Source organism: Tsukamurella asaccharolytica, assembly GCF_007858435.1.
In the GTDB taxonomy this organism is placed as follows: Bacteria; Actinomycetota; Actinomycetes; order Mycobacteriales; family Mycobacteriaceae; genus Tsukamurella; species Tsukamurella asaccharolytica.
Genome location: NZ_VIGW01000002.1, coordinates 277,392 through 497,227, shown reverse-complemented (window position 1 = coordinate 497,227; position 219,836 = coordinate 277,392). Strand labels below are relative to the sequence as shown.

General features: G+C 69.9%; 246 protein-coding genes, 7 tRNA genes, 1 other RNA gene and 2 pseudogenes (2 of these 256 cut by a window edge). 157 read left to right on the top strand and 99 right to left on the bottom strand.

Translation table 11 applies throughout. From position 1 onward, the window contains the following. Nucleotides 1-178, top strand: partial view of a LysE family transporter gene (locus tag FK529_RS05825; RefSeq protein WP_146560053.1) — the final stretch only. 464 nt of this gene lie to the left of the window's left edge; only the last 178 of its 642 coding nucleotides appear in the window; its start codon lies off the left edge, out of view; the stop codon is at nt 176-178. A gap of 6 nt (nt 179-184) precedes the next feature. On the opposite strand, the gene FK529_RS05820 is transcribed toward FK529_RS05825, so the two are convergent. Beyond that, nucleotides 185-1,174 (bottom strand): hypothetical protein, encoded by a 990-nt coding sequence (locus tag FK529_RS05820; protein WP_146560052.1) that lies wholly within the window; start codon nt 1,172-1,174, stop codon nt 185-187. Continuing rightward, nucleotides 1,171-2,136, bottom strand: coding sequence for an NAD(P)H-quinone oxidoreductase (locus FK529_RS05815; protein WP_146560051.1), 966 nt, complete (start codon nt 2,134-2,136; stop codon nt 1,171-1,173). The genes FK529_RS05820 and FK529_RS05815 overlap by 4 nt, the downstream gene beginning before the upstream one ends. A 170-nt stretch (nt 2,137-2,306) precedes the next feature. Here FK529_RS05815 and FK529_RS05810 point away from each other — a divergent pair. Continuing rightward, a tRNA-Ser gene (locus FK529_RS05810) sits at nt 2,307-2,391 on the top strand. Between the two features lie 331 nt (nt 2,392-2,722). On the opposite strand, the gene FK529_RS05805 is transcribed toward FK529_RS05810, so the two are convergent. Beyond that, complete coding sequence (locus FK529_RS05805; RefSeq protein ID WP_231702937.1) at nt 2,723-3,709, bottom strand: HNH endonuclease; 987 nt, start codon at nt 3,707-3,709, stop codon at nt 2,723-2,725. 206 nt (nt 3,710-3,915) lie between these two features. Between FK529_RS05805 and FK529_RS05800 the strand changes: the two genes are divergently transcribed. Beyond that, nucleotides 3,916-5,034, top strand: coding sequence for a DUF7373 family lipoprotein (locus FK529_RS05800; RefSeq protein ID WP_146560049.1), 1,119 nt, complete (start codon nt 3,916-3,918; stop codon nt 5,032-5,034). Between the two features lie 422 nt (nt 5,035-5,456). Here the strand turns inward: FK529_RS05800 and FK529_RS05795 are convergent, their stop codons facing one another. After that, nucleotides 5,457-5,945, bottom strand: coding sequence for a hypothetical protein (locus FK529_RS05795; protein ID WP_146560048.1), 489 nt, complete (start codon nt 5,943-5,945; stop codon nt 5,457-5,459). 238 nt (nt 5,946-6,183) lie between these two features. Further along, complete coding sequence (locus tag FK529_RS05790) at nt 6,184-6,693, bottom strand: CGNR zinc finger domain-containing protein (protein WP_146560047.1); 510 nt, start codon at nt 6,691-6,693, stop codon at nt 6,184-6,186. Between the two features lie 25 nt (nt 6,694-6,718). Here FK529_RS05790 and FK529_RS05785 point away from each other — a divergent pair, with 25 nt between their 5' ends. From FK529_RS05785 to FK529_RS05770, 4 genes are all read left to right on the top strand, one after another. Beyond that, the gene (locus FK529_RS05785) at nt 6,719-7,504 is read left to right on the top strand and encodes a sulfite exporter TauE/SafE family protein (RefSeq protein ID WP_146560046.1); all 786 of its coding nucleotides are present in this window, start codon (nt 6,719-6,721) and stop codon (nt 7,502-7,504) included. An 89-nt stretch (nt 7,505-7,593) separates the two neighbouring features. Beyond that, entirely contained in the window at nt 7,594-8,304 is a 711-nt protein-coding gene (locus tag FK529_RS05780) for a hypothetical protein (RefSeq protein ID WP_146560045.1), read from the top strand. Between the two features lie 85 nt (nt 8,305-8,389). Further along, nucleotides 8,390-9,511 carry an acyltransferase family protein gene (locus FK529_RS05775; protein ID WP_146560044.1) on the top strand — a complete coding sequence of 374 codons (1,122 nt, stop codon included), beginning with the start codon at nt 8,390-8,392 and terminating at the stop codon, nt 9,509-9,511. A 3-nt stretch (nt 9,512-9,514) separates the two neighbouring features. Beyond that, entirely contained in the window at nt 9,515-10,753 is a 1,239-nt protein-coding gene (locus FK529_RS05770) for a hypothetical protein (protein ID WP_146560043.1), read from the top strand. Here FK529_RS05770 and FK529_RS05765 read toward each other — a convergent pair. The 3 genes from FK529_RS05765 to FK529_RS05755 form a co-directional block, all read right to left on the bottom strand. Beyond that, complete coding sequence (locus tag FK529_RS05765; protein WP_146560042.1) at nt 10,726-11,160, bottom strand: acyl-CoA thioesterase; 435 nt, start codon at nt 11,158-11,160, stop codon at nt 10,726-10,728. The two genes, FK529_RS05770 and FK529_RS05765, sit on opposite strands and share 28 nt — an antisense overlap. Beyond that, nucleotides 11,157-12,215 (bottom strand): histidinol-phosphate transaminase, encoded by a 1,059-nt coding sequence (hisC, locus tag FK529_RS05760; protein WP_438947176.1) that lies wholly within the window; start codon nt 12,213-12,215, stop codon nt 11,157-11,159. The genes FK529_RS05765 and hisC overlap by 4 nt, the downstream gene beginning before the upstream one ends. 115 nt (nt 12,216-12,330) lie before the next feature. Further along, the gene (locus FK529_RS05755) at nt 12,331-12,795 is read right to left on the bottom strand and encodes an Asp23/Gls24 family envelope stress response protein (RefSeq protein WP_146560040.1); all 465 of its coding nucleotides are present in this window, start codon (nt 12,793-12,795) and stop codon (nt 12,331-12,333) included. A 116-nt stretch (nt 12,796-12,911) separates the two neighbouring features. On the opposite strand from FK529_RS05755, the gene FK529_RS05750 reads away from it, so the two are divergent. From FK529_RS05750 to FK529_RS05735, 4 genes are all read left to right on the top strand, one after another. Next, complete coding sequence (locus FK529_RS05750; protein ID WP_269432081.1) at nt 12,912-13,472, top strand: RNA polymerase sigma factor; 561 nt, start codon at nt 12,912-12,914, stop codon at nt 13,470-13,472. An 80-nt stretch (nt 13,473-13,552) separates the two neighbouring features. After that, a complete protein-coding gene (locus FK529_RS05745) occupies nt 13,553-14,071 on the top strand; it encodes a hypothetical protein (RefSeq protein ID WP_146560038.1) in 519 nt (172 codons plus the stop codon). Between the two features lie 142 nt (nt 14,072-14,213). Next, nucleotides 14,214-14,305 (top strand) — tRNA-Ser (locus FK529_RS05740). Between the two features lie 37 nt (nt 14,306-14,342). Then, nucleotides 14,343-14,415: transfer RNA gene (locus FK529_RS05735), tRNA-Arg, on the top strand. A gap of 91 nt (nt 14,416-14,506) precedes the next feature. Here FK529_RS05735 and FK529_RS05730 read toward each other — a convergent pair. The 5 genes from FK529_RS05730 to FK529_RS05715 all read right to left on the bottom strand — a co-directional run bounded on the left by FK529_RS05730 (nt 14,507) and on the right by FK529_RS05715 (nt 17,898). Then, nucleotides 14,507-15,736 (bottom strand): tyrosine-type recombinase/integrase, encoded by a 1,230-nt coding sequence (locus FK529_RS05730; protein WP_158635057.1) that lies wholly within the window; start codon nt 15,734-15,736, stop codon nt 14,507-14,509. Continuing rightward, entirely contained in the window at nt 15,736-16,119 is a 384-nt protein-coding gene (locus FK529_RS19985) for a helix-turn-helix domain-containing protein (protein ID WP_158635056.1), read from the bottom strand. Before FK529_RS19985 ends, FK529_RS05730 begins: the two co-directional genes overlap by 1 nt. Further along, complete coding sequence (locus FK529_RS05725; RefSeq protein WP_231702935.1) at nt 16,116-16,343, bottom strand: DUF3263 domain-containing protein; 228 nt, start codon at nt 16,341-16,343, stop codon at nt 16,116-16,118. Before FK529_RS05725 ends, FK529_RS19985 begins: the two co-directional genes overlap by 4 nt. Beyond that, entirely contained in the window at nt 16,337-16,768 is a 432-nt protein-coding gene (locus tag FK529_RS05720; RefSeq protein WP_231702934.1) for a hypothetical protein, read from the bottom strand. Before FK529_RS05720 ends, FK529_RS05725 begins: the two co-directional genes overlap by 7 nt. Before the next feature lie 80 nt (nt 16,769-16,848). Next, nucleotides 16,849-17,898, bottom strand: coding sequence for a helix-turn-helix domain-containing protein (locus tag FK529_RS05715; RefSeq protein WP_146560036.1), 1,050 nt, complete (start codon nt 17,896-17,898; stop codon nt 16,849-16,851). A gap of 183 nt (nt 17,899-18,081) precedes the next feature. Here FK529_RS05715 and FK529_RS05710 point away from each other — a divergent pair, with 183 nt between their 5' ends. The 26 genes from FK529_RS05710 (at nt 18,082) to FK529_RS05585 (ending at nt 28,933) form a co-directional block, all read left to right on the top strand. Next, a complete protein-coding gene (locus FK529_RS05710) occupies nt 18,082-18,387 on the top strand; it encodes a helix-turn-helix domain-containing protein (protein WP_231702933.1) in 306 nt (101 codons plus the stop codon). A 68-nt stretch (nt 18,388-18,455) separates the two neighbouring features. Further along, on the top strand, nt 18,456-18,698 hold the full coding sequence (locus FK529_RS05705; protein WP_231702932.1) for a helix-turn-helix domain-containing protein: 243 nt from the start codon (nt 18,456-18,458) through the stop codon (nt 18,696-18,698). Next, nucleotides 18,695-18,943 (top strand): hypothetical protein, encoded by a 249-nt coding sequence (locus tag FK529_RS05700; protein WP_146560035.1) that lies wholly within the window; start codon nt 18,695-18,697, stop codon nt 18,941-18,943. Before FK529_RS05705 ends, FK529_RS05700 begins: the two co-directional genes overlap by 4 nt. 21 nt (nt 18,944-18,964) lie before the next feature. Then, nucleotides 18,965-19,306 (top strand): hypothetical protein, encoded by a 342-nt coding sequence (locus FK529_RS05695; protein WP_146560034.1) that lies wholly within the window; start codon nt 18,965-18,967, stop codon nt 19,304-19,306. Beyond that, on the top strand, nt 19,303-19,656 hold the full coding sequence (locus tag FK529_RS05690; protein ID WP_146560033.1) for a hypothetical protein: 354 nt from the start codon (nt 19,303-19,305) through the stop codon (nt 19,654-19,656). Before FK529_RS05695 ends, FK529_RS05690 begins: the two co-directional genes overlap by 4 nt. Continuing rightward, the gene (locus FK529_RS05685) at nt 19,653-19,973 is read left to right on the top strand and encodes a hypothetical protein (protein WP_146560032.1); all 321 of its coding nucleotides are present in this window, start codon (nt 19,653-19,655) and stop codon (nt 19,971-19,973) included. The genes FK529_RS05690 and FK529_RS05685 overlap by 4 nt, the downstream gene beginning before the upstream one ends. Further along, nucleotides 19,973-20,794, top strand: coding sequence for a hypothetical protein (locus FK529_RS19980; RefSeq protein ID WP_158635055.1), 822 nt, complete (start codon nt 19,973-19,975; stop codon nt 20,792-20,794). The genes FK529_RS05685 and FK529_RS19980 overlap by 1 nt, the downstream gene beginning before the upstream one ends. A gap of 29 nt (nt 20,795-20,823) precedes the next feature. Further along, the gene (locus FK529_RS05675) at nt 20,824-21,153 is read left to right on the top strand and encodes a YfdP family phage-associated protein (RefSeq protein WP_146560031.1); all 330 of its coding nucleotides are present in this window, start codon (nt 20,824-20,826) and stop codon (nt 21,151-21,153) included. Between the two features lie 24 nt (nt 21,154-21,177). Next, nucleotides 21,178-22,011 (top strand): DUF2303 family protein, encoded by an 834-nt coding sequence (locus FK529_RS05670; protein ID WP_146560030.1) that lies wholly within the window; start codon nt 21,178-21,180, stop codon nt 22,009-22,011. 27 nt (nt 22,012-22,038) lie between these two features. Further along, nucleotides 22,039-22,698, top strand: coding sequence for a hypothetical protein (locus tag FK529_RS05665; RefSeq protein WP_146560029.1), 660 nt, complete (start codon nt 22,039-22,041; stop codon nt 22,696-22,698). Between the two features lie 83 nt (nt 22,699-22,781). Then, nucleotides 22,782-23,153 carry a hypothetical protein gene (locus FK529_RS05660; RefSeq protein WP_146560028.1) on the top strand — a complete coding sequence of 124 codons (372 nt, stop codon included), beginning with the start codon at nt 22,782-22,784 and terminating at the stop codon, nt 23,151-23,153. A 23-nt stretch (nt 23,154-23,176) separates the two neighbouring features. Continuing rightward, nucleotides 23,177-23,458, top strand: coding sequence for a hypothetical protein (locus tag FK529_RS05655; protein WP_146560027.1), 282 nt, complete (start codon nt 23,177-23,179; stop codon nt 23,456-23,458). Then, nucleotides 23,455-23,700: a hypothetical protein gene (locus FK529_RS05650; RefSeq protein ID WP_146560026.1), complete on the top strand. Its 246-nt coding sequence runs from the start codon at nt 23,455-23,457 to the stop codon at nt 23,698-23,700. Before FK529_RS05655 ends, FK529_RS05650 begins: the two co-directional genes overlap by 4 nt. A 31-nt stretch (nt 23,701-23,731) precedes the next feature. Continuing rightward, nucleotides 23,732-23,977 (top strand): hypothetical protein, encoded by a 246-nt coding sequence (locus FK529_RS05645; RefSeq protein WP_146560025.1) that lies wholly within the window; start codon nt 23,732-23,734, stop codon nt 23,975-23,977. Then, on the top strand, nt 23,974-24,552 hold the full coding sequence (locus tag FK529_RS05640; protein WP_146560024.1) for a hypothetical protein: 579 nt from the start codon (nt 23,974-23,976) through the stop codon (nt 24,550-24,552). The genes FK529_RS05645 and FK529_RS05640 overlap by 4 nt, the downstream gene beginning before the upstream one ends. Next, on the top strand, nt 24,552-25,214 hold the full coding sequence (locus FK529_RS20255; RefSeq protein ID WP_146560023.1) for a molecular chaperone DnaJ: 663 nt from the start codon (nt 24,552-24,554) through the stop codon (nt 25,212-25,214). The genes FK529_RS05640 and FK529_RS20255 overlap by 1 nt, the downstream gene beginning before the upstream one ends. Before the next feature lie 25 nt (nt 25,215-25,239). Further along, a complete protein-coding gene (locus FK529_RS05630; protein ID WP_146560022.1) occupies nt 25,240-25,491 on the top strand; it encodes a hypothetical protein in 252 nt (83 codons plus the stop codon). Then, nucleotides 25,488-25,832: a hypothetical protein gene (locus FK529_RS05625; protein ID WP_146560021.1), complete on the top strand. Its 345-nt coding sequence runs from the start codon at nt 25,488-25,490 to the stop codon at nt 25,830-25,832. Before FK529_RS05630 ends, FK529_RS05625 begins: the two co-directional genes overlap by 4 nt. Beyond that, nucleotides 25,829-26,143: a hypothetical protein gene (locus FK529_RS05620; RefSeq protein WP_146560020.1), complete on the top strand. Its 315-nt coding sequence runs from the start codon at nt 25,829-25,831 to the stop codon at nt 26,141-26,143. The genes FK529_RS05625 and FK529_RS05620 overlap by 4 nt, the downstream gene beginning before the upstream one ends. A 108-nt stretch (nt 26,144-26,251) precedes the next feature. After that, the gene (locus FK529_RS05615) at nt 26,252-26,836 is read left to right on the top strand and encodes a hypothetical protein (protein WP_146560019.1); all 585 of its coding nucleotides are present in this window, start codon (nt 26,252-26,254) and stop codon (nt 26,834-26,836) included. Then, entirely contained in the window at nt 26,829-27,041 is a 213-nt protein-coding gene (locus FK529_RS05610) for a hypothetical protein (RefSeq protein ID WP_146560018.1), read from the top strand. The genes FK529_RS05615 and FK529_RS05610 overlap by 8 nt, the downstream gene beginning before the upstream one ends. Next, nucleotides 27,038-27,313: a hypothetical protein gene (locus tag FK529_RS05605; protein ID WP_146560017.1), complete on the top strand. Its 276-nt coding sequence runs from the start codon at nt 27,038-27,040 to the stop codon at nt 27,311-27,313. Before FK529_RS05610 ends, FK529_RS05605 begins: the two co-directional genes overlap by 4 nt. Before the next feature lie 60 nt (nt 27,314-27,373). Further along, complete coding sequence (locus FK529_RS05600; protein WP_146560016.1) at nt 27,374-27,964, top strand: hypothetical protein; 591 nt, start codon at nt 27,374-27,376, stop codon at nt 27,962-27,964. Then, nucleotides 27,961-28,368: a hypothetical protein gene (locus tag FK529_RS05595; RefSeq protein ID WP_146560015.1), complete on the top strand. Its 408-nt coding sequence runs from the start codon at nt 27,961-27,963 to the stop codon at nt 28,366-28,368. The genes FK529_RS05600 and FK529_RS05595 overlap by 4 nt, the downstream gene beginning before the upstream one ends. Beyond that, on the top strand, nt 28,365-28,604 hold the full coding sequence (locus tag FK529_RS05590; RefSeq protein ID WP_146560014.1) for a hypothetical protein: 240 nt from the start codon (nt 28,365-28,367) through the stop codon (nt 28,602-28,604). The genes FK529_RS05595 and FK529_RS05590 overlap by 4 nt, the downstream gene beginning before the upstream one ends. Next, nucleotides 28,601-28,933 carry a hypothetical protein gene (locus tag FK529_RS05585; RefSeq protein ID WP_146560013.1) on the top strand — a complete coding sequence of 111 codons (333 nt, stop codon included), beginning with the start codon at nt 28,601-28,603 and terminating at the stop codon, nt 28,931-28,933. Before FK529_RS05590 ends, FK529_RS05585 begins: the two co-directional genes overlap by 4 nt. On the opposite strand, the gene FK529_RS05580 is transcribed toward FK529_RS05585, so the two are convergent. Next, nucleotides 28,912-29,280, bottom strand: a complete 369-nt coding sequence (locus tag FK529_RS05580; protein ID WP_146560012.1) for a hypothetical protein — start codon at nt 29,278-29,280, stop codon at nt 28,912-28,914. The genes FK529_RS05585 and FK529_RS05580 overlap by 22 nt on opposite strands. 177 nt (nt 29,281-29,457) lie before the next feature. Between FK529_RS05580 and FK529_RS05575 the strand changes: the two genes are divergently transcribed. The 38 genes from FK529_RS05575 (at nt 29,458) to FK529_RS05395 (ending at nt 63,648) form a co-directional block, all read left to right on the top strand. After that, a complete protein-coding gene (locus tag FK529_RS05575) occupies nt 29,458-29,712 on the top strand; it encodes a hypothetical protein (RefSeq protein WP_146560011.1) in 255 nt (84 codons plus the stop codon). A 443-nt stretch (nt 29,713-30,155) separates the two neighbouring features. Continuing rightward, complete coding sequence (locus tag FK529_RS05570; protein WP_146560162.1) at nt 30,156-31,196, top strand: DNA-methyltransferase; 1,041 nt, start codon at nt 30,156-30,158, stop codon at nt 31,194-31,196. Next, nucleotides 31,193-33,865, top strand: a complete 2,673-nt coding sequence (locus FK529_RS05565) for a hypothetical protein (protein ID WP_146560010.1) — start codon at nt 31,193-31,195, stop codon at nt 33,863-33,865. The genes FK529_RS05570 and FK529_RS05565 overlap by 4 nt, the downstream gene beginning before the upstream one ends. Before the next feature lie 258 nt (nt 33,866-34,123). Continuing rightward, on the top strand, nt 34,124-34,540 hold the full coding sequence (locus FK529_RS05560; protein WP_146560009.1) for a RusA family crossover junction endodeoxyribonuclease: 417 nt from the start codon (nt 34,124-34,126) through the stop codon (nt 34,538-34,540). Beyond that, nucleotides 34,540-35,343: a hypothetical protein gene (locus FK529_RS05555; protein ID WP_146560008.1), complete on the top strand. Its 804-nt coding sequence runs from the start codon at nt 34,540-34,542 to the stop codon at nt 35,341-35,343. The genes FK529_RS05560 and FK529_RS05555 overlap by 1 nt, the downstream gene beginning before the upstream one ends. Nucleotides 35,344-35,759: 416 nt before the next feature. Continuing rightward, nucleotides 35,760-35,984, top strand: coding sequence for a hypothetical protein (locus tag FK529_RS05550; protein ID WP_146560007.1), 225 nt, complete (start codon nt 35,760-35,762; stop codon nt 35,982-35,984). Between the two features lie 8 nt (nt 35,985-35,992). Beyond that, a complete protein-coding gene (locus FK529_RS20800; RefSeq protein ID WP_205124362.1) occupies nt 35,993-36,349 on the top strand; it encodes an HNH endonuclease in 357 nt (118 codons plus the stop codon). Between the two features lie 73 nt (nt 36,350-36,422). Next, a complete protein-coding gene (locus FK529_RS05540; RefSeq protein ID WP_146560006.1) occupies nt 36,423-36,893 on the top strand; it encodes a phage terminase small subunit in 471 nt (156 codons plus the stop codon). Between the two features lies 1 nt (nt 36,894). Further along, nucleotides 36,895-38,511: a terminase large subunit domain-containing protein gene (locus FK529_RS05535; RefSeq protein WP_146560005.1), complete on the top strand. Its 1,617-nt coding sequence runs from the start codon at nt 36,895-36,897 to the stop codon at nt 38,509-38,511. Then, entirely contained in the window at nt 38,511-40,040 is a 1,530-nt protein-coding gene (locus FK529_RS05530) for a phage portal protein (protein WP_146560004.1), read from the top strand. The genes FK529_RS05535 and FK529_RS05530 overlap by 1 nt, the downstream gene beginning before the upstream one ends. Continuing rightward, a complete protein-coding gene (locus FK529_RS05525) occupies nt 40,021-40,683 on the top strand; it encodes a VG15 protein (protein WP_146560003.1) in 663 nt (220 codons plus the stop codon). Before FK529_RS05530 ends, FK529_RS05525 begins: the two co-directional genes overlap by 20 nt. 90 nt (nt 40,684-40,773) lie before the next feature. Then, nucleotides 40,774-41,442, top strand: a complete 669-nt coding sequence (locus FK529_RS05520) for a hypothetical protein (RefSeq protein ID WP_231702931.1) — start codon at nt 40,774-40,776, stop codon at nt 41,440-41,442. A 50-nt stretch (nt 41,443-41,492) separates the two neighbouring features. Continuing rightward, nucleotides 41,493-41,867: a potassium transporter gene (locus FK529_RS05515; protein WP_146560002.1), complete on the top strand. Its 375-nt coding sequence runs from the start codon at nt 41,493-41,495 to the stop codon at nt 41,865-41,867. Nucleotides 41,868-41,880: 13 nt separating this feature from the next. Continuing rightward, the gene (locus FK529_RS05510; protein WP_146560001.1) at nt 41,881-42,918 is read left to right on the top strand and encodes a major capsid protein; all 1,038 of its coding nucleotides are present in this window, start codon (nt 41,881-41,883) and stop codon (nt 42,916-42,918) included. A 5-nt stretch (nt 42,919-42,923) separates the two neighbouring features. Beyond that, nucleotides 42,924-43,199 (top strand): hypothetical protein, encoded by a 276-nt coding sequence (locus FK529_RS05505; RefSeq protein ID WP_146560000.1) that lies wholly within the window; start codon nt 42,924-42,926, stop codon nt 43,197-43,199. Continuing rightward, nucleotides 43,174-43,590 (top strand): hypothetical protein, encoded by a 417-nt coding sequence (locus FK529_RS05500; protein ID WP_231702930.1) that lies wholly within the window; start codon nt 43,174-43,176, stop codon nt 43,588-43,590. Before FK529_RS05505 ends, FK529_RS05500 begins: the two co-directional genes overlap by 26 nt. Nucleotides 43,591-43,592: 2 nt before the next feature. After that, complete coding sequence (locus FK529_RS05495; protein WP_146559999.1) at nt 43,593-43,949, top strand: hypothetical protein; 357 nt, start codon at nt 43,593-43,595, stop codon at nt 43,947-43,949. Beyond that, complete coding sequence (locus FK529_RS05490) at nt 43,936-44,202, top strand: hypothetical protein (protein WP_205124361.1); 267 nt, start codon at nt 43,936-43,938, stop codon at nt 44,200-44,202. The genes FK529_RS05495 and FK529_RS05490 overlap by 14 nt, the downstream gene beginning before the upstream one ends. Continuing rightward, nucleotides 44,199-44,621, top strand: a complete 423-nt coding sequence (locus tag FK529_RS05485) for a hypothetical protein (protein ID WP_146559998.1) — start codon at nt 44,199-44,201, stop codon at nt 44,619-44,621. The genes FK529_RS05490 and FK529_RS05485 overlap by 4 nt, the downstream gene beginning before the upstream one ends. An 86-nt stretch (nt 44,622-44,707) precedes the next feature. Beyond that, the gene (locus tag FK529_RS05480; protein WP_146559997.1) at nt 44,708-45,328 is read left to right on the top strand and encodes a phage tail tube protein; all 621 of its coding nucleotides are present in this window, start codon (nt 44,708-44,710) and stop codon (nt 45,326-45,328) included. Nucleotides 45,329-45,423: 95 nt separating this feature from the next. Next, complete coding sequence (locus FK529_RS20340; RefSeq protein ID WP_146559996.1) at nt 45,424-45,888, top strand: hypothetical protein; 465 nt, start codon at nt 45,424-45,426, stop codon at nt 45,886-45,888. Between the two features lie 104 nt (nt 45,889-45,992). Next, complete coding sequence (locus FK529_RS20335) at nt 45,993-46,310, top strand: hypothetical protein (RefSeq protein WP_205124360.1); 318 nt, start codon at nt 45,993-45,995, stop codon at nt 46,308-46,310. Continuing rightward, on the top strand, nt 46,311-51,185 hold the full coding sequence (locus tag FK529_RS05465) for a tape measure protein (protein WP_146559995.1): 4,875 nt from the start codon (nt 46,311-46,313) through the stop codon (nt 51,183-51,185). Nucleotides 51,186-51,188: 3 nt separating this feature from the next. Further along, nucleotides 51,189-52,322 (top strand): hypothetical protein, encoded by a 1,134-nt coding sequence (locus tag FK529_RS05460; protein ID WP_146559994.1) that lies wholly within the window; start codon nt 51,189-51,191, stop codon nt 52,320-52,322. Continuing rightward, entirely contained in the window at nt 52,319-54,076 is a 1,758-nt protein-coding gene (locus FK529_RS05455) for a Gp37-like protein (RefSeq protein WP_146559993.1), read from the top strand. Before FK529_RS05460 ends, FK529_RS05455 begins: the two co-directional genes overlap by 4 nt. A 30-nt stretch (nt 54,077-54,106) precedes the next feature. Continuing rightward, nucleotides 54,107-54,598, top strand: coding sequence for a phage gene 29 protein family protein (locus FK529_RS05450; RefSeq protein ID WP_146559992.1), 492 nt, complete (start codon nt 54,107-54,109; stop codon nt 54,596-54,598). Nucleotides 54,599-54,610: 12 nt separating this feature from the next. Further along, the gene (locus FK529_RS05445) at nt 54,611-55,690 is read left to right on the top strand and encodes a phage tail protein (protein WP_205124359.1); all 1,080 of its coding nucleotides are present in this window, start codon (nt 54,611-54,613) and stop codon (nt 55,688-55,690) included. Between the two features lie 9 nt (nt 55,691-55,699). Further along, entirely contained in the window at nt 55,700-55,990 is a 291-nt protein-coding gene (locus tag FK529_RS05440; RefSeq protein WP_146559990.1) for a hypothetical protein, read from the top strand. Further along, nucleotides 55,983-58,157 carry a hypothetical protein gene (locus FK529_RS20330; RefSeq protein ID WP_205124358.1) on the top strand — a complete coding sequence of 725 codons (2,175 nt, stop codon included), beginning with the start codon at nt 55,983-55,985 and terminating at the stop codon, nt 58,155-58,157. Before FK529_RS05440 ends, FK529_RS20330 begins: the two co-directional genes overlap by 8 nt. Further along, nucleotides 58,154-58,675, top strand: coding sequence for a hypothetical protein (locus FK529_RS19975; protein WP_158635054.1), 522 nt, complete (start codon nt 58,154-58,156; stop codon nt 58,673-58,675). The genes FK529_RS20330 and FK529_RS19975 overlap by 4 nt, the downstream gene beginning before the upstream one ends. Next, nucleotides 58,675-59,730 (top strand): glycine-rich domain-containing protein, encoded by a 1,056-nt coding sequence (locus tag FK529_RS05425; RefSeq protein WP_146559989.1) that lies wholly within the window; start codon nt 58,675-58,677, stop codon nt 59,728-59,730. Before FK529_RS19975 ends, FK529_RS05425 begins: the two co-directional genes overlap by 1 nt. Before the next feature lie 14 nt (nt 59,731-59,744). After that, nucleotides 59,745-60,128 (top strand): hypothetical protein, encoded by a 384-nt coding sequence (locus FK529_RS05420; RefSeq protein WP_146559988.1) that lies wholly within the window; start codon nt 59,745-59,747, stop codon nt 60,126-60,128. A gap of 74 nt (nt 60,129-60,202) precedes the next feature. Then, on the top strand, nt 60,203-61,003 hold the full coding sequence (locus tag FK529_RS05415) for a hypothetical protein (RefSeq protein WP_146559987.1): 801 nt from the start codon (nt 60,203-60,205) through the stop codon (nt 61,001-61,003). A 2-nt stretch (nt 61,004-61,005) separates the two neighbouring features. After that, nucleotides 61,006-62,316: a peptidoglycan DD-metalloendopeptidase family protein gene (locus tag FK529_RS20505; protein ID WP_146559986.1), complete on the top strand. Its 1,311-nt coding sequence runs from the start codon at nt 61,006-61,008 to the stop codon at nt 62,314-62,316. Then, nucleotides 62,313-62,459 carry a hypothetical protein gene (locus FK529_RS19970; protein WP_158635053.1) on the top strand — a complete coding sequence of 49 codons (147 nt, stop codon included), beginning with the start codon at nt 62,313-62,315 and terminating at the stop codon, nt 62,457-62,459. Before FK529_RS20505 ends, FK529_RS19970 begins: the two co-directional genes overlap by 4 nt. 3 nt (nt 62,460-62,462) lie before the next feature. Next, nucleotides 62,463-62,849 carry a phage holin gene (locus FK529_RS05405; RefSeq protein WP_146559985.1) on the top strand — a complete coding sequence of 129 codons (387 nt, stop codon included), beginning with the start codon at nt 62,463-62,465 and terminating at the stop codon, nt 62,847-62,849. Beyond that, nucleotides 62,846-63,256, top strand: a complete 411-nt coding sequence (locus tag FK529_RS05400; protein ID WP_146559984.1) for a hypothetical protein — start codon at nt 62,846-62,848, stop codon at nt 63,254-63,256. Before FK529_RS05405 ends, FK529_RS05400 begins: the two co-directional genes overlap by 4 nt. Then, nucleotides 63,253-63,648, top strand: a complete 396-nt coding sequence (locus FK529_RS05395; RefSeq protein ID WP_146559983.1) for a hypothetical protein — start codon at nt 63,253-63,255, stop codon at nt 63,646-63,648. The genes FK529_RS05400 and FK529_RS05395 overlap by 4 nt, the downstream gene beginning before the upstream one ends. A gap of 70 nt (nt 63,649-63,718) precedes the next feature. Here the strand turns inward: FK529_RS05395 and FK529_RS20170 are convergent, their stop codons facing one another. After that, a complete protein-coding gene (locus FK529_RS20170; RefSeq protein WP_166436376.1) occupies nt 63,719-63,874 on the bottom strand; it encodes a hypothetical protein in 156 nt (51 codons plus the stop codon). Nucleotides 63,875-64,464: 590 nt separating this feature from the next. Between FK529_RS20170 and FK529_RS05390 the strand changes: the two genes are divergently transcribed. The 3 genes from FK529_RS05390 (at nt 64,465) to FK529_RS05380 (ending at nt 65,583) form a co-directional block, all read left to right on the top strand. Continuing rightward, the gene (locus FK529_RS05390) at nt 64,465-64,701 is read left to right on the top strand and encodes a hypothetical protein (RefSeq protein WP_146559982.1); all 237 of its coding nucleotides are present in this window, start codon (nt 64,465-64,467) and stop codon (nt 64,699-64,701) included. After that, a complete protein-coding gene (locus tag FK529_RS05385) occupies nt 64,698-64,961 on the top strand; it encodes a hypothetical protein (protein ID WP_146559981.1) in 264 nt (87 codons plus the stop codon). The genes FK529_RS05390 and FK529_RS05385 overlap by 4 nt, the downstream gene beginning before the upstream one ends. A 127-nt stretch (nt 64,962-65,088) precedes the next feature. Continuing rightward, nucleotides 65,089-65,583, top strand: coding sequence for a hypothetical protein (locus tag FK529_RS05380; protein WP_146559980.1), 495 nt, complete (start codon nt 65,089-65,091; stop codon nt 65,581-65,583). A 41-nt stretch (nt 65,584-65,624) separates the two neighbouring features. Here FK529_RS05380 and FK529_RS19965 read toward each other — a convergent pair whose 3' ends face one another. Then, entirely contained in the window at nt 65,625-65,798 is a 174-nt protein-coding gene (locus tag FK529_RS19965) for a hypothetical protein (RefSeq protein WP_158635052.1), read from the bottom strand. A gap of 39 nt (nt 65,799-65,837) precedes the next feature. Next, nucleotides 65,838-66,008 carry a hypothetical protein gene (locus FK529_RS19960; RefSeq protein ID WP_158635051.1) on the bottom strand — a complete coding sequence of 57 codons (171 nt, stop codon included), beginning with the start codon at nt 66,006-66,008 and terminating at the stop codon, nt 65,838-65,840. A 306-nt stretch (nt 66,009-66,314) separates the two neighbouring features. Between FK529_RS19960 and FK529_RS05375 the strand changes: the two genes are divergently transcribed. Then, nucleotides 66,315-66,710 carry a hypothetical protein gene (locus FK529_RS05375; protein ID WP_146559979.1) on the top strand — a complete coding sequence of 132 codons (396 nt, stop codon included), beginning with the start codon at nt 66,315-66,317 and terminating at the stop codon, nt 66,708-66,710. Nucleotides 66,711-66,946: 236 nt separating this feature from the next. Here the strand turns inward: FK529_RS05375 and FK529_RS05370 are convergent, their stop codons facing one another. Continuing rightward, entirely contained in the window at nt 66,947-67,639 is a 693-nt protein-coding gene (locus tag FK529_RS05370; RefSeq protein ID WP_146559978.1) for a phosphatase PAP2 family protein, read from the bottom strand. A 94-nt stretch (nt 67,640-67,733) separates the two neighbouring features. On the opposite strand from FK529_RS05370, the gene FK529_RS05365 reads away from it, so the two are divergent. Next, entirely contained in the window at nt 67,734-68,432 is a 699-nt protein-coding gene (locus FK529_RS05365) for a hypothetical protein (RefSeq protein WP_231702929.1), read from the top strand. A 221-nt stretch (nt 68,433-68,653) separates the two neighbouring features. Here the strand turns inward: FK529_RS05365 and FK529_RS05360 are convergent, their stop codons facing one another. After that, complete coding sequence (locus FK529_RS05360) at nt 68,654-70,681, bottom strand: CocE/NonD family hydrolase (protein ID WP_146559977.1); 2,028 nt, start codon at nt 70,679-70,681, stop codon at nt 68,654-68,656. Nucleotides 70,682-70,881: 200 nt separating this feature from the next. On the opposite strand from FK529_RS05360, the gene FK529_RS05355 reads away from it, so the two are divergent. From FK529_RS05355 to FK529_RS05345, 3 genes are all read left to right on the top strand, one after another. After that, the gene (locus FK529_RS05355) at nt 70,882-71,322 is read left to right on the top strand and encodes a DUF6918 family protein (protein ID WP_146559976.1); all 441 of its coding nucleotides are present in this window, start codon (nt 70,882-70,884) and stop codon (nt 71,320-71,322) included. Between the two features lie 2 nt (nt 71,323-71,324). Then, on the top strand, nt 71,325-71,717 hold the full coding sequence (locus FK529_RS05350) for a RidA family protein (RefSeq protein WP_146559975.1): 393 nt from the start codon (nt 71,325-71,327) through the stop codon (nt 71,715-71,717). A gap of 109 nt (nt 71,718-71,826) precedes the next feature. Beyond that, nucleotides 71,827-72,441 carry a putative glycolipid-binding domain-containing protein gene (locus tag FK529_RS05345; protein ID WP_231702928.1) on the top strand — a complete coding sequence of 205 codons (615 nt, stop codon included), beginning with the start codon at nt 71,827-71,829 and terminating at the stop codon, nt 72,439-72,441. On the opposite strand, the gene FK529_RS05340 is transcribed toward FK529_RS05345, so the two are convergent. After that, nucleotides 72,442-73,401, bottom strand: a complete 960-nt coding sequence (locus FK529_RS05340) for a prephenate dehydrogenase (protein WP_146559974.1) — start codon at nt 73,399-73,401, stop codon at nt 72,442-72,444. It lies immediately after the preceding gene. Nucleotides 73,402-73,479: 78 nt separating this feature from the next. Between FK529_RS05340 and FK529_RS05335 the strand changes: the two genes are divergently transcribed. From FK529_RS05335 to FK529_RS05325, 3 genes are all read left to right on the top strand, one after another. Continuing rightward, complete coding sequence (locus FK529_RS05335; RefSeq protein WP_146559973.1) at nt 73,480-73,998, top strand: tRNA adenosine deaminase-associated protein; 519 nt, start codon at nt 73,480-73,482, stop codon at nt 73,996-73,998. Nucleotides 73,999-74,027: 29 nt separating this feature from the next. After that, the gene (locus FK529_RS05330) at nt 74,028-74,462 is read left to right on the top strand and encodes a nucleoside deaminase (protein WP_146560154.1); all 435 of its coding nucleotides are present in this window, start codon (nt 74,028-74,030) and stop codon (nt 74,460-74,462) included. A gap of 46 nt (nt 74,463-74,508) precedes the next feature. Beyond that, nucleotides 74,509-74,596 (top strand) — tRNA-Ser (locus FK529_RS05325). On the opposite strand, the gene FK529_RS05320 is transcribed toward FK529_RS05325, so the two are convergent. Continuing rightward, nucleotides 74,578-75,243, bottom strand: coding sequence for a DUF2306 domain-containing protein (locus tag FK529_RS05320; protein WP_146559972.1), 666 nt, complete (start codon nt 75,241-75,243; stop codon nt 74,578-74,580). The genes FK529_RS05325 and FK529_RS05320 overlap by 19 nt on opposite strands. 97 nt (nt 75,244-75,340) lie before the next feature. Further along, entirely contained in the window at nt 75,341-75,736 is a 396-nt protein-coding gene (locus FK529_RS05315; protein ID WP_231702927.1) for a hypothetical protein, read from the bottom strand. Nucleotides 75,737-75,879: 143 nt separating this feature from the next. Here FK529_RS05315 and FK529_RS05310 point away from each other — a divergent pair. From FK529_RS05310 to FK529_RS05295, 4 genes and pseudogenes are all read left to right on the top strand, one after another. Further along, nucleotides 75,880-78,174, top strand: a pseudogene (locus tag FK529_RS05310) (MMPL family transporter); the annotation flags it as partial. Nucleotides 78,175-78,768: 594 nt separating this feature from the next. Continuing rightward, nucleotides 78,769-80,070 carry a tRNA guanosine(34) transglycosylase Tgt gene (gene tgt / locus FK529_RS05305; protein WP_146560152.1) on the top strand — a complete coding sequence of 434 codons (1,302 nt, stop codon included), beginning with the start codon at nt 78,769-78,771 and terminating at the stop codon, nt 80,068-80,070. Between the two features lie 34 nt (nt 80,071-80,104). Then, nucleotides 80,105-81,094 (top strand): GlxA family transcriptional regulator, encoded by a 990-nt coding sequence (locus FK529_RS05300; RefSeq protein ID WP_146559971.1) that lies wholly within the window; start codon nt 80,105-80,107, stop codon nt 81,092-81,094. Between the two features lie 57 nt (nt 81,095-81,151). After that, nucleotides 81,152-81,370: a hypothetical protein gene (locus tag FK529_RS05295; RefSeq protein ID WP_146559970.1), complete on the top strand. Its 219-nt coding sequence runs from the start codon at nt 81,152-81,154 to the stop codon at nt 81,368-81,370. Here the strand turns inward: FK529_RS05295 and gluQRS are convergent. Both gluQRS and FK529_RS20755 read right to left on the bottom strand, forming a co-directional pair. Continuing rightward, nucleotides 81,359-82,216, bottom strand: coding sequence for a tRNA glutamyl-Q(34) synthetase GluQRS (gene gluQRS, locus FK529_RS05290; protein WP_146559969.1), 858 nt, complete (start codon nt 82,214-82,216; stop codon nt 81,359-81,361). The two genes, FK529_RS05295 and gluQRS, sit on opposite strands and share 12 nt — an antisense overlap. Nucleotides 82,217-82,225: 9 nt before the next feature. Beyond that, nucleotides 82,226-83,175 (bottom strand): annotated as a pseudogene (locus FK529_RS20755) (helix-turn-helix transcriptional regulator). A 61-nt stretch (nt 83,176-83,236) separates the two neighbouring features. Here FK529_RS20755 and FK529_RS05280 point away from each other — a divergent pair. The 3 genes from FK529_RS05280 (at nt 83,237) to FK529_RS05270 (ending at nt 85,979) form a co-directional block, all read left to right on the top strand. After that, nucleotides 83,237-83,773 carry a DinB family protein gene (locus tag FK529_RS05280; RefSeq protein WP_146559968.1) on the top strand — a complete coding sequence of 179 codons (537 nt, stop codon included), beginning with the start codon at nt 83,237-83,239 and terminating at the stop codon, nt 83,771-83,773. Between the two features lie 80 nt (nt 83,774-83,853). After that, nucleotides 83,854-84,882, top strand: a complete 1,029-nt coding sequence (locus FK529_RS05275) for an ATP-dependent DNA ligase (RefSeq protein WP_146559967.1) — start codon at nt 83,854-83,856, stop codon at nt 84,880-84,882. Next, entirely contained in the window at nt 84,882-85,979 is a 1,098-nt protein-coding gene (locus FK529_RS05270) for a DNA polymerase domain-containing protein (RefSeq protein ID WP_146559966.1), read from the top strand. Before FK529_RS05275 ends, FK529_RS05270 begins: the two co-directional genes overlap by 1 nt. A 67-nt stretch (nt 85,980-86,046) precedes the next feature. Here FK529_RS05270 and FK529_RS05265 read toward each other — a convergent pair whose 3' ends face one another. Next, on the bottom strand, nt 86,047-86,985 hold the full coding sequence (locus tag FK529_RS05265) for an Lrp/AsnC family transcriptional regulator (protein ID WP_146559965.1): 939 nt from the start codon (nt 86,983-86,985) through the stop codon (nt 86,047-86,049). Between the two features lie 218 nt (nt 86,986-87,203). Here FK529_RS05265 and FK529_RS05260 point away from each other — a divergent pair, with 218 nt between their 5' ends. The 3 genes from FK529_RS05260 to FK529_RS05250 all read left to right on the top strand — a co-directional run bounded on the left by FK529_RS05260 (nt 87,204) and on the right by FK529_RS05250 (nt 91,832). Continuing rightward, the gene (locus tag FK529_RS05260; RefSeq protein WP_146559964.1) at nt 87,204-88,517 is read left to right on the top strand and encodes an MFS transporter; all 1,314 of its coding nucleotides are present in this window, start codon (nt 87,204-87,206) and stop codon (nt 88,515-88,517) included. A 73-nt stretch (nt 88,518-88,590) separates the two neighbouring features. Beyond that, nucleotides 88,591-90,207 carry a thiamine pyrophosphate-binding protein gene (locus FK529_RS05255; protein ID WP_231702925.1) on the top strand — a complete coding sequence of 539 codons (1,617 nt, stop codon included), beginning with the start codon at nt 88,591-88,593 and terminating at the stop codon, nt 90,205-90,207. 101 nt (nt 90,208-90,308) lie between these two features. Then, on the top strand, nt 90,309-91,832 hold the full coding sequence (locus FK529_RS05250) for an esterase-like activity of phytase family protein (RefSeq protein ID WP_146559962.1): 1,524 nt from the start codon (nt 90,309-90,311) through the stop codon (nt 91,830-91,832). A gap of 391 nt (nt 91,833-92,223) precedes the next feature. On the opposite strand, the gene FK529_RS05240 is transcribed toward FK529_RS05250, so the two are convergent. After that, complete coding sequence (locus FK529_RS05240; RefSeq protein WP_146559961.1) at nt 92,224-93,750, bottom strand: PE-PPE domain-containing protein; 1,527 nt, start codon at nt 93,748-93,750, stop codon at nt 92,224-92,226. A 111-nt stretch (nt 93,751-93,861) separates the two neighbouring features. Here FK529_RS05240 and FK529_RS05235 point away from each other — a divergent pair, with 111 nt between their 5' ends. Then, on the top strand, nt 93,862-94,302 hold the full coding sequence (locus FK529_RS05235; RefSeq protein WP_231702949.1) for an SRPBCC family protein: 441 nt from the start codon (nt 93,862-93,864) through the stop codon (nt 94,300-94,302). A gap of 65 nt (nt 94,303-94,367) precedes the next feature. Here the strand turns inward: FK529_RS05235 and FK529_RS05230 are convergent. Next, nucleotides 94,368-94,453: transfer RNA gene (locus FK529_RS05230), tRNA-Ser, on the bottom strand. A gap of 62 nt (nt 94,454-94,515) precedes the next feature. Here FK529_RS05230 and ffs point away from each other — a divergent pair. The 6 genes from ffs to FK529_RS05200 all read left to right on the top strand — a co-directional run bounded on the left by ffs (nt 94,516) and on the right by FK529_RS05200 (nt 102,358). Continuing rightward, an RNA gene (gene ffs / locus FK529_RS05225) (signal recognition particle sRNA small type) lies at nt 94,516-94,610 on the top strand. A gap of 35 nt (nt 94,611-94,645) precedes the next feature. Next, nucleotides 94,646-95,932 carry an aspartate aminotransferase type Ic gene (locus FK529_RS05220; protein WP_146559959.1) on the top strand — a complete coding sequence of 429 codons (1,287 nt, stop codon included), beginning with the start codon at nt 94,646-94,648 and terminating at the stop codon, nt 95,930-95,932. Nucleotides 95,933-95,960: 28 nt separating this feature from the next. Then, on the top strand, nt 95,961-97,265 hold the full coding sequence (locus tag FK529_RS05215; protein ID WP_146559958.1) for a glycosyltransferase 87 family protein: 1,305 nt from the start codon (nt 95,961-95,963) through the stop codon (nt 97,263-97,265). Further along, nucleotides 97,255-98,484, top strand: coding sequence for a threonine/serine exporter family protein (locus FK529_RS05210; protein WP_146559957.1), 1,230 nt, complete (start codon nt 97,255-97,257; stop codon nt 98,482-98,484). Before FK529_RS05215 ends, FK529_RS05210 begins: the two co-directional genes overlap by 11 nt. A gap of 59 nt (nt 98,485-98,543) precedes the next feature. Further along, nucleotides 98,544-100,031, top strand: coding sequence for an alkaline phosphatase (gene phoA, locus FK529_RS05205; protein WP_146559956.1), 1,488 nt, complete (start codon nt 98,544-98,546; stop codon nt 100,029-100,031). 221 nt (nt 100,032-100,252) lie between these two features. Further along, nucleotides 100,253-102,358, top strand: coding sequence for a DNA polymerase III subunit gamma and tau (locus tag FK529_RS05200; RefSeq protein ID WP_146559955.1), 2,106 nt, complete (start codon nt 100,253-100,255; stop codon nt 102,356-102,358). 30 nt (nt 102,359-102,388) lie between these two features. On the opposite strand, the gene FK529_RS05195 is transcribed toward FK529_RS05200, so the two are convergent. After that, nucleotides 102,389-103,690: a class I SAM-dependent methyltransferase gene (locus tag FK529_RS05195; RefSeq protein WP_146559954.1), complete on the bottom strand. Its 1,302-nt coding sequence runs from the start codon at nt 103,688-103,690 to the stop codon at nt 102,389-102,391. A gap of 1 nt (nt 103,691) precedes the next feature. Beyond that, entirely contained in the window at nt 103,692-105,143 is a 1,452-nt protein-coding gene (locus FK529_RS05190; protein ID WP_146559953.1) for an FAD-binding oxidoreductase, read from the bottom strand. A gap of 135 nt (nt 105,144-105,278) precedes the next feature. Between FK529_RS05190 and FK529_RS05185 the strand changes: the two genes are divergently transcribed. Both FK529_RS05185 and FK529_RS05180 read left to right on the top strand, forming a co-directional pair. Further along, nucleotides 105,279-105,728: an SRPBCC family protein gene (locus FK529_RS05185; RefSeq protein WP_146559952.1), complete on the top strand. Its 450-nt coding sequence runs from the start codon at nt 105,279-105,281 to the stop codon at nt 105,726-105,728. Nucleotides 105,729-105,771: 43 nt separating this feature from the next. Next, nucleotides 105,772-106,704: a pseudouridine synthase gene (locus FK529_RS05180; protein WP_205124365.1), complete on the top strand. Its 933-nt coding sequence runs from the start codon at nt 105,772-105,774 to the stop codon at nt 106,702-106,704. A gap of 24 nt (nt 106,705-106,728) precedes the next feature. On the opposite strand, the gene FK529_RS05175 is transcribed toward FK529_RS05180, so the two are convergent. Continuing rightward, nucleotides 106,729-107,553, bottom strand: a complete 825-nt coding sequence (locus tag FK529_RS05175) for an Rv3717 family N-acetylmuramoyl-L-alanine amidase (protein ID WP_146559950.1) — start codon at nt 107,551-107,553, stop codon at nt 106,729-106,731. Nucleotides 107,554-107,646: 93 nt separating this feature from the next. Between FK529_RS05175 and FK529_RS05170 the strand changes: the two genes are divergently transcribed. The 5 genes from FK529_RS05170 (at nt 107,647) to FK529_RS05150 (ending at nt 110,426) form a co-directional block, all read left to right on the top strand. Beyond that, nucleotides 107,647-107,955 (top strand): YbaB/EbfC family nucleoid-associated protein, encoded by a 309-nt coding sequence (locus FK529_RS05170; RefSeq protein WP_146559949.1) that lies wholly within the window; start codon nt 107,647-107,649, stop codon nt 107,953-107,955. 10 nt (nt 107,956-107,965) lie between these two features. Next, nucleotides 107,966-108,619: a recombination mediator RecR gene (recR, locus tag FK529_RS05165; RefSeq protein ID WP_068742415.1), complete on the top strand. Its 654-nt coding sequence runs from the start codon at nt 107,966-107,968 to the stop codon at nt 108,617-108,619. Nucleotides 108,620-108,622: 3 nt separating this feature from the next. Then, a complete protein-coding gene (locus FK529_RS05160) occupies nt 108,623-109,171 on the top strand; it encodes a uridine kinase family protein (RefSeq protein ID WP_146559948.1) in 549 nt (182 codons plus the stop codon). Nucleotides 109,172-109,204: 33 nt separating this feature from the next. Further along, nucleotides 109,205-109,792: a DinB family protein gene (locus FK529_RS05155; RefSeq protein ID WP_231702924.1), complete on the top strand. Its 588-nt coding sequence runs from the start codon at nt 109,205-109,207 to the stop codon at nt 109,790-109,792. A gap of 109 nt (nt 109,793-109,901) precedes the next feature. Continuing rightward, nucleotides 109,902-110,426, top strand: coding sequence for a methylated-DNA--[protein]-cysteine S-methyltransferase (locus FK529_RS05150; RefSeq protein WP_146559947.1), 525 nt, complete (start codon nt 109,902-109,904; stop codon nt 110,424-110,426). Here the strand turns inward: FK529_RS05150 and FK529_RS05145 are convergent, their stop codons facing one another. From FK529_RS05145 to FK529_RS05125, 5 genes are all read right to left on the bottom strand, one after another. Beyond that, complete coding sequence (locus tag FK529_RS05145; RefSeq protein ID WP_158635050.1) at nt 110,427-110,834, bottom strand: type II toxin-antitoxin system VapC family toxin; 408 nt, start codon at nt 110,832-110,834, stop codon at nt 110,427-110,429. Beyond that, nucleotides 110,831-111,121 carry a type II toxin-antitoxin system Phd/YefM family antitoxin gene (locus tag FK529_RS05140; RefSeq protein ID WP_146559945.1) on the bottom strand — a complete coding sequence of 97 codons (291 nt, stop codon included), beginning with the start codon at nt 111,119-111,121 and terminating at the stop codon, nt 110,831-110,833. The genes FK529_RS05145 and FK529_RS05140 overlap by 4 nt, the downstream gene beginning before the upstream one ends. Before the next feature lie 29 nt (nt 111,122-111,150). Continuing rightward, complete coding sequence (locus FK529_RS05135) at nt 111,151-111,519, bottom strand: hypothetical protein (protein WP_146559944.1); 369 nt, start codon at nt 111,517-111,519, stop codon at nt 111,151-111,153. A gap of 209 nt (nt 111,520-111,728) precedes the next feature. Next, nucleotides 111,729-112,436: a type 1 glutamine amidotransferase gene (locus FK529_RS05130; RefSeq protein WP_146560150.1), complete on the bottom strand. Its 708-nt coding sequence runs from the start codon at nt 112,434-112,436 to the stop codon at nt 111,729-111,731. 26 nt (nt 112,437-112,462) lie between these two features. Further along, nucleotides 112,463-113,704, bottom strand: coding sequence for a Mur ligase family protein (locus tag FK529_RS05125; RefSeq protein WP_146559943.1), 1,242 nt, complete (start codon nt 113,702-113,704; stop codon nt 112,463-112,465). Between the two features lie 28 nt (nt 113,705-113,732). Between FK529_RS05125 and FK529_RS05120 the strand changes: the two genes are divergently transcribed. Next, the gene (locus FK529_RS05120) at nt 113,733-114,479 is read left to right on the top strand and encodes a class I SAM-dependent methyltransferase (RefSeq protein WP_146559942.1); all 747 of its coding nucleotides are present in this window, start codon (nt 113,733-113,735) and stop codon (nt 114,477-114,479) included. Here FK529_RS05120 and FK529_RS05115 read toward each other — a convergent pair. Beyond that, a complete protein-coding gene (locus FK529_RS05115) occupies nt 114,366-115,361 on the bottom strand; it encodes an EamA family transporter (protein ID WP_146559941.1) in 996 nt (331 codons plus the stop codon). The genes FK529_RS05120 and FK529_RS05115 overlap by 114 nt on opposite strands. A gap of 72 nt (nt 115,362-115,433) precedes the next feature. On the opposite strand from FK529_RS05115, the gene FK529_RS05110 reads away from it, so the two are divergent. The 3 genes from FK529_RS05110 to FK529_RS05100 are packed head-to-tail and all read left to right on the top strand — an operon-like array spanning nt 115,434 to nt 118,844. Further along, a complete protein-coding gene (locus tag FK529_RS05110; protein ID WP_146559940.1) occupies nt 115,434-116,324 on the top strand; it encodes a LysR family transcriptional regulator in 891 nt (296 codons plus the stop codon). A 19-nt stretch (nt 116,325-116,343) separates the two neighbouring features. Next, complete coding sequence (locus tag FK529_RS05105; protein ID WP_146559939.1) at nt 116,344-118,041, top strand: FAD-binding dehydrogenase; 1,698 nt, start codon at nt 116,344-116,346, stop codon at nt 118,039-118,041. Next, nucleotides 118,038-118,844: an SDR family oxidoreductase gene (locus FK529_RS05100; protein WP_146559938.1), complete on the top strand. Its 807-nt coding sequence runs from the start codon at nt 118,038-118,040 to the stop codon at nt 118,842-118,844. The genes FK529_RS05105 and FK529_RS05100 overlap by 4 nt, the downstream gene beginning before the upstream one ends. A gap of 138 nt (nt 118,845-118,982) precedes the next feature. Here FK529_RS05100 and leuA read toward each other — a convergent pair whose 3' ends face one another. After that, nucleotides 118,983-120,851 carry a 2-isopropylmalate synthase gene (leuA, locus tag FK529_RS05095; protein WP_146559937.1) on the bottom strand — a complete coding sequence of 623 codons (1,869 nt, stop codon included), beginning with the start codon at nt 120,849-120,851 and terminating at the stop codon, nt 118,983-118,985. A gap of 456 nt (nt 120,852-121,307) precedes the next feature. Here leuA and FK529_RS05090 point away from each other — a divergent pair, with 456 nt between their 5' ends. The 3 genes from FK529_RS05090 to FK529_RS05080 are packed head-to-tail and all read left to right on the top strand — an operon-like array spanning nt 121,308 to nt 133,664. Further along, nucleotides 121,308-132,575: a non-ribosomal peptide synthetase gene (locus tag FK529_RS05090; RefSeq protein WP_146559936.1), complete on the top strand. Its 11,268-nt coding sequence runs from the start codon at nt 121,308-121,310 to the stop codon at nt 132,573-132,575. Then, a complete protein-coding gene (locus FK529_RS05085) occupies nt 132,572-133,411 on the top strand; it encodes an ABC transporter permease (RefSeq protein ID WP_146559935.1) in 840 nt (279 codons plus the stop codon). The genes FK529_RS05090 and FK529_RS05085 overlap by 4 nt, the downstream gene beginning before the upstream one ends. 49 nt (nt 133,412-133,460) lie before the next feature. Continuing rightward, nucleotides 133,461-133,664 (top strand): MbtH family protein, encoded by a 204-nt coding sequence (locus tag FK529_RS05080; RefSeq protein WP_146559934.1) that lies wholly within the window; start codon nt 133,461-133,463, stop codon nt 133,662-133,664. Between the two features lie 19 nt (nt 133,665-133,683). Here the strand turns inward: FK529_RS05080 and FK529_RS05075 are convergent, their stop codons facing one another. Both FK529_RS05075 and FK529_RS05070 read right to left on the bottom strand, forming a co-directional pair. Beyond that, nucleotides 133,684-134,904 (bottom strand): mannosyltransferase family protein, encoded by a 1,221-nt coding sequence (locus FK529_RS05075; protein WP_231702923.1) that lies wholly within the window; start codon nt 134,902-134,904, stop codon nt 133,684-133,686. 47 nt (nt 134,905-134,951) lie between these two features. Then, nucleotides 134,952-135,665 (bottom strand): hypothetical protein, encoded by a 714-nt coding sequence (locus tag FK529_RS05070; protein ID WP_146559932.1) that lies wholly within the window; start codon nt 135,663-135,665, stop codon nt 134,952-134,954. 150 nt (nt 135,666-135,815) lie between these two features. Here FK529_RS05070 and FK529_RS05065 point away from each other — a divergent pair, with 150 nt between their 5' ends. The 3 genes from FK529_RS05065 to FK529_RS05055 all read left to right on the top strand — a co-directional run bounded on the left by FK529_RS05065 (nt 135,816) and on the right by FK529_RS05055 (nt 138,556). Continuing rightward, nucleotides 135,816-137,081 carry an aspartate kinase gene (locus FK529_RS05065; RefSeq protein ID WP_146559931.1) on the top strand — a complete coding sequence of 422 codons (1,266 nt, stop codon included), beginning with the start codon at nt 135,816-135,818 and terminating at the stop codon, nt 137,079-137,081. A 2-nt stretch (nt 137,082-137,083) separates the two neighbouring features. Beyond that, nucleotides 137,084-138,109: an aspartate-semialdehyde dehydrogenase gene (locus FK529_RS05060; protein ID WP_146559930.1), complete on the top strand. Its 1,026-nt coding sequence runs from the start codon at nt 137,084-137,086 to the stop codon at nt 138,107-138,109. Between the two features lie 234 nt (nt 138,110-138,343). Next, nucleotides 138,344-138,556 carry a cold-shock protein gene (locus FK529_RS05055; protein WP_146559929.1) on the top strand — a complete coding sequence of 71 codons (213 nt, stop codon included), beginning with the start codon at nt 138,344-138,346 and terminating at the stop codon, nt 138,554-138,556. Nucleotides 138,557-138,682: 126 nt separating this feature from the next. Here FK529_RS05055 and fahA read toward each other — a convergent pair whose 3' ends face one another. Genes fahA through hppD form a run of 4 tightly spaced genes read right to left on the bottom strand, consistent with a single transcriptional unit; the run spans nt 138,683 to nt 143,186 of the window. Next, entirely contained in the window at nt 138,683-139,879 is a 1,197-nt protein-coding gene (gene fahA / locus FK529_RS05050) for a fumarylacetoacetase (RefSeq protein WP_205124357.1), read from the bottom strand. Continuing rightward, nucleotides 139,876-140,721: a hypothetical protein gene (locus tag FK529_RS05045; RefSeq protein ID WP_146559928.1), complete on the bottom strand. Its 846-nt coding sequence runs from the start codon at nt 140,719-140,721 to the stop codon at nt 139,876-139,878. The genes fahA and FK529_RS05045 overlap by 4 nt, the downstream gene beginning before the upstream one ends. Then, a complete protein-coding gene (locus tag FK529_RS05040) occupies nt 140,718-141,914 on the bottom strand; it encodes a homogentisate 1,2-dioxygenase (protein ID WP_146559927.1) in 1,197 nt (398 codons plus the stop codon). Before FK529_RS05040 ends, FK529_RS05045 begins: the two co-directional genes overlap by 4 nt. A gap of 27 nt (nt 141,915-141,941) precedes the next feature. Continuing rightward, entirely contained in the window at nt 141,942-143,186 is a 1,245-nt protein-coding gene (hppD, locus tag FK529_RS05035) for a 4-hydroxyphenylpyruvate dioxygenase (RefSeq protein ID WP_146559926.1), read from the bottom strand. 154 nt (nt 143,187-143,340) lie between these two features. On the opposite strand from hppD, the gene FK529_RS05030 reads away from it, so the two are divergent. Then, nucleotides 143,341-143,850, top strand: coding sequence for an Lrp/AsnC family transcriptional regulator (locus FK529_RS05030; protein WP_166436380.1), 510 nt, complete (start codon nt 143,341-143,343; stop codon nt 143,848-143,850). 46 nt (nt 143,851-143,896) lie between these two features. On the opposite strand, the gene FK529_RS05025 is transcribed toward FK529_RS05030, so the two are convergent. From FK529_RS05025 to FK529_RS04985, 9 genes are all read right to left on the bottom strand, one after another. Further along, the gene (locus FK529_RS05025) at nt 143,897-145,408 is read right to left on the bottom strand and encodes an ArnT family glycosyltransferase (RefSeq protein WP_146559924.1); all 1,512 of its coding nucleotides are present in this window, start codon (nt 145,406-145,408) and stop codon (nt 143,897-143,899) included. Continuing rightward, nucleotides 145,401-146,069: a TetR/AcrR family transcriptional regulator gene (locus tag FK529_RS05020; protein ID WP_146559923.1), complete on the bottom strand. Its 669-nt coding sequence runs from the start codon at nt 146,067-146,069 to the stop codon at nt 145,401-145,403. The genes FK529_RS05025 and FK529_RS05020 overlap by 8 nt, the downstream gene beginning before the upstream one ends. A gap of 211 nt (nt 146,070-146,280) precedes the next feature. Further along, nucleotides 146,281-146,784 carry a ferritin gene (locus FK529_RS05015; protein ID WP_146559922.1) on the bottom strand — a complete coding sequence of 168 codons (504 nt, stop codon included), beginning with the start codon at nt 146,782-146,784 and terminating at the stop codon, nt 146,281-146,283. A 63-nt stretch (nt 146,785-146,847) separates the two neighbouring features. Next, entirely contained in the window at nt 146,848-148,308 is a 1,461-nt protein-coding gene (locus FK529_RS05010) for a PepSY-associated TM helix domain-containing protein (RefSeq protein ID WP_146559921.1), read from the bottom strand. 89 nt (nt 148,309-148,397) lie between these two features. Continuing rightward, the gene (locus tag FK529_RS05005; protein ID WP_146559920.1) at nt 148,398-149,024 is read right to left on the bottom strand and encodes a hypothetical protein; all 627 of its coding nucleotides are present in this window, start codon (nt 149,022-149,024) and stop codon (nt 148,398-148,400) included. Nucleotides 149,025-149,076: 52 nt separating this feature from the next. Then, entirely contained in the window at nt 149,077-149,667 is a 591-nt protein-coding gene (locus FK529_RS05000; RefSeq protein WP_146559919.1) for a phosphoribosylanthranilate isomerase, read from the bottom strand. 14 nt (nt 149,668-149,681) lie between these two features. Beyond that, complete coding sequence (locus FK529_RS04995) at nt 149,682-151,448, bottom strand: penicillin-binding transpeptidase domain-containing protein (protein ID WP_146559918.1); 1,767 nt, start codon at nt 151,446-151,448, stop codon at nt 149,682-149,684. A gap of 71 nt (nt 151,449-151,519) precedes the next feature. Continuing rightward, nucleotides 151,520-152,422 carry a serine hydrolase gene (locus tag FK529_RS04990; RefSeq protein WP_146559917.1) on the bottom strand — a complete coding sequence of 301 codons (903 nt, stop codon included), beginning with the start codon at nt 152,420-152,422 and terminating at the stop codon, nt 151,520-151,522. Then, nucleotides 152,419-153,264, bottom strand: coding sequence for a LysR family transcriptional regulator (locus FK529_RS04985; RefSeq protein WP_146559916.1), 846 nt, complete (start codon nt 153,262-153,264; stop codon nt 152,419-152,421). The genes FK529_RS04990 and FK529_RS04985 overlap by 4 nt, the downstream gene beginning before the upstream one ends. A 121-nt stretch (nt 153,265-153,385) precedes the next feature. On the opposite strand from FK529_RS04985, the gene FK529_RS04980 reads away from it, so the two are divergent. From FK529_RS04980 to FK529_RS04965, 4 genes are all read left to right on the top strand, one after another. After that, the gene (locus FK529_RS04980; RefSeq protein ID WP_146559915.1) at nt 153,386-153,826 is read left to right on the top strand and encodes a Fur family transcriptional regulator; all 441 of its coding nucleotides are present in this window, start codon (nt 153,386-153,388) and stop codon (nt 153,824-153,826) included. Nucleotides 153,827-153,920: 94 nt separating this feature from the next. Further along, a complete protein-coding gene (locus tag FK529_RS04975) occupies nt 153,921-154,346 on the top strand; it encodes an organic hydroperoxide resistance protein (protein ID WP_146559914.1) in 426 nt (141 codons plus the stop codon). 7 nt (nt 154,347-154,353) lie between these two features. Continuing rightward, nucleotides 154,354-154,728 (top strand): fluoride efflux transporter FluC, encoded by a 375-nt coding sequence (locus FK529_RS04970; RefSeq protein ID WP_146560148.1) that lies wholly within the window; start codon nt 154,354-154,356, stop codon nt 154,726-154,728. Then, entirely contained in the window at nt 154,725-155,081 is a 357-nt protein-coding gene (locus tag FK529_RS04965) for a fluoride efflux transporter FluC (RefSeq protein ID WP_146559913.1), read from the top strand. Before FK529_RS04970 ends, FK529_RS04965 begins: the two co-directional genes overlap by 4 nt. A 1-nt stretch (nt 155,082) precedes the next feature. On the opposite strand, the gene FK529_RS04960 is transcribed toward FK529_RS04965, so the two are convergent. Together FK529_RS04960 and FK529_RS04955 are read right to left on the bottom strand one after the other, a co-directional pair. Beyond that, entirely contained in the window at nt 155,083-155,583 is a 501-nt protein-coding gene (locus FK529_RS04960; RefSeq protein WP_146559912.1) for a hypothetical protein, read from the bottom strand. Continuing rightward, a complete protein-coding gene (locus FK529_RS04955; RefSeq protein WP_146559911.1) occupies nt 155,583-156,047 on the bottom strand; it encodes a GatB/YqeY domain-containing protein in 465 nt (154 codons plus the stop codon). Before FK529_RS04955 ends, FK529_RS04960 begins: the two co-directional genes overlap by 1 nt. Before the next feature lie 53 nt (nt 156,048-156,100). Between FK529_RS04955 and FK529_RS04950 the strand changes: the two genes are divergently transcribed. Both FK529_RS04950 and FK529_RS04945 read left to right on the top strand, forming a co-directional pair. Then, nucleotides 156,101-157,051: a metallophosphoesterase gene (locus FK529_RS04950; protein ID WP_146559910.1), complete on the top strand. Its 951-nt coding sequence runs from the start codon at nt 156,101-156,103 to the stop codon at nt 157,049-157,051. A 55-nt stretch (nt 157,052-157,106) separates the two neighbouring features. Further along, a tRNA-Pro gene (locus tag FK529_RS04945) sits at nt 157,107-157,180 on the top strand. A gap of 153 nt (nt 157,181-157,333) precedes the next feature. Here FK529_RS04945 and FK529_RS19955 read toward each other — a convergent pair. Next, nucleotides 157,334-157,504, bottom strand: a complete 171-nt coding sequence (locus tag FK529_RS19955) for a hypothetical protein (protein ID WP_158635049.1) — start codon at nt 157,502-157,504, stop codon at nt 157,334-157,336. Nucleotides 157,505-157,580: 76 nt separating this feature from the next. On the opposite strand from FK529_RS19955, the gene FK529_RS04940 reads away from it, so the two are divergent. After that, entirely contained in the window at nt 157,581-159,092 is a 1,512-nt protein-coding gene (locus tag FK529_RS04940; RefSeq protein WP_146559909.1) for a hypothetical protein, read from the top strand. 33 nt (nt 159,093-159,125) lie between these two features. Here the strand turns inward: FK529_RS04940 and FK529_RS04935 are convergent, their stop codons facing one another. The 4 genes from FK529_RS04935 to FK529_RS04920 all read right to left on the bottom strand — a co-directional run bounded on the left by FK529_RS04935 (nt 159,126) and on the right by FK529_RS04920 (nt 160,408). Then, nucleotides 159,126-159,479, bottom strand: a complete 354-nt coding sequence (locus FK529_RS04935; protein ID WP_146559908.1) for a hypothetical protein — start codon at nt 159,477-159,479, stop codon at nt 159,126-159,128. Nucleotides 159,480-159,558: 79 nt separating this feature from the next. Next, complete coding sequence (locus tag FK529_RS04930; protein WP_146559907.1) at nt 159,559-159,918, bottom strand: helix-turn-helix domain-containing protein; 360 nt, start codon at nt 159,916-159,918, stop codon at nt 159,559-159,561. Next, nucleotides 159,915-160,133 carry a hypothetical protein gene (locus tag FK529_RS04925; RefSeq protein WP_146559906.1) on the bottom strand — a complete coding sequence of 73 codons (219 nt, stop codon included), beginning with the start codon at nt 160,131-160,133 and terminating at the stop codon, nt 159,915-159,917. The genes FK529_RS04930 and FK529_RS04925 overlap by 4 nt, the downstream gene beginning before the upstream one ends. After that, on the bottom strand, nt 160,130-160,408 hold the full coding sequence (locus FK529_RS04920; RefSeq protein ID WP_146559905.1) for a hypothetical protein: 279 nt from the start codon (nt 160,406-160,408) through the stop codon (nt 160,130-160,132). Before FK529_RS04920 ends, FK529_RS04925 begins: the two co-directional genes overlap by 4 nt. Nucleotides 160,409-160,596: 188 nt before the next feature. Between FK529_RS04920 and FK529_RS04915 the strand changes: the two genes are divergently transcribed. Continuing rightward, entirely contained in the window at nt 160,597-160,884 is a 288-nt protein-coding gene (locus FK529_RS04915; protein ID WP_146559904.1) for a hypothetical protein, read from the top strand. A 60-nt stretch (nt 160,885-160,944) separates the two neighbouring features. On the opposite strand, the gene FK529_RS04910 is transcribed toward FK529_RS04915, so the two are convergent. Further along, complete coding sequence (locus tag FK529_RS04910) at nt 160,945-161,520, bottom strand: hypothetical protein (RefSeq protein WP_146559903.1); 576 nt, start codon at nt 161,518-161,520, stop codon at nt 160,945-160,947. 376 nt (nt 161,521-161,896) lie between these two features. Here FK529_RS04910 and FK529_RS04905 point away from each other — a divergent pair, with 376 nt between their 5' ends. Continuing rightward, entirely contained in the window at nt 161,897-162,364 is a 468-nt protein-coding gene (locus tag FK529_RS04905; RefSeq protein WP_205124356.1) for an SHOCT domain-containing protein, read from the top strand. A gap of 69 nt (nt 162,365-162,433) precedes the next feature. Here FK529_RS04905 and FK529_RS04900 read toward each other — a convergent pair whose 3' ends face one another. After that, nucleotides 162,434-162,700: a hypothetical protein gene (locus tag FK529_RS04900; protein WP_146559902.1), complete on the bottom strand. Its 267-nt coding sequence runs from the start codon at nt 162,698-162,700 to the stop codon at nt 162,434-162,436. Nucleotides 162,701-162,732: 32 nt separating this feature from the next. Between FK529_RS04900 and FK529_RS04895 the strand changes: the two genes are divergently transcribed. From FK529_RS04895 to FK529_RS04880, 4 genes are all read left to right on the top strand, one after another. Further along, nucleotides 162,733-164,079 (top strand): DUF7373 family lipoprotein, encoded by a 1,347-nt coding sequence (locus FK529_RS04895; protein WP_438947171.1) that lies wholly within the window; start codon nt 162,733-162,735, stop codon nt 164,077-164,079. A gap of 7 nt (nt 164,080-164,086) precedes the next feature. Then, on the top strand, nt 164,087-165,292 hold the full coding sequence (locus FK529_RS04890) for a DUF7373 family lipoprotein (RefSeq protein WP_146559900.1): 1,206 nt from the start codon (nt 164,087-164,089) through the stop codon (nt 165,290-165,292). 467 nt (nt 165,293-165,759) lie between these two features. Continuing rightward, nucleotides 165,760-166,056 (top strand): hypothetical protein, encoded by a 297-nt coding sequence (locus FK529_RS04885; protein ID WP_146559899.1) that lies wholly within the window; start codon nt 165,760-165,762, stop codon nt 166,054-166,056. A gap of 164 nt (nt 166,057-166,220) precedes the next feature. Next, entirely contained in the window at nt 166,221-166,463 is a 243-nt protein-coding gene (locus FK529_RS04880) for a hypothetical protein (RefSeq protein ID WP_146559898.1), read from the top strand. Nucleotides 166,464-166,553: 90 nt separating this feature from the next. Here the strand turns inward: FK529_RS04880 and FK529_RS04875 are convergent, their stop codons facing one another. Together FK529_RS04875 and FK529_RS04870 are read right to left on the bottom strand one after the other, a co-directional pair. Then, a complete protein-coding gene (locus FK529_RS04875) occupies nt 166,554-167,801 on the bottom strand; it encodes a calcium:cation antiporter family protein (protein WP_146559897.1) in 1,248 nt (415 codons plus the stop codon). A 322-nt stretch (nt 167,802-168,123) separates the two neighbouring features. Further along, the gene (locus FK529_RS04870) at nt 168,124-168,330 is read right to left on the bottom strand and encodes a hypothetical protein (protein ID WP_146559896.1); all 207 of its coding nucleotides are present in this window, start codon (nt 168,328-168,330) and stop codon (nt 168,124-168,126) included. Between FK529_RS04870 and FK529_RS04865 the strand changes: the two genes are divergently transcribed. The 6 genes from FK529_RS04865 (at nt 168,317) to FK529_RS04840 (ending at nt 170,896) form a co-directional block, all read left to right on the top strand. Next, nucleotides 168,317-168,781, top strand: a complete 465-nt coding sequence (locus tag FK529_RS04865) for an Asp23/Gls24 family envelope stress response protein (RefSeq protein WP_146559895.1) — start codon at nt 168,317-168,319, stop codon at nt 168,779-168,781. The two genes, FK529_RS04870 and FK529_RS04865, sit on opposite strands and share 14 nt — an antisense overlap. Further along, nucleotides 168,778-169,113: a hypothetical protein gene (locus FK529_RS04860; RefSeq protein ID WP_146559894.1), complete on the top strand. Its 336-nt coding sequence runs from the start codon at nt 168,778-168,780 to the stop codon at nt 169,111-169,113. The genes FK529_RS04865 and FK529_RS04860 overlap by 4 nt, the downstream gene beginning before the upstream one ends. Then, nucleotides 169,110-169,295 (top strand): DUF2273 domain-containing protein, encoded by a 186-nt coding sequence (locus FK529_RS04855; protein ID WP_146559893.1) that lies wholly within the window; start codon nt 169,110-169,112, stop codon nt 169,293-169,295. Before FK529_RS04860 ends, FK529_RS04855 begins: the two co-directional genes overlap by 4 nt. A gap of 2 nt (nt 169,296-169,297) precedes the next feature. Beyond that, nucleotides 169,298-170,083, top strand: a complete 786-nt coding sequence (locus FK529_RS04850; protein ID WP_146559892.1) for a hypothetical protein — start codon at nt 169,298-169,300, stop codon at nt 170,081-170,083. Beyond that, nucleotides 170,080-170,613: an Asp23/Gls24 family envelope stress response protein gene (locus tag FK529_RS04845; protein ID WP_146559891.1), complete on the top strand. Its 534-nt coding sequence runs from the start codon at nt 170,080-170,082 to the stop codon at nt 170,611-170,613. Before FK529_RS04850 ends, FK529_RS04845 begins: the two co-directional genes overlap by 4 nt. Nucleotides 170,614-170,686: 73 nt before the next feature. Continuing rightward, nucleotides 170,687-170,896 (top strand): CsbD family protein, encoded by a 210-nt coding sequence (locus FK529_RS04840; protein WP_146559890.1) that lies wholly within the window; start codon nt 170,687-170,689, stop codon nt 170,894-170,896. A 156-nt stretch (nt 170,897-171,052) separates the two neighbouring features. Here FK529_RS04840 and FK529_RS04835 read toward each other — a convergent pair whose 3' ends face one another. Then, nucleotides 171,053-171,943 (bottom strand): MaoC family dehydratase, encoded by an 891-nt coding sequence (locus FK529_RS04835; RefSeq protein ID WP_146559889.1) that lies wholly within the window; start codon nt 171,941-171,943, stop codon nt 171,053-171,055. A 2-nt stretch (nt 171,944-171,945) separates the two neighbouring features. Next, on the bottom strand, nt 171,946-173,304 hold the full coding sequence (locus tag FK529_RS04830) for a 3-oxoacyl-ACP reductase (RefSeq protein WP_146559888.1): 1,359 nt from the start codon (nt 173,302-173,304) through the stop codon (nt 171,946-171,948). A gap of 104 nt (nt 173,305-173,408) precedes the next feature. On the opposite strand from FK529_RS04830, the gene FK529_RS04825 reads away from it, so the two are divergent. Both FK529_RS04825 and FK529_RS04820 read left to right on the top strand, forming a co-directional pair. Continuing rightward, on the top strand, nt 173,409-174,692 hold the full coding sequence (locus tag FK529_RS04825; RefSeq protein WP_193559661.1) for an acetyl-CoA C-acetyltransferase: 1,284 nt from the start codon (nt 173,409-173,411) through the stop codon (nt 174,690-174,692). A gap of 124 nt (nt 174,693-174,816) precedes the next feature. Then, nucleotides 174,817-175,317, top strand: a complete 501-nt coding sequence (locus FK529_RS04820; protein WP_146559887.1) for a hypothetical protein — start codon at nt 174,817-174,819, stop codon at nt 175,315-175,317. Between the two features lie 94 nt (nt 175,318-175,411). Here the strand turns inward: FK529_RS04820 and FK529_RS04815 are convergent, their stop codons facing one another. The 6 genes from FK529_RS04815 to FK529_RS04790 form a co-directional block, all read right to left on the bottom strand. Beyond that, nucleotides 175,412-176,473, bottom strand: coding sequence for an acyltransferase family protein (locus tag FK529_RS04815; protein WP_269432082.1), 1,062 nt, complete (start codon nt 176,471-176,473; stop codon nt 175,412-175,414). Between the two features lie 33 nt (nt 176,474-176,506). Then, entirely contained in the window at nt 176,507-178,465 is a 1,959-nt protein-coding gene (locus FK529_RS04810) for a YhgE/Pip domain-containing protein (protein WP_146560145.1), read from the bottom strand. 34 nt (nt 178,466-178,499) lie between these two features. Further along, nucleotides 178,500-179,168 (bottom strand): hypothetical protein, encoded by a 669-nt coding sequence (locus FK529_RS04805; protein WP_146559885.1) that lies wholly within the window; start codon nt 179,166-179,168, stop codon nt 178,500-178,502. Between the two features lie 152 nt (nt 179,169-179,320). Further along, nucleotides 179,321-181,153 carry an acyl-CoA dehydrogenase gene (locus tag FK529_RS04800; RefSeq protein WP_146559884.1) on the bottom strand — a complete coding sequence of 611 codons (1,833 nt, stop codon included), beginning with the start codon at nt 181,151-181,153 and terminating at the stop codon, nt 179,321-179,323. Nucleotides 181,154-181,268: 115 nt separating this feature from the next. Continuing rightward, on the bottom strand, nt 181,269-181,907 hold the full coding sequence (locus FK529_RS04795; protein ID WP_146559883.1) for a class I SAM-dependent methyltransferase: 639 nt from the start codon (nt 181,905-181,907) through the stop codon (nt 181,269-181,271). Beyond that, the gene (locus FK529_RS04790; RefSeq protein ID WP_146559882.1) at nt 181,904-182,674 is read right to left on the bottom strand and encodes a deoxyribonuclease IV; all 771 of its coding nucleotides are present in this window, start codon (nt 182,672-182,674) and stop codon (nt 181,904-181,906) included. The genes FK529_RS04795 and FK529_RS04790 overlap by 4 nt, the downstream gene beginning before the upstream one ends. 271 nt (nt 182,675-182,945) lie before the next feature. On the opposite strand from FK529_RS04790, the gene FK529_RS04785 reads away from it, so the two are divergent. Then, nucleotides 182,946-184,088, top strand: coding sequence for an alpha/beta hydrolase (locus FK529_RS04785; protein ID WP_146559881.1), 1,143 nt, complete (start codon nt 182,946-182,948; stop codon nt 184,086-184,088). Nucleotides 184,089-184,280: 192 nt separating this feature from the next. On the opposite strand, the gene FK529_RS04780 is transcribed toward FK529_RS04785, so the two are convergent. Beyond that, nucleotides 184,281-185,828 (bottom strand): MFS transporter, encoded by a 1,548-nt coding sequence (locus tag FK529_RS04780; protein WP_146559880.1) that lies wholly within the window; start codon nt 185,826-185,828, stop codon nt 184,281-184,283. Between the two features lie 90 nt (nt 185,829-185,918). Here FK529_RS04780 and FK529_RS04775 point away from each other — a divergent pair, with 90 nt between their 5' ends. After that, the gene (locus FK529_RS04775; RefSeq protein ID WP_331456315.1) at nt 185,919-186,470 is read left to right on the top strand and encodes a TetR/AcrR family transcriptional regulator; all 552 of its coding nucleotides are present in this window, start codon (nt 185,919-185,921) and stop codon (nt 186,468-186,470) included. Nucleotides 186,471-186,662: 192 nt separating this feature from the next. On the opposite strand, the gene FK529_RS04770 is transcribed toward FK529_RS04775, so the two are convergent. Further along, the gene (locus FK529_RS04770) at nt 186,663-188,123 is read right to left on the bottom strand and encodes an alanine/glycine:cation symporter family protein (protein WP_146559878.1); all 1,461 of its coding nucleotides are present in this window, start codon (nt 188,121-188,123) and stop codon (nt 186,663-186,665) included. 161 nt (nt 188,124-188,284) lie between these two features. On the opposite strand from FK529_RS04770, the gene FK529_RS04765 reads away from it, so the two are divergent. From FK529_RS04765 to FK529_RS04755, 3 genes are all read left to right on the top strand, one after another. Continuing rightward, nucleotides 188,285-189,055: an SDR family oxidoreductase gene (locus tag FK529_RS04765; RefSeq protein ID WP_146559877.1), complete on the top strand. Its 771-nt coding sequence runs from the start codon at nt 188,285-188,287 to the stop codon at nt 189,053-189,055. Nucleotides 189,056-189,115: 60 nt separating this feature from the next. After that, entirely contained in the window at nt 189,116-190,744 is a 1,629-nt protein-coding gene (locus FK529_RS04760) for a long-chain fatty acid--CoA ligase (protein ID WP_146560144.1), read from the top strand. A 104-nt stretch (nt 190,745-190,848) separates the two neighbouring features. Further along, on the top strand, nt 190,849-192,402 hold the full coding sequence (locus FK529_RS04755; protein ID WP_146559876.1) for a molybdopterin-dependent oxidoreductase: 1,554 nt from the start codon (nt 190,849-190,851) through the stop codon (nt 192,400-192,402). Between the two features lie 15 nt (nt 192,403-192,417). Here FK529_RS04755 and FK529_RS04750 read toward each other — a convergent pair whose 3' ends face one another. Both FK529_RS04750 and glsA read right to left on the bottom strand, forming a co-directional pair. Beyond that, nucleotides 192,418-193,650, bottom strand: coding sequence for an HNH endonuclease (locus tag FK529_RS04750; RefSeq protein ID WP_146559875.1), 1,233 nt, complete (start codon nt 193,648-193,650; stop codon nt 192,418-192,420). Nucleotides 193,651-193,732: 82 nt separating this feature from the next. Next, nucleotides 193,733-194,998, bottom strand: coding sequence for a glutaminase A (gene glsA, locus FK529_RS04745; RefSeq protein ID WP_146559874.1), 1,266 nt, complete (start codon nt 194,996-194,998; stop codon nt 193,733-193,735). A gap of 197 nt (nt 194,999-195,195) precedes the next feature. Here glsA and FK529_RS04740 point away from each other — a divergent pair, with 197 nt between their 5' ends. Both FK529_RS04740 and FK529_RS04735 read left to right on the top strand, forming a co-directional pair. After that, nucleotides 195,196-196,581: an aspartate aminotransferase family protein gene (locus FK529_RS04740; protein WP_146559873.1), complete on the top strand. Its 1,386-nt coding sequence runs from the start codon at nt 195,196-195,198 to the stop codon at nt 196,579-196,581. 23 nt (nt 196,582-196,604) lie between these two features. Then, nucleotides 196,605-197,096 (top strand): SRPBCC family protein, encoded by a 492-nt coding sequence (locus tag FK529_RS04735; RefSeq protein WP_146559872.1) that lies wholly within the window; start codon nt 196,605-196,607, stop codon nt 197,094-197,096. Nucleotides 197,097-197,343: 247 nt separating this feature from the next. On the opposite strand, the gene FK529_RS04730 is transcribed toward FK529_RS04735, so the two are convergent. Continuing rightward, entirely contained in the window at nt 197,344-198,123 is a 780-nt protein-coding gene (locus FK529_RS04730) for an S-methyl-5'-thioadenosine phosphorylase (protein WP_146559871.1), read from the bottom strand. Continuing rightward, nucleotides 198,120-198,443: a hypothetical protein gene (locus FK529_RS04725; RefSeq protein WP_146559870.1), complete on the bottom strand. Its 324-nt coding sequence runs from the start codon at nt 198,441-198,443 to the stop codon at nt 198,120-198,122. Before FK529_RS04725 ends, FK529_RS04730 begins: the two co-directional genes overlap by 4 nt. Nucleotides 198,444-198,520: 77 nt before the next feature. On the opposite strand from FK529_RS04725, the gene FK529_RS04720 reads away from it, so the two are divergent. The 4 genes from FK529_RS04720 to FK529_RS04705 all read left to right on the top strand — a co-directional run bounded on the left by FK529_RS04720 (nt 198,521) and on the right by FK529_RS04705 (nt 201,475). Further along, on the top strand, nt 198,521-198,886 hold the full coding sequence (locus FK529_RS04720) for a PLD nuclease N-terminal domain-containing protein (protein WP_146559869.1): 366 nt from the start codon (nt 198,521-198,523) through the stop codon (nt 198,884-198,886). Nucleotides 198,887-198,978: 92 nt separating this feature from the next. Further along, nucleotides 198,979-199,785 (top strand): hypothetical protein, encoded by an 807-nt coding sequence (locus tag FK529_RS04715; RefSeq protein ID WP_146559868.1) that lies wholly within the window; start codon nt 198,979-198,981, stop codon nt 199,783-199,785. Between the two features lie 176 nt (nt 199,786-199,961). Further along, nucleotides 199,962-200,912, top strand: coding sequence for an alpha/beta fold hydrolase (locus tag FK529_RS04710; protein WP_158635047.1), 951 nt, complete (start codon nt 199,962-199,964; stop codon nt 200,910-200,912). A 308-nt stretch (nt 200,913-201,220) separates the two neighbouring features. Continuing rightward, nucleotides 201,221-201,475, top strand: a complete 255-nt coding sequence (locus tag FK529_RS04705) for a ribosome modulation factor (protein ID WP_166436371.1) — start codon at nt 201,221-201,223, stop codon at nt 201,473-201,475. On the opposite strand, the gene FK529_RS04700 is transcribed toward FK529_RS04705, so the two are convergent. The 15 genes from FK529_RS04700 to FK529_RS04630 form a co-directional block, all read right to left on the bottom strand. Then, nucleotides 201,407-201,697, bottom strand: a complete 291-nt coding sequence (locus FK529_RS04700; RefSeq protein WP_146559866.1) for a hypothetical protein — start codon at nt 201,695-201,697, stop codon at nt 201,407-201,409. The genes FK529_RS04705 and FK529_RS04700 overlap by 69 nt on opposite strands. After that, nucleotides 201,687-202,058 (bottom strand): hypothetical protein, encoded by a 372-nt coding sequence (locus FK529_RS04695; RefSeq protein ID WP_146559865.1) that lies wholly within the window; start codon nt 202,056-202,058, stop codon nt 201,687-201,689. The genes FK529_RS04700 and FK529_RS04695 overlap by 11 nt, the downstream gene beginning before the upstream one ends. 185 nt (nt 202,059-202,243) lie before the next feature. Further along, entirely contained in the window at nt 202,244-202,993 is a 750-nt protein-coding gene (locus FK529_RS04690; protein ID WP_146559864.1) for a hypothetical protein, read from the bottom strand. A 19-nt stretch (nt 202,994-203,012) separates the two neighbouring features. Continuing rightward, a complete protein-coding gene (locus FK529_RS04685; protein ID WP_146559863.1) occupies nt 203,013-203,351 on the bottom strand; it encodes a hypothetical protein in 339 nt (112 codons plus the stop codon). Between the two features lie 304 nt (nt 203,352-203,655). Next, nucleotides 203,656-203,838, bottom strand: coding sequence for a hypothetical protein (locus tag FK529_RS04680; protein WP_146559862.1), 183 nt, complete (start codon nt 203,836-203,838; stop codon nt 203,656-203,658). Then, the gene (locus tag FK529_RS04675; RefSeq protein WP_146559861.1) at nt 203,835-204,020 is read right to left on the bottom strand and encodes a hypothetical protein; all 186 of its coding nucleotides are present in this window, start codon (nt 204,018-204,020) and stop codon (nt 203,835-203,837) included. Before FK529_RS04675 ends, FK529_RS04680 begins: the two co-directional genes overlap by 4 nt. A gap of 27 nt (nt 204,021-204,047) precedes the next feature. Continuing rightward, a complete protein-coding gene (locus FK529_RS04670; protein WP_146559860.1) occupies nt 204,048-204,434 on the bottom strand; it encodes a hypothetical protein in 387 nt (128 codons plus the stop codon). A 27-nt stretch (nt 204,435-204,461) separates the two neighbouring features. After that, nucleotides 204,462-204,662: a hypothetical protein gene (locus FK529_RS04665; protein WP_146559859.1), complete on the bottom strand. Its 201-nt coding sequence runs from the start codon at nt 204,660-204,662 to the stop codon at nt 204,462-204,464. Continuing rightward, complete coding sequence (locus tag FK529_RS04660; RefSeq protein ID WP_146559858.1) at nt 204,659-204,949, bottom strand: hypothetical protein; 291 nt, start codon at nt 204,947-204,949, stop codon at nt 204,659-204,661. The genes FK529_RS04665 and FK529_RS04660 overlap by 4 nt, the downstream gene beginning before the upstream one ends. Nucleotides 204,950-205,095: 146 nt before the next feature. Continuing rightward, nucleotides 205,096-206,283, bottom strand: a complete 1,188-nt coding sequence (locus FK529_RS04655) for an ATP-binding protein (RefSeq protein WP_146559857.1) — start codon at nt 206,281-206,283, stop codon at nt 205,096-205,098. Next, nucleotides 206,280-207,176 (bottom strand): bifunctional DNA primase/polymerase, encoded by an 897-nt coding sequence (locus tag FK529_RS04650; RefSeq protein WP_146559856.1) that lies wholly within the window; start codon nt 207,174-207,176, stop codon nt 206,280-206,282. Before FK529_RS04650 ends, FK529_RS04655 begins: the two co-directional genes overlap by 4 nt. A gap of 104 nt (nt 207,177-207,280) precedes the next feature. Then, on the bottom strand, nt 207,281-207,490 hold the full coding sequence (locus FK529_RS04645) for a hypothetical protein (protein WP_146559855.1): 210 nt from the start codon (nt 207,488-207,490) through the stop codon (nt 207,281-207,283). Next, nucleotides 207,487-207,825 carry a hypothetical protein gene (locus FK529_RS04640; protein WP_146559854.1) on the bottom strand — a complete coding sequence of 113 codons (339 nt, stop codon included), beginning with the start codon at nt 207,823-207,825 and terminating at the stop codon, nt 207,487-207,489. Before FK529_RS04640 ends, FK529_RS04645 begins: the two co-directional genes overlap by 4 nt. Beyond that, entirely contained in the window at nt 207,825-208,058 is a 234-nt protein-coding gene (locus FK529_RS04635; RefSeq protein ID WP_146559853.1) for a hypothetical protein, read from the bottom strand. The genes FK529_RS04640 and FK529_RS04635 overlap by 1 nt, the downstream gene beginning before the upstream one ends. Further along, nucleotides 208,055-208,258 carry a hypothetical protein gene (locus FK529_RS04630; RefSeq protein ID WP_146559852.1) on the bottom strand — a complete coding sequence of 68 codons (204 nt, stop codon included), beginning with the start codon at nt 208,256-208,258 and terminating at the stop codon, nt 208,055-208,057. The genes FK529_RS04635 and FK529_RS04630 overlap by 4 nt, the downstream gene beginning before the upstream one ends. A 105-nt stretch (nt 208,259-208,363) precedes the next feature. On the opposite strand from FK529_RS04630, the gene FK529_RS04625 reads away from it, so the two are divergent. Both FK529_RS04625 and FK529_RS04620 read left to right on the top strand, forming a co-directional pair. Next, nucleotides 208,364-208,921, top strand: a complete 558-nt coding sequence (locus FK529_RS04625) for a helix-turn-helix domain-containing protein (protein ID WP_146559851.1) — start codon at nt 208,364-208,366, stop codon at nt 208,919-208,921. Next, nucleotides 208,914-210,137, top strand: a complete 1,224-nt coding sequence (locus FK529_RS04620; protein WP_146559850.1) for a tyrosine-type recombinase/integrase — start codon at nt 208,914-208,916, stop codon at nt 210,135-210,137. Before FK529_RS04625 ends, FK529_RS04620 begins: the two co-directional genes overlap by 8 nt. 37 nt (nt 210,138-210,174) lie before the next feature. Here FK529_RS04620 and FK529_RS04615 read toward each other — a convergent pair. Continuing rightward, nucleotides 210,175-210,248: transfer RNA gene (locus FK529_RS04615), tRNA-Gly, on the bottom strand. Between the two features lie 75 nt (nt 210,249-210,323). Next, a complete protein-coding gene (locus FK529_RS04610) occupies nt 210,324-210,941 on the bottom strand; it encodes a hypothetical protein (protein WP_146559849.1) in 618 nt (205 codons plus the stop codon). A gap of 80 nt (nt 210,942-211,021) precedes the next feature. On the opposite strand from FK529_RS04610, the gene dcd reads away from it, so the two are divergent. Continuing rightward, nucleotides 211,022-211,588 carry a dCTP deaminase gene (gene dcd / locus FK529_RS04605; RefSeq protein ID WP_146559848.1) on the top strand — a complete coding sequence of 189 codons (567 nt, stop codon included), beginning with the start codon at nt 211,022-211,024 and terminating at the stop codon, nt 211,586-211,588. Nucleotides 211,589-211,596: 8 nt separating this feature from the next. On the opposite strand, the gene FK529_RS04600 is transcribed toward dcd, so the two are convergent. From FK529_RS04600 to FK529_RS04590, 3 genes are read right to left on the bottom strand one after another with little or no spacing between them, the layout of a single operon-like run. Continuing rightward, nucleotides 211,597-213,396, bottom strand: a complete 1,800-nt coding sequence (locus FK529_RS04600; RefSeq protein ID WP_146559847.1) for a YibE/F family protein — start codon at nt 213,394-213,396, stop codon at nt 211,597-211,599. Nucleotides 213,397-213,405: 9 nt separating this feature from the next. After that, nucleotides 213,406-214,662 carry a pyridoxal phosphate-dependent aminotransferase gene (locus FK529_RS04595; protein WP_146559846.1) on the bottom strand — a complete coding sequence of 419 codons (1,257 nt, stop codon included), beginning with the start codon at nt 214,660-214,662 and terminating at the stop codon, nt 213,406-213,408. A 3-nt stretch (nt 214,663-214,665) separates the two neighbouring features. After that, complete coding sequence (locus FK529_RS04590) at nt 214,666-215,697, bottom strand: ABC transporter permease (protein WP_146559845.1); 1,032 nt, start codon at nt 215,695-215,697, stop codon at nt 214,666-214,668. A 100-nt stretch (nt 215,698-215,797) separates the two neighbouring features. Here FK529_RS04590 and FK529_RS04585 point away from each other — a divergent pair, with 100 nt between their 5' ends. Continuing rightward, a complete protein-coding gene (locus FK529_RS04585; RefSeq protein WP_146559844.1) occupies nt 215,798-216,379 on the top strand; it encodes a TetR/AcrR family transcriptional regulator in 582 nt (193 codons plus the stop codon). Nucleotides 216,380-216,416: 37 nt separating this feature from the next. Here the strand turns inward: FK529_RS04585 and FK529_RS04580 are convergent, their stop codons facing one another. Together FK529_RS04580 and FK529_RS04575 are read right to left on the bottom strand one after the other, a co-directional pair. Next, nucleotides 216,417-217,040, bottom strand: a complete 624-nt coding sequence (locus FK529_RS04580) for a hypothetical protein (protein WP_231702920.1) — start codon at nt 217,038-217,040, stop codon at nt 216,417-216,419. A 45-nt stretch (nt 217,041-217,085) separates the two neighbouring features. After that, a protein-coding gene (locus FK529_RS04575) for a (Fe-S)-binding protein (RefSeq protein WP_438947175.1) crosses the window boundary here: on the bottom strand, nt 217,086-219,836 show its 3' portion. 474 nt of this gene lie beyond the right edge of the window; the window shows 2,751 of its 3,225 coding nt (coding positions 475-3,225); the start codon falls outside the window, past its right edge; it ends in the stop codon at nt 217,086-217,088.

Below are 219,836 nucleotides of genomic sequence, written 5' to 3'. Positions count from 1 at the left end.
GACGGCCTTCACGATCGGCGTCGGCATCGCCTCGGTCGGGTGGAATCTCGTCCTCGTCGGTCTGGGCGCGGTGCTGCGGGCGCGTTCCACGGCGCGGATGCGGCGGATCGTGACCGTCGCGGGCGGCGCGATCGTCGCGGTGGCCGCCGTCGTGGTGCTGGTGGCCGCGTTCGCGTGAGATCCGTCAGTCGCCGATCGCTGCGCGGTACTCCGCGGACTCGAAGAACGGGGTGAGGCGGCGGCGCAACAGGTCCTCGATGACGCCGCGTTCGTCCAGCGTCGCGATGACCGGCGGGCCGAAGCGCAGGGCCTCCTCGATCATGTCCTCGCGCCCCACGCCCAGCTCGGCGAGCAGCTCGTAGAGCGAGGCGTTGCCGTACTTGTCGAAGACGTGGTCGATGCCCTCGTCGAGCAGCGCGCGGAAGTAGTCGGTGTCGCGGAAGGTGCGCCAGAACTCGAAGATCAGCACCACCAGGTCTTCGACGTCGCCGTCGGTGAGCACCCCTCGGTACTCGGCGACCGCGCTCTCGCGGTGCTGGCGCCAGAATTCGCGGACGGCGTCGGCGAGGGTCTCATCGCCCTCGGTGGCGGCGCGGCGCAGGGCGAATCGCACGCCCCGTCGGGCGGCCGCATCGGCGCTCTGGCCGAGCGCGGGGAGTGCGGGGCGGAGGGCGCGGGCCGCGACGCCGGCGACGGTGCGCGTCACCGCGTTCCGGGCGAGGACGCGGTTGGCGTCGTCGGCCGCGGACGTGGCCGCGGTGTGCAGGATCGAGGTGACGGCGTCCTCGGTCACCGGGCTCTCGGACAGGGCCTGCAGAACCCGCCCGGTGAGGTCCATCTCCGTCACCGTGCCCAGCAGCTTCTCGAAGTTGTGACTGTCGATGACCTCGTCGAGGCGGGTGCTGTCGTTGACCGTGTGCCGGTACAGGCGGCCGGCGATCTCCCCGACGAGCTCGGGAATGGCGCCCTCGACGGGCACTTGCACGGTGTACTTCGCGGCGACGGCCTTGATCATGTCAGGGGTGACGGCCTGGGCGAGGGTCAGCTCGGAGGCGACACCGAGCGCGTGGTCCACTTCGTCGATCACCAACGAGTGGTATGCGGTGTCCCGGAGCTGGCGACGCGCGAAGGCGATCTGTGCCTCGAGGAGGAGGGCGGCGAGGTCGTCGATCATGGGGTCAGGAGCACCTTTCCGACGGACTCAGGGGAGTTCAAGCGGTCATGGGCGGCGGCCGCCTCAGCGAGCGGGAGTCGAGCGGAGACGACGGGGCGCACAGCACCGTCGGCGACGAGAGGCCAGACGTGGGCGCGGACCGCAGCCACCACCTCGGCCTTGCTGTGCGGCCCGGTGGCGGGACGGCCACGCAGATTCGTGGCGCTGACCCGACCTCGCTTCTTCAGCAGCGCACCGATGTTCAGGGTTCCCTCGACGCCGCCCTGCATCCCGATGATCACGAGTCGGCCGTGCGGCGCGAGGGCGCTCACGTTGGAGGGCAGGTACTTCGCACCCATGATGTCGAGGATCACGTCGGCCCGATCTCGCAGGATCTCCGCGAAATCCTGTTCGCGGTAATCGATCACGAGGTCGGCACCGAGGTCTCGGCAGCGCCCCGCCTTGTACTCGGAGCCGACGGTGACGGCCACCGTCGCCCCGAGGGCCTTGCCGAGCTGGATGGCGTGAGTGCCGATCCCGCTGCCGCCGCCGTGGATCAGGAGGGTCTCGCCGGCGCGGAGCCCCGCCTCGGTGACGACGTTGGAGTGGACGGTGCAGGCCACCTCGGGGAGCGCCGCCGCGTCGACGAGGGAGACCCCGGCGGGGACGGGCAGGCACTGGGTGACGGGCGCGAGCGCGTACTCGGCGTAGCCGCCGCCGGACAGGAGCGCGCACACCTCGTCGCCGACGGTGATGCCCTCGATCTCCGGGCCGACGGCGTCGACGGTGCCCGAGACCTCGAGGCCCAGGATCGGGCTCGCGCCGGGCGGCGGCGGGTACAGCCCGCGGCGCTGCATGAGGTCGGCGCGGTTGACCGCCGTCGCCGCGACCGCGATGCGCACCTCGCCACGGCCTGGTTCGGGGATCGGGAGGTCGATGAGCCGCAGGTCCTGCGTGGTCTCGTCGACGCCGATGGCCCTCATACTTCATGGGTAGCACATGGGCGTGGCCGTCGCGCCTGCTGTGGTGCGACGAGGAGACCGTGACGCGCCGGGGTCGGGCATGCGATCCCGACGACAGCGAGGAAGAGGTCGTTCCGGTGAGCGGCGCTGAGCAGTGCCTGCCTGGTGGGTCCGGTATCGTACCGCGCTAGGGAAGCGTGGCAGAGCGGCCGAATGCACTCGCCTTGAAAGCGAGCGTGGGTGAAACCACCGGGGGTTCAAATCCCTCCGCTTCCGCGTAGCTCGGGAAAGGTTTCTCGCTAGCTGAGGAACCTTCCCTCACGCGTTGATCCCCACAAATCCCCACGCGAGAACCGCTGGGGAGGGTCAGGGGTGTGCAAGCGCTGCGGCGGCGCGCCCGAGGTCCTTGGGATCGGTGTGCCCCTACACACGGAGTGCTAGCACCCCACCGTCGGCGTGCCCCGGCCACGTAGGCACGGGCTGTTCTTTGTTCCTGTAGGCCCCCTGGCCGGCGTGTGCATTCCAGTCGTCTGATCGAGAAGCTTGGGGCGACGGCGAACCAGGCGCGCGACGGGTGAGATGCGCCCGGGCTTCCAAAACAGGCGGCTTAGGCTGGCATCTTGTTCGACTTCGAACGGTTGCATCGCCAGCAGAGTGTCTGGAGGTTGTCGGCGGTTGACATGCCGCCGCGCGACACCGGGATGATGTGGTCAATCTCCAGGAGCAAGTTCGGCTCGACTGCCACCGATGCCGAGCAGTTCCGGCAGGCGTAACCGTCGCGTGCCTTGATCGAGTTCCGCAGCGAGGAGGTCATCAGTGCGCGTTGGCCTGCGGCGCTGTTCCGGAACCGGATCCGCTGCGCCATCATCTCTATCAGCGCGTCGATGGCCTGCCCGTGCATGTCGACGACGGTTCGTTGGGAGCTGTTGCCTCCGGCACTGACGTACTCGAACACGTATCGGGGGTAGGGGACCTCGATCGGCGAGAGGGTGACGCCGACCTGTGTCATGAACTCGTCGGCGTAGTGCTTGATTATGAATGCGGGCGGGTTGAACGACTTGGTGATCTCCTGCTCGCGGCGTTGCAGGTTCGCTAGGGCCCCTTCGAGGCGGCCGATGTCCCGGCCAAGGTCCTCGACTCTGGCGAGGTGCTGCTCGTCCGCCTTGATGTTGAAGTACTTCATCACATACTTGAGCGGGTCGGAGCTGGCGTTGCGGACCACCTGGAGCGAGCAGTTGTGAACGTTTGTCGCGCCGTAGTCGGCCGTGTTTCGGTCGCGCTTGTACTTGTGTCGGCTTGTGTTCTGGAACTGGGCGAGGTGCGCGTGTTGACCGGTGGTAGCGCCTCCTAGCTGAAACGAGCCAGTGCGACGGATATCGGCGACGTAGTCCGAGATGTCGTTGTGTTCTGCGACGACGCCCGATAGCTGGGCCTTGCGCGCTTGGAATGGCTCGCTACCGAAGTAGCGCTTCATCCTGATGTGTCGAATCGTGCGGTAGGTCAGGTAGATCGCGGCCGTGATGGCCGCGAGGGTGAGCACGGCGGGTAGTTGCTTCACAATGAAGCTGACGACGGTAACGATGACGACGAGCACTAGTAGGTATTGCATGTCCGGTTCGTGCCCCTTCGCGAGCTTCGTGACGTGAGAAGACGGACAGTATCAACCCCTGGGTGGCCCGAATCCGCGAACCCGTCGTAAAGAGCTTGTTCTGCGTGTGGGGGCCGTCTTGTTCCTGTCAGTCCCAGGGCCGGCGTTCCCATTTCTATTCTGATGGTTTAGTAACCGATATGCTCCCTGGCATGGGGAGACGGAAGACTATCGCCAGCATCACCGGTGCGGCGGTACTGCTACTGACCGGGTGCTCGTCGACGGTGGCGGGGACCGCCGTCGCGCCATCATCGCTTGCTCCGAAGCTGGACACCGGGAACTATCCGACCACGCCGCGCAATGTCGTAGCCAAGACAGATGCAGACGCGTGGCAGCAGGAGGGCTGGCGTGTCGCGGACGCAGTTGTGAACCCGCGGGAGATCGATCCTGAGATTGCCACGCCTGCCGCAGGCTCGCTGCCTGTCTTCAACACCGGGTACTTCACCACGGAGGGCGGCCAGTGCATTCTGACCAGGCAAAATGTGGCAGAAGTAGGCCCAGGTCAGGTCCTGACAGGCTTCATGGCCCGAGCTACGAGTGCCGATAAGCAGAAGGGGCTCACCGTCGGTTTGCTCCGCTTCCGGGATGACGCAGCGGCTCGCCGTGCGGTCCAAGTGATCGAACCTGTGGCAACCGGCAACTGTGGAACCAAGGCGGTTCGCGTCGAGGTCTCGTTCGCGGGGGCGGGCATGGTTGCCGTCGCCGCAGCGTTCACTGAGGGCACCACGAAGCCGGACGCAGCGACGCAGACTCGATTGACTACTGCAGCGATAAAGGCTCAGATCAAGAACCTCCACGTATACGCGCCCGCGCAAATGCCGCCTGGGGAATCTCGCCCGAGAGTCACCATGGACGTCGACGGGATAGTCTCGCGGACCATCAAGTCGGCAGATCCGAGCTATTTCGGGCTCTCTGACGAGATAGGGTTGTTCGGCGGCTGGATGACGCCACACGTCTTCGAGCTGAGCATAGGGACCGCCGGAACGCTCGCCGGTCTGCAGCTCGTCGGGCGCACGACCTTGACGAGCGTCATGCGCTTCAAGGACCAGGCGGCGGCGACAGCGGCGAAGTCGGTACTTCTTGTGGGCACTCCGCAGTCGGTCCCTGGCGTGCCTGACGACAATGCCGGATGCGTTCCGCAGGAGGCGTTCGTAGCCTGTGTCGCGCAGGTGGGCCGACATCTCACCTTCATCGGCCAGGCAACAGAAGTGCAGTCCCGGCAAGCGGTTGCTGCGGCGTACCTGATCCTCAAGGCCGCGGGGGACAAGTAGCCAGGAGGGGACCGACCTGTTCCGTTCTGATTCGCACAGGGTAGTCAAAGGTATTAGGCCACAATGAAACCGGCTTGCTGCGGTCGGGACGCGCAGGTGCCGTGGATCCCGAGCGAGGTTAGGGGTCACTCATTTTGGCATCAGTGTGGCAGCAGGGCCGGTGAGCATCAGAAGAGGCCGTCAGCATCAAGCTGACGGCCTCTTTTGTGTCTAGGGGGATGCTGTTGGCCTTAGATTGGGATGTCGCCGGCCTCCATCGGCGCCACGGGCGTGACCGGGCTCCGAGGGACCGGCCTCGACCCCTCGCTCGCCTTCGGGCGGGTGGATGACGGGGCAGTTCGCGTCGAGTTAATGGGTGAGAAGCTTCATGAGGGGATCCTCCGAGGTGCATCGGGCGTCACCTAAGCAGGCGTCGTGTGTGCTCACGTGGTATCAGTTCCCGTGTGCTCAGTCTGGGACGAGGCGACCGCAGGCTTGTTAGAGGTGCTGTCATGCTCCTGCCGTTCGCGAAGTTTCGTCCTACCGTTCCGTTGTTGGCGAATCCGCCGCCGTGCCCGCAGTCCGCGAGTTTGTAGAACGCCGAGCCAAATCGACCCAACGGTGAACGCGACACCGACCAGTACGTAAGCGGGCGCAGCGACGCGGTTGTACGCCTCCTGCTGATCGAGCGTGCGGTACCTCCCGTCGGGCGGGTTCGAGCGCCCATTGTCGATCACCTTCTCATCCAGCATCTTCCGTCCGAGTTCGCACAGGTCCGCTGCTGTCATCGTCTTGAGGTCGCACGTCGCGGGCTCGTGAATCGTCACGATGCCGATCCAGATGGCGAAAACGCCCATGATCAGGCAGATGGGCGTCGCGATGAGCAGCTTCCCAGACAGGTCTGGTGATTCGCCCGACGAGTGCTTGCCCATGACGGAATCGTAGATGGGCATCGCTGCTCGCCCCGAGGAGCGACGCCTGGGTGACGCGAAGTGATCAGCGCCGCGTGGCTCGTGGCGGCTGAGGGGAGCGAGTCGGGCGTCGATGGGCGCCGGGCGGAGCGCTCCTGCACCGTACGTCGGAGGACAGCGCGGAGGGCCGCTGGGTGAAACCATCCGAGGTTCAATCCCTCCGCTTCCGCGCAGCTCAGGGGAGGCGCGGTCCCCTGAATCAACTCGCGCGGTGCCGGCGCACCGCCTCGCGGCTGCCGCAGCGGGGTGAGCAGTACCGCTGGCGACCGTTGCGGGAGACGTCTGCGAACACCGACGCGCAGTCCGACGATGCGCACCGCCCCAGGCGGTTCATGCCGCGCGTGGTCAGGTGCAGAGCGGTCCCGGTGAGGATCAGCACGGCGAGCTGGCCGGTGAGCGTCGCGCCGGACTCGCGGTAGTGGATGTGCCAGCCGGTTCCGGCGTGGTCGGTGACGCGCGGATGCGAGGCGTGCTCGGCGAGCAGTGCATTGAGCCGCTCGACCCGGGTGGCGACGTCCTCCGCGTCCACCACGGTGAGCCAGGCGTCGATCAGGGCGCGGCAGCCGGCGAAGTCCTCCGCGCCGACGGTCTCGACGAGCATGTCGTGCGCGGCGCACCGTCGGACCAGATCGGCGAGGTCGACGGCCGGATCGTTCGCCAGCTCGACCGCGAGCAGCACCGGGCCCTCGCCGTAAGGGTTGATATGCACAAGGCCATTACAGCACGATCGGGCGGTGCCCGACATCACCACGACGACGCTGCTCCTGCTGTTGCTCGCAGCCCTCGCTGCGGGCTGGGTGGACTCCGTCGTGGGCGGGGGCGGTCTGATCCAGCTCCCCGCGCTGCTCATCGCGTTCCCCACGGCCGCGCCCATCCACCTGCTCGCGACCAACAAGATGGCCGGCATCGCCGGCACGACGACGAGCAGCATCACCTACTGGCGCCGCGTGCGGCCCGACGGGCGGACCGCCGTCGCCCTGGCCGTCCCCGCCTTCGCCGGCGCGATCGCCGGCTCGATCATCGCTTCGCACCTCCCGCGGTCGGCGTTCAACCCGATCATCCTGGTAGCCCTCGTGGCAGTCTTCGTCTACACGCTGCGCCAGCCGGACCTCGGCCACGAGACGGAGCTGCGGTACCGCGGGCACCGGCACCTCGTGACCGCCGGGGTGGCCGGCTTCGCCATCGGGGTGTACGACGGTGCGCTCGGCCCCGGCACCGGCTCGTTCCTGGTCTTCGCGATGGTCGGCCTCATGGGCTACGCCTTCCTCGAGGCGTCCGCGAAGGCGAAGGTCGCGAACCTCGCGACCAATCTCGCCTCGCTCGTGGTCTTCCTTCCGCAGGGCGCGGGCTACTGGAAGCTCGGTGTGGCGATGGCCTGCGCCAATGTCGCGGGCGGCTACCTCGGCGCGCGGACCGCCGTCGCGAAGGGCAGCGGCTTCGTCAAGATCGTCTTCCTCGTCGTGGTCTCGGCGTTCATCTGCAAGCTCGGCTACGACGTGGTGGTGCAGTTCGCGCGGTGACCGCGTCGGCGTGGCCGACATCGTGTGGTCGACTTCACGTCGACGTCGACGGTTTGCGTTGTAGCCCATGGATCGTCGAAACTGAGAGGGTGAGCGATCCTGGCGCTGCAGCCCCCGAAGACCCGATCGACCTCGATGCCTGGCGCACCGCCAACGAACTGTCCGTCCCCTTCTCCGAGGCGCTCGATCTGTGGGCCGAGACTGCGCACGCCGCCCTCGTCGAGCTCGCCGGACGGTACGGATCCTTCATCAGCTTCGCCGAACTCGCCGCCCGCGCCCAGGCCGACGCCGGCGTCGTGACCCGCGCGCCCGTACGCCTGTGGATCGCGGCGCTGCAGCGTCGCGTGACGGATCGGTGCCGGGCGGCCGGGGAGCCGCCGCTCGTCGCGCTCATGGTCACGCACGACCAGACCGTCGGTGAGGGTTACGCCTACGCCGTCGCCGCCGCGGGCCTTCCCGTCCCGGAGAACCTCGATCAGCACGCCGCGGCCGCGCGTTTCGCTTGCTACCTCCACTTCGGTGCGACGATGCCGGACGGTGCGACACCGCAGCTCACCCCCAAGCTGGAGGAGGCGCAGCGCGTCGCCGCGGCGCGCCTCGCCAGGGTGAAGCCCGGGAAAGCGGCATCGAGCGCGCGGGTCGTCAAGGCTCGCACGCCTGCCGCCCCGCGGGCGACGAAGGCACCGTCGGCCCGGCCCGCCAAGGCGGCCGCCCCGGCCAAGCCCGAGCCCCGCCCGGCGAAGCTCTGCCCCAACTGCTTCACCGAGCTCGCCGTCACTGGCGAGTGCGGCTTCTGCTGAATCCTGGACCGGGGTACGCGACTCGATCAGCACGGCGCACTCGCCCGGCCGGTGGATCCCACGGGGCAGCGGGCAAAATGAGGGGATGCAGCAGAGTCGGGTGGCGTCGCTCACCGGGCTGCGTGCGGTCGCGGCGGGCATGGTGTGCCTCACCCACGCCGCGTTCGCGACGGGGCACTACACCGACGACTTCGCCGGTCACCTGTGGGCGCGGCTCGAGATCGGCGTGCCCATCTTCTTCGCGCTATCGGGGTTCCTCCTGTTCCGGCCGTGGGTGCGCCTGTTGCAGGACGGCGCGGGCCACCAGCCCGACCTTCGGCGGTACGCATGGCATCGATTCCGGCGCGTGGTGCCCGCGTACTGGGTCGTGGTCGTCGCCGTGTACGCGCTGGGTCTCATCCGGTACGAGCCCAACCCGTCGGGTCGCGGCGTCGACGGGCTGCTGCGGAACCTGACCTTCACCCAGATCTACGGCTTCGGGCACCTGCGCGTGGGCCTGACGCAGGCGTGGAGCCTCGCCGTGGAGGTGGCCTTCTACCTCTCGCTTCCGCTGATCGGCTGGGCGCTGACCTCGGTCCTGTGCCGGTACCGGTGGCGGCCCGCGCGGCTCCTCGGGGGCCTCGCCGCGGTCGCCGCGATCACGCCGGTGTGGATCCTCATCGCGCCCGAGATCGAGCTCACCGCGCGCATCTGGCCACCCGCCTACCTGTGGTGGTTCGTCGGGGGAATGGCGCTGACGGTCGTGGCCCCGCTGGTCCGGCGGTGGCCGCCGTGGGCGACGCCCGTGTGCCTCGCGGTCGCCGCCGCGGGGTTCATCGTCTCCGCCCTGCCGGTGATCGGCGGTCCGCCGACGATGGTGCCGGCGAGCCAGGGGGAGGCGCTGGTGAAGTCGGCGCTGTACCTGCTGATCGCGGTCGCACTGATCGCCCCGCTCGGCCTGGCGCCGGCGTCGCGCACGCCGTATCACCGGCTGCTCGGCAGCCGGCCGATGGTGTGGCTGGGCGGGATCTCCTACGAGTACTTCCTGGTGCACCTCATCGTCATGGACGTCCTGGTCCTCGACGTCTTCGGGTGGCCGCCGTTCACCGGGAGCACCGCGGTCGCCTTCCTCGCGGCCTCGCTCGTCTCCGTCCCGCTCGCGTGGGCGCTGCGCGCAGCCCTGCCCTTCGGGGATGATGAGAAGCACACGTCGAACAGAAGGGGGTGACGGATGTCCGCGCAAGAGCCTGAGGTGCACATCGAGGCGCCGGTGCGCCGGTGGTGCGACGCTCGCGCCATTCCCATGCCCCGCCGCGACCTCTCCGACGAGGCCGCGCTGCTCATCGCGGCGGGTTACCTCCCGCCCGCCGCCCGCGAGGTGGTGCTCAACCGGTTCGATACCGAGCGTGCCTTCCCGGACATCGGCGGCTACTCCAAGCTGCGCCGGCTGAGCCGGATCGCCGAGCACGAGACGTCACCGCCCACTGCCGACGGTGCCCCGGCCAACCCATTGCAGCAGGCCAAGGCCGCCGCCGACGCGGTCCGCGGTGCCGATGCGCGGCGCAAGCTCGCCGGCTTCAGGCACGCCTTCACCCTGAACCGCATCTCCTTCGCCGCGGGGGTCCGCGCCGTGCGCCGCGCCCGCAAGGACGCGGTGCACCTCGACCTCGACGAGCGCGACGCTCTTTTCGACGCGCTGTGCCTGACGCCGCTGCCGCTCACCCCCTCCGCCGCCGCGGTCGCCGCACGGACCGTCGCGCGGATGGCAGGGCCGGCGCTGCGGCTCGCGCCGCAGCTCGCAGGGTGGGTCGACGGGCACGGCGCGCCCGACGAGGGAGTACTGGTCTTCGAAGACCGCTACGACGTGCTGCTCTACATCGCCGGCCTCGTCTACGACAAGGTCACCTACTCCCGGTCGGTGAGCGCCGGCCAGTTCGACGAGCAGCTCGGCCAGCTGGACCTGCCGACCGACCTCGTACAGATCTCCGCCGACGTCGTCCAGCTCAAATCCGTCTGGGGTCAGCTGCGGTACGCGCCCGGACTCGCCGACGGTGCGCGCTCGGGCGAGCTCGACAAGGTCTGGGACGAACTCGTCGACCGGGTCACCGCGCTCACCCGCGTGGGCGACCTCGTGGACGTCGCGGACTCCAAGCGGCCCCGTCGGATGTCGATCGAGTCGATCGATCAGCAGATCCACGAGCTGGTACAGCGCGCCGGTGAGCGCGAGATCTCCACGCAGAGCGCACGTCGCGTCGCCGGGCAGATCATGGGCGCGCGCGGCGACCTCCCGCCCGCGTTGCCCGACGTTGCGCGGCACGCCCTCCCCGCCCCAGAAACCGGCACCGGCACCGGCACCGGCGGAGCGGGTGCGCGGCCCGGGACGCGGTCACCGGATACGAGGCTCCCGGGGCAGGCGCCGAAGGCGTGGAAGCCCGCGCCCGTTCAGCCGCGCGACCAGGACGCGAGGTAGGTCTTCTCCTCGTCGGTGAGGCGCCGCAGGCTGCGCCGTTCGATGTCGACGACCGCCATCTGCGTGGTCGCGCGGATCGCCGGTCGCGACTCGGGCGCGGCGCCCTTCGCGCGGACCTCGTAACCGATGGTGAAGTCGACGCTGCGGTTCGACGCGATGTACATGCCCACTTGCACCGGTGAGTCCTCGTGGTAGAGCTGTGCCTTGTATGCGATCGCCACGTCGGCGATGAAGGCGCTCTTGATCAGCGGCGCGTACTTCTCCCCGGCGGAGAGCAGCCACTGGATACGGGCCTCCTCCAGCAGCGTCACCATCCGTGCGTGGTTCACGTGGCCCAGCGCATCCATGTCCGACCAGCGGACGGGAACATGTGCGGTGAAGGCGAACTCGTACCGTCCGAGGCTCACCGCCGCCACCCTGTGGCGAAGGAGAGGAAGGCGTCGTTCTCTTCCGGCACGGTGACGGTGACCCGGACTCCGGCCCCGTCGAAGCCTCGGACCAGGAGGCCGGCCTCCGCGGCGTCGGCCGTGAATCGCAGCGCGTCGGGTCCCAGGGGGAGCCAGACGAAGTTCGCCTGCGTGGGCGGGACCTCGAATCCGGCCTCCCGTAGAGCGTCGCGGACGCGGGCGCGCTCCCCGACGACGGCCTCGGTGCGGGCCAGTAGCTCGTCGTTGGCACGGAGTGACGCGATCGCGGCGGCCTGCGCGGGCACGCTGACGGAGAAGGGCAGGTGCACCTTGGTGAGAGCGGCGATGAGCGTCGGGTCGGCGATGGCGTAGCCGACCCGCAGGCCCGCAAGACCGTACGCCTTGGAGAAGGTGCGGAGCGCAATCACGTTGCGGTGCCGCGCGATCAGGGCGGCACCGTCGATGCGCTCGCCGGTCTGATCGTTGTCGCGGTGGTACTCGAAGTAGGCCTCGTCGAGGGCGACGACGATGTGCGGCGGCACCGTGCGCAGGAACGCTTCGAGGGCCTCTTCGGAGATCGTCGTGCCCGTGGGGTTGTTCGGGTTGCAAATGAAGATCAGTCGCGTGCGGTCGGTGATCGCGGCGGCCATCGCGTCCAGGTCGTGCGCGTGCTCGGCCGTGAGCGGGACCTGGACCGGCGTCGCGCCGACCACCCGGGTCACGATCGGGTACGCCTCGAAGCTGCGCCACGCGAAGATCACCTCGTCGCCCGGCCGGCAGGTGACCTGGACCAGGTCCTGGCAGAGGGCGACGGAGCCGCAGCCCGCGTGCAGCTGATCCTCGGTGACGCCGGTGAGCTTGGCCAGCTCGGCCTTGAGCTCGACGGCGCCGTTGTCGGGGTACCGGTTGGCGCTGCGCAGCACCTCCGTGAGAGCCGCGGCGACCGACGGCAGCGGACCGTCGACGATCTCGTTGGAGGCGAGCTTGATCGCGCCCGGCGCGGACTTGCCCGGAACGTATGCGGGGAGCGCGTCGAGATCGGAGCGGATGCCCAGCGGCGCGGGGGCGGACGGGTTCACAGTGGCCACCCGGTCAGGGTAGTCCGACGTTCCGCCGCACGGGGCCATCGCGGCCGATCACCTGGATCCGCCGCGGTCGCCCCGGTTCAGGTCAGTTGCCGGAGGAACCGTCGGTGGCGTCCTCGTCGGCGACGTGGACATCGTGAACCGTGACGTTGACCTCGGTCACGGAGAGGCCGGTCGTGGATTCGACGGCGTCGATGACATTGCTGCGGATGCCGGAGGCGAGGTCGTGGATCGCGACGCCGTACTCCGCGACGATCGCCACGTCGATGGTGGCCTGCTTCTCGCTGACCTCAACGGTGACGCCCTGTGTCAGGTCCGCTGCGCCGGGGAGGGTCTCGCGGATCCGGCCCACCACACGCGCGGCCCCACCGCCGAGGTCGTGGACGCCGTCGACCTCGCGCGCGGCGATGCCCGCGATCTTGGCTACGACGACGTCGGCGATACGCGTGCTGCCGAGGCCGACCTGGGTGGAGACAGGGGACCCCGTCTTCGGGCCGGTCGAACCGTCGGTGGTCGTGGTGGCGGCGGGCTCGGTCGTGGGCGAGGGCATCGTCCGTCTCCTTGTGTCGACTAATGTGTCCGGACTTGAATCCGGCACACTGGGTACGACGCCGTCTCCACGGAGAGCGGCACGCCATTGTGTTTCATCTCACATCGGGAGGGTGGTTGTTCGACTCGGAGCTGCTGCCGTCGCTGTCCGACGAGACGCTGACCAGGCGGGCGCAGCGTGGCGACGCGCAGGCCTTCGACATGCTCGTCCAGCGGCACGGGCCCGCGCTGTACCGCTTCGTCGCGCGAACGACGCCGCAGCGCACCGATTGCGACGACATCGTGCAGGAATCGCTCATCGCCGCCTGGAAGGCGCTCCCGAGTTTCGCCTTCCGCTCGAGCCTGCGGACCTGGCTGTTCTCCATCGCCACCCGCAAGACCGCTGACGTGCTGCGGCGCCGCGCCCCCGTCGTCGACTCGGACGCGCTCGACACGGCAGTCGCGCAAGGGCCCGGCCCCGTCGAGCGGGCGACAGACAGGGAGTTCCTCGACGCGCTCGGCCAGGAGCTGGGGCGCCTGCCCTATCCGGCCCGCGCCGCATGGTGGCTCCGCGAGGTCGACGGGCTCTCCGTCGCCGAGATCGCGAGCGTTCTGCGGACCACGGAGGGGTCGGTTCGCGGACATCTCCAGCGGACGCGACAACGCCTCGCCGAGAAGCTGAGGGAGTATCGGCCGTGAGCCGAGCGACGCGGCCCGCGGAGGCCGGGTCATTGTGGAATTCGACTCAACGTGGTCACACTGGGGAAGCGATGAGTGCGATGAGTATCAGGCGAGCGGACGGTGGCGACGTCGAACAGGCGCCGGCCACCGATTGGATAGCCGACGCGACGCGTCGGCTATCCGGGCTGGCCGGACCCGATTCCGTGGCGCCCGAGACGCCCCCGCGCTGGGGGGCAGAGGCGATCGACCGATTGCTCGACGCCGTCTCCCGCCAGGTGTCGACGCTGCCGCGGCGCTCCCGCCCGATCGCCGCGGCGCGACCAGGGATCACTGTCACGGAACTGGCCCTCTCGAAGGCGATCACCGCGGTGCTCTCCGACGCTGCGGCCGTCGAGTCCGCCGCCGTCGCCGACGTCGCGCTCGAATTCATCGACGGGGCGCTGACCGCTGCGCACGTCCACCTCGTGGCGGCGGGGGCCGGCGGGCGGTCACACACTCTGCTCGATGGCGGCGAACACCTGCGGACGGTGACCGCCGATATCGTCCGGCGGGTGGTCGGCACCAGCGTGCGGATTGACCTCACCTGGGAGGACCTCCTCACTCCGGCGTCCGAGTAATCGCCGATAGCGGCGGCCCACGCGTCCCGCCCGTGAACGGAAGATGACCAGCAGTTTTGTGGGTTTCGGAGAGGTTGTGTAATGTAGCTGCTCGGCGGTTGCGCGTGACCCGTAAGGATCGCTCGCGCAGCGCGTCCGATTTGGAGGCGTGCCAGAGCGGCCGAATGGGACTCACTGCTAATGAGTTGTCCGGCCAACACCGGACCGGAGGTTCAAATCCTCTCGCCTCCGCCACGCCGGTTTCAGGACCGGCGAGAATTGAATAGGGTACGCGCCCGTAGCTCAGTGGATAGAGCATCTGACTACGGATCAGAAGGTCAGGGGTTCGAATCCCTTCGGGCGCACAGAAAGTACAGGTCAGGCCCGGTTTCCAGAGATGGAGACCGGGCCTGATTCGTGTTCGCGGGTCGTTTACGGGTCGGAAAACGCTGCGCGCTACGCGGGTCGCGCGCCGAGCCGGTCCAGCGCTGCCGACACGTCCGGCGCCACCGCGGCGCGGGTGATGTAGTGCCGTCGGGTGATGTCCGGCGACGTGTGCCCGAGGACCTTCGCCGCGTGCTCGGCGTCGAACTCGGCCTCGATGAGCGTGGCCGCCGTCTTCCGCAGGACGTGCGGCGTTACCCACTCGAACTCGTCCGGGTCCGGCGCCTTCCCGCCGATCGGCTTCTCGTGCTCGACGTAGGCGCGCGCCTCCCGCATTTGCCGCCGGGTGTTCGCGGTCGTCTTCGGCCCGCCGTGGCGGCCCGGCCACACGAGATCCTGATCGGTCGGGTGGCCGCGCGCGATCTGCCGGCGCAGCGCGTCCATCGCGAACCGCGGCATCGTGAGCTGCCGCCACGCCGCGTCCGTCTTCGGCCACGGCTGCCGCTCACCCTGCTTCGTGATCGTCCCCGAGATCGTGATCTTCCCCGGCAGGTACACCTCGGCGCCGGTGTCCTCATCGACGACGGTGCGGTCCCACACGATCTCCGAGCGGAGCAGCGCGAGGCCCTCGCCGATGCGGGTGCCGCTGCCGGCCATCACATCGACGAAGTCGGGCAGCTCGGGGCCGCGCGGCTTCCCGTAGCGGTTCGCGCCCGCCCAGGCGGCGGCCCGCGCGCGGTAGCGGTGGAAGTCCTCGACGGACAGCGACAGCACGTGCTTCTTGTCGGGGCGGCGCTTGGTGATCTCGGCGACCGGGTTGTGGTCGATCGCGTCGTGCTGAGCGGCGAGGCGCATCATCCCGTTCAGGACGACGCCGGCCTGCTTCGCGGTGGTGTCGCCGGGGATGGCGCGGATGAACCGGTCGAGCACGCCGACGGTGGCCTCGCCGACGCGGACCTTCCCGAGGCCGGGGACGATCTGGTTGTTCACGCGCTCGCGGTAGGACGCCATCGTCGACGGTGCGAGCTTGTCGGCCTCGCGCTTCTCGAGCCATAGCGCGGCGAGGTCGGCGAGGGTGGTGTCGCGGGTGATCTCGCCGACGGTGCCGGTCGGCTTCGCGCGGTCCCGGATCGCCTCCTTCACTGCGCGCTCGGCCGCCGCGCCGGTCGTGCCGTGCTTCTTGATCCGGCGCGTCTCGCCGTCGAAGTCGCGGTACCGCGCGACCGCCTCCCAGCGGCCCGGGCCGAGCTGCGTGCGGGTGATCCGGCCGTGCGTGCCGATCGGCATCGGCGGGCGCGCCATCAGGCACCCACCTCGTCGCTGGGATCCTCGCGGCCCGCCGTCAGCGCGTGCACCAGGCCGACGATGTGGTTCCGCTCCGCGCCGGTGAGCCGGTCCGTCGTCGCGGGTAGCTGCGCGGCGAGCATCGACGGCGTCTCGATCGTGAACCCGATGCCGGCGGCGTAGGCCAGGATGATCGTCTGCTCGCTCAGGTTCAGCGCGCGGGCGAGGCCGGTGACCGTGGCGGTCGACTTCGGCCACTCCTTCCGCTTGCCCGTCGCGATGTCGGACATGGTCTGGTGCGAGATCGCGCCGTCGGTGGCAGCGGCCAGCGCGCGTACCGTCCATCCGGTCTCGTCGCGTCGCTGCGCGATGAGCTGTTGCAAGGTCGGGTGCCTGCTCATGGTCTGGTCCTCTGAGATCGGCCGCCGCGGATGCGGCGGAGCCTGTTGACGACCGTCGGCGCGTACGCGACGGCTTCGGGGGTGTCGAGCACCTGGTTGAGGCGCTGGTAGTACCGCACGGGCGTGAGCCCGAAGTTCGCGACGATCGCGTCCTCCTTGGATCCACGTTGCTGCCACCACGACCGCTCGAAGTCGAGGATCTGCCGGTCGACGTCGGTCAGCACGGCCGGTCCTCGATCCGCATGTTGATCCACATCCGCTCGTCGTCGGTCAGGGACCGGATGAGCGCGAGGAGCATCGGCACGTCGACCCACAGTTCCTCGGCGGCCTCCTCCTCGTGGCGTGTCCAGCGGAGTACCTCGACGAGGTCGTTGAGGTCGATGAGCCGCCGGGCGGCGAGAGCCTCGACGGTTCGCTCCTCTCGTGCGGCGAGCACAACGTCGCGGGGATACACCTGCCGCTCATCGTGGATGAGTTCATGGGTGAGCGCGGACCGCCGCTCGGCCTGCGTCATCGTCGGGTGAAGTTCCACTCGACCGTCCCGGCCATGTCGTCCGCGAACTGCCGAGGGTGCGTCGAAACTGATCCGCAGGTGCCCGCGGGCGCGCGCCTCGCGCCACGGATGCCACGGCGGGGTCCTTCTCGTCATGTCCAGATTTGTACACGCGCCGACTGACAGAAATGGTGCCTGACCTGGAACTACACGCGTGTAAGTCGTAGGTGTGATCATCATGCACCGGCCTCAGGTCCCTCGGAATCTGGTGCCTCGGCGTCGTCGTCCTGCGCTCGGTGGAGTCGCTCAGCGTCGGTCGGCCTGTCGATGAATCGCTGCGCGAGGTCATATGCCTGCTGCTCGTTTGACGCGCGGAACGCCTCCCAAGCGCCGACGGGCGCGCCCGCCGATTGCCACGCCTTCCATTGCGACCAGTGCTCGTCATATACCGGCTCACCACTCGGCCACCTGTCCGGCCCGTCGGGGTGGGCGTTGGCAGTCAAGTCCTGAGGCTGGCGATCAGTCTCTGCAAGTGATTCGCCTTGCTGCTCGACTGGAATCCCGGGAGTGCTGGGTGGAAGCGTGTGGTACTCGAGCCCTTCGGGTGGCACTGGGCGTCCGAAGGCGTCCTGCTTGCCCTTGCGTTCGAGGGCACTCTCGACGTCGGCCTGCATCTTCGCAGCTCGGGCCGACTTCCGGCGTGCCTGCTCTTTCGCCTTCTCGATCGCGAGATGCGTCGTGCCACCGACACCGACCTCGGTTACCGCTCGCAGTATCGGCAGGAGTTCGTCGACTGCGTAGACGAGATTCTCGAGGTCGTCGATGACCGCGGTGATGTCGTCTTCTTCGGTGTACCCGGACGAGGTGTTCGCCATGAACTCGACCTCATCGGCGGCGAGATCGAGTTGAACCATCAGGTCGGGGCCGAGACTCCACGCGCCGAACTGAGGGCGGCGGGGAGGAATCGGGGCGACTGCGTCGACTTCGGCGCCATCGCGAGGGCGCCGCGGCTTCGCCTGCTCTCCCCGCTGGTCGACTGCGTCCTCAGCGACCACGGCGTCGCCCATCAAGACAGCGCGCGCCCGTCCTGACTTCCAGCGAAGCGCGCGGTCATATTTCGCGAGCGTCTGTGCGCCGACCTTGAGTGCGACGCCCAGCTCGATCTTGGACTGGGTCGTGTCGGACGGGCCGCCGGCCTTCATGACGTCGGCCTGGCTCATTCCGAGTTCTCCGCGGCGGTTCTTCACTGCTTCGCCGAGACGGGCGACGGACGGGGTGGTTGGCATGGGCTAGACCCTTCCAGAAAATTTTGGCAAACCTTGCCCCAGTTTGGCAAACCTCAACGGCGTAATTCAACCGTGAATCGGCCTACATGAGTGTGATTCAGCAGCTAAAGAGGGTTTGCCGAAGCCACGCCTCGGCACGGATGAAGGTTTGCCGACGTGCCGAACCGTGCTAGCGTCGGCAAGGTGACCACGACACAGCCAGCCAAGTACCAGCGATACGGCAAGGTTCGCCCACGCAGAACGCCTCCGCACGTGTCCATCAAGATCCTTCGCCTGGCCGCGAGGCTCACTCTCGACGACGTCGCTGAACGCATGGCCGACTTCGGCGAGGCACCCGCCCGCGGAACCCTCAGCGCGATCGAGAACGGACACAGGGGCGCAAGCCGGGAGTTCCTCGCCGCGCTCGAGCAGGCCCTCGGGATCCCTGAGGGCTCGATCACCACCGACTACGAGCCGCGCACCTCCGCGGCTATCGCAGTCGACAACTGAAACGGCCGCCCGGTGCGCCAACACCGAACGGCCGTCAAAACACATCACCAAGCAGAGGAGGCAACCTCATGCTCTACCCCCAGGATACCGCGCCACCAGCGCGCGGCATGTCACCCGCCGAACTCGACGCACTCGGCGTCTCCACCGACCTCCGCACCGCCGCACGCGCACTCGGAATCGGCAAGTCCATGGCCTACCGCCTGGCCGACCAGGGCAAATTCCCCTGCCCCATCATGCGGATCGGCTCCCGCTGGGTAGTCCCCACCGCCGGCCTCCGCGCAGCACTCGGCCTCACGGAGGCCACCGCATGACCGCCGCGGCTGCGCCTCTCACGGGTGCATTCACCGGCGCGCACCTCATCGCCGTCATCGTGCTCGTCCTCGTCCTGTGGATCCTCACCCGCGCCTGGGTCTCCGCGACCGTGCGGAAGTCCCAGATCCGCGAGGACGCCCGGCTCGAGAACCGCCGCAGGTACCGCGCCGAACTCATCGCCCGCAGGGGACCGCGGATCCGCGGCTGCCGCTGCGAATGCCACCGCCTATCCGCCGTCCGCTGAACCCCCGCCAGGAGAACCACCGTGACCACCGAATCCGTCGCCCCTGCCGCGGCTTCCCCCAAGATCCTCTCGACCACCAGCCGCCGCGAGACCGTATGGCGCCTCGCCCGCCACACCACCGCCGACGCGGTGCTGCCGATCCCCGGCGACAAGCGCGGCCGGACGCTGCGCCCCGACCTCATCGAGGTCACCGAGACCCTCTACGACGGTGCCGACGCGCCCGCCCCGAAGCTGTCCATCCACGTGAGCGGGCAGGTCGTGAACCCGTCCACCGGCGACCTCGGCACCCGGCGGCGCATCGTCCCGCCCGTGCCGCTCGCCCCCTGGCTCGTCGAACTCGTCGCGAAGTCGGTGACCCAGTGAACCCGAACCTGTTCCCCACCCGCACGCCGCTCGACGTGCGGCCGCTCGCCTCCCAGGAAGCCCCGCCCATGTCCCTCGCATCGGTCACCCTGACCACCACCTACCGCCCGCCGGCCGAGGGCTGGCCGCCCGTCGACATGCTCGGCCGTCCGATGGACGTCGACCTCGTCACCGTTACGGTCACCGTCCGCGCCGACCACCAGCACGAGGTCTCCGACCTCGTCTCGCTCAGGTCCGCCGCGAGCAAGGTCGTCTGGACCGAGCGGCCCAGCGCGCTCCCGCCGTTCGTGCAGGACCTCGTCGCCGACGCGCTCGCCCAGGGCTACAACGTGATTCGGGGTGCGCGATGAGCGCCGCCGACCTCCAGCCGCAGGACGTGGTCCGCACCCTCGACCACATCGCCGGCCTGTTCACCTCCCTCGACGCGGTGCAGGCGGACATCTCCGCGCTGCAGGACGCCGAGCGCGGGCTCAAGGAGCAGATCAAGGCCGCGCTGGGGGAGGAGGGCACCGTCGGCACGATCGGCGGGAAGGTCGTCGTCACGTACCGGCCGAGCGCACCGGCTTCGCAGCTCGACGGGAAGGCGTTGCGCGCGGATCACCCGGAGCTGTTCGACAAGTACCTCGTCGAGAAGCGGCCGAGCCGCCCGTTCAAGGTGCTCGACTGATGGCGCTCCTCTCCGATCCGCAGACCGCGCTCAACCTCACTCGCGACGACGTCATCCGACAGGAACTCGTCGACATCATCGAGTGGCACGAGCACAACCAGCCCCGCTCCCTGCAGAAGACCCTCGGCCCGTCCGAGGTCGGCCACCCCTGCCTGCGCCACCTCGGCTACAAGTTCCTCGACGTGCCCGACTGCAACCGGCCGCCGTGGCTCGGCGACGTCCTGCCGTCCGCCATCGGCTCCGCGATGCACAAGCGCCTCGAATCCCACTTCGACGCGCAGAACATGAGGATCGGTCGCGTCCGGTGGCTCACCGAGATGCGCGTCGAGCCCTGGCCCGGTCTCACCGGGTCGTGCGACCTGTTCGACGTCGACAACGGCCGCGTCATCGACTGGAAGGTCCTCGGCGACAGCTCGTTCAAGAAGATGCGGAAGACACCGTCGATCACGTACCGGCGGCAGATCCAGCTCTACGGGCGCGGCGCCGAGCTGGCCGGGCACGACGTCCGCGAGGTCACCCTCGCGCTGATCCCCAAGGTCGGCTCGCTCGCCGGGACGAAGACGATCACGGTCGACTACGACCCGCAGGTCGCCGCCGACCTCGAGGCGCGCTGGTGGGACTTCGTCTGCCAGGTCGACGACTTCAAGGCCGAGCAGCACCCGGGCCGCATCCACTGGTTTCCGCCGATCGCCCCGGAGTACGCGGACATGTGCCGCGTGTGCCCGTGGTTCTCAGAGCAACCCGAGGTCAACCCGGACATGACGTCGGTGCGCTGCGCCGGCCTCACCGTCCCGAAAGCAACCGCCCCGGCCGGGGCGTAACCCGCACCACCACAGAGAAGGGAAACCCCATGTCCGACCAGGACACCACCGCGGACGAGACGACGGAGGAATCGGTCACCGACTTCGCCGCGATCCTCGCCCAGCACGACAAGGGCCGCGCGCTCGCCGAGGCGTCCCGCGCCCTGGCCGAGTGTGTCGACGCGGCGCTCGCCAGCGGCAAGAAGGGCGGCAGCGTCACCGTCAAGACCACCGTCGAGCCGCTCGACAACGGTGCCGTCCGGCTCGCGATCAACGTCGAGTCGAAGCCCGTCAAGGAGCCCGCGCAGTCGATCTGGTTCGCCGACGGCGACGGGCACCTGTCCCGCGACAACGCCGGGTTCTTCCTCGGCGCCAAGTAGCCCCATCACAAGGAGGAAAATCTCATGTCCGACAGCAACATCCACCTTCCCCAGATCAACACCGAGTCGATCACGCCGGAGGAGTACGGCGTCGACGGCCCCGTGCACGTCTTCATCGCCAACGGGGTCGAGGGGCTCGAGACGAAGGTGGTCGACGTCCGCGCCGAGGTCCCCGACGCGTTCCCGCCCCGCACCACCGTCCCCCGCAAAGTCACCGACCAGGCGTCGTTCCTCGCCGAGGTGAAGCGCCGCCCGCTCCTCGACGGCCTGTCCACCGTCTGGGCGAACCGGAAGACCGGAACCGTCTCCGTGATCTACGACGAACTCGGAGCCGACGCGACCGCCGACTACACCCGCCGGCAGGACTTCCTGACGCTGCAGTTCGTTCGGGATCCCGACTGGACGCTGCTCATGAACACGATCAGCAAGGAGCCGTGCGGCCAGCTCGAGTTCTCCGACCTCATCGAGTCCGTCGGGCACCTCATCACGTCGCACCCGGCGGCCGAGCTGATGGAGATCGCCGAGAGCCTCCGCACCAGCTCGCAGGCCCGGTTCGAGTCCCGTCCCAACCGGGCGAACGGCTCGCAGGTCTTCACCTACGCCGAGGAGGTGTCGGCGACCGCAGGCCGCTCCGCGCAGCTCGAGGTGCCGACGACGATCACGTTCCGCGCCGCGCCGTTCGAGGACTTCCCGCCGGTCGACGTGACGTGCTGGTTCCGGTTCCGCGTGAACGGCGGCAACCCGCGCCTGACTCTCGAGGCCCAGCCGTTCGACCACGTGATCCGCGCGACCTGGTCGACGGTCATCGACGACCTCGCCGAGAACCTCGGCGTGCCCGTGTACGCCGCGAATCTGTAACCCCCACACCAGGAAAGAGAGATAACGATGCCCCTTCTGCAGCCCGTCTCGGGCTCCAACGCGAAGTTCAAGGAGATCGGCGACACCTACACCGGGACGCTGATCAAGATCTCCGAGGAGCAGCAGGCCACCGTCTACGACGGCGTGCGCGGCGTGCCGACGAACGAGCCCGACTTCTGGGACAAGGAGACCAAGCAGCGGCCGAAGATGCAGATCTACGTGCTGCTCGAGTGCCAGCGCGACGGCGTGCCCGCGCACTTCGACTACCCCGACGACGGGAACGTGAAGATCTGGGCCACCGTCGAGGCGAAGCACGCCAGCATGTACGCCGCGCTGATCGACGGCGGCCTCGGGAAGGCGGACCGCCTCGGCGGTCAGTTGACCGTGCAGTACGTGGGGACCGACCCGGAGTCGCGGAACCCGCAGAACCCGCGCCGGATGTACGCGGCGAGCTACGTCGAGCCGCCGCTGCTCGGTGGCCCGACGGGGCAGCAGACCCCCACGGTCCAGCAGCCCGTGCAGCAGGCCCCGCCCGCCGCGCAGGTACCGCAGGCCGGTCAGATCCCCGCGCAGCCCCCGGCGGGCAGCGGAGTCGACGCCGACACCTGGGCGCGGATGCCCGCCGCCACGCAGCAGGCCATCATCGCCGGCCTGCAGCAGCAGACCGGCGGGCAGCCGCCCTACTGATCGAGTCGCGGCCCAGCAGACCGGCTTCGAAACCTCTGCTGGGCCGCGGCCACCCGCTCCACCACGAACCGAAGGAGACCCCGATGTCGGAGACCACCGAGATCAAGGCGCGCCGCGAGATCACGTTCTCCGACGTCGGGATCCCCGGCGTGCACGCCACCTTCCAGCACGAGAAGCAGATCTGGATGGCCGCGCCCGTCCTCAAGGCCCGCGCCCTGTTCAACCGCGCGCAGGCCCTCGCCGACGGGGCGGCCCGCGCGCAGAAGCTCCTGTCCCGCGTCGTCGAGCGCCACCCCGAGCTGTACCTCGAGCTGCGGCCCGCGCTGCTCGCCCTCGAGGGGATCGCCGGGCGGGTGCCGTGGGGGAGCGCGCTGGACAAGGAGATCGCGGCGCAGGCGGCGGCCCGGGCCGCCGCGAAGAAGCGCCGGAGCAGCGGCGCGAAGTTCACCCACTGACACCAGCAGGAGGCACCACCCCCATGAGCAAGATTGAGCGCCGCGATATTGGATACGCGCACAACCGACTCCACGACGTAGCCCGGCAGCTCCGCACCGACGGACACGACGACGCCGCGAGCTACGCCCGGCGCGCCGACACCGAGCAGGCCGTCTACGAAGACCTTGTGAGCCTCGCCGAGCGGGGATATACCGAGGGCGCGAAGGACATCGACGCCTGGAAGATCGGCGCCAACCTCGTCGACTACCTCCTCGAGCGCGGCTGGACCCCGCCCGCCCACTTCGCCGACCGGATCGTCGAATGACCGCCCGGGAACGCTCGGCGCCGGTGATGGCGATCCGCGCCGCCCGTGTTCCGGCCGGCGGCTGGATCGTCCACGACCTGCGCGACCCGAGCACCGTGCGCATGCCTCCGTGGCGGCGCCCCGCGCCCCGCCGGTGGCGGCGCTACCCCACGCACACCGAGGCGATGCGCGCCGCGTGCCGCGCGATCAAGGGGCGCACCGTGCTTCCCGTACCGACCAGCGCCTTCACCCTCGCTCGCTGACCCGTTCACCACCCACCACCAGGAGAAGACGATGACCGACCAGACCCCCGATCTCGAGCCTGCGGAGGACATCCTCGCGCAGCTCGAGTTCGCCGCCCGCACGCTCGCCATGACCGCCTGGGAGATCCTGCGCTCGCAGCTCCCCCCGGCGATGAAGACCGTCCTGTCCCCGCCGTGGGACGACCTCCCCGCCGCCGACAAGGCGCGCCTGATCGAGAAGACCCGCGCCGACATCCGCGAGAGCGTCGCCGCCGAGCAGGCGGGAGAGTCGAAGTGACCGCGCCGGTCGGGACGGTCGCCCTCATCGACCGCGACGAGGCCCGCACGCTGGCCGAGTGGCTCATCGCCGAGCAGCGGTGGCTGGGCCAGCGCACCGCGAACGCGGTGGCCGACGCCTGGCTCGCCGACGTGGCACAGCTCGAGGACCGCGCCCGGTGGCTGCTTGCCGAGTCCGAGCATCACCACCAGGTCACCGCGAAGAAGGCCGCGTCCGCGGTCGTCGATGCCCGGGTCGCCCGCGCGTCGCTCGAGACGATCCGCGCACGGGTCTCGCACGCGGCCCGGGTCGGGCTCCTCACGCACCGCGGCGAGTGGCCGGCCGAGGTGCTCGACGCCGCAGCATCGGCGATGAGCGTGCCCGTCCGCTTCGGAGCGGGCGACGACCCGGCGCGCAAGGTCGCCGAGCACGTTCTCGACGCGGCGGCGCGCGCCCTCCACCGGGACCACGTGCACGTCGCGCCGCACAGCGCCGCGCACACGGTCGACATCGTCGACAAGTCCGGCCTCTCCGCCGACCTCGACACGTGGCTCGCGAAGAACCGCGCCGCGCAGACGAAGCCGGAGGTGTTCTGATGGCCGACTACCCGAAGGGCCTGCGGCTCCGCCCCATCGAGGCGTGGCCCGGCAGCCTCACCCGCGACCGCAAGGTCTCACCGTTCACCGCGAACTGGTCCATCACCCTCGACCAGCTCGACCGCGAACTCTGGCACCTCGGCCCCCGCAACCGCGGGAACGCTGACAACGCGCCCGCGGTCCTGCAGATCGCGATGCGCGAGCAGGACTTCCGGCTCGATGGACTGCCCCGCGCGAACAGCCGACCCGAGCACCCCGGCGTGATCCTCAACGTCGACGCCACTCGACAGGGCGCGCTGTCGTTCCCCTGCGACCGGTTCACCGACTGGCGGGACAACCTCCGCGCGATCGTCCTCGGCATGGAGGCCCTGCGGAAGCTCGACCGCTACGGCATCACGCCCGGTGACCGGCAGTACACCGGCTGGAAGCAGCTTGGCGCCGGCACCGCGGCCGTCGAAGCAGGAATGAGCCGCGCCGAGGCCGCGAAGGTCCTGTACCTCGGCAGCGGCGTCCCCGAGCCGATCATCCTCCGCGACCCGGAGGCCGCAGCGAAGGCCCACCGCGCCGCGCGCGCTGCAGCGCACCCCGACCGCCACGGCGACGACCGCACGAACTGGGACCGCGTCGAAGAGGCCGCCACGGTCCTCGGCCTGACCCCGTAACCACCACACCACCAGGAGAAGAACCATGCGTAACCCGTTCCGCCACAACAAGAAGACCCCCGAGTACGCGTCGACGCTCACCGCGACGATGCTCGTCTCCCTCAAGGGCGACGACACCAGCCACCCGGTGCGGATCACCGTCGACTACAACAGCCCGCGCGCCGCGGTCGCCGGAATGTACAAGCTCAGCAGCCCGCCCTACCTGCACAACATCGGCCTCGAGATCGGCGCCTACGCCGGCATCGCCGAGACGGTAGACGACGGGGACGACGAATGAGCACCGTCGAATCGCGCACCGTTGCTCTGCAATTCGCCGTCGACTGGGCCGGCGACCGCGCCAAGGCCCGCCGCTTCCACCCGAGCGCGGGCGAGGTGATCGACGTCGCCGAGGAGTTCGCCGACTACATCGACAACGGCACCGTCCCCCGCTCGTCCGGCCGGCGCCCCACGGGCGACGTCGTCGAGTACGCGGTCACCGAGAACAAGGTCTACGACCCGGAGACGGGCACGCCGGTCCCGTTCGACGAGGCACGGGCGCGGGGTCTGCTCGACACGTCGGCGGTGCCGAAGCCCGGGCCGCGGCCGACGCCGCGCACCGCCTCGGCGGTGGCCCGGTGAACGCCGCCGAGCACTTCGCCGCCGCCGAGCGCCTCATCGTGCCCGCGGTCTACGAGAGCCCCGACGACCGATCGGTTCCGCAGCTACTTGCTGCCGTCGCGCACGGTCTTCTCGCGGTCGCCGCGACGCGCCTCCCCGAGACGCCGACCGCCGACGACTACGACCTCGCGCGCCGCACGTGGGACACCGTGCACACCCTCGCCGGGCCGACGTTCGACGAGCTGAGCGCCGCCGGGCAGGGCAACCTGGCCCGCCGGCAGATGCGGCTCCGAACCGGCGCCTACTTCCAGGAGGACGCCGGCCATGGGTAACGCGATCGCACTGCTCGCCGCGATCGGCGCGGCGTTCTGGCTGGTCTGGTGGCTCAAGAATCGCCACCCCGCAGACCAGCACCACAACCACCACCAGGAGAAATGACCATGCCCACCCACGAGAACCTCAACGTCCCCGTCCAGATCGTCATCGACGAGAAGAAGATCCTCGAGCAGATCGGCTGGACCGAGCACTACCAGGACCACGACGGCGAATGGACCGAGGAGGGCGGCCAGTTCGACCTCCCCGCGAACCTCGCCGGCCTGGTCGCCGACCGCCTCGCACACTCCATGGAACGCGAAATGCGCGACGTCGTCGTGAAGGCCGTCACCGAGCGCGCGAAGACCCGCGTCGCCGAGATCATCGACGAGGTCATCGCCGGCGACATCCGCAAGACCAACCAGTGGGGCGAGCCCGTTGGGGAACCGACGACGCTCCGCGCCCTGATCGTCAAGGAGATCGGCGACCAGCTGAACCGGAAGGTCAACAGCCGCGGCGAGACCCAGACGTATGCCCGCGACGGTGCGATGCCGTACGCGCAGTACGTCGCCCGGGTGGCCGCACAGAGCGCGCTCAAGGGCGAGCTGGCCGAGGCCGCGCAGGAAGCCGTCGAGCAGGTGAAGGCGAAGGTGACCGGCCTCGTCGCCGAGGAACTCAGCACCAAGATCGTTCAGGCGGTGGCCCGTGCCTGAGACCACGACCACCCGCACCACGAGCATGAGCGGCTACGGCCCGCTCACCCTCGCGAACCTCCGGCAGTTCGTCGACGCAACCGAGAGCCAGTGGTCGGAGGACGCGCACGTCGCCATCACCACGCAGGCGGCCCGGGACCAGCGCGACAGCTCGACGTGGCAGATCACCCTCACCGAGACCACCCGAGCAGGAGCCCGGCGATGAAGCTCCGCAAGCTCCTCGCGTACCGCAAGCACGACGGCGACCGTGTCGCCTGGCACATCGGCGACGTCCGCGACCCCGACGCAGGCCCCGGCGGCGTCATCGAGGTTGCGCTCGAGTACGGCGACTACGGAATCTTCACCACCGCCACCTGGACCGCCAGCTCGTACGCCACCCGGCACTGGAACTCGCTCATCGCGTCCATCTCGCTGTGGCGATGGGGCGTGTGGATCGCATTCCGCGGCACGGAGGTCCGCCGCTCCGACGAACAGTAATTTCCCCTGCCCGTTATGGCTTCTACAACACGCCACATCGGCATCCTCAAGGAGACAACCATGTTCGACCAGATCACCATCCCCCAGGTCATCACCTGGATCGCCCTCACCGTCGCCATTGCGGCCTGCGCGGGCACCGTCCACTACGCCCGGCGCGCCGAGGCCGCAGCACGCCGCGCCCAGGCCGCGGCCGAGCACGCGCAGCGGTTCAACAAGTGGGCGCACATCCACACCGTCCGCGCCGACCAGGCCGCCGCGTCCACCCTGTCGGCGGCGCTACGCGCCGAGTCCGCGGCCGCCCGGATTCCCGCGTGGGGCTTCGGCGCGGGCAGCGGGGGAGCGGGAGCACCGTCCGGCTTCGGCGGTGGCACCCCGTCGCCGATGGGCGAGCCCGGCCGCGGCGGCGGCGCGGTCACGAACCGGATCGAGTTCGGCGGCCCCGTGACTCAGGAAGCCGTCAACGAGGCCATTCGCCGCGGGCAGTCCGCGCGCCGTACCGCACTCCGTGACCCGTTCTTCGCCAAGGCGTCCGAGGCCGCTCGCGCGAACACCGTCATCGCCAAGGGGCGCGACTCCGTCGACCGACTGCTCGCCGGCGAGGGCCACGACGCCGTCGGTACCGCCGACGACGCGGCGGAGGCGGACCGATGAGCAAGCCCCGCACCCCGCGCCACTTCCCGAAGATGAAGCACCGCGCCGCCAAGCGCCGCGCCGCCCGGATCTCCATCTACGACGCCGACATGCGCCTGCTGTCGTCGACGCACACCCGGTTCCGGCCCCACGTCGAGAAGCTCAACGCCCGCGCGCTCACCATCACCACGACGCACCGCGCTGACGGCGTCGCCGAGGCCACGGTCACCCGGAAGCTCGACATCCCGGAGGGCTCGCCGTTCTGGGTCGCCCCGGTCGGCACCCCGTTCCCCGAGCACGGCACCGACCCGGCGGCCGAAGGGTGGCACATCCTCGGCCACGCCGGCCCCGCGCGACTCCGCCCGCTGCACGACCTCATCGGCGACGCGCTCGCCGACGCCGACGATGCGGAGGCCGGCCAGTGAGCACCCGCGAGGAGCTGTACGGCAACGACTACGCCGCCGACGGCCCGGATCGCCCCGAGCCGTACGAGTACGCGGACCTCGACCCGAGCCACCCCGAGGCGTACCAGCACGGCAGCCGCGCGATCACCGAGTGCCCCGAGTGCGGCGACGACACCGTCGTCGCGGTCCGGGCCCAAGGGATCCGCGCGTGCCGCTCGTGCTGGTGGACCGAACTCGCCGGGGTATCGGCGCCATGACCGCGCCGGCCGAACCCGCCACGTCGACGACCGCCTCGCCGGACGTCGACCTCGAGACGATGTGGCACGCCGAGATCCCCTGCGCGTGGGGCGCACCGGACCGCGCCCCGCACTGGCCGCACGACGCCGCGACCTGGATGCTCACCGTTTACCCCTGCGCTCTCGTGCACATGTTGGGAGACAACCCCGTTCACGAGCCGATCTGCCAGCGGTGCGTGGACTACATCGAGGCCGAGGCCAAGGCCTACCGCGGCAACAAGACGATCTGCCTCGCCTGCTTCCACATCATCACCGTTCCCGATGACTACTACTCGCTCCGAAAGTTGTGACCCGCCATGACCGCATCCGTCACCAGCCTCACCGCGCGCCGCGCCATCACCACCGCCGAGAGCATCCTCGACGGTGCCCGCCTCAAGCCCATCGCCGGCAGCAACGCGCACGACATGGTCGCCGTCCCGGCGGAGCTGCTCCGCCAGCTCATCGTCCTCGCGCGCGGCGCCACCGAGATCGCCGAGTTCATCGACGTCATCGCCCCGCCGCCCGCACCGGCCCCGCCCGTGCAGTTCGCGACCCTGCACACCCGCAGCGGCGACCAGATCGACATCACCGTCCTGCCGCGGACCGTCGCCGACACCACCATCGGGGACCCGCCGAACCCGGTGAGGGCGACGCTCACGGTCGTCTCCGATCCCGGCGGGCTCGGCGGGTGGCTCGCGAAGACCCGCCCCGATCGCGGCGACCTCACCATCCTCTACATCGGCACCTGGTACCAGGTCGAGGACATCACCGTCACCGTCGAGATGTACTCGCGCAGCGCGCTCATCACCCTCGGCGCGCCGACCACCAACCCCGCATGTGGACCACCGACCAGCTCGTCGCCCTGGGTCGGTGCCTCGTCTGCGAGATGCACCCGCCGACCCAGGGACACCACTGGTCCTGCCCGGCGTGGCCCGTCTGGCACCTCGCCTCGGGAAAGCCGCCCCGCCCCTACATCAGCAACGAGACCCGCGAACTCGGGTCCGCGCCCATGCCCGACTACGACGCCGAGCCATCCGGCCCCGCGGTCCTCGACCTCGACGTCCAGATCCAAGGAGACCAACAACCATGAGCGCCCGGAAGCGGGCCGTCGTGCTCACCGACGACGAGCACGCGGTCGTCGACTCCCTCATGCACGACTGGATGATGCGCGACGTCGTCGCCGGCCGCCCGCAGGCCCTCGACAACATCCGCACCGCGCACCGCAGCGGAGGCGACGCCTTCACCACCGTCGTCTGGGCGGAGAAGGGCGCGATCGTCCGACGCTGGTACGAACCCACCCCGCGCACCTTCCACGACACCTGCCCCACCTACTGCGGGAAGCCCGGTTATCAGCCGGTCGAGCGGATGCACGTCGACGGCCGGCACGTCGCGAGCTGGAACCGGACCGAGCCCGTGCGCATCGCGCGGATCACGCACCGCCGCCTCATCGCCTGGGCCGAAGCCCTCACCGCGGAGGAGCGGCGCGCGCTGCTCGACGAGCCCCGCCCCGAACCCGAGAAGGAGGAGACCGCCGTGCCGGCGCCGTATTTCGCCGACGACTCGGTCACCCTGCACCTCGGCGACGCGCTCACCGTGGCCCGCACCCTCGACACGGGCTCGGTCGACTGCATTGTCACCAGCCCGCCGTACTTCGGCCTCCGCTCCTACCTCGACGACGACCACCCGGACAAGTACGCCGAGCACGGCGCCGAGCCCGACCCGCGGCTGTTCGTCGAGCGGCTGGTGCGCCTGTTCCGCGAGCTGGGGCGCGTGCTCGCCGACGACGGCACCCTGTGGCTGAACCTCGGCGACAGCTACGCCACGCAAGGCGGCGTGCGCACCGTCGGTGAGAGCTCGTGGACCGCGGGGCAGGCCCGGACCGAGGTGCAGCCGACCAAGTCGCGGAGTCGGCCGACGGACATCACGCCGAAGAACCTGCGCGGGATCCCGTGGCGCGTCGCGTTCGCACTGCAGGACGACGGGTGGATCCTCCGCAACGACGTCATCTGGTCGAAGCCGAACGCCATGCCCGAGAGCGTCACCGACCGGCTCAGCTCCCGGCACGAGCACCTGTTCATGCTCACCAAGAGCCAGCGGTACCACTTCGACCTCGACGCGATCCGTGAGCAGTACGACGGCGACCGGGCGCTTTCTCGACGCTCCCGCTCCGGCGCGACGAACAAGGAGAACAGCATCGCGCAGCCGTGGGGCCGCGCCGAAGCGACCCCGCCCCGGACGAAGCCGCAGACCAACTTCGGCCCGACCGGCGAGCGCAACGGCAAGTTCCACGAGAAGGGCCGCAACCCGGGCGACGTGTGGGAGATCGCCACCCAGCCGTTCCCCGGCGCGCACTTCGCCACCATGCCCGTCCGGCTCGCCGAACGCTGCATCCAAGCCGGATGCAAGCCCGGCGGCACCGTGCTCGACCCGTTCAGCGGCTCCGGCACCACGGGCCTCGCGGCCGCGCGGCACGGCCGCCGCTACGTCGGCATCGACCTCAACGCCGACTACCTCAACCTGTCCCTGCGCACCCGCCTGCAGGCACCCACCCTCGACCTCGGAGGCACCGCGTGACGAACGCCGACAGCACCACCCACGCCGGGCAGGAACTCGGCCTCGCCGACGTCGTCGCGCTCCTCGGACACCGCCAGTGGACCTCGATCATGCAGAAGCAGGTCGGCGCGCCCGGCGTCATCAACCACCATGTCACCCCGGGCATCGTCCCCGCCCTCGCTGCGGGGCTCGTCGGCAGTGACGTCTGGTACGGCGTCAACGAGATCGCCGAGCCGCCGCACGACAACCGGCGCGCCACCGAGAAGACCGTCGGCCGCTGGTGCGCCGTCTGGGCCGACCTCGACTTCGGCGACGGCAAGTCCGGCGACAACGACACCATCAACGCGATCATCGACGACCTCACCGACGCCTACGGCACCGAGCCCGTGTTCATGACCCTCTCCGGGCACGGCGTGCAGCCCGTGTGGATCCTCGACCACCAGGACCCGGCGACCGTGCTCGACACCGACGAGAAGCGCGCCACGGCGGTCGCGATGCTCAAGCGGCACGGCCGTCTCGTCCAGGCCAGCGCTGCGGCGCACGGCGTCAAGGCGGACAGCGTCTTCGACCTCCCGCGCGTGCTCCGCGCCCCGGGGACGACGAACCACAAGGACCCCGCCGATCCGGTACCCACGTCCGCGATCCGCGGCACCGGTGTCCCGCTCACCGTCGCCGAGCTGGACGCCGCCCTCACCCGCGCCGGCGTCGCGCCGATGGACTCCGACCGCCCCACCACCGGCGAGGTCGTGTCCGCGCCGTCCACGTGGTCGTACCGGCAGAGCGGCCAGCAGGCGTGCAAGTACGCCGACGACATGGTCCGCGGATGGGCGGGCGACCAGCCGCACGCCCGGCACCCGTGGCTCGTCGCCCAGGCCGTCCGCATCGCCGCAGCGCGCCGCCATGGATGCTTCACCGGCGCAGACGCAGCGGGCGCCGAGCGGGAACTCGGTGCCCGGTTCGCCGCGCTGTGCGCCCGCGGCGGCGACACCCGGCCCGTCGCGCGGTTCGAGGTCGAGCAGGCCATCCGGTACGGCGAGAGCGAGGTCGCCGCGATGAGCGATGCCCGCGTCGCCGAGGAACTCGGCGGCCACGAGCACCGCGACTACGCGGCCGAGGACGCCTACCTCGAGCGGTCCGCGCACGAGCTGGACCGGCTCCGCGCCCTCGCCGCACCCTCAACCGCACGCCAGAAACCGGACAATCAGCAGGTCACCGCCCCTTTCGACGAGGGGTGTGACATCGGTGATAGACCGTTTCACGCCGATGTCACACCCGAAGATTCAGGGGACACCGCCGGTTCGGTGCTTATGACCGCCACAGAGCCCGAGTACGCCGCGCTCGTCGCGCAGATCGAAGGCGACTTCTGGGAGGCCCGGCCGAGCCTCGCCACGGTGTACGCCGCGGCGCTGGCCGGCACCGCGAGCCCGTGGGCCACCCTCGCCGTCGTCATCATGCGCGTGCTCGCCGCCGTACCCCACGACGTGTACCTGCCCGGGATCCACAACCCCGACGCCGACGGCCCCTCGCACAGCCCGACCGGCTCGCTGAACCTGTACGCCGGGATCGTCGCACCGTCGTCCGGTGGGAAGGGTCTCGCCGCCGGGGTCGCGGCCCGCCTCTACCAGCACCCCTCGATTTACACCGCGGGCGCCGGATCGGGCGAAGGCGTCGGGCAGCTCTTCGGCGGCATGGTCACCGACAAGGAGACCAAGCAGACCGAGTTCGTGTGGGCCCGCCGGTCCGTGCTCCTCGACGTCCCCGAGGTCGACATGCTCACCGCCATCAGCGGCCGCCAGTCGTCGACCATCGACTCGGTGCTCCGCCAGGCATTCAGCGGCGAGACGATCGCGTTCTCCTACTCCACGATGGAGAAGCGTCTCCGGCTCACCGCGCACGGCTACCGGCTCACCGGCGTCGTCAGCGTCCAGCCCAAGCGCGCCGCCGGACTGTTCGCCGGCGCCGACGGAGGCACCCCGCAGCGGTTCATCTGGGCCCCGTCCGTGGACCACCGCATCGGCGACCCCGTCCGCTACGACGGCCGGATCCTGTCCCGGATCGGAGAACGCGACGAACGCGGCGAGCCGTTCCGCCCCGAGTGGTGGCCGGACGGCGGGCACACCATCGACGTCTGCCCGGAGGCGCTCCGCGAGATCTGGAACGAGCGACTGCGCCGCGCCCGCAACGTCGACTTCATCGAGGACCCCGACAACCCGGACACGCTCGACGGCCACACCATGTACGCCCGCGAGAAGGTCGCCGCGGCGCTCGGGATCCTCGACGGCCGCGACCACGTCACCGTCGACGACTGGGACCTCGCCGGGGTCGTCGTCGCGATGTCGTTCCTCACCCGCAACCGGCTCGTCGAGGCCATGGAGATCGGTCGCCTGCAGGCCGCGGAGAAGCGCGGTCAGGAGCGCGGTGCCGAGCAGGTCGGCGCGAAGGTCACGGCGCAGGAGATCGACGGCGCGCGGATCGCGGAGACCGAGCAGCGGGTCATGCGGATCGTCGGCCAGCACGACGGTGCGGTCCCGCGGCGCGACGTCCTGTCCGGTGTCTCGAAGGCGCAGCGGCCCTACGTGCAGACCGCGCTGGACAGCCTCACCGAGAACGGGCTCCTCGAGCGCGAGGAGATCGAGCCGACCCGCAAGGGCGGGCGTCCCGGCGTGCTCTACAAGGCGGTCCGAGCATGAACCCGCAAACCCTCGAAATCGAATTGCTGGCTTGCTGGTCGACCAGCGAACAGGAATCGAGCCCCGTTCTGTCACGGAACGGTAACGGAACATCACGAAGCAATAACGAGCAGCTCAAGGGGTATTAGTTATGTATTTGTTATCAAAAAATGTCATTCATCACATGCGCGAGAAACTCGCACATTCGCAGCCTGTTCGCTGGTCGACCAGCAAGCCAGCAATTCCCTTGCTGGTCGCTCCTCTCGAGCGGCGGCACGCATGACCACCTACACCGTTTTCGTCCCCGGCCGCCCCGCCCCGCAAGGCTCCAAGCGCCACGTCGGCCGCGGCATCATGGTCGAGTCCTCGAAGGCCGTCGGACCCTGGCGCGCAGTCGTCGCGCTCACCCTCGGCGAGAACGTCCCCGCCCCCATCGACGGCCCCGTCACGATCCGCGCCGAGTTCGTCATGCCCCGCCCCAAGGCGCTCCCGAAGACGAAGCCCACACCGGCGGCCACCAAGAAGCCCGACGTCGACAAGCTCCTCCGCGCCATCCTCGACGCCGGCACCAGCATCGCCTGGATCGACGACTCCCAGATCGTCGACGTCCACGCCACGAAACGCATCGCCGAACGCGACGAGCAGCCCGGCGTCGCGCTCACCATCACCCACACCGACCCGGAGGCCACGCCCTGATGCGCGCGAACACCGACTACCTGTACGTCACCCATCCCGAACAGGACAAGCTCACCGCGCGCCTTACCGTCGTCACCGATTGGCTCGCCGACGCCCTCGACGAGACCGTCACCCGACAGACGAGCCACGCCGCCGAGCCTCTCGTCTCCACCGGCAAGGCCAAAGAGCGCCCGTTCCCGTTCCACCCCGCCGCCTCGGATATCGCCTGGGACCTCGCCAACACCCTCGCCTCGTGGGCCCGCGCCATCGCGACCGCCCGCACCTTCGACGACCTCCCCGACCGACTCACGATCAAGGCCTCCGCCGCCTGGCTCGCCGAATCCCGCCACACCGGCGGCCTCGCCCTCATGCCCGACGGCGCCCAGGGCTACGACGAGATCCTCTACGCCATCGACCGCGCGATCGCCGTCGTCGACCGCCCCCGCACACCCAGCTACGTCGGATCCTGCCCCGACTGCGCAGGCGACCTCTGGGCCCGCCCCGAAGACGACCCGATCACCTGCCGCACCTGCTCCGCCACTATCGACCGCGCCACCAACGACCAACGCGTCGACCGAGCCCTCCGCGACCGCCTGTTCACCGCCGCCGAACTCGTCGACATCGTCGAGGCCCGCCTCGGCCTCACCGTCCGCCCGAAGACCATCCACGAACTGACCCGCCGCCGCCGGCCCCTCGAGGTCCGCGGCAAGGTCCCCGGCCGCACCCGCGGCACCGTCGAACACCTCTACCGCTGCGGCGACGTCCTCGACGCCTTCCTCCCGAGGCAGCGCCGCCGCACCCGAGCCCACGCACGCCTGCCCTGAACGGCGTGCACAACACGCCAGAACGGCGCGTCATACTTGACAAAACCCGACACCCTCCCGATAGGCTGGACGCCGTCGGCGTGAGGTGAACCCCCCACCTCCGACGAGACCCCCGATCTACGCCACCCTCCTGCCTGGCGAAGACCGGGGGTCTCGTCATCACCCAACACGCCAACCCTTCCAGCGCACGAACCACGGCACACCCTGCAACAGCAAGGGCCACCGCGAGCGAAGCGCACAAGAACCACACGCAGCAAAGTGAAACACGCTGATACACAACCTGATACGAACAATCTGAGCACACCGCACCCCATGCGACGCACACACTCGACAGGCCAAACAGCAACAGCAACAACAGCTTCCGCTCACACGCCAAACGCACAGTGCGAAGCGAACGAAGCAAGGAGCGAACAGCAATGGCCACACGAAACACGCGAAGCAACGACAGCACCAGCGCAAACGCCGAGAACAGCGACAGTGCAAACGCTGCCGAGCACGACGAAGCGAACACGAACGAGACCAACGAACTCGTCGACATCGCTGACAGCAGCACCGACGGCGAAGCATCGACGACCAGCACAAACGTCGAGAACACCGTCAACGCGCACGCCACGACCAACTACCAGCCCTACACCTGGTAAAACCCCCGGTGAGCTACACCAGCGGCGGGCCCAGCAGGACCAGCACACCCGAGCATCGAGCACGCAGACGACGCGTCTTCGCTCGCGACGGACACCGCTGCAAGATCCGCGGCCCACAATGCACCGGCGCAGCAGACGTACTCGACCACATCGTTCCAATCGCCGAAGGCGGCGACGAAACCGACGAGAACTGCCAGACAGCGTGCAACCCCTGCCACGACGCCAAGAGCCGCGCCGAGGCAGCCCGCGGCCGACGCCGCCAAGCCCGCAACGCCCGACACCCCAGCGAGCCGCACCCCGGCCTCAAACGAAGCACCCAGGGGGGGAACCCCTCAAGGCGCCCCGCGAGGCCACCCGTGGCATAGGCGCCCGGGAAACGTACAGGTCTGGGACTTTTTCAATTTCAACTTTCGATTCGCCCGTGAGGAGGTGCTCGTGATGGCTGGACGAGGACCCACTCCGAAGCCCGCCGCGTCCCGCGCGCGGCGCAACAAGCCCGACGCCGCGCTGCGCGTGATCGTCGCCGAGCCGGTCAAGCAGCCCACGCTGCCGCAGATCTGGGAGCGCAACGCGAAGACCGGGAAGCGGCAGCGCGTCCCGTGGCCGGCGGAGACCCGCCGCTGGTGGAAGATGTGGGGCGACAGCCCGCTCTCTGCCGAGTTCACCAGCACCGACTGGTCCGAGCTGCTCATCACCGCCCGGCTGCACGCCGCGGTCGTCGATGGCGACCTCAAGCACGCCGCCGAGCTGCGGTTGCGCGTCGCGAAGTTCGGCGCCACGCCGGAGGACCGCGCCCGCCTACGGATCACCTTCGCGGCGGCCGACGACGCCGAGGCGAAGCGCAGCACACCGCCGAGCGGCGCGTCCGGCACCGCGACGGGCTACGGCGACCTCCGCGCCGTCGACTGACATGCCCTGGCGGCCGAACTTCCCCGGCGAGTTCCCGACGCTCGGCTGGTACGCGCTCGAGTGGATCACCGAGAACCTCGCGCAGCCCGACAACGACGAGTACGCGCCGCTGCGGCTCACCCGCGAGCAGGCGCAGTTCGTCCTGCAGTGGTACCGCCTCGACCCGGTCACGGGCCGACTGCGGTACCGCCGCGGCGTCTGGTCCCGGCCGAAGGGACACGGCAAGAGCCCGCTGATGGGCGCGCTCGCCGCGCTCGAGGGCCTCGCCGACATCGTCCCCGACGGGTGGGACGCCGACGGTCGCCCCGTCGGCCGGCCGTGGCGCACGGTCCGCACTCCGAAGGTGCAACTGGCCGCGGTGTCCGAGGACCAGACCGCGAACAGCTACGAGCCGCTCCTCGAGATGCTCCGGCAGGGCCCGGTGCTCGAGAATTACCCGGGCGTCGACCCGATGGAGACGTTCGTCGCGCTGCCCCGCGGCTCGATCGAGTTCGTCACCTCGGCGGCCCGCACCCGCGAGGGCAACCGGCCCGTGTTCGCCGCGATGGACCAGACCGAGCAGTGGGTGCCGTCGAACGGTGGCCGCCGCCTCGCCGACGTCCTCCGCCGCAACGCGGGCAAGATCGGCGGGCGGACGATCGAGACGCCGAACGCGTACCTGCCCGGCGACAACTCGGTCGCCGAGAAGTCCGCCTCGTACTGGTCCGACATCCAGGCCGGCCGCACGCTCGACGACGGGCTGCTCTACGACCACCGCGAGGCCCCGCCGGACACCGACCTCGCCGACCGCGACAGCCTCCGCGCCGGCCTGCTCTACGCCTACGGCGACAGCGCTGAGGAGGCGGGCGGCTGGGTCGACATCGACCGCATCATCGCCGAGATCTGGGACCCCGCGACTGACCCGCAGGACGCGCGCCGGTTCTACCTGAACCAGATCACCCACGCGACCGACTCGTGGCTCTCGCAGCCTGCGTGGAACGACCGCACCCGCGCCGACAAGGTCATCGCCACCGGCGACACGATCGTCCTCGGCTTCGACGGCTCGAAGGGCCGCAACCGCGGCAAGGCCGACGCGACCGCGCTCATCGGGTGCCGCGTCGAGGACGGGCACCTGTTCGAGATCAAGGTCTGGGAGCAGGGACCAGCCGACGGCCGCGACTGGGCGCCGAACCCGATCGACATCGACCGCGAGGTCCGCCGCTGCTTCGACGACTACCAGGTGGTCGGGTTCTACGCGGACCCGTCCGGCTGGACCGAGTGGATCGCGAAGTGGGAAGCGGCGTACGGGCGGCGGCTCCGTGTGAAGGCCTCGCACGACCACCCGATCATGGCGTGGCCACGCGGTAAGGACTCCCGCGTCGTCGAGTACGTCGAGCGGCTGCGGCTCGCCGTGGTCAACCGCGAGATGACCCACGACGGCGCGACGAACCTCGCCCGGCACGTGCTCAACGCGCGGCGGCGCGCGGTCGCGAGCGGGTACCTGATCTACAAGAAGTACCCCGACAGCCCGGACAAGATCGACGCCGCGTACGCGGCCGTCATGGCCTGGAAGGCCCGCACGGACGCCCTCGCGAAGGGTGCCGGCGCGCCCCGGAAACGCAGAAAGGCGGTGTTCTGATGACCGATCCGTTCGTGCCGCTCACCGCCGTCGACGAGTTGAGCGACGCCGAGAACACCACCCTCGGGAAGCTCCGCGCCCAGCTCGAACGCGTCCGCCCGGCGAACGAGGGCAAGTACAAGCTGTACGAGGGCAAGCACAAGGCGCGGAACCTCGACATCGCCGTGCCGCCGCACCTCGCGGAACTCGACGTGTTCGTCGGCGTCCCCGGCACCGTCGTCGATGTCCTCGCCGAGCGCATCGAGTGGGACAACTGGATCTCGACCGCCCCGAAGGGCGAGCTGTACGGCCTGGACGAGATCTACCGGGACAACGCGCTCGACGTCGAGCAGTCCCGCGAGACCGTCGACGCCCTGATCTGCGGCACCGGGTTCGTCGCCGTCGGCTCGGGCAACGAGGACGCCGACGAGCCGCCCGTGCTGATCACGGCCGAATCGCCGATGGAGGCGACGACGCTGTGGGATCCCCGGCGGCGCGTCCAGTCCTCGGGACTCGTCCAGCGCCATGACCCGGATTGCCCGACCACCGTGACCGCAGAGACGCTCTACCTCGAGAACTCGACGATCACCATGACCCGCCGCGACGACGGCACCCTCGAGGTCGAGCGCGACGACCACCACCTCGGCATCGTGCCGCTCGTGCCGTTCCCGAACCGTGAACGGCCGTCGGACATCCGCGGGCGCTCGGAGATCACCGGCCCGGTGCGGTACCTGACCGAGGCCATCGGCCGGACGCTGCTCGGCATGGAGATCAACCGCGAGTTCTACACCGCGCCGCAGCGATACGGGCTCGGCGTCGACCCGGAACAGTTCGGGATCAAGGAGGACTCGCCCCGCGGCGAGGTGCTCCGCAAGCAGTGGCAGGTCGCGATGTCGCGGATGAACTTCATCCCCGGCCCCGAGAACCCCGGCGACCCGATGCCGCAGGTCGGCCAGTTCTCGCCCGCGCCGCCGACGCCGTACATCGACCAGGTCAAGCACTACATGCAGCACGTGTCCGCCGAGGGCGCGATCCCGTGGAACTACCTCGGGTTCCAGACCGACAACCCGCCGAGCGCCGACGCCGTCCGCGTCATGGAGTCGCGCCTGATCAAGCGGGCCCTGCTCCGACAGCGCATGTGGACGCGCGCCTGGCGGCAGGTCGCGCTGCTCGCGCTCCTGCACAAGGACCCCCACTTCGACCGCGCGCTCGCGGCGCAGATCTCCCCGAACTGGCTCGACCCGACCACGCCGACCCCGGCGGCGCAGGCCGACGCCACGACGAAGCTCGTCCAGTCCGAGATCCTCCCGAAGGACAGCAAGGTCACCTATCGGCGGCTCGGCCTGTCCGAGGCCGAGCAGACCGAGCTGGAAGCCGAGAAGCGGACGAGCACCTCGTCGACGATCATCGACAAGCTGCTCGGCACGCCGCCCGCGGCCGTCCCGCCGTCGCCCGACGGTGCGGCGCAGCAGATCCCCGCCGATCGACAGCCGCCCGTGCCCGCCCCGGCGGCCCAGCAGGTGGTCCCGAGTGGCGCTGGCGGTCGCTGAGTTCCAGGGCGCCCTGTCCGAACTCGCGACGAGGGCGAACGAACGGCTCGCGACGCTCGCCGGCCGAATGGACACCCTCGACACCGTCGAGCAGCTCGACTTCATCTCGCAGGCGTACCCGGAGATCATTACCCCGTACTCCACGGCGGCCGGCGTGCTCACCACGCAGTGGTACGACGCGCAGCCGACCACGACCCGCGGGTTCGTCGCCGTCCCGGCCGACGCGGACCCCGTCGAGCAGCTCGCCGCGTCGTCGAGGTGGGCGATGCTGCAGTCGAATCCCGTGTCGGCGCTGCAGGGCACCGCGACGCGCACCGTCTTCAACGGCAGCCGCCGCACCGTGCTCGCGAACGTCCAGCGCGAGTCCGGCGCGCGGTGGGCGCGCCACGCCTCGGCGAACGCCTGCAAGTTCTGCCGGATGCTCGCGACCCGCACCGGAATCGGCAAGGGATCGCTGTACACCTCGAAGGCCGCCGCGACCCGCGTCGGGGCCGGCGCCACGAACGCCCGCGGCAACCAGAGCGTCGGCGACAAGTTCCACGACCACTGCCGATGCGTCGCGGTCATGGTGCGCCCGGGGGACACGTACGAACCTGCTCCGTACGTCGCCAAGTGGACCACCACCGGCGAAATCATCGAGTAGACAACAGACTTCCGCCCATCGAGGGCGGGTAGGCGCGGACGGCCAGCGCACCAAGAATCGGCCGGATGCTGACGAGCTACGGAGAACACCATGCCCCACGACACCCTGCCCCTGCACCCCGTCACCGGACTGCGAGCCCTCGGTTACACGAGCCGCGGCCCGGTCTGGCCCGCCCTCGGCGGGTCCGAAGACGAAGGTCACCCGGCCGGAGGTTCCGGGAAGCCCGCCGATGAAGCCAAGTTCACGCAGGCCGACCTGAACACCAAGATCGACTCTCGACTCGCTCGGGAGCGCGCCGAAGTGCTCAAGAAGCTCGGCGTCGACGACCTCGACGCAGCAGTCGCCGGACTGGCCGACCTCGCCAAGCGCGAGCAGGCCACGAAGACGGCCGAGCAGCAGGCCGCCGACAAGGTCGTCGCTGCCGAGCAGCGCGCGGCCACGGCCGAGGCGCGAGCCAACGCGCTCGAGCGGACGCAGCACGGCCTCGAGGCCGGTCTGCCTCTCGCTCTGGCGAAGCGGCTCACGACCGACCCGAGCAACGAGGCCGCGTTCAAGGCCGAAGTCGCCGAGCTACTCCCGTTCGCGAAGGCCGCGGGCGGCTCGGAGGGCGACGGCGAGAACGAGGGCACCGGCACGGACGGAAAGGGCAAGCCCGCCCCGACCGGCACGCAGGGACGTCAGGAGGGCGGCGGCTCGACGAAGCTGTCGACGGTCGCATCCGGCGAGGAACTGTACAAGCAGCTCCACCCGCAGAAGTAGCGCAGGAAATCCCCTGCGCCGTAACGAATCCCACATAAGGAGGGAAAACCATGGATCTCACCCCGCGGACTGAGACCTTCGGCGCAGGCAACCTGTCCTGGCTCGGGTCGAAGCACGGCGTCGACGCCGCGCGCACCGTGACGATCTCGCGCTCGGCCCTGACCGAGGCGACCCACTACCCGAAGGGCTACCTGCCTTCCGGCACTCCGCTTGCGCTCGTGGACGGCAAGGCCGTCCCGTTCAACGCGGTCGGCACCGGCGGCACCGAGGTGCTCGCCGGGTTCCTGCTCACCGACCAGCAGGTCGCCAAGGGCGGCGGCGACATCGTCGCGCCGCTCCTCGACCACGGCCGCGTGATCCTGTCCAAGCTGCCCGCCCCCGTGACCGCCTCGGCGACCACGTCCGGCCAGTTCATCTTCGTCTAGGAAGGAGAGACCGATGACCCTGTGGACTGACGTCATCACCCCGGCGGCGCTCACCGGCTACGCCCGGCAGGCGCTCGCCGATCGCGAGCGCGCGAAGGGCTCGCTGGCCGTGTACCTGCCGAACCGCACCGTCGACGACATCGTCGCCCGGTTCGTGGCCGGCGCGAACGGCCTCATCGACACGGCCGAGTACCGCTCGTACGACGCCGAGGTGTCGATCGGCGAGCCCGAGGACGCCAAGCGCGTCACCCTCGAGCTGCCCCCGCTCGGCCGAAAGTTCCGCATCTCGGAGTACGAGCAGCTCCGGCTGCGCGGCAACGTGGACCCGCAGCTCATGCTGGGCCACATCACCCGGTACGCGGCCCGCGCCGCCTACTCGGTATCCGACCGCCTCGAGGTGGCCCGCGGCAAGGTGCTCGACACCGGCACCGCGGTGATCAACGAGAACGGCTTCATCGCCACGTCCGACTTCGGTCGGCGCGCGGACTTCAACGCCACCGCCGCGACCCTGTGGTCCGCGGCCGGCGCGAAGCCCCTGTCCGACCTGCGGACCTGGCGTGACGCGTTCGTCAACGAGAACGGCGAGGCTCCCGGCTCGATCCTCACCTCGCAGCAGGTGCTCAACGCGCTCATGGTCTCCTCGGAGTTCAAGGGCCTGGCGACCAACTCGGGCACCGCCCCGAGCGTCGTGACCGAGCAGTACGTCAACAGCGTGCTCACCTCGTACGGCCTGCCGACGATCACCGTGTACGACCGGCGCGCCCGCGTCGCCGGCACCACGGTCCGCGTGCTCCCGCAGGACAAGCTGTACCTGCTGCCCGCCGCGGTCGACCCGTACAACGCCGAGGGCACCGACCTCGGCGGCACCTGGTGGGGCACCACCCTCGAGTCCTCGGAGCCGAACTACGGCATCGCCGGACCCGACCGCCCGGGCATCGTCGTCGGCACGTACAAGACCGAGGACCCCATCGGCGTGTGGGTGCACTCGGCCGCGATCGGCCTGCCCGTCCTGGCGAACGCGAACCTGTCGTTCGCCGCGAAGGTGCTCTGATCGCCGTGGCCAAGATCCGCGACGACTTCGAGGGCGCCGTGTGGCTGCCCGACGGCACCACGTTGGTCGCCGGTGACACCGTCCCGCGCGGCGCCACCGTCGGCGAGCACCTGCTCGCCGAGACCAAGGCACCGGCCAAGAGCAAGGCCGGCACCAAGGATCCCGGCAAGCCCGAGACGGGCACGCCCGCGACGGGTGATCCCGGTACCGGCGACGGTGCGGACGGCGACCCCGCCGGCACCAAGGACGGCGACGGTGCCGGCGAAGCTGCTGGCCAGTAGGTCCGACGTCGAGGACCGCCTCCGGCGGGACCTCACCGACGAGGAAGCCGGTCCCGAGGACCGGTGGATCAACGGACTGCTCGAGGAGGCGTCGGTGCTGGTCACCGCATACTGCGGTGGCCGCACCTTCGCCGACCCGATCCCCGACAACGTCCGCATCGTCACCAGCCGCGTCGCCGCCCGCGCCTTCCAGGTGGCCGACCTCGACGACCCGCTCGCCGAGTCCCGGCAGGACCAGGCCGGCATCTTCATGCAGACCGTCCGCTACGGCGCCGACGCGGCGTCGGGCGGCGTCTGGCTCACCAAGGCCGACAAGCTCGAGCTGGCACCGTACGGCGAGGGCCGCGGCCAGGTGTTCTCGATCGACATGACCGGCACCGGACGAGGCTGACGATGCCCCGCAAGTTCCCCACGCCGCACACCGTCGCTCACGGCCGTGAGGTCATCGTGGGGAAGAACGCCCTGAACCAGCCCATCGTCGAGTTCCAGTGGGTGCCGCGCGCCGTGTACGGGTGGCAGCCGAAGTTCTCAGTCCAGGGCACCCAGCAGGCCGCGCTGGGCGAGCGCGCCATCACCGAGCAGACCCTCATGACCCCGGACGCCGACTGGGAGCACGGGGACCGCGTCCGCACCCCGGACGGCCGCGAGTGGCAGATCAACGGCGAGCCCGAGGACTACACGCACGGCCCGTTCAAGTACGCGCCCGGCTACGCATTCACGATTCGGAGGGTGGTCGATGGGAAGGCTTGAGATGTCCCACGCGGACCACGCCAAGATCCGCACCTCGCCCGAGGTGCAGGCGGAGCTACGCGCGGTGGCCGCGAAGATCGCCGCCGAAGCCGATTCGATCGCCGGCACATCCGGCGGCTACGGCCACGGCGACGTCACCGTCGGAACAGACCGCGCCCGCGCGCACGTCTGGCCCGAGACGCCGGAAGCGCGCCGCGCCGAGGCGAAGACGTCGCCGCTCATGCAGATCGTCGGCACGAACGGCCCGGCATGACGCTCACGCTCGGCGTCCCCGTCGGACCGACCGCCGCCGCGGTCGCGTACCTCGAGGGCGAACTCGCGCAGCGAGGAAACCCGCTGCCGATCGGGGTCACGCCGCCTCCCGGCCGCCCCACCTCGTACGCGCTGCTGTCCAGGTCCGGGCAGCACCAGCGCAACCCGTTCGTCGTCGACTACATGATCCGCGTCCGCTGCTTCGACGCGGACGCCGAGCAGTGCGAGCGGAACGCAGACCTGCTCTGGACGCTCATGCGCGCAGTCGGGCACCGCAAGATCACCACCAGCCAAGGCGCGGTGTGGATCTCGTCGGCCACGCCCGGCGACTCCGGGCCCGCCCTGCTCGACGATCTCGACGTGCCGCTGTTCGGACTGCAGTTCGGCATGTTCTGGACCATCGCGCTCAAGCCCACATAGACCCCCACCAGGAACCTCGCCCCCGTGCCGACCCGGCCCGGGGGCATTCGCATTCGCCCGCCCGGGCAGAAGGAGGACCGAGTCCCATGACCGGACCCATCACCACCACCCCGTCCGCGATCGGCGATATCGACAAGATCTTCGCCGCATCCCCCTCGGACCTGACGACCGCCGGAGGCCTCTGGATCGCCCCCGCCGGCACCACGCTTCCGACCGACGTTGACGAGCCGCTGAACGCCGCGTTCAAGAACTTCGGGTTCGTGAGCGACAAGGGCGTGAAGCTCAAGATCGACAGCAAGACGAAGCCGATCGAGGTGTGGGGCGGCGACGAGATCGGATCGCTGCGCGACAAGTTCGCCGTCGAGTACAGCATGGCCCTGTTCCAGGTGCTGTCCCCGCACGTGAACGCCGCGATCTTCGGCTCCGGCTCCGTGTCGACCGCGGCGGCGACCGCGCAGCACGGCGAGCGCATGAAGGTCATGATCACCAGCAAGATCCCGCCCAAGTGCGCGCTGGTGCTCGACACCGTCTTCGAGGACAAGCTCATCCGGCAGGTCGCCGCGCTCGCGCAGCTCTCCGACCTCGCGGACCTGACCTTCGTGCACAACGAGCCCCTCGCGCTCGAGCCCACCTTCCGGGTCATCAAGAACCCGGCCGACGGTGCGCACATCGTGCAGTACAGCGACGACGGCAAGGTCTCCGTCTAACGAGTCTCGTTGCGGGCGCGCCGGATTCCTGGTGGCGGGGCGCCCGCAACGAACCCCGTTCACCCCACCAGGAACCTCCACCGGGAAGGGACCCCATGTCCAAGAACCAGACCGAGCCCGACGACATCGACGTCGCCGAGCCCGACACCGTCGCCGAGCCCGCGGACGACACCGCGCCGGCCACCGGCGACGCCGCGATCATCGCCGAGTGGGCCGAGTGCTACGACCCCGGAACCGAGCTGTTCGTCGGCTCGTTCGGCGCCGACGACTTCGACCCGGAGTACGGCAGCGACGACTACCCCGACGGCACCACGATCGCCGTCAAGCGGTGCACGTCCAAGCCCACCCCGGGCTGGATCCGCAAGCACGCGCACCTCAACGACCTCGAGCGGACGTTCGCGCTCCTCGAGATGCACGCCTGCGACGAAGCCCTCGAGATCCTCGACGCGCTCAAGGGCGACCAGTGGGACGAGTTCGTCAACTCCTGGGGGCAGGACGGCGGCCTGGTCCCAAAATCCACGCGGTCTGCGCGGCGGTCCGCGAACAGGAAGCGGCGGTAGTCCGAGATCTCCTCGCCGCCGGGCCGGGATACCGACTGGATGACGGCAGCCTCGACTGGCACGAGCTGCACGCCCTCATCTACTCGGCCCCGCCCGGCACGGCGGTGTTCCACGCCTTCGAGAAGGGCTGGACCACCACCGATTACCTGCTCGCTCACATCATCGACGCCGAGCAGAACGCCCTCTGGCAGCGCGCGGGCGACGACCGCAACCCGAAGCCCGACCCGTTCCCACGCCCGAACGACGAGACCGACGACGAAGTAGACGGCGAGGAGCCCGGCCGCGGACAAGTGCAGGCCGGGATGGTCGTCGCCACCACGGTCACCGTCTCCGAGTTCATGGCCATGCGCGCCGAGCGCGAGGCCCAGTGGCGCGCACGACACAACATCCCCGAACCCGTCCCGAGCGAAGGAGGCCCGTAGATGCCCGGTGTGTATTACGTGACCGTCCTGCCCGAGACCTCGAAGCTCGAGGAGGGCATCCGGCAAGCCGGTGCCCGCGCGGAACGGGGCATGAAGGTCCGGCCCGAGTTCGACACCTCCCGCGCACAGCCCGCGGGCCAGCAGGCAGGCCGCGAAGTCCAGGTGGGTCTGGATTCCCAGGCCCGCTCGGGCGGCGGCCTCCGCGGGTTCTTCCGCTCCGACGGTGCGCGCTCGGCCGGCCAACAGGCGGGCAGCGAGATCAACTCGGGCCTGCAGAGCGCCAACATCGGGACCGGTCTGCACACGCAGCTACGGACGAACCTCGGCGACGGCGAGTCCGTCGGCCGGTCGCTCGGCACGCGGATCGCGAGCGGCCTGCGCTCCGCCACCACGATCGGCGCGGCGGCGGCCGTCGGCGGCATCGGGTACGCCCTGACGAAGGGCTTCGGCCGCCTCACCGAGATCGACACCGCGCAGTTCAAGCTCAAGGCGCTCGGCCACGACGCCGCGTCCGTGCAGGGCATCATGGACAACGCGACGACCGCCGTGAAGGGCACCGCGTTCGCGCTCAACGAAGCCGCGACCACGTCGGCAGCCGCGGTGGCCGCCGGGATCAAGCCCGGGCAGGACCTCACCAAGTACCTCGGCACCACCGCCGACGCCGCCGCTGTCGCCGGTACGTCGCTCGCCGAAATGGGCTCGATCTTCAACAAGGTCCAGACGTCCAACAAGGCGTACACCGGTGACCTGCAGATGCTTTCGGACCGCGGCGTCCCGATCTTCCAGTGGATCGCCAAGGAGGCCGGTGTCAGCGCCGACGAGGTCGCCAAGATGGCCTCGAAGGGCCGGGTCAGCGCGGAGATGTTCCGCACGGCCATCGAGAAGAACATCGGCGGCGCCGCGAAGGGCATGGGCGGCTCGTTCCGCGGTGCCCTCGCCAACCTGAACGCCTCGATCTCCCGATTCGGCGCCGGGCTCGCCGGGCCGCTCGTCGAGGGTCTCCGCCCGCTCCTCTCCGCCGGCACCAACGTCTTCGACGGCATCACCAAGGCCATGGGCCCCGGGATGAAGTCGATGACCGCCAACGTGAAGGGCTGGTCCGAGGACCTCTCGAACAAGATCAACGCCTGGGCCACGAACGGCGGCGTCGAGCGCGCTGCCGCCCGTATCAGCCAGGTCTGGACCACCACCGTCAACGGGCTGCGCACCGCTGCGACGTGGGTCAAGCAGCTCTGGGAAGACCTTCGCGGCAACGGCGGCGGGGGAGACCAGGCCGGCACCGCATTGAAGTCCGTGGGCGACGCCGCGAAGAACCTCGGCGGCGCAGCGCGTGACGCCGGACCCGCCATCCAGACCATCGGCTCCGCGCTCGTGTCCATCGGACCCGAGATGCTGTCGAGCGTCCTGGTGCCCGCCCTCAAGCTGTTCGGCGGCGCGCTCAAGTTCGGGGCCGACAACGCGTCCTGGATCGGCCCCCTCGCCGCCGGATTCTTCGTGCTACGCGGCGCGGTCTCGGCAGCCGTGCCGTTCATGCAGGCCTACACCGCCACCATGAACGTGATCCGCACGCCGGTCATCATCGCGCAGGCCCTCGCGCAACGGCAGCTCGCCGGCGCGATGACGCAGCACACCGCGGCCCTGATCGCGAACACGCAGGCGCAGGGCATCAACACCGGAGCCCAGAACACGGGCGCCGCCGCGACGCTACGTTCCCTCGCCGCCGCACTCGGCCACGCGATCGCCACCCGCGCGCAGGCCGCCGCGACCCGCGCCGCCGCCATCGCGCAGCGACTGTTCAACCTGTCCCTGCTCGCGAACCCCATCACGTGGATCGTCGCCGCCGTGATCGGCCTCGGCGTCGCCATATGGGCCTTCTTCACCAAGACCGAGACCGGCCGCAAGCTCTGGGACAAGATCTGGAACGGCATCAAGGCGATCACGAACAGCGTCGTCGGCTGGTTCCGTAACACCGCGCTTCCCTGGCTGCAGGGCTTCTTCGCAAAGGTCGGCGAAGTCGCAATGTGGCTGTGGCACAACGTAATCACACCAGTGTGGGAGGGTATTAAGCTCGCCATCCGCATCGCCATCGAGGTGATCAAGGGCTACATCGAAGGCTGGATGACCGCGTTCCGGGTCATCGAGACCGTGCTCACCTGGGTGTGGAAGACGATCGTCGTCCCGATCTTCGAGGGCATCAAGGCCTTCATCAAGGCCGCCGTCGACCGGGTCAAGGAGGACTGGAACACCCTCGTCAGCACCGCCGAGGCCGTGTGGACCGGCGTGCGCGACAAGTTCACCAGCCTCGTCAATTTCGTCAAGGAGCTGCCCGGCAAGATCGCGACCGCAGCAAAGGGCATGTGGGACGGCATCTCTGGCGCATTCAAGTCGATGGTCAACGGACTCATCGACATGTGGAACGGCCTCGCGAACAAGCTGTCGTTCACCGTCCCCGACATCGTCGGCATGCCGAGCCGCGGCGAGAAGGTCTCGCCCATCCCCACCATCGCGAAGCTCGCGACAGGCGGCATCATCCGCGGCCCCGGCACCGGCACGAGCGACGACATCCTCGCGTCCGTCCGCGGCGGCGGGAACGTCGCCGTCAGCAACGGCGAGAGCATCAACACCGAACTCTCGACACGCGAGAACTGGTGGCTGTTCTCCCAGCTCAACGCGGGCAAGTCCCTCGGCGAGGCGCTGCAGGGCTTCATCCCCGCATTCGCTGGCGGCGGCGTCGTCACCGACAGCGAGGTCGCGCGCATGGGCGGCGGCACCGTCAACCTCTCGCTGCTCCGCGCCGTCCGCGCCCAGTTCCCCAAGATCGGCCTGAACTCGGCGAAGACCGACCACGACGCCGACGGCGGGTACCACCCCAAGGGCAAGGCCATCGACCTCGCGCCCGACGACCAGGTCGCCGGATGGCTGTTCTCGAACCGCAAGGCCCTCGGCCTCGGCCAGATCATCTACGGCGGCGCGGGCGGCCGGTACACGTACTACAACATCAACGGCACCGAGGCCGAAGGCCAGAAGGCCATCGACATCTTCGGGTCGAGCGTCGTGTTCGGCCAGCACTCCGACCACATCCACGTGATGGCGAACAGCGAGATCGGGGCGGCCGTCGCGACGAACGGCGACGGCTCGGGCTCGTACGACAGCTCGGGCACCCCGGGCGGTAGCGGAAGCTCGACCACGTACAGCAACGCGGGCGGCGCGAGCAGCATCACGTCGGCCGCCGCCGCGAAGTCCGCCGGAATCGTCCCCGTCTGGGTCGAGAACTGGCCGTCGAGCATCGGCAGCGGCGCATCGACGACGTCGTCGACCACCGACTCGGGCACCACGATCAACGTGACCGACAACAGCAGCAGCGACAGCACCACCGGCAGCGGGTCCACCGTCGGGGCGGCCACGAGCACCACCGGCGCGACGACGACCGCGACGACGGGCAAGAGCCTCAAGCAGGGCGCGACGGTGCAGGAGATGATCAACGAGGTCGTCCGCGTCGGCAAGGCGAAGGGCATGTCCGCGGCCGACATCGAGTCCGCGGCGGCCACCCTCCTCGCCGAGTCGGGCGGCAAGAACTACGCGAACAGCAAGGTCGCCGGATCCACCGACCGCCCCCACGACGCGGTCGGAACGAACGGCAAGAGCCTCGGCGTCATGCAGCAGCAGTCCGGCATGGGCTGGGGCACCGACGAACAGCTCATGGACCCGACCTACGCGATCGGCAAGTATTACGAGCGCCTCGGATCGGTCGCCGGCCGCGACAAGATGACGGCCGCGCAGCGCGCGCAGGCAGTCCAGAAGTCCGCGCACGCCGACGGCTCGAACTACGCGGCGAAGCTCGCCGAGGCGAAGAAGCTCATCGGCTCCGCCGGAACGACCACGACGACCGGCACCTCGTCGGCGGCCACCACCATCGGCGCGTCCACGTCCACGTCGACGGGGAACCGGCGCGCCGCCACCTCGAAGGAACTCGACGCCGCGTCGAAGAAGACGAGCACCAAGAGCGAGGCCGTCACCCAGGCGCAGCAGTCCGTCGACGACCACGCGTACCGCGTCACCCAGGCGCAGAAGAGGCTCGCCGAGGTCCAGGCCAAGACGAAGCAGACGAACTCGAAGGGCAAGGCCCTCGCCGACGCCGACGACGTCGCCAAGGCCGAGCGCGCGCTCATGGTGGCCAACCGCGAGCTGACCGACGCCAAGAAGCGGCTCACCAAGGCCACCGGCAGTGCCGAGGACGCCACCAAGGCCGAGGCCGACCTCAAGACCAAGGGCGTCGAGACCAAGAGCAAGACCGGCAAGAGCAAGGACAGCTCGAGCAGCTCGAACGGCCTCAACGGCGCCGACTTCGGCAAGACGTTCGTCTCCGGCGTGCTCGAGACGATCGGCCTCGACGGATCCGTGTTCAGCAACCCCTTCGAGTGGCCCACGGTCAAGTCGATCATGGCCGGCATCAACTGGCTCGGCGGCCTCACCAGCGGCAAGGGCAAGGACAGCAAGGACGGCAGCACGTCGACGCAGTCCGCGGGCGGGTTCACCAACGGTGTCGCCGACCAGCTCGGCCTGGGCGGGTTCCTCAAGAACGTCATGCCCGGATCGCAGGTCGGCGCGGCCACCTCGAAGACCGGTGCCGGCCAGAACACCACGACGAACTCGGTGAACCCCGCCACCAACACCGCCGGTGGCGGCACGTCGGTCGCCGACAAGCTCGCCTCGACGATGACCTCGGTCCTCCCGACCGCGCAGCCCGCGCCCGCCGCGGCCCCGGTCGACAACCGCATCACGGTCAACGCGCCCGGCCAGAGCGCCGAGCAGATCTACACGAAGCTGCGCACCGAGCAGACGGCGCGCACCCGATCGACGGTCGTGAGGGGCTGACGCATGTACCAGGACGACCTGTGGGCGGACTCGATCGCCTATCCGAACGACGCCGAAGGGAACCCCGCCTACGCACCGTTCGATCCTGCACACCCGTCCTGGCAGCGCATGTCCCGCTGGGCCGACCTCGGCCCGAACGGTGAGCGCCTTCGCTCGGAGGAGACGAAGTGGGTGTACATGCACCCCGGGACCGGCTGGAAGATCTGGCACCTCGCCGGGCCGTTCCGCGCCCGCGAGGGCGTTGCGCTGGCCCGCGAGCTCGAAGGGATCATGCACCCCGAGTTCGAGATCCGTTACAGCGCGGGCCCGTACACCGTCGGCGAGATACCCGAGCGCGTCGACTTCAAGAAGCGCCAGGTGGCGATGGGCGCCGTGATGAATCCGAACGGCAACCCCGAGCGCACCGAGCCCGCGTCGTGGTGGTCGTACCGGATGATCGAGCAGGACTGGTGGCAGTCCTGGTCCGAGACCGTCCCGGGGTTCCTCGGCTGCTTCACCCGCACCCACGGCTGGCGGTGGCTCCGCATCATCCAGGGCGAGGCGACGAAGACGACCCTGTCGACCGATCCTGTCGCGAACGGCAACAACGGGATCACCTGGAACATGGTCGCGCACGCCCCGTGGCCGTTCTACTCGAAGAAGTCGCTGACCGGCGTGTGGAAGGCCTCGCAGGACCAGATCGACGTCCACGGCATCGCCCAGGGCATCATCCCCATGGCCAACCGCGGCACGTGGGAATCCTGGCCGAAGTACCTCATCCGCGGCACCGGCACTGCGCAGGTGCAGGACGGTCTCAGCGGTCGGATGATCACCCTGCCGAAGCTGTACGCCGAGGACGGCGCGTACATGCTCGTGGACACCGACCCGACGAAGCGGACGATCACCACTGAGAAGGAGCCCATCGACAACGAGGCCGCGCGCCTCATGCGGAATACGCAACTGCTGCAGGTGCTCCTGCCCGACGTCTACGAGACCGCCGCCGCGAAGCTCCCCGCCCAGCGCCGGATTCCCGGCGGCATCGGATTCGACGGGAAGATCCCGCCGCGCACCGTCGCGCAGCTCAAGGTGTCGCACACCAACCCCCGCGGCTCCATCACCTGCATCATGCCGCAGCACTACCGGATGCCCTGGGCATGAGCACCGCGCTCCTCGACCGGCCCGAAGTCGACGCCCGCCGCGGCGCACCGGACCCGGTCCTCGACCCGTGGGCCGCCTACAGCTACCTCGACGCGAAGCGCGATGTCCTCGACGAGGAAGCCCGCGCGCGGCCGTTGATCCGCCTGTGGGACAAGTACCACCGCTACATCGGCACCGTCGCGAACGAGAAGTCGCTCAGCGCCGAGGAAATGCTCCACGACACCGGCACCGGCGAGGTCGTGCTCCGCGCCTCCGACTGGCTCGTCGACTTCCTCAAGACCGACGTCCGCAAGGACGAAGACCTCCACATCACCATCGACCCGTACCCGCACAACCGGGACTGGCGTTGGCGGTGGGGCGCGAAGATCACCAACGTCGCCGTGAAGCGCAACGAGGACGGAATCCGCACCGCCACACTGGAATGCAGCCACAACCGCGAGCACTGGAAGCATCTCCTGTTCGGTGCCACACCGTTCAGCGCGCCCGAGGTCCAGCCCTTGAAGGCCTGGCTGATGCTCGGCAACACCCGCACCGTCGTCGCCGGCACCGGGTTCCTGAACCTCGCCCGCAACTACTGGCCGCTCCTCGCGCTCCCCGCGAACATCATGAACCCCGGCGCGTGGGTCGGGCAGGCGTCGAACCTCGCGAACCTCGACCCGCTCAACTGGCCCGTCCAGATGCAGTTCGTGAACCCGCTGTTCGACCAGTCCCGCACCACCGTCCTCATGTCGCGGTGGTCCGACGCGCACTCGGTCACCGAAGACCTCCTGCGGGACGCCGGCTGCCACGTCCGCGCCTACACCTGGCTGCCCGAGGACACCACGTCGCCGCACCCCGAGCTGGCCGCGATCGTCGGCGAGAAGCTCGCCCGGCCACGCCGCGCGTGCGTCGTCCTCGCCGCCGAGGACAAGAGCGGCGTCACCGGACCGACGGGCACCGCGTTCGACGGGTTCCTCAACCTCGTCGCGGTCACCGCCGACAACAGCATCACCGAGGTGCTGCACCCCGTCGACCTCAACGGCGACGGCGTCACCGACCCGTGGTTCCGCAAGCTGCTCATGGTCGCCCCGGCGATCCCGACCGTCGTGTTCCGCGACACCGAGCACTCGCAGATCCTCAGCAGCGAGCACAACTCGTACCGCTTCAAGGCGGGCAGCATCATGACCGGCGGCAAGTCGCCGGGCTGGGTCAACCAACTGCAGACGTTCGCGATCAAATACGCACTGTCCCAACTCAGTGCAGTCATCTCGTACGGCCTGGGTGCCTACCAGGAACCGGGAACGCCCGGCCTTGAGGAGATCTACCAGGGCCAGTTCGACGACATGCTCCTCGCGTTCATCCGGTTCACCGACCCGGTGCGCGCCTACCGCGCCGGGCCGTACGGCTACCTCGAGCACTTCGAGCAGGGCAGCGGCAGCGCCTACACGGTGTCGTCCGGGCTCACGCTCCGCCAGGGCCACTTCAAGACCCGCGCCTACCAGGGCTTCAAGGTCGCCGTCCGCAACGGCGGGCAGCACATGCTGTTCTACGACTTCAACCTCGGCGACCGCACCCTGTTCGAGATCGACGGCGTGCTCTACACCGACCAGGTCACCGCCTGGAAGCTCCACTACGACGAGACCACGCCGAAGACCTTCGACCTGTCCATCGGCGACGACCGCGAGTCCGAGGACCCCGTCGCGCAGGTGACCCGCGCCGCCGGGAACTTCTGGAACGGCCTCGCGATGATGTTCGGCTCCGGCGACCTGTTCTAACCCAACCGTCACCCCACCAGGAGACCCGAAATGACCGATGACACTGAACTTCCCGATGTCGACCTCCCGAAGCTCGAGGAGATCCCCGAGGACGAGCAGACCCCGATCCAGCGCGCCATGTACGCCATCGCCGCCGCGCTGCAGTACCCCATCGACAACCTCGGCCGCGTGTACGACGTCCGGTACATGATCCCGGTGCTCGCCTTCCACCTCGCGCGCGCCGGCCTCGGCCCCGTCGACGGGCAGGCCGTGATCAAGCCGCGGCGCGTGCCGCCCGGCCCGCAGGTCGTCGAGGACGCGATCGAGTGGGTGCCGCTGGACGCGCCGGACACCGTCGCTGAGGAACTCGCAGGCGTCACCAGCATCGATGACCTGCAGCACCTCTCACCGCAGGCCCGCGCGATCGCGGTGCGCGACCTCCTCGGCGGCAGCGACCAGGCCACCGCGCAGGCAGCCGCGCAAGTCCCGCTCGACGACAAGCCGGGCTGGCACACCCAGACCTCGATCCAGTTCGACGACTAGAGGAGCACCATCGTGACCACCTCGTACCCGACCAGCAACGACCCCATCGCGATCTTCCAGAGCTACCTGGCCGCGACCTGGCACGGCATCCCCGTCGACAAGGACGCGCCTCCCGGCATGTCCGTGACCCTCGAGATGATCGAGGGGCAGGCCGTCATCACCGGGCCGGTGCTCAAGGGCGACCGAGGGGACAAGGGCGAGCCCGGGCGGATCGTCAACCTGCAGTGGCCGCCGAAGGCCACGGCGGCCGAGCTGCCCGCGAACCTCACCGTCGCGGACGCCAACAAAGGCTGGTGGGTCGGCGACCCAATCCCGGACCGCGTGTACGTCTGGACCGGCACGAAGTACGAGGTCGTCCGCCCGGGCCCGCCCGGCGCCGCTGGGCCGGTCCCGCAGATCACGCCGTCCGTCGAGGTCATCCCGATGGCGGAGCGGACCCCGGACAGCAAGGACGAGATCATCGTCACCGGCGACGCCCGGTTCCCGCAGTGGCACATGCGTCTCCTCGCCCCGCCCGGCCCGCAGGGGCCGTCGACGAACATCGAGAACGCGCCCGACTACGACAAGCAGGGCCGCTCGAAGGAACCCGGCCAGGTCGTCACCGTCCTGCCGAACGGGAAGTTCGGCGCCTCGGACTTCGCCGCGAAGCACCCGCGGTTCTACAGCATCCCCGAGGGCATGTTCAGCTCGTTCTCTGGTCCCGCGCAACGGCACACGATCCTGCAGTACACCATCGAGGCGCAGGACTACGACTGGGTCCCGTACGTAACCGGGCACTTCCGCGCGTACGGCCTCGAGCTGGACGCCGACCCGCTCATCATCGGCAGCGAGGTCCGCCTCGGCGATCCCCTGTCCGGCACGCTCATCGCCCGCGGCTTCGGCAACAACAGCTCGTGGACGACCGTCGTCCCGCACTTCTCGTCGACCGGGAACACCACGGCCGCAGTCGCACCCGACAACGGCCACGCGATGGTCCCCGCCGGCCAGCCCGCGCAGATCAACGTGAACCTCTACAACGACGGACTGCTCGGCGTCTACCTGTTCAACCCGGCCGGCGCGCAGCTCGACGTGCTGGTCATCCCGCAGGGATAGGAGCGCCCCATGCCGTACACCAGGACCTACAAGGCGCGCCTGCTCGTCGAGCCCGACACCGACCTCGAGCAGATGCGTTGGCTGCAGCGCGAGTCCTTCCAGCGGCGCGCCGCCGCCGACATGCTCCGCATCGTCGACTACACCGAGACGGAGATCCCCACCGACGAACTGAATCCCGCGGTGGCGAAGGACCTGCCGCGCCCGCTCGAGGACTACCAGTGCTTCGAGTTCATCGGCGTCGCCGAGGTCGACCGCGACGCCGTCGCCGCACTCACCGCGGAGGCCCCGGCCGATGCCTAGAGCGCATGATCGGGTTCCGATTGCGCTAGACCGGAATCCGCTCGTCGGGCTCGTACCCGAGCCAGGGAAGCTGCCGAAGCTCAACCCCGTCGACTTCGTCGAGTCGGTCATCAAGATCATCACCGACAACATCGAGCGGATACCGCTGATCGGGCCCGTCGTCTCGGGTCTCGCGAAGCTCATCGGCCTCACCGACGACGGCGCGCTGATCAACCTGCTCAAGGGGCTCGTGTCCCTCGACCCGCGGAAGTTCCTCGACGGCCTCGCCGGCATGTTCGGCGGCGGCGCCGGCCTCGGGCTGCCCGCGATCCTGTCCGGCCTCAACGGCATGTTCGGCGGACTCCGCGCCGACGGCGGCCTCGACGCCTCGAAGCTGTTCGGCGCGCTCCCCACCGGCATCATGAACGCGATCCGCGGCCTCTTCTCGTTCCTCGGCGGCAACGTCGAACTGGGCCAGCTCATCCGCGCGACCCCCGGCCTCGAGAAGAACTGGCTGCCCCCGTTCGACACCGCCGAGTCGATCAAGGCCGACGACTGGTGGTCCTGGGACGGCACCGTCGGCCGCACCAAGCCCGGCAGCGCGAAGTGCCGCCTGGACGGCGTCGAGCACGTCCAGACCTCCGACCCGATCGACGTCGTACCCGGCCAGCAGCTCTCCCTGGGCGGCTACCTCCGATGGTCCAACTTCACCGGCACCGGCGGCCCCGCGTTCATCCTCCGCGTGCTCGCCTTCGACGCCGGTGACCAGCTCGTCGGGTCGGCGCAGATCGGCGCGGTCACACCGTCGGTCGCGACGTCCACGAACTTCGAGACCATGGTGGCCACGAGCTGGACCGCGCCGGCCAACGCGGCGTACGTCCGCGTACGGATGGAGTGCACCGCCGCGGCGACCGGCGGCACCGTCAACTGGGACGACCTCTGGCTCCGCAAGCCCGCGCAGAGCCTCCCGCAGGAGTGGATCAACGGGCTCGTCTCGAAGCTGTCGAACCTCACGTCGGGCATCGCCGACGCCTGGAACTTCGCGCAGAGCATCATCGACACGATCATGAACGGCTTCGGCCAGTTCGGATCCGGGTTCAGCCTGAACCACCTGCTCAGCCAGCTCGGCAACATCCCGCAGAACGCGATCGCGGGCCTCGGCGGCGTCCTCGGCGGACTGCTCCCCAAGACCGACTGGACCAGCTTCCTCAACGGGTTCAAGGCCGCCGGGAACAACGGCACCGCACCGTCGACCGGCAGCTCGCTCATCGACGACGTGATCAACTCGTTCCTCGGCGTGCGCACCAAGGCCGTCACCGCGCAGGCCAGCGCCCAGGCAGCCGTGCAGACCACCGGCCTCACCACGTCCGGGACGATGGGGACCCTCAAGTGGACCCGCGTCGTGTTCGCCACCGTCGGCAACGCAACCTGGACCGTTCCGACGCCGTCGGCCGGGTACCGGCTCGAGCGCGTCGACGTGCAGATCGTCGGCCCCGGGCAGGGTGGCCCGCGCATCCCACTGAATTACCTGGGCCGCGCCGACGGCGGGCTCGCGGGCGGCTTCCGACGACAGTCGTTCACCCCCGAAGAAATCGGCGCGCCCGGCACCGCGTACGCGCTCACGATCCCCGGCGGTACCTCCGGCGCTACGGCGATCGGCCCGGCAGCCGTCCCGCCGCGCGCGACGGTGCGCCGGCAGAGCGACAACGCCCTGCTGATCCAGTCGCCCGAGCCCGGCACCTCGGGCATCGTCACCACCGCCGGGATCCCGAGCACGTACCAGGCCCCGGGGTCGGGCGGCGCAAACGGCCCGGCCGTGTACACGGGGAACGACTCAAACGGGAACTCCACCTACTCGTACACCGACGGTGAGCCCGGCGACCCGTCGTTCGAGTCGCCCGGCGGCACCGCGGGGCGCTCCGCGACCGGATGGTTCGGGTCCGGCTCGGCAGCGCCCGGAAACGGTGCCAACGCGCCGACCAGCGACCCGTACCACCGCTACTGCGGATCTGGCGGCGGCGGATGCGCAGGCCGCGTCAACGCGCCGGGCGGCGCGGGCGGTGACCCCGGTGGGGGCGGCGGTGTCGGATCCCCGCACAACGGCGCCGCGTTCCTCCCGTCGTCCACCAACGGCGGCCCCGGCGGCCGAGCAGAGATCGTCTTCTGGATTGTTGAGGCCCCACTATGACCGACGCCTACCTCATCGACGACACCGGCACCGTCCGCCGCTACGTGCTCGCCGAGCCGCTCACCACCCGCCGCGTCGACCGCGTCGACGGCGACGGCACCCCCGTGTTCTCCGACGAGACGGTCACGGTCACCGACCTCACGATCGCGATCCCCGAGCAGTGGCCGCACTCGGTCACCATCCCGGCGGTCCTCGTGACCGGCAGCGGCCCCGAGGCCGTCGAGAACGTCGGCTCGTACCCGGCCGCGGTGCCGTGGGAGCAGGTACTCGACGACCTCGGCGTGCACATCGCCCAGGGCGAGCCGCCCGCGCCGCCGACACCGTTCCTCGTCGGCGCGGTACCGACGGCCGACGATCTCCCGCTCGAGCTGCAGCCCCTCGGCGTGTACCTCGTCCGCGACGACCAGGTCGCGCGGTGCCTCGTCGACGGCGAGCACCGGGACATGCCCTGGGATCCCGGGTGCATCACCTTCTTCGGCATGACCGCCGACGAGGTGCCCGACATCGAGCCGAACTGATGCCCTGGTCGTCGACACCCGAGCCGCCGCCCACACCAGGCCGGACAGCGTGGGCGCCCGGCGACGGCCACCAGCCCACGCCGACCGCGCCCCGCACGGGCTGGTGGCCCGTGGCAATCGTCGCCGGCACCGGCACCAGCATCGGAGACGCCGCCGGCCGCGCCGCGGTCCGCGCGTCCGGCACGGGCACCAGCGTCGGAGACGCCGCCGCGGCGATCCTCGTCCACCTCGCGGGCACGGGCGGCAGCATCGGCGACGCCGCGGCGGCCGTCCTGGCGCACCTCGCGGGTACCGGCACCAGCGTCGGCGACTCCGGCGGGCGCGGCGCGATCCGCGCGACCGGTGCGGGCACGAGCGTCGGCGACGCGGCGGCGGCCGTCCTCGCCCACCTCTCGGGCGCGGGCACCGGCGTCGGCAGCAGCTACGCCACCGTCCTCGCGCATCTCACCGGCACCGGAACCAGCGTCGGCAACGGCGCGGCCACAGCGGGATTCGCGCCGCACGCCCCGGAGCGCACCGAGTTCACCGCCGCCGGGGCCTACACCTACCTCATCCCGGGCTGGTGCCGGTTCATCGACCAAGTCCTCATGCCCGGCGGCGCATCCGGGCAGACAGGCGACGGCGCGTTCAGCGGAACAGGCAAGGGCGGCAACCCCGGCGTCTACCTCGTCCGCACCCTCGAGCGTGGCGTCGACCTCCCGTGGACGCAGACCACGATCACCGGCACCGTCGGCGCGGGCGGCGCCCGGCCTGCGAACTCCGACAACGCCGCACCGAACCCCGGCGGCGCGACCACCGCCGACTGGGGAAGCGGCAACGTCACCGCGCCCGGCCCCACCGGCACGCAGCCGTCCGGGCAGAACGGCGGCAGCTCGGCCGCGGTCACCGTGAACGGCCAGAACTACCCCGCCGGGCCGGGCGGCACGGGCAATGCAGGCGCGGGCAGCGCACCAGGCGGCGCGGGCGCGGGCGGCAACGGCGGCATCTTCGGTTCCCGCACCCAGGGCGGCCCAGGCGGCACCGGCCGCGCATCCTTCTACGCACGTCAATCCTGAATGGAGACAACACAATGCCAGCATCCGACGCCGTCAATAAGCAGGTCTGCGACTACAAGGCCAGCCTCGGGAAGACGATCAAGATCCACGAGCAGGACAAGGCCACCGTGCACGCCGCGTCCGGCGCAGGCACCGCGGCGCCGATCGCGACGACACCGGCATCCGCGGACACCGCGTGGGGCGCTGCCGTGATGGGGACCGGCCCGAACGCGGGCTACGCGGTGGCGACCGGCTCGAACGTGCCGTTCATGCAGCCCCCGGGGAAGACGTCGAAGTCCTACAGCGTGTGGAACGGCAACACGTACCTGTGGGCCGCCGACCTCGACGCGCCGGTCACGACCACCACGACGGCGCTGCCCGTCGACGTGGTCCCGCGTACGCGGCACCAGGAGCAGTAGAACCGTTACCCCCTTTTCGAGCCCCGCGTCGAACATCCGGCGCGGGGCTCACCTGTAACCCGCAGGAGGCCACCATGACCACGATCGTCAAGACCCGAGGAGCGTCCGAGCCCTACGGCACGAACTTCCTGACGCCCGCTCTCGCGCCGCTGAATTCGACCCGATTCCGAGTGGTTGAGACCAGATACCCCGCGAGCATCGGCCCGGTGAATCCCGCGCCGGGCACACCGGTCGGCCCGTCGCTGAACGCCTCGGTCGAGATCGGCGTGATGAACATCCTCGCGACCGTGACCGCCGCACCGGATGACGTCGTGCTCGTCGACTACAGCCTCGGCGGGATCGTCAACAGCGCCTTCCTGTCCCGCTACGGCACCGTCGGCAGCAAGGTCGTCGGCCGCGTCTCGCTCGCGAACCCGACCCGCGCCGCGGGCGACAACTACCACTTCCCGTCGTTCGGGGAAGGGATCTTCGGGCACCCTGTCGACTACCAGCGCCTCGGCATCCCGCACTGGGAACTCGCGTCGCCCGGAGACGTGATGACCTCCTGCCACGCGGTGTCGCCGCTGCGGTGGATCGCCGAGGACGTCGTCGCCGGGTTCAGCCTCGACGCCAAGGCCTTCGCGGCCTGGGCCGCCGCGACCGTCGCGAAGCTGCCGCAGATCGAGCAGCGCGCCGTCGGACAGAACGGCGCGCTGCTCTGGACGCCCGACTGGTACCAGCAGATCTTCCAGGCACCCGGGCAGCTCTGGGCGTACGCCCGAGGCGGCTCGCACACCGACGCCTACCTGCGGCCGTTGTGGCGCACCAGCTCCGGCGCACCGATCACCGCGCTCGCACTCATGACCAAGATCCTCCGCGACTACTTCGGGAGCTGACGATGCCCGCACGGTTCTGGCCGCTCGAACGCGGCCACGAGATCACCAGCCCCTTCGGCGCCCGGTGGGGCACCACACACTGGGGGACCGACTTCGGATGGCCCGGCGGCTCCGCCGGCCGCCCGGTCTTCGCGGTCCAAGGCGGCACCGTCACGCAGGCCGGCCCCGCGTCCGGGTTCGGGCAGTGGGTGAACGTCGACCACCCTGCGCAGGACGGCGGCGGCCTCACCGTCTACGGCCACGTCATCCCGGAGGTGCGTGTCGGCCAGCGCGTCGAGGCGGGGCAGCGCATCGCGCGGATCAACCCCGACAGCAACACGAACGGCGGCGTCGCGCCGCACCTGCATCTCGAGTGGCACCGCTCCGTGTGGGTGCCACCCGGGCCTGACCGGCTCGACCCGCTCCCGCTGCTGCAGGGAGCCCAGTACCCCGGCGAGGCGACCGCCCCCGGACCGACGACACCAGGAGGCACCATGACCGATCCCGTGTTCGGCATCGACGTATCGAACCACCAGGGCGACTTCAACTTCGCGGGCGCCGCCGCCGAGGGCTACCGGTTCGCCACGCACAAGGTCGTCGAGGGCGACGGCTACGCGGACCCGTTCTGGCCGCGCGCCCGCGACGAGATGCGCCGGCACTTCCCGGGCCGGTTCGGCGGCTATGTGTTCTGCCGCACCAACGTCGACCCGCAGCGCGAAGCCGACTTCATGCTCGGGAAGCTCGGCGACCCGAGCATTCCGGTGCAGATCGACTACGAGGACACCACGAACGGCGGCAGCGGCCGAGACCTCGCCGCGCGCGTGCAGGCTTACCGCGACCGCGGCGTGCGATTGCTGCCGGTGTACCTGCCGCGCTGGTTCTGGCGCGACCACATGGGTTCGCCGGATCTCGCATTCCTCCGCGACGTCGGCCTCTGGAACAGCAACTACGTGAGCGGCACCGGCTACGGGTCGGCGCTGTACGACCCGAACTCGGCGGGATGGCAGGGCTTCGGCGGTGCCGACGTCCGCATCCTGCAGTTCACCGAGCAGGCGCAGGTTGCAGGCCAGCGCATCGACGCCAACGCGGTCAAGGACCCGGCCGCGCTGGACCGCATCTTCGGCACTAACACAGGAGGTACTCCCATGCCCAACCCGCCCCTCGACACCCAGACCGCGGCCGGCCTCACCCTCGACCAGCTCGCTGGTCCCAACGCTCGCAACGGCGCCGGGTTCCCCGGCTGGGAGTGCCTCGGGAACCGCACCGTCGTCGAGGCGCTCGGCGCCATCGGCGAGAAGCTCGGCGTCCCGGGATGCAAGGACGTGAAGAAGTGACCGGCGCGCAGCGGCTCGAGTTCACCCGTCTCGCCGCCGGCCCCGTGCTCGCGCGCGCCGGGTACACCGCGCTGTACACCGTCGCGGCCACGGTGGCCGCGATCACCACGTTCAAGCTCGCATTCCGCTACGGAGGTCTGTAGATCATGCTGCTCAACATCCGCACCTGGGCGGACGTCCGCGCCGGGGCGTACGCGCTCCTCCCGCTGCTCTCGACGCTCCTCGTCGGGTACAGCGTCCTCGACCAGCAGAAGGCGACCCTGTGGGTCGCGCTCGCCACCGCGGTGCTCGGACCGGTGATCTCGGCGGTGCAGGCCCGCTCGGTGTCGACGTTCCGAGCCGCGTTCTACGCGGTGCTCGCCGCCGGGCAGGCCCTCGCGATCGGCTACGGCTTGCTGCAGGACGGGCAGCTCGACGCGTGGATGCCGCTCGTGACGTTCCTCATCGGCGGCGCGGCGGTCGCTCCGGCGGTGGCGAACACCGACACCAGCCCGGCCGACGGCACGACCGGGCGCCACCGGGGCATCGAGTGAAGCGCGGCACGTGGGTGCCGCTCCTCCCACCACACGCGCGCAACGTCGTCGTCGGCATCGTGCCGGTCGAACCGATCCTGCGCGGCATCGACTACGTCCTCCCCGGCGGTGAGACGGCTCCGCAGCTCAACCTCATCGAGGCCGCCGCGCCGATGCCAGTGTGGGGCGCGCTCTGCCTCATCGCGGGCGTCGTCGCGCTGGTCGGGTTCTGGGCGAGGTGGCGCACCGTCTGCATCGCGGGGATGTGGCTCGGCGCCGCCACCTACCTCACCCTCGCGGTGGGGCAGTGGGTCGAGGTGTCGGGGCATCCGTGGTGGGACGGTATTCGCGGCCCGGCCATCGTCACGATCTTCGGCGCCGCGATGGCGGGTATCGCGCTCGGCTACGCGCGCCAGGAGCCCGAGTGAACTGGGCGGCACCCGCAGGGGTGCCCTGGCTGTTGTGGCTGGCCATCATGCTCATCTTCGGCCCGCCCGCACTCGGATCGAAGATTGCGGCGCGGATCCCCGGTGTGCTCGGTGCGACCGGCCGGTGGTGGCAAGCGAGGAAGATCGCGCAGGTGTCGCAGGACGAGCTGGGCCGGATAAGCGCGGAGCTGCACGAGCTGCGCGCCGACTACGACCGTGTCGTCCCGGATCTGCGGGAGCGGGTCAACAAGCTCGAGGAGGCGCTCGACCGAGCGCAGCGGCGGCTGTGGGCGTTCCGTGATCACGTGCGGGACTTGAAGGACGTCCTGCGGCGGCACGCGCCGGACGCGCCGTTGCCGGAGCCGCCGGAGGAAATCAGCGACCTCGTCTAGGCCATCTTGAGCACGAAGTGCGGCCCCTCACCCATCCCCAGGGTGAGGGGCCGCTTTCGTCGTCTCCGGGTCAGGTCGCCGCAGGGGAGCGGCGCGTGATCCGGTTCGCCACCTGGAAGGTGACGATGCCGCCGAGAACCAGCCACAGCGGCCAGGGCGCACCGATCGCGAGGAGCACGCCGGCTGATCCCGCGGTGGCGACGAGGTCGTAGTTTCGTCGGAGCATTCTGGGTCTCCTTCCTGCGTGTTTGTCTAGCTACACTGTAAGTCCCCGGTCGGGGACCAGGCGGCCACATTCCGCCCGGTCCCCGGTTGGGGGCTACTTCCGCTTCTTGCGGTGTCGGCCCTTCGGGGGTTGTGGCTTGCGGTTCTGGATTGCCATCCAGAGGTTGACCAGGAGGGTCAGCCCCGCTAGCACGAGCCCGATGCGGGCTTCGTCCAAATTCATCACCTCCCCTCGTTGTTGGTAACACCAGTCTAAGCCATAGCTAGGGTATTAGTCAACCGAATCCAGGGAAAAGTTTTCGGGTAAGTATTCGGAGACGGTCGCGGGCAGCCAGCCGAGTCGACGGCGTTGGTGCGGGCCGACGCCGACCATTGCGTCTGCAGGCGGGAAGTTGCCTGTGCGCACGCGGGATTTCAGCCGCTCAAGAGGGTGGCCTCCTATGTCGGCTATGTCGGTGAGTGCGAGATACCTGGTCGTCATGCGCTCGATCCTACCCCCTAGCTGGGGTTTTGAAAATGTTCCGTCAGAACACTTGCCAATGACCTAGCTAGGGTATAGCTTGGTGTCATCACCGAGGAACGGAGAAACAAATGACCACCACCGCCACGCCCACCAAGATCACCGGCCTGACCGCCATGCACATCCGGCACCTGGAACTCGCGTTCTGGGGCGACGGCACCGCGACGATGAGCGCGACCACCGCGACCTTCCAGGACGCCGACCTCGCGCTCGCCACGATCGCGAAGCGCCTCGAATCCGTCGCCGGCCCCGAGCGTCGCTACCTGCAGACGGTGGCCCGCAAGATCCGCAAGGCGGCGAACCGATGAGCGCTCGACGGTGCCGGGCGAAGACTCCGAACAAGGCGTGCCCGAGCGTCAAGGTCGACTGCTCGCGGACGTCGGGCCACGCGGGGCCGCACCAGTTCAAGCTTCACGGCGTCGTGCTCCAGAGCTGGAAGAACACCGCGCGCTCGAAGGCCACGGCCCGCCCCGTCTGCCCGGACTGCGGGGGCTGCTACGCCGACGGCCCGTGCGTGTGCGCCCGCGGATGCGACCGCGCGCACGGCCCCTGGCCTGCCGCCAAGTAGCCCGTACCCGGCCAGCCGGCGCCCCTCCGTCATGGGAGGGGCGGGCACGACGCCCCGCACTCGCGGAGGCGCAAGACCCCGCACCTCTGCGGGGCGATCACCCACACCCCACCCGAGGAGTACAGCCATGCCCACGATCAAGCAGCACGCCGCCATGATGGCCGCCGGTGCCGCCCTGGCCGCGATGATCTTCGCGACCCCGACCGCCGCGTCCTACGCCGATCCCGGCGACGGGAACAGCAGCACCTCGGTCGGCACCGGCTCGCCCGCCGCGGCCCCGAGCCCGGGGGACGGGAAGGGGTCGCCGAGCTACGACGTGCCCGTGTCGATCCCGTCGGTGACGGCGTCGAACCCGGAGAAGCCGAAGGATCTACCGGCGAACGCGACCCCAGCGGAGAAGGCCGAGCACGAGAAGGCGATGAAGGCGTACGACGCGGCGAAGGCGGAGTACGACCGGCAGGTGTCGGCGAACGCGAACGCGAAGTCGGCGGAGTACGCGCGGCAGCAGGCGCAGCGCGCGAAGGCCGCCGCGGAGGCCGCCCAGCATCAGGGCGCCGGCGGCGCGGTGCCGTCGAAGCCGTGGTGCCCGAACAACGCGGCCTCGTGCCCCGGGAACCGCTGACCCGGTCCGGCCCACGTAGCCCCGCGCCCCACGGCTCGGGGCTACCGGTCTACGTACCGCAGGTGCAGCACGTGGGTGACGTGCCCGCACGCGCGGCACGTGTACGACCGGCACGGCGGATCGTGCAGGTTGTCCCACCCGACGAGCACGCGGTGCGGCCCGAACCAGCTACCGCACGCCTCGCACCGCTTCGGGCCGATCTCCACGCTCACCATGGCGCCGACGGTACGACCGGCCACCGACATGCAGTGGGGCTACAACGACCACCACTCGGCGAGCTGCGTGATGAAGCCGGGCGCGTGCTCCCACAGCCAATGCACGAACTGCACGAGTCGCGCGACGCGGTACGCCAACTTGACACGGGCGCCCCACAGGGACGACCTGTTCACTGTCGTTGGCGCAGCGTTGATTTCGGTAGGTGCCATAGCAGCACTCCTGTCTCGGGCACGGTTGCCCGGGTTGTGAAATGGAGTGTCAGCGCGTAGACTGGGGTTGTTCTGCCAGGAACAGGCCCCGTGCGGCCGACATTGAATCGAACAAGTGCGAGCCCGAGATCTGAGAAGCGATCTCGGGCTCTTTCGTGCACGTGCTCTGTATCTATCCTATCACACGGGGATGCGCAGGATACATGGCTTTCGATTTGAGTGCAAGTATCGATGCAAAGTCCCAGGTGAAGCGGGTTCTACGGAGGGGGCTGTTCCGCTCGCCCCTGCAGTGGCATGATCTGCAATATGGAGACGTTTACCGGCACCGGCGGCACCGCGGTGCTCGACGAGATCGGTCGGACGCTGACCTTTACCTTCAAGGGGTCCTCGGCGAAGGCGCGTGGCGGGTTCACCGGCCCGTGGGTCGTACCGCTCGGCGCCATCGAGTCCGTCGAGACGAAGGGCGGCATGATGCCGTCGCTGCGCGTCGTGCTGCGCGGTCGCGTCGGCTGGCACAAGGATGTCGCCCGCGACCTCAACGGGCTCCTCGCCGGCAAGGAGAAGCCCAGCGACTTCGCTGACCGGATCCGCCTGGCGATGGCGACGGCGACGCCGTGTGATCCGCCGGCCGATCCGCGGCCCGCTCCGCTGCCGAAGAAGCCAGGCTTGATCATGTCTATACTGGGCAACGAGAACTGGTGACGGGTCTTTCACGGGTCCGTAATCCGCAGGAACCACCGGAAGTGGCAGCCACAAGCCGCCACGAAAGGCGAATGTAAACGGAATGTGCGGGCAAGATGGCAACTACAAGACGCCGCAAGGCGGCCTGTTAGTGCCAGAAGGTCAGGGGTTCGAATCCCTTCGGGCGCACAGGAAAACGCCGGGTCAGTTCGTCTGACCCGGCGTTTCTGTCGCGTCCCCCCGTCGAAGGGCGGGAGTCACACGGGGTGTGTTCGCGAAGCGCGACGACGCCGGACGGTGTCGGCCAGCTGGCGGTCCCACCGTGCCCACGACGCAGGCGGAAGGACCGCCAGTCCCACGGCGACGCCCGCCAGCCCGATCGCGAAACCGGCCGCGGTGTCCGAGAACCAGTGCACGCCCAGGTACAGCCGGCTCGCCGCCACCGCGCCGATCACTGCGGCGGGGACGAGGAGAGCCAGGAGGCGCCGGCGGGCGGTCCAGCTCGCGGTGACCGCCACCGTCGTGGCCAGGAGCAGGGCCGTTGTGCCGGTGACATGGCCCGAGGGGAAGCCGTAGTCGGTCTCGTTCGCGAGGTGATCGATGAGCGGCGGACGCTGTCGGGCGAAGGTGTATTTCAGCGCAAGGGTGGCCGCTGCGGCGACCGCCGTGCTGCCGAGCACGAAGACGGCGGATGCGGCGGAACGACGCCAGACCAGGAGTGCGGCGACGAGGACGCCGAGCGCGATCGTGCCGCCGGGCGAGAAGACGTTCGTGATGAGCGTCATCACCGAGGTCGTGGCCGTGTCGCGGTGCTCGATCATCTCCTCCAGCACCTCGCCGTCGGTCTCGGTGACGGGCCGCCACCCGACGAGCAGGCCGAGGGCGATGACGGCCGCGACGAGCACGGCGGCGGCCAGGCAGAACCGGCTGCGCCGGGCGAGGGTGGGCATCAGACCAGATTGCCCGCACGAAAGTCGTTCGCGCAACCCAAGACCGGGTAAAGCGCCCCTCATGACGGGGGTTGTCGGGGGTAGCGTTGGCGGGGTGAGGAAGCGACTGAGGCGGGCGCGGGCGGCACGGCTGCAGCGGGACACCCTCTACGCGGACGTCTCCGAGTGGCAGCCGCCGCTTCCCGAAACCTACCCCTACCGGTGGGTGGCCATCCGCTCCAACGACGGCACGTACCGCGACCGTCGCTTCGCCGCCAACTGGGACACGGTGCGGCGCATGCTCGACGACGACCGTCTGGTGGGCGCCATCGTCTACGCCGTGGTGCGTCCCAACTGGGAGGACAGCCTCGCCGTGCACCTGGAGATGCAGAGCGAGGACCGGCCCGACGTGGTGACGATGGCGGATGCGGAGTCCTGGGGCGGGCAGATCGTGGGCGACCACTCCGACGCCTTCAATCGGTTCACCTGGGGCGCGTCCGACTGGCGCGGCGGCGGCGCGGATCCGCGGCCGACCCGCTGCATCGGCTACCTCAACCCCAACGACATCAGCATCTGGCCGACGCTGCCCGAGATGCCGTTCGTGGTGCCCTCGTACGGCGCGCTGCCCGACTTCTCCCGGGCGCCCGAATTGGGGCGGCGCTTCGCGATCCACCAGTACACCGACGGCAGCGGCTACGGCGGCGGGTTGCCGGAGGGCTACGGCAGCGTCCGATGCGACATGAACGCCGCCAACGGCCTCGACCCGTGGCAGCTCGGCGACCTCCTCGGTACCACCACGATCCCGGTGGACTGAGTCAGTCGACGTGGCGCACCACGGAATGACTCTCCTGACCGCTGACCTGCGGGCGCCGCGCACCTATGAAGCCGTCGGGGCGAGGTACCGGACGGTGTGAGGCGTGCCGCGGATACCCTCGGGTGTAGCCAGGGGACCGTTCCACCGACGTCGCCGTCGGCCGCAGCACCGTCGGCCCGCACCACCGCCGGGCGTCCGAAAGGCGAGCCCGGAACGGGCCGTCACCAGCCCGGATCGCCCACGATCTGCAGGCTCACGTACGACGGCCGGTCGGGGCTGAACAGCACCGTCTGCTTGCCGAACCGCGTCTTGAGCAGGTCGGGGACCGTCGCGAGGTAGCGCGGAACGCTGCCGGCGTAGACGTCCACGCGCAGGCGGTGGCCCTCCTCGAGCAGGGCATCGGTGGGCACCACGTCGATGTCGAGCTCGATCGTCTCGCCCGGCACGACCGGTTGCTTCGCCGACCACGTGAGCGGGTGGAAGGCGCCGAGGAGTTCGCCGTCGAGGTCGTAACTACTGCGTGCGGCATCGAGGGCCCGATTCGAGGCCATGAGGGCGCCGCCCGAGAGGACCGTCGAGGTGCCGTCGGGCGCGACGTCGTTGACGGTGACCGCCCAGATCGCCTCCTCGCCCTCGCACTGCGTCACGAGGTGCACGTTGATCGAGCCGCTGAGCTGCACCGGCACCACGGCGGGCGGCGAGGTGAAGGAGATCGCGCCGCGTTCCTGCACCCCCGCGTCCGCCAGCGCGGGGACGGCCTTCGTCAGCCCCGCCAGGACCTGAGTGAGGTCGGGGGAGGCCAGCCCGCGCAGATCGATCCGCGTGGACGCGGACGCGCGCCGGCGCTCCGGGACGGCGGCGAGCCCGCCGTCGTACCGGGTGTGCCCCGCCGTGCCCGACGACGCCGGGGTCGCGTAGAGCCGCCGCGTGCGGGCCCCGGCACGGGGGAAGGACTCGCCCGCGCTCCAGCCACCGCCCTGCTGCTGCAGCGTGACGGGGCCGTACCGGTCGACGCCGTTGTCGATGCCCTTGAGCCAGCGGTCGTACCAGGCCCGCTCGAGGACGTCGATGCGCGGCGGCGCCTGGGTGCCGCCGAAGCCGGCGCCCATGTCGAAGTGGAAGCCGTTGGTGATCACCATCTGCTTGCGGCCCGCGGGCAGGTTCAGGCGGGAGAACACCCGGGGTGTGCTGCGGCCGAAGAGGTCGTGCCAGCCGCCGAACAGGAACGTCGGGGCGGTGATCGACTCGATGTTCGCGTTCCGCTCGGTGAAGTACGGGTTGTCGTTGACGCGCGGGTCGCGTCCGGTGAGCACGCCCGCCACCACGGTAGAGACCTCCGTCGCGGGCGAGAGGAGGCGGCTGTGCAGCCAGCGGAAGACGTTGCCGTTGACGGTGTCGCGGAGCAGAGTGCGCGGGTTGTACAACCACTTGAGGGCGTTCACTGCGCCGAGCCACAATGGGATGAACACCGACGGGAGGCCGCCCGTGATGTAGATGTCGCGGACGATGTCCTCGCTGCCCTCGATCGCGAAGACGGCGCCGAGGCCCTCCGGCGCGTGGCCGGCGGCCTGCAGCGAGTTGATCGCTGAGTACGACCAGCCGCCCATGCCGAGCTTGCCGTCGCACCACGCCTGCTCGCGGGCCCAGGCCAGGACCTCGACCGAGTCGCGCTGCTCGCGCGGGCCGAGGATCTGCCACACCCCGTGCGAGGTGCCGGTGCCGCGCACGTCGACGATCACCTGTACGTAGCCGCTGCGCACCAGGCGCCGGTTGATGCCGAAGCCCTGCAGGAGGCCGCCCGAGAAGTCGACGGTGCCGCCGGTGAGCGCTTTCGACGCGTTGGTCAGCGCGGGCCCGACGAACGCGGCGTGCGTGGTCTCGTCGATCGCGTCGACCACCATCCGGTTGTACGGGTTCAGGTTGAGGATCGCGGGGTACGGGCGCGCGACCGGCACCCCGTCGAGCTCGGCGGGCCGCACGACGGTGGCGCGCAGCACGACACCGTCGGACATGCGGATGTCGACGTTGCGGTCGATGTGGACGCGGGGATAGGTCAGCCGGCCGTCGACGGCCTCGCGCCAGGCGAGGGCATCTGCGCCGCCGGTGGGGTCGCCGAGTGGCAGCGTGTGATCGACGCGCGAGTGATGCTGTCCGCGCGACGGGGAGGGGAGTGCGGAGCTGCGGTCCCAGAGCGGTAGACGCACGCTCGACAGTCGGGCGTTCGCCCTGCCGGATCGGCTGGTCACCATGGCCACCCCTTTCCTTCAATCGTCAACTTAGAGCACCCGTGACGAACCTCACACACCGCGGGTGCGGTTGTTGCAGATCCGATGCAGAACGGTTGCATTCCCGGCGCGTCCCGCTCACTGGGAATGCAGCACTCCCCACCGCTCTGGGAGGCCCGATAAGCTCGGTCTCGCAATCGCCCACGAAGAACCCGGAGGTTCCCATGTCGCTGTCCACCACGCTCCTCGATCCCGCGCGCCAGCCGGCCGTCGTCGCCGACTTCGCGTCGGTCGTCGAAGCCGAGGTCGGCGATAAGAGTGGGCTGTCCGGCACCGTCATCAAGGCCGCCTACGGCACCGTCAAGAAGGTCTCGCCGAACGTCATCGAGTCAGCCCTGACCAAGCTGCTCCCCGATTTCGCGGCCGCACTGGATCCGTTCTGGACCGAGTTCCAGGCCCAGGGCCCCGGCGACTTCGGCCAGTTCCTCGCCGCCCGCGGCGATCAGGTGGGCGACGCCCTGCTCGCGGTCACCGACAAGAAGGCCGAGTCCACCAGCCAGCCCGCGCTGCGGAAGGCGTACGCGAGCCTGCGCGGCAAGGCCAAGGAGAACGTCGTCGCCGCGCTCCCGCGCGTCGGTGCGGCCGTGCAGAAGAACGCCGCCTGATCATGGGGAAGGTGCAGCTCAACGGCTCGGACCGGCTGACAACCGCGGTCGAGCACGCATACAGCGCGACTGTGCCTGCGGGCCGAACCCTGCACATCGCCGGCGTCGCGCCGCTGGACGAGGGCGGTACCACCGTCGCCCCAGGCGACGTGCAGGGCCAGGTGCGTGCGGTCGTCGCGAACCTCCGCGTGATCCTGGGCGAGCGCGGCGCGGAGCTGTCCGACGTCGCCCGGCTCACCGTCTTCGTCGCAGAGCACCTGCAGGTGGACCTGCAGGTCGCGGGTGAGACGCTCGCCGAGGTCCTCGGGGACGTGCCGCCCGTCTCCCTCGTCGGTGTCAGCCGGCTGCGCTACGACGATCAGGTCGTCGAGCTGGAGGCCGTCGCGGCGTTGTAGGCGCGGAGGTCGCGGGCGGGCCGGTGTGAGCGTCGGCACAGCCCCGGCGCTGGTCGAGTGGCGCCACAGGGTTCGTTCGGCCCGCACGCGAGGGGTTACCGTAGGGGGCGTGAGTAGCCTTTCATCCGCAGACGCAGTGGCGACCGTGATCACCGGGGCGAGCTGGCCCAGGATCCTCACCTGGCGCTCCGAGGACGGGAACCTCCTCGAGTCGGTCCGCGTGCAGCTCACGGGCGATCGGATCAAGGCCTACGGTCGGATCATCGCGGCCCCGTCGGCCGACGGCCCCGCCTTCAACGCCTCCTACGACCTCGTCACCGACGACGAGGGCGTCACCAAGCGGCTTTCCGTGCACGCGCTCACCGCGGCCGGCGAGTCGCAGGTGACGATCGCCCGCGACGGCGAGAACCACTGGCTCGTGCAGGGCGCGCAAGGCTCCGAGCGCGGTTTCTTCTCCGGCGCGCTCAGCGTCGACGTGCTCAAGTCGGCGTTCTTCAACGCCCTCACGATCCGCCGGTTCGACCTGCAGTCCCACCCCGCGGAACTCGACGTACCGGTCGTCTACGTCGACCTGCCGAGCCTCGCGGTCAAGGAGACGGTCATCAACTACGACGGTGCCGCCGACGGCATCACCGTCATCTCCCCGATCAGCAGCTCGAAGATCTCCGTGGACGCCGACGGCTTCGTCATCGACTACCCGGGCCTGTCGAGCCGCGTCGAATAGTCAGCCGAGCGCCGTGATCACGCCACCCGCGTGACCGGCCTCGCGCAGCGCCCGCTGCCACCCCGCCCCGTCGAGCACGGGGGAGAAGGGGGTGCGGCGGGCGCTCTCGTACCGTTTGCGCGCCGCGTAGCCGCGCGCGGTGATGTCCCCGACGGTACCCCGCTCGGCCAGTTCGGCGCGGGCTGCGATGAGCTCGGCGATGGTGTCGTCGAGGGCGTCGAGCAGGGCGTCGGCGTTCGCCTCGCACATCGCGTTCACCAACGACGGGGCCGTGCCCGCGACCCGCGTCACGTCGCGGAAGCTGCCGGCGGCCAGCGAGAGAGCCAGCTGCTTCGCCGCCGGATCCAGCTCGGCCGTGATCGCGACCGCCTCGGCGACCACGTGTACCGAGTGGGAGATCCGCGCGACGGCCGCGTCGTGTTCGGCGGAGCCGGCGGGCACGATCACCGCGCCGCAGTCCAGTCCGACGGATGCGGCGAGGCGCCACGCCTCCGCCGGTGTCCGGTCGTCGGCCGTGACCACCCAGGTGGCGTCGTCGAACAGCGCGGGATCGGTGGCCCCCCAGCCGGAGAAGGAGGTCCCCGCCATCGGGTGCCCGCCCGCGTACCGTCCCGTCAGGCCCGCGGCGGAGACCCGACGCGCGACGTCGCCCTTGACACTGACCGCGTCGGTCAGCCAGGCGTGCGGGGCGTGCTCAGCGATGGCGGCGAGCACCTCGTCGAGCGCGGGCACGGGCACCGCGACCACGACGACGTGCCCGCCCGCATCGGCCCGGCGGAGCGTCGCGGCGAGGTCCGACGACGCGTCGAAGCCGGCGGCCCCGGCATCGTCGACGGCGGCGGCCGACCGGTTCCAGCCGTAGGCGGGGCGCCCCGCGCGGCCGAGCGCGCGCAGGATCGAGCCGCCGATCAGGCCGAGGCCGAGGACGCAGACAGGAACGTCGGAATGCAGAGTGGGCACCCCGCCAGCGTTCCACAACGGTGTGCGAAGCCGAGGGAGACGTGTCGCGGACGCGCGTTTACGGATACGGTTTGACCCATGGCCGCAGAGACCTCACCGGAGCGCTACGACGACACCGACGGCTACGCCGTGGCCGTGATCCGCGGGGAGACCGCCTGGACCGTGCACCTGCTCGACCCCGGGGCGCTGGGCAGCATCGCCAAGGCGGAGCAGGAGCTCAAGGCGCTGCGCGCGACCGGGGCCGTGATCGGCCTGCTCAACGTGGACGACGAGTACTTCGTCGTCGTGCGGCCCGGTCCGTCGGGCACGCGGCTGCTGCTCTCCGACGCCACCGCCGCGGTGTTCGACGAGTTGGCCGTGCAGGCGCTGGACCGGCTCGATGTCGAGGTGCCGGACATCGACCCCGAGGAGATCGAGGACACCGATCCGTGGCCCGAGGGCGATCTCGGCATCCTCAGCGATCTCGGCCTGGGCGAGCAGGAGCTCAGCGTGCTGCTCGCCGATCCGGACCTCTACCCGGACGAGCAGCTGCAGGTGATCGCCGAGCGGCTCCGGTTCGACGCCGAACTGGGCGCGATCCTCGACTCGCTGGGCTAGTGGCGCTGCTGGACGCGGAACGCTCGGCGATGGGCTTCGCCCTTGAGGCCGCCGGCCTGGCCGGCCCCGATGACGTGCCCGTGGGCGCCGCGGTGATCGGGCCCGACGGAGCCGTGCTCGCGCTCGCCGGGAACCGTCGGGAACAGCTGGGCGACCCGACGGCCCACGCGGAGATCCTCGCGATCCGGGAGGCGGCCGGCATCTTCGGCGACGGCTGGCGGCTCGGCGGTTGCACCCTGGCCGTCACACTGGAGCCGTGCGCGATGTGTGCGGGAGCGCTGGTCGCGGCCCGCATCGGGCACCTCGTCTTCGGCGCCTTCGAACCCAAGACCGGGGCCGTCGGCTCGGTGTGGGACGTGGTGCGCGATCCCCGCGTCACCCACCGGGTGACGGTGCGCGGCGGCGTCCGGGAGGCCGAGTGCGCGGCGCTGCTCCACGACTTCTTCCAGTCGCACCGTTCCTGACCTGGCGATTTACCTCCCGAGGTGACTTCCGGTAAAGTACTCCGACGGTGGCGTGTCCGAGCGGCCGAAGGTGCAACACTCGAAATGTTGTGTGCGGTAACCCCGTACCGGGGGTTCAAATCCCCCCGCCACCGCTGAGGGAAACCCTCTCCGATTCCGTTCGGAGGGGGTTTCTCCCGTTCCGGGGACTGTGCGCGCTGCGCCGCAGCCACCACTCGCAGAGGCCGATCGCGATGAGCCAGCTCGGCCAGGCGACGATCGCCGGCCCCCAGGCGTCCATGAAGGACTCCGGTGCGCCGGCGGCGTCGAGCACGAGGAACGACACCGGCCCCAGGACGCGGTTGACGATCACCGAATACATCAGCGCCGCGCTGCGCAGCATCCAGCGCCGGTGGGCGGCCACGTCGCCGCCGACGATCGCGCGGACGCCGAGCGCCGTGAACAGCAGCATCAGCGAGCCCAGCGTGACATTGGAGGCGGCGTTGAGCGGACCGAACGGCGTGACCGTGCCGATCGCGATCGCCGCGAGTCCCACGGGCAGGGCGCACGCGACGTAGATCCGGCCGGCGATCCAGTGGTACTTCGCGAACCAGCGTCGGCCCAACTGCACCAGCCCGGCGAGCATCGCCACCGACCCGAGCAGGATGTGCCCGACGAGCAGCCCGTAGTACCAGCCCGGTTGATCGTCGAGGGGCACGCGACTGCCGCCCGTGAGATACGGCGGGAGAGAGTAGGCGAGGAAGACCAGCACGATCAGCGTGCCGACCAGCAGTTTCTTCATGGACCACACGCTAGGAGCGGTCGCCGCGACGGAGGATCCCCCGCGCGGGTGGGTCTGTGTAGTCCGCGGGGGTGAGGCGGCGTCGCGTCTGCGGCGGTCAGTGGGAGCTGAAGAAGCCGATCGCCTTGTCGCCGCTGTCGCAGCGCGCGAGCACCCCCGGAGTCTGCGGGAACGTGCAGTTCCATCCCTCGACGGTGACGGGCTTCGCCGTCGCGATCTGCGGTCCGAAGGCGTTCGCTACGCGCATCGCCTCGGCGCAGTCGACCTTGACGGTGCCGAGCGCGTGCACGTACAGGGCCCCGTCGGGGCCACGGGTCTGGCCGCACATCTCCCCGCGGGCCTCGGCCGCCGCCGTCGCGGCCGACGGTGCGCCGGACGGCGCGGGGCTCGTGGCGGGGTCGGACGAACTACCGCAGCCTGCAAGGAGCAGGCCGCACAGTGTTGCAGCTGCGACGGCTGTGACGGGCGTTGCGACGTGCCGAATTGCGGTCATAGCCTGCACCGTACCCTCCTCACGGTGACGAGTCTCACAAAGCCGCCGGTCAGCGGCATTATTGCGGGCGACAACTATCGGTACACTCGAAGCCGACCCGCATCGCGCAGCCCGTCGCGCCTCGACGACTCGGAGTGACCCGCATGGCATTGTTCCTGTACCGCCTGGGGAGGTTCGCCTACCTCAATCGCTTCAAAGTCATCGCCGCGTGGCTGCTGATCTTCGTCGGCATGCTCGCGGGTGGTGCGGCGCTCAGCAAACCCACGGTCGACAACTTCTCCCTGCCGGGCCTGCCCTCGGCGAAGGCGACCGACATCGTCTCCCAGAACTTCGGCGACAGCGGCGGCGACCCGTTCACCACCGCCTCGGCGACCATCGTCTTCCACACCAAGGACGGCAGGCTCACCGATCCCGCGGCTGCCGCGGGCATCGACCGCACCATCGCCGACCTGAAGAACCTCACCAAGGACGAGGACGGCCGGAAGGTCTCCGTGGTCCAGGACCCGGAACTCCTGCACAACCCGACGGGCGAGCTCGACCCGAGCGCGCTCACTCCGGAGCAGCGATCGAAGCTCGAGGCGGTCACGGCGCAGGGCCGGGACATCGCGTCGACCAAGACGCCGGCGCAGAAGACCGCCGACGCGGCGGCGACCTCGTCGGTGAGCCCGGATGGCAAGACCGCCAGGATCACGGTGAACTTCATCGGCAAGGTCACCGAACTCCCGAGCACCGTCTCCGAGGACATCACGAAGGCCCGCGAGGCCGGCGAGGCCGCGTCGAACGGAACCCTGCAGGTCGAGGCGGACGGTTCCGCCGCTCGCGGTGCCGCCGACATCGGCTTGACCAGCGAGATCATCGGCATGATCGTCGCCGCGATCGTGCTGATCATCACCTTCGCCTCGCTCGTCGCCTGGGGCATGCCGCTGATCAACGCGATCATCGCCGTCGGCATCGCCCTCGGTGGCGTCCTGCTCGCCACCCGCTTCATCGAGCTCGGTACGTTCCCGACCGTCCTGACCTCGATGATCGGCCTGGCGGTCTCCATCGACTACGCCCTGTTCATCGTGTCCCGGTACCGGCACGAACTGCGGCGCCTCGGCGCCTCGACCAAGGAACAGCGGGCCGAGGCGGCGGGCATCGCCGTCGGCACCGCCGGCACCGCGGTGGTCTTCGCCGGCCTGACGGTGATCATTGCGCTCGCCGCGCTCGCCTTCATCGGCATGGACTTCCTCGGTCAGATGGGCGTCGCCGCCGCGTGGGGCGTCCTCATCGCGGTCCTCGTCGCGCTGACCCTGCTTCCGGCCCTGCTGGGCCTGTTCGGCACCAAGGTCTTCGCCGGGCGGGTCAAGGGCCTGCACCCGCCGGACACCGACCAGGGCGACGGTCGCGTCGCCAACGGCCTGCGCTGGGCCAACCTGGTCAAGAAGGTTCCCGTTGTCACCCTCGTCGCGGGTGTCGCGGTGCTCGGCATCCTCGCGATCCCGATGAAGGACATGAAGACCGCGCTGCCGAGCTCGGGAATGAGCGAGAAGAGCACGTCGGAGCGGCAGGCCTACGACCTCATCGCAGACGGCTGGGGCAAGGGCGCCAACGGCACCCTCCTCGTCGCGCTCGACGGTGCCGAGGCGCAGCCGAACCAGCGCCTCGCCGCCTACAAGCAGATCGTCGACCAGCTCAACAGCAACCAGGCCGTCGCGCCGCTGATCGCGAACGCCCAGCTCACCCAGCTCGCGCCGGAGAACAAGGCCGCCACCATCGTGGTGACGCCCAAGTCCGGGCCCAATGACGACGACACCAAGACGCTGGTCACCAAGCTCCGCGCCATGGCCAACGGCGACGGCGGGACGAAGGCCCGGCTCGGCGTCGACCTCGGCGTCGCGGGCGCCACCGCCATCGAGATGGACATCTCGGAGAAACTCGGCGACGCCCTGTGGATCTACCTGGCGATCGTGGTGGGCCTGGCGTTCCTGCTGCTGCTCATCGCCTTCCGCTCGATCCTGGTGCCGCTCACCGCCGTCCTGGGCTTCCTGCTGTCCGTCGTCGCGACGTTCGGCGTTACGTCCGCGATCTTCAGCGACGGCGCCCTCGGCCTCATCGACAACACGCAGCCGCTGGTCTCGTTCCTGCCGATCTTCATGATCGGCATCGTCTTCGGCCTCGCGATGGACTACCAGGTCTTCCTCGTCTCCCGCATGCGCGAGGAGTTCGTGCACACCGGCGACGCCACACAGTCCGTGGTGACGGGCGTGCAGTACGGCGCCCGCGTCGTGACCGCGGCGGCGATCATCATGATCTCGGTCTTCGCCTCGTTCATCCTCAACGACCAGGTGTTCATCAAGGAGATCGGCTTCGGTCTCGCCGCCGCCGTGCTGCTGGACGCCTTCGTCGTGCGGATGGTGATCATCCCGTCGGTGATGACCCTGCTCGGCGCGTCGGCCTGGTGGCTGCCGAAGTGGCTCGACAAGATCCTGCCGAACGTCGACATCGAGGGCGAGGCACTCGTCAAGCAGCTCGGCCGCGGCGACACGAAGACCGACACCGCCGAGATCCCCTCGCCGGTCACCGCCGAGATCCCGGTGCCCACGGAGCAGTTGGTGGCCGTCGGCGCGACCGACGTCCCCGCGCGCGGCCCGGCGCGGGTCGAGCAGGCCGTCGGCCTCAACGGCCACGCCGGCGACACCACCAACGGTGCTGCGCACGGTGCCGAGCTTCCTACCGCCGCCCCGACGGTGCCCGTGCCGCTGCCCTCCGGCACGGCGGACGAGCACGTGACCGAGCAAGCACCGGTGCACGCCGACACGGAGCAGGTCGAGGCGGCGCAGGTCGCCGCGGCGGCATCGGAGACCGCGGCGGACGGTGTCGCGGACACCGGCGAGTACCCCGTCGCGCGGCCGGGCGTCCCGCGCCCGGACCAGACGACGACCGGTCCCATCCGCCAGCGGGACCGCACCCGGGACGAGATCGCCCAGCTGCGGGAGCAGAACAGGGCGATCGCGGCGGAGCTCAGCGCACTGCGTTCCGATTACCGGTCCATGGCCAGTCGAACCCGGCTGCAGAGCGAGCACATCAGCGACCCCACCCGCTTCGAGATCGAGGGTCGTCTCGAGGGGCCGAACGGTCCGCTCGGCCGCGCCGGCCGCCTTCTCACGCCGCACGGCGAGATGCTCACGCCGGCCTTCATCCCCGTCGGCACCAAGGGGACGGTCAAGACGGTGCTGCCCGAGGCGGTCTCGGAGCTCGGCGCGCAGGCGATCCTGGCGAACGCCTACCACCTGTACCTGCAGCCGGGCCCGGAGATCGTGGAGCAGGCCGGCGGCCTGGGGGCGTTCATGAACTGGGACGGCCCGACCTTCACCGATTCCGGCGGCTTCCAGGTCATGTCGCTCGGCTCGGGCTTCAAGAAGGTCATCGACATGACCGGCGGTGAGGAGCTGCAGGGCGACGACGCGATCGCCGAGGGCAAGGACCGCCTCTCCCGGGTGGACGACGACGGCGTGACCTTCCTGAGCCACCTCGACGGCACCGAGCACCGGTTCACGCCGGAACGGTCGATGCAGATCCAGCATCAGCTGGGCGCCGACGTGATCTTCGCCTTCGACGAGCTGACCACGCTGCACAACACCCGTGCGTACCAGGTGGAATCGCTCGAACGGACCCGCCTCTGGGCGCGGCGCTGCCTGTCGGAGCACAACTGGCTCACGGCGCAGCGGAACGATGCGGTCTCCCTCTGGGGCGTGGTGCAGGGTGCGCAGTACGAGGATCTGCGCCGCAAGGCGGCCCGCGACCTGCGGGCGCTGAGCGAGGAGGACCGGCTCGCCGGCGGCCTCGGGTTCGGCGGCTACGGTATCGGCGGCGCGCTGGAGAAGGCGAACCTGTCGACCATCGTGCGCTGGGTCAACGAGGAGCTCGAGGAGGGCAAGCCGAAGCACCTGCTCGGGATCTCCGAGCCGGACGACATCTTCGCCGCGGTCGAGCAGGGCATCGACACCTTCGACTGCGTTTCGCCGTCGCGCGTGGCCCGCAACGGCGCGATCTACTCCCTCGACGGTCGCTACAACGTGACCAACTCGCGGTTCAAGACGGACTTCCGCCCGCTCGATCCCGAGACGGAGAACTTCACCTCGCAGTACACCCGCGCGTACATCCATCACCTGTTCAAGGCGAAGGAGAGCCTCGCGGCCACGCTGGCGACGATCCACAACGAGCAGTTCATCGTCTCCCTGGTCGCGAAGATCCGGCAGTCGATGCTCGACGGGACGTACTGGGAGTTCAAGGAGGAGTTCCTGGGGCGCTACTACAAAGGCACCCAGCAGCACCTCGCCAAGTCCGACTGACGCGACGGGCACGTTCCGCCCGTAGAATTCGGACATGGCTCACGTCGTCGCCCTGCCCGTCTGCGACGGGATGACGATGCTCGAGTACGGCATCGTGGTCGAGGCGCTGAGCTTCGCCTGGAAGGACCTCCCGTCGCTCGGGTACGACGTGCGCGGGTGCGGTCCGGCCGACGGGGTGCGGACGCTCGGGGGCGCGGTGCTGGTGCCCGGCTACGGCCTCGACGAGATCGCCGACGCGGACACCGTCGTCGTCTCGGCCGTGTCGGACCCGCGGACCGACTCGAACCCGGAGTGGCACGAGCCGCTGCGTGCGGCCGCGGCGAACGGTGCGCGGATCGTCTCCATCTGCACGGGCGCCTTCGCGCTGGCCGCGGCGGGCTTGCTGGACGACCGGCGGGCGACGACCCACTGGCGGCACGCGGGCCTGCTGCAGTACCGCTTCCCGCGGGTGCACGTCACGCCGTCGGAACTGTTCATCCAGGACGGTCCAGTGCTCACCGGCGCGGGCTCGGCGGCGGGCCTCGACCTGTGTCTGCATCTGATCCGCACCGATCACGGCGCCGACACTGCGAACGAGGTGGCACGCCGCCTCGTGGTGGCGCCGCACCGCGATGGCGACCAGTCGCAGTTCGTCAACATCGATACCCTGCGGCCCGATATGGACAAGCGCTTCGCCGACTTCCTGCAGGGCCTCGCCCACGGCATCGGCGGCGTCAAGGGCCTCGATGACATGGCGGCCCGCGCGGGCGTCTCCCGCCGCACTCTACACCGCCGGTTCCGGCGGTACACCGGCGTCGCTCCGCTGGAATGGCTGATGCGCCAACGCGTCTACCGCGCTATGCGGCTGTTGGAGACCACGAACGACTCCGTCACCGCGATCACGGGCCGCGCGGGCTTCGACGCCGAGGAGACGCTGCGGTATCACTTCAAGCGGCAGACCGGGCTCGCTCCGACGGCCTATCGCGAGCGCTTCCACGGCAGCGAGGTCGGCCGCAGCTCCGCGCGCTCCGTGGCCGGATCTTGAGGAATTCCGGCACCGCACACCTGGGCGCCGGCCTTCGCCCCGGATAGCGTTCATGCCATGCGGATTCAGGAGATGCGGAAGGTCTTCGGCGGCACCCGGGCGGCCCCGACGGCGACGAACCGTTCCCCGGGATGGTTGCGGGAGTTCGCCTCCGGCGTGGCGGCGGGCAACCTCGTTCGCCACGGAGCAGACGTTCCGGGCGCGCACGGCGCACGGATCTGCGAGCGGCCCCGGCGGGGCCGGGCTCACACGACGGGGCACGCCTCAGAGCGGTAGCGTCCAGGGGTTCCGGGGGAGTCGGGCGGGGTCGAACCCGTCGAGCATCTCGTGCGGGGTGCGACCGCGCAGCCCTAGGCTCGCCGCGATCTCCGGGAGCACCACCGCGGGTCCACCACGCTCCGCGAGGGTGACGGCACCGTCGCGCTTGGCGAGCCGGATGCCGCTGGGTCCCAGCACCATCGGCACGTGGGCGTAGGTCGGAGGCGTACCGCCGAGGAGGCTCGTCAAGTACGCCTGGCGTGGCGCGGAGGAGAGCAGGTCGTCGCCGCGCACCACCTGGTCGACACCCTGTGCCGCGTCGTCCACCACGACGGCCAGGTTGTAGGCGTACGTCCCGTCGCCGCGCCGGAGGACGACGTCATCGACCGTGCCGGTGTATTCGCCGTGCAGCAGATCCGTGACGGTGAACGAGGAGACCGTCGACCGCAGGCGCACCGCCGCAGGCCGATTCCGCCGCCGGGCCTCCCGTTCGCCCTCCGTGAGGTTGCGACACGTGCCGGGGTACGCACCGTCCGGTGCGTGCGGCGCCGACGGGGCCGCGAGGATCTCGCGGCGCGTGCAATAACACTCGTAGACGTCGAGACGCCCCAGCGCCGCTTCGTACAGGTCGGTGCGGGACGACTGCCGCACCACGTCCCCGTCCCAGTGAAGGCCGAGCGCGGCCAGGTCGGCGAGCTGGCGCGCCTCGGCACCGTCGGCCGTGCGCCCGGTGTCCAGGTCCTCGACGCGCAGCAGGAAGTCCCGCCCCGTCGAGCGGGCGAAGAGCCACGCGAGCAGGGCGGTGCGCAGGTTGCCCACGTGCAGATCGCCCGACGGGCTCGGCGCGTACCGTCCAGCTGTCACCGCACCAGCTTACGAGCGCGCGCGGGAGAGATTGCCCGCCCATCGGGCCAGGTGGGCCGTCAGTTCCGCGGGCTCGACGACGGTGACCTCCGCGTCCAGCACGGCGATCGCCATCGCGGGCCAGTCGAGCGTATCGGCCTCCATCCGCACGACGATGCCGTCGGTTGTTTCCTCCAGTCGGGCCCAGCGGCCGATGAGCGAACGCACGTGGTCGATCGGCGCGTGCACGCGGAACTGGATGCGATGGCTCGGGGTGCGCTGGCCGACGGATGCGCGGACGTACGCGGCCGCATCCTCGGCGGGCAGCTCGCGGGGCCGGAAGCGCACGCCCGTCCGCGACGGTCCGCTGATCCGGTCGAGCCGGAAGCTGCGCCAGTCGTGGCGGTACAGGTCGTAGGCCACCAGGTACCAGCGGCGCCCGAGCGGTACGAGCCGCATCGGCTCGGCGAGCCGGTCGGTGCGCGCGCCGTGGCGGCGGTGTAGCCGAATTCGATCCGTTCCTCCGCGCGGCACGCCTCCGCGAGTCCGGTGAGAACGCGCGGGTCGACGGCAGGACCGCCGGTGAGGGCGGCGGGTTGGGTGACGGCGCCCAGGGCCTCGACGCGTTTGCGCAGCCGGGGCGGCATGACGGCGGCCACCTTGCCCAGCGCCCGGACGGAGGTCTCGGCGATGCCGGCGATCCCACCCTGGGCCGCGGTCTGCAGGCCGACCGCGATCGCGACGGCCTCCTCGTCGTCGAGGACCAGCGGCGGCAGCGCGGCGCCGGCCGCGAGCTGGTATCCGCCGTCGACGCCGCGGGTCGCGGAGACGGGGTACCCGAGGTCGCGCAGGCGCTCGATGTCACGCCGCAGGGTGCGTACCGACACCTCGAGCCGGTCCGCCAGCTCGGAGCCCGGCCAATAGCGATGGGTCTGCAGCAGGGACAGCAGTCGCAGGGTGCGGGAGCTCGTGTTCGCCATGTCTTTCAGAATTCCTTCGATTGAGGACAGAAACTGGCACTTGGCTCAATAGTCTTATCTCATGACCGAGACACAGCAGACCGCCCCCGGAGAACGCGCCGACCTCCTCAGCCTCCTCGCCGATCGCCGGCAGTTCCTCCGCCACACCGCGGAGGGCCTCACCGACGAGCAGGCGAACACCCGCAGCACCGTCAGCGAGCTGACGGTGGGCGGACTGATCAAGCATTGCGCAGAGGTGGAGAGGAGTTGGGCCGATTTCGCCGAGGGTAAGCGCGACGACGCCTATACGGACGTCGACTGGCAGAACCCCAGCCCCGAGGTCCTGGCGCAGTGGGCGGACAAGTTCCGGATCGCCGAGGGCGAGACCCTCGCGGGCATCCTCGCGGATTTCGATGCCGCGGCCGCCCGCACCGACGAGCTGGTGCGCACGCTCGACCTCGACTCCTCGTACGAGCTGCCCGAGGCGCCCTGGCAGCCCGCCGGCGTGTTCTGGACCGTGCGCCGCGTCTTCCTGCACGTCGCCGCCGAGACCGCGCATCATTCCGGCCACGCCGACATCATCCGCGAGGCCATCGACGGCCAGAAGAGCATGGGCTGAACGACCGTCGCGAGCGGGGCCCCGCGGTGCGGGGTCCCGCTTCCGCCCGTTTCGTCGGTACGCCCGCCTAGGATCGAGGCGTGGACCTCCCCGTGAACCCGCCGCTCGATCCGATGCTCGCCAAAGCCGCGAAGGCCGTGCCCGGCGAGGGATATTCCCACGAGCCCAAGTGGGACGGTTTCCGCGCCCTGATCTTCCGCGACGGCGACGAGGTGTTCATCGGCTCCCGCAGCGGCAAGGACCTCGGCCGCTACTTCCCCGAGGTGGTCGCCGCGGCCCGCGACGAGCTCCCCGAGCGCTGCGTGCTCGACGGGGAGATCGCGGTCGCCGTGCACCGCGAGGGCCGCAAACGCCTCGACTGGGAATCGCTCTCCGCGCGCATCCACCCGGCGGAATCCCGGATCGCCAAGCTCTCGGAGGAGACCCCGGCGATCTTCGTCGGATTCGACGCGATCGCGATGGAAGATGTGGACCTCACGGGCAAGCCCTTCAGCGCGCGCCGCCAGGTGCTCGTCTCCGCGTACGCCGGCACGGGGACCTGCAAGATCAGCCGCGTCACCACCGATGCGGGCGCCGCCGCCGACTGGTTCGAGCGGTTCGAGGGCGCCGGCCTCGACGGGGTGATCTCCAAGCGGATCGACGGGCCGTACCTGCCGGGTAAGCGCGAGATGATCAAGGTCAAGCACGCCCGCACCGCCGAGGCCGTGGTCATCGGCTACCGCCCGCACAAGTCGCAGCGAGGCGCCGTCGGCTCGGTCCTGCTCGGGCTCTACCAGGATGGGAACCTGCTGCCGATCGGGGGCATTGGTGCCTTCACCGCCGCGAAGCGCGAGGAGTACCTGCAGCTCCTCGAGCCCATGCGCACCGCCGACTCCGTCCAGGGCGAGCCCAACCGGTGGGCCACCCCGGAGAAGACGGGGGAGTGGGTGCCCGTGCGCCCGGAGCTGGTGGTCGAGTTCGACTACGACCAGATGGAGGGCATGCGCCTGCGGCACACCGCCAAGTTCAGGCGCTGGCGCCCGGACCGCGAGCCGTCGAGCTGCGGGTACGACCAGCTCGAGGTCCCCGTCAACTACGACCTCGATGACGTGCTGCAGGAGGGCGAGTGATGGCGAAGGCCCCGACGGCCGAGGTGGTCGTCCCCGGTCCCGGCGGCGAGGGCGCTGACCGCACCGTCAGGGTTTCGAGCCCGGACCGGATCATCTACCCCGCCACCGATCTCACCCCCGAGGTCTCCAAACTCCAGGTGGCGCAGTACTTCGCCGCGGTCGGCGAGCCGCTGCTCGCGGCGATCGGGGACCGTCCCACCGCGCTCGAGCGGTGGCCCGGCGGAGTCCACCCCGGCGGGCGGCTGGCGCAGGGGCCGCAGGACCGGGACGCTGACGGCTTCTATCAGAAGCGGATGATGAAAGGTGCCCCCGAGTACGCGCAGACGGTGCGCATCGCCTTCCCGTCCGGCCGCCCCGCCGACGAGCTGTGCCCCTCCGAGATCGCGATCCCGGTGTGGTGCGCGCAGATGGGCACGATCACCTTCCACCCGTGGCCGGTGCGCAGCGCCGACGTGGACCATCCCGACGAGTTGCGGATCGACCTGGATCCACAGCCGGGCACCGACTTCCGCGACGCCGTGCGGGTCGCGGGGATCGCCCGCGAGCTCGCCGACGACCTCGGGCTGCGGGCGTACTGCAAGACCTCCGGTAACCGCGGCGTGCACGTCTTCATCCGCATCGCACCGCGGTGGGACTTCGTGGACGTGCGGCACGCCGCGATCGCCTTCGGCCGCGAGCTGGAGAAGCGCGACAGCGGCGTCACCACCGCGTGGTGGAAGGAGGAGCGCGGGGAGCGGATCTTCGTGGACTACAACCAGAACAGCCGCGACCGCACTATCGCCTCCGCCTGGTCGCTGCGCGCCGTCCAGGGCGCCACCGTCTCCACCCCGCTCACCTGGGATGCGCTGGCCGAGCTCAAGGACCCGCACGAGCTCAACCTGTTCACCGTGCCCGAGCGACTCGCCGACGGGAACCCGTGGGCCGATATGGACGAGGTCGCGCACGATCTCACGCCCCTGCTCGAGAAGTGGGAGCAGCACCCCGTCGAGCTGAACTACCCGCCCGACTACCCGAAGATGCCCGGCGAGCCCCCGCGCGTGCAGCCCAGTAAGAAGGTCGCCGAGCACTGGGACGCCGACGGCAACCGCATCGAGTAGGCGGGCTCACACACAGCCGACCAGTGGCGGCCGCACTCTGCTCCGAGACTAGGCGGTATCGAGACCGTCATGCGTAAGGAGAGTTCGTCGGGTTTCGGAGAGCGCGGATGGTGCGGAGCGCCGGCTCCGTGATGGTGCGCGAGTAGTCCTCCTTCTGGACCGAGAGATGCACCCACGCCTCGACGTGGCCGACCCCGGCCATCGCTCGCAGGTCCTCCATGATCTGCAGGAGCGCTTCGCTACTGCGCTCCAGGAGCGTCGCGAGCACATCGAATCGTCCGATCACGCGCGCGGCGAAGTCGACACCGCGGCGCTGGGTGAGGTATTCGACCACCGTGTCGTCGTCGCCGCGCAGCACGATGCCGATGCCGAGCGGGAGTTGTCGCTGCGTGACGGTGCGCGTCTCGACCGTGCTGATGCGGATGACTCTGTTGTCGATCAAGCGCCGCACCCGCACCGCCACCGACGAGGGGGACAGCCGCACGGCGTCGCCCAGCGCGCGGAAGGAGGTGCGGCCGTCGCGCTGAAGCTGCTCGATGAGCGCCACGTCGATGTCGTCGATCGTGGTCTCGCCCTGGTGGCCCGACACCAACAAGCCCTTGATGACCGAGGAGTAGACGTGCGTCTCCACCGCTGTCACGGTGGGGATCGCACGGATCGCGCGAACCAGATCGTGCAGCTCGGCGCGCGATCCCGAGCGGACCTCGGCGATGAGGTCCGGCGCGCCTCCGACCGCCGAGACCAGCACCGCCTGTTCGTACGCGGCGAGGGCGGCGGCGATGGGACGGGCCGGGCCCGCGGCACTGATCATCAGGTGGGCGAGCACGTGCTGCCCGAGGAAGCCGGGGTCGACGGCGGCCACCACCCGGACCGCGCCGGAGTCGAACATCGTCTGTAGCCGGGTGGCCACCGTTGCCCGCGACACCCCGAGGCGGCGCGACAGGTCCTGCACGCTGACCCGCCCGTCCTCCTGGAGGGCGTGGACGAGATCGTCATCGATATCCATCGTTCACCCGATATTCACCCGAATAGCTGGATTCGCTCGAAGTGGACGACAAATATTGCGCCGATTCGCACACGGTCGAGTCATCAGCCAAATATTAGCGGAGCAGTTCTCGCAAACATGCGGATCGGAGCAGGGGCGGCAGTCCAAGTGTGGTTGCCGCCACACCTGGTCGAACTTACGATCATGCGCATATTTCACCCAGCGAGGAGCTGTGCCCCATGCAATCCGGTTCGAACAGATCTCGCCGCGCGGGTCTCGCCGCGTTCGTCGGCACGACGATCGAGTGGTACGACTTCTACATCTACGCCACCGCGGCGGCGCTGGTCTTCGGGCCGCTCTTCTTCCCAGGCGACAACGCCCTGGGCGAAACGGCGGCGGCGTTCGCGTCCCTCGCCGTCGCCTTCGTCGTGCGGCCCTTCGGCGCGATCCTCTTCGGCCACATCGGCGATCGGTTCGGCCGCCGCCGTGCGCTCGTCTGGACCCTGCTGCTGATGGGAGTTTCGACGGTCCTCGTGGGCGTACTGCCCACGCACGCCCAGATCGGTATCTGGGCGCCCGTCCTGCTGATCTTCCTCCGCGCGATGCAAGGCCTCGCCGTCGGCGGTGAGTGGGGCGGGGCCGTATTGATCAGCGTGGAACACGCCCCCGAGAAGTCGAAGACCTTTTACGGCGGCTTCACGCAGCTCGGTAACCCGGCCGGCGCGCTCCTCGCTTCGGGCACCTTCGCTCTCATGACGCGGATGGGTGACGACTTCATCATCAACGGCGGGTGGCGGATCCCGTTCCTGCTGTCGATCGTCCTGGTCGCCGTCGGGTTCTGGGTGCGGAGTCGGGTGGAGGAGTCTCCAGTGTTCGAGGCCGAGGTGCAGGGCAAGGACCACGGTCTCCCCCTGCGCTCCGCGCTGCGGACGAATCGCCTGGCCATCCTCCTGGGCATCGGAATCCTGCCGATCTCCACCGGCGGCTATTACCTGGCAACCACCTTCGTCACGTCCTATGCGACGAATGCGCCCATCGAGATGTCCGAGCAGCTCATCCTTGACGCCATGACCGTGGCATCCCTCGTCGAGTTGCTCGTGACCCTGCCGGTCGCCTGGCTCGGCGACAAATGGGGCCGCAAGAACGTCATGTACATCGGATTGGCCACCTCCGTCCTGACCTTCGTGCCGTTCCTGCTGATACTGCCGGGGCGCATCGAACCCCTCGTCTTCCTGTTCGCGTCACTCGTGCGCGTGGCATTGAGCGCGACCTATGCCCCGCTTGCCGCGATCATGTCGCAACTGTTCCCGCCCGGAGCGCGTTACACCTCGGTGGGGCTGACCTACGGGATCGGCGCCGCGATCTGGGCCGGATTCTCTCCCTGGTTCGCGACGATGCTGCTCGGCTGGACCGGCACCATCTGGTCGGTGGTCGCCATGTTCGCGGTGATGGCCGCCATCGCCACGGTGTGTACCTACTTCGCGCCGCAGTACGTGGATACCGAACCGGATCGACTGGAGGACAACGCGGTTCCCGGCAGGAACGCGGTATGAACAGGCTCGCCGGGTACGGACAGACGATGGCCTGGATCGTCGGGTGCCGTCGGCATGGTGTCTCATGACGGGTATGGATGACCAGCCGACTGTCGAGGATCCGGCGCAGCGGTACGCCGATACCACGGGGCGCGCCGTCATGGAATGCGTGGCCGCGTACGGTGTCACCACGATCTTCGGGATCCCCGGTACGCACAACCTCGAGCTCTATCGACCGCTCGCCGATCTCGGCATCAGGGCGGTGACCAATCGACACGAGCAGGGCGCCGGCTACGGCGCCGATGGCTGGTCGCAGCGCACGGGCTTGCCCGGCGTCGTCATCACCACGTCGGGGCCCGGGCTGCAGAACGCGCTGAGCGCGATCGGCACGGCGTTCTGCGAGTCCCGGCCGCTGCTGGTGATCTCCCCCGGTACCGCCCGCGGCGCGGAGTTCGCCGACGTCGGCACCCTGCACGAGACCAAGAACGCCTCGGCCATGGTCGATGCGGTGGCGCAGTGGTCGCGCCGGGTCGTCACCGCCGAGGCGGCGGTCGAGGCCGTCCACGACGCCTTCGAGCTGTTCCGTTCGAGCCGGCCCCGGCCGGTACACATCGAAATCCCGCTCGACTTGCTCGAGGAGTCCGCGGGCGTCGACCCGGAGGTCCGTCGGGCCCGGCCCTCGGGCGGCGCCGGCGCACCGGATCCCGCCGGCGTCGCGCGCGCCGTGCAGCTGCTCCGTGGCGCCGAGCGGCCGGTGATCATCGTCGGCGGTGGTGCCACCCGGGCAACCGCCCAGGTCGCCGATCTCGCTCAGCGGCTCTCCGCGCCCGTCCTCACCACGACGAACGGCAAGGGAGTACTCGACGAACATCACCCGCTGTCGCTGGGGGCGAATCTGCGGCTGCCGAGCGCGCGGGAGTTCGCCGAAGGCGCCGACGTGCTGCTGGTCGTGGGCTCCAAACTGGGCGAGGCGGAACTCTGGTGGCCGGCGATAGAGCCCCGGGGTGCCGTGATCCGCATCGACGTCTCCGCGGACCAGCTCGATAAGAACCTGGCGGCCACGGTCGGCCTGCGCGGCGACAGTGCCGCGGTACTCGATGCGCTGCTCGAGGGAGTTCCCGCTGGTGATAGGCCCACGCCGGACCTGGAGCCCCTGCGGCGTGCGATCGCGGAGGAGACGCGGGCGGCGGCGCCGACGACGGTCGCGCTCGCAGAAGACATCGCGGCGGCCGTCCCCGACGGGGCGATCGTGGCGGGGGATTCGTCCCAGATCATCTACCTCGGTCTGAGTAACGTTCTCAAGCAGGACTCCCCCCGCAGATTTCTGTACATGCCGACCTACGCGACACTGGGTTACGGCCTGCCGGCGGCCATCGGCGCCCGGATCGCCGAACCGGACCGGCCCGTGGTAGCCGTGCTCGGCGACGGCGCGCTGATGTTCAGCGTCAACGAGCTGGCCACCGCGGTGGAGCAACGGGTCGACCTCACGATCGTCTGCGTGGACAACGGTGGCTACGCCGAGATCAAGCAGAACGAGGTGGACCGCGCGATCGCTCCCATCGGAGTCGAACTGCACCAACCCGACTGGCCCGCGCTGGCGGAGGCGTTCGGCGCACGGGGCAGGCGGGTGACGCGGGATGAGCTGCGGGACGCGATCGCGGCATCGGTGGAGTCCGGGGGCGTCCATCTCTTGCACCTGCTCGACGTGTAGTCCCGCCCCGGGTAGCCGAGATACATCCGAGGCGGACGCCGGGCGAACCAAGCCCCGCCTGGAGTGGCGCGGCATTCACCCGCGTCTGGTAAGCACAGGGCATGCGCTCGAATCGCCGCCTCGCCGTTGCCCTGGTCGCCGTCCTCGCCGGCGGCTCACTCGTCGCCTGCTCCTCCGGCGGGGGTGAGGAGATAGCCACGCTGGACCTCAAGACCGGCACGAACTCCCCGCTGACCATTACCGCCGCGCAGCTCGCCGGGCTCGCCCAGGGCGGCGCGGTCGTCGACGTCAAGCCCACGGCCGACGGCACCATCGAGGCCGCGAAGGGCGGGGCACTCGTCTTCAAGCCCAAGGCCGGGTTCACCGGCTCGGTGCAGCTCACGGCCGTCGTCTCGCCCGCCGTCGCGTTGTACTCGTCGAACATCCCCCCGCTCGCCACCATCGGCGGCGTCTCGATCGACGGCAGCGGATACGGCTCGTCGTGGACGCCGGTCCCGGGCGCACCCGGCGAGTTCTACGGCCTCACGGACCGCGGTCCCAATGTCGACGGGCCGGGCAAGGACGAAAAGGTCGCGGTCATGCCCGATTTCACCCCGCAGATCGGCCGGTTCAAGCTCGAGGACGGCGCCGCGGTTCTCCAGAGCGTCATCACCCTCAAGGGCCGCGACGGCCGCCCGCTCAACGGCCTCAACGACACCGCGGCACCCACAGGCGAGAGGATGCTCGACCTCGACGGCGCGGCGCTCCCGCCCACGGACCACGGCATCGACTCCGAGGGCCTCGTGGCCCTGCCCGACGGCTCCTTCTGGGTCTCGGACGAGTACGGCCCCTTCCTCATCCACTTCGACGCCAACGGTCAGGAGCTCGAGCGTCTCCTCCCCGGCAGGGGGCTGCCCGAGGTGCTCCGCAGCCGCACGCCCAATCAGGGCATGGAGGGCCTCACGGTGACGCCGGACGGCAAACGCCTGGTCGGAATCATTCAGTCCGCGTTGAACGTTCCCGGGCTGAGCGGCAACGCGAAGGAGGTGCCCGTGACCCGGATCGTCGCGATCGATCTCGCCACCAAGGCGGTCCAGCAGTACGCCTACCTGCTGGACAACCCGAAGGACACGAAGAAAGCCGTCTCCGAGATCACCGCGATCTCCGACACGGAGTTCTTGGTCGACGAGCGCGATGGCAAGCTCGCTCCCAAGGCGAACAAGACGATCTACCGGATCAGCCTCGACGGTGCGACGCCGCTCGGCGAGCGGAACCCAGAGACGATCGCCGGCGTGAGCACCACCGTGGCGGCGGAGGCGGCACTCAAGGGCGCCGGAATCACCCCGGTTCGCAAGACGGTGGCGCTCGACCTCAGCGGACTCGTCGACAAGCTCAACCCCGCCGGCAAGTTCTTCGGGCACGACAAGGTGGAGGGCCTCTCGTCACCCGACGGCGGAAAGACCCTGTTCATCGCCAACGACAGCGACTTCGGCCTGGCCGGGATCGCGGGGCCGCAGACTCCGTACCAGCTCAAGGCGAAGGTCCTCGCCAACGGTCTGCAGGACAGCCTCGAGGTGCTCAAGGTCGATACCACCAAGCTGAACGAGCCCACCGCCGAGCGGACGATCACCGTCACCGTCGGATAGCACGACCAGGACGTGCCGCCCCCGGGAACTGTTTCACCCTCGACTTATGTGAGTCGAGATTTGAAGTGCGTGCACTCGTGACGTCTTTGTCCCCGCCTCGCTCATCCAGACCTATCCCACACCGACGTCGCCGATCTCTGGGACGCCGTCACCAGCGCCGAGCGCCTGCCGCGCTGGTTCGCCCCGGTCCACGGCGAGCTCGAGCTCGGCTGCCGGTTCCACGTCGAGGGGAACGCCGGCACGGTGTCGTCACCGGGCAGGACCGTCCCGAGGACGCGGAGGCGTTCTTCGGCACCCCGGCCACACGGCCGCCCTCATCGCCGGCGTCCCCGCGGAACAGGCTGCCGCGCAGGGCGGTCGCACCGCCGCGTTCTTCTCCGGCGGGTAGCGCTCAGGCGGCGGCGGTCGCGACCACCGGCTCGTCGGCGGCGGGCTCGGCCGTCTCGGGCTTCTGCTCGGTGGCCGTCGGTGCCGTGGCCTTCTCCGTCGCGCTCGGAGCGGGGGCTGAGGCTTCCGCCGTCTTCTCGGTCGTCTTCTCCGCCGCCGTGCCGGTCGTCGCCGTGCCGGTCGCCGCCGTGCCGGTCGTCTCGACGGCGCCGGTCGGCGCGGTGATCGGGGCCGGATCGGACTCCGACTTGGCCTTCGGCTCCGCCGTCTTGACGAGCTGCAGCACGGGCGCCTGCTCCTGCGTCGTCTGCGGGTTCGACGGCTCGGTGACCTTCGGCTCCGTGGTTCCGGTGCGGTCGGCGTCGGCGTCGGTCGTCGCGGGCGCGGTGGGCTTGGGCGCCAGGAACTTCGAGGCGTCGCCCGTGCCGGTCGAGGCCTGTTCAACGCCCTGCACGGCGGCGCCGATCAGGTCCACGCCGAGGCGCAGCGGATCGATCACGGGGAACAGGCCGAAGGGGTTGGCGGCGCCGTAGTCGCGGCGGTCGTACCCGGTCTCGATGAGCACGCGTGCCACCGGCGAGACGAGATCGACCAGGGGGACGACGAATCCAGTCGTGCCGGTGGCCGTCCCGAGGTCCAGGAGCGGCAGCATGAGCGGCAGGATCTTCGCCGGCAGCGTGACGAAACGGGTGTCACCGCTCACCTGGCAGTAGGTTTCCGCGGAGCAGTTCGCGGTGGCCGCCTCGACGGCCGCGCGGACCTCGTCCGGCGTGTACCCGATCGGCGTCGCCGACGGCTCGTCGGAGCCCTTGGGCGCCAGCATCTTCCCGTGCACGTAGGAGAACCCGGCGAGTGCGTTGACAGTCGCCAGCAGGTTGACGGGGTACTTCGGGAAGTCGGTCACGCCGTCGTACTGAAAGCCCACGTCGGTGGTGTTGATCGGCCGGGTCGGGGTTCCCGTGTTCGTCGGGGTGCCGGGGCCGAAGGTCACGTCGAGGATCGGGATGTGCCCGAGGAAGGACGGCCGGGTGAACAGACCGCCGTTGGGACGGCTCGCGTTGCCGATGAGCACGAACGAGACGTTGTCGGGGACGCCGCCGTTCTCGGACAGCTGCTTCTTCACATCGGTGACCACGGTGCCGCCCTGGGAGTACCCGAAGATCACGATCGGGGAGTCCTTGTCGGCGGCGGCGTACTGCTCGTTCAGGCTCGCGACGCCGCTCGCCACGGAGTCGTCCCACTTCGCTCCTTCGAGCCCGCCCCATCCGGGGAGCGGGATCGGCCAGAACTCGGCGATGTAGGGGACGGGCTTCGCGACGCAGTCGGTGGCGCCGCACGCGCCGGTCGGCTGCACGTAGTAGCCGACGACGTTCTCCTGGTAACCCGGCACGGTCGACGGATCCTTCGTTCCCGTTCCGGGGACGACCAGCACCGTCGTGGCCGCCCATGCGATTGCGGAGGTGAACGTGAGGGCGATCGCACCGAACAGTGCGACCAGGACGTATCCAAGCTTGCGGGCGGTTTCGCGCATGACAGAGCAACCTCTCGGGTTTCGGGATGCGCCCAGTTTCGCACGACTCTTCCCGTTTCGCTTTGCGAGCTCAATCAGTGCGACCCGTGGTGTACTGGTCGCGTGTTCGAGATGGAGCGCGACCCGTCGATCGTCGAGCTCGATCGCTTCGTTCCCTGCGCGCCCGCCGCCGTGTGGCGGGCCCTCACCGAGCCCGAGATCGTGGAGCGGTGGCTGATGCGTTCCGTCGGGCTCGGGCCCCACGAGGGCGCCACATTCATTCTCGAAATCCCGTCGGATCCGCCGGGTGAGGTGTCCTGCGAGGTGCTCTCCGCCGTTGCCGGCGAGCGTTTCACGCACAGCTACACCGATCTCCGGGCCGTCCGGCCTGTGCGGTGGATCGTGGATTGGCGGCTAGTGCCGGAGGGGAAGGGCACGCGGGTCGTCATGACGATGTCGGGCTTCGATCCGGACGATCGGCAGCAGAGGTTCGCCCGCAACGCCGTCGAGCGCGGTTACCGCAACTCGCTGCTCCCGAAGCTCGCCACCGCCGTGATCGCGCTCGAAGGCTGACAGTCGCGCCCCTGGATAGAGGACCGGCCCGCGACCAACAGTGCTGGTCACGGGCCGTTCCGCGGCGGAGGATAGGGGATTTGAACCCCTGAGGGCTATTAACCCAACCCGCGTTCCAGGCGAGCGCCATAGGCCACTAGGCGAATCCTCCGTCGACCATCGTAGACGAGACGCCCCTGTCGACCCAAACCAGGACGACCACGTATAGTCGAGGACGGACTCCGCGCGGCGTCCATCCTGTGAACTCCCCCAGGGCGGGAACGCAGCAAGGGTCAACGGGCTCTGGCGGGTGCGCGGAGTCCCCTTTATGTCCGGGCCCGAATTTCCGTCGGAGGCGCACCCGATGTCCACGTACGTGTCCCTGAGTCGATCCGAACTCGCCGACGTCCACGCGAAACTGACGGAGCAGTTCGAGACGCTGAAGGCGCGGGGGCTGAAGCTGGACCTCACCCGCGGCAAGCCGGCGCCCGACCAGTTGGACCTCTCGAACGGGCTGCTCGTGCTGCCGGGGGAGGGCGACTACCGCGCCGCGGACGGCACGGACACCCGCAATTACGGCGGCCTCCCCGGACTGCCCGAGCTGCGCGCCATTTTCGGCGAGCTGCTGGGCATCCCGGTCGCGAACCTGTATGCGCAGAACAACTCCAGCCTCGAGGTCATGCACCGTCTGATCACCCTGGCGTGGATCCACGGCACCGTCGACGGCGAGCGCCCCTGGGGCGCCGAGGAGTCGGTGAAGTTCCTCTGCCCCGCGCCCGGGTACGACCGGCATTTCGCCATCACCGCCGAGTTCGGCATCGAGATGATCGTGGTGCCGCTGAACCCGGACGGCCCCGATATGGCGGTCGTCAAGAAGCTCGTCGCGAGCGATCCCGCGATCAAGGGCATCTGGACCGTCCCGAAGTTCGCCAACCCCACGGGAGCGGTGTACTCAGAGGACGTCTCCCGCGAACTGGTCTCGATGCCGACCGCAGCACCGGACTTCCGCATCTTCTGGGACAACGCGTATGCCGTGCACCCCCTGGTGGGCGAAGCACCGTCGGACCCCGACATTCTGGGCCTGGCCGCCGAGGCCGGGCATCCGAACCGGCCCTACGTGCTCGCCAGCACCTCGAAGATCACGTTCGCGGGCGGCGGCGTGAGCTTCTTCGGGGCGTCCGCCGAGAATCTCGCCTGGTACGGCCAGTACACCGGCCTGAGCTCGATCGGGCCCGACAAGGTCAACCAGCTGCGGCACGTCCGGTTCTTCGGCGACGCCGAGGGCGTGCGGGCGCACATGCGCAAGCATCGCGACCTCCTCGCGCCCAAGTTCGCGCGGGTGCTGGAGATCCTCGAGGACCGGCTCGGCGCGGCGAAGGTCGCGTCCTGGAGCGAGCCGACGGGAGGCTACTTCATCAGCCTCGACGTGCTCGACGGGACGGCCGCGCGGACCGTCGACCTGGCGAAGGAGGCGGGCATCGCCCTGACCGCCGCCGGCGCCACCTTCCCGTACGGGGTGGACCCGCACGACCGGAACATCCGGCTCGCGCCGTCGTTCCCGTCGATCTCCGACCTCGAGGCCGCAATGGACGGCGTGGCGACCTGTGTACTCTTGGCTTCTGCTGAAAAGCTGATGTCGCAGCCCGAGTAGGGCGCGCCTGAGCAGGAGGATCGCGCCGGTGGCGGACGAGAACAGCCGGCGGTTCCCCCGGCAGTGGTGGGTGCTGGTCCTCTTCGCGGTGTCCGCGGGAGTCGCGGTGTGGCAGCAGTTCGTGCGGATCCCGTTCTCCACACCGATGTTCGGTCTGTTCCACAATCAGATCGACGCCGAGGTCTACCGCCAGGGCGGCGCGATCGTCGCGCGCGGTGGCGGCGGGCTGTACGACGGTCCGCTACTCAACGACATCCTGCCCTTCACCTACACCCCGTTCGCCGGCGTCCTGTTCGTGCCGCTGAGTTGGATGTCCACCGACATGGTGCGGTGGGTGTGGTTGAGCGCGGTGATGCTGGCGCTGCTGGCGTGCATCCTCATCGCCTTCCGGCTCGTCGGCTTCGTCCGCGACGGTCGGGTCTGGTTCGCGGCGATCTGCCTGACACTGGTCGCCACGGTCCTCGAGCCGGTCCGCACCACCCTCTGGTTCGGTCAGATCAACGTCTTCCTCATGCTGCTCCTGCTGTGGGACCTCGGGCGGCCCGCCGGGGCGCGGTTCAAGGGCTTCAGCATCGGCATCGCAGCGGGCATCAAACTCACCCCGTTGTTCTTCCTGGCCTACCTCGTGGTCACCCGGCAGTGGCGCGCGGCCCGCACCGCCGTGGCGACCCTGGCCGGCACCGTGGTGATCGGCTTCCTGGTGATCCCGCAGGAGTCGTGGCAGTACTGGTCGGGGACATTCCTCGACGCGAACCGTGTGGGCGAGCCGAACCAGGTCGGCAACCAGTCCATCAACGGCCTGATCGCGTACCTGACCAACGCGGAGAAGCCGTCGACGGTCGTCTGGCTCGCGGTCGCCGTGCCCGCCGCGCTCGCGGGCCTCGCGGTGGCGGCGTGGGCGTACCGGCGCGGCGTGGTCCTGCTCGCCATCACCGTCGTGGGGCTCACGGCCTGCGCCGTCTCGCCCTTCTCGTGGGGACACCACTGGGTGTGGATCGTTCCGCTGCTGGTCCTTCTCCTCAGCCTGGCGCTGCTGACCGACGACCCGCGGCGCCGGGCGCTCGCGCTGATCGCGGCCGCCGCCCTCGTCGCGGTGACGTTTATCTGGATCACCTACTTCCCGACGCTGCAGCCGACCGGCGTCGAGGACGTCCACGCCACCTACGCCGTCGGGATCTTCCTGCGGCCGCTGGAGAATCCACTCCTCAAGGCCCTCGCCGGCGGCGCCTACGTGTGGATCTTCGCGGCCACCCTCATCGGCTCGGCCTGGTACCTGCGGAGCACGGACGGGTCCGTGCCGGCGAACGCGGAGTCGGTCGGCCGTGCAGCCTGACCGGATCGCCGAAGACCGCCGACTGCTCGCCTATCTCGGCGCCGCGATGATCGCGGGCGGCCAACCCGTGCACGAGGTCGAGGACGAGCTCACGAGCGTGGCCACGGCCATGGGACATCCGCTCGCCCAGATCGGGGCCACGCCCACCGGGCTCACGCTGGGGCTCGAGCCTGGCGCCGCAGCCACTTTCGAGTCCGTCGACGGGCCGCTGCGACTCGACCAGTCGGCCGTCGTCGCGGACGTCCGGCGGGGCCTCGTCGCGCGGACTCTCTCGGTCGACGAGGCCTTCGCCCGCCTCGGCACCCTGCGCTCGCTGCCGCACCGCTACCCGCAGTGGGTGCAGGACGCCTCGTGGCCGGTGATCGCCGTGGGCATCGCGATGCTGTTGCAGCCCGGGTGGCCCAACATCGCGGCTGCGGCGATCGGCGGCATCGTCGTGATGCTGCTCGTGAAGCTCGCGGGGCGGGTGCGGTTCGCCGCCACGCTGCTTCCCACGATCGCCGCCTTCACCGTCGGCACGGGAGTCTTCGCCGCCGCCCAGGCCGGGTGGCTCGACGGTCCGCTGCGCACACTGCTCGCGCCGCTCGCGGTCCTGCTACCCGGCGCCCTGATGGTCACCGGCATGTCGGAGCTCGCCGCGGGGGCGATGGTCGCGGGCAGTTCCCGGCTGACCTTCGGGACAGTGCAGCTCCTCCTGTTCTCGCTCGGCATCCTCAGCGCGACGTCCGTGCTCGGCGTCGCGCCCGACCTGCTCGTCAACGAACGGGTCAATCAGCTCGGCTGGTGGGGTCCGCCGGTCGGTCTGGCGCTGATCTGCGTCGGCGTTTGCCTGAACGAGGGAGCGTCGATGCGGCTGCTCCCGGCGATCGGTCTCGTCGTGGCCGCGGCTTTCGGCGCGCAGCTCGCGGGCCAGCACATCTCCGGTGCCGTTCTCGGTGGCTTCCTCGGGGCGATCGCGGGCAGCCTGGGCGCGTCGCTCGTGGCGTCGGTGCGGCCGCGGCTGCCGCGACTCGTCGTGTTCCTGCCCGCGTTCTGGGTGCTCGTGCCCGGTAGTCTCGGCCTGCTCTCCGTCACGTCGGTGGGTATCGATCCCGAACAGGGTGTGCGCACCGTCGTCGACGTGGCCGCGGTCATCTGCGCACTCGCCCTCGGATTGCTCTTCGGCTCCGCCCTGGCCCAGGCGATGACCGGACGCTTCGAGCGGCGCAAACACACCTGAGGGGGAAGTGTTTACCCACCCAGCGACTTATGTTCATTCGCGCATGTTTCGCTGCAGCAATGACGAATCTCGGTAGTAGGAAAGCTCGGACGGCGTTCGCCGTCAGCGCAGTGGCGGTGCTCGGCGTAGTCGCGGCCTGCGGCAGCAATGGGAGCAACGGCAGCAACGACAGCGGTCCCGGAAACTCGGGCGACACCGCCTCGAAGGTGGAGATCAACCGCCAGGCGGCCGGCGACATCACGACGCACGGAGGCGCCAAGCGCCTCTCGGGTGACCAGACGCAGGCGATCGCCGATTCGATCCAGCGCTCGAAGGCCAAGAACGTGATCCTGGTGATCGGTGACGGCACCGCCAACCAGGAGCTCACCCTCGCGCGGGACTACCAGTGGGGTGCCGGTGCGCAGATCCCCGGTATCGACCAGCTGCCCCTGTCGGGCGACTACACCACCTACGCGCTCGACAAGACCACGAAGAAGCCGGACTACACGACCGACTCCGCGGCCTCCGGCACCGCGTGGGCGACCGGCACCAAGACCTACAACGGCGGCGTCGGCGTGGACGTCAACGGCAAGCCCCAGCGCTCGATCCTCCAGATCGCCAAGGCCAACGGCCGCAAGACCGGCAACGTGACCACGACCGAACTGCAGGACGCCACCCCGGCCGTGCAGGTCGCGCACGTCGCGCAGCGCAAGTGCTACGGCCCCGTCGCGACCAAGACGTTGTGCGCCCCGGACGCGCTCAGCAACGGCGGCCTCGGCTCGATCACCGAGCAGCTGCTCGCGGCCCGCGCCGACGTCACCCTCGGCGGCGGCTGGAAGACCTTCCAGGAGACCGCCGACGCCGGCGAGTACAACGGCAAGACCCTCGAGGTGCAGGCCAAGGAGCGCGGCTACCAGATCGTCCGGTCGGGCTCCGAGCTCGACGGGATCACGCAGGCGAACCAGGACAAGCCGCTGCTCGGCGTCTTCGCCGACGGCAACCTGCCCCGCCTGTGGGGCAAGGCCACCGCTACCAAGGGCGGCGGCAAGGAGCCGGCCGTCACGTGCTCGGACAACCCCGAGTTCGGCGCCACGCCCAAGCTGGGCACGCTGACCAAGAAGGCAATCGACCTGCTCAAGGGCAACGAGGGCTTCTTCCTCCAGGTCGAGTCGGGCTCCGTCGACAAGGCGAACCACGACGCCGACCCCTGCGGCCAGATCGGCGAGACCGTCCAGCTGTCGGACGCGGTGACCGCCGCGCTCGAGTTCGCCAAGAACGACAAGGACACCCTGGTCATCGTCACCGGCGATCACGCGCACACCAGCCAGATCATCGAGGTCGGTTCCGACACCCCCGGTCTGACCCGCACGCTGAACACCAAGGACGGCGGCCTGCTGACCGTCAACTACGGCACGTCGCTCGAGCCGGGCGAGGAGCAGCACACCGGCGGCCAGGTCCGCATCGCGGCCTACGGCCCCGGCGGCGCCAACGTCCTGGGCGTGACCGACCAGACCGATCCGTTCTTCTACATCACGGACGTCCTCGGCCTGGACCGCAACAAGCAGTAGCGGCGTGCGGGCCGTTCGGACATCACGACGTCCTCGGCCTGGACCGCAACAAGCACGCAACAAGCAGTAGCCCCGTTCGCGAGCCGCGGCCCCCGGAAACCCGGGAGCCGCGGCTCGCGGCGTTCGCCCCTCCCGCAGCATCCGACGGTGCGGTTCCCCTGCGCGCCGACGGTGTCGGAGCGAGCTGCGCCGCTGTCGGACGGTGCCGGTAGCCTGACACCGTGGCTCTCTACCGCAAGTACCGTCCAGCGACGTTCGCCGAGGTCGTCGGGCAGGAACACGTCACTGAGCCGCTGAGCATGGCACTCGATTCGGGTCGCGTGAACCATGCGTACCTGTTCTCCGGTCCGCGCGGCTGCGGCAAGACCTCGTCGGCCCGCATCCTGGCCCGATCGCTCAACTGCGAGCAGGGCCCCACCAGTACGCCGTGCGGCGTCTGCAACTCGTGCGTCGCGCTCGCTCCCGGCGGCCCGGGCAACCTCGACGTCACGGAGATGGACGCTGCCAGCCACGGCGGCGTGGACGACGCGCGCGAGCTGCGCGATCGTGCCTTCTACGCACCGGCCGAATCGCGCTACCGCGTCTTCATCGTCGACGAGGCGCACATGGTCACCCCGCAGGGCTTCAACGCCCTACTGAAGATCGTCGAGGAGCCGCCGGAGCACCTCATCTTCATCTTCGCCACCACAGAGCCGGAGAAGGTGCTCACCACCATCCGGTCCCGCACGCATCACTACCCGTTCCGGCTGCTCGCGCCGAACGTCATGCGGCCGCTGCTGGAGAGGATCACGAGCGCCGAGCAGGTCGCGGTCGAGCCGCAGGTGTACCCCCTGGTCATCCGCGCGGGCGGCGGCTCGCCGCGAGACTCGCTCTCGATCATGGACCAGTTGCTGGCCGGCTCCGGCCCGGAGGGCGTCACCTACCAGCGGGCCCTCGGCCTGCTGGGCGTCACCGACACCGCGCTGATCGACGCCGCGGTCGACGCGCTGGCCACCGCCGACGGTGCGGGCCTCTTCGGTGCCGTCGAGAAGGTGATGGAGGCCGGGCACGACCCTCGACGGTTCGCCACCGACCTGCTCGAACGCTTCCGCGACCTCATCCTCCTGCACACCGTCCCGGACGCCGCCGACCGCGGACTGATCGACGTGCCGCAGGACGTTCGCGAGAGCATGTGCGGCGAGGCGGCCGAGCTCGGCCTCGCCACCCTCACCCGCTGCGCCGAGGTCACGCACGCCTCGCTCGCGGAGATGCGGGGCGCCACGTCGCCGCGTCTGCTCCTCGAGGTGATGTGCGCGCGGATGCTCCTCCCCGCCGCCGACGACTCGCAGGCCGCCTTGCTCCAGCGCATAGAGGCACTCGAGAGCCGCCCCGCAGGCACGTCCGCCACGTCCGCCACTGCCCCCGCTCCGGCCGCTGGTGACGCCCCGTCGTCCGACGGTCCGCCGTCCCGTTTCGTCCGACCCAGCCGGCGCCCGGTCGAGGCCGCGGCAGAGCCGACCCCGGCTGCCGAGGCATCCGCCCCGGTGACGCCGCCCGCGCCGTCGTCGCCGCCCGCCGCCGCTGCAGCCCCGGTCACTCCGCCCGCGGAGCCGGGTCCGGCGGCGGAGTCCCCTCCGGCCGAGCCCGCGCGCACCGTCGAATCCGAGCCGGTCCTGCATCGTCCCGCGCCGGACCCGGAACCCGTCGAATCCCCGCCCCCCGCACCGGCGCCGGCGGCGCAGGCAGCGCCCGGGCCCTCGGTGGAGGAGGTCCGCACGGCCTGGCCGAAGGTGCTTCGCGCCGTCAAGGACCGGAGCACGGTGACCTTCGCGCTGATGCCGAACGTGCAGGTGCTCGGCCTCGCCGGCGACGTGCTGCACCTCGGATTGCCGATCCCCGCGCTCCTCAGCAGGTTCAGCGATCAGCAGCACGTCGGCAACCTGCGGGAAGCGGTCCGCGAGGTCTTCGGCACGCAGTGGAACGTCGAGGTCGGCGACGGTAGCGGCGCCCGCACGCAGGGCACCGCCACCGCTCCGGTGCAGCAGCGCTCGACGGGCGAGCCGCGAAAGGCGCCGCCCACGTTCGAGCGCCGCAGCCGCGCAGGCGATCAGCGACCCGATCCCCGTCCGGCGGGCCGGGAGAACCGCGCACCCGCGCACCACGACGACATCCCCCTCCCGCCCGAGCCGGACCCCGAGCCGGCACCGGTCGAGGTCTCCGAGGAGGAGATGATGGACGCGGCGCACCGCGAGGACGCCGTGTCCGGCGGCACCAGCGCGCCGCGGCGCGATCCCGAAGAAGTCGCGCTGGAACTACTCAAGAACGAACTCGGCGCCCGCCCGATCTGATCGGGACGAGCGCCGGGTCGCGTTGTGCGGCTATGCGTCCCACCACGGACGCAGCGGCAGGTCGCCCGCTCCGCCCTTCTCGTCCAGCTTCACGGCCAGCACCTGGTGCAACTGGACCACGTTGCGCTCGAAACCGAGCCGCGATCCTGCCATGTACAGGCCCCACACCCGGGCGGTGCCCAGGCCCACTTCGGCTACCGCCTCGTCCCAGTTGTCGACCAGGTTCCTGCACCATTCGGCGAGGGTCAGCGCGTAGTGCTCGCGCAGGTTCTCCTCGTGCCGCACCTCCATGCCGCCGATGTCCTGTATCGCGGCGATCACACGACCGGAGCCGGTGAGCTCCCCGTCGGGGAAGACGTACCGGTCGATGAACTGGCCGCCCTTGCCCGAAACCTTGTTGTCGTGCCGCGTGATCGTGTGATTGAGCAGCAGGCCGCCGGTGTTCAGCTTCTCGCGCAGCGAGGTGAAGTACGACGGGTAGTTGTGCACGCCGATGTGCTCGGTGAGGCCGATCGAGCTGATCGCGTCGAAGTCGCCTTCGGGCACGTCGCGGTAGTCGCTGTAGCGGACCTCCGCGAACTCGCCCAGACCCTCCGCCTCGATCGCGGCCTGCGCCCACTCGGCCTGCTCCTTGGAGAGCGTCGCGCCGATGGCGTGCACGCCGCGGCGGGCCGCGTAGCGCACCATCCCGCCCCAGCCGCAACCCACGTCGAGCAGCCGGTCTCCGGGTGCCAGTCGCAGCTTCTCGAAGACGAGGCGGTACTTGTTCTCCTGCGCCTCCTCCAGCGTTGCGTCGGTGCTGGGATAGCACGCGCAGGTGTACGTCATCGACGGCCCGAGCACCAGCTCGTAGAACCGGTTGGAGACGTCGTAGTGGTGGTGGATCGCGTCGGCGTCGCGGGTCCTGCTGTGCCGCATTCCCTCCGCGATCCGGCGCCAACGCGGCACCGCTTCTTGCGGGGGCGGGGCGATCGGGATCATGTGCTCGGCGCCCACCGAGCGGGCGATCTGGGCGATCAGCCGGGGCCCCGGCTTGGTGAACTGCAGGTCATCCGAGAGGGCGCGCAGTGCCTCGTACGGGTCCCCCGGGTGGGCACCGGTCAGCTCGAGGTCTCCCGAGATGTAGGCGCGGGCGAGTCCCATGTCGCCGGGCGCTGTTGCGAGATAGGTCGTTCCGCGCGGGGTGAGCAGGTCGAGACCGTAGGGCGCGTCGTCCGGTCCGGCCGACGAGCCGTCGTAGGCCTGCACCCGGATGGCGAGCCTGCCGCCCGCCACCTTCTCGATGATCTCGGCGAGGCTGAGCTTGGGGAGATGCTCAGTGGATCGCGTCAATTCACTGCCTCCTGACAGTCTTGTCGTACAGCCCCAGCAGGCGATCGCCCGGGTCGTAGCGGGACTTGTACTTCTCCAGATGGTCTCCGCCGTAGAGCTCGTCGAATTCGGCGCGCTCGTAGAAGGCCTCGGAGTACAGGGACTTGTGTCCACCCAACTCCGAGACCTTCTCCTCGATGAGGCGGTTCGCCCGACCCTCGATCTGGCCGGGTTGCTTCGGGACCGCGGACCAGAAACCGACGTTCACGTAGGTCTCGCGGGGTTTCAACGGGTACAGGGGCCACGGCCGTTCCGGATCGGCGCCGACGGGGAGCGGATCGCGCAACCGCAAAGGGCACAGCCAGATCGGCTCGATGGGGATCTCGTCCAGGAACCATTCCAGGAAGTCGACGATCGTGTCGATGTGCACCTCGATGTCCTGCACCACGCGCTCGCCGGGCGGCTCGCCCTTGCGTGCGGCAAGCCGATCGCCGATGTCCCAGCGGCGGTCCAGCGCCACGAGCTTCCAGTAGAAGCTGCTGCGCAGCAGGTGTTTCGGCCACACGCGCCGCACCTTCGGATTCTGCGCGCCGAAGGCGCGCGAGCACCAGAACCAGTCCGTGTCCCACCGCCACAGGTAGTCGTGCGTGGTGAGCCGGTCGCGCTTCACTCCGCCGTCGTGCTGGATCGACCGGTAGTAGATCTCGCGGCCGGTGTAGTCGCTGAGCGGCCCCGGCTCGTCGGTCGTGCGACCGAGGACGAGATAAGACTCCCGGGCGGAGAAGACCACCCCGTCGAGATAGTCGACGGGCTCGCCCTCGTACTCCCGCGCGTCGACGATGCCCGCCATCGCCTCCTGCAGGTCGTCGAGCGTGTGGAAGCGCACGTGCCGCAGCTCAACGTACCTCGCGACGGGCTCCAGCTCTACGGTCAGCCGCGTCGAATAGCCCAGCGTGCCATACGAGTTGGGGAAGCCGAAGAACAACTCCGCGTCCGGCCCTTCGGGGGAGGCGGTCACCACCTCGCCGCTGCCGGTGAGGATGTCCATCGACAACACGGCCTCGTGTGGGAGGCCGGCCCGGAAGGAACTGGATTCGATGCCCATGCCGCTGACGGCACCACCGAGGGTGATGGTCTTGAGCTGTGGCACGACCGTCGGAGCGAGGCCGAAGGGCAGCGTCGCCGCGACCAGGTCCTCGTAGGTGCACATGCCGCCCACGTCCGCGGTCCGGGCCCCGGGGTCGAGGGAGATGACCGAAGCCAGGCCCGAGACGTCGAGCCCGGGGGCATCGGTGGCCGCGCGGGCGCGGAATAGGTTGGAGGTCTTCTTGGCCAGGCGGACCCGCGCGTTGAGTGGGATGGCCTGATAGCTCTCCCGCAGCCGCTCGAGGCCGGCTTGATACGCGGCTTCGCCCGCGATCGGGATCGGCGAGGGGGGCCGTGCCGACGTTGCATTGCGAGCACTCACGAGCATCGACGCTATACCTCTCGGGCGCGGCGCGCGCGGGACGTTACCGATTGGTTAGGCTGGCATCGAACCCGTCGGCGGTGCCGACATCCATGTCGCCGACCTGGTCGGGGACGCCGATACTCAGAGAGTCGAAGTACATTGGCCCAGGTAACCGCCACTAAGTCCATCACCATCGCCGCCACGCCGGAGAAGGTCCTCGCCGTCATCGCGGACTACACACGACGTGCCGAGATCCTGCCCCCGAACTACCGCGAGTACCGCGTCGTCGAGGGCGGTCAGGGCTCGGGCACCGTCGCGGAGTGGATCCTGCAGGCCACCGAGAAGCGCTCGCGCGACGTGCGCGCCACCGTCACCGTCGACGGCGCGACCGTGACCGAGACCGACGCGAACAGCTCGATGGTCACGACGTACCGTGCCGTCGCCGCGGATAGCGCCGGCGACGCGACCACGGCCACGATCACCACCACGTGGCAGGGCGCCGGCGGCATCGGGGGCTTCTTCGAGAAGATCTTCGCGCCCAAGGGCCTCGGCCGCATCTACGACGAGCTGCTCACCAACCTCAAGGTGCAGGTCGAGTCCAACGGCTAGGCGCCCCCGACGGCACCGCGGAAGCCCCGTCGCGCCGTTGCCGCTGCGCGACGGGGTCGACCCGACGCGGCTCGTCATCGCCGAGGAGGAGGCCGGGCGCACGCTCGGCGACGTCCTCGAGGCCCGGTTCCCGGGCACCGCGGAGTACGTGGCGCGGGAGAGCGCGGCTGGAGCCGTTCTGAGCTCCGACGGAGCCCGCCTGGCCCCGTCGACGACCGTGACCGCTCGGCAAGCGGTGTGGATGTACCGCGAACTGCCGGATGAGATCGACGTTCCCTTCGCGATGCCGGTCCTGTACCAGGACGAGCGGATCGTGGTAGTGGACAAGCCGCACTTCCTCGCGACGATGCCGCGCGGGGCGCGCGTCGTCCAGAGCGCCCTGGTGCGGCTGCGCCGCGAGCTCGACGAGCCGCTGCTCTCGCCCGCGCATCGGCTCGACCGGCTCACCGCCGGCGTGCTGCTGTTCACCCGCGACCCGGCGGTACGCGGCGCCTACCAGCAGCTCTTCGCCACCGGGCGGGCACGCAAGGAGTACGTGGCGCTCGCGCCGCTGCGCGCCGGGCTGGAGTTGCCCGCGACCGTGGAGTCACGCATCGAGAAGACGCCCGGCATCATGCGCGCCTACGAGGTTGACGGTCCCGTGAACGCGCGCTCGCGCGTGGACCAGCTGGCCGAGGTCCCGGACGGCCGGGGCGGCACCGTCGGGAGGTACGGGCTACGCCCGGAGACGGGCAAGACTCACCAGCTCCGGCTGCACATGGCCGGCTTGGGCGTGCCGATCCTGGGGGACCCGCTGTACCCGGAGCCGCGCGAGGTCGTGGACGGCGACTTCTCCGACCCGCTGCGCCTGCTGGCGCGCACGCTCGCCTTCACCGATCCGGTGGACGGCACCGAGCGCGAATACGTGAGCTCGCGTGATCTGACGGTCGTGAAATCGGCGGCTGAGAGCTCCAGGAGGCCGGATTCGGCTTCGTAGCCCCGGATACTGCCGAATTCACGACTACCGCGTCGCGGGAGAGCCCAGGTACGCGGCGAGCCCGGCGGCAATGGCGTCGGCGAGTCGCTGTTGGCCGTCGGCCGACTCGAGCACCTTCGCCTCGGTCGCGTCCCGGAGGTTGCCCGCCTCGACGAGCACCGACGGCACGGTCGCGAGGTTGAGCCCGGCGAGGTCCGAGCGCGGGTAGAGCCCGCCCGAACCGATGTAGGCGGCCGGGGTGAAGCCTCCCGCCACGAGCGCGTCACGCATTTTCGCGGCGTACGCGGGGCTCGCGGTCTGCTGCGTGGGGTTGAGCGGCGGCGAGGAGAGATTCACGTGAAACCCTCGATTGCCCGGGGCAGAGCCGTCGGCGTGGATGCTGACGGCGGCGTCGGCGCCCCACGAGTTCGCGGCCGCCGCGCGGGCGTCGATGCAGGACGCGACCGACGTGTCGTCCTTGCGGGAGAGCATCACCTGCGCACCGGCGGCGGTGAGCGCCTGGTACAGCTTGTACGCCACGGCGTAGTTGAAGGTGTGCTCCGGAACCCCGTTCACGCTGGTCGTCCCTGTGGTCTGGCACGGCTTGGTGCCGCCGCGGCCGGTGGGGACCTGCTTGTTGATCGAGGCGTCGTTCGCGCCGTTGTGGCCGGGATCGACGAAGATCTTCTTCCCGCTCAGCGCGCCGGCGGCGAGCGGCGCCGCGTTGTTCACGAGGGCGGGCCCGGCGGGCGATAGGCTGGGAGATGCGGCCGCGTTCCGCTGCGGTCCGGCGTCACCGATGGTGCAGCCGGAGAGGACCAGGGCGGGGAGTACGGTCGCGACCACGAGGGCGGAACGGCGGTTCGTCACGGATCGCACTGTACCGCCTCAGTCTGCACAGCGGTAACACAAGTAACACAAATCGGACATAGCGGGTCACCCGACCGGCGTAGGGAGAGAAGTATGCAGCCCGGAGGCTCGATGGAAGACCTGATGGCTCAGGTCGGCGCGATGCAGCAGCAGCTCATGACGGCCCAGCAGGAGCTCGCGGTGACGACCGTCGAGGGCCAGGCCGGCGGCGGGCTCGTCACGGTCACCGGCACCGGTGACGGACAGGTGAAGTCCGTGACCATCGACCCCAAGGTGGTCGATCCGGAGGACGTCGAGACCCTGCAGGACCTGGTCTTGGGCGCCCTGGCGAACCTGGCGGAGAACACCGCCGCCGTCGCGCAGCAAAAGATGGGCCCGCTCGCCGGCGGCCTGCCCTTCTGACGGTCGGCAGGTGTACGAAGGACCCGTACAGGAGCTGATCGACGAGTTGGCGAAGCTCCCGGGAGTGGGACCGCGCGGCGCCCAGCGCATCGCGTTCCATCTCCTGGGAGTGCAGCCCACCGACATCGATCGGCTCACGAATGCGCTCACTCGCGTGCGCAACGATGTGCGCTACTGCGAGGTGTGCGGCAACGTCTCCGCCGAGACCCGGTGCCGGATCTGCTCCGATCCGCGCCGCGACGCCTCGAAGATCTGCGTGGTCGAGGAGGCCAAGGACGTCCAGGCCGTCGAGCGCACCCGCGAATACCGCGGCCTCTATCACGTGCTCGGCGGTGCTTTGAACCCGATCAAATCGGTCGGCCCCGACAAGTTGCGGATCCGTGAGTTGCTCGTCCGCCTCGGCACGTCGGTCGACGGGGTCGACGTCGACGAGGTGATCATCGCGACCGATCCGAACACCGAGGGCGAGGCCACCGCGGCCTTCCTCGTGCGGATGCTCAAGGACTTCCCCGGTCTCACTGTCACGCGGCCCGCTGCGGGCCTGCCGATGGGCGCCGAGCTCGAGTTCGCCGACGAGCTGACCCTCGGCCGCGCCATGAGCGGTCGCCGCTCCCTGTCCGAGCCGCCGCGCGTGCTCGAGGAGTTCCCGCCCGCGGGCGGGTGAGGCATGGAGGCCTCCGCGCTGCTGGCCCGGCTGGGCGGCCCCGAGGGCATCGTCGCGATCGACGGGCCGTCCGGGGTCGGCAAGTCCACGTACGCGCGGCGCCTCGTCGGCGACCTCCGGGCCGGCGGTGCCCGCGTCGCCCTCATCAGCACGGATCACTACGCCACCTGGGACGACCCGGTGTCGTGGTGGCCGCAGCTCGTCGACGAGGTGATCGATCCGTTGGTGCGCGGCCGCGACGCCTTTTACCGCCCCATGGTGTGGCGAGACGGCGTACCGACGCCAGGGGAGGAAATGCGGGTGCCGCACGCCTCGCTCATCGTCATCGAGGGCGTCTCCAGCGCTCGTCGTTCCTTCGCTGACCGTCTGTCTCTGGGCCTCTGGCTGGACGGCGGCACCGCGGCGCAGCGGCTCGAGTGGGCCGTCGCACGCGACGGCGAGGAATCGCGGGCCGAGCTCATGCGCTGGCAGGAGTTCGAGCGCGGCTGGTTCGCGGTCGACGGTACGCGCGAGCGCTGCGTCGCCGTCGAGCCGCGCACCGTCGGGGCGTGAAAACCTGTCGGCGGCCTCTGGCACCGTCGGGGTATGGATGGCGACGAAAGCATGAAGGCCGAACTTCAGGGCTATCTGGATCGGGCGCGGGACGCGCTGATCTGGAAGCTCGACGGTCTAGGCGAGTACGACCTGCGCCGACCCCTCACTCCCACGGGTACGAACCTACTGGGCCTGGTCAAACACTGTGCCATGGTCGATTCGGGATACCTCGGCGGTTGCCTCGGGCGGCCCTTCTCGCATCCCTTCCTTCCCGACCCGGAGTCACCGGACTACGTCGCCGGCGACGACCTGTGGGTACAGGCCCACGAGCCGACCGCCGCGATCGTCGACCTGTTCGCACAGTCGCGGGTCCACGCCACCGCGACCCTCGCGCAGCTCCCGCTCGACGCCACCGGGACGGTGCCGTGGTGGGGCGACCGCGGACGGTCGGTCACGCTGCACCGCCTCGCGATGCACACCTTCTTCGATCTGGACCGGCACGCCGGTCACGCCGACATCATTCGCGAACTGATCGACGGCGCAGCGGGCCTACAGGCCGGTAACAGCAATCTCCCCGACGGCGTCGACTGGCCCGCGCACCAGGCGAAGATCGAGGCCGCCGCGCGGGCCGCGGAATAGGATCGCCCCATGCGCCTGCCCGACCACCCGATCTTCGACGTCCGCCCAGGTCGCTGGCGCGACTACCTGGGGGCCGAACTCGATCTCCTCGCGCGGGAGGTGGGCTGACGTGCCCGCCGGCTACACCCTCTTCGATACGGCCGTCGGGCGGTGCGGGATCGCTTGGGGCACCCACGGTGCCGTGACCGCCGTTCGGCTGCCGGAGGACTCCGACGAGGCCACCGCGCAGCACCTCGGCGGTGGTGACGCACCGTCCGAACCGCCGGAGTCGGTCGCGCGGGTGATCGCGGCCGTCGTCGCCCTGGTCTCCGGCGCGAACCTCGACGACGACCTTGCCTGGGTGTCGCTGGACATGCAGGGGCTCACCGATTTTCAGCGCGTCGTGTACGACGTCGCGCGGCGGATCCCGCCCGGCTCCACCCGGACCTACGGCGAGATCGCCACGGAGATCGGCCTCCCTGGCTCCGCCCGTGCAGTCGGCCGGGCGTTGGGCGAGAACCCTTTCCCGCCGGTCGTGCCCTGCCACCGCGTGACCGCCGCGAACGGCCGCACCGGCGGCTTCTCCGCCGGCGGCGGTGTGGAGACCAAGATGCGCCTCCTCGCGACTGAACAGGCAGTCCTCGGCCTCTGGTGACTATTCCGCGCCTGGCGAGACCACAGTGAGCCCCTCGACCTCGGCTGCGTCGCTAAGGCGCTTGTCGTACGTGACGAACGCGCTGATCTGATCGCGGATGCTCATAGCTGACGCCAGATGGACGGCGTCGAGCGATCGAAGATGCGGCGGACCGATTGTTTCGGCGAGCTTGGCCATTGCCACGGTCAGTGGAATCGTCTCCGCCTGTTCGCCGATGTACTGAGCCTGGGAAGTCGTGTCAGGGTCAGTCATTCGTGCGGCGGCGCGCGTGAGCTCGATCTGTCCGATCACGCTGGTACCGAACGCCTCGCCTTCGTTCGCCTGTCGAGCCATCCAGATCGTGAGCGCATCTGATTCGAACTCGGGCGCCAGCAGCTTGATCAAGGCGGAGGTGTCGAGGTAGTTCACTCGTTCCTCATCTCCTCGAGGATCTGCGAGGCAGATTTCTCCCCTGGCTTCAGCGGCCTTCGTGCCTTCCTCATGGCTGTGATCTTCTCGAGGTCGAGCGGACGCTTGGCGGGGATGATCTGACCCAACGCGACCAGCTCGCGGTATCGGCGCTCCTTCTCGCTCACCGGCACGAGTCGAGCGACGAGTCTCCCGTGGTTGGTGACCTCGATTTCCTCACCCGCCTCTACGCGGGCGAGGTACTTCGACGCGTGCTGCCGCAGCTCGCGGACCCCGATCTGCTCCATGCGATCGACGGTAGCACTTGATGTGCTACTCATGCTGCGCCGTTCTTGTCGCGATGTGCCAGGTACACACTCTCTCGGGTAAGCACGTCGCTGATGACGGCTTCCAGGACCGCGGGGTCGATCACCACGCCGGGACCCGGCCAAAGATCCCAGTCGTCGTAGAAGTACTCACGGAAGAAGTCTTCGACGTCTACCCGCAGCGTGTTCCGCTTCATTGTCCGCAGGTCTTCCTCGATATTGCGTTCCACGGCATGGGAAATGCCCGACGCCGGAGTCGGGTTGGCTGCCTCGACAAGCACTTCGGGCGTCTCGACCGGGATGTGGTTACGCGGTGGCGTCGGTGCTCCGCGATTCCGCTTCTTCCGCGCGTCCCGGCGTTGTTTGCTTGTTCTGCTCACGATGTCCCCCCCGAACTCTCGATGATGACACCGAGGGTAAGACGGGGCACCGACATGTTTTCCGTCGTCGGCGGACGCGTCACATGAAATAGAGCGAGGGCGAAGCCATGCACCGCGCGCATGGCTTCCCGAGAAGACACCCGCGTCGTCCGGCACATCCCGCGCCGACCCGGTGCCCCGGACCACGCGCCCCGAGGCGCAGCAGCGCTCTACTTCCGCAGGCGCTCGCGCCGGAGCAGCTCCACGTCCGGCAGGTCCAAGGGCTCCAGCGACCGCCCGGTCGCGCGGGACAGCAGGAGATCGGCGAGCTCGGGGTTCCGGGCGAGCGCGGGGCCGTGCATGTACGTGCCGAGCACGCTGCCCTGGACGACACCGTCGACCGGCGAGCCGGCGCCGTTGCCCGTGCCCCGGACCACGCGCATCAGCGGCGCGGCGTCCGGGCCGAGAGCCGAACCGCCGCGGTGGTTCTCGAAACCGGTGAGCGGCTGGGTGAGCCCGTCGACCAGCGGCACGCCCTCGATCTCGCCGATCGAGCGCGTCGCCTGCGGCGTCGTGGTGAGGTCGAACAGCGAGATGCCGTCCACTCGCTCGCCCTCGGAGGTCTCGTACCAGTGGCCGAGCACCTGGATCGCCGCGCAGATCGCCAGCACGGGCGCGCCGCGACCGGCGGCCTCCTGCATGCCCGGGTACTGCGTGAGGTGTCGGGTGGCCAGGCGCTGCGCATAGTCCTCGGCGCCGCCCAGCGTGTAGATGTCGCACGTCGCGGGTACGGGGTCGGCCAGCGTGATCGGCAGGACCTCGGCGTCGATACCGCGCAGGCGCGCCCGCTGGCGCAGCACGAGGGCGTTGCCACCGTCGCCGTAGGTGCCCATCACGTCGGGCAGCACCAGGCCGATGACCAGTGTGGACTCGGTGATCCGGGCCTCGGATCCGGAGAAGTCGATCACGCGCGCCGCCCTTCGAGTGCGGTGTTCAGGTCGCGGAACGCGGTGTAGTTGGCGAGCACCTCCACGCGCCCGGGCGGGCACGAGGCGATCGCCGCCAGCGGATCGGCGACGAGCGAGTGCTCCGCACCCGCGTAGGTCAGTCGTACGGCGAGGTCGGCGCCGCGTTCGCCCGACGCCACCACCTTGCCGTTCTCGAACCGCTCGAACTGCACGTCCCACAGCCAGGAGAGGTCCTCGCCGTCGGGGACCTGCCCGTTCACGGCGATCACGAGGCCCTCGGCGGTGCCGTCGATCATCGACATGGCCTCTTGCCAGCCGGCTGGGTTCTTCGCGAGCAGCATCCGCACGGTGTGCTCGCCGACGGTGACGGTGGCGTACCGTCCGGCGACCTCGCCGACGGTGCCGACGGCCTCGACCGCCGCCAGAGGGTCGGCGCCCATCGCGACCGCCGCAGCGACGGCCTGCGCGGCATTGCCGCGGTTGGCGCGACCCGGCAGGCGCAGCGTCAACGGCGCGGCGAAGCCGTCGGGGCCGTGAATGGTGGTCTCGTCGACCCACCAGTCGGGCTCCGGGCGCGAGAAGTCGGTCCCCGTCGAGTACCAGTGCGCGCCGTCGTGGACGATGGGCTCGCCCGAGCGAGGGCACGACGTCGAGTCGCTGGTCCAGCCGCCGCCGGCCGCGACCCACACGACGTTCTCCGCGTCGTACGCGACCGAGGTCACGAGAACATCGTCGCAGTTGGCGATCACCGTGAGCTCGGGGTGCGCCTCGACGCCCGCGCGGAGCCGGCGCTCGATGGCGTTGATCTCGCCGACGCGGTCGAGCTGATCGCGGGACAGGTTCAGCAGCACCAGCGCCTCGGCGTCGGTGGCGTCCAGGACGTGCGGGACGTGCAGCTCGTCGACCTCGAGGGCGGCCAACGGCGCGTCCTGGTGCGCGGTGAGCGCAGCGACGATGCCGGCGTCCATGTTGGCCCCGTCGGCCTGCGTGGCGACCTCGCGGCCGAGCGTGGCGAGCGCGGCCGCGGTCATCCGAGTGGTGGTCGACTTGCCGTTGGTGCCGGTCACCACCACGGTGCGCTTGCCAGCGGCGAGCCGCGACATCAGGTTCGGCTCGATCTTGAGCGCGACGAGGCCGCCGATCATCGAGCCCTTGCCGCGCCCGGCGCGCTGCGACGCCCAGGCTGCGGATCGGGCGGCGAGCAGCGCCGCGCGGGCGCGGAGGGGGAGTCCGGGCATGCGCTCCAGGATAGGGCAAGCTGGTTTCATGGCTGAACTGCACGAAGATCGGCGTCGCGCGCTCTCCTTCGGGGCGATCGCGGGCGCCTACGACCGGCTCAGGCCCCGCTACAGCGACGTCACCCTGGATGCGATCACCACCGGCAGCACGTCGCTGGACGTCGGCGCCGGGACGGGAATCCTCGCCCGGCAGCTCCGGGACCGCGGGATGGACGTGCTCGCCGTCGAGCCCGACGGTGCCATGGCCGACGTCGCGCGGGCGTCGGGCGTGTCGGCCGAGGTAGCGACTTTCGAGGAGTGGGACGCGCGGGGCCGCACCTTCGACCTGGTGACCTTCGGCCAGTCCTGGCACTGGGTGGACGCAGACACCGCGATCCCGCGCCTGTCCGGACTGCTCAACCCCGGTGGCCGCGTCGTCCTGCTCTGGAACAGGTTGCGGCCGACCGCGCCGTCGAACGACGACCTGCGGGCCGCGAGCGAGGACTACGTCAACGTGGAGGCGGCGGGCGCGGGCAGCACGCACGACCAGATGTACAAGATGGCCGAGCTGCGCGGACGGTTCGAAGCCGCGGGCTTCACCGTCACCGAGCGGGAGGACTCGTGGACCGAGACCCAGGAGAAGGACCGGTGGCTCGACCTGGTTTTCACCTACTCGGGGCACTCAACCCTGCCGGAGGACCGCCGGGTTGCCCTGCGCGCCGCGCTCGCCGAGGTCATCGGCGACGGTGACGTCGAGCTCGCCGCCGGCACGATCGCCCTCATCGCCGAGCGGTAGCGGCGCGGGCTTGCGCAGCATCCCCAGGAGGCAGCCGAAGATCACTACCCCGGCGCCCGCCAGGGCGAGCGCCGTTGGGTGCTCGCCGAGCACGATCGCACTCGCGGCGATGCCGACGACCGGCACGAGGAGTGTTGCGGGCGCGACCGTTGACGCCGGGTACCGGGCCATCAGCGCGCCCCACAGCCCGTACCCGACGACGGTGCTCAGGATCGCGATGTACGCGACGCCCAGGAGCGCGAGGCGCCCGTCGGCAGCGTCGAGGCTGTGGGCCAGGGCCTTCCAGCCGGTGGTGGGGCCCTCGACCGCGGCGCTGAGCGCCAGCATCGGCAGGGGCGGGATGACCGACATCCAGAGGGTGAAGCGGAAGGGCTCCGACGGTGCCGCCAGCCGCTGTCCGATGTTGCCGAACGCCCAGCTGAGTCCGCCGAGCAGGGTGAGGATCACGCCGAGCACGCCCACCCCGGCCGCCGCGTCCGCGCGGTCCGCGATGATCAGGCCCATACCGACGACGGCGATGCCGATGCCCGCGACCTGCCGGACGGTGAGCTTCTCGTGCAGGAGGACGGCGCCGAGCAGCACGGTGAACGGCGCCGACGACTGCAGCACCAGCGAGGCGAGTCCGGTCGGCATCCCGATGTGCATCGCGGTGAACAGCAGGCCGAACTGGAAGGTGCCCGAGCCGTTGCCGTACAGCAGCAGCCACTTCACCGGTCCCTTCGGCGGTCGCACGAACAGCAGCACCGGCAGTGCCAGCACGAGGAAGCGCAGCGCTCCGAGGAACAGGGGCGGGAAGTAGTCGAGGCCGTAGCGGATGGCGAGGAAGTTCAGCCCCCAGAGCACGACGACGGTGAGGGCGACGAGGCGGTGGCGGGGGCTCATGCGGTCCACTGTCCCGCTGCGGGAACAGAAGAACAATCGAATACTTATTGACTATTCATGTAGCTTTACTACATGGATGTCCACCGGCTGCGAATTCTGCGCGAGCTCGCCGACCGGGGGACCGTCGGCGCGACTGCGCGCGCGATGGACATGACGCCGTCGGCGGTGTCCCAGCAGCTCAAGGTGCTCGCGCGGGAGGCGGGGGTGGACCTGCTCGAGCCCGACGGCCGGCGGGTGCGGCTCACCGCCGCCGGGCTGGCGCTGGTCGTCCGGGCGGAATCCGTGCTGGGCGAACTCGACCGGGCACGCGCGGAGATGGACCGCTACCGTTCGACGCCGGTCGGCGTGGTCCGGCTGACGCTCTTCCCGTCGGCGGCCGAACTCCTGCTTCCCGGCGTGCTGCGCCGCACCGCCGCAGCGGGAATCCAGGTGGCCGCCGCGGACGCGGACCTCCCGGGGACGGAGCTGCCGGCCATGCTCGCGGACGCGGACGTCGTGGTGGCGCACCGCGATGAGCGGGCGACCCCGCTGGGCGGTCCCCGCATCGCCTGCCGCATCCTCATGCGCGAGCCGATCGACCTGGTCGTCCCGGTCGATCACCCGCTCGCCGCGGCCGGACGGGTCGACGCGACGCAACTCGCGGACCTCGAGTGGATCAGCGTGCGCGACGGCTTCCCTGTCGACGACGTGCTCCGCTCCCTGGCTACGATCACCGGCGTGCAGCCGCGAGTGGTGCAGCGGATCAACGACTTCCACACGATCCAAGCCATGGTGGCGGCCGGGCTGGGGGTGGCGCTCGTCGCGCGCCACGCAGTGACCCACCCCGGCGTCCGGGGCCTCGAGATCGTCGGAGTCCTCGCCGCCCGCATCCTCGAGGTGGCGACCCGGCCCGGCGCCGAGCGCCGGCCGGCCGTCGCTGCGGTGCTCCGCGCGCTCGACGAGGAGGTCCATGCGGTGAGTTGACGGGACGTAAGGTGGGCACATGAGTGAACACGGCACGCTGGACGCGATCGTCGTCGGCGCGGGACTCGCGGGCCTGGTGGCCGCGTACGAGCTGTCGCGGGCGGGGCGCACGGTCCTGATCCTCGACCAGGGGAACCGCAACAACCTCGGCGGCCAGGCATTCTGGAGCCTCGGCGGCCTGTTTCTGGTGGACTCCCCGGAGCAGCGGCGCCTGGGTATCAAGGACTCCTTCGAGCTGGCCTGGCAGGACTGGACGGGCTCCGCAGGCTTCGACCGGGAGGACCAGGATCATTGGCCGCGGCAGTGGGCCCGCGCCTACGTCGAGTTCGCCACCCACCGCAAGCGCGACTACCTGCGGCGCCTCGGGCTCGGGTTCACGCCCGTCGTCGGCTGGGCCGAGCGGGGCGGCGGCGCGGCCGACGGTCACGGCAACTCCGTCCCCCGCTTCCACCTCACCTGGGGCACCGGCCCCGAGGTCGTTCGCGTCTTCCGCGAGCCCGTCGAGCGCGCGGAGGCTCAGGGCCTGGTGCGTTTCGCCTTCCGCCACCGCGTCGACGAGCTCGTCACCGGCGACGACGGTGCCGTGGTCGGAGTCCGCGGCGCAGTCCTCGAGCCGACCGAGCTCGAACGCGGCATCGCGAGCCCTCGCGATGTGCAAGGCGAGTTCGAGTTCCGTGCGCCGACGGTCCTCGTGACCTCCGGCGGCATCGGCCACAACTTCGAGCTCATGCGGCAGTACTGGCCCACCGAGCGGCTCGGTCCGTTCCCGCAGCACATGATCGCCGGCGTCCCCGCGCACGTGGACGGCCGCATGCTCGCGATCTCGGAGTCGGCGGGCGCGAACATCGTGAACCGCGACCGGGTGTGGGCCTACACCGAGGGCATCCATAACTGGGACCCGATCTGGCCCGACCACGCGATCCGGATCATTCCGGGCCCGTCGTCGCTGTGGTTCGACGCGAACGGCAACCGCTTCGCGGCCCCGAACTTCCCCGGCTTCGACACGAATTCGACGATGAAGGCCATCCTCGAGACCGGCTTCGACTACTCGTGGTTCGTACTCACCGAGACGATCATCGAGAAGGAGTTCGCGCTCTCCGGCTCGGAGCAGAACCCGGACATCACGGAGAAGGACCTGAAACTCGCGCTCGGACGCGTGAAGTCGAAGGGTGCGCCGGGCCCGGTCGAGGCGTTCAAGCAGCACGGCGAGGACTTCGTCGTCGCCGACACGCTCGAGGAACTGGTCGCGGGGATGAACCGGATCGGCCGCGGCGGGCACGTCGACCTCGACCACCTGCGCACCCAGATCGAGGCCCGTGACCGGGAGACCGCCAACGCCTTCAGCAAGGACGCCCAGCTTCAGGCGATGCACAACGCGCGGAACTACCTAGGCGACAAGGTGGTGCGCGTCGCCAAGCCCCACCGCATCTTGGACCCGGCGCACGGCCCGCTCATCGCGGTCCGTCTGAACATCCTGTCCCGCAAGACCCTCGGCGGGCTCGAGACCGATCTCTCGGCCCGGGTCCTCGGGGCCGACGGTACGCCCGTCGGCGGTCTGTACGCGGCGGGCGAGGTGGCCGGCTTCGGCGGCGGCGGCGTGCACGGCTACAACGCGCTGGAGGGTACGTTCCTCGGCGGGTGCATATTCTCGGGGATGACGGCGGGCCGCGCCGCGGCCGCCGCGACGGGCGATCGAATCGGAGGTACACGAGCATGAGCGCACGCACGGCACTGGTGACCGGAGCGACCTCCGGCATCGGCTACGAGACGGCTAAGCTGTTGGCGCAGAAGGGCTATCGGGTCCTCGGTACCAGTCGCGATCCCGGGACCATCGCCGCCGAGAAGCGGATCCCCGGCGTGGAGTACCTGGCGCTGGACCTCGCGGACCGCGACTCCGTCGCCGCGTGTGCGACCGCGGCCGGTGCCGTCGACGTCGTCGTCAACAACGCCGGAGAGAGCCAGTCCGGCCCGCTCGAGGAGCTCCCTGCGGACGCAGTCGACCGACTCTTCCAGACCAACGTCTTCGGCGCGGTACAGCTCACTCAGCGCCTGCTGCCGTCGATGCGGGAGCGGGGCTACGGTCGGGTGATCATGGTCGGCTCGATGCTCGCCAGCTTCCCGCTCGCGTATCGTGGCTCGTATGTCGCCGCCAAGGCCGCGCTCAAAGGTTTCGCCTCCGCGGCGCGGCAGGAACTCTCGCCCTTCGGGGTATGGGTCTCCACGGTGGAGCCGGGTTCCATCGCCACCGGGATCGGTGAGCGGCGCACCAAATATGTCGCCGAGGACTCCGTGTACCGCACCGACTTCGACACGATGATCGAGAAGCTCGACGCCAACGAGCGCGGGGGTATCACGCCGACGCAGGTGGCGGAGGTGATCGTCAAGGCGATCGAGGCCGACAAGCCGCGCGAGTTCTACGCGGTGGGTAGCAATGCGCCGCTGGTCTTCCTGCTCAAGCGGCTGGTGCCGGTCGAGGTCGTCTCCAGCATCGTGGCCCGCAAGCACGGCCTTAAGCGGTAGCTACCTCACGTCGTCGTCGACGACGCGAGACGCAGCCGAAGCGGCCGCGACCGGACCGCGTAACGGCGTCCTGCAGGATCGCCGCGGTCTCGGTGTACCGCTCCGGCTGCGCCCCGGAGTCGCCCGGAGTTGCGGGACCTACGGCGCCCAGGTCCGCGTCGACGCCTCGCCGACGGCCTCCTGTGTGGCGCGGCGGCTGCCGTTCGCGCGGTTGACCGCGGAGACGACGGCGCGCAGCGAGGCGGTGGTGATCGACGGCGCGATGCCCACGCCCCAGACCGTGCGGTCCTCGTCGCCGACGCGCACGATCGCCTCGACGTAGGCCGCGGCCTGCGCGTCGTCGCCCGCGGACAGCGCGTGCTCGCTGTAGTCCAGCACGCGGACCTCGAAGCCGACGGTGCCGATGGCGTCCACGAACGCCGCGAGCGGGCCGTTGCCCTCGCCGGAGATCTCCTGCTCCTTGCCGTCGACCCTGACCACGGCGTCGATGCGGTCGACGCCCCCGTCGACCTCGGAGGCGGTCACCCTCTGGCGCATGCGCTCCAGCGGCAGGATCGGGTCGATGTACTCGCCCGCGAAGACGTCCCACATCTCCTTCGGCGTGACCTCTCCGCCCTCGCCGTCAGTGATCTTCTGTACCGACTGGCTGAACTCGATCTGCAGGCGCCGCGGCAGCTGCAGGCCGTGGTCGGCCTTCATGATGTAGGCGACGCCACCCTTGCCGGACTGGCTGTTGACGCGGATCACCGCCTCGTAGTTGCGGCCCACGTCCTTCGGATCGATCGGCAGGTACGGCACTTGCCACAGGATGTCGTCGACGTCCTTGCCGGCGTCGTCGGCGTCGATCTTCATCTGGTCGAGTCCCTTGTTGATCGCGTCCTGGTGGCTGCCGGAGAACGCCGTGTACACCAGGTCGCCGCCGTACGGGTGCCGCTCGTGCACCGGCAGCTGGTTGCAGTACTCGACGGTGCGGCGGATCTCGTCGATGTCCGAGAACGTGATCTGGGGGTCGATGCCGCGGCTGTAGAGGTTCAGGCCGAGCGTCACCAGGCAGACGTTGCCGGTGCGCTCGCCGTTGCCGAACAGGCAACCCTCGATACGGTCCGCGCCGGCCAGGTAGCCCAGCTCGGCGGCGGCGACACCCTCACCGCGGTCGTTGTGGGGGTGCAGCGACAGGATCACGCTGTCGCGGCGGGCCAGATTGCGGCTCATCCACTCGATGGAATCCGCGTAGATGTTCGGCGTCGCCATCTCGACGGTGGCGGGCAGGTTGAGGATGATCGGATTCTCCGGCGTGGGCGCAATGATCTCGGTGACCGCGTCGCACACCTCCTTGGCGAAGGAGAGTTCCGTGCCGGTGTACGACTCGGGGGAGTACTGGTACCGCCACGCGGTGTCCGGGTACTTCTTCTCCTCCTCGAGCACCTTGTGCGCGGCGTCGGTGGCGATCTTCTTGATCGCGGCCTTATCCGCGCGGAAGACGACGCGGCGCTGGAGCACCGACGTCGAGTTGTAGAAGTGCACGATCACGTTCTTCGCGCCCTGGCACGCCTCGAAGGTGCGCTCGATGAGCTCGTCCCGGCACTGCACCAGCACCTGGATCGTGACGTCGTCCGGAATGGCGCCGTCCTCGATGATCTCGCGCACGAAGTCGAAGTCGGTCTGGCTGGCGGAGGGGAAGCCGACCTCGATCTCCTTGTAGCCCATGCGTACCAACAGGTCGAACATGCGGCGCTTGCGAGCGGGACTCATGGGGTCGATGAGGGCCTGGTTGCCGTCGCGCAGGTCGACGGCGCACCACAGGGGCGCGGTCGTGGCGACCTTGTCGGGCCAGGTGCGATCGGGGAGCGTGATGTGCTCGACCTCGTCGCCGAAAGACCGGTAGCGATGGGCGGGCATGACGCTCCCACGCTGCTGGTTCCACGCGGGCTGGCCCGGGTTTCGGGAGCCGGCGGGAGCGGTGATCTTGGAAACGCCGGAGGTGTAGGAATCGGCTGCAGGACTCATGTGTCGAGGTTACTTTCTCGGGTGCGCCCCTGCGACGGGCAGGGACTGTTCGACCGCGAGGGCCGGGAGGACTCGACCGGCGCTGGAGCGACTGCACGGCTCAACCCGCGACGGGGAGCCGGTCTGGATCAGACCCCGCCGCGGCAACCGAGGAGAAGGGCGCGCCACTGCACGAGTCGAATGTAGCGCATCGTCGTCGGGCAGGAAACGGGGATGGGGCGACGTGGGCTGTTCGTGCGGCTCTCGACATTCGCGATGGCGTCAGTGTGCGGCAAACCCGCAGGGCAGCGAGCCGCGTGAAACCTTTGGCGCACCGCCCTGTGCGACCTGCGGTGTTCCTGTGAGGTTCGCTCGCCGGAATCCCGATCGTAGATGTTGCAATTTTGAGAGAAGCGTCCCTACAATCTTGCGATTGCAACCTTCGCGTGTTGTCAGCGTGATGTAGAGGAGACCTCGGTGGACCACGTGGTGCACTCCCTGACCGGAGCCCAGTACGGAATGTGGCTCAGTCAGCAGATGTCCCCCGACGTCGCTTTCACGGTTGCGCAGTACGTCGACATCCAGGGGCCGTTCGATGTCGACATCATGCAGGCCGCCACCCGTGCCGCGAGCGACGAGTTCCTCTCCCCGTACGTCCGGATCGAGGTAGACGAGTCCGGCGCACCCGTGCAGCGGCTCGACCGGAGCATCGACTGCACCGCAGAGGTGATCGACCTGGGGCTCGCGGACCTACCCGAGGACCAGCGCATCGATGCCGCCGTAGCGTGGATGCGCGCCGAGTACTCGCGCCCGCTCGATCTCGCGACCGACGATCTGATGATCAACCGCCTCATCCGCGTCGCCGACGACCGCTGGCTCTGGTACGCCCGCGCGCACCACGCGGTCATCGACGGCTACGGCGCCTCGATCCTGCTCCAGCGCGTTGCCGAGCTGTACACCGCGCGCGCGGCCGGTACGGAAGTCCCACCGCTCAAACCCGCTCCCCTTACGCCCGAGGGCTTCGTCGCGGCGGAAGAGAAGTACTTCGGCTCCGCCCGCGCGGACGGCGATGCCGAATACTGGGCGGGGATCGTCGCGGATCTCCCCGAGGCGGCGGGCCTGAGCCGCGTGGTGGCGGCACCGTCGAGCCTGAACCTGCGCCGCAACGGCGTCCCCAGCGCCGAGCCCGGCGCCCGCCTCGAGGCCGCGGCTGAGCGCCTGGGCACCAACCGCACCGGCCTCGTGATCGCGGCCTTCGGCGCTTATGTCGCCGCGGTCTCGGGGCGCGAGCAGATCTCGGTGTCCGTGCCGGTGGCCGCCCGCACCACCGCCGCGCTGCGCGGCTCGACCGGTATGACCGCCAACGTACTGCCCATTCCGGTGCGAGCCGGCGTAGGTGCCACTGTCTCCGACATCATCGACGGCACCGGTCTCGACCTGCGCAACGGCTTGCGGCACCAGTTGTACCCCGCGGCCAGGATGAATGCGCCCACGCTGCGCGACGGCGTGGTGGGCTCCACCTTCGGCGACACCATCAACATCATGATGTTCTCGTCGGCGATCACGCTCGGCCAGGCGGCCGGGACCTTGAACCTCCTCACCTCCGGTCCGGCCGAGGACATCGCGGTCACCGTCTACGAGTCCGAACAGGGCGCCCTGCGGATCGACATGGAGGCCAATCCGGCCTCCTACACCGTGGCGGACCTGGACGCGCACTTCGAGCGCTTCATGGAGTACCTCGAGCGGTTCGCCGCGGCGCCCGGCGGCACGCCGGTCGTCGCGCTCCCCGTCGCCACCGACGCCGAGCACACCGAATGGTCGCGTTTCGCCGGCGCATCCGCTGGTACGCCCGCGGCGGCCGGCCAGTCGATCCCGTTGCCCGACCTGTTGCGCCGCGCCGCGGCCGCGCACCCGGAGCGGGTCGGCGTCATCGACGGCGATCGCAGCATCACCTACGGGGAACTGGATCAGTACAGCGACCGGCTCGCGCGCTACCTGATGACCGTGGGCGCGGCCCCCGAAGAGCGGGTGGCACTGCGTATTCCGCGTTCGCTGGAGTCGGTGATCGCCGTCTGGGCCGTCGCGAAGACCGGCGCCGCCTTCGTGCCGATCGACCCCAAGCTCCCCGCCGAGCGCGCCGAGCACATCGCCTCCGCCGCCACCCCCGTCGCGACCCTCACCCCGGCGGACCTCGCCCGCGTGTGGGGCCCCGGCGCGAACGCCGTTGCCAGCGAGGCGGACTGGCCGGCGATCGACCTGGCGAACCCTGCGTACGTGATCTTCACCTCGGGCTCGACCGGCAGGCCCAAGGGGGTCAGCGTCACACACGCCGGCCTGTCGAGCCTCGCGGCCGAGCTGGTCCGCTCGCACGGTCTCGCCGACGGCGCGCGCGTGATGCACTTCGTCTCCCCTGGCTTCGACGCCTCCGTCCTCGAGCTCCTCATGGCCGTTGACAGCGCCTCCACGCTTGTCGTGGTCCCGCCCGACGTCTACGGCGGCGAGGAGTTGGAAGAAGTTCTGGCGGACGGCGGGGTCAACGGCGGCTTCATCACGCCCGCCGCCGTCGCGACCCTCGACCCGGCGAAGCTCCCCGCCCTCACCTCGCTCGGCGTGGGCGGCGACACCGTGCCGCAGGCAGTCGTCGACAGATGGACAGGCAAGGGGCGCAGCCTCGTCAACGTCTACGGCCCCACCGAGACCACGATCGCTGTCACCCTGGGGGCGCTCCGGGCGGGGGAGCCCGTCCGGCTCGGCGGCCCGATCCCCGGGACGCGGCTGTACGTGCTGGACTCCTACCTCCGGCCGGCGCCCGTCGGCGTCGCCGGCGAGCTGTACATCTCCGGGCCGGGCATCGCACGTGGCTACCACGGAAACCCGCGACTCACTGCGGAACGGTTCGTGGCCAATCCCTTCGAGGCCGAGGGTGGTCGCATGTACCGCTCCGGCGACCTCGTGCGCTGGGACACGGACGGGACGCTGGAGTTCCTCGGTCGCATCGACTCGCAGGTGAAGCTGCGGGGCTTCCGCATCGAGCTCGGCGAGATCGACGCGGCCGCCATGCGCGTGCCCGGCGCCGAGCGTGCCGTCACCGTCGTGCACGGCGACGACACCGCCACCGCAGAGCTGGTCACCTACGTCACCGGCGCCGCCGATGTCGACGCGATCGCCGCGAGCATGGCGGCCGAGCTGCCGACGTACATGATCCCGTCGCACATCATCGCGCTCGAAGCGTTCCCGCTCACCGTGAACGGCAAGGTCGATCACAAGCAGCTGCCGCAGCCCGAGCGCGGGGCCGTGACCGGAGTCGCCGGTCGCGGCCCACGAACCGACGTCGAGGAACTCGTCGCCGATGCCTTCGCCGAGGTCATACCGGGCGTCGACAAGGGCGGCCTCGACGTCGCCACCACACTCTTCGATCTTGGCGGGAACTCCTTGTCCGCCACCAGGATCGCCGCGCGCCTGGGCTCCGCCACCGGAACCCGGGTCAGCGTCGCGACGGTCTTCGCGAACCCCACCGTCGAGGGGCTCGCCGCCGCGATCGGCGGCGCGCCAGTGCCCGCGCCGTCAATGTCCGTCGCGGCTGAGCCTGCGACGTCGACCGCCGAAACCACTGATCGGGAGCCGGAGTTCGCGGCACCGTCGGATCCCGAGGAAGCGGCCGAGCTACTGCCCGCACAGCATCAGATGTGGGTCCGCAACCGAGTGAGTCCGGATGGCTCGTACCACATCCCGGTCGCGCTGCACCTGCGCGGCGCCGTCGACGTCTCCGCCATGCGCGCGGCCCTGGGCGATGTCGTCGCCCGCCACACCCCGCTGCGCACGGTCTACCGCAATGGCCCCACCGCGGGCGAGCCCGAAGTGCAGGTGCTTCCGGCGGGCCCGAACCTGGTTCCCTTCACCGAGCGATCCGTCGCGCTCGATGAGTTGATGGCGGCAGCCGCGGATTACGCGGGCGAGCCCTTCGACCTCGCCGCCGACGTCCCGATCCGTGCGCGCCTGTACCGTATCAATGACCGGCACCAGGTACTCGTTCTGGTGATCCACCACATCGCCGCCGACGGCTGGTCGATGATGCCGCTGGCGGGCGACGTTGCTACGGCCTACGCCTCGCGAACGAGGGGCAAGTCGCCGAAGTTCCCACCACTCCCGCGGACCTACACCGAGCACGCCCGCTCGTACAAGCACCGCCTGACCGGGGCGCCGCGCCAGGCGCTCGACCGATTCTGGGCTGAGGTCCTCGCCGACCCGCCGGCCGAGTCGGTGCCGCCCTCCGCCGTTCCCCGCTCCGGCGGCGTCGTCTCCGCGGCTCGCTCGATCGACACCCGTGTCGCGCCCGAGGTCTGGGCCGGGGTGGCCGGCCTCGCCCGCGCGCACACCACCACTCCGTTCATCGTCGTGCATGCGGCCCTCGCGGCAGCGATCTCGCGTCTCTCGGGGCAGAGCGACCTGGTGATCGGCACCGCGGTCGCGGGGCGCGGCGAGGCCGAGCTCGACGGCCTCGTCGGCATGTTCGTCAACTCGATCGCATTGCGCACCCGCACGACGGAGGAGATGACCTTCGCGGAGCACCTCGCGGCCGTCAGCCGCGGGGATCTCGACGCGCTGGACCACTCGGATCTGCCGTTCGAATCCGTGCTCGAGCTGGTCGACCCACCGCGTGCCGCGGGCCGCCACCCGATCTTCCAGGTGATGCTGAACCAGCGGCCCTTCGACACCCATCACTTTCCGATGGCGGGAGTGGACGTCGAGGTCGTCGCCGTCGACGTGCCGATCGCCCGGTTCGACCTCGAGGTCACGCTCGGCGCCGACGGCACCATCGAGCTGCGCTACGCCTCCGAGCTGTACCGGGCGGAGCAGGCCGAGTCGATCCTCGACGCCCTCGTGGCAGTGCTCACCGCCGTGGGGCCGAACCCGCACACCCCGGTCGCAGAGTTGCCGATCATGTCGGCGGACCGACTTGCGGAGCTCACCCCAGTACGGGGCGTGGAGGCCGATTACCACATCCCGCTGGGGCAACTCATGCGCGAGGCCGCGCGCACCTACGCCAGCCGTCCCGCCGTGATCGACGGGCAGCGGGTGCGGACGTACCGCGAGCTGTACGCCGACGCGCGCAAGGTGGCCGCGGCCGTGCTCGCGGCGGGCTCGCGCCCCGGTGAGGCCGTGCTCACGGACCTGCCGCGCTCCGCGGAGTCCATCACCGCCTTCTGGGGCATCACCCTGGCCGGCGCGGCCGTGGCCCCGGTGGACCCGAAGTATCCCCAGGACCGTCGCGACTACATCGCGAACGACGTGCGTGCCCGCGTGGGCGTCACGGGCACCGGAACCGGTGTGGAGGGCGTCAACTGGGTCGCCATGGACGACCTGGACGGCGACGGCTACGACCCGCAGATCGTCCCGAACCTCGACGATGCCGCGTACGTCATCTACACCTCCGGTTCCACCGGCCAGCCCAAGGGCACCGTCGTCACCCACCGCGGCCTGGGCAATTTCGCCGAGGAACTGCACGTGCGCCTGCAGACCGGGGCCGACACCCGGGTCTTGGCCTTCGCCTCCACCGCCTTCGATGCGACGGTGCTCGAACACCTCATGGCGATCCGCGTGGGCGCGCCGCTGGTCGTGGTACCGCCGGGTACGACGGGCGGCCGCGAGCTGGAGAGAATCGTGGCCGATCACGGTGTCACGCACGGATTCCTGACTCCGTCCACCCTCGCCACCGTCGACCCGGAAGCGGTGCCGTCGTGGACGCACGTCCTCGCCGGGGGCGAGGCGCTTGGCCCCGGCCTGGCGAAGAAGTGGAGCGTCGGCCACCGTCTGCACAACGGTTACGGGCCTACCGAGACCACCATCATGACCGCGATCTCCGACCCGCTCTCCGGCGACGGCCGCGTGCCGATCGGACCACCCGTCCGGGGCCAGGCCCTGATGGTGCTCGATGAGGAACTGCGCCCGGTGCCGATCGGGATGCCCGGCGAGCTGTACGTGGCCGGCCCGCAGCTGGCGCGCGGCTACCACCGCCGCCCGCAGCTCACCGCGTCGCGATTCGTCGCGAACCCCTACGGCGAACCCGGAGCTCGCATGTACCGGACGGGCGACGTGGTTCGCTGGACCCGCAGCGACGGCGGCCGGCTCGTCGTCGATTTCGTGGGCCGCAACGACTTCCAGGTGAAGATCCGCGGCAATCGTATCGAGCTGGGCGAGATCGACGCGGCCATCGATACGATGCCGGGTGTCGACTTCGTCTCGACTCAGGTGCGTCCCGGCCCCGACGGTGCCCCCGCCCTCGTCGCGTACGTCAAGGGCGAGGTGGACCCGTCCGCGGTCCGTGCCCACGTGCGGACCCGCCTACCGGGGTTCATGATCCCCGCCGCGGTGATGATCGTCGCGGCCGTGCCCATGGGCAACACCGGCAAGCTGGACAACGCGGCCCTCCCGGAGCCGTACTTCGGTGGCACCGCAGATGCGGCGGCCACGCCCACCACGCCGGCGGAGCGCCGCGTCGTCGATGCCTTCCGCAAGGTGCTGGGCAGCGCCACCATCGGCGTCGAGGACGACTTCTTCGACCTCGGCGGCAACTCCCTATCGGCGAACGAGCTGGTGGGGCTGCTGGGCAACGGGATCGAGGCGCGTACCGTCTTCGACCTGCGCACGCCCGCAGCCATCGCCGCGGCCCTGACCGGCGATCCCGACCGGATCTCGAACGAGTCCGCGCTCGAGGATCAGGGGCTGCGCCGGGTCCAGCGCGGCGACCGCATGCCGCTCTCGTCGGCGCAGGAGCGGATGTGGTTGCAGAACAAGATCGACCCGGGCCCGACGTACAACATCGGCGCCGCCTTCCTGGCGAGCCGCCCCGTCGACAAGGCCGTCCTCGACGCCGCGCTGCGCGACGTACTCGCGCGACACGAGAGCCTGCGCACCCGGTACCCGTCCTCGGCCGAGGGTCCGTACCAGGAGATCCTGCCCGCCGACGCGCCCGAGGTCCGCGGTTTCGTCGCCGAGTTCGGCGTCGCGACCTCCAACGTCGCCGGCCAGGACGCGGCGATCACCGAATTCGTGGCGCGACCCTTCGCCCTCAATCGCGAGGTTCCGCTACGCGTCATGACGGCGCCCACGGGCAAGGGGTCGATCCTCGCGATCGCGGTGCACCACATCGCGGCCGACGGCGCCTCGGTGGTGCCGTTGACCCGCGACCTGATGGCCGCCTACCTGGCCCGCAGCAACGGATCCCAGCCGCAGTGGACCGAGCTGCCGCTGCAGTACGCGGACTACGCGGTGTGGCAGCGGGGCCAGGCGGAGAAGGACGCCGGCGCTGTGGACTACTTCGCGCAACGCCTGGCGGGCGTGCCCCAGGAGAGCTCCTTCCCGGCCGACGGACCGCGCCCGGCAATCGGCTCGACCGACGCCGGAGAGGTCGCCATCGTGCTGCCCAAGGCCGAACGGGATGCATTGGCGGACTTCGCCGGCAAGCGCGGCGTCTCCATGTTCATGGTGCTGCACGCGGGCCTGGTCGCCCTCCTGCACCGCGTCAACGACGCCGACGACGTGGTCGTGGGCACGCCCGTGATCGGGCGCACCGACCGGCGCCTGCGTGACGTGGTCGGCATGTTCGTCAACACGGTGGCGCTACGCACTACCGTGACCGGTGGCGAGAGCTTCGACGCCCTCGTCGACCGGATTCGCAGCGCGGACCTCGACGACCTGGTCCACGCGACCGCGCCGTTCGAGCGCGTCATCGAGGCCCTCCAGCCTCCGCGCAGCCGCGACCGGCACCCCGTCTTCCAGGTGGTGCTGAGCCACCAGAACCTGGGCGATCCGCTCAGCGTCCTCACCTCCGACGGTGCCGGCATGTTCGAGCTGGAACCGCTCCCGCTGGCGGCGGCGACGACCACCTTCGACGCCACCTTCGAGGTGCGTGAGGTCGAGGAGGGGCTCCGGTTCAACCTGCGTTACCGCACCGACCTGTATCGGCCGGCGACAGCCGAGGGCATCGTCGGCCGCCTTGCGCGGCTGGTGACGGCAGGCGTCGCTTCGCCGGATACCCCGGTCGCCGATCTACCGGTGCTGCTGCCCGAGGAGCAGGAGCTCTTCCGTCGGGCCTCGAGCACGATCGAACCGCACACCATGGCGGAGATCCTGGCGCGGGCCGTGCGGCAGCGCCCGGGTTCCCCGGCCCTGCGCGAGGGCGACCTGCATTACACCTACTCCGAGTTGGACTCGGCGGTCTCGGCGCTCGCCAATCGCCTCTCCGGCCTCGGTGTGAGTCCGGGAACCAGGGTGGCCGTGGCGATCCCACGGTCCGCGCCTTCGGTTGTCGCCTTCTGGGCGGTGGCCCGCCTCGGTGCCGTGTACCTGCCCGTCGACCCGAACTACCCGCCGGAGCGGATCGAGTACATCCTCGGGGATGCCGCGCCGGCGGTGGGCCTGACGGTTCGCGACACCGTCGGTGGTCTGCCGGGATCGGTCGAGTGGGTGACGGTGGACCTCGCGCCTTCGCGCGTTCAGCATCCGCCGGCGGAGGTCGCGCCCGTGGGCGTGGACGACCCGGCGTACGTCATCTACACCTCGGGCTCCACCGGCAAGCCCAAGGGCGTCGTCGTGCCGCACCGCGGCCTCGCCGCCATGGCCGACACTCTGGTCCGCCAGCACGCCGTGGGCGCCGGCGCGCGGGTACTGCACTTCGCCTCTCCCAGCTTCGACGCCTCGATCCTGGAGCTGCTCCTCGCGACCTGGTCGCGCGCCGAGCTGGTGATCGCGCCGGTCACGCTCTACGGTGGGGCGCCGCTCGGTGACTTCCTCGCGGACAACGAGGTGACTCATGCCTTCATCACCCCGGCCGCGCTCGCGACGATCCCCGATCGCGACCTTCCGTTGCTCGAGGCGCTCAGCGTGGGCGGCGACGTGCTCCAGACGGAGCTGGCCCGCCGCTGGTCGGGTGGCCGGATCCTGATCAACGCCTACGGCCCGACCGAGGTGACGATCGCCGCGACCATGGGCGCCGTCGATCCCGACGCCGTCGGCATCGGGAGCGCGGTCGCGGACGCGCAACTGATGATCTGCGACGAGCGTCTCAACCTGGTGGCGCCCGGTACTGTCGGCGAGCTCTACGTCGCGGGCCCGGGTGTGGCGCACGGCTACCTCGATCGTCCGGAGCTCACCGCGTCGCGGTTCGTGGCCAACCCGTACAACGACGCGCAGGGCTACAAGCGGATGTACCGCACGGGTGATCTGGTGCGCTGGCGCGCCTCGCGTTCCGGCGAGCCGGTGCTCGAATTCGTGGGCCGCAGTGACGACCAGCTCAAGGTACGCGGGTTCCGGGTGGAGCCGGGCGAGGTCGCCGCGGCCGTCGAGAGCCACCCGGACGTGCGACAGGCCGTCGTGGTCGTCGATCGCGGCGACGGGTCCGTCGAGTCGCAGGCAGCGGCCCGTCTGGTCGCGTACTACGTGGCCGAGCGCGCCGTCACCGTCGACGATCTCCGGACGTGGGTCGGGGATCGCCTTCCGCGGCATATGGTCCCCGCTGTGTTCCAGGCGATCGACAGCGTGCCCGTCACCGCTCATGGGAAGACCGACGTCAAGGCCCTGCCCGCCGTAGGCGTCCCGGCGACCGGGGGCGGGACCGACGTGGAATCGCCGCGCGTCTCCCTCGTACAGCCCGGGACGCGGCAGCAGCGCGGTGCCTCGGCGGCCGCGATCGAGGGCGAGGTCGCCGAGATCCTCGCCGATGTGCTCGGCGTGGCCTCGCTCGGCGCGGATGACGACTTCTTCGCCGTCGGTGGCACCTCGCTGCAGGCCGCGATCGCCGTCGACCGGCTGCGAGAGCGCTTCACCGCGGACGACGCCAGCATCCGCTGGTTCTTCGAGGACGCCAGGGTCGGGACGATCGCGGCGCGGATCGCCGGTGCCCCGGCACCGGTGTCCACCACCGCGGTGATCACCGGGGTGGCAGCGGATTCCGACACCGCCATCACCGACCCGATCCTGCCCCTGCGCGCGGGCACGCCCGGTGTTGACCCGCTGTACTGCGTGCACCCCGCGGTGGGACTCGCGTGGAACTACCTCGGCCTGTCGGGCGAGCTCGACCCGAGCATCCCCATCATCGGCCTGCAGTCGCCCGGCATCTCCCACCCGATGCCGCCGGCGGACTCGATCAAGGAGCTCGCCCGCACCTACGTTCGCAACATCCGGGCGAGCCGGCCGCACGGCCCGTACAACCTGCTCGGGTGGTCTCTCGGTGGCCTCATCGCACACGAGATGGCAGTGGAGCTGCGGGGTCTCGGCGAGAAGGTCAACCTGGCGCTCATGGACGCGTACCCGCTGGGCGACTACCGCGGGGCCCGCGAGGAGATGTCCATCGCCGCGCTGCTGCGCGAGTTCGTCGGGCTCGAGGTGGACGACGACGCCGAGCTCACCCTCGACGACGCGCTCGACCTGCTCTCCACCGCCGGCGGCCCGGCTCGCGAGCTCTCCCGTGATCAGATGGAGCGGCTCCTGACGAACTACCGGCACAACACGACGCTCGGGTACTCGCACCGTCCGCGCGAATACGACGGTGACATGCTGGTCCTCCGCGCGACCGAGCAGACCACCGGCGGACTCGTACCGCAACTCTGGCGACCGTACGTGACCGGTCTCGTGCAGGTGCACGACATCGAGGCGACGCACAACGAGCTCGGTGCTTCACCGGCGATCGACGAGGTCGCGCGGACGATGAACGCCTTCCTCACGGGCGACTACACCGCGGCGGTCGCGTCCACGAGCAGGACGCTCGACGACGCGAAGCCCCTGGTCAGCGTCCGCGGCCTGGCCCGCAAGTACGGGCGCGGCAAGAAGGCGGTGTATGCGCTGCGCGGCGTCGACCTCGACATCGCGCCCGGCAGCGTGCACGCCCTGCTGGGCCCGAACGGTGCCGGGAAGACGACCACGGTGAAGATCATCGCGACGCTCATGAAGCCGTCCGCGGGCTCAGTGACCATCGACGGCGTCGATGCGCTGGCCGATCCGCGTCGCGCCCGGTCGATCATCGGGCTGTCGGGCCAGTATTCGGCAGTCGACGAGAACCTCACGGGCCGTGAGAACCTCGAGATGTTCGCCCGCCTCTACGGCTTCGATAAGATCTCGGCGGAAGCGCGCGCGAACGAGCTGCTCAAGCAGTTCCGGCTCACCGCCGCCGCGGATCGCGCCTCGGGCACGTACTCGGGTGGCATGCGGAGGCGTCTCGACCTGGCGAGCGCCATCATCGCCCGGCCACGCCTGGTGGTGCTCGACGAGCCCACCACGGGGCTCGACCCGCGCAGCCGCAAGGACGTGTGGGACGTGATCGCCCGGCTCAGCAAGGAGGACGGCATCTCGGTGCTGCTCACCACGCAGTACCTCGACGAGGCCGAGATCCTGGCCGACCTGGTCACGATCATCGACCAGGGCCGGATCATCCGGTCCGGCACCGTGCCCGAGCTGAAGTCGGCCGCCGCGGCCGACCTGATCCAGATCGGCCTGCGCGAGCGCGATCGTGTGACAGCGTGGCCGATCCTGGCCCGCCATGCCATCGACGGCACCGCGATCCGGGAGGCCAGTGGCCTCAGCGCGATCCGCGTGGCCGACGGCAAGCACAAGCTGGTCGCCGTGCTCAACGACCTGCGGGAGGCCGGCGTCCACGTCGAATCGGCGATGCTGCGTGAGGCCACCCTCGACGACGTCTTCTTCGCCCTCACCGGCGAGGACGCGAACAAGACCGAGGAGGACAACGCATGACCGCGATCACCTTCCCGCGGGAGCGGGAGCCGTCGCTGGGCGGATTCCTCAGCGACTGCGCGGTGATGACCCGCCGCAACCTGACGACGCTGATCCGGATCCCGCAGTTGCTCCTGGGCGCGACGGTGCAGCCGATCATGTTCGTGCTGCTGTTCAGCTACGTCTTCGGCTCGGCGCTCGGCGGCGAGGTCGGCGGCGACCGCTACCGCGAGTTCCTGCTCGCCGGCATCCTCGTGCAGACGGTGGCCTTCAGCTCCGGTCCCACCGCGATCGGCGTGGCCTCGGACATGAAGAACGGCATCATCGACCGGTTCAGCTCACTTCCCATGTCGCGCCTCGCCGTGATGGTCGGCCGCACCACGTCCGACCTCGTCGTCAACGTGATCAGCGTGGCGGTGATGCTGCTCGTAGGCCTCGCGGTGGGCTGGCGGTTCCGGGGCAGCTGGGTCGACGCGGCGATCTCGCTGGCCACGCTGTTCCTCTTCGGCTTCGCGATGTCTTGGCTCGGCGCGCTCATCGGGCTCTCGGTATCGACCCCCGAGTCCGCCCAGGCCGTGTGCATGATCGTCATGTTCCCGATGGCCTTCATCTCCTCGGCGTTCATCGCCTCCGGCGACCTGCCCGGCCCGCTCCGCACCATCGCCTCGTGGAACCCCGTGACCTCCATGGCGCGCTCCTTGCGCGAGGCCTTCGGAAACCCCATCAGCCCGAAACCCGTGGTGGACGAGCCGATCAACTGGGCCGCTCAGCACGCGACGGCGTACTCGGCCCTCGTCTCCCTCGCGATGATCGCGATCATCGTGCCCCTCGCCGTCCGTGCGTACACGAAGCACTGACGGCCCGAACGAACCGACCCCGGATCCCTGTGAACAAGGAGGAACACCCATGATCAACCCCTTCGACGACGAGTCCGGCGAGTTCGTCGTGTTGGTCAACGACGAAGGCCAGCACTCCCTGTGGCCCACGTTCCGGGAGACTCCGCGCGGGTGGACCGTCGCCTTCGGCGAGGGCGGCCGTTCCCGGACCGAGTGCCTCGAATACATCGAGTCGGCGTGGGTGGACCTCCGCCCGCTCAGTCTGCGCGCCTGAGCGCCTGCCCGCGCCGTTCTTACATGGCGTGCGGGTACACGCTCACCATGTGCGCGCCGTACCAGCAGGTGATCGTGACGATGCCGGCACAGGTCCAGATCTGCGTGCGGGTCGAGGTCTTCGCCAGCGCGATGGCGATCGGGATCAAGAGCACGAACGCGGGCAGGAGCAGGCGGGGGCGCGACATCATGAGGCCGCCCGAGCCGAGCAGCGAGATCACGACCAGCGCGCCGTACAGCGTGATCGGCCAGGGCATCTTGGCGCGGACCGCGAGCACGATCAGCAGGATCGACGCGATGAGCAGCGCGACCACCGAGAGATCCGCGATGTCCGAGCCGTTGATCAGCGCATAATTGACGAACTGCCACGTCTGCGCGCCGAGGTCGAAGGTCGTCCCCCAACCCTCCGTCTGGATCCGGAACCAGCCCGTCGGGCTGCCGGTGTGGCGTGCCACGACCGCCAGATACGTCACCCATCCCAGAGGGGCCAGCAGCACGCAGAGCGCGGCCCTGACGCGCTCGGTACCGCCGGACGACAGCACCACGAGCAGCGCGGCGAGCGCGACGACTCCGATCAGGACCACCGACGTGGGCCGGCAGAAGCCGGCCAGGGCCGTGCAGATCCCCGCGAGGATCCATTTGCGTTCCATGACGCCGACCAGCGCCCAGCCGGCCAGCGCGCAGTAGAGGGCCTCCGTGTAGGCCATCGTGAGCACGATGGACATCGGTGCGGCCGCGAACAGCACCGTCGTCAGGAGGCCGGCGCGTTCGGCGAGGTGGGCGGGCACCTGCGGCATGTGTTCGACGCACAGGCGCCCCAGGCGGTACGCCGCGACTGCCGCCGCGCAGCCCAGGATCACGTTGACCGTGAGGGCGGCGCGGTAGGCATCGAAGCCGGGCAGCTGCGCCACCGCCCGCACCAGCATGGGGAAGCCCGGGAAGAAGGCGTAGGCGGTGTCCGCGGTGTGCTCGCCTCGCGCGTCGACGAACCGCCAGGGCATGTCGTTGTAGCCGTAGGTGGCGAGGCCGATCATCCACTTGCCGTCCCAGGCCGTCAGAAGATCGGCGAGATTCTGGTTGCGGAGCTGCGCGAACCTCGCGAGCACCGCGAGCCCGATGCCGCGAATCGCGAGATACACGACGATCGGCAGCCAGACGTCACGGGTGCGGTCGAGCAGGGACGACGGTGCCGTCGCGGCTCCGGTGTCGGCGAGGTCGGGGGCGGTCGGCACGGCTTGCATCGTACCGACGGTGCCCGGCGCGTCGCCCCCGCGCGCGCCGGCCGAGGTCACGGAGCGGCGACCCGGGTGATCGTGCAGTTCACGGCGTTGTTGCCCGACTGGGTGAACTCCTGCTCGTTGACCACGATGGTGCAGGTCACGGGGCCCCTGCCGGTCACGACGAGCGACATGGTGTTGCCGATCGTCGCGGTGCCCTGCCACTCCCAGGGCAGCGACGAGGCCTTCGGGATGGTGCTGCCCTGCACGCCGACCACGAGGACCGCGCCCGCGCCGTTGCCGGTCGCCGAGAGCTTGAGCCGCACCGTCTGGCCGGTGCCCGCGCCGGTGGTGGTCTTCGGTGCGGTCGTGAGGAAGCCGTCGGATTGGGTGGCGGGTTCGCTGGGTGGCGTCACGGCACCCGTCGTCGGGGCGCCCGCCGTCGTGGTGGCTCCGGCGGAGAAGGTGACGGGTGACGCCGTCGTCTCGCCGGAATTCCTGAGACCGAGGCCGAGGGCGACCGCTCCGGCGACGGCGACCACGGCCACGATCGCGACCACCGCGATGATCAGGCCCTTGTTTCCGCCACCGTTCCCACCACCCGTGCCGCCGCCGGCGGGGCCGTTCCAGTGCGGCGGGGGCCCCGCGGGGTACCCGCCCTGCGGGTAGCTGGCCTGCCACTGTCCGGGCTGGGCAGCGGGCTGTGCGCCCGGCTGCCCGGCGGGACGACCGCCGGCGTTCTGGCCGGGGTTCGGGCCGCCGTTCGGGCCGCCGTAGGGATTCATGGGGATCTCCTGTGTTCGCGTTCCCGCCGATTATCCGCGATTGCGCTGAACGGTGGGTTGCGCACCACTTGGAAGCGGCGCCTCCGGAGCGAAGAACCCAGGTCGGTACGATCAAGACGCACATCGAAGACCGCAACGGAGAGGTTCCACGTGGCACTCGTCGTCCAGAAGTACGGAGGCAGCTCCGTCTCCTCCGCCGAGCGCATCCGGCGCGTGGCCGAACGGATCGTCGAGACCAAGCGCGCGGGCAACGACGTCGTCGTCGTCGTCTCCGCTATGGGAGATACCACCGATGAGCTGCTGGATCTCGCCAATCAGGTGTGCCCCGCGCCGCCGGCTCGCGAGATGGACATGCTGCTCACGTCCGGCGAGCGGATCTCCAACGCGCTCGTCGCGATGGCCATCCACTCGCTCGGTGCCGAGGCGCAGTCCTTCACGGGCTCGCAGGCGGGTGTCATCACCACCAGCAAGCACGGCGCGGCGAAAATCATCGACGTCACGCCCGGTCGCGTCCAAGCCGCGATCGGAGACGGCAAGATCGTTCTCGTCGCTGGCTTCCAGGGCGTCTCGCAGGACACCAAGGACGTCACCACGCTCGGTCGTGGCGGGTCCGACACGACCGCCGTCGCCCTCGCGGCGGCCCTGAACGCCGACGTCTGCGAGATCTACACCGACGTCGACGGTGTCTACACCGCCGACCCGCGCATCGTGCCCAATGCCAAGCACCTCAAGACCGTCTCCTTCGAGGAGATGCTCGAGATGGCGGCGTGCGGCGCGAAGGTGCTCATGCTCCGGTGCGTGGAGTACGCGCGCCGCTACAACGTCCCGGTCCATGTGCGCTCGTCGTACTCGACCAAGCCCGGCACCATCGTCAACGGATCTATGGAGGACATCCCCGTGGAAGAGGCAATTCTCACCGGCGTCGCCCACGACCGCAGCGAGGCGAAGATCACCGTCGTCGGCCTCGAGGACAAGCCGGGCTACGCCGCCCGCGTCTTCCGCGCGATCGCCGACGCCGAGATCAACATCGACATGGTGTTGCAGAACGTGTCCAAGGTCGACACGGGCCGCACCGACATCACCTTCACCCTGCCGCGCGAGCTCGGCCCGCTGGGCGTGGAGAAGCTCGAGATCCTCCGCAAGGAGATCGGTTTCGACTCCGTCGTCTACGACGATCATGTCGGCAAGGTCTCGCTGGTCGGCGCCGGCATGAAGAGCCATCCCGGCGTCACCGCCACGTTCTGCGAGGCGCTGTCGAAGGCCGGCATCAACATCGAGCTGATCTCCACCTCGGAGATCCGCATCTCGGTCCTCATTCGCGACACCGAGCTCGACGAGGCCGTCACGGCGCTGCACGAAGCCTTCGACCTCGGCTCGGACGAAGAGGCCACCGTCTACGCGGGAACGGGGCGATAGTCATGGGCGTACGCGTCGGAGTCGTCGGCGCCACCGGCCAGGTGGGCGCCGTCATGCGGCAGTTGCTGCTGGACCGGAACTTCCCGGCCGACGAGGTGCGGTTCTTCGCGTCCTCGCGGTCCGCGGGGAAGACGCTGCCCTTCGGGGACCGCGAGATCGTCGTCGAGGACGCCGAGACCGCGGACCCGGCGGGACTGGATATCGCGCTGTTCAGCGCGGGCGCCACGATGTCGCGGGTGCAGGCGCCGCGGTTCGCGGCGGCCGGGGTCACCGTGATCGACAACTCGAGCGCCTTCCGCAAGGACCCGGACGTGCCGCTCGTGGTCTCGGAGGTGAACCCGGACCAGGTCCGCGACCTGAAGAAGGGCATCATCGCCAACCCGAACTGCACCACCATGGCTGCGATGCCGGTGCTGAAGGTGCTGCACGACGAGGCGGGCCTGCAGCGGCTCATCGTGTCCTCGTACCAGGCCGTCTCCGGTTCCGGCCTCGCCGGCGTCGAGGAGCTCGTCACCCAGGTCCGCGCGGTGGAGCCCGAGGCCGAGAAGCTGGTGCACGACGGTTCCGCCGTGACGTTCCCGGCGCCGAACAAGTACGTCGCGCCGATCGCCTTCAACGTGCTGCCGCTGGCCGGCGCGATCGTGGAGGACGGCTCCGGTGAGACCGATGAGGACCAGAAGTTGCGCAACGAGTCGCGCAAGATCCTCGGCCTGCCCGAGCTCCTGGTGTCCGGCACGTGCGTGCGCGTCCCGGTGCTCACCGGCCACTCGCTCTCGATCAACGCCGAGTTCGCCGCGCCGCTGTCGGTGGCGCGGGCGCAGGAGCTACTGTCGAACGCCCCGGGGGTGAAGCTCGTCGACGTGCCGACGCCGCTCGCCGCCGCTGGCGCCGACGATTCGCTCGTCGGGCGGATCCGGCAGGATCCGGGCGTGCCCGAAGGCCGCGGGATCGCGCTGTTCATCAGCGGCGACAACCTGCGCAAGGGCGCCGCGCTGAACACCGTGCAGATCGCGGAGCTGCTGGTGTAGCGACGCGAGGTGGGCCGGCCGGGCACTTCCGTCGATCGACCTGGCCGCCGAGCTCAATGTCTGCTACTGTGGAGTTGGTTGATTTTCTTGGTGGCTAGTTTCGCGAAGATTTTCCGCGGCGGCACATTCATTCTCCGTAAGCATTTCCGACAGCTTGGTTTTTGCGTACCTCCGCACACCCAGGATCGATACATTCGATCCTGCAACACTTTTGATACTCAGGAGAGTAATCGCATGGCTCAGCAGGGCACCGTCAAGTGGTTCAACGCCGACAAGGGCTTCGGGTTCATCACCCCGGACTCCGGCAGCAAGGACCTCTTCGTCCACTTCTCCGGCATTGTCAGCAACGGCGGCTTCCGCAGCCTCAACGAGAATGACCGTGTCAGCTTCGACGAGCAGGCTGGCGATCGCGGCCCCCAGGCCGTCGCCGTCCAGACGCTGGCGTAACGCAACAGACCGACGCAGCAAGCGTTCCGAAACCCCGCCTGACCAGTACCTGGTCAGGCGGGGTTTCTGCGCTTCGCAGGCCCGAAACGCACGGGCTCGCATCGTGGGTGGCCCGACGGTCCGCCGTCAGGTCGGGGTGGGTGCGACCCGCCCCGTCACTTCGCCGAGGTCGATGCGGGTGCCGTTCGGGCCGGGGGCGGTCGCGCGGATGGTGACGACGTCGCCGTCCGCGAGGAAGGTGCGCTCGGAGCCGTCAGCCAGTTGCAGCGGTTCGGCGCCGTTCCAGGTGAGTTCGATGAGCGAGCCGCGCTGATCGCGCTCGGGACCCGAGATGGTGCCGGACGCGAACAGGTCGCCGGTGCGCAGCCGCGCGCCGTTCGAGGTCATGTGGGCCAGCATCTGCGCGGGTGACCAGTACATCGGCGCATAGGGCGGTCGGGAGACCGTCTCGCCGTTGAGCTCGACCGCGAGCTCGATGTCGAGGCCCCAATCCGTGACCTCGCGCAGGTGGGGGAGCGGCTCGGGCGACTGCGGGGGCGTCGCGACCCGCGCGGCCGCCAGGGCGTCCAGCGGCACGATCCACGGCGAGATCGAGGTCGCGAAGCTCTTGCCGAGGAGCGGACCCAGCGGCACGTACTCCCAGGCCTGGATGTCGCGGGCGGACCAGTCGTTGACGATGCAGACGCCGAAGACGTGCTGGGCGAAACCGGCGGTGCCCACCGGCTCTCCGGCGGCGCTGCCCGCTCCGACGACGAACCCGAGCTCCGCCTCGATGTCCAGTCGCACGGACGGGCCGAACACGGGGGATTCGTCCGACGGTGCCTTCCGTTGCCCGGCCGGCCGCACGACCGGTGTCCCCGACGCGACGACGGTACCCGCCCGCCCGTGGTAGCCGACGGGCAAATGTTTCCAGTTCGGCAGCAGCGCAGCGGAATCCGGACGGAACAGGCGACCAAGGTTGGTTGCGTGGTGCTCGCTCGCGTAGAAGTCGACGTAGTCGGCGACCTCGAAGGGCAGCAGCAGCGTCACGTCCGCGAGCGGGTGCAGCGCGGTCGCGCCCTCGGCCGCGCGCGCCGGATCGGTGAGCAGCGCGACGATCTCGTCCCGGACCCGGCGCCACTCTGTGCTGCCGCGGGCCAGGAAGCCGTTCAGCGACGGTTCTGCGAAGACCGGATCGTCCAGTGCGGCTGCGAGGTCGAGCACGTGATCGCCGATCCGCACCCCCACACGTGGTCGCGCTCCGGTGGGTCGGAAGACGCCGTAGGGCAGGTTCTCGACGCCGAAGCCGGAGCCGGCGGGCACGGGTGCCCAGGTGGTGGTCACGTTCGCTGTCCTTCGGTCAGAGGGGCGGGGGTGAGGCCGAGGGCCGCGGCCTCGGCGGGTGGGGTTGCGGTGCTGCAGGAGCCGTAGGCGCGGAGGAGACGGCGGGCCGCGGCGGCCCCGTCGGGCGGGAGTCCGCGGGCCTGTGCGGCGAGTGCGGCGCCGTCTGTGCTCTCCAGCACCGCGGTCACCGCTGCGCGGCCATCACCGGTCGCAGCGTGCGCGGCGGCGAGCAGCAGGTTGAGGAAACCGTGGTGGGTGAAGCCGGTGCTCGGATCTCGGTGTCGCACCGCGTGGTGCAACCCCGCCGTCGCCTTCACGGGGACGTTCGCGTCGGCCGCCGCCAGGAGGGCGTCGGCGACCTCGGCCGGGTGCGGGAACTGCTCTGCGGACGCGCCGCCGCACCGGATCTTCACCCCTGCTCCGCGCCCGGCGAGCAGCGCTGCCAGCCGCGGCGTGTCCGCGCGATCCGGTGCCTCGACGTAGACCGGCGTGCCGGAGGCGGTCGCGACCGGAAGAATCGCGGCCAGATCGACAGGACCGCGGGCGATCTCCACCAGCGCGAGCCGGAGGCGAGGATCGGCGTCGACCGCCGCGGCCGCGGCGGCGAGAGTGCCATCGGGCGTGGCCGCGGAGGCGATGAGGCCCAGCGAGATCCGATCGTCGACGGCGAGTCCGGCGCGCAGTTCGTCGATCCGTTCCGCCGGGCAGAGGAACCGCTGCGTGAGCATCGGATCGTCCGCCACGAGGTCGCGCCGGTGGCGTGCCAGGGACTCGCCCATCGACAGAGCGGTGGGCGGGAACAGGCCCGCGTCGTCGACGAGCGCCGCGAGGAGCGGGCTCATCGCGACCAACTGCGGTAGTACACACCGTCGTCCACTGCTCGCCCGCCCTCGCCCAGCTGTAGGGGCGCGAAGGTATCGACCATGACGGCGAGCTCGTCGAACCTGTCCCGTCCGATGCTGCCCTCCATCGCGCCCGGCTGCGGACCGTGCGCGTGGCCGCCGGGGTGCAGGGAGATCGACCCCGGGCCGATGCCGGTGCCCCTGCGTGCCTCGTAGTCGCCGGCCACGTAGAACATCACCTCGTCGGAGTCGACGTTCGAGTGGTAGTACGGCACCGGGATGGACAGCGGGTGGTAGTCGACCTTGCGCGGCACGAAGTTGCAGATCACGAAGCCCGGTCCTTCGAAGACCTGATGCACCGGCGGCGGCTGGTGCACTCGGCCCGTGATCGGCTCGAAGTCCGCGACGTTGAAGGTGTAGGGGTAGAGACAGCCGTCCCATCCGACGACGTCGAACGGGTGCGTCGGCAGCACGTAACGCGTGCCGGTGGCGCCGTTCGGACCGCGATGCTTGACCAAGAGCTCCACGTCGGTCGCCTCGCGCAGCAGAGGCCCCGACGGGCCGTGCAGGTCCCGCTCGCAGTACGGCGCGTGCTCGAGCAGCTGGCCGTAACGCGACAGGTACCGCTTCGGTGGCGCGATGTGCCCGCCGCCCCCGCCGCAGGCCTCGATGGTGTAGGCGCGCATCGTCGTCCCCGCCGCCGGAACCCAGCGGTGGGTGGTCGCGCGGGGGATCACCACGTAATCGCCGGTGCGGAATTCGAGGACGCCGAAGACGGTTTCGACGACTCCCGAACCCTCCTCGACGAAAACGCACTCGTCGCCGATCGCATTGCGGTACAGCGGCGATGGGCCTCCCGCCGCGACGTAGGAGATTCGCACGTCCGCGTTGCCCAGCACCAGCCGCCGCCCGGTGACCGCGTCCGCGGCGCGGGCTGCGGCATCGTCGAACAGGTCGTGCAGGCGCAGATGTCGCGGGAGCAGCGGGGCGTTGGGCGTCAGGCTCAGCTCTCCGGGTACCCAGGTCTCGGCGGAGGTGATCGCTGAGGGGATGCCGCGATGGTAGAGCAGGGACGAGTCCGATGAGAAGCCCTCCTCGCCGACCAGCTCCTCATAGTGCAGTTCGCCGCTCTCACGCCGGAACTGGGTGTGGCGCTTGGGTGGAACGGTGCCAACGCTGCGATAGTGGGCCATGGTGATCCTCCTGGATCGGGTGTCGCGTCAGAGGTTGCCGCGGCGGTCCTGCTCGCGTTCGATGGCCTCGAACAGCGCTTTGAAGTTGCCCTTGCCGAAGCCGAGTGAGCCGTGGCGCTCGATGATCTCGAAGAAGACGGTGGGTCGGTCTCCCAGCGGTTTGGTGAAGATCTGCAGCAGATACCCGTCTTCGTCGCGGTCCACCAGGATGCCGCGCGCGCGGAGCTCCTCGACCGGGACCCGGACCTGGCCGATCCGCGCCCGCAGTTCCGGATCGTCGTAGTACGCGTCGGGGGTGTTCAGGAACTCCACGCCCTCGGCGCGCAGCGCGTCCACGGCGGCGAGGATGTCGTTGGTCGCGACGGCGAGGTGCTGCGCGCCGGGTCCACCGTAGAACTCGAGGTATTCGTCGATCTGCGACCTCTTGGCCGCGATCGCCGGCTCGTTGAGCGGGAACTTCACACGGTGGTTGCCGTTGGCGACGACCTTGGACATGAGGGCGGAGTAGTCGGTGGCGATGTCGTCGCCGACGAACTCGGCCATGTTCGTGAAGCCCATGACGCGGTTGTAGAAGCCGACCCACTCGTCCATCCGGCCGAGCTCGACGTTGCCGACGATGTGGTCCAGGGCCTGGAAGATCCGCTTGGGCGCGCCGTCGCGCTTGCGGAAGGAGCTGGTGGCGGCCACGTAGCCGGGTAGGTACGGCCCGTCGTACCGCTTCCCGTCGACCAGCCGCTGCACCAGGGTGTGCCGGGTGTCGCCGTACGTGGCTATCGCGCCGATGCGCACGGTGCCGTGCTCGTCCGTCACGTCGTGAGGCTCCTCGAGCACCGTCGCGCCGGAAGCCCGGGCGTGCGCGATGCACCGATCCACGTCGGGGACCTCGAGCGCGATGTCGACGACGCCGTCGCCGTGCCGGGCGTGATGCTGTACGAGGGCGCTGTCGGGGCTGACGGCGCCCTGGACGACGAACCGGATGGAGCCGGACCGCAGGACGTACGCCTTGTGATCGCGCGAGCCCTGCTCGGGGCCGCGGTACGCCACGAGTTCCATGCCCCAGACGGACTGGTAGTAGTGCGCGGTCTGCGTGGCGTTGCCCACGACGAAGACGATTGCGTCCCAGCCGTTGACCGGGAAGGCATCGCGCGTGGCGTCATAGGAGACGAGGCCGACGAGCTGCTGGAGCTGCTCCACGCCGAGGCCCGCGAGCTTCTCCTCGTCGGTCAGGGTCTGCTCGAGGGAGGACTGCTCGGGCGCGGTCTTCGTGGTCATGGTCGTCTCACCTTCCGGGCCGGATGTAACCTGCGTCACGAATATCGCGCCGGAATCCGGCGGTGACAACTGAGACAGTTGCGACTGCTCAAACTGTCCCAAATGGCTGCCCATGCCGGTAAGAAAGTAGTCAGAGTGACTAGAAAGGACGTGGATTGTGGAACCTGTGATCCTGGACGACGTCGACTTCGCTCTTCTCGACTCGCTGTGCCGCGACCCGCAGATCGGCGTGCTCGAGACGTCGCGACGCGTCGGGGTCGCGCGGGCCACCGTGCAGGCGCGTCTGAAGAAGCTGGAGGAGGCGGGCGTCATCGCGGGCTACCAGCCGCACCTCGACGTCGCGGCCGCCGGCTTCGGGGTGCAATGCTTCGTCCAGCTCGAGACGGCGCAGGGCGAACTGAACTCCGTCGCAGAAGAACTCGCTGCGGTTCCGAACGTCCTGGAGGCCTTCGCGACCACCGGTGGAAGTGACGTGCTGTGCCGGGTCGCCGCCGCGTCGCACCAAGGACTGCAGGAGACGCTGCTCCGGATCGGGCGGTCCCCGCTGGTCGCACGGTCGATCAGCATCGTCGTGCTATCGGAGATCGTGCCCTTCCGCGCGATGCCTCTGTTGCGCACGCTGGAGGCGCGGCCGGTGTCCCGTGCGCCGCGCTACCGCCGCTGAGCGGAGGTACCAGCCCCGCACTCCCGAGGTGTGGCGCCGCTCGTTCCTACATCCGGCGCAGTTCCGGCCACAGCGTCGACCACGGCGCCCGCGGGTGGCAGAGCCGGATGTCCACGGCGGTCGACGCGGTGGGGAAGCCGATCCGGTAGTCGAACCGTCGGAGCGTGCGGGACGTCGAGCACATGTCGTCCGAGAACGGGGCGTCGGAGCTGATGACGCGGAGCACGGTCGTCGCCGAATCCGCGGGCTCGCCGAAGAACCCGTAGCCGCGGTTCGGGCTGTAGACCGGCGGCAGCCCCTTCCCGTAGTGCTGCAGAGCGGACGCCTGCCAGTAGGAACTGGCGACGATCGCCTGCGGTCGTTCACTTTCCGGGAGCTCCGTGATCGAATCCTCCACGGTGCGGGTCAGCTCGGGCCAGCCGAACTGGCCGTAGACGGAGATCTTCATGCCCGCCTCCATCACCGACTCCGGTGGCTCGATCTCGGCCTCGGGCGTGAACGGCAGGCTGACGACGATGGAGCCGACAGCGAGGAAGGACAGCGGCGCGGTGATCGCCACGCGCAGGCGAGGTTTCGGTACCGCCTCGAAGGCGACGGCGCCGGCCGCGATGATCACCGGCAGCATTCCTCCGGGGTAGTACGGCCGGCCAGCGGTGATGACGAAGACGATCACCAGCAATACGAAGGCGGGCGCGAGGAACCGATACGGCCGAAGCCGGTCCGAGCGCATCAGGGCGTACAGGCCGTAGAGCAGGAGCAGGCAACCGAGAATGCCGGCGGTGAGCAACATGATCGGGATGAACAGCAGGCGCCCGCCCGCGTACTGGCTCTCCTCGGCGACCTGCTCCGTCAGTCGGAGGTACGGCCAGCCGCGATCCGCCTGCCACAGTAGGGCGGGCACCATGGTGGCCACGGTGAGCGCTCCGCCCAACCACAGGGCGGGCCGACGTGCGAGATCGCGTGGGCCCCAGACGAGTGAGGCCACGATCGCGCACACCCAGAACACAGGGATCAGCCACTTGACCTGCATGTCGATCGCGGTCACCGCGCCTGCTGCGAACAGCAGCCAGTCCTGCCGGGTGCGGACCCAGCGCACCACGAGCCAGGTGATCGCCACCCACAGTGGGGTGTCGATCGCGTTGGTTGCGAGCAGCGAGGACTGCAACAGCAGGAAGGTGGAGGTCGCGTACGCGCCTGCGGTGAGTGCCTGCGCGAACCGGCCGCCGCCGAACTCGCGGGCGATCAACGCCGACATCAGGACCCCCACGAGCGTGAGGAGGATCGAAGGCAGGCGGAACAGCACGAGCGATTCCCCGGGCAGTGCGTCGCCGAGGAGCGCCAGCAGAGGCAGGATCGGCCCCTGGTCGGCGTAGCTCACCGACAGATGGTGGCCGGCGGCGATGAAGTACAGCTCGTCGCCGAACAGGTGGTACTTGCTCGCGCCGAAGCCTGCGGCGATCCCGCTCAGCAGCAGGACCGGCACGAGTGCGATCCACGCGACGGGCGCGGGTGCGGTGGTGCCGATTCGGTCGACGGGGGCGGACGCGGTCTCAGACATCGGTGTCCTCCGGTGGCGCGAGGGGTGTGGAACCGTGCGGCGAGGGCTGCACCGCGGCGAGGAAGACGCGGACCATCTGCTCCGCGTGGCTGTCGAGGTCGAGGGACGGATCACGTGCGGCGCGCCCGGCGGCACCGTCGATCGCGTCGCGGATGAGACGGGCCATGATCGTCGCGTCGAAGTCGGCGGAGAACTCGCCGGATTCCTGGCCGTCGCGCAGGATTCCGGCCAGCGGTGCGAGCATCTCCTGCTCGCCGTCGTTCGGGGTGAAGGCGGGGGTGCCGTCCGGGTTCCGCAGGTTGAGGACCACTTCGACCATGGCGCCCAGGAATCGCCGCTCCGTCTTGATGTACTCGAGGTTCGTGGCGATGTAGGTGCGCAGGATGTCGGTGGCGGTGTGCTGCTCAGCGAGCCTGGGACCCATGAATTCCGCGCCGGCTACAAACAGGTGGATCACCACCTGCCGCATCAGGTCGTCCTTGCCGTCGAAGTGGTAGGAGATCACGCCCTTCGAGATTCCGGCCTGGCGCGCGATGCGGGCCAGCGTGGCGCGGCCGTACCCCTCGTCGGCGAGCACTTCGACCGCCGCCGCAATGATCTGCCGGCGGCGGGCCTCCTCGATGAACGATCTCTGGCCGCCCGGTTCGTTTTCTGGCCGCATGGTCAGAAAATAGCACGTGCGGCCAGACTTGTCGACCCTGTTTGGCCTGTGCGTCCCTAGCGGGAGGTGCTCCGCCCTCGCGTGTCGTGCATTCCCCATGTCCATGGACCTAGGGAGGTGGCCGCCCCGCTAGGGGCGGCGGGAGGCGCACGAAAAACGGGGCCCTCCGTGATGGAGGACCCCGTTTCCCGGGCTGCAGTAGGTGGCTTGATCAGGCCTCGGTGGTGCGCGTCGGGCGCGAACCCAGCTCCTCGTCGAGGCGCAGGAGGCCGGGGCCGTCACCGTCGATCAGCTTGAGGCGACCGACGATCTCGCTGACCGTGGCCTCCTCCTCGACCTGCTCGCTGACGAACCACTGGATGAGGGCCTTGGAGTCGATGTCGTCCGCGGCCGCGCGGTACAGGTCGCGGATCGACTCCGACACGCGGCGCTCGTGCTCCAGCGCGACGTTGAAGACGTCGAGAACGGTCGTCACGTCCACCTTCGGAGCGGCGGAGGCGCCGATCTTCGGGTGGTTGTCGCGATCCGAGAGGTGATCGATCCACTTGTTGGCGTGGACGATCTCCTCGTCGGCCTGATGGCGCAGCCAGGCCGCGATGCCCGGCAGATCACGGATCTCCATCTCGATGGCCAACTGGCGGTAGACCAGCGAGGCCTCGAACTCGAGTGTGATCTGATCGTTGAACTTCTCTTCGAGTGCGTCCGTGAGCTTCATGAACCCGACTCTAGAACCGTTCCAGTCATCGTGCAACGCAGGCAAGGCGACCCTTTCTGCAGGTCAAGTGCTATTTCTTAGGTTAGCCCTACCCCTCTTAGCTGCGCCTATCACAAGGTCGAGGACCACGAACGCGAGGAGCGAGACACCGAAGACCGGCAGGAACCAGCCGACGAACGCGACGCCCAGAATCGCCGGAATCGCCTGCGACGGTTCGACCTTCCGGAGCGCACCCCGCGCCGGCGGGTTCGGGAACCCGCCGCGTTTCGGGCGCCGCTGCCACCACATCAGGTATCCGCGCACGATCACGGTCACGAGAAGTGCTGCGAACGCAACCAATGCGATCTGGTTGAGCAGACCGAACTGCCAGCCCATGTGGGTGTTGATGAGCAGCTCCGTCGCCTTCGCCATCAGCGGCCACGACGCGAAGGTGAGGACTGTGATCACCTGGCCGGTCGCCGGATCGACGGTGGCGGAGTCGATCCCCATTCGCCACGGCTGGCGGGTCTGCGCCACAGTGATCGCGACGTCGGGATCCGTGGGGATCGAGACCTGGACGGCACCGTCGACCCCGCGGGCGGCGGCCGCCGTGACGGCGCGGTCCAGGATCGCGATGTTCTGGGCGCGGGTCCGCTCGGCGACCTCCGGCGCGACGACCGATGGGGCGGCGGGCATCTGGTGATCGGCGTGCTCGCCGCCCCCGCCTGGCCCGCTGGCCGGCTGCAACGACGTGGACAGCGCGGGCTTGGTCCAGCCCAGTTCCGTCCGGAGCTGGGCGACGTTCTCGCCCGCGTACTTGGACCACGTCAGGCCCGTCGCGGAGAAGAACAGCAGCCCGACGAGTAGCCAAGTGCCCACCGCGGCGTGCCGGCTCATGCGGCCGCCCCGGCCCCGGGCCTTGCGGTCGTAGGCCAGCATCCGGCGCGGGTTACCGCGCCGGTGCCGCCACCACAGGTAGAGGCCGCCGAGCGCGACCACCCACAGCCACGACGCCGCGAGCTCGCTGTAGAAGCGACCCACGTCGCCGAGGTGCAGATCGACGTGCAGCCGGTCGATCCAGAACCGGATCGGCAACGCCTCCACGGAGCCGTACACCGGGAGCGCGCCCTGTACCTGCGCTGACGCGGGATCGACGTAGACCGCGAGCTGGCGGCCGTCGGCAGCCAGCGACGGATCGTCGAACAGCACCCGGGTCGTGAGCCCGGGGCCCTCGCCGGTCCGCACCGCCGACACGGGAAGGCCCGGTCGGTCGGCCTGTGCCGCCGCGACCTGTTCGGCCAGCGGGCGGGCGGGCCCGTCCGTCCGCGCCTCGAGCTGGTCGGCGTAGACGAACTTCTCGACGGTCGGCGCAGCGGCGTACAGGCCGCCGCTGATCGCCGCGATGAGGAGGAACGGGCCCACAAGGAGTCCGGCGTAGAAGTGCAGCCGCATGATCGCGGCGCGCCACCCGGTTCGCGCGGGGGCGGCCGAGGGAGGGGGTTGGGTCGGCGGCGCGTTCTCGGCCGCTGAATCGGTCACTGACATGAGGACACCTCACGAAGTTGTGCGCGTACGCGCGAGGAGCCCGGGCGGCGCAGGGCCGATCCGGGCAGGTGACAAGGGGGTGTGGGGTGTCAGGCGGGCGGCGCGCGCAGCGCCCCATGGCGTGCGAGCACGGGGAGCGGGATGGCGCAGAAGGTCCAGATCGGGGCGACGACGCTGCGCGACCGATCGCGCCAGGTCGGGGTGAGCGGTGTGAGCGTCGCCAGCGCGACGCGCAACGCGTGCTCCGCGCCGGCGATGACGGCGCCGGCGAGCACCGCCGCGCCGAGGTGCGCGGTGGCCATCGCGGGGCTCAGCGCGAGGTGCCCCATCGTCAGGCCGAGCGCGAGGTGGCAGATGCCCTGGCCCGCGAGCAGCAGCCCGGCGACGGCGCGTGGTCCGGCGGTCCGGGGCCGCGCGGCGAGCACGCTCAGCGCGGCGCATGCCACAGCCAGGAGTAGGACCGCGGTCACCGGGATCGACGGTGGCGCAGGCGCGTCCATCGCCGGCATGCTCATGGCCGGCATCGAGGGCATTGCGTGCCCGCTCATGTCGTGTCCGGGCATCGACGACATCGTGTTCCCGGCCATCGAGTGACCCGCCATCGCGGATCCGCTACCGCGCATGGCGACCGCGTGCGCGGTCAGGCTCGCCGCGAACGAGACCGCGCCCACCGCCATGCCACGGACAGTGGCTTCGGGGCTGGCGGGGCGGAACACACGCGGAATACTACTCCCCGTAGGGGACTGCTCAGGAGCCCGGAATCGCAGGTCAGAACCGGGCGGCAGACACGAAGGCCCGGATGAGTTCGGGGTCCTTCACACCGGGCGTAGATTCGACGCCGCTGGAGACGTCCACGCCCGAAGGGCCGAACGCGGCGATCAGCGCCGCCACGTTGTCCGGGCGCAGGCCGCCGGCGAGCAGCCAGCCCACGGAGGGCGGTACCGGCAGGTCCTCGGGTGCGAACGTCGTGCCGGAGCCGGGCACCGTCGCGTCGATGAGTAGTCGCTCGTCGCCCGCGTGGCCCGCCGCCGTGAACCGGGCGGCGGAGATGGCGCGGATGGTGCGCAGGCCCGACTCGGTGGCGCGCGCGAAATGGTCCGCGGGCTCGTCGCCGTGCAGCTGGATCGTGCTCACGCCGGCCTGCCGGGCGAGGCGGAGAACCTCGTCGATCGGCTGGCCGCGGAAGACGCCGACGGTCTCGACGCCGCGCGGTACCCGAGCGACCAACTCCGCGGCCACCGCGGGGTCGATCAGCCGGACGCTGCCGGGGGCGAAGACGAAGCCCACCGCGTCGGCGCCGGCCTCGACGGCGGCATCAACGGTCTCCGGGGTCCGCAGCCCACACACCTTGACGAACACGGCCCGATACTAGGTCACGGCAGGTCGCCGCCCGCACCGCGGAGGAAGGCGCCGCTCACGGCGACGGCGGGCGCGGAACTCTCGCCGGAGACCACGAGGGTCGCGAAGGCGAGGTCGCCGACGATGCCCGCGAACCAGCCGTGCGCGTGGGTGTTGTCGCCGAACTCGGCCGTGCCGGTCTTGCCGCCGAGTCCCCCGATGTCGCGCAGGGCGGTCGCGGTGCCCGACGTGACCGTCTCGCGCATCGCCGTGCGCAGCGCGTTCGCGATACCCGGATCAATGGGCTGGGGCTGCGCGTTGGCGGGAGCCGGCTCACCGTCGAACAGGGCAGGACGGACGGTGTTGCGGGCCGCGAGGGAGGCCTCGACGACGGCCATCCCGAAGGGCGAGGCCGTGACCCGGCCCTGGCCGATCGACTCCTCCACGCGTTCGGCGGGCGTGCGCGCCGCGGGGACCGAGCCGGTCACCGTCGTGATCCCCGGGATGGTGTAGTCCACCCCCAGACCGAACCGCTTGGCCGTGTCGGTGAGGGCCGTGTCGCCCAGCTTGGTGCCCAGTCCCGCCATCGTGGTGTTGCAGGACTTGGCGAAGGCGGTGTGCAGGGGCACGGTGCCGAGCGCGAACTCGTTCTCGTTGGGGATCGTGCGGTCGCCGAAGGTTGCGCGCCCCGGGCAGGCGAGCTCGGCGTCGGGCGTGGTGATCTTCGCATCCAGCGCGGCGGCGGTGGTGATGGTCTTGAAGGTCGAGCCCGGCGGGTAGAGGCCGGTCAGCGCGACGGGGCCCTGTCCGTCGGCCGCGGCGTTCTGGGCCACTGCGAGGATGCCGCCGGTCGACGGGCGGATCGCGACGAGCATCGTCGCGCGCTTCTCGCCCGCAACGGCGAGGTTCGCGGCGCGTTGAAGACCTGCGTCGAGCGTGGTGCGCACCGGTTCGACCTGGGCGGCGGGGAAGGAGTCGACGAGCCGGAGCGGCTTCCCCGCCCCGTCGACGATGGTGACCGAGGAGCCGGCGGCGTCGTCCACGGTGCGGCGCCACCGCTCCTCCAGGCCGGAGACGACCGGCGAGCGCAGGACCGGCGCAGCGGTGAGGAGACGCCCCTCCTCCCGAACCGTGACCCCGCCGATTCCGGTGAGCGGGCCGACCTTCTTCGCGTCCGCGGCGCGCAGGGAAATGACCGCAGTCGGGGAGTCTTTGCCCTCCACGGTTTTCCGTAGACCCGCCGCGGTCACCGACGGATCAACGGCAGCGAGCCGGGTGGCGAGAGGATCCGCCGCGGAGGCGGCCTTCGCCGGGTCCAGGTTCACGACCGTGACCGTCTGCCAGGTCATGAGCGGCGCGTTCTTCCGGTCCACCACCGGTGTGGTGTACGGCTTCTCGTCGGCGTAGAGCAGCCGCGCGCCGTCGACGGTCGCGTCGGGATGCACGACGGTCGGCTCCCAGGTGACCTTCCCGCCGCCCGCCGCGACCTTCGTGGTGAACCGCACGCCGTGCTTGCGCGGCAGCGCCCACGACCACGTGAGAGTTCGGTCCTCGCCGTCCTTGCCCGCAGTGACGGTGGGCGTCGCCGTGCCCATGCCGTCGAAGGTGGCCTGCAGGGCCTTCGCGGCGGACTCGGGATCGGAGGTGAGATTGGCGGCGTGGGAGGCGTCGCGGCCCGAGAGGGCGGTCGCGAACTTGGTCACCACATCGTCGTCCGAGCAGGCGACGACGGACCCCGCCAGGGCTGCGGTCACGACGACCGCCGCGCCGCCGCGGGTGAGTCGGATCAGGATGGCGCGCATGCGCCCAGTCAACCCGTATGCCGCGATACTCGCCAAAGAGCGAAACCAGCCATGTCGATTGCAGTTCGCTATCAGTCCAGGTCGATCGGTACGCGAAGCGCGTCGACCGCGAGGGCCGCGACCGTTCCGATGGCCGCGTCGACCCGCGGCAGGCTCGGATCGTTGCGCGCCGCGTGGGTGAACACGGCCACCGCGACCGGGTGCTCGCCGGGGTACGCGACGACCGCCACTTCATTGCGGAGCGCGCCGAGGGTCCCCGTCTTCCCCGCGATCGACGGGGCCGAGCCGAAGCCCGAGGCGATCCGGTGACGAAAGACCTGCCCGGCGAGCGCTGCACGCGCGAAGGCGCACTGCGCGGCAGATGCCGCGGCGTCAGACCACACCGCGGCGAGCAGCGCGGTCATGTCCGCGGCCGTGGTCGCGCTGCCGAAAGTCGGATCGTAGGCACGGACGGGACGAGCGAGATCGTCGTCGGCGAGCGCTGCGAAGGCCTCGGCGACGGTGTGCGTATCGGTCTCCGCCATCATGGCCGCGTGGATCTCGGCGTCGCCGCCCACGATCCGCGTGCCACGCAGCCCCAGGTCGTGGACGACCTTCTGCACGGCGTCGAGCCCCACCATCCGCATCAACTCGCCCGCTGCCGCATTGTCGGAGACCGCGATCATCGAGCGCAGGAGGTCGCGCACGCTCATCTCGACGGGATCGGACAGCGTCGCGATACCGGTCGGCCCGGGCGTGGCCGCCGCGGGATCGACGAGCACCCGGGCTCGGGGATCGAGCCGTCCCTCATCGACCGCGCGCCCCGCCGCCACCAGCAGCACCACTTTGTAGACCGACGCGGGCACGACGGGCTGCTCGCCGCCGACGGACAGCGTGGCGACCGGATCCGACGTTCGGCCCACGACGCGTGCGTGCAGCCAGCCGTTGCAACCGGCATCGGCGAAGACGGCGTCGATCCGCTCGGCGGTGGTCACCGGCCCAGCCGCCACAGCACCGACTCCAGCCGCGTCGCGTCCGGGTGATCGCGGCGCCCGAGGACCTTGACCCGCAACGGGAAATCCGAGGCAGGGCGGCGCGCGGTCCCGGCGGGGGCATCGCCGCCGGCGGGGGCGGGCGTGAACGCCAGGCCCGCGGCCACCGCGGCGTGTGCGGCGGCCTCGGTCTCGGTGATGAGCACCGTCGACGTGATGCCGCGTGCCGTGAGCCGGTCCAGGAGCAGGTCGGCCGCGGGCGGGTTCGCCGCGCGCGGCGGCAGCGCCACCGCCAGCGCCGACAGGTCACGAAGGCGGGGCGAGCGGAAGCCCTCGGGGACGAGAAAGTCTCGCTGTAGCGCGATCACCGGGCCCGACGGTGCGCCGTCGCCCAACACGGGGTGTTCGACCACCGCGACGTCGAGGAGATCCTCGGCGACGGCCCGCGCGAGCTGCGGCGAGGCGCCGGCCGAGAGAGTCAGTGGCGCACCGTCGACCCGGGGCGACAGGGCGGCGGCGCACGCGGCGGACACCGCGGAGCCGAGCGCGTCACAGAGCGCGACCCGGCGCTCCCCTGCCCCCGCTCCCAGCCGCGCCGCCTCGGCCACGAACCGGTCCGCGTCGCGGACCATGACCCGAGCGCGGGGGAGAAGCTCACGCCCGGCCTGGGTGAGGTCGGCGCCCCGTCGGCTCCGGTCGATGAGCGTGACACCGAGGGCCTCCTCGAGGCGGCGCAGGCCGGCCGAGACCGGCGGTTGCGTGATGCCGAGGCGGTCCGCCGCGCGACCGAAGTGCTGCTCCTCGGCCACCGCGACGAAGAAGCGCAGGTGCCGGACGAGGTCCATGCGCCGGAGTCTAGCCAGCCGAGTCCCGCGTGCGCGGACCCGGGAACCGCAAGGATCGGCACTGCTCACACCGGCCGGCAGACCCTGGAATCATTCCAGAGTCGGGCGTACTCTAATTCGCATGACTGAGGTGGACACCGCCGAGGACCGGCTGCGGGGTGTGGGGCTGCGGATCACCGCGCCCCGCGTCGCCGCGCTCGGCTTCCTCGACCGGCACCCGCACGCCACGGCCGACGACGTGGCCGAGTACCTGCGCAGCAGGCTCGGCACCGTCGCGACGCAGACCGTCTACGACGTGCTGCGGGTGTGTGCGCAGAAGGGGCTGCTCCGGCGCATCGAGCCCGCCGGATCGGCGGTCCGGTACGAGGCCCGCGTCGCCGACAACCACCACCACCTGGTGTGCCGGTCGTGCGCGAAGATCGTCGACATCGACTGCGCCGTGGGCGCCGCGCCGTGCCTCACCGCCGACGACGATCACGGTTTCGTCATCGACGAAGCGGAGGTCACCTTCTGGGGCTACTGTCCCGACTGTGCTCCCCGAACGACCGCATCGTCGGTCTGATGGAGACCATCGCCGGGAGGCCGGTCGCGGATCGGACTAGTGTCGGAAGGGACCGCTCGGACGGGGCGGACACCTACGCGAAGGAGCGCCGGATATGAGCTTGGACGTCGTCTACACCATCTCCTCGACCGCCACCGGTGGCGGCCGCGACGGGCACGTGAAGTCCGCCACCGGCCGCATCGACCTGGACACCCGGCCCCCGAAGGAGATGGGCGGCAACGGTGAGGGGACCAACCCGGAGGAGCTGTTCTCCGCCGGTTACGCGGCGTGCTTCCTGGGCGCGATCCGCGCAGTCGGCCGCAACGAGAAGGTCGCCGTCCCGGACGACACCACCGTCGACGTCACCGTCGGCTTCGGCAAGACCGATTCGGGGTTCGGCATCAACGCCGCTATCAAGGCCACCCTCCCGGGCCTCGCCCAGGCGGACGCGGAGGCTCTCGTCGCCAAGGCGCACCAGCTGTGCCCGTACTCGAACGCGACGCGCGGCAACATCGACGTCGACCTCACCACCGCGGTCTGACCGAACCCTGAGCACTCTGCTGCGGCCCGCCGCCCTGGGACTGGTCTTCCTCGGCGGCGCGGCGGGCACCCTCGTGCGCGCCGAGGTGGGGCGCTGGCTACCGCACAGCCCCTACCCGTGGGCGACGTTCGCGGTGAACCTGATGGGCGCCTTCCTCCTCGGCGTCATCGTCGAGGCACTCGCCCAGCGGCCCGACGACGAACGGCACCGCCGCGTTCGGTTGCTCCTGGCCACCGGCTTCTGCGGAGGTCTGACGACCTACAGCGCGTTCGCGCTGGACATCCACGCCGCGGCGTCCGCGGTCGGCGCCGTGTACGCCGGCGCGACGGTGCTCCTCGGCCTCGTCGCGGCCCTGGCCGGGGCGGCGGTGGCACGCCGATGACGACCGTTCTGATCGTCCTCGGCGGGGGCCTCGGGGCCGTTCTGCGCTACGTGGCCGACGGTGCGCTGCGTGGCCGCCTGTCCGTCTGGGCGACGGCGGCGATCAACGTGTCCGGATCGTTCGTGCTGGGCGTCCTGGCCGGCGCGGTCGCGGGCGGCGGGCTCGGCGGGACGGCGCTGGCGGTGCTCGGTACCGGCGTGTGCGGCGGCTACACGACGTTCAGTACGGCCACCATCGAGACCCTGACCCTGCTGCGCGACAAGCGCTACCGCGATGGCGTGGTGTACGGGCTGTCCACGCTCGTCGCGAGCGTCGTCGCGGTGTGGAGCGGCTACGCGCTCGGCGCGCTCTGATTCATGCGCCGCTGCGCTCGACCGCGTAGCGGTACACCGGTCGGGTGAGGGCGAGCGAGACGAGCATCAGAAACATGACGATCAGTGCGCCCCACATCGGAAGGCCGGCGAGTGGCGCGCCGTTGTGGTCGACGCCGAATCGGCTCACCGGATCGGCGTAGGCCCGCGGGTTGCCGAGCAGAACGGAAGCGGCGGCCAGCAGGAAGCCGACGAACGTCACCAGGCCGTAGAGCAGCGTCGCCCAGCGTTGTCCGAACAGGGCGAAGAGCCCCGTGAAGGCCATCGCCGCGACGGCCCCGAGCCCTACGATCGCGATGATCAGGATCGTGATCGTGCGCACGCCCAGCGGTGACGTGGGGAAGCTCCCCGGGTAGCCCGCGGTGCCGAGTAGCGCCGAGCACTGGATGATCGCCGTCACGTACAGGGCGATGGCCCCCGCGCCCGCGGCGAGCGAGACGGGGATCCACAGCCACATCGCGCCGGGACGGCGCACCGTCGCCATTACGCGAGTTTCGCCTTGACGGCGGACGAGAGCCGCTTGCCGTCCGCGGCGCCCGCCGCCTTCGCGCTCGCGATCTTCATGACCTGGCCCATTTGGCGCACCGTCGGCGCCTCGCCGAGTTCCGCGGTGACCTCGGCGACGGCGGCGTCGACCAGGGCGTTCAGGTCGTCGTCGCTCAGCTGTTTCGGTAAGTAGCGGGACATCACCTCGGCCTCGGCGCGTTCCTTGGCGGCCAGCTCGTCGCGGCCGTTCTCCTCGAAGATCTCGGCGGCCTCGCCGCGCTTCTTCACCTCGCGCGCGACCACCTTGAGGAACTCCTCGTCGGTCAGGGCGTGCGCCGTGCCGGAGGTCTCCTCGTTCTGGATGGCCGAGAGCAGCATGCGCAGGGTGCCGGTGACGAGCACGTCCTTCGACTTCATCGCGGTCTTGAGATCGTCGCGGATAGCGGACTTCACTTCTGACATGACGTCCAAGTTACGCGGTGTGCGGCGGTGCGGGTGCTGAGTATTCTGGGGGAATGGCAGTTCATCCTCTTCTCAAGGCCGGCGCCGGACTGGCGGGCGCGGGGGCCGCGTCCATCGCCTACGCGGGAGTCTTCGAGCGCAACGCCTTCACCCTGCGCGAGCACACGCTGCCGATCCTGCCGCCGGGGACGCCGTCGGTCCGGATCCTGCACATCTCGGACCTGCACATGACGCCGGGGCAACGGCGTAAGCAGGGGTGGGTGCGCGAGCTGGCCGCACTTGAGCCGGACCTCGTGGTGAACACGGGCGACAACCTGTCGCATCCGCGGGCGGTCCCCGCGGTGGTGCAGACGCTCGACCCCCTCCTCGCGCGGCCGGGCCTGTTCGTCTTCGGCTCCAACGACTACTTCGGGCCGACGCCGAAGAATCCGGCGAAATACTTCGACAAGAATCACGAGCGGCAGCACGGCGCCCCCCTGCCCTGGCAGGATCTGCGAGCGGCGTTCGCGGAGCGCGGCTGGCTCGACGCCACGCACGCGGTGCGGCGTCTCGAGGTCGGTGGGGTCACCATCTCGGTCGCGGGCGTCGACGACCCGCACATCGATCGAGACCGGTACGAGACCGTCGCCGGTCGCGCCGACGAGGCAGTCGACCTGCGGCTCGCGCTGACGCACTCTCCGGAGCCGCGTGTGCTCGACCGTTTCGCCGCCGACGGCTACGACCTCGCGCTCGCCGGCCACACGCACGGCGGGCAGTTGTGCCTGCCGGTGTACGGCGCGCTCATCACCAACTGCGGGCTGGATCGCTCGCGAGTGAAGGGCGCCTCCGCCTGGGGCGCGCACATGAAGCTGCACGTGAGCGCCGGGCTAGGAACGTCGCCGTGGGCGCCGTTCCGCACGTTCTGCCGCCCCGAGGCATCGCTCCTCACCCTCATCGGCGCGCCCGTGCGCGACCGCGAGGCGGAGCTCGGCCCCGTCATCGCCCCCGAGGCGGTGCGGGCCTGACCTGCCGATTTCCCGCCCGTAGCTGGCTGTAGTAGCCTTATCGAGGTTGTCACCACGGGGTGTGGCGCAGCTTGGTAGCGCGCTTCGTTCGGGACGAAGAGGTCGTGGGTTCGAATCCCGCCACCCCGACTCGTTGGTTGAGACGACAGCAGGGGCTCTACCTGGGGAAACTCGGGTAGAGTCCTTACTTGTATCCGTGGTCGGGGATCGCCTGGGAGAGCCTCGGTAGGCAGCGGGATTTCTCCCACCGTCCAGATGTCCGAATCGGGTAGGCAGAACTGCCTACCGCGCGGGCTCCTCGGACGTGGTTCGGGACTTGCCCGCGAGCGCCGTTGTCCGCGCTTCATCGAGCTTCCCCGACACGGCTTCCAGATCGTCGGGGAACAGGTCGGCGTACGTGTTGAGGGTGAGCCCCGCGTCCTCGTGCCCGAGCATCCGCTGGACCGCGAGCACGTTCGCTCCTGAGCTGATCGCAGAGCTTCGCGAGCTGCGGGACGCCCTCGCGGACTCCGAGCTGACCGTGGACACCATGACAGCCCCCGTCCTCAACGTGCTCCTGGCGACGATGCGCCGCCAGCCGAGCCTCGCGCTCGGCTACCTCGGCACCGTGACCGATCAGTCCCTTCGCGAGCACCTCGTGGCGTGGCTGGTCGAGAACGAGCGCGAGCAGGGCGGCGTGCTCGCCGACTACACCGTCTGGGACACCGTGCTCGACCTCGAATCGGGGACCGTTCCGTCCGCCGAGGAGGCGGCGGACCTCCGCGAGGTGCTGGACGAGGAGCTGGCGGAGTGGGCACGAACGCTGTTCGCGGACGCCGATGCACTGCGGCGCGAGGCGGCCCAGCTCGCGCAGGAGGCGGGCACCAAGCCCGACACGGCGGTCTGGCAGGCGTTTGACCTTGCCGCCGAGGCGGTGCGGGAGACCACGGGCGGCCCCGACTGGGGCGCAGGATCAGCAGCAGAACAGCAGTTGGAGGCGATGGTGCAGGCAGAGCGTGAGCGGCTACGGGCCGTACCCGAAGTGGCGGCGACCACGGCAGGTGGCGAGACGGCTCCGCTGCTGCCCTCGACGACGGCGAAGGCGGCGGAGGAGCCCGTGACGGCGCAGGCGGAGCAGAGCGCGTCCGAGTCGCCCGAGGGCACCGACGATCCCGAGGCATACATCCCTGATCCCGTAGGCACTCCACCGATGCACGCTCACGTCGAAGATGTCGATGACGGCGCGTATCTGGACGCCGTGTTCTGCACACCGCTACTGCGCGAACTGCGTGCCCGTGCGGAGGCTATCGGCGTGAGCCCGCTAGCGGCGCTGGCGTACCTCATCTGCACGGTCGCGGACATCCTCCCGCCGCACATCATGACGGTCTTCGACCATGCACGCCCCCTCCCGATGAACCTGGCGTGGGCGCTGCTTGGGCCTGCGGGGCTGGGCAAGGGCGAGAGCGCGAAGATCGTTGAGCGCCAAGTGGAAATCCGCGTGCCGGACGGAACCCCTGTGACCGCGAACGGAGGGTGGGCGAAGCCTCATGTCTCGCCGAGGTACGCGATCCAGTCGGGGCAGGCTCTCGCCGCCGAGTACCTGGGGGAGGTCAAGTCGGACCCGCTGGCGGGTGTGCTGAACCTGCAGGGCGGGAACGGCGGGAAGAAGGGCGACCCGAAGGTCACGACGGAGCGCGTGCAGGTGTCCGAGAGCCGTTGGATCGAGTACACCGAGGTGGGAAAGCTCAACAAGCTCCTGACGATGATCAACTCGATCCTCTGGGAGGAGCTGAAAGCCGCCGTGAGTGGTGAGACACTCGGGGGGAAGACGAAGACCGATCCCACGATGCTCCGTGGTATCTATCGCTTCATCCTCACCGTGCACGCGCAGGACGACAAGCTTGGTGTGCTGCTCGAAGACCTCACGGGCGGACTCGCGCAGCGTCTGTTGTTCGCAGATGCGATCCCCCGCACGCCGTTTGGTGTCGCGCTGCCAGGCAAGCTCGTGATCACGTTGCCGAGCGGCTCCGTGATCCGCTATCGTGAACCTACGCTGTGTTGAGCACCCCGTTGAGCCCCTATTTCGGCGTCCACATCAGTCCACCCACCACCCACACGACGCTTCGCTCGCATCCACGTCCATCCCCGTGTCCGCGAGCCTCAGCTCCACCCGCAGCTCGCCTCCGTCCAGCGCCACCCGCACGCTCGGTCCGTGCGCGAGACCGTCCGTCACCGCATCCATGACCCGCTCCGCGATACTCGGACATGCTCTGTCCGACGCAGCATGTCCGATGACCGCTGGACCGAGCAGCGTGACGAGGGCCGAGGGCATGTCGCACGCCGCCCACAGGCCCCAGGCGTGTTCCTCGGGCAGCCACTCAGCGGCGATGTAATCGCCCGTGACCGCCGCCGTGATTTCGCCCCGCTTATGCAGCGATACTGTCGCCATAACCCACTCGCTATATGCCCCGCATTCGAGCTGGATTATGTCCTCGCGGATGTACGGATTAGCGCACCAGTTTTGATCCCTACACACGCGGCGGTTCCTTCCCCTCTAGCTGCGCCACGGTCGTGAACAGGGCGCACGCCAGCTCCACGAGCTGCTCCGCGCTCGCCGTCGCCGACCCGTCCTCGATCATCTCGACCTCGACTTCCCACATGCCCGTCGCTTCCGCCAAGTCCGCCGCGCTCATGCGCAGCCGCTCTCGCATCGGCCTGATCCGCAGGATGCGGTGCCCTGTCCACGGGTGCTCACGGGTGAACCGCTCGTGCCGCTCCTGGGCCTGCCCGCGCACGCGCTCGATGTACTCGGCGTGCGTGTCCTCCGTCGCGCCCAGCGCAGCGCGGAGCCGCATGAGCCGACGCACGTCGGGCGGGAGCCGTGTCACAGCCCGCCGTCATCCAGCTCGATCACGCCCCGCTCGATCATGCGCACAGCCTCCGCAACCAGCGCGTCCGCCAGCTCCAATTCGCCCGCTCGCTCCGCCCACCGCGTCAAGCGGACGACGGAGCTGGGCACTGTGCATGTCCACGGGAGGTACGGCACCACGAGCACGCCCACGGAGCCGTCCGCGTGGCGGATGACCTCCCACCGCCCGTTCACGCGGCACCGTCCACGGTTGGGTCGGGGTGTCCCTGTGCGACATCGGTGCAGGTCGCGCAGGTTACTGGCGACGGCAAGCTAGTCCGCTCCCGCACCGCCAGCGCCGCCGCGAGCACGTCCGTGTCCACGTGCCACACGCCGTCCCGCAGCTCGCCTTCGACCAGCCCGCCCGCGAGCAGCGCGATGTACAGGGCAGGGGAGCCGCCGAGGAGTGCGGCGGCTTCGGTCACAGGGACGAGCGCGTGGGGAGCTGAGCTGGACAGGTGATCGGACATGCCCCCAGCGTGGTCGGGTCACGGCGCGCGTGGGGACTCGCTGTGTCACGTCCTCGGGGCGTGGGCGCGCACCCTGCAACTCGCGTCGCGTACGTCGCAGCGGCGATGTGAGGTGCATGCTCTGCCCGTCACCCGCAGCGATTCTGGTCTGCTGGGGCGCGTTGAGAAGAGGAAGCCAAGAGGTCAACATGGCAGAGAAGAACGAGACCGCAGCGGCGGTCGCGGACCTGATCGAGCACGAGGTCGAGCACGAGGTCGAGCAGGCTCTCGTGGAGTTCTGTAAGCGGCTCTCGGCGAAGCTCGCCGAGCGTCAGGGCGTGGACCCGCGCCTGACGGTGGCGACGGAGCGCAGCGCGTTCATGAACGCGCGCATCACCCGTCGGCGGGGGATCACAAAGGAGCGAGCGGCTCCGAAGCCGAGCAGACCGTCGATGCCCTCGATGCCGTACCTGGGCGATGCCATGCGACAGAGCTGACCGTCCACGCGGAGCTGCCCCCGTCGAAGGTCACGGCGGGGGCAGCGCGCGTTCCCTACCTCAGTCCCGTGTGACGCGCCGTCGAGCACGCCACCCACGGATCAGTCCTGGTGCGTGAATCGGGTAGGTGGCGAGCTGGCGGGCGCGAAGGTCGTGCGCGGCTTCCACGAGCGCAGTGATCGAGTCGGGCTGGTCCTTCCGCACTGCGTCGTTGAATATCTCGAGGGCGTCGAGTCCGTCGCCCTCCTCATCGGGCGCAGCGAGAATCCGCTTCGCGAGGTTGGAGAACACGGCGTTGAGCCGCCGCACTTCTTCGTCGTCGATCATCAGCACGAGGTAGTCGAGCTTGCTGGCGTTCTCGCGGAGTGGGCGGACGAGGTGGCTCGCGTCGCGCCACTGTTCGGGAGTGAGCGTTCGGGATTCGAGTACCTCATCCTCGGCGTACCAGGCGTGCGCCTCCATCGCGCCCGCCGTGGCGATCACGGTGTCCGCGTACTCCTTCGACGCGGCGAGCTGCACGTCCCTGCGCTTCTGGTCCGCGTTCAGCTCGGCGATGGACATGGCGGTCTGCCTCGCGATGAACGCAACGATGCTGACGCCCGTGAGTCCGACGAGCGCGGCGATGATGGCTCCCATGCGGGAATCATCCCCACGGACCCGTCCACGGCCCTGTTTCGTCGCCCGCCAGAACTAAACCTCTGGCAGCCTCCACTCGCGGACGCGGGGGTTCGGATCGCCCCAGCTCGCGGTGTGACAGAACCCCCGCCAAAACGGTCCTTGCCAATAGCCCGTCATCCCGCGTTCTGGCACAGCTCCTCGCCTCGCGCCGCCGCGACGATCCTGTACGCCGGCCGCGCGCTGATCCCGACATCAAGTACCTGCCGTGCGTGCGGAGATGAGCCCGTCGTCCCCGTGTGCGAGGGGAAGGTCGGACGCTCTCGTGAGAATCCAGCCTGGGAAGGTTCATCGCGTCGATACGATCACCCCGAACTGGTCCAAGAAGGGGGACGACATGGCGCGAGAAACAGGCAACTCAATCGGGCTCGGTGTGGGCAACGGGAGCGTGATCGACTACGGCGACACCGTGGAGTATCGCCAGACGGGCAAGCTGCTGCCAGCGTTTCGAGTGAACGTCGCGGACATCGTCGGGTTCTCGGTGCGGAAGGTAACGCGCGATGACAAAAAGCGGCTCGGTGCGTCGGGTCTGCAACAGGTGTTCGTCGTGCAGGGCTCGGGCACGACGCTCGCCGAGGCAGCGGTGAACCACGGAACCGCTCAGAAGATCGAGCAGGTCCTGCGTGCGCACCCGAAGTTCGGGAGCAACGCGCGTCCGACCCCGCCCGCGCCCATGCCTGCTGCGGCGGCACCGCCCGCACCGACATCGTGGGTCGACGAGCTTGCCAAGCTGGCGGCGCTGCGAGACGCGGGCGCGCTCACGCCCGAGGAGTTCGAGACCGCTAAGCGCAAGCTCATAGGCTAATTCCCGTGCATAACGAGAGCCCGCTCTCCATGATCGGAAAGCGGGCTCCGCTCTATGTGACGCCGATGATCAGTTGCACTCGTACTGGGTCCACATGCGCTTGCCGCCGACCGTCGAGATGCCGTGCGCCTTCGCCTTCGAGTACGCGTTCTGCGTTGCGGTCTGCGGACCACCACCGTAGCCGTCCACGATGTTGTTCCCGAACATCATGCGCGTGTGGTACGTGCAGGTGGACGCCGACGCAGCTCCCGCAGCGACCGTGCTGACCGCCCCAACGCCCGTGAACACAGCCGCGCCAGCGATCAGGCCTGCCATCGTCCGCTTCGCCTTGTTCATATTCTTCCCCTCCGAGGTAGGTTGCACGCGGGATGTCCCGCGCCTTCGAGAACGAGGTTCCCGTACACGGCTTAACAGGCGGTAGGCGCGAGCTTGCAGGTGCTCACGAACAGGACGGTCCCCATGTAGCGTCCTGGGGCATGGGGAGACACTGGACGCCTCTGGCGGTGCTCTGCGCGCTGGTGGTTGCACTCACGGGATGCTCAGAACATGTCGGGGGCGACGCGCAACCTGACCCTTCGGTAGCTGCTGCTCACAGGCTGGATACGGGCAACTACAACACCTCTCCGCGTGAGGTGAAAGCTGTGTCTGCGGCGGACTCTTGGCAGCAGGAGGGCTGGTTGATCGCTGAGAACGTGACCGCCCCGTGGGACGTGGACTCGACCATGAGCAAGAAGGTTCCAGGCACAACGGCGACCGCGCTGATCGGACCTTCCCAGCTCAGTGCCACAGCGGGCGGGATCACCTTCTTCACCGCTGCGCAGCTTGACGCGTTCGCGACTGTTCCGTTTCAGGCGGGGTTCGCCACCGTCGCCTCTGACAACTCGACGGTGCTCCGTATCGGCCTGCTCAGGTTCGCCGATGCTGCCGCTGCGCAACGCGCGAGCGACGTTCTTGCGGGAGTTGCAGGCAGTGGGGCTGCGCCTATTCCTGCTGGTGTCACCACAGCTTCTGGCGCGCGCATGGTGCGTCGCACCACGAGTGGATCAGGTGCCACGGCGACCACGGACGTGACGCTGGTAGCGCCACGCGACGGGCAACTCGCGGTCGTAGGCGTACAGGTTCGTGTCGCTGACGACAAGGCCGCGCTCACGCTGGCGGGCAAGGCGCTCGACAAGCAGTACGCTGACGCTGCGGGGTATCGCCCCACGCCAGTCGTTTCCCTTGCTGGGACTGTCAGCGGTCCGAGTGTGCCGATGGACAACGACGGGATCATGTCCCGCACACTCGCAAGTACGAGAACCGCCGACTCGCTGGGCGCGAAGCTGGGGCTTTCGCCAGGGTTCGGGCTCGGTGATGGATGGCGCACGTTCAAAGCCTCCGTGGTCGAGTCTCCGGGCAAGACGGAAGACGTATTGCGGATGCGGGATTACGGGTTCGACCTCATTGGGAACACCGACAACAGTCAGGTCTACCGCCTCGGCGATGCGACGAAGGCGAGGGCGTTCCTCGACGAAGCTGTGGTCCCGCCGAAGGTCTCCGACATCGCCCTGCCTGGTGTGGACAACGCCGTCGGACGCTGCGCGAAGGTGTCCTCGACGCGCTATCGCTGCGCCGTGATCCACGGGCGGTATCTCGCGGTGGTCTCAGCGCCGACTCTGACTCAGGCACAGCAGGCAGCGAGCGCAAGCCTGTCGATCATGCGGTCTGTGAAGTAGGTCCGTCATGCGCTGGAAGACAGCTTCTGCCCCCGCGCTGATGGCGGTGGTGCTCACCTTGTACGGCTGTTCTACGGTCGCGGGCACCGCCGTCCCCGACCCGAGCGCGGCACCTGCTCTCGACACGGGGAACTTCGTGACCAAGCCCCGCACGGTCGAGGCGCGCACCCCTGCTGATGCCTGGCAGCAGGAAGGATGGCGGCTCGCTGACGGTATCCCCGCTCCGTGGGATGTGGATTCGTCCCTCACCGTGCGCGTCCCCGACCTGATCACCACGCCCCTGGTTTCTGCCTCGCAGCTCGGGCTCGAATCGAACCTCAGCCCGTTCGGTACGAAGCAGCAGAAGATAGTGGACGCGGCACCGTTCAAGACGGCGATGTTCGCGGGTGCGCAGAACAAGGAGGGCACGCGTGTCCTACGTATGGGGCTGATGCGTTTTGCCTCGGCGGAGGCCGCAACTTCGCTCGTGGGTCAACTGACGAACGGAGCTGAGGTTCAGGCGGGCACCCCTCGTGAGGTGAACGCGGACGGCTGGCGCTTCGTGACAGTCGGCAAACGCAACACGAAGAACGCCGCTTCCATGACGATCATCGCTCCGCGCGGCGATCTGATCGCGGTGGTCACCGTGGATTTCCCCGTGGGGCTCGGTGACGCGGAAGGCAAAGTCGTCGGCGAACTCGGGAAACGCGCTCGCGAGATGCTCTGGACGAAGATGCGGGACTACAAGCCGTCCGATGCGCCGAACGGGATCAAACCGAAGGTGGACATGGACTTCGACGGGCTGATGTCGCTGACCCTGCCGAAGACGATCCCGACGAACGAGCTGGGCCTCTCCGAGGGCGTGGACTGGGGCGACGGTTGGATGACCATCGCGACGTACGGGCTGATGACGAGCAACCCCGAATACGTCCGACGGTTCGACCTCGACTACGTGGCGAAGACCCGTGCCAGTGTTGTGTTCCGCGCTCGGACGGAGGCATCCGCAACGGAGTTCTTCCGCGTCGATCACGCCGTGGATGGTCAGACCCCGACGCTCGTGGATCTCAAAGGCATCTCGCGCGACAACGGGAAGTGCTGGCAGAGCGGGACAAACATCGTCTGCTCAGTCCGAGCGGGACGCTACGTCTCGATAGTCCTCAGTTCGACTCGCGCGCTCGCTGAGCAGTCGGCTTCCGCCAGCTACAAGATCATGCAGCAGGCACGGGTGAAATAGGAGGGCGTGGTACCTCCACCTACTTAGTCGTCGGCGCGCGGGTTACTGGTGCCAGCCTCTGATTGTCGGCGCGCGGGCAGGAGCGCCTGGTTGCCTGCGCGCGCTCGATCATCGCCCGAGCCCGCGTGCTCCGCGCGGACCTCGAACCGAACTGCAACTAAACGCCAAGCCATCTTTGGCAAAGTGCGCGGCATGAAGAGGCTTCCAGTAGATGTCGCCGAGTCCACCTCGGCGCAGGCCCGACCGCGACGTTGCTACGACGATGCTCAGGTGGATGGCTATAACGCCCGCGCGCTGGTCGGCCAACGCCTCCCACGAGCAGGGACGTGATGCTGGACGCCGCCTCGGTTTGGAGGGGCGTGTGACGATAGAAGCAGCGTCGATTTATGACCATCAGGTCACGAAAAGTATTAACAAATTTAAGGAATGCGAGGTTGGGAGCTGTGAAGCGCCCAACGGTAGCGGCAGTGACCGCCCTTCTGTTAACGGCTTTCAAGTTTGTCGCTATCGTCCGAGGTAACACCGTAAGCGAAGGGATTGGTGTTCGCCGTGGCGGCGGGCGGTTTCACGAGGAAATCGAGCTGAGTACGGATTGGAACGTGCCAGGGCAGAAGGGCAGCCTCGGATACAGGATCGAAGACCCCGCCCGAGACGTCTTCCACGCCAGCGCAAACTCCGTCGAGGTCACCGACGAGCTGCGTGCGACCGCCGCGCTCCTCGATGCTCGTCCTGATCGCCGTTGGCACCCGTGGGAGAGGCGATGAGTGTGAATCGAAGTCGGGACGGCGCTGTGGTTGCCCAGCCGAGTGCCCGTGCGGCGGTCGCCGCAGGTGGTGTCTCACATCTGCCCGTGCACGGCGTGCGAGACCGAAGTGCAGCCGAGAAAAGTCGGCTTGTTCCGAGTGACGCCTCGCGGCACTATCCCACTATGACCGAGTACCGCGCAGTGTTCGATGCCGAGGTGACGTTCTCCAATGAGGGCGGACTGCAAGCGCAGGGTTTTCGTGTGGACCTTCCGCACAAGGACGTGAGTGACGAGGAGATCGGTCAGCTTTTCGTGACCTCGCTCGACCTGCTGATGTCGGAGTCCGTGACGGTTCACGACGTTCAGATCATCGAGGAGCCGCACAAGGGCACACGTGGCGGTCCGAGCGATCCTCGGTCCGCCTGACAACCGCCTTGTCACCCCGCCGCCTCGCGGTTTCTCCGCCCTCGTCGACATACCAAGAAGGCGCGCGAGCACCGCAGGATGCCGCCGCGCCTACGTTGTGGGACGGAAAGGCGCTGTGAGTGTGTCGACGATGTGCCGGCGGTGGACGATCGCTGCCGCGACAGCGATGACCGCGTAGATCCCTGCGAGCACGAGGCGACCTTCGGTGCTCGTGATGGGGAACTGGACGACGAACAGTGCGAGGAGCGCCCAGGCCGTCACGCGGTGGAAGCGCAGCGCGAGGATCGCCAGGACGCCCATCATGGTCTGCGTCGCTGTCAGCAGCATTTCCTCGACCTGGCGGGCGTCCAACATGAGCGAGGTGCCGCCACCGCCGGCGAGGTAGGCGATCGGCAGCGAACCGACGAGCAGTGTCCACTGATTGACCTTGGACGCGATGAGCATTCCGATCGCCATGGCCCCCTTGCCTCGGATGGCGAACAGGATCGCAATGACGAACTCAGGTGCTTCGGAGGCCAATGGTGCGAGCCACTGCACCAGCAGGAACTGGTCGATGCCGAGTTGGCCGCCCGCGGAGATGAGGCTCTCCGCGAAGGGCTTCGCGCAGATCAGGATCACGGCCGCCGCGATCACAACCAGGGCGCCGACGGTGATGCGGCGGGTTCTGCGCGGCAGCGCGCCGATCGCCGCGGCGGTCCCGATCAGGTCCGGCTCCTCGGTCGCGCCTCGAGTGAGCTTGTAGAGGTAGAACCCGAACCAGGCGATCAGCGCTACGCCGAGAACGATATGGATCTGCCCCGTCGCAGGCATGATGAAGGCGACGACGCCCGCGATCATGAGAAAGCCCAGTTCCATCCGATTGCGCTGGTCGAGGACGAGGGCGTTCGACCGCTGGCCCATGGTTCGCTTCGCCACGAACAGCGCAGCCATGACCACGACGGGCCAGCCGAGTCCGAGCAGCAGCCGGTTGGAGCCGGTCATGTTGGCCGCCGCGTACTGCACGTAGGCCGGGTCGCTCCCTGCGGTGTACGCGTAGTAGAGATCGACCGCGTACTCCGGCAGGATGGCGATGAGCGCCAGCACCGCGATGGCCAACCCGCCCGAAACGTCCATCTGGGCCGCCTCGGCGGCCCAGGCGAGCAGGAAACTCGCGGCGACCACCGCGACCCCGTACACCACCAGTGCGACCACGGGCTCGGGGTGAATACCGCTGAACCGCAGGATCAGTGCTGGCGCGATGAGAGCCGCACAGATCAGAAGCGGCCGGAGAAGACCGCGCCGCCGTCGGTGCGGAACATCGTTCGAAGTCGCTGCGGGTGAGACGGATTCAGTGATCATCTGGGACTCCTTGGTCGGCGACCGACCGAGGACTCATCGCGCAGATCGGGCGAGCACTTGGTCGACGCGGCTTTCACCTGTCGGGCCAAGGTCTCGTTCGCCGAGACCGTCAGAACGACGGCCTGCGGTGGACGACCGGGCGCCATCGCGCCAGCGTGTCGACCGCCCTCCCGGTCCGCGCGGACCGGTGAACTACTCCCCTTCGCGCCACCACCGTAATCACGTAGGGGCAGTCCGTGCAACGTGACAGGTGGTCCAATCATGTTGAGCGACAACACTAAAAGTTCCGTGTGGATCCCCGTCGGCGAGAATCTTGGCATCCTCAGAACGAGATTGGGTCGACCGGAACGCTGATCAGCCGTCGAAGGACCAGCGGGAATTTCCCGAGCCGGTCGAGCACACCTTCCTGAAAAGTGAGATGGATCACAATTGCGTGCCGATTCTTGCCCAGCGCCGACTCACCCAATGTGCCGGAAAAAATCCTGGCGCATGACTCGCGAACAAGGAGACGGAAGATGACCTCGCCCACCACCACTCCCGCTGCATCGACCACCAGCAAGAAGGCTCCCGGATCGGCCCTCGCCACCTCCAACGGCCGGGGAACCACCAGCATCGCTGACGTCGTCGTCTCGAAGATCGCCGGCATCGCTGCCCGCGAGGTCAACGGGGTCTACGACCTCGGCGGTTCCGCAGCCCGCGTCGTCGGCAAGATCCGCGAGACGCTCCCCGGCGCACCCGACCTGACCCAGGGCGTCAGCGTCGAGGTCGGCGAGAAGCAGGCGGCCGTCGATGTGGGCATCGTCGCCGACTACGGCGTCGCGATCCACGACCTCGCCACCGGCATTCGCAACAACGTCATCGACGCTGTCGAGAAGATGACCGGCCTGGAGGTCACCGAGGTCAACGTGACCGTGCACGACGTGCACTTCGCTGACGCGGACGACGCCGAGGAGACCTCGGCCGAGCCGCGGGTCAAGTGAGCGGCGAGCACGCCGACATCGTCGACCGGGTCGTCGACGCCGTGACGTCAGTCGACGGGGTCGCCGGCATCCACGCCGGCGGGCCCGGCTCGCCTGCCACGTACTTGCCCGGTCGCACAGTGTCGGGCGTCCGCATCACCGATGAGGGCGGCCAGGTGGATGTCGTGCTGGAGTTGCGGCGCGGCACGGACCTGTTGGACCTCGCCGACCGCGTGCGGCAGGCCGCCACCGACGCTGCAGGTGTGCCGATCGACCTTGTCGTATCCGACATCGCAGTGCCCGGCGACCCCGACCGGGGATCGCCGACCACATCAAAGGAGTTCATCGCATGAGCGTAGGCAACTACACAGTCTGGGGCATCGTCATCGGCCTCCTGGTAGCCATCGCGATCGTCACCGGCGGTGTCGTCGGCTTCCTCCTCGCCATCGTGCTGGGCGCGGTCGGATTCGCACTCGGCGCCCACTTCGACGGTTTGGTCGATCTGACCGCACTTCGGAAGAACGGCCGGAGCTGACCATGACCACCGAATCGGTACCGCCCACGGCGTCCGACGGTCAGCCCGAGGCGACGGTCGGCCGACCCCGCGCCGAGCGGGGCCGCACCGTCATCGATGATCGCGTGCGTCGCCGACTCATCGAGCACGCAGTGCTCGCAGTTCCGGGAACGTCGAAGAAGCGTGCCTTGACCTCACGATCCCTGCCGGCAGTGCAGTACCCGGATCACGATCAGCGCGATCTGGAGGTCCAGGTCGCCGCCGACTGGCCCGTGGACTCGGCGAAGCTGGTTGCGGATGTGCGCTCGTCGATCGACGGCGAGCTCGCGCGGAGCCTCGACGAGCCGCCGGCCAACACCCGCGTGCACATCGCACGGGTGAACGGTGAGCGCTCCCCCGATGCGCCGTTCGCCCATGTGGCCAGTGCGGATACCCCTGAGGCGCTCGCCCCGCCCGCAACGTCCGCACAGCGGCGCGCTCCCCGGCGCGTGGCGGGATCGGTGTACGTTGCGATTCCGCTGATCCTCGCCCTGCTCGCGCTCGGTGGGGTCGCTATCCGGGACACCGTGATCTCGTTGGGCTGGGCACAGGGCTCGCCCTGGCTCGATGCCGTCTTCCGCACGGTGGCCGATCTGCAGTGGGAGTGGTGGACCTGGCCCGCAGTGGTCCTCGCGCTGGTCATCGGCCTGTTCCTGGTGATCACCGCGGTCAAGCCGCGACGTCGTAGCCACAAGGCCGTCACCGACGAGCTGTGGCTGGCGCCCGGACTCCACAAGGCACGTCGCTCGGAGATCGAGGTGGCACGATGAAGGCATCCACTCGTGTTCTCGACCGAGGGCTCACGCTGCTCGTGGGACTCCTCCTGCTCGCCGGCGGTGGGTGGCTGCTCGCCTACCGGCTCGGCGAAAGCACCGTGGTCTCCGCAACCCACCGGCTGAGGCCGGACGAGATCGCACGGGTTCCGGAGCAGCCGTGGTGGCCCGCGGTTGTCGGTATCGGCGGCGTGCTGATCGTGCTCATCGCCCTGTGGCTGCTGCTCCGGCACCTGGTCACCAACTCGGCGAAGACCGTCTCGGCGACGGACGGCGGAACCGTCGATCTCGACAAGATCGCGGACGCTGTGGCAGAGGATCTCTCGAGCAATCCGCTGATCGTCAAGGCGCGCTCGACGACGCTCGAGCACAAGGGACAACCGCTGATCCGAGTGCGGGTCACCGCAGCCCGCGGCGCACCGGTGAAAGAGCTGGCCGTGTTGGCCCGCTCCACGCAGCGGGAAGTCACCGCAGCGACCAACCCCGACGTCGGGTTGCAGGTCGTGGTGAACGGCGAGGACAAGTAGCCCGCCAGCACAACGGACTTGGAGAACATCCTCCGAGCATGAATGTTGTACCCAACCGAAAGGAAGTACTGACATGGGAATCGCAGACGACGCCAAGAACAAGGCCGAGGACCTCAAGGGTCGCGCCAAGGAGGCTGCTGGTGCCGCCACCGGGAACGACGAGCTCAAGGCCGAGGGTCAGGCGGATCAGGGCATCGCGGCCGTGAAGGACAAGGTCGCTGACGTCGCGGACAAGGTCAAGGACGGCGTCGACGCCGTCAAGAACAAGCTGTCGGGCAACTGACACGCTCGGGCGTGCGAACGCCCAGCGCGAGGCCGGTCTCCTCACCGAGGCCGGCCTCGCGGTCGTTCGAGGGCGTTCCATCCGCTCTCGACGAGAGAGCCCAGACGACGCTGCCCGCCGCGGCCGAAGCCGGGCGGGCAGCCGTGGAACAGGAACCTACAGCGGCGTGACGGTGGCCGTCACGTGCGGGAATCCCTTCTTGAGGTCCTTCGCGACGATCTCGGTGCCGCCGGTGGCCTCATCGCGCGTGACGTACAAGCCGATGCGCGCCGGCAGGATCACGGGCCGGCCGAAGCGCACGTGGTGCACCACTGCGTCGGGGACGTGGCCCTCGACGACGCGGAGCATCGCCGCGGCCGTCCACGCGCCGTGCGCGATCGACGACGGGAAGCCGAACGCCTTGCCGCCGATCGGCGACATGTGGATCGGGTTCCGGTCACCGCTGACGCCGGCGTAGCGGCGGATGAGCGCACCGTCGGCCGACAGCAGCGCGTCGGGGGCGCCGGGGCGTGCCTCCTTGGGCGGGGGACCGGACGGCTCGCCGGACAGCGACGTCTTCTGCTGGATCAGCATCGTCGACACCTCGGAGGCCACCGACGCGCCGGAGGCGTCGGTGAACTCGGTGGTGAAGTCGATCAGCATGCCCTTGCGATGCTCGCGCAGGTCGCCCACCGACGTGCGCAGCGTGAGCTTCTCGCCCGGCACCACCCGGCGCCGCCGCGTGAGCGTGTTCTCCACGTGCACGGACCCCACCGCCGCAGCAGGGAAGTCGTCTGCCAGGAACAGGTCCATGATCAGCGGGAAGGAGAGCACGTAGAGGTACATCACGGGTACCTCGCCGGTGTTCTTCAGCCCGACGGCGTCGCAGTACTCGCCGACCCGCACGGGATCCACGTCGACGGTGAGCTCGACGGTCCGGTCCGGCAGCGGGGTCTCCGGCTTGAGCGGGCCCTGCTTGCCGATCACGGGCAGGATGCCGCGCAGACCGCGCGTGAGCACGGACAGGCTCGACGGCGGCGCCTGCAGGACGGTGGTCTTGGTGGCCATGATCAGGCCCCCAGCAGGCTCTGACCGCAGACGCGCACGACGTTGCCGGTCACGGCGGCCGAAGAGGGCGCGGCGAAGTAGGAGATGGTCTCCGCGACGTCCACGGTCTGGCCACCCTGCTGCAGCGAGTTCATGAGGCGGCCGGCCTGGCGGGTGGCCAGCGGGATCGCGGCGGTCATGGCGGTCTCGATGAAGCCGGGCGCCACGGCGTTGATGGTGATGTTCTTCTTCGCCAGGACCGGCGTGTAGGCGTCGACGATGCCGATGACGCCGGCCTTGGTCGCGCCGTAGTTGGTTTGGCCGCGGTTGCCCGCGATACCGGCGATCGACGAGACGTCGACGACGGAGCCGCCCTCGTTGAGCGCGTCCGCGGCGAGCAGGTCGTCGACCAGCTGCTTCGGGGCCTTGAGGTTGACGGCCATGACCGAGTTCCACTTGCTCTCGTCCATGTTGGCGAGCAGCTTGTCGCGGGTGATCCCGGCGTTGTTGACGACGATGTCGAGGCCGCTGTGGCGCGACTTGACCAGCGCGGCGATCTTCGCGCCGGCGTCGGGTGCGGTCACGTCCAGCGGCAGCGCGGTGCCGCCGACCTTGTTCGCGACCTCCGACAGCGCCTCGCCGGCGGCGGGGATGTCGGCGGCGATGACGTGGGCACCGTCGCGCGAGAGGACCTCGGCGATGGTGGCGCCGATGCCGCGGGCGGCGCCGGTGACCAGCGCGACCTTGCCCGCGAGTGGCTTGTCCCAATCCGCCGGGGCGGTGGCGTCCTTATCGGTGATGCGGATGACCTGGGCGTCGACGTACGCCGACTTGCCCGACAGGAGGAAGCGCAGGGTCGACGCGAGGCCCGAGGCGCCGGTCGAGGCGTTCGGGTGCACGTAGACGAGCTGGGCGGTGGCGCCGTCGCGCAGCTCCTTGGCGACCGATCGGGTGAAGCCCTCGAGAGCGCGCTGGACGATGTGCTCGTCGAGGTCCTCGATCAGCTCCGGAGTGGTGCCGAGCACCACGAGGCGGGCGCTGTTGCCGAGCGAGCGGATCTGCGGACCGAAGAACTCGTACAGGCCCTTGAGATCGTCGATGTTGGTGATGCCGGTGGCGTCGAAGACCGCGCCGCCGAGCTTCTCAGCACCGCGGGCGCCGCCGTTGTTGACGACGAGGTCGTAGTCGGCGAGCAGTTCGCGAACGGGCTCGACGAGGCGGCCCTGGCCGCCGAGGAGGACGGGGCCGGCAAGCGCGGGCTTGCCGGCCTGGTAGCGGCGCAGGACGGGCGGCTGCGGGAGGCCGAGTCGGCTGGCCAGGAAGGAGCCGGGGCCCGACTTCACGAAGGCCGCGTAGAAATCCGTGCTGGGTGCATCAGGCATGTGAGGTACCTCATCCGTGTGGCGTTCCGATAGGCTATCGACAAGCAACTTACTCCAGAGTAAGAATACTCGGTAGTAGCAACCCTCGATCACTGGGAGAACCCGTGGCAAACATCGAAACCCGTCCGGTGGCCATCCTCGGCGGTAATCGGATCCCCTTCGCCCGCTCGGACCGCGCTTACGCGAAGGCTAGCAACCAGGACATGTTCACCGCCGCGCTCAATGGTCTGGTGAGCCGCTTCAACCTGCAGGGCGAGCAGCTGGGCACCGTGGTCGGTGGCGCAGTGCTCAAGCACAGCCGGGACTTCAATCTGATCCGCGAGTCGGTGCTCGGCAGCCCGCTGAGCCCCTACACGCCGGCCTTCGACGTGCAGCAGGCCTGTGCCACCGGCCTGCAGGCGATCAACGCCGCGGCCCAGGGCATCCAGCTCGGCCGTTACGAGGCGGCCGTCGGCGGCGGCGTCGACACCACCTCCGACGCCCCGATCGGCGTCTCCGAGGGCATGCGCAAGGTGATGCTCGAGCTCAACCGCGCATCGAGCACCGTCGACCGCCTCAAGCTGCTCGGCAAGCTCCCCGCCAACCTCGGCATCGACATTCCGCGCAATGGTGAGCCCCGCACCGGCATGTCGATGGGCGAGCACGCCGCGATCACTGCCAAGGAGTTCGGCGTCTCGCGCGCCGAGCAGGACGAGCTGGCCTACCTCAGTCACAAGAACATGGCCGCCGCCTACGACCGAGGCTTCTTCGATGACCTGATCACCCCGTACCTCGGCCTCACCCGCGACGACAACCTGCGGCCCGATTCGTCGGTCGAGAAGCTCGCGACGCTCAAGCCCGTCTTCGGCGTCTCGCTGGGCGACGCGACGATGACGGCCGGCAACTCCACGCCGCTCACCGACGGCGCGTCGACGGTGCTGCTCTCGAGCGACGAGTGGGCGGCGGAGCGCGGCCTGCCCGTGCTCGCGTACCTCAAGGACGTCGAGTACTCGGCCGTGGATTACGTCGGCGGCAAGGACGGCCTGCTCATGGCGCCGACCTACGCGGTGCCGAAGCTGCTGGCGCGCAACGGCCTGACGCTGCAGGACTTCGACTACTACGAGATCCATGAGGCCTTCGCCTCCGTGGTGCTCGCGACGCTGCAGGCCTGGGAGTCGGCCGAGTACTGCAAGGACCGCCTCGGCCTGGACACGCCGCTCGGCTCGATCGACCGCAGCAAGCTCAACGTCAACGGCTCGTCGCTGGCGGCCGGCCACCCGTTCGCCGCGACCGGCGGCCGCATCGTGGCCTCCGCCGCGAAGCAGATCCACGAGAACGGCGGCGGTCGCGCGCTGGTCTCGATCTGCGCCGCCGGCGGCCAGGGCATCACCGCCATCATCGAGGGCTGATTCCCAAGCGCCGGTGCAGCGGGCCCCGGCCGCCTAGGGTGGTGGATACGACACCATCACGGGTCGGGGCCTGCGCCGGCGTGATCGCCGAACAGCGCCGCACACGGATCTCCAGGAGGAGCGAATGAGCTTCGGCATCGCGGTCGTCGTCGTGGTCGCGGTGGTGGCCGTGCTCATCCTCATAGGTGTCGTGTGGTTCCTGCGCGATTCCAACAAGCAGATCAAGGACTTCGCCAACTCCGGTGATCTCATCCCCGGTCGCCCCGGTCGCGCCCCCGCCGAGTGGGCGAACGCCACCTCCACCGAGGCGCTCCTGCACCAGCGCACCCGCTACGCCATCGCCGACGTGCACCGCGGTGCCTTCGCCCCCGCCGTCCCGCCGCCCGCGGACTCCGCGATCGACGGCCCCGAATCCGACCTCGCCGCCCTCGACGATGCGGTCTTCGCGCTGGACGACCAGATCATCGCCGCGTCGCAGCTGTCCGGTGAGGAGCGCACGAAGGCCCTGGGCGAGCTCGAACCCAAGGTCGCGGCCCTCGAGGCCCTGACCGGCAAGCTGTGGGATGCGCCGTCGGCTCAGCGCCGACCGATCATCGACGCGGTGACCGCCACCCTCCTCCGCTGAGCCGGCCCGCGCTGCGGGTCGATCGTTCGTTCAGTGATGCGGAATCGTTTGCCATGCGTGGCACGCATGGCTGCTGTGGAGCACCCTGCGCCCACTAAGACGGTGCGCGATCGCCCGCTGCGCGGATCCGCTCGACGCCGGCGCGCAGTCCCCACGCCAGTACGACGGTGATCGCGGTCGTCACCACGACGATGGGCCACGTGGAACCGGTGAACAGCGACCAGCCGAACAGGTCCAGCACCACGAACTCCATGACGATCACGTGAAGGAGGAAGAACTCGTAACTGATCGAGCCGAGCCACACCATCGGGCGCGACCCCAGCACGCGCGACGGTCCGGTCGCGAACGCCGCCACCAGCAGCCCGCCGATCAGCGCCTCCAGCAGGAATTTCGTCACCCCCTGGGCGGGCGTCGGCACCCGGAGGTCGATCGGCCCCGCGAGCGGAGTGAGGAGTATTCCGTAGGCCCCCGCCGCCACGAGCAGCAGCGGCCACCGCGGCAGGCGCACCCGATCGACCAGCAGCGCCACCGCGATACCGGCGGCGAACGCGGCGGCGAAGCCCGGGGGCCACGACCGCGCCGTCTTGCCGAAGGCCTCCGTCGCGATCACCAGCACCAGCCAGCCCACCGAGACGGCGACCATCGCTGCCGGCACCGTCCAGGCCCGCCGCGTGCGCATCAGCCACAGGCCCAGCAGTGGAAGTAGCAGGTAGAAGGCGACTTCCACGCACATGCTCCACATCTGCGTCAGTCCGGTGCGCACGTGCCCGACGCCGTAGATCTGCGTGAAGGTCAGATGCCGCAGGTAGTCGCCCCACCCCTGCCCGTGCGGCGAACCGTCGGGCCGCCACAGGTAGATGACGTAGACGGCGGTGACCACCGCCCAGTACGCGGGCAGGATCCGCCACGCCCGCGCGACGAAGTAGCGCCGCGTATCCGGTGCTGGACCAGCAGTGGAACCCTCGGCGCCGCGCGCCCGGATCCACGGTCGCACCAGCAGGAACCCCGACAGCGCGAAGAACACGGGCACCGCGGTCTCCAGTCGCGCGTAGGCGGCGCCGAGTGTGTCCGGGGTGAAGTCACCGCCCCAGAACGCGGCATGCGTCACGCACACCCCGAACGCGGCCAGCGCCCGCAGGCCCGTGAGGGCGGGGATATGGCCGGAGCGCGGGGCGGGAGCGATGACGCCTCAGATCTTGATCGCGGGGATGAGCCGGTCGAGGTTCCACAGCCGGTTCCGCCGGGCCGACAGGCACGACACCGTGACCGAAGCGACCCACAGGAAGGCCAGCACCGCGATCGCCTGCCAGAGCCGGTTATCGATGCCGCCCAGGATCAGCTGCCGCAACCCGTTGACGCCGTAGGTCATCGGGTCGTACGTGTGCAGGATCTGGAAGGGTCTGGCTGTGGTCTCCACCGGATACATACCGCCGGAACTCACCAGCTGCAGCATGAGCAGCGCCATGATGAGCACACGGCCCACCGCCGGCCCGACGAGCGCGTTCACCGCCTGGGTGAAGGCGATGAAGGTCAGCGACAGACCCATCATGAAGAAGACCATCGCGATGGGATGCGCCACCTCGAGACCCAGCCCGAAGCGGACCACGCAGTACAGGATCACCGCCTGGAACAGCCCGATCGCGGCGGCGGGCAGGTAGCTGGCCATCACCACGCGGATCGCGAGGACCTCCGCGGCGATGGCGCGGTTCTGCAACGGGCGGAACACCATCCACAGGACCAGCGCGCCGAAGAACAGCGCCAGCGTGAGGAAGAACGGCGCCATGCCGGTGCCGAAGTTCGGGGCGCGGTTCTCGTGCTGCGCGTCCAGCGAGACGGGCCCGCCGATGGTCTGGGCGACCTGCGAGGTCTGCTCGGGCGACCACTTGGGCACCGCACCGGCGCCCTCGTGCAGCTTGGTGGCCAGTTCCTGGCTGCCGTCGCGCAGCTGCACCGTGCCGGCGGAGAGCTTGGTCGCACCGTCCGAGAGCTGGGTGATGCCGTCATCGAGAGTGGCGTTGCCGGCCGCGAGTTGCTGCGCCCCGGAACGGAGTTCGGTGAGCTTCGCGGTCAGATCGTCGCCGGTGTTGCCCACCTTGCCGAGCAGGACCGCGAGCGGGCTGCCCGGCGTACGCAGCTGCTCGGTGAGCACGGCGGCGGCGTCGGAGGCCGCGACGACCTGCTGCTTGGCGGCCACTGGCACCGAGGACTGCGCCAGCTGCGCCCGCACGGCGCGCAGTCCCTCCGCGGCCTGCTGCGCCACCGGATCGGGGCTGGCGGCCAGCTGCTTGATCGCGGCGTCGATGCCGGCCAGGGTGGCGTCCTGGGTCTTGATGAACACGCCCGCCTTGTCGGCGGCGTCCGCGAGCGCGGCGGCGCTCTGCTGGAGCTGCGCGGTGTTCCCGCCGAGCCCGGACAGCGCCTTGGTCACCGCGAGCAGGGGATCGGTGGCCTGGGTGATGCCGTCGGAGAGTTGCTGCGAGCCGGCCCGCAACTGCGCCGAGCCGGTCTTCGCGGTTCCGAGACCCGACGCGAGCTGTGCGGCACCGTCGTTCGCGGTCACGAGGCCGTCGTGGAGCCTGCCCGCCCCGTCGGCGGCCTGCTCGATGCCGGTGCCGGCGGTGATCATCATCGACAGCACCTGATTCACGGCCTGTCCCGAGATGCGGGTGGAGACGGCGCCCAGTACCTGCGACATCGCGGTCTGGCCGATGGTGGAGCTGATGTAGTTGTTGGCGTCGTTGTAGACGGCACGCAGTTGCGCCTTCTCGGGCTTCCCGCTCATGGGTGAGGCGATGGCGGCGGAGAAGTTCTCCGGCAGCTCCAGCATGAAGTAGTAGGTGCCGTCCTTGACGCCCTGCTGCGCCTCGGCGGGGGAGACGATCTTCCAGTCGAGGCTCTTGTCGTCGGCGAGCGACTTCTCGACCTCGGCACCTGCGTTGATCTTCTGGCCGTTGACCTCGGTCCCTTTGTCGGCGTTGACGAGCGCGACGGGCATCTTGTTGACGTTGCCGAACGGATCCCAGAACGCCCACAGGTAGAGCGCACCGTAGACCAGCGGCAGCAGCATCATCACGACGATCGCGGCGCGCGTGAGCCGGCTGCGGCCGAACCGCTTGATCTCGGAGCCGAAGGCGAGGCCCGCGGCGATGGGGACGAGGCGGCTGTTCTTGTCGGACATCGAATCAGTCCTTCCGGGTCAGGGCGCGACGATCGTGCAGGGTGTGCTGCGGTGCGGTGCCGCCGAGGGGGTTGGTGACCCCGACGATCACGGTGTAGCGCTCGGCGATCGCGCCGAGCCGCTGGATGGCCTCGGCGCGTCCCGGGTTGTCGCGAACCTGCTCCAGGTCACCGACGACGACGATCGGTCTGTTCCCTACCAGCGCCAGCGTGATCCGCAGCAGGAACAGCTGCAGATCGCTCAGCTCGACGATGCGGGTCTTCGGCCCGGGCCGGGCGACATCGCCGAAGACCTCGTCCATCTCCAGGCTGCCGGCGCTGAGCGGCACCATCGAGTACCAGGGCGCCAGCCAGCGCCGCTGCTCGGCCAGCACGGTCTCGACGGTGACCGAATCGTCCAGCTCGTCGATGTCCTTGAAGGCGGCGATGGCGCACTTCTTGCGGATCGCTCCCGGGGTGGTCGCGCCGAGGGCATTGACGGTGCCGCGACTCGGCTTGAGCCTTCCCGCCAGGGTGAGCAGCAGGGCGTCCTGGTCGCGGCCGGCCGGCATCTGTACGGCGTGCAGGCCGGGGCCGAACTCCAGGTCGATGCCCCGGAACAGGGGGCCGTGCTCCCCGTCGACGCCGATGTTCACCGCCGCCAGCTGTACGACGTTCGGCTGGTCGTCATCCATGCGTGCACTCCGGAGGTCGTCGGCGCAGGTCGGTAGCAATCCTACGGTGGCTGCCCGACGGTGCGGTGCGCACCGTCGGGCCGAGAAACGGGCGAGGGCGCCCCGACCGATGGTCGGAGCGCCCCCGGGTGCTCGTGGCTACGAGACGACGATCAGAACGCGGCCTCGTCGAGGTCCATCGCCTGGTTGTCGATCGCGGCGATGATGTCCTTGGTGCCGGTGAGCTGCGGCAGCACGTTCGCGGCGAAGAACTTCGCGACGCCGACCTTGCCCTCGTAGAAGGACTTGTCGGCGCCCGAGGCGCCACCGTCGAGCTTGGCCTGCGCGATGACGGCCTGGTGCAGCAGGCGCCACCCGATCATCAGGTCGCCGAAGGCCATGAGGAAGCGCACCGAGCCGAGGCCCACCTTGTACAGCTCCTTGGGCTCCTGCTGCGAGGCGAGCGCGAAACCGGTGAGCGTGGCGGCCATGGCCTGCACGTCCTCGGCAGCGGTCTTGAGCAGGGCGACGTCGGCGGCGAAGGCGCCGCCGGCGTTGGCCTCGATGAACGCGGTGATCTGGCCGGCGACGTGGCCGAGCGCGGCGCCGCGGTCGCGGAGGATCTTGCGGAAGAAGAAGTCCTGCGCCTGGATGGCGGTGGTGCCCTCGTACAGCGAGTCGATCTTCGAATCGCGGACGTACTGCTCGATCGGGTAGTCCTGCAGGAAGCCGGAGCCGCCGAAGGTCTGCAGCGACTCGGTTCCGAGCAGCGTGAACGCGCGCTCGGAGCCGACGCCCTTGACGATCGGGAGCAACAGGTCGTTGACCTTGTGCGCCATCTCCTCGTCGGCACCGGAGACCGGGGTCGCGGTGCGGACGTCCTGGTGCGCGGCGGTGTACAGGTACACGGCGCGCAGGCCCTCGGCGTACGCCTTCTGCGTGAGCAGAGAGCGGCGCACGTCCGGGTGGTGCGTGATGGTCACGCGCGGCGCGGTCTTGTCGGCCATCTGGGTCAGGTCGGCGCCCTGGACGCGCTGCTTGGCGTAGTCGAGCGCGTTGAGGTAGCCGGTCGAGAGCGTGCCGATGGCCTTGGTGCCGACCATCATGCGGGCGTGCTCGATGACCTTGAACATCTGTGCGATGCCCTTGATCTCCTCGCCCACGAGCCAGCCCTTGGCGGGCTTGCCGTGGCCGCCGAAGGTGAGCTCACAGGTGGTGGAGGTCTTGATGCCCATCTTGTGCTCGACGCCGGTGACGTAGACGCCGTTCTCCTCGCCGAGGTTGCCCTCCTCGTCGAAGTGGTGCTTCGGCACGAAGTACAGTCCCAGGCCCTTGGTGCCCGGGGCGCCGCCCTCGGGGCGGGCGAGCACGAGGTGGAAGGTGGACTCGAACATGTGGTCCATGACCGCCGAGGTGATAAAGCGCTTCACGCCCTCGATGTGCCAGGAGCCGTCCTCCTGCTTGATGGCCTTGGTGCGGCCGGCGCCCACGTCCGAACCGGCGTCCGGCTCGGTGAGCACCATGGTGGCGTTCCAGTTGCGCTCGGCGGCGATCTTCGCCCACTTCTTCTGCTCGTCGGTGCCCTCGTCGTGCAGGATCTGCGCGAAGCCGGGGCCGGCGGCGAACATGAAGACGGGCGGGTTCGCGCCGAGGAACATCTCGCCGATGCCCCAGTACAGCGAGCGAGGCACGTCGGTGCCGCCGAGCTCGTCGTCCAGGCCGAGGTACGCCCAGCCGCCGTCGGCGAACTGCGCCTGCGACTTCTTGAAGGCCTCGTTGATCGTCACCTCGTGGGTGGCCGGGTCGAAGACCGGCGGATTGCGGTCGGCCTCGGCGAAGGACTCGGCGATGGGGCCCTCGGCCTGACGGGCCGCCTCGCGCAGCATCTCCTTAGCGGTGTCCTCGTCGAGGTCGCCGTACGCACCGGAAGCCAGCACCTCGCCGACGCCGAGATCCTCGAAGAGGTTGAACTCGATGTCGCGGACGTTGCTCTTGTAATGGCCCATGGGGCTGTTCCACCTTCTCAGATCAGGCTGTCAGACTGTTACCTGCCGGTAAGTTACCGCTCGGTAATATGCATAGGATAACGCGATCACCGCGTGCGAACAAGTGCAAGCACCCCTACGGCGCGATCGCCTCCGAGCGGCGGCGACGTGCGCGAACAGCCAGGTCAGTGCCAGTGCCGTGGTACGGATCACTCTCGCGCCATTCCACGTGTTCCACCACCATGTCCTCGGGGAGCGCCGCCGACAACTCGGCGGCGCCGAAGGTCGGCAGACCGTGACGACCTGACCCGCTCGCTCCGCTCCCGGCGTCGGGGTGCGAGTCGATCTTCTCGTGCGCCAGGAGCAGGAGCAGTCCGCCGGGTGCCAGCGCGTGCGCGACCTTGGCGATCGCCGCCGCGCGGTCCTCCGGATCGGGGTGCACGTAGGCCCAGACGGCCAGGTCGTAGGGCTGGTTGGGGATCGCCTCGCTGGTGATGTCGAGCGGGGTCCAGTGCAGCCGGGCGCGCACGGTGCGCGGCGACCGCGCTGCCACCGTCGCCGCCTTGTCGAGCCCGACGCGCGAGAAGTCGACGGCCGTCACGTCCCACGCGCGGGTGGCGAGCCACAGGGCGTGCCGGCCCTCGCCGGCGCCCACATCCAGGGCCCGCCCGGGCGGCAGCACGGTCACCTGCTCGACGATCCACGGGTCGGGTGGCGTTCCCCACACCAGCTCGGTCGCGCGGTATCGGTCGTCCCACTCCGCGGGCGTGCTCACAGCAGGGCCTCCTTGAGGTAGGCGACGTCGTCGGCGAGGCCGTCCGACGGGGTCTCGAGGATGATCGGTGCTCCGGCGGTGCGGGCCACATCGGCCAAGAGGTCGGGGTCGATGGTGCCGTCCTGCAGGTTGGCGTGCCGGTCGCGCGCGGAGTCGAACTCGTCGCGCGAGTTGTTCAGGTGCACCAGGTCGATCCGGCCGGTGATGGCGAGGACCCGCTCGACGATGCCCATCAGCTCCTCGCCGCCCGCCCAGGCGTGGCAGGTGTCGAGGCAGAAGCCGGCGCCCTGGTCGCCGACCGCGTCCCACAGCCGATCGATGGTCTCCAGCTGGCGGGCGATCGCGCCCTCGCCGCCCGCGGTGTTCTCGATGAGGATCGGCACGCCGAAGCCGCCCTTCTCCTCCTGTCGAGTGAAGAGCTTGCGCCAGTTGTCGATTCCCGCCTGCAGGTCCTCGCCGTCCCGCAGGTGCCCGCCGTGCACTACGAGCCCGAAGGCGCCGAGCTCCGCCGCCGCCGTGGCCTGCTGCTCGACGGCCTTGCGACTCGGCATCCGCAGCCGGTTGTTCAGGCTCGCGACGTTGATGACGTACGCCGAGTGCACGACGATCTCGAGCGGCGAATCCTTGAGCGCCTGGGTCTGCGGATGCGGCTCCGGCTTCTTCCAGCCCTGTGGGTCGGAGACGAACATCTGGATCACGTCCACCCCCAGCTGGGCCGCCGTCTCGACGGGGTGGGTGTCACTGCGGACATGGGCACCGATGCGCATGCACCCAGCCTAGTGCGTCCGCGCCCACGGGGCGCCGGGGCGGTATGTCCTCCCGGCGCAGCCATGCGCGGGGCGCATGGCTCCATCTCCGCAGGTGGGCAGCTGTTTCTGTGGTGCGGTCCATGCGTCGTACCCATACCCGGCCGGTTCCGGCGGTCCGCCGCGCCTGACCGGCCGTGGAGGCTGTGGAGGACCGCGGTCCTGTGGATGACGGCGGTTGGGCGCCCGGTTCGCGGCCGATCGCCGGAGGGCGGCGGCCTACGGTGACGACATGATGGTCACGCGGGCGACGGCGTGGCGGGGCGAGCCCGCCGACGCGTACGAGCGATGGGCGGGGCTCGAGGTCCGTGCGGCGGAGGAACTCGACGCGGCGCTCGAGCGGGCGGCGGCGGAGATCCGCAGCGGGGGAGGCGAACTCGCCGCCAGGCTCGCGGCGATCGACCTGCCCGCCGCCGTCCTGCTCGGCAGCGGCGGGGTGCGGGCACCATCGGCCCCGGTGCGCGCGCCGGACGGACCGGAGTCCGCGGCGCAGCGGGACCGGCGCAATCGCGCGCGCCTCGCTGCGGACCTGCGCGCCACACCACCCGGGGCGCGACTGCGGATGCTCGAGACCATCGACGCGCGATTGCGCGAGCTGGACCGCGGCGGGGAGACCGTGCAGTTGTTCGAGTACGACCCGGACGCCTTCGGCGGTGACGGCGCGGTGTCGGTCGCCATCGGCGATCTCGACACCGCCCGGTCCATCGGCGTCGTGGTCCCGGGCATGGGCACGACCGCGGCCTCGATCGGGGCGGTCACCCGCAACGCAGCGAACCTGCAGACCGCCGCCCGCCGGGCCGACCCGGCGACCCCGACGGCGACGCTGGCGTGGATCGGGTACGACGCACCGTCGGGGCGCGCGGCCGCCGCCCAGGTACTCACCGGCGTGCACGCGCGACGGGGCGCGGCCGAGCTCCGGGACGACCTGGCCGACCTCGCGCGGATGCGACCCGACGATCCGCGGGTGGTGGTCTTCGGGCACAGCTACGGCGCCACGACGGTGACGACGGCGGGTGCGGGAGGCGCACTCGCCGGCACCGTCGACGCGATGGTGCTGCTCGGCTCCCCGGGCGCCGGCCCGGTGCGCTCCGCGGCGGAGCTGGGCGTGCCGGTCCACGTGGCGCGCGACTCGGACGACCCGATCCCGTGGGCGGGCGCGACCAACGGTGCCGCACAGGGCCTGAGACGGTGGTTCGGCGTGGAGCTGGGGCTGGGGATCGACCCGGCGGCACCGTCGTTCGGGGCGAGGGCGGTGGATGCCGAGGGCCCCACGGGGCTCGGTATGGCCGCGCACTCGGCGTACTTCGACGACGGCTCGCCGGCACTGGCCGCGTTCGCATCGATCCTGACGGGAGGGGGAACCGATGCCCGGTGACGAGGTGGATCTCGACGAACTGGCGCGCGTCGCCGCGGCCTGGGAGGACGCGGCCGAGGGTTTCGCCGACCAGGGCGCACGGTGGCGGGCGGCGACGGGGCCGCCGGAGGTGCTGGACTTCGCCGCCCGCGCCGCCGCGACGCTCACCGGCCATGCGGGGGCGGCGAGCGCCGCGGCGCGCCGGCTGCGGGACTACTGCGCGGCGGTCGTGGCGGCCGACGAGGACGGCGCCCGGAGCGTGCGGTGCGCGATCCAGGCAGCGCCGAGCATGAGCACCACGCCGATCGCGGACGTCACCGAGACGCCGGCGTCGAACGCCTGACCGGCGGCCCGGACCAGGGCATCCGCGGTGTCGGCGGGCAGCTGCGTCGCGACGTGGTGCGCCCCGGCGAGCGTCTCGCCGGCGGCGGCGACCTGCTCGCTCGTGAGGCCGGCCGGCACCACGAGCTTCGCGGCGTAGGCGCCGGCGAGGATCGAGCCGAGGACGGCGGTGCCGAGCACGGTGCCGAGCTCGTAGGCGGTCTCCGAGACGGCCGAGGCCGCACCCGCCTTCTCCGCGGGCACCGTCGAGACGATGAGGTCGTTCGACAGCGTCTCGGCGGCGCCGATGCCGATGCCGAGCATCGCGAACGCGATGAGCACGGCGAGCGTCGAGTCGGGCGAGGCGAAGGCCATGACCACGGCGTACGCGGCGGCGGCGATGAGCATGCCGCCCACGACCACGGTCGACGGGGCGATCCACCGCACGACCCGCACCACCAACAGGCCTGCGGCCATCATGGTGATCAGGCCCGGGACCAGGGCCCAGGCCGCGTCCATCGGGCTCATCCCCACCACCAGCTGGAGGTGCTGCGAGATGAAGAACATGAAGCCGACCAGCGAGAAGATGCTGAGCAGGTTCACGGCGACGGCGCCGGAGAAGCGGCGGTTCGTGAACAGCCGCACGTCCAGCATCGGGTCCGGACGGCGCAGCTGCCGCCGCAGGAACAGGCCGGTCGCCGTCACGCCGACGGCCAGGGCCGCCGCGACCACGACGAGGTCGCCACCCTTCGCCAGCGTCTTCACGGCGTAGACGAGGGGGGTCAGTGCGAGGAGCGAGAGCACGATCGACACCGGATCGATGCGGCCCGGGTTGGGGTCGCGCGACTCCGGCACGAAGATCGGCGCCAGCACCAGCAGCGGGATCAGGACGGGCACGGCCATGAGGAAGACCGAGCCCCACCAGAAGTACTCCAGCAGGAAGCCGCCCACGATGGGGCCGAGCGCGGCGCCCGCGGCGAAGCACGACGCCCACACCGCGATCGCGAGCCGCCGCTGCTGAGGATCGGTGAAGATGTTGCGCAGCAACGAGAGCGTGGACGGCATCAGCATGGCGCCGAAGAAGCCGAGGCCCGCACGGGCGGCGATCAGCGCGCCCGCGGTCGGCGCGTACGCCGCCACGACGGACATTGCGGCGAAGCCCGTCGAGCCCAGCAGCAGCAGGCGGCGCCGGCCCAGCCGGTCGCCCAGGCTGCCCATCGAGACGAGCAGGCCGGCGAGCACCAGCGGGTAGACGTCGATGATCCAGAGCTGCTGCGCCGCGGTCGGGCCGAGGGTCGCGGCGATCGACGGCAGCGCGAAGCCGAGCACGGTGCCGTCGATGGAGACGAGCAGCACCGGAAGCATCAGGACCGCGAGGGCACCCCAGTCACGCACCGTGGCGCGCGGGGACGCGGTCGTGGCGGGGAGGGTGGTGGACATAGCGGCACTTCCTGGGTGTCTGGGTTTCGAGAACGTCGATACTGTACCAGCTGGACGGTACACAAACGAGAGACGGTGATCACCTCTACGATGCGAGGTGTGCCGCCCCCTCCCGCAGCCCGTGCGAAATTGCTCGACGCCCTCGTCGAGATCCTGATCGAGCACGGTGAACGCGCCGCGACGCTCGAGGCCGTCGCCGCCGAGGCCGGGGTGAGCAAGGGTGGACTGCTCTATCACTTCGGGACGAAGAAGGCCCTGGTAGACGGGCTCTGCGACTGGCTTGACGAGCTCGTCGACGCCGACGTCGAGGCGATGGCCGCCGCGCCCGAGGGGGCTGTCGATTACTACGTGCGCACGTCGAACTACGACGACTCGCCGCTCGACCGCGCGATCGTCGCGGTGCTGCGGTTGAGCCAGGCCGCGAACGACCGGGCCGAGCGCGCGATCCGCTCGATGCAGGACCGGTTCCTCGCGACCGTGCAGGAGCAGGTGCCCGACGAGGCCACCGCCCGCGCCGTCCTGCTCCTCGGCGACGGCCTCTACTACGACGCCGCCCTCAGCGGCGGCCGCCGCCGCGCCACGGACGAGCAGATGGCGGGCCTGCTCGCCGTCGTCGCCCGCATGGTCGACGGGGCGCCCTGACGGCTCTTTGCTGCCTTGGGACACCCGAGCGAACGAGTTCGTGACATTGTCGCGGACCTAGCGGAGTTTCACGATCGACATGGCGAACAGGTCGGCGACCACGGTGTCTGACGAATTCCAGAACCAGATCTCGTCGTTCCCGGGACCAGTGGAGCAGTAGCAGCCGAGAAGGTGCCGTCGGCTCAGTCGCACTCAGCGCGCGGCGGGCGTTGCCTCGTCGAGGGGGTCCCATACGTCTCCCGGCAGGTCGCCGGGGAGGTGTGGATTGCCGCGCCCGACGAACCGCTCGTCCACGCCGCGCTTGGTCATGGCGTCGTAGTCGCGGAGCGCTCCGAAGGCCCACGACCCCAGCAGCGCGATCGCGACCAGGTTCACCGCCGCCATGAAGGCCATCGCCACGTCGGCGAGCATCCACACGGTGTCGAGCTCCGCTAGTGTTCCGACGACGACGGCCGCGAGGACGAGCGTCTGCAGGAAGCGCAGGCGCGAACCCTCGACGCCGAGGAAGTTGAGATTGATCTCGGCGTAGGAGTAGTTGCCGATGATCGACGAGAACGCGAAGACGAAGACCAGGAGGGCCATCGGCACCGTCGTCCAGGTTCCGAGCACGGCCGCGACGGAATCCTGGGTGAGCACGGCGCCGCCGGACTCCGGGTCACTTCCGGGCGTGTAGACGCCGGAGACCAGCACGATGAACGCGGTCGCGGTGCACACGACCATGGTGTCGACGAAGACGCCGAAGGACTGGATCAGGCCCTGCTTCACCGGATGCGAAACGGTGGCGGTGGCCGCCGTGTTGGGCGCGCTGCCCATGCCGGCCTCGTTCGAGAACAGACCGCGCTTCACACCGTTGAGCAGCGCGGCCAGGATGCCGCCCGCGGTGCCGGCGAGGGCCTCGTCGAGCCCGAAGGCCCCGGCGATGATCTGGCGAATCACCTCGGGGAAGGCCGTGATGTTGAGGGCGATGATCACCAGCGCGATGCCGACGTAGATCAGTGCCATGGCGGGCAGGATCATCTCGGCGACCTTCGCGATACGACGGACGCCGCCGTAGAGGATTGGCGCCGTGACCACCATGAGGCCGACCGCGATCCACGCCGTGTCGACCTGGAAGGTGGCCGCGAGCGAGCTGCCGATCGTGTTGGCCTGCACCATGTTGAAGGCGAAACCGAAGGCGAAGATCAACAGCACCGCGAAGACCATTCCCCAGCGACGCGACCCGAGCCCACGCTGGATGTAATAGGCGGGGCCGCCGCGGAAGCTGCCGTCGGCGCCCTGCACCTTGAACAGCTGCGCGAGCGTTGCCTCCACGAAGGCCGTCGCCATGCCGACGAGCGCCACGACCCACATCCAGAAGACCGCGCCCGGGCCGCCGAGCACGAGCGCCACGCTCACGCCGGCGATGTTGCCGGTGCCGACCCGCGATGCGAGGCCCACGCAGAACGCCTGGAACGAAGAGATGCCGCCCTCGGCGTCCGAGCGCGATGAGCCGATCGCGCGGATCATGCTGGGTAGCAGGCGGACCTGGACGAACCGGGTGCGGACCGTCATGTACGCGCCGACGCCCAGCAGCAGGTAGATCAACACGTAGTTGTACAAGTTCGTGCTGAGCCAGCTGATGCCGGTGTGGACGTGGTCGAAGAGCGAGCTCATCCGGTCCTCTCGTGGAGCATGGGGTGGATCGATGGTGTCATGCGCAGGAGGAAGGCCTCGTCGGGCCTCCCGCACGGGACCGCGGCCGGTGAACCGCCGCCAATTGAGTGACCCTCAGTAGGGTCTTTACCCCGGCCTGACCAGCGGGTAGGTTGGACGCCATGCCATCGATCTTCATCTCCGGCGGTGCCCAGGGCATCGGCCGGGCCACGGCCCTGCGTTTCCTGTCCGAGGGGTGGACGGTGGGCGTCTACGACGTCAACGCCGCCGCGCTGGAGGAGTTGAAGGCCGCGCATCCCGCGATCGTGACCGGCGTGCTCGACGTGACCGACTACGACCAGTGGGAGGCGGCGCTCGCCGATTTCACGCAGCACACCGGCGGTGATCTGACGGTGCTGGACAACAACGCGGGCGTGCTCTTCGGCGGCGACCTCGAGGAGATCACGCCGCAGCAGATCAAGCTGCAGATCGACATCGACGCCCTGGGCGTCACGTACGGCGCGAAGGCCGCGCTGCCGTACCTCAAGGGGCGGCCGGGCGCGCACCTGGTGAACATCAGCTCGGCATCGGCGATCTACGGCCAGCCCGGCATCGCCACCTACAGTTCGGCGAAGTTCTACGTCTCCGGTCTCACCGAGGCGCTGGAGCTGGAATGGGAGAAGCACGGCGTGCGCGTCGTCGCGATCTGGCCGCTGTGGGCGAAGACGGCTCTCGCCGATACCGACGCCAAGAGCACGCGCACCCTCGGGGTGAACCTCACTCCGGAGGAGGTCGCCGAGCAGGTGTGGAACTCGGTGCATCCCGGGATCCGTGTGCCGTTCCTACCCCGGATCCACTATTCCGTCGGAACCTTGACCACGGTGCTGTCCAATTCGAGTAAGTTCGCCCCGAGGTCGGTCGTGCGCCTGATCAACCAGATCACCAGCCAGTAGTCGTTGCCGGCCGCAGTTCCCATCTGAGAAGGAGTCTCCACCACCGTGATTGCGACCACGATGCAGGACGGCGAGCTGACGATCGCTCGTCTCGTCGAGTACAGCCGCCGCGTCTTCCCCGAGGCCAAGATCACCACGTGGACCGGCGAGGGGCTCCGCGACCTCTCCTTCGCCGAGGTCGGCGACAAGGCCGCGCAGCTCGCCCACGCCCTCACGAAGCTGGGCGTGCAGCGCGGCGACCGCGTCGCGACGTTCATGTGGAACAACAACGAGCACCAGGTGGCTTACGCCGGCGTGCCTGCGATGGGTGCCGTGCTCCACACCCTGAACCTGCGACTCTCGCCCGAGCAGGCCGTGTTCATCATCAACCAGGCCGACGACAAGGTGATCCTCGTCGACGCCTCCGTCGCGCCGCTGCTCGGCAAGTACCTGGCCGCGACCCCGAACGTGCAGCACGTCATCGTCGCGAACGGCCCCAAGGAAGCGCTCGAGGCGCCCGAGGGCATCACGGTGCACTCCTTCGACGAGCTCCTCGCCGGCGAGTCCACCACTTTCGCGTGGCCCGAGATCGCGGAGCGCGACCCGGCCGTCATGTGCTACACCTCCGGCACCACCGGCGACCCCAAGGGCGTCGTCTACAGCCACCGCAGCATCTGGCTGCACTCGATGCAGGTGAACTCGTCGTCGGGCATGGCGCTCGGCAACGCCGACTCCGTGCTCGCCATCGTGCCGATGTTCCACGTCATGTCGTGGGGACTGCCCTACGCGGCGATGATGGGCGGCATCACGCTGATCATGCCCGACCGCTTCCTGCAGCCCGAGCCGCTGCTGCAGATCCTCGACGCCACGAAGGCGACCTTCGCCGCTGCCGTGCCCACCATCTGGGCCGGCGTCGCCGCGCAGCTCGCCGCGAAGCCGCAGGACATCTCCCACCTGCGCGAGGTCGTCGTCGGCGGCGCCGCCGTGCCCCCGTCGATGATCCGCACCTTCGACAAGCTCGGCACGCGCATCGTGCACGCCTGGGGCATGACCGAGACCTCGCCGCTCGGCTCGGTCTCGCGCCCGCCCTTCGGCATCGAGGACGCGACCGAGGAGTTCGCCTACCGCGTCACGCAGGGCCGCTTCCCCGCGTCGGTGCAGGCGCGTCTCATCGACGACGAGGGCAACGAGCAGCCCTGGGACGGCGAGGCCGCCGGCGAGCTGGAGGTCCGCGGTCCCTGGATCACCGGCTCCTACTACTCGCCCGAGGGCAACGTCGCCGACGAGTCGAAGTTCCACGACGGCTGGCTGCGCACCGGCGATGTGGCGTCGATCAGCCCGGACGGCTTCATGACCATCCGCGACCGCACCAAGGACATGATCAAGACCGGCGGTGAGTGGATCAGCTCCGTCGAGCTGGAGAACACGGTCATGAGCAACCCGACCATCGCGGAGGCCGCCGTCGTCGGCGTACCCGACGAGAAGTGGGGCGAGCGTCCCTTCGTGCTCGCCGTGGTCAAGGACGAGGCCGACGCCGACGCCGAGAAGCAGCGGGCCTTCCTGAGTGATCTGCTGCCCAAGTGGCAGCTCCCCGAGCGTTGGGCGTTCGTCACGGAGGTACCCAAGACCTCGGTCGGGAAGTTCGACAAGAAGGTCATCCGCGCCGAATACGCCGACGAGACCTACACCGTGGTGGACACGCGCGGCTGACGCAGCGCTGACGACGGGGCCGTCGCCGCCGGCGATTCTTAGGGTTCCGTGAGGTATCCGGACGACCGCTCGCGAGCGCGGCCCCCGCGTGCCAGGCTTGACCCATGTCCGAGGAGACCGCGACTCCCGCCGAGGTCCGCGCGCCGGCCTGGGTCGCCGCGCTGGCCGGAGTCCTCGCCGGCGTCGCGGGATTGGCGGTGGCGGAGCTCGTCGCCGCCGTCCTCGCTCCCGGGGCCAGCACGGTCTTCGCGGGCGGCGCGACGGTCATCGACGCCGCGCCGCCGTGGCTCAAGGACTTCGCCGTCGAATCCTTCGGCACCGCCGACAAGGCGGTCCTGCTCGGCACGATGGGCGTCGTGCTGGCCCTGGGCGCGGCGGCCGCGGGCATGCTCGAACTGCGCCGCCCGCCCTGGGGCGCGGTGCTGTTCGGCATCGTCGGGATCGTGGGAGCGATCACGGCCCTCCTGCGCCCGGACGCGACGGCGACGTGGGCGGTCCCGAGCCTCGTGGGCATCGCCGCAGCTCTCCTGGTGCTGTGGCAGGCGATACGTCGCCTGCGCCCCGACGCGGAAGCCCCGGGCGGGAGTGCCGCGATCGACCGGCGCGGCTTCCTCCTCGTCGCGGGCGCGGCCACGGGGACGACGCTGCTCGCCCTCGCCGGGGCCCGCCTGCTCTCGGCGGGAGCGGTGGCGGTGAAGGCCGCGCAGGAGACGCTCCGGCTGCCGCTACCGAAGACGCCGGCGGCGGCGGTCCCGTCGGGCGCCGACCTGGGGATCGACCGGCTCACCCCGTACATCACGCCCACCGCGGACTTCTATCGCATCGACACCGCGCTGCGCGTGCCTCAGCTCGATCCGGCGGCCTGGTCGCTGCAGGTGCACGGCATGGTCGACGCGCCCTTCACCCTCACGTGGGACGAGCTGTTGGCGCTACCGCTGGAGGAGCACCACGCGACGCTCGCGTGCGTGAGCAACGAGGTGGGCGGCGACCTCATCGGCAACGCCCTCTGGCTCGGCTACCCGATCCGGGCGCTGTTGGAGCGTGCGCGGCCCCGGGCGGGCGCCGACATGGTGCTCTCGCGCAGCAGCGACGGCTTCACCGCGGGCACCCCGCTGGAGGTGCTACGCGATCCCGCCCGCGCTGCGCTGCTCGCCATCGGCATGAACGGCGAGCCGCTGCCCGTCATCCACGGCTTCCCGGCCCGGCTCGTGGTGCCAGGCCTGTACGGCTACGTCTCGGCGACCAAGTGGGTGACCTCGCTCAAGGTCACGACCTTCGCCGCCGACCAGGGCTACTGGACGCCGCGGGGGTGGTCGGCGCTCGGCCCGGTCAAGGTGCAGTCGCGCATCGACGTGCCGCGCGGATCCGTCGCCGCCGGTGAGGTGACCGTGGCCGGGGTCGCCTGGGCGCAGCACACCGGCATCGCCCGTGTGGAGGTCCGCGCCGACGGCGGTGAGTGGGTGCCGGCCCGGCTCGCGGACACCGTCGGTCCCGACACCTGGCGGCAATGGAGCGTCCCGATCCCACTCGAACGAGGCGAGCACACCCTCGAGGTGCGTGCCACCGACGCGGCGGGGAAGGTCCAGACCGATGCGCAGGCGCCGCCCGCCCCCGACGGTGCCACCGGGTGGCACCGGGTGGTCGTCACCGCGCGCTGATCGGCGCGTGCTCGGTCAGGCGGCCTGGTCCGGCGCCGTGGATCGGTGCTTATGTCTTGTGGGGGTTACCGTTTCGACGGTGTGCCGTCCGCTCGGATCGTCGATGACTGCGCTGTGCCAGCCGGTGGCTTCCTTGGCGTAGTTGCATGCCGCGCACAGGCCCTGCCCGTTCGCGAACTCGGTGGGGCCGCCTTTCGCGTCTGGCACGACGTGGTCGATGTGGCTGATCGGTGCGTCGCAGTACGGGGTGCGGCAGTACCGGTCGCGTGCTCGGATCATCTCCGCGAGCCCGGGCGGGAAGCACCGCTGCCGCGAGTCCATCCCGACGACCGCACCCGATTCAGGTGCGAGGTAGAGCCGTTTGACCCAGGCGACGCCTGCGGCGGTGGCTTTGCCGATGAGGTTGCGGGCGATCTCCGCCGGCACCGTCCCGCCGCCGTCGAGGTGCGCCGTCCCGGGCCGGTCACCGAGGAGCACTGTCGCGGGGATTGTCAGGTTCACCAGCACCGGCTGGCCCTCGGCGGCGTCGCGGCCGGTGATCCGCGCGAAGGCGGTGTCGGCCATGACCTGCCCTCGGGTGCGCAGGTCCCCGGCGACCCCGACCAGGGTGTCGGCGTGCCTGCGCAGCGCGGCGTAGACGCCGACGCCCTGCGCGACCGGCAGCAGCAGCGACACCCGCGCCATCCCTTCGGGCAGGGGACGGATGGTGACCGTGCGGTCCTTCTCCGCGGAGGCGTCCCGATCGACGGTGCCCCGCCCGTCCAGCGCGTACGCGACCTGCTTCACGCGGGCGGCGAGCTGCTTGAGCCCCATCCCCGCCAGCGTTCCCGGGTCGGAGCACAGCTGCTCGTCCGCGCGGCGCCGGTCCGCGTCGTCCAGGTGCGATAGGCCGGAGACGATCACCGGGACGGCCTCCGGGGAGAGGTCACCCTCGCGCAGCCGCGCGCGGGTGTGCGGGAGGCTCTTCTCCAACTCCACCGCCCGCGCCAGGAACTTCGCGGCGGTGTTCAGTGACAGGTGCAGCGCCAGCCCGATCTCCGCGGCGACGCCCTGCTGCCAGCGGTCCTGCGGCAACCCGGCCGCGATCCGCTCGCACACCCGCTCCCGCAGCAACGCCACCGCCGACCGGTACTGCTCGAACACCGTCCGGCAGCGCCGCCGTTCCATCGAACGCAACCGCTCGGCCACGCCGTCGGCAGATCCCGGATCGGGCGGCTGATCATCCTCTACAACAAGGTCTTCGTCCATAACCCGACGCTACGCCGACCCACCGACAAGTTTCGAACTTGTGATCGATTCTCCCGAGGTGGCGAAGGCCGTGCAGACGGAGCTAGGGGAGGGACTTCGCCGCGCACAGGCGGGACGGGTCCTCCATCACCACGCGCACGCCGTAACCCACGTCGGAGGAGAGCTGGGTCAGCAGGTAGGCCGCCACCGTCGAGATGCGGGTGACATCGGCGAGATCGAGGACGATGGTGCTGCCGCTCTGCGCGCGGCCGAGGCTCAGCGCCTCGTGCACGACCTCCTCCACGGCCACGAAGTCCACCTCGCCGCGAAGGCGCAGCACCGTCCGGCCGGACGACGGGTCGGTGGTCACCGAGGCGACCGCGCTCACCGGGATGATCGGCCGGTTCAGCAGGTGCATGCCGAATTCGCCGCTCATGCGCTGCAGTACCGCGACGCCGCGGCTGGAGTTGCCGGCCTCGTCGAGTGGTGGGCTGAAGACGCCGATGCCGTACTCGCCCGGCGTGGCCGCGACGATGCCGCCGCCCACGCCCGACTTAGCGGGGATGCCCACCGAGACCATCCACGCGCCGGATCGGTCGTACATGCCGCACCCCGTCATCACCGACAGGACGTGCCGCGCGACTTCCGCGCCGACTACCCGCTCCCCGGTGACGGGGTTGACGCCGCCCGCGGCGAGCGTGCTGCCCATGACCGCGACGTCGTGCGCGTCGACGAGCAGCGAGCACTGCCGGAAATACGGGTCCAGCGCGTCCTCGACGGGTATCCGCAGCGCGTTGGTGGAGCGCGCGAGCGCTGCGAGCGCCAGGTTGCGGAAGCCCGTGCCGGCCTCCGAGGCGTACACCGATTCGTCCAGCTCCAGCTCGCGGCCCGCGAAGCGGGACAGGCCGGACCGGATCGCGGCGAACCGCTCGGCACCGTCGGCGCCCGGGATCAGCGACGTCGTGACGATCGCGCCCGCGTTGATGAGGGGGTTCTCCGGCCGGCCGGACGGGTCGAAGCTGATCGCGTTGAAGGCCTCGCCGCTGGGTTCGACGCCGATCCGCTCGCACACCGCCTCGACGCCCAGGGCCTCCAGGGCGAGGGCGTAGACGAAGGGTTTGCTCATCGACTGGATGGTGAAGGGCGTGCGGTAGTCGCCCGTGCCGTACGAGTGCCCGTGCACCGAGACCGCCGCGATCCCGAAGGCCTCGGGGTCGGCCGTCGCCAACTGGGGGATGTAGTCGGCGACGGCGCCGGGATGGTCCTCGCGGCGCACGTCGTCGAGCACACGGGCCATCGCCGCGTTGACGGGGTTGTCGGTGAACCCGGTGAGGCCGCCGGGCTGTCGGTCCGTGCTCGTCTCACTCATACCGCAAAACTATCCGACGGTGACCGCCGCCGCCGGGGGCGTCGATGGCAGACGCGGCGGGTACACCCGAAGTCGCCGAGATCGCCCTCGACGGGGCGAGTATCGTTGCAGTCACCGTGACGTGACCAGGTGAGCAGCGCATACCCGCGGATATCGCCAGTCGGCATTGCCGCAGACAATTCTTTGGAGTAACAGCTATGACGAACACGCTGCCGGACGGCCGGGCCTTGGACGACGCCGTCGCCGCCGGGGCCCGGGCCTACGAGCTCGACCGCGCCCACGTCTTCCACTCGTGGTCGGCGCAGGCGCAGATCAACCCCATGACGATCATCGCCTCCCAGGGCTCGTACGTGTGGGACGGGGAGGGGCGCAAGCTCCTCGACTTCAGCTCGCAGATGGTGAACACCAATATCGGCCACCAGCACCCGAAGGTCGTGGCAGCCATCGCGGAGCAGGCCGCGAAGATCTGCACCATCGCGCCCCAGCACGTCAACGAATCCCGCAGCGAGGCGGCGCGGCTCATCGCCGAGCGCACCCCGGGCGACCTGGACAAGGTCTTCTTCACCAACGGCGGCGCCGACGCCGTGGAGCACGCCATCCGCATGGCCCGCGTCCACACCGGCCGCCGCAAGGTGCTCAGCCGCTACCGCAGCTACCACGGCGGCACCGAGCTCGCGATCAACGTCACCGGCGACACCCGCCGGTTCGCGAGCGACTTCGGCGGGGAGTCCGTCGCGCACTTCGACGGGCCCTTCCTCTACCGGTCGTCCTTCTACGCGACCACCGAGGAGGAGGAGAGCCAGCGCGCGCTCGAGCACCTGGAGCGCACCATCGTGCTCGAGGGCCCGGCCACCATCGCCGCGATCATCCTCGAGTCGATCCCCGGCACGCCCGGCATCATGGTGCCGCCGCCCGGCTACCTCGCCGGTGTCCGCGAGCTGTGCACGAAGTACGGGATCGTCATGATCGCCGATGAGGTGATGGCCGGCTTCGGTCGCGCCGGGAAGTGGTTCGCCATCGAGCACGCCACCACCGCGGCCGGGCCCGTCGTGCCCGACCTGCTGACCTTCGCCAAGGGCTCGAACAGCGGCTACGTGCCGCTCGGCGGCGTCGCGATCAGCGGTGAGATCGCCGCGACCTTCGCCGACAAGCCCTACCCGGGAGGCCTCACCTACTCCGGCCACCCGCTGGCCACGGCTGCGGCGGTCGCGACGATCAACGCGATGGCCGAGGAGGGCATGGTCGAGAACGCCGCGACGATCGGCGAGGAGATCATCCGGCCCACGCTGGAGGAGTTCAAGGCCAAGCACCCGTCCGTCGGCGACGTCCGCGGCGAGGGCGTCTTCTTCGCGATCGAGCTGGTGCGCGACAAGGAGACCCGGGAGCCGCTGGCGCCCTACGGCGGCACCAGCCCGGCGATGAACGAGACCGTCGGCGCGCTCAAGAAGGGTGGCCTGCTGCCCTTCGCCAACTACAACCGCATCCACGTCGTGCCGCCGTGCAACGTCTCCGCCGACGAGGCCCGCGAGGGCCTCGCCATCATCGACGAGGCGCTGAACGTCGCGGACGCGCACACCGTCTGACCCGAAGCAGTCAGGAGCCCGACATGCCCGCTCTCAAGCCCGTCCTCCCTGCTGAACTGCAGGCCGGGCGTCCCGGCGTGTACGAGTTCTCGGTGCGCTCCGCGCGGCCCGTGTCGTGGGTCTGGGGTGAGCTGACCTCGGACCGTCCCCTGCACTGGTGCAAGGGGATCCGGAAGGTCGAGTGGACCAGCCCGCGGCCCTTCGCCGCCGGCTCCACTCGTCGGGTACACCTCGGCCCCGGCGTCAGCGCCGACGAGCTCTTCTACTCCTGGGAGGAGTCGGAGACGTTGTGCGAGAAGGCCTTCTACGTGCAGTCCGCGACCGCCCCCGGCCTGGCGCGGCTCGCGGAGAAGTACCGCGTCGAGGCGCACACCGACGGCGGCTCCGTGTTCAACTGGACGCTCCTCGTCGAGCCGGTGGGAGGCGACCGCGTGCTCGGGCTCAGCGGCCTCCCGGTGGGGCTGATCGTGAAGTGGCTGCAGCGCGACACCGAGCGCTACCTCGGCTCGGCGTAGTCGTCAGCACCGCAGAATCCGCACGATCGAATCGGGTCGTGCGGATTTTGCATTCTGCGCTAGTGTCGGCGCATGAACCCGGGTGGTCAGCAGTCGCAGTAGGACGGAACGCGGCGTCATCGACGCCGACGAACATGCCGCCGCCCGGGCGAAGATCCTTACGGACAGTTGAGCCGGAAGGACTTCTGCAGGTTCCGGCGGCGACACGCCGGGTGCCGGCCGCCGCAACCTGCAGGAACTTCAGGAGTCAGGCCCGGATCGGGTCCAGGCCCACAGGCAGGTCGTGATCGCCCGCCGCGCAGTCGCAGGGCGCGGTGGGGTCGGTCGCGGCGATGGTCTTCGTCAGCACGTCGGTCAGCCGCGGCAGGTTCGCGCGGAACTCGGCGAGGACGTCCTCGGCGCGCACGCCCGCGCCGGATTCGATCCCCGCATCCAGATCGGTGACCAGCGCGATCGAGGCGTAGCAGAGCTTGAGCTCGCGGGCCAGCGCGGCCTCGGGCAGGCCCGTCATGTTCACCAGGTCCCAGCCCTGCGCGGCGTACCAGCGGCTCTCGGCGCGGGTGGAGAACCGCGGGCCCTCGATGACGACCATCGTCGACGCCGTGCGGTCCGCGTGCGGCGCCGCCGCGGCCCGCAGGACGGGGCAGTAGGGGTCGGCGAAGCTCACGTGCACCCCGCCACCGTCGAAGTAGGTCGACGGGCGCGTGGTCGTCCGGTCGACGAGTTGGTCCGGGACGGCGATCGTGCCGGGGCCGGCGGCACCGTCGAGGCTCCCGACGGCGCACGGCGCGAGCACCTTGCGCACCCCGAGGCTGCGCAGGGCCCACAGGTTCGCCCGGTAGGGCACCGTGTGCGGTGAGAACTCGTGGTTCCGGCCGTGGCGCGGCAGGAACGCCACCTCGCGGCCCGCGATCTCGCCGACGGCGATCGGTCCGCTCGGCCGCCCGTACGGGGTATCGACGGTGCGGTGTTCGGCCCCGTCCGGCAGGAACCGGTACAGCCCGGTCCCCCCGATCACGCCGATCATGCGGCGCCCCCGAGCCGGCCCCGGATGGCGTCGGCGACCTCGTCGGGCCGCCCCACGTCGAAGGACTGCTCCGAGCCGTCGCCGAGGGTGATGCAGAGCCGCTGCCGGGTGCGGTTGAACAACCCGACGCGCTCCTCGGCGATGCCGGCGGCCGCGATGTGTTTGAGCTGGACCGCGAACGGCGTGCCCTGCAGCTTCGATGCGATGCCGGCGGGGCGGAACCGCAGATGGGTATCGGTCAATTCCAGATGCCCCGGAACGGCGCCGCTGCGCCTGCCGATGCTGAGGACGCGGGTCGCCGGCCACCTGAGATCAGTCACGCTGCCAGAATAGGTCGAGCCGGGGTCGATGTTCGCGGTAGCATCGGCTCTCCGCGTTTGTAAGGATGGGAGTAAAGATGCCGTACTTCGGTGCGATCGTCATGCTGCTGTCGGTGGCGGCGCTCATCGACGTGATCGTCGCGGACGAGCAGCGGGTGCGCCACCTGCCCAAGGCCGGCTGGTTGATCATCGTGCTCCTCATTCCTCTGGCGGGGCCGCTCATCTGGTTCGTCCTGGGCCGGCCCGTCGGGGCGGTCGCCGCCGGGGTTCCGTCGCGCACCGCTGGAAGTCCGGGCGAGCGCCCGGGTCGGGGGATCGCCCGGTACCCGGACGATGACGACGAGTTCCTCCGGCAGTGCCGTGAGCGTGTCGAGGACCAGCGGCGCCGGGCCAGGGAGCTGGACGCCCGCAACCGCCCGGACACGGCCGAGGACACGGACTGAACCCCGTTCCGGCGCGCGGACTGGGCGGCATCTACCGCTCGTCCCTCAGGATCCTCCGCGCGAATCCTGGACCGACGCTGGGACTGTCGGCCGTGCTGCTGACGACGATCGCGGCGCTCGGCCTGCTCGCTCGCCTGCCGCTCATCGACGACTCGCGGTCGACCGCCGTCGCCGACCGGGACGTCCGTCAGATACTGGAACTGATCGGGCTGTACCCGGCGGGTACGGTCCTGGTCACCCTGACCTGGGTTGTGGTCAGTGTTGCGGTGGCCGCATTGTGCACCGTGGTGACCTACCGCCATTCCGGCGGCGACCGCACCTCCCTGCGGGTCGCGTGGCGTCAGGCGCGGCCGCGGCTCCCGGCGGCTCTCGGTCTCGGTGGCCTGAACGCGGTGGTGATCCTCACGCCGATCGTCGTCGCCGTCGCGACAGCCATCGCGCTCGCTGTACGTGCGGGGCCGGACGGCGCGCGCCTGACCTCGACGGCCCTGTTGGGGTGCGCCGCGCTGATCGTGATCGCGCTGCTGCCGGCTCTCGCTCTCTCGGGACCGATGTTGGTGATCGAGGGGCTGAAGCCCGTCGATGCCCTCTGGCGCGCCGTTGCACTGCAACGTCGCGGATACGGGCGACTCCTGGGTCGTGTCGTCTGCACGTATCTACTGGTCATCGTGGTCTCGATGGTCGCGAATCTGCCGTTCATTCTGACCGCGCGTCCGGAGGGCGACGAGGGGATGCAGACGTTCCTGAGGCTGGCGCTCGCGAACGGGGGTTGGGTGATCGGCCAGCTCACGGTCCTCCCCTTCCTGTTCGTGACCAACGCGCAGCTCTACGCCGACCAGATGGTCCGGAGCGAGGGAGTCGAGAATCTCGTCCACTCCGTTCAACTCGAAAACGAATGAGAGAAACCGCGGGCGTGATTCACGCATTCTATTAGAGCGGGTGGGTGCGGAGTATTCGACGATGTCGAAGAAGTGAGCGTGACGCCGCTACGAATGTCGAATTCCCCGGTTTACGTGCCATGACCAGGTCGTTTCGTGCAACGATTTGTGAATGGGACAACGTCAAAGGAGTTTCGATGTCGCGTGATCGGACAGCGGCCCCCGACCCGGGGGGAACGCTCGGACCAGCCCTGGCAGAGCGGCACGTCACCGTGCCCGACGGCCGCACGGTGCGCACGGTCGTGGCGGGGTCCGGCGCCGGGCCACTGGTCGTCTTCGAGGCCGGCATCAGTGGGACGGCCGACACCTGGGTCCACTCCCAGCGCGCAGTCAGTGCGCATTGCCGCACTCTCGCCTACGACCGCGCCGGTTACGGCGGCAGCGACGTCGACGCCGCGGACCGCACGCTGGAACGGATCGTCGACGACCTCACCTCCGTTCTCGACGCCTCGAATGAAACAGGGCCGGTGGTCCTGGTCGGCCACAGCTGGGGCGGGCCCATCGCGCGGCTCTTCGCCGACAGGTATCCCCAACGGGTGGCCGGCCTGGTCCTCGTCGACTCCAGCGTCGCAGAGGTCTTCTCCGAGAGAAGCGTGCGATCGATACGGTGGATGTTCCGTGTCCTGCGCGGCCTGATTCGGGCCGGAGGGGGAAGGCTCGCTGTGCGAGCGTTTCTCCCCCATGGTGTTTCGACGGAAGTCAGTCAAGCCGATCTCGCCACCATCACGCGCGACTGGATCAGCGTCCGTGCCATGGAGGCCGCGGGACGCGAGGCGGAGCACATCGTCGACGCTTTTCCCCTGATGCGGCGGCTACAGGTCACCGGCCCGCCCGATGTTCCAACGATCTGTCTGCAGGGCGGTCGCATCGACATGGGTGCGAAGAACAGTCGCAGGATCATCATCGATTCAGCCGTCGACTCGATGGCGCGAGTCTCCAACGGCAAGGCCGTCGTTATCGAGGACGCGGGGCACCTGATTCCGCTGGAGGCCCCGTCGGCCATGCACTCGGCGATCTTCGAGGTGCTGACCGCGGCACGGACGAACTCACGGCTCGAGGGGGCATCCGGCGGGCCGGTTGATCGGTGACCGGGTCGCTGGTCGGCCTCGCGTCCGCGCCTGGACCGCGCCCGGATCGTGGAGCCGATGACGGGAATCGAACCCGCGCTACCTGCTTGGGAAGCTGACCGAAGCCGATTCGGGAAGTTCGCTGCGATACCGTCGCGTCTTTGACCTGCGCTGTTGCGTACGAATCAGTGCGGGGACGTATGCGGCGGTGTGCAGCACTTGTGACACCCTCGTGACACCGAGGGCTGTACGATCGGCAGTGCGGGGTGCGCCCCTCCATCCCCATGGAGGCAGTGCGGCCCCGCCCTCGTCTCAGGAGGCTGCCACCCGTGACCGTCATCGAGATCCTCAACGCCCGCCGCGCCGGCCTCGTCGCTGAGCCGGGCACCTCGAACCCGTACGACGGCAACATCACGCCCGTGCTGGCCCAGATGTGGCGCGCCGGGTACCGGCAGATGCTCGCCGATCGCCTCGCGACCTCGCCCGCCCGGCAGGCGTACCTGTCGCAGCGGCACCTAAGCCAGCCGCGTGATCCGCCCGTCGGCGTCAACGCGGAACCGGTGACCCGCCGGCGGGACCGGTAGCCCGGCGAGGCGGCACGCGGCCGTCAACTCCACCCGGGTGACCACCACCGGCCGCCCGGCCTCCACCCGCTCGATCTGCTCCGGCCACGGAGCGACGAAGCAGCCGTCGGACACGTCGACACGGTCGCCGTAGGTGCCGATGAGCGAGTCCCAGTGCTCGACGAGGCCCGCGAGGAGTCCCCGCGCGGTGGTGGCTGCTGAGGGGCCGACGCTACGCGCCACCGGTCGCCTCCTGCTCACGCTGGCGGTCCCACCGGACCTGCACCGCCTTCTGGTGCCGCACGCTCTTCGCCGGCCCCTCGCCGATGTGGATCCGGCCGAGTAGGTCGACAAGGGCGCGGTCCTGTGCCCGGATCTCTGTGTTCAGCTTCACAATCAGCGCCGTGCCCGCGGCGCCGGCCTGCTCGGCCGCGAGCAGCGCGAGAAGATCGGCGCGACGGTCGGCCGCGCCCTCCGCGAGCGCGAGGTACTCGAGCTCCCGGTCGTCCCACACCAACGTCCGGCCCAGGCGCGACGCTTCAGCGGCCAGCGCGGCGTCGAGACGTCGCCGCAGCTTGCGCCCCTCGGTCATCCTGCGACCCATCACGGGCTCCTTCCGGCGGATCTCGGTTGTAATACGCGAATTGCGAGCCACTAGGCCACGGGTGCCGCCGTGGTGAGGGGTGGGAGTCACCCCCCACCCTCGCCCCGGTGGCGTGTGGCTGGTGGATCGCGGTGGGCGGCGAGGACATTTCCACAGGACTCGCCGCCCACCGCAGGCTTCAGGGGTCAGAACGAGGTGAGGCCGCCGGCGCCGCGGGTGGCCGCTGCTTCGGCTTCCGCCTTGGCGCGGAGCTGGGTGGCGATCTTCTCGGCGGCGGCGCGGGCCTCGTCGACGGTGGGGAACCACAGCTGTCCGCCGGCGCGGATACCCATGCGAAAGACCTCTCGAGGGGTCGTTGCTCCATGGAGGCGACCGTCGAGCGCGCGTGGATCGCGCCACGTGCCGCAGTTCACGCCGCTGGCGTCGTGGGTGGACCCCAGGGGCTTGAGCCACAGGTCGCGGACGGTGCCGAGGCTGTCGAGGAGTTCCGCGGCGTGGTCGGCGCCGGCGACGGTGCGGGCGGCGTCGGTCTCGCCTGTCCGCACCAGCTCGGCGAGGGGCTTGTCGATGTGGGCGTCGGCCTCGAGGATGGCGATCGCGGTGTCGGCCTGTTCAGCGAGGGCGGCGTGCAGTTCGCTGGCGTGGTCGAGGATCGCGGTGGTGACGCGGCGGCCGGTGATCTGTCGGGCCTGCTGCCACGCGGAAAGGTGGGCGCCGTGCAGGGCGCTGGCTTCGAGTGCGGCGGTGACGGTCTTGGCGGGTGCGCCGTCGGCGATGAGCTGCGCGACGGCGCCGGGGTCGGGCTGCTCGGGGCGGGCGGCGTCGACCTGGTCGAGCGCGGCGACGGCGTCGAGGACCGGGTCGGGCAGGGCGATGCCTAGGCGGTCGAAGGTGGCGACGGCGTCGCGTGCGCGGTAGCGGTGGTCGGTGGTCATGGCGGTCTCCTCGTGGGTGTTAGGCGTCGCCGCGGCCGAGGCGGACGCGGAGGGCGCGGGTGGCCTGTCGCTTCTTCTCGCCGGGTGCGAGGGGTTCTTCCTCGGCGGCGGCGCCGGACTTCAAGGCGGGGTCGGGCTTGTCGGCGGCGGGCTTGTCCGGGTCGTTGACGGTCGCGGTGTTGCGGCCGACGTAGTCGCGGAGCGCGGTCGCGGCCTGCTCCTTGAGGTCGACGGCGCTCTCCTGGAAGACCTGCCGGGTGAGGGTGCGGAACTCTTCGACGGTGAGGTCGCCGAGGCGTTGTTCGACGTCGTCGAGGTACTGGCCGCCGCTGCCGGTGCCGGCTTCGTCGTTCTTCATGGGTCCTCCTGTGGGAGTGCGGTTTTGGGTATCATCCATCGCCCTGCGATGCGTGTTCCGCCGAGGCGGGGTGCGAGCGTTCGGGCGTGCCGTGGGGTGCAGCCGAGGATGCGGGCGGCTTCGGTGGTTCCGACTAGGTCCGAGGATGCCACGGCGGATGGTTGGCCTGTTCCTCTTGGGGAACAGTGCATTTCGAGTTCGAGGCGTTGGACGAAGACGGCGACCTTCGGCGGCACGGGGAGCCCGCGGGCGCGGTGATGCCGGGCGAGGAACAGGGCGGCGCGGACCTCGTCGGGGCTGAGGTTCACGGTGTGGCCTGGTGGGTGCCGCAGATCGGGTCGCAGCCGCAGTCGAAGTCGGGATGTCGGGGCATAGTGTCATCGCCGCCGCCGAGGCCGCCGCACATGTCGCAGTAGCCGTCGCAGCAGCCGAGGCCGTCGGGGCAGAACCAGCGGTGGCAGTCGCAGTCGCACGGTGGCACGTTCATCGGAGCTGGCCGCCTTCGTCGGCGATGAAGTGGGCGAGCTGCAGGGCGCCGGCGCGGTCGAGTTCGACGCGGCCGACACCGTTGAGCGACAGCGTCAGGCGGTGGTTGCGGATGGCGACGGTCACGGTGACGTCGCCGCGGTTGTCGGGCCGCTGAGTGAGGGACTTGATGCGGATGTTCACGGTGGGATCTCCGTTCGGGAGGTGGGCTTATCGGTTGAGGCGAAGGTGCGCGACGCCGGGGCGGCGACTGTTGGCCGAGTCGACGGTGACGGGGCGCAGCGGCGGCGGTGCGGGTGCCGGCGGGCGCGATGGGGCGGGCTCGGCGCAGTCGTCGCACATGTCGGTGGTGGCGGCGTCGTGCAGCTCGAGCGAGCAGCTCCGGCACCGTACTCGGCCGTCCCCCGAGACCCGCTCGTCCGACTGCGGAATTTCCGCAGTCGATTCGAGGTCGCGGCGGGCGCCGGCGCGGTCGAGTTCGACGCGGCCGACACCGTTGAGCGACAGCGTCAGGCGGTGGTTGCGGATGGCGACGGTCACGGTGACGTCGCCGCGGTTGTCGGGCCGCTGAGTGAGGGACTTGATGCGGATGTTCACGGTGGGATCTCCGTTCGGGAGGTGGGCTTATCGGTTGAGGCGAAGGTGCGCGACGCCGGGGCGGCGACTGTTGGCCGAGTCGACGGTGACGGGGCGCAGCGGCGGCGGTGCGGGTGCCGGCGGGCGCGATGGGGCGGGCTCGGCGCAGTCGTCGCACATGTCGGTGGTGGCGGCGTCGTGCAGCTCGAGCGAGCAGCTCCGGCACCGTCGAGCGGCAGGGGTGTTCATCGCGGGTCCTTTCGGGGTCGACCGGCGATGCGAGCCGGCTCGGGGATGCGCCCGGCGACGACGCCGTGCGGGCGATGCCGTGCGGGGAGTGAGTCGAGCCAGCGCGTGCAGTCCTCGAGTGCTGGGCAGCGGGTCTGACAGATCGTCGCGGCCGCGCCGTGGCGGTACCCGACGTCGTCGGGGGCCTCGCCGGGGCGTGCCGCGTCGAACAGGGCGTGTTGCCGATCGCACGCGGCGCCGTCGAGCTTCGGGGTGCCGGCGAGGATCGCGGCGAGGGCGTCGATCACGGCTTCGGGGTCGAGTGCTCCGAGTGGCTTTCGGGTGTGTGTCCCGTGTCCCGCGCCTATAGAAGCGCTGGGACACTGGGACACTGAACACCCAGCGTCCCCTGAAACACTGGGGACACTGCCGGGACACTCGGGACACTGATGGGTCATGCCGCACCCCCGCCGCTCCTACCAGCGGCGACACAGGTGAGGTGCCGCCCGATCTGTCCCGCGGTCAGCGGATTTCCGCATGACGCACACGGGCGCGCGATCCGATGGAGCTTCGCACCCCTCGGACCGTCCTCCGTCGCCAACAGTTCGCGTGCGCTTCGCAGCTTCAGGGCGGCGTCGATCGCGTGCTTGCTGTGCTCACTGTCGGCGAGCGCCGCCTTGATCTCACGGCCGCTGAGCGCCGCTGCCGGCGCCGCGGCGACGGCACGCTCGGCAAGCACCTCGACGATGGCGGACAACGCCGCCTCGGCCTTCTCGTCCCGGCGTGACCCGCCCGAGTAGCTCAGTCTCCGCGAGCCCTCGTCGAAGATCATGCGCCCCTCCGGGATGTCCACCCCGCGGCCGTAGGCCGAGAAGAACCGAGCCGACGCGGGATTGTCAGGCTCGGCGCGGAGGATCTTCCAGCCGACGTCGGGCCAGTCGAGAAGCCGGGAGTCGCCGCGGGTCCGCTCGCCTTGGTGGCCCATGTGGTGAACGACGAGCGCCTCCTTGGCTCCCGCCTCGTACAGCAGCGCGTCGAATGCGACGAGGAAACGCCCGGCGTCCTTGTCCTCGGAGAGGCCGAGCGCATCGAGCACGGGGCGCAGACAATCGAGCACCACGTACTCGACGCCCGCGAGGTGTTCGGCCCAGCGTGCGCGGGTCGCGTCGTCGAGGATGTTGAACGATCCGAGGCGGCCGCGGAGCGAGTAGACGTCGACCTGTTGGCCGTTCTCGATTCCCTGTTCGCGAAGCCAGATCCGGAGCATGTTCTCGTCGAGTTCGTCGTCGAGCAGCGCCACACGATCGGGACGCACCACCTCGTACCGACCGAGGAACGGGTCACCGTCTGCGAGGGAGCGGATCACGTTGCCGACGAGGGTCGTCTTGCCGGCCTTGTACTGGGCGGCCAGCAGTGCCCGCGCGCCCGCGGGCTGCAGCCCGCTGATGCGCCAGGCGGTCAACGGGTCCGGCTCAGCGGTGAACGCGTCGAGACGTCGGCGCGGCGGGAGTTCGACCTGCGCGCGATTGCTCTCCTCGTATCGGCGATCGGCCTCGTCGCGTGCATGGCGTACGAGCAGGTGGTACCGAACCGCCTCCTCGAGCTGCAGCGCCTCGTCGTCGGTCGCGGGCGTGAACGTCATGCTGCCCCCGCCCTGCCGGTGCGCGCGGCGCGCGCTGCCGCCGCGAGGTCGCCGGCGTGATCGAGCACGGCGTGCGCCCGGAACCTGGTGTAGCCGTGGGTGTCGCCGTGCTCGGTGACCTCAAACGGGGTGTTCGTCGAGTACACGAACAGGCAGCCGTTGCGGACCGTCGCGGAGCACGCCGACGTGGCCGCGGGGTGGAGCCAGACGCTCCCGTCGTCGTCGCCGGTGCCGCGAGCGAGCCGCCACCCGTGCGGGCCGAGGATCTCGGCCCACGTGGTGTTCGCGGTGAACTCATCGGCGATCGACGAGCCCCGAAGCAGCGGAGGCAGGAGGGCACGCGGCCGAGACAGCGGGCGCGCCACCGGGATCCGCTGCTGCGGACGGATCGCGTCGGCGAGCCACTCGGCCGGCTGCTCGATGTACGCTTCGGGGCTACTGATCCAGGCGTACCGGCCGCCGTTGGGGTGCACCGACGGGGGCAGTACGACGTACCCGCCGTGGCCCTTGATGTCGACGCCGTCGCAGAGGCGTCCGCGGTACGGGCCGGGGTGCTCGACCCACAGGTGCAGGGAGCCGGTGGGGGACATCGCGGTGACGGAGTGCCAGGGGATCGGGCGGCCGGCGGCGAGGTCGAGGAGGTTCGCCATGCCGTCGACGCCGTGCCCTTCGACGGTGTCGATGTCGAGTACGACGATGTCCGCCGGGGGCCGGCCGCCGATGTTCCAGTCGGCCCCTGCAGGCCACCATCGCTGGATCTGTTCGTCGTCTGTGGTGGCGTCGAGGTGGCCGCGGCCACCGGCCGGCACCTTGCTGCCGGGCTTGCAGCGGAACACCTCGATCTCGTGTTTGCCGTAGTGGCGTGCCCACCATGAGGGGTCTTCGGTGGTCATGTTCGGCGGGATTCCTTGTCTCCGAATCGGGTTGGGTGGTGTCCCGGTGTCGTGGCGGCGGCCCTGGTGGTGGGCGTATCCCCCGCCGCCACGACACCGGGCGGTCAGGTGGAGAGCTGTTCCTCGAGGGCGCGCAGGTAACGGCAGTCGGTGTACTTGCGCGCTTTCCGTCGCCCGGCTGGTCCGGTGACGGGGCGGTTGGGCGTCCCGGGCAGCCCGCACAGCGTCGCCGTTGCGCACGCGGACAACCACAGGTGCAGCACGTCGGAGGCCTCGTTTCGGGCGGGCGCGTCGCGTTTCGGCTCGGCGATCACCGGGCGACCTCCAGCGCGGCCGCGACGACGTCGAGGATCATGGCGCCGTCGTGCGGGTCGAAGCCGACGAGCTGGGCGATCGCGTGCGCGGTGCCGGCGTACTCGGCGGCGTTGATGCCGAGCCGTACGAGCGTGGCGGGATCGTGCGGCAGGTACTCGTCGGGCGCGGCGGCGATGGCGATGTCGCCGTCGAAGTAGTCGCGGAGGAACGCGGCGAAGGTGTCGCGGCGGTCGGTGGGGTCGACGACGATATGGGCGGTCCCGTCGGCGTACTCGATGACGGTGGTGAGCCGTCGCGTTCGACGCGCGTCGGCGTGCTGGTCTACCGTGCTCATTACTGGTTCTCCTGTTGGTGGGTGATCTGGTTGATGGCCTCGGTGGCGTTCTTGGCGGGATGCACCGGGGCCGCTCTCATTTCCGGGGTGCGGTCGACCTGCTGGCCGCGGCAGAGGTCGGCGTTCTCGTCGAGGGCGGCGTACCGCGCGCGCCGGCGCTGGTCCGCGTCTGATGCGGCGGCCATGACCGCGAGCACGGCGAGGAACACGACGAGCGCCCAGTAGTGCGTCATGCGACGCCGGCTTCGAGGCGGTCGATGTACTCGGCGATCTGCTTGTCGGTGCTGAAGCGCCGTTTGCCGATCGTGACGCTTGCGAGTGCGCCGGACTTCCAGAGGGCGAAGACGGTCGACCGGCTGACCTTGAGTTGGGCGCCTACATCGGCGTGATCGTTCAGGAGCGGTACCGGAGGATTCGGCAGGTTGGTGGGCATCATCGATTCCCTTTGGGTTCGTGGTTTCTACGAGCGGAAGGGCTCGTGCTCGTAAGGCAACCACAATCGTGACAAGTACGCAAGAGTCCACTACCGTGCGTGTCTATGACGAGTAGAGATGAAGTTCGGCAGGATGCAGACCTGCCTGCACGTGTAGCGGCGGCAGTGCGGGTCGCGCGGACCAAGCGCGGTCTCACCGCGGCACAGCTCTCGGACAGGACTGCGCAATTCGGCAAGACGATCTCCCGCGCCGTGATTAGCGACCTCGAGACCGGCCGGAAGAAGACGCTCGATGTCGCCGAGCTGATATCGCTATCAGCCGCCCTGGATACGTCGCCCGCTGTGTTGTTATTCGGTGACCAACTGGCCGACGGCGAGGTTGAGCTTCTGCCGGGCCTCAAGATGACGGCTATTGCTGCACTGCAATGGTTTTCGGGGATTGAGCCGATGGTCGAAGGTGTCGACGGAGGTCGGTATCGAGAGGCCAATCGCCCGGCCTCCCAGGCGCGGAAAATCGAGGAGGTGCGTCAGTTCGCGAGGGCCGCTGCGATTGAGTTTCGGGACACGCGAGACATAGACCTATTGCAGGAGGCGGTTCGCTCCAAAATAGCGGCCGAAATTGAGGCACGCGATGCCGGACTGATTGTTGTGGACGATGGGTAGGCAGCAGCTCCCGCCACAGATCCGCAAGCGAGAAGTCCTCGATCGGCGCACCGGCAAGACGATCATCCGCTACGAACTGGTCGTGGACGCCGGAGTGCACCCGGAGACCGGCCGCCGCCGGCAGGTACGACGACGGTTCCCAACGGAGAAGGCTGCGAAGGACGCGCTGACCGAGATCGCCGGGCAGGTCGCCGATGACACGTACGTGCCGCGCAAGGCTGTCACCGTCGACGAGCTGTGCGCCGACTGGCTCGGCTCGCTGCACAACGTCCGAGGCACCACGCGTAGTAGCTACGAGTACAACCTCGCCCCGGTGCGCGAGCAGCTCGGCGATCTCGCCGCGCAGAAGCTCACCCGCCGTCACGTCGACGAGCTGATCGAGACCATGCGCAAGGGCGGCAGCCTCACCGAGGCCGGCCGCGCACGGAAGCCCTGGGCGGCGCGGTCGGTGAACAAGATGCTCGAGAACCTCGTCGCGGCCCTCGACTACGGCATCGAGCGGCGCGAACTCGGTCGCAACGTCGCGGAGAAGATCAAGAAGCTACCGCTGACCACCAAGCAGATGGACACCTACACGCCCGACGAGATCCGCAAGGTGCTCGCCAAGGCCGACGGGCACCGCGTCGGGCAGCTCGCGTACCTCGCCCTGTCCGGGTTCCGCCGAGGCGAGATCTCCGGCCTGCGGTGGGAGCACGTCGACCTCACCGCCGGAATCATCACGGTGACCACCAGCCGCGCTGTGGTGAGCAAGACCGTGGTCGACGGCGCGGTGGAGGAGAACGCGCCGAAGACGGCCGCGGGCCGCCGGACGTTGCCCGTGGACGCCGGCCTGGTGACCGTGCTCAAGAATGCCCGGAAGCGCCAGGCGGTCGAGCGGCTCGCGCTGGGGGAGGCGTACAGCGCTGAGGGGTACGTCGTCGCCGACGAGGCCGGCCGCGCGTACTTCCCGAACACGATCGGCCGACTGTGGCACGAGATCACCGACGAGGCCGGGGTGCGGCAGATCCGGCTGCACGACGCCCGGCACTCCGCGGCGACCGCGATGCACCTGCGGGGCGTGCCGATGGCGGTGATCGCGTACTGGCTCGGGCACACGGACGCGAGCTTCACACAGCGGACGTACGCGCACAGCCAGGACGACGAGCTGCGCAAGGCCGCGGCGAGTTTGGGAGCAGTTGTGACATCCTGTGACACCGAGGCCGGATCGGGGGCCTGATTTGAGCTTGCGGACCCACATTCGTGCAGGTCATTGGTGGAGCCGATGACGGGAATCGAACCCGCGCTACCTGCTTGGGAAGCAGGAGTTCTACCATTGAACTACATCGGCAGTCGCGGCGCCGTCCAACGACGGGTCGCGCGTACCGGCAACACTAGCACGGTCGCCGTCGGCGTCGCCGGGCCGTCACCACCGCTCGAAACTCTGCGCCGAGACGAAGAATCCGTGACCACCGCGGCGGCACGTCACGCCGCGCCGTTCGGAGGTGCAGGTCATGCCGCCCGCCGTCACGCTGTGCCCGTATTCGAGGGTCTTCTGGTCGCGCAGCAGGGCGAAAACGCCCTGGTTGAAGCAGGACGGGGTGAACGGGCCGCCGTCCTGGGAGGCGTAGCCCTTCGACAGGTGTTCGACGGGCATGGCCCCCGGACCGTCGCCCTGGTCGCAGGTCGCGCCGGGCGGTATCACGGTGGTCCCGACCTGGCATCCCACCAGGGCGGCGTCGAGCCCGCACGCGATGTTGCGGGTCGGGGTGAAGAAGTACACGCCCCCGCCGCCGGCCGCGGCCCGATACCGATCGGCCGGGTCGGCGACGATTCCCGCCGGCGCGGGCGCCGACCCGGCCGGGTTCGCGGGGGCGACGGTGTCCGAGGCCGTGACCGGCACCGATGCGGTGCCCTCCGGCGCCGTGACCGGCGCCGTGACCGGCGGAGGCACGCTGGCCGTCGGCGGACCGTCGGACCCGGAACCGCACGCGGAGAGGGCGAGGGCGATGAGGGCCGGGAGCACGAACTGTGCGGGCTTCATGCCTTATGGTCGGCGCGCGGCCGGGGATCGTTACCCGTGGCAATTCTCGCGCCGCGGAAGGCCTGCCCTACGCTGAAGTCGTGCTGCTCTCCGATCGCGACATCCACGCCAACGTGGAATCCGGCCACCTGGGGATCGACCCCTTCGACCCGCAGATGGTGCAGCCGTCGAGCGTGGACGTGCGGCTCGACGGCCTGTTCCGGGTGTTCAACAACACCCGGTACACCCACATCGACCCGAAGCAACGGCAGGACGAGCTGACCTCGCTGGTCGAGCCCGCGGAGGGGGAGCCCTTCGTGCTGCACCCGGGCGAGTTCGTGCTCGGCTCCACGCTCGAGGTGTGCACCCTGCCCGACGACCTGGCCGGACGCCTCGAGGGCAAGTCCTCGCTGGGCCGCCTCGGCCTGCTCACGCACTCGACCGCCGGCTTCATCGACCCCGGCTTCTCGGGGCACATCACGCTGGAGCTGTCGAACGTCGCGAACCTGCCGATCACGCTGTGGCCGGGCATGAAGATCGGCCAGCTGTGCCTGTTCCGGCTGACCAGCCCGGCCGAGAACCCCTACGGCAGCTCAACAGTGGGGTCGAAGTACCAGGGCCAGCGTGGACCGACACCGTCGAAGGCGTACCTGAACTTCCAGCACTGATCCTCGGGTCAGTCGGCGGAGTGCCGACCGCGGCGCGGCGGCGGGTCCTGCGCCGGAGGATCCGGCAGCACCGGCGGGCGCGGCTGGGGCCGCGGGGGCGCGGGGATCGGTCCCGACGGTAGACGTCGGCGGCCCGGCCGGGGAGCCGGGGAGGCGGGCGGCGCGACCGGCCGCTCGGCGCGACGCGCGGAGGGTGGCGTGGGGCGCGGGGCGACGGGGAACGCTCCCGTGGCGGGCTGCGGATCCGCGGCGCTCGCGGCCGGCGGGGCGCTCGCGGCCGGCGGGGGGCCCACCGGCTCCGCAGGCTCGACCGGGGACTGCTCCGAGGGCGCGTCGGCACCGTCGGGCGCCCCGGCGGGTGCCGCCGCCGACCGCGCGGCGGCGCGGCGCTCGCGCACCCGGATCTCCGACGGGTCGGCGTCGGGGTGGGCCCGCGTGTAGCGCTCGGCGGCCTCGGCGCTCACGGCGACGCGCTTCGGCTTCGCGAGCAGCGTCGCGATGGCGGTGGTCAGCGGCACGGACAGGGCGAGGCCGATGCCGCCGACGAAGGCGCGGACCAGCTCGATCGCCACCGAGTCCGACGTGAGCACCTGCCCCAGCGGGCGGCCCGCGATGGAGAAGAGCAGCAGCAGCGGCAGTGCCGTGCCGACGTAGGCGAAGACCAGGGTGTAGACCGTCGACGCGATGTGGTCGCGGCCCACGCGCATGGCGGAGAGGAAGGTGCGGCGCCGCGAGGACTTCGGGGACAGTTTCGCGAGCTCGAACGTCGCCGACGACTGGGTGATCGTCACGTCGTTGAGCACGCCGAGCGCTCCGATGATGAATCCCGCGAGCAGCACCCCGGAGGTCGAGACCGTCACGGCGTAGGCCTGCAGATTGGTGGTGTCCTCGCTGCTCAGCCCGGTGACCTGAGTGGTGGCCGTGGCGAGCCAGGCCAGCACGCCGCAGACCGCGAGCGAACAGAGCGTGCCCAACAGGGCTGCCGACGTCCGCAGCGAGACGCCGTGGGCCAGGTACAGCACCAGGTAGAGGATCACCGCCGACGCGACCAGCGCCACCCAGACGGCCGAGTGCCCGTCGAGGATCGACGGCAGCGCGAAGAAGACGATCACCACGCCCGAGAGCGCGAGCCCCAGCAGCGCCCGGAGGCCGCGCCACTGTGCCACCGCGATCACGACGGCCGCGAACACCAGGCCCCACACCCATAGCGAGATGCCGCGCGCGTAGTCGTAGAAGGCGTAGTTCGTCGGGGAGCCGGCCACGCCGCCCCCGTTCCAGCTCATCACGATCTTCGTGCCGGGCGAAAGGTCGGGTTGTCCCGTCCCAGGGGTGGCCGGACGCGACCGGTCGATGCCCGACGGTGGCGCGTCCGGCGCGGTCCTGCCGGGCACGGCGGAGATGTTCATCCGCTGCGTGCCGATGGAGAACATCGTCCACTTTCCGGCGTCCGGGCCGCTGGTGATCCTGACGGAGCTGTTGAGGCAGCCGCCGTCGGCGTTGAGCACCGGGTGCGGCTCGGTCTCGCTGAGTTGGCCGTTGCCCGTCGGCGAGAAGTCGCAGTCGCCGACCAGCTGCTCGGCGACCTCGCCGTTGGCCAGCGTGGGCGTCTGCGGCCCCGAGGGTACGTCGACCCGGATCTGCGACGGCCAGAGGAGGATCACGCCCGCGACGACGAGGACGCCGATCACGGCGAGCAGGCCGACCACCACGCGCGACGCCCATCTCCCGAGGGAGATGTTGGTCAGCGAATGGCTGTGCACGTGCGCTGCGGCGTCGTCGTGCTCGTCGTGGTCGTGGTCGGCTGTCACGCCGATACCCTACTTCTGCTTGTACGAACTCAGGAAGTTGCCGAAACGATCGAGGGCCTCCGCGAGGTCACGAGCCCAGGGGAGAGTCACCACGCGGAGGTGGTCGGGCGTGGGCCAGTTGAAGCCCGTGCCCTGGACGAGGAGGATCTTCTCCTGGTTGAGCAGGTCGAGGACCATCTGCTCGTCGTCGCGGATCTCGTGCACCTCCCTGTCCAGCTTCGGGAAGGCGTACAGCGCGCCCTTCGGCTTGACGCAGCTCACCCCGTCGATGGCGTTGAGCTTGTCGAAGGCGACGTCGCGCTGCTCCAGCAGCCGCCCGCCCGGCAGGATCAGATCGTTGATCGACTGGTAGCCGCCGAGCGCCACCTGGATCGCGTGCTGCGCGGGAACGTTGGGGCACAGGCGGGTCGAGGCGAGCAGGGTCAGGCCCTCGATGAAGCCGGAGGCGTGGTCCTTGGGCCCGGTGAGCACCATCCAGCCGGCGCGGTAGCCGCACACCCGGTACGCCTTCGACAGCCCGTTGAAGGTACACACCAACAGGTCCGGGGCGAGCTCGGCGATGGAGATGTGCTTGGCACCGTCGTAGAGGATGCGATCGTAGATCTCGTCGGCCAGGACCAGGAGCGAGTGCTTGCGCGCCACCTCGACGATCTGCTGCAGCGTCTCCCGCGAGTAGACCGCGCCCGTGGGGTTGTTCGGGTTGATCACGACGATCGCCTTGGTGCGGGGTGTGATCTTCGCCTCGATGTCCTCGACGGACGGGTTCCAGTCGTTGTCCTCGTCGCACATGTAGTGCACGGGCGTGCCCCCGGAGAGCGACGTCATGGCCGTCCAGAGCGGGTAGTCGGGCGCGGGGATCAGCACCTCGTCGCCGTTGTTCAGCAGCGCCTGCAGCGTCATCGTGATCAGCTCCGAGACCCCGTTGCCGAGGTACACGTCGCCGATGTCGAAGTACGGGAAGTCCTGGACCTCCTCGTACCGCGTCACCACGGCCCGTCGCGCGGAGGCGATGCCCTGCGACTCGCTGTAGCCCTGCGAGGTGGGCAGCGCGTGGATCATGTCGCGGACGATGGAGTCCGGCGCCTCGAAACCGAAGGTCGCCGGGTTACCGATGTTCAGCTTGAGGATGCGGTGCCCCTGCGCCTCGAGCCGAGCCGCCTGTGCCACCACGGGTCCACGGATCTCGTACAGCACGTTCTGCAGCTTGGCGGACTGCTCGAGCGGCTTGAGTTCGGTGCGGATGTGGGGCACATGCGGTCGGCTCATGGGCTATATCGTCGCAGGCTGCGGCAAATCCTTTTCGCTCACCTCGGTGTTGTCCGACGGTGCGCCCCGCTGCGCCCGGTGCTTGGCCGCGCCGATCACGAGCAGTGCGTAGCCCACCGCGACCCAGGCGCCGAGCACCGCGAACGCGGCGCCGGCCCCGGCGCCGATGAGTCCACCGTCGGCGAAGAAGGCCGCGCTGCGCAGGGCCGTGCCCGTGGCGCCGATCGGCAGGCTCTGGCCGAGCGTCGCCCAGATGTGCGGCAGGAACTCCGGGGGCATGGCGATACCCGCCAGCGGCATGCCGATCAGCATGAACAGCAGCGCCGCGGGCGCGATGCCCTTGGTGCCGAACAGGGAGACCAGGCCCGCGACCGTCGACCCGATGGCGAGCATGCCCGCACTCATCGCGAGCCACTGGCCCCAGAAGCCCCCGGGCAGCACGCCGATCCACATCGCGGCGCCCACGGCCGCCGCGCCCACGACCGCGGCGCCGACGGGCAGGGCCGCGGCGACGATCTTCGGGTGGCCGCCGATCAGGACGGTCGACAGCGCCAGCACCATGCCGGAGAGGAAGACGGGCATCACGATCGAGCCGAAGCCGGCGCCGCGCGGGTCGTCGGCGGAGAGCGGCGCGACCTCGACGGTTCGCACCTCCTGGCCCTGCGCCATCGCGGTGGCCATCTGGGTGATCATCGGGGCGACGGCGGGCGAGGCGCCGCTGGCTACGACGGCCTTCGGTTGCGCCCCCTGGGCGCCGGGGACGGCGGGCACGATGCCGCCGTACACCTCGCGGTCTTGCGCGGCCTGGACCAGCGCCGCCTCCGAGTCGTAGGAATGCACTTCGAAGCCGCCGGGCTGCTGCGCATCGAGTCGCTGCCCGACCTGCTCCGCGGTGGCGGCCGGGCCGACGACCCCGATCGGCAGGTCACGCGGTTTGCCGTGCGACGACGGTGCGGTGAACAGCAGGACGATCAGCGGGATGACGATCGCCAGTCCGGCGAAGGCCGCCGCGAGCGTGGCGTGGGACTTGCTCATGGTGGAGCACCTCCAAGTAATTCAACGTGTGATGAACCCGAGAGTACGGCCGCCGGGGAACAGAAGTCAACAGGCGTTGAAATACTGTTAGGATCGGGGCATGGCCACAGGCAGACGAGCGGGCACCAGCACCGCCAAGGCGGACATCCTCGATGCGGCGCGCGAGCTCTTCGCCGAGCTGGGCTACGACCGCGCCACGATCCGCGCCATCGCGGCCCGTGCGGGCGTCGACGTGGCGCTGGTGTCGTACTACTACGGCAACAAGAAGGGCCTGTTCCGAGGCGTGATGAGCATGCCCGTCGACCCGGAGGAGATCATCATCGCCGCGCTCGACGGTCCGCGCGAGGGCGTGGGGGAGCGGTTGGTCCGGGCCGCGCTCTCCGTCTGGGAGGGGCCCGAGACCTCCGAGGCGTTCCGCGCACTGCTCCGCGCCGCGGTCGACGCGGACGAGGGGGCGTCGAGGACCTTCGGCGAGTTCGTCTCCTCGGCGATGATCCCGACACTGACGAAGCACGCCGGTGTCACCAAGGAGACGGCGCGGGTGGTCGCCAGCACGATGTTCGGTCTGTCCTTCATGCGCTACCTGGTCGGCGCGCCACTGTTCCTGGAGCCGACACCCGAGGAACTGGTCGCGACCTACGGCGCCGCGATCCAACGCGTCGTCGACGCCGACGCGGGCTGAGACCCCGGGGAATCAGCCCTTCTCGCGCTTCCCCGAGTCAGTCGCTGGGGGCGTGGAGGATCTCGGTGGGCTCGACCACCTCGGAGGCGGCCGGAGCCCCGTCGCCGAGGTTGTGGAACGCGCGGCCGAGCTCCTCGGAGACGTCGATGATCCGCGCCTTTTTGACCTCGGGCTTGTCGATCTCCTCCGCCACGTACTGGGCGATGAAGCGACGGATCTCCGAATCGACGCTGGCCACGACGCGCACGATCGAGCCGCGGATGGTGCGCGATTCCACGTCGACCCACACGTCCTTGGGCTTCGGCGGGTCGACCTCGATCCGCAGCTCCAGCGGCGCCGCGGCGCGCACGGTGAGCGGCAGCGTGATGAGGCCGGCCACGTCGTAGCGGATCCGGTCGACCTTGAGGTCGATCAGCAGTCCGATGCGCAGCGGGATCTTCACCGTGAAGGTGATGAGCTCGCCGACCTGGCGGGTGAGCTGCGGCTCGTCGATCTCGACCTGCGCCCACACCTTGGCCATTCCACCGGGGCCCGACGGGATCGGGCCCACGGTGAAATCGCCACCGGCGATATCGGCGAACGCGGAGCCCACACGCTCCTCGTTCACGGCGATCTCGAAGAACCGCCGGCCGAACTCCTCGTAAGTCACGTACTCAGGCACGCGTACATCCTGCCGCAGAAGCGAAAGTCCGTCGGGGAGCTTCGATCACTTCCGGCCGCCGGGACGCTTCGCGCCCGCCGCGATCCCGAAGCCCTTGGCCTTCGATTCACCCTCCGTCGCCACCGTGCGGTCGCTGCCGCCCGACGGTGCCTTCGGCTGGTCAGCTGGGGTTTCCGGGGCCGGCGGTGCCGCCTCCGGTGCCGCCGCGGGGGCCTCCTCCGCGACCTCGGCCGCCGGCTCGGGTGTGACCGGCGTCTCAGCCGCTGCGGGTGCCGAATCCGTCACAGGCGCTGGCTTCGGAGCACCCGGCTTCGTGGCGCCGGGGCGCTTGGCGCCCGCGGCGATGCCGAAGCCCTTGGCCTTCGACTCGCCCGCGGTGGTCAGCGTGCGGTCCTCGGCCGGTGCCTCCGCCGGGGCGGAGGGCGCTTCGGCTGCGGGGGCCTCAGCGGCCGGGGTGGCGGGGGGCTCGGCAGCGGGGGCGGCGGGTGCTGCGGGGGCAGGAGCTGCGGCCGCTGCGGGCTTCGTTCCGCCGGGCTTCTTCGCGCCCGGGCGCTTCGCGCCGCCGGCGATCCCCAGCCCGACCGCGGGCTTCGCAGGCGCTGCCGGAGCGGCGGGCGCCTCCGCCGCCGGAGCGGCCGGGGTCTCCGCGGGGGCGGACTCGGCGGCCGGAGCTGCGGCGGGCGCGGAGCCGGGCTTCTTCGCGCCCGGACGCTTCGCGCCCCCGGCGAGACCGAGGCCGACCGCGGGCTTCGCGGGCGCTGCCGGAGCGGACTCGGCGGCCGGTGCGGACTCGGCTGCCGGTGCAGCCGGGGCAGCGGGCTTGGCGCCGCCGGGCTTCTTCGGGCCGCCGGGGCGCTTGCCGCCCCCGGCCAGGCCGAGGCCGACCGCGGGCTTCGCCTCCTTCTTCTCCGCCGGCTCCGCGGGCGCCGACGCGGCGGGCGCGGCGGCCGGAGCCGACGCGGGGGCCTCGGCGGGCGCCTCCGCGAGGGCGGAGGCACCGTCGGAGACCTTGCGGTTCGGGTTGCCCACGACGATGCCCTCGGGGAGCCCGCGCTTGACGGACTCGAGGAGCATCTGCGCGACGTCGACGACCTCGGGCGCGGCGGCCTCGTCGTCTGCGGTCTGGGCGGTCACTCCGTCGGAGAGCATGACGCGGCAGAACGGGCAGCCGGTCGCGATCTTCTTCGGGGTGGCCTCCGGCGAGCTCGAGAGCGTGTTCAGGGCCTCGTCGACGCGGTCGATGTTGATCCGCTTGCCGAGCTGCTCCTCCATCCACATGCGCGCGCCACCGGCGCCACAGCACATGGACCGCTCGAGGTGCCGCGGCATCTCCTTGAGCGTGGCGCCCGAGGCGCCGATCAGCTCACGCGGGGCCTCGTAGACCTGGTTGTGCCGGCCGAGGTAGCAGGGGTCGTGGTAGGTCACGTCCTCCGACGGGGGCGCGACGGGCACGAGGCGCTTCTCGCGGACCAGCTTGTTGAGCAGCTGCGTGTGGTGCACGACCTCGTACTGGCCGCCCACCTGCGGGTACTCGTTGCCGAGAGCGTTGAAGCAGTGGGCGCAGGTCACGACGATCTTGCGCTGCTTCGCGGGCAGGCCGTCGAAGACCTCGTCGAGCTGCTCGATGTTCTGCTGCGCCAGCATCTGGAACAGGAACTCGTTGCCGGCGCGACGGGCCGAGTCGCCGGTGCAGGTCTCGCCCTGGCCCAGCACCAGGAAGTTCACGGCCGCGACGTCGAGGAGCTCGGCGACGGCCTTGGTGGTCTTCTTGGCGCGATCCTCGAAGGCGCCGGCGCAGCCGACCCAGAAGAGGTACTCGAAGCCGTCGAAGGACTCGACGTCCTGGCCGTATACCGGGATGTCGATGTCCATCTCGTCGATCCAGGCGGTGCGCTGGCTGGAGTTCTGGCCCCAGGGGTTGCCCTTGTTCTCGAGGTTCTTGAACAGGCCGGCCAGCTCGTGCGGGAACTCCGACTCGATGAGCACCTGGTAGCGGCGCATGTCGACGATGTGGTCGACGTGCTCGATGTCGACGGGGCACTGCTCGACGCACGCGCCACAGGTGGTGCAGGACCAGAGGACCTCGGGGTCGATGACGCCGCCCAGGGCGCCGTCCTCGCCGGCGGGCCCGACCAGGGCGCGCTCGGCCTCGGCGCGGGCCTCGGCGGGGATCTTGTCGAGCTTCGCCTCGTCCGGGTTGCCCTCGGCGTCGACGAGGCCGATCTGCTCGCCCGACGGGTCCGTGCGGCCGCCGGCCAGCAGGTACGGGGCCTTCGCGTAGCCGTGGTCGCGCAGGCCCATGATGAGCAGCTTCGGGCTCAGGGGCTTGCCGGTGTTCCACGCGGGGCACTGGCTCTGGCAGCGGCCGCACTCGGTGCAGGTCGTGAAGTCCAGCCAGCCCTTCCAGGAGAAGTCCTCGATCTTCCCGGCGCCGAGGTTGTCGACATCCGGGTCGGTGTTCTCCATGGTCAGGACCTTGCCGTTGGAGATCATCGGCTTGGCGGCGCCCAGTGCGCGCCGGCTGCCCAGGTCGCGCTTGAAGTAGATGTTGAAGAAGGCCGAGAAGCGGTGCCACGCGACGCCCCAGGTGAGGTTGCTGCCCACCAGGATGAGGAACAGGACGCCGGAGATTAGCTTGATGAAGGCGAAGACGGTGATCAGCGTCGGGCTCGCGGGCAGCAGGGTCGCGACGTGGCGGGTGAAGAAGTCGGTGACCGGATTCGCGTCGCCGTAGGTGGCGATCTTGCTCGCCTTCACCAGGATCATGCCGACGCCCTCGGACAGCACGATGGCCTC

Bases quoted from the DNA above. Each gene is read 5' to 3' on its own strand.
- FK529_RS05465 (WP_146559995.1), top strand. From the start codon at position 46,311: ATGCCCGGTGTGTATTACGTGACCGTCCTGCCCGAGACCTCGAAGCTC.
- FK529_RS05510 (WP_146560001.1), top strand. From the start codon at position 41,881: ATGACCCTGTGGACTGACGTCATCACCCCGGCGGCGCTCACCGGCTAC.
- FK529_RS04720 (WP_146559869.1), top strand. From the start codon at position 198,521: ATGCCGTACTTCGGTGCGATCGTCATGCTGCTGTCGGTGGCGGCGCTC.
- FK529_RS05655 (WP_146560027.1), top strand. From the start codon at position 23,177: ATGAGCAAGATTGAGCGCCGCGATATTGGATACGCGCACAACCGACTC.
- FK529_RS05730 (WP_158635057.1), bottom strand. From the start codon at position 15,736: ATGGCGCGCCCGCCGATGCCGATCGGCACGCACGGCCGGATCACCCGC.
- FK529_RS05540 (WP_146560006.1), top strand. From the start codon at position 36,423: ATGGCTGGACGAGGACCCACTCCGAAGCCCGCCGCGTCCCGCGCGCGG.
- FK529_RS05460 (WP_146559994.1), top strand. From the start codon at position 51,189: ATGTACCAGGACGACCTGTGGGCGGACTCGATCGCCTATCCGAACGAC.
- leuA (WP_146559937.1), bottom strand. From the start codon at position 120,851: ATGAGTCCTGCAGCCGATTCCTACACCTCCGGCGTTTCCAAGATCACC.
- FK529_RS05295 (WP_146559970.1), top strand. From the start codon at position 81,152: ATGCGGATTCAGGAGATGCGGAAGGTCTTCGGCGGCACCCGGGCGGCC.
- FK529_RS05615 (WP_146560019.1), top strand. From the start codon at position 26,252: ATGCCCACCCACGAGAACCTCAACGTCCCCGTCCAGATCGTCATCGAC.
- FK529_RS05100 (WP_146559938.1), top strand. From the start codon at position 118,038: ATGAGCGCACGCACGGCACTGGTGACCGGAGCGACCTCCGGCATCGGC.
- FK529_RS05155 (WP_231702924.1), top strand. From the start codon at position 109,205: ATGGATGGCGACGAAAGCATGAAGGCCGAACTTCAGGGCTATCTGGAT.
- FK529_RS04585 (WP_146559844.1), top strand. From the start codon at position 215,798: ATGGCCACAGGCAGACGAGCGGGCACCAGCACCGCCAAGGCGGACATC.
- FK529_RS04775 (WP_331456315.1), top strand. From the start codon at position 185,919: ATGCGAGGTGTGCCGCCCCCTCCCGCAGCCCGTGCGAAATTGCTCGAC.
- FK529_RS04695 (WP_146559865.1), bottom strand. From the start codon at position 202,058: ATGGGTCGCAGGATGACCGAGGGGCGCAAGCTGCGGCGACGTCTCGAC.
- FK529_RS05675 (WP_146560031.1), top strand. From the start codon at position 20,824: ATGTCCGACCAGGACACCACCGCGGACGAGACGACGGAGGAATCGGTC.
- FK529_RS05360 (WP_146559977.1), bottom strand. From the start codon at position 70,681: ATGGTGACCAGCCGATCCGGCAGGGCGAACGCCCGACTGTCGAGCGTG.
- FK529_RS05085 (WP_146559935.1), top strand. From the start codon at position 132,572: ATGACCGCGATCACCTTCCCGCGGGAGCGGGAGCCGTCGCTGGGCGGA.
- FK529_RS05745 (WP_146560038.1), top strand. From the start codon at position 13,553: ATGAGTATCAGGCGAGCGGACGGTGGCGACGTCGAACAGGCGCCGGCC.
- FK529_RS04890 (WP_146559900.1), top strand. From the start codon at position 164,087: ATGCGCTGGAAGACAGCTTCTGCCCCCGCGCTGATGGCGGTGGTGCTC.
- FK529_RS04805 (WP_146559885.1), bottom strand. From the start codon at position 179,168: ATGGATGACGACCAGCCGAACGTCGTACAGCTGGCGGCGGTGAACATC.
- FK529_RS05455 (WP_146559993.1), top strand. From the start codon at position 52,319: ATGAGCACCGCGCTCCTCGACCGGCCCGAAGTCGACGCCCGCCGCGGC.
- FK529_RS05645 (WP_146560025.1), top strand. From the start codon at position 23,732: ATGACCGACCAGACCCCCGATCTCGAGCCTGCGGAGGACATCCTCGCG.
- FK529_RS05280 (WP_146559968.1), top strand. From the start codon at position 83,237: ATGACCGAGACACAGCAGACCGCCCCCGGAGAACGCGCCGACCTCCTC.
- FK529_RS05665 (WP_146560029.1), top strand. From the start codon at position 22,039: ATGCCCCTTCTGCAGCCCGTCTCGGGCTCCAACGCGAAGTTCAAGGAG.
- FK529_RS05055 (WP_146559929.1), top strand. From the start codon at position 138,344: ATGGCTCAGCAGGGCACCGTCAAGTGGTTCAACGCCGACAAGGGCTTC.
- FK529_RS04820 (WP_146559887.1), top strand. From the start codon at position 174,817: ATGAGCTTCGGCATCGCGGTCGTCGTCGTGGTCGCGGTGGTGGCCGTG.
- FK529_RS05705 (WP_231702932.1), top strand. From the start codon at position 18,456: ATGCTCTACCCCCAGGATACCGCGCCACCAGCGCGCGGCATGTCACCC.
- FK529_RS05320 (WP_146559972.1), bottom strand. From the start codon at position 75,243: ATGAAGAAACTGCTGGTCGGCACGCTGATCGTGCTGGTCTTCCTCGCC.
- tgt (WP_146560152.1), top strand. From the start codon at position 78,769: ATGGCCAGTCGAACCCGGCTGCAGAGCGAGCACATCAGCGACCCCACC.
- FK529_RS04680 (WP_146559862.1), bottom strand. From the start codon at position 203,838: ATGAACGTGCCACCGTGCGACTGCGACTGCCACCGCTGGTTCTGCCCC.
- glsA (WP_146559874.1), bottom strand. From the start codon at position 194,998: ATGAGTGAGACGAGCACGGACCGACAGCCCGGCGGCCTCACCGGGTTC.
- FK529_RS04625 (WP_146559851.1), top strand. From the start codon at position 208,364: ATGACGAGTAGAGATGAAGTTCGGCAGGATGCAGACCTGCCTGCACGT.
- FK529_RS04915 (WP_146559904.1), top strand. From the start codon at position 160,597: ATGGCAGAGAAGAACGAGACCGCAGCGGCGGTCGCGGACCTGATCGAG.
- FK529_RS05605 (WP_146560017.1), top strand. From the start codon at position 27,038: ATGAAGCTCCGCAAGCTCCTCGCGTACCGCAAGCACGACGGCGACCGT.
- FK529_RS04740 (WP_146559873.1), top strand. From the start codon at position 195,196: ATGACGAACACGCTGCCGGACGGCCGGGCCTTGGACGACGCCGTCGCC.
- FK529_RS05420 (WP_146559988.1), top strand. From the start codon at position 59,745: ATGCCAGCATCCGACGCCGTCAATAAGCAGGTCTGCGACTACAAGGCC.
- FK529_RS20340 (WP_146559996.1), top strand. From the start codon at position 45,424: ATGTCCAAGAACCAGACCGAGCCCGACGACATCGACGTCGCCGAGCCC.
- FK529_RS05110 (WP_146559940.1), top strand. From the start codon at position 115,434: ATGGATGTCCACCGGCTGCGAATTCTGCGCGAGCTCGCCGACCGGGGG.
- FK529_RS04730 (WP_146559871.1), bottom strand. From the start codon at position 198,123: ATGATCGGCGTGATCGGGGGGACCGGGCTGTACCGGTTCCTGCCGGAC.
- FK529_RS05265 (WP_146559965.1), bottom strand. From the start codon at position 86,985: ATGGATATCGATGACGATCTCGTCCACGCCCTCCAGGAGGACGGGCGG.
- FK529_RS04635 (WP_146559853.1), bottom strand. From the start codon at position 208,058: ATGACGCACTACTGGGCGCTCGTCGTGTTCCTCGCCGTGCTCGCGGTC.
- FK529_RS04840 (WP_146559890.1), top strand. From the start codon at position 170,687: ATGGGAATCGCAGACGACGCCAAGAACAAGGCCGAGGACCTCAAGGGT.
- FK529_RS04985 (WP_146559916.1), bottom strand. From the start codon at position 153,264: ATGGACCTCGTCCGGCACCTGCGCTTCTTCGTCGCGGTGGCCGAGGAG.
- FK529_RS04940 (WP_146559909.1), top strand. From the start codon at position 157,581: ATGACAGCCCCCGTCCTCAACGTGCTCCTGGCGACGATGCGCCGCCAG.
- FK529_RS05020 (WP_146559923.1), bottom strand. From the start codon at position 146,069: ATGCGGCCAGAAAACGAACCGGGCGGCCAGAGATCGTTCATCGAGGAG.
- FK529_RS05140 (WP_146559945.1), bottom strand. From the start codon at position 111,121: ATGGAGCAGATCGGGGTCCGCGAGCTGCGGCAGCACGCGTCGAAGTAC.
- FK529_RS05170 (WP_146559949.1), top strand. From the start codon at position 107,647: ATGCAGCCCGGAGGCTCGATGGAAGACCTGATGGCTCAGGTCGGCGCG.
- FK529_RS04920 (WP_146559905.1), bottom strand. From the start codon at position 160,408: ATGTCCGATCACCTGTCCAGCTCAGCTCCCCACGCGCTCGTCCCTGTG.
- FK529_RS05220 (WP_146559959.1), top strand. From the start codon at position 94,646: ATGTCCACGTACGTGTCCCTGAGTCGATCCGAACTCGCCGACGTCCAC.
- FK529_RS05440 (WP_146559990.1), top strand. From the start codon at position 55,700: ATGCCGTACACCAGGACCTACAAGGCGCGCCTGCTCGTCGAGCCCGAC.
- FK529_RS04765 (WP_146559877.1), top strand. From the start codon at position 188,285: ATGCCATCGATCTTCATCTCCGGCGGTGCCCAGGGCATCGGCCGGGCC.
- FK529_RS05555 (WP_146560008.1), top strand. From the start codon at position 34,540: ATGCGCGCGAACACCGACTACCTGTACGTCACCCATCCCGAACAGGAC.
- FK529_RS05330 (WP_146560154.1), top strand. From the start codon at position 74,028: ATGGGCTTCGCCCTTGAGGCCGCCGGCCTGGCCGGCCCCGATGACGTG.
- FK529_RS04685 (WP_146559863.1), bottom strand. From the start codon at position 203,351: ATGAAGAACGACGAAGCCGGCACCGGCAGCGGCGGCCAGTACCTCGAC.
- FK529_RS04850 (WP_146559892.1), top strand. From the start codon at position 169,298: ATGACCACCGAATCGGTACCGCCCACGGCGTCCGACGGTCAGCCCGAG.
- FK529_RS04830 (WP_146559888.1), bottom strand. From the start codon at position 173,304: ATGCCTGATGCACCCAGCACGGATTTCTACGCGGCCTTCGTGAAGTCG.
- FK529_RS04690 (WP_146559864.1), bottom strand. From the start codon at position 202,993: ATGACCACCGACCACCGCTACCGCGCACGCGACGCCGTCGCCACCTTC.
- FK529_RS05650 (WP_146560026.1), top strand. From the start codon at position 23,455: ATGACCGCCCGGGAACGCTCGGCGCCGGTGATGGCGATCCGCGCCGCC.
- FK529_RS04595 (WP_146559846.1), bottom strand. From the start codon at position 214,662: ATGAGCCGACCGCATGTGCCCCACATCCGCACCGAACTCAAGCCGCTC.
- FK529_RS04960 (WP_146559912.1), bottom strand. From the start codon at position 155,583: ATGGCGACGGTGCGCCGTCCCGGCGCGATGTGGCTGTGGATCCCCGTC.
- FK529_RS04785 (WP_146559881.1), top strand. From the start codon at position 182,946: ATGATGGTCACGCGGGCGACGGCGTGGCGGGGCGAGCCCGCCGACGCG.
- FK529_RS04590 (WP_146559845.1), bottom strand. From the start codon at position 215,697: ATGAGCAAGTCCCACGCCACGCTCGCGGCGGCCTTCGCCGGACTGGCG.
- FK529_RS19965 (WP_158635052.1), bottom strand. From the start codon at position 65,798: ATGGTGAGCGTGGAGATCGGCCCGAAGCGGTGCGAGGCGTGCGGTAGC.
- FK529_RS05795 (WP_146560048.1), bottom strand. From the start codon at position 5,945: ATGGGCAAGCACTCGTCGGGCGAATCACCAGACCTGTCTGGGAAGCTG.
- FK529_RS05125 (WP_146559943.1), bottom strand. From the start codon at position 113,704: ATGCCCGGACTCCCCCTCCGCGCCCGCGCGGCGCTGCTCGCCGCCCGA.
- FK529_RS04975 (WP_146559914.1), top strand. From the start codon at position 153,921: ATGAGCTTGGACGTCGTCTACACCATCTCCTCGACCGCCACCGGTGGC.
- FK529_RS04865 (WP_146559895.1), top strand. From the start codon at position 168,317: ATGACCTCGCCCACCACCACTCCCGCTGCATCGACCACCAGCAAGAAG.
- FK529_RS04655 (WP_146559857.1), bottom strand. From the start codon at position 206,283: ATGACGTTCACGCCCGCGACCGACGACGAGGCGCTGCAGCTCGAGGAG.
- FK529_RS04640 (WP_146559854.1), bottom strand. From the start codon at position 207,825: ATGAGCACGGTAGACCAGCACGCCGACGCGCGTCGAACGCGACGGCTC.
- FK529_RS05115 (WP_146559941.1), bottom strand. From the start codon at position 115,361: ATGAGCCCCCGCCACCGCCTCGTCGCCCTCACCGTCGTCGTGCTCTGG.
- FK529_RS04995 (WP_146559918.1), bottom strand. From the start codon at position 151,448: ATGCGCGCCATCCTGATCCGACTCACCCGCGGCGGCGCGGCGGTCGTC.
- FK529_RS04755 (WP_146559876.1), top strand. From the start codon at position 190,849: ATGTCCGAGGAGACCGCGACTCCCGCCGAGGTCCGCGCGCCGGCCTGG.
- FK529_RS05350 (WP_146559975.1), top strand. From the start codon at position 71,325: ATGGGGAAGGTGCAGCTCAACGGCTCGGACCGGCTGACAACCGCGGTC.
- FK529_RS05515 (WP_146560002.1), top strand. From the start codon at position 41,493: ATGGATCTCACCCCGCGGACTGAGACCTTCGGCGCAGGCAACCTGTCC.
- FK529_RS04650 (WP_146559856.1), bottom strand. From the start codon at position 207,176: ATGACCACCGAAGACCCCTCATGGTGGGCACGCCACTACGGCAAACAC.
- FK529_RS05415 (WP_146559987.1), top strand. From the start codon at position 60,203: ATGACCACGATCGTCAAGACCCGAGGAGCGTCCGAGCCCTACGGCACG.
- phoA (WP_146559956.1), top strand. From the start codon at position 98,544: ATGACGAATCTCGGTAGTAGGAAAGCTCGGACGGCGTTCGCCGTCAGC.
- FK529_RS05250 (WP_146559962.1), top strand. From the start codon at position 90,309: ATGCGCTCGAATCGCCGCCTCGCCGTTGCCCTGGTCGCCGTCCTCGCC.
- FK529_RS05240 (WP_146559961.1), bottom strand. From the start codon at position 93,750: ATGCGCGAAACCGCCCGCAAGCTTGGATACGTCCTGGTCGCACTGTTC.
- FK529_RS19985 (WP_158635056.1), bottom strand. From the start codon at position 16,119: ATGAGCAGGCACCCGACCTTGCAACAGCTCATCGCGCAGCGACGCGAC.
- FK529_RS05485 (WP_146559998.1), top strand. From the start codon at position 44,199: ATGACGCTCACGCTCGGCGTCCCCGTCGGACCGACCGCCGCCGCGGTC.
- FK529_RS05385 (WP_146559981.1), top strand. From the start codon at position 64,698: ATGAGCGCTCGACGGTGCCGGGCGAAGACTCCGAACAAGGCGTGCCCG.
- FK529_RS19980 (WP_158635055.1), top strand. From the start codon at position 19,973: ATGGCGCTCCTCTCCGATCCGCAGACCGCGCTCAACCTCACTCGCGAC.
- FK529_RS05080 (WP_146559934.1), top strand. From the start codon at position 133,461: ATGATCAACCCCTTCGACGACGAGTCCGGCGAGTTCGTCGTGTTGGTC.
- FK529_RS05380 (WP_146559980.1), top strand. From the start codon at position 65,089: ATGCCCACGATCAAGCAGCACGCCGCCATGATGGCCGCCGGTGCCGCC.
- FK529_RS05105 (WP_146559939.1), top strand. From the start codon at position 116,344: ATGAGTGAACACGGCACGCTGGACGCGATCGTCGTCGGCGCGGGACTC.
- FK529_RS20330 (WP_205124358.1), top strand. From the start codon at position 55,983: ATGCCTAGAGCGCATGATCGGGTTCCGATTGCGCTAGACCGGAATCCG.
- hppD (WP_146559926.1), bottom strand. From the start codon at position 143,186: ATGACCACGAAGACCGCGCCCGAGCAGTCCTCCCTCGAGCAGACCCTG.
- FK529_RS05495 (WP_146559999.1), top strand. From the start codon at position 43,593: ATGCCCCGCAAGTTCCCCACGCCGCACACCGTCGCTCACGGCCGTGAG.
- FK529_RS05490 (WP_205124361.1), top strand. From the start codon at position 43,936: ATGGGAAGGCTTGAGATGTCCCACGCGGACCACGCCAAGATCCGCACC.
- FK529_RS04980 (WP_146559915.1), top strand. From the start codon at position 153,386: ATGACTGAGGTGGACACCGCCGAGGACCGGCTGCGGGGTGTGGGGCTG.
- FK529_RS05670 (WP_146560030.1), top strand. From the start codon at position 21,178: ATGTCCGACAGCAACATCCACCTTCCCCAGATCAACACCGAGTCGATC.
- FK529_RS05660 (WP_146560028.1), top strand. From the start codon at position 22,782: ATGTCGGAGACCACCGAGATCAAGGCGCGCCGCGAGATCACGTTCTCC.
- FK529_RS05535 (WP_146560005.1), top strand. From the start codon at position 36,895: ATGCCCTGGCGGCCGAACTTCCCCGGCGAGTTCCCGACGCTCGGCTGG.
- FK529_RS04900 (WP_146559902.1), bottom strand. From the start codon at position 162,700: ATGAACAAGGCGAAGCGGACGATGGCAGGCCTGATCGCTGGCGCGGCT.
- FK529_RS05595 (WP_146560015.1), top strand. From the start codon at position 27,961: ATGAGCAAGCCCCGCACCCCGCGCCACTTCCCGAAGATGAAGCACCGC.
- FK529_RS19975 (WP_158635054.1), top strand. From the start codon at position 58,154: ATGACCGACGCCTACCTCATCGACGACACCGGCACCGTCCGCCGCTAC.
- FK529_RS05550 (WP_146560007.1), top strand. From the start codon at position 35,760: ATGGCCACACGAAACACGCGAAGCAACGACAGCACCAGCGCAAACGCC.
- FK529_RS05560 (WP_146560009.1), top strand. From the start codon at position 34,124: ATGACCACCTACACCGTTTTCGTCCCCGGCCGCCCCGCCCCGCAAGGC.
- FK529_RS05755 (WP_146560040.1), bottom strand. From the start codon at position 12,795: ATGCCCTCGCCCACGACCGAGCCCGCCGCCACCACGACCACCGACGGT.
- FK529_RS05775 (WP_146560044.1), top strand. From the start codon at position 8,390: ATGCAGCAGAGTCGGGTGGCGTCGCTCACCGGGCTGCGTGCGGTCGCG.
- FK529_RS05800 (WP_146560049.1), top strand. From the start codon at position 3,916: ATGGGGAGACGGAAGACTATCGCCAGCATCACCGGTGCGGCGGTACTG.
- FK529_RS04790 (WP_146559882.1), bottom strand. From the start codon at position 182,674: ATGCGCATCGGTGCCCATGTCCGCAGTGACACCCACCCCGTCGAGACG.
- FK529_RS05530 (WP_146560004.1), top strand. From the start codon at position 38,511: ATGACCGATCCGTTCGTGCCGCTCACCGCCGTCGACGAGTTGAGCGAC.
- FK529_RS05260 (WP_146559964.1), top strand. From the start codon at position 87,204: ATGCAATCCGGTTCGAACAGATCTCGCCGCGCGGGTCTCGCCGCGTTC.
- FK529_RS04770 (WP_146559878.1), bottom strand. From the start codon at position 188,123: ATGAGCTCGCTCTTCGACCACGTCCACACCGGCATCAGCTGGCTCAGC.
- FK529_RS04965 (WP_146559913.1), top strand. From the start codon at position 154,725: ATGACGACCGTTCTGATCGTCCTCGGCGGGGGCCTCGGGGCCGTTCTG.
- FK529_RS05255 (WP_231702925.1), top strand. From the start codon at position 88,591: ATGGATGACCAGCCGACTGTCGAGGATCCGGCGCAGCGGTACGCCGAT.
- FK529_RS05450 (WP_146559992.1), top strand. From the start codon at position 54,107: ATGACCGATGACACTGAACTTCCCGATGTCGACCTCCCGAAGCTCGAG.
- FK529_RS04880 (WP_146559898.1), top strand. From the start codon at position 166,221: ATGACCGAGTACCGCGCAGTGTTCGATGCCGAGGTGACGTTCTCCAAT.
- FK529_RS05815 (WP_146560051.1), bottom strand. From the start codon at position 2,136: ATGAGGGCCATCGGCGTCGACGAGACCACGCAGGACCTGCGGCTCATC.
- FK529_RS05770 (WP_146560043.1), top strand. From the start codon at position 9,515: ATGTCCGCGCAAGAGCCTGAGGTGCACATCGAGGCGCCGGTGCGCCGG.
- FK529_RS05015 (WP_146559922.1), bottom strand. From the start codon at position 146,784: ATGAAGCTCACGGACGCACTCGAAGAGAAGTTCAACGATCAGATCACA.
- FK529_RS05370 (WP_146559978.1), bottom strand. From the start codon at position 67,639: ATGCCCACCCTCGCCCGGCGCAGCCGGTTCTGCCTGGCCGCCGCCGTG.
- FK529_RS04630 (WP_146559852.1), bottom strand. From the start codon at position 208,258: ATGCCCACCAACCTGCCGAATCCTCCGGTACCGCTCCTGAACGATCAC.
- FK529_RS05045 (WP_146559928.1), bottom strand. From the start codon at position 140,721: ATGAGCCCGCTCCTCGCGGCGCTCGTCGACGACGCGGGCCTGTTCCCG.
- FK529_RS05025 (WP_146559924.1), bottom strand. From the start codon at position 145,408: ATGTCTGAGACCGCGTCCGCCCCCGTCGACCGAATCGGCACCACCGCA.
- FK529_RS04955 (WP_146559911.1), bottom strand. From the start codon at position 156,047: ATGTCAGAAGTGAAGTCCGCTATCCGCGACGATCTCAAGACCGCGATG.
- FK529_RS05335 (WP_146559973.1), top strand. From the start codon at position 73,480: ATGGCCGCAGAGACCTCACCGGAGCGCTACGACGACACCGACGGCTAC.
- FK529_RS04710 (WP_158635047.1), top strand. From the start codon at position 199,962: ATGTCGCGTGATCGGACAGCGGCCCCCGACCCGGGGGGAACGCTCGGA.
- FK529_RS05075 (WP_231702923.1), bottom strand. From the start codon at position 134,904: ATGCAAGCCGTGCCGACCGCCCCCGACCTCGCCGACACCGGAGCCGCG.
- FK529_RS04845 (WP_146559891.1), top strand. From the start codon at position 170,080: ATGAAGGCATCCACTCGTGTTCTCGACCGAGGGCTCACGCTGCTCGTG.
- FK529_RS05575 (WP_146560011.1), top strand. From the start codon at position 29,458: ATGTGGACCACCGACCAGCTCGTCGCCCTGGGTCGGTGCCTCGTCTGC.
- FK529_RS05010 (WP_146559921.1), bottom strand. From the start codon at position 148,308: ATGTCAGTGACCGATTCAGCGGCCGAGAACGCGCCGCCGACCCAACCC.
- FK529_RS04950 (WP_146559910.1), top strand. From the start codon at position 156,101: ATGGCAGTTCATCCTCTTCTCAAGGCCGGCGCCGGACTGGCGGGCGCG.
- FK529_RS04665 (WP_146559859.1), bottom strand. From the start codon at position 204,662: ATGAACACCCCTGCCGCTCGACGGTGCCGGAGCTGCTCGCTCGAGCTG.
- FK529_RS05585 (WP_146560013.1), top strand. From the start codon at position 28,601: ATGACCGCGCCGGCCGAACCCGCCACGTCGACGACCGCCTCGCCGGAC.
- FK529_RS04855 (WP_146559893.1), top strand. From the start codon at position 169,110: ATGAGCGTAGGCAACTACACAGTCTGGGGCATCGTCATCGGCCTCCTG.
- FK529_RS20505 (WP_146559986.1), top strand. From the start codon at position 61,006: ATGCCCGCACGGTTCTGGCCGCTCGAACGCGGCCACGAGATCACCAGC.
- FK529_RS04905 (WP_205124356.1), top strand. From the start codon at position 161,897: ATGGCGCGAGAAACAGGCAACTCAATCGGGCTCGGTGTGGGCAACGGG.
- FK529_RS05375 (WP_146559979.1), top strand. From the start codon at position 66,315: ATGGAGACGTTTACCGGCACCGGCGGCACCGCGGTGCTCGACGAGATC.
- FK529_RS04895 (WP_438947171.1), top strand. From the start codon at position 162,733: ATGTCCCGCGCCTTCGAGAACGAGGTTCCCGTACACGGCTTAACAGGC.
- FK529_RS05520 (WP_231702931.1), top strand. From the start codon at position 40,774: ATGCCCCACGACACCCTGCCCCTGCACCCCGTCACCGGACTGCGAGCC.
- FK529_RS04610 (WP_146559849.1), bottom strand. From the start codon at position 210,941: ATGAAGCCCGCACAGTTCGTGCTCCCGGCCCTCATCGCCCTCGCCCTC.
- FK529_RS05190 (WP_146559953.1), bottom strand. From the start codon at position 105,143: ATGCTCGTGAGTGCTCGCAATGCAACGTCGGCACGGCCCCCCTCGCCG.
- FK529_RS04620 (WP_146559850.1), top strand. From the start codon at position 208,914: ATGGGTAGGCAGCAGCTCCCGCCACAGATCCGCAAGCGAGAAGTCCTC.
- FK529_RS05625 (WP_146560021.1), top strand. From the start codon at position 25,488: ATGAGCACCGTCGAATCGCGCACCGTTGCTCTGCAATTCGCCGTCGAC.
- FK529_RS05715 (WP_146560036.1), bottom strand. From the start codon at position 17,898: ATGCCAACCACCCCGTCCGTCGCCCGTCTCGGCGAAGCAGTGAAGAAC.
- FK529_RS05235 (WP_231702949.1), top strand. From the start codon at position 93,862: ATGGAGCGCGACCCGTCGATCGTCGAGCTCGATCGCTTCGTTCCCTGC.
- FK529_RS05820 (WP_146560052.1), bottom strand. From the start codon at position 1,174: ATGATCGACGACCTCGCCGCCCTCCTCCTCGAGGCACAGATCGCCTTC.
- FK529_RS04760 (WP_146560144.1), top strand. From the start codon at position 189,116: ATGCAGGACGGCGAGCTGACGATCGCTCGTCTCGTCGAGTACAGCCGC.
- FK529_RS04935 (WP_146559908.1), bottom strand. From the start codon at position 159,479: ATGGCGACAGTATCGCTGCATAAGCGGGGCGAAATCACGGCGGCGGTC.
- FK529_RS05600 (WP_146560016.1), top strand. From the start codon at position 27,374: ATGTTCGACCAGATCACCATCCCCCAGGTCATCACCTGGATCGCCCTC.
- FK529_RS05300 (WP_146559971.1), top strand. From the start codon at position 80,105: ATGGCTCACGTCGTCGCCCTGCCCGTCTGCGACGGGATGACGATGCTC.
- FK529_RS05070 (WP_146559932.1), bottom strand. From the start codon at position 135,665: ATGAATCCCTACGGCGGCCCGAACGGCGGCCCGAACCCCGGCCAGAAC.
- FK529_RS05315 (WP_231702927.1), bottom strand. From the start codon at position 75,736: ATGACCGCAATTCGGCACGTCGCAACGCCCGTCACAGCCGTCGCAGCT.
- FK529_RS04910 (WP_146559903.1), bottom strand. From the start codon at position 161,520: ATGGGAGCCATCATCGCCGCGCTCGTCGGACTCACGGGCGTCAGCATC.
- FK529_RS05720 (WP_231702934.1), bottom strand. From the start codon at position 16,768: ATGACGAGAAGGACCCCGCCGTGGCATCCGTGGCGCGAGGCGCGCGCC.
- FK529_RS04750 (WP_146559875.1), bottom strand. From the start codon at position 193,650: ATGGACGAAGACCTTGTTGTAGAGGATGATCAGCCGCCCGATCCGGGA.
- FK529_RS05270 (WP_146559966.1), top strand. From the start codon at position 84,882: ATGGCGAAGGCCCCGACGGCCGAGGTGGTCGTCCCCGGTCCCGGCGGC.
- FK529_RS05120 (WP_146559942.1), top strand. From the start codon at position 113,733: ATGGCTGAACTGCACGAAGATCGGCGTCGCGCGCTCTCCTTCGGGGCG.
- FK529_RS05390 (WP_146559982.1), top strand. From the start codon at position 64,465: ATGACCACCACCGCCACGCCCACCAAGATCACCGGCCTGACCGCCATG.
- FK529_RS05480 (WP_146559997.1), top strand. From the start codon at position 44,708: ATGACCGGACCCATCACCACCACCCCGTCCGCGATCGGCGATATCGAC.
- FK529_RS04780 (WP_146559880.1), bottom strand. From the start codon at position 185,828: ATGTCCACCACCCTCCCCGCCACGACCGCGTCCCCGCGCGCCACGGTG.
- FK529_RS20170 (WP_166436376.1), bottom strand. From the start codon at position 63,874: ATGCTCCGACGAAACTACGACCTCGTCGCCACCGCGGGATCAGCCGGC.
- FK529_RS05630 (WP_146560022.1), top strand. From the start codon at position 25,240: ATGCGTAACCCGTTCCGCCACAACAAGAAGACCCCCGAGTACGCGTCG.
- FK529_RS05060 (WP_146559930.1), top strand. From the start codon at position 137,084: ATGGGCGTACGCGTCGGAGTCGTCGGCGCCACCGGCCAGGTGGGCGCC.
- FK529_RS04800 (WP_146559884.1), bottom strand. From the start codon at position 181,153: ATGGGCCATTACAAGAGCAACGTCCGCGACATCGAGTTCAACCTCTTC.
- FK529_RS05685 (WP_146560032.1), top strand. From the start codon at position 19,653: ATGAGCGCCGCCGACCTCCAGCCGCAGGACGTGGTCCGCACCCTCGAC.
- FK529_RS05425 (WP_146559989.1), top strand. From the start codon at position 58,675: ATGCCCTGGTCGTCGACACCCGAGCCGCCGCCCACACCAGGCCGGACA.
- FK529_RS04835 (WP_146559889.1), bottom strand. From the start codon at position 171,943: ATGGCCACCAAGACCACCGTCCTGCAGGCGCCGCCGTCGAGCCTGTCC.
- FK529_RS05355 (WP_146559976.1), top strand. From the start codon at position 70,882: ATGTCGCTGTCCACCACGCTCCTCGATCCCGCGCGCCAGCCGGCCGTC.
- FK529_RS19960 (WP_158635051.1), bottom strand. From the start codon at position 66,008: ATGGCACCTACCGAAATCAACGCTGCGCCAACGACAGTGAACAGGTCG.
- FK529_RS20255 (WP_146560023.1), top strand. From the start codon at position 24,552: ATGGCCGACTACCCGAAGGGCCTGCGGCTCCGCCCCATCGAGGCGTGG.
- FK529_RS05040 (WP_146559927.1), bottom strand. From the start codon at position 141,914: ATGGCCCACTATCGCAGCGTTGGCACCGTTCCACCCAAGCGCCACACC.
- FK529_RS05160 (WP_146559948.1), top strand. From the start codon at position 108,623: ATGGAGGCCTCCGCGCTGCTGGCCCGGCTGGGCGGCCCCGAGGGCATC.
- FK529_RS04875 (WP_146559897.1), bottom strand. From the start codon at position 167,801: ATGATCACTGAATCCGTCTCACCCGCAGCGACTTCGAACGATGTTCCG.
- FK529_RS04735 (WP_146559872.1), top strand. From the start codon at position 196,605: ATGCCCGCTCTCAAGCCCGTCCTCCCTGCTGAACTGCAGGCCGGGCGT.
- FK529_RS05405 (WP_146559985.1), top strand. From the start codon at position 62,463: ATGCTGCTCAACATCCGCACCTGGGCGGACGTCCGCGCCGGGGCGTAC.
- FK529_RS05700 (WP_146560035.1), top strand. From the start codon at position 18,695: ATGACCGCCGCGGCTGCGCCTCTCACGGGTGCATTCACCGGCGCGCAC.